Genomic DNA, 227,293 nt, shown 5'->3' on the forward strand with positions numbered 1-227,293 from the left:
AACGAGGACGCCTGATGCCGTCGCCGACCTCCGCCCTCACCTTCGCCGTGAAACCGCCGCCGACGGCGGCAGGCAGCAACGCCACCGCGAGCGAGGAACCCGCGAAGAAGACCGCATTCGACGACCTGGTGCGCCGCCCCGCCCGGCGCGACGACGCGCCGCGCACGACGAACCCGCGCAACGGCGAAACGAAGGAACCCGTGCGGCAGCGGCCCGACAGGGCCGTCGCCGGCAAACAGGACGAGTCTCGTACCGAGGATGACAAGTCCGAGGACGCCATCGCCACCTCCGCCGTGCCGCCCATCCTGATGGAATTGCCCCCGATCGCGTCCGCCCTGCCTGCGGATGCGGCGGCCGCGGCGCTGACCGATCCCTTCGGCAATCCCCTGCTCGGTGGCGCCCAGCCCGCGCCCAACACGCCCCTCGCCTCCGATGCCCTGCTGGCCGGCGGCCGTGCGGCGGTGCCGGCTGTGGTGATCGACACGACTGGCGACGGCGCGCAGGCCGCCTCGACCGACACGGCGACGACGCCGGCGCCGAACGCGAGCGAGGCCAAAGCGCCGCTGCAGAACCTGCTGTCGTTCGCCACCCACCTGGCGACCGGCCAGGTGGCGGCGGCGGTGCCGGACGCGATCAACCTGGGCCGCGACCTCGTCGATGCCTTCCGCAGCGAGGACGGCGACGCGCCCGCACCGACCGGCAACCTGCTGGCCGGCGTGGGCGCCTCGAACCAAGCGCTGGGCCTGTCGCGCACCGAGACCGTCAACGCGATGGAAGCGCCGAGCGCCGACCTGCAGGGCGGCCACTTCGACGAGGACATCGGCGATGCCGTGCGCTGGATGGCCGACCAGAAGATCGGCCACGCCCACATCAAGGTCACCCCGAACGACCTGGGCACGGTGGAGATCCGCCTGCGCCTGGAAGGCGACCGCATCCACGCCGACTTCGCCAGCGCCCAGGCCGACGTCCGGCAGGCGCTGGAAAGCAGCCTGCCCCGTCTGCGCGACATGCTGGGCCAGCACGGCTTCCAGCTGGCCCATGCCGACGTCGGCCAGCAGCACGCCCCGCCGTCGCAGGGGGGCGGTTCGTCCACCGGTGATGGCAGCGGTGACGCCAGCGAGCCGGTCTCTGAAGCGCCGCGCAGCGTCCGCATGACGGCGCGCGGGCTGGTGGACGCGTACGCGTGATGGTTCCTGACGGCAGGTGTGGGAGCGACGTAAGTCGCGATGGTGTGACCGATAGCCTGGGTCCCGGTGGGGCCGGAACGTTCGCAGTTGGCATTCGCGACTTACGTCGCTCCCACACCGGACATCGTGCCGGCTGAAGCGCCGTCAAAACTCCGTCGGGCCCTTCCTCCCGGCGCGGCACACCGCTTGCATCACCTGGGCTGACCCCTCAGGAGATCCACCGCCGTGGCAGCCGCCGACAAGACCGCAAGCAAATCCAAGGCCGACAAGGGCGACAAGCCCAAGGGCGGCAAGTCGCTGCTGACCATCGGCCTGGTGGCTGTCATCGCGGCCGGTGCCGCCGGCGGCGGCGCGTGGTACTTCGCCAACCATGGCACGAAGGAAGCAAACGCCGACGCACCCGAGGCCAAGAAGCCCGGCCAGGTGCCCGCGCCCGCCCAGTACTTCGCGCTGGAGCCGCCCTTCGTCGTCAACCTCGTCGGTGAAGCCGGCGGCGCACGCTATCTGCAGGTGGAAGTGCAGCTGATGACGCGCGATCCCGAGGCGCTGACCGCCATCCAGTTGCATGCGCCGGCCATCCGCGCCCGCCTGCTGATGCTGTTCGCCCAGCAGGACGCCACCAGCCTGATGTCGCGCGAGGGCAAGGAGCGTCTGCAGAACGCCGCGCTCGGCGAAGTGAAGGCGCTGCTCGTCGCCGAGACCGGCAAGCCCGCTGCCGAGTCGCTCCTGTTCACCAGCTTCGTGATGCAGTGACGGAACCCCGCCGCCATGATGACCAGTGACCTGCTGTCGCAAGACGAGATCGACGCCCTGCTCAACGGCGTCGACACCGGTGCGATCGAGACCGAAGAGCCGCCGCACGATCCTACCGTGGCGCGGACCTACGATTTCGCCAGCCAGGACCGCATCGTGCGCGGCCGGCTGCCGACGCTGGAGATGATCAACGAGCGCTTCGTGCGCACGTGGCGCATCGGCCTGTTCAACCTGCTGCGCCGCTCGGCGGAACTGTCGGTGCGCGGCATCGAGACCGTCAAGTTCAGCGACTATCTGCATTCGCTGTACGTGCCCACCAACCTCAACCTGGTCAAGTTCAAGCCGCTGCGCGGCGTGGGCCTGATCGTGTTCGAACCGAAGCTGGTGTTCACCATGGTGGACAATTTCTTCGGCGGCGATGGCCGCTACCCGGCCAAGATCGAAGGCCGCGAGTTCACCGCCACCGAGATGCGGGTGATCCAGCTGCTGCTGAAGCAGACCTTCGCCGACCTGATCGACGCGTGGGCACCGGTCATGCCGGTGGACTTCGAGTACATCACCAGCGAGGTCAACCCGCACTTCGCCAATATCGTCAGCCCGCGCGAGTACGTCGTGGTCAGCCGCTTCCACGTGGAGCTGGACGGCGGCGGCGGCGACCTGCACGTCACCCTGCCCTATTCGATGCTGGAGCCGATCCGCGAACTGCTCGACGCCGGCATCCAGTCCGACCGCGTGCACGACGACGACAGCTTCCGCCTGACGATGCACGAACAGCTGCGCACCGCCGAAGTCACCGTCTCCAGCGTGCTGGCCGAGAAGCGCATCAACCTGCGCGAACTGACCCGCCTGAAAGTCGGCGACATCCTGCCCATCGACGTGCCCAAGGCCGTGCCGGTGTGCGTCGAGCAGGTGCCCGTCTTCACCGGCGAGTTCGGCATTTCCAACGGGCAGAACGCCGTGAAGATCATCGCCCACCATCCGCCCGGCGGCCGCCACCAGCAGACCGCGAACGCCCGCCCCACCCTTGCACCCGTCGCCTTCCAGGACGCCACGCCATGATTCCCGAGAACGAAGAAGCCCTCGCCACCGCCTTCGGCGACACCGAGCTTGCCGGCAACGGCGCCCACGTCGGCAACGACATGGACATGAGCCTGGACGTCATCCTCGACGTGCCGGTGACGCTGTCGCTGGAAGTCGGCCGCACGCGCATGCCCATCCGCAACCTGCTGCAGCTCAACCAGGGCTCGGTGGTGGAACTGGAGCGTGGCGCCGGCGAACCGCTGGACGTGTTCGTCAACGGCACGCTGATCGCCCACGGCGAAGTCGTGGTGGTCAACGACCGTTTCGGCGTGCGCCTGACCGACGTGGTCAGCCCCAGCGAACGCATCCGCCGCCTGCGCTGAGCCGATCGCCATGCACGCCTTCGCCCTGCTCGCCACCGCCGCGGCCCCGGCCCAGAAGATCGGCCAGCACGCACCGTCCACGCCCGGTATCGGTGGCGCGCTGGTCGGCCTGATCCTGGTGCTGGGCCTGATCCTTGGCCTGGCCTGGCTGCTGAAGCGCCTGCCCGGTGGCGGCCTCGGCATCCGTCCCAGCGAACAGCTGCGCGTGGTGTCGATGCTGTCGGTCGGCGCCAAGGAGCGCGTGATGGTGATCGAGGTCGGCAAGGAGCAGTTGCTGATCGGCGTGACCGCCGGTGGCATCACCGCCCTGCACACCCTGCCCGAACCCCTGGTCGTCGCGCCCGCGCCGACGATGCCCAACTTCGCCGAACTGCTGGCCAAGCGCCTGCGCAAAGAGTCCTGAGATGCGTCGCTTCATTCTCTCCCTGATCTGCCTGCTGTGGCTGGCCGCGCCGACCCTCGCCTTTGCGCAGGCCGCGACCGCGCCGGCAGCCGCGCCCGCCGCTGCAGCGCCCGCGGCGCCGACCGCACCGACGTTGCCGACCATGCCGAAGGTCAACGTGGGCCAGGTCGGCGACAACACCGTCAGCCTGCCGCTGCAGACGCTGCTGCTGATGACGGCGATCACGCTGATCCCGTCCGCGCTGCTGGCGATGACCGCGTTCACCCGCATCATCATCGTGCTCGGCCTGCTGCGGCAGGCGCTCGGCACCGGCCAGACGCCGTCCAACCAGGTGCTGGTGGGCCTGGCGCTGTTCCTCACCATGCTGGTGATGATGCCCGTCGGTGAAAAGGCGTGGGCCGAAGGCATGGCGCCCTATCTCAACGGCCAGATCGATTTCTCCACCGCGTGGACGCTGACCACCGGCCCGCTGCGCGACTTCATGCTGGCGCAGGTCCGCGAGACCGACCTGATGACGTTCGCCGGCCTGGCCGGACACGGCAGCTACACCGGCCCGGATGCCGTGCCGTTCCCGATCGTCGTCGCGTCCTTCATCACCAGCGAACTGAAGACCGCGTTCGAGATCGGCTTCCTGATCTTCATCCCGTTCGTGATCATCGATCTGGTCGTGGCCAGCGTGCTGATGTCGATGGGCATGATGATGCTGTCGCCGATGCTGGTGTCCGCGCCGTTCAAGATCCTGCTGTTCGTGCTGGTGGATGGCTGGGTGCTGATCGTCGGTTCGCTGGCCGCCAGCTTCAACGGCGTCTGAGGAGCACGCGATGAGTCCCGAAACCGCCCTCACCGAACTGCGTGGTGGCCTGGAGATTGCGCTCTGGGTCGGGGGTCCGCTGCTGCTGGTCGTGCTGGTCGTCGGTGTGGTCATCGGCGTGATCCAGGCCGCCACGCAACTCAACGAACCCACCATCGCGTTCGTCGCCAAGGCCATCGCGCTGACGGCCGCGCTGTTCGCCACCGGCAGCTACCTGCTCGGCGTGCTCGTGGAGTACACCACCACGCTGTTCCAGCGCCTGCCGCATCTGATCGGCTGACGCGGCGGATACGACGCGATGGACGCCGCCACCCAGATGGTGATCGATGGCCAGCAGGCCTTCGGCATGATCAACGCCATCCTGTGGACGATGCTGCGTACCGGCGCGCTGCTGATGGCGGCCCCGCTGATCGGCACGCGCGCAGTCTCGGTGCGCGTGCGCGTCATCATCGCCGGTGCGCTCGCGATGGCGCTGGCACCGCTGCTGCCGGGTACGCCCGATCGCATCGCCTTCGACGCCAGCACCGTGCTCAACGTGGCGCGCGAGCTCGCCGTCGGCGCCTGCATGGGGTTCATGCTGCGGCTCGCCTTCGAAGCCGGCGCGATGGCGGGCGAACTGATCTCGCAGGGCACCGGCCTGGCGTTCGCGCAGATGTCCGATCCGTTGCGCGGCGTGAATTCGGGCGTCGTCGGCCAGTGGTTCTACCTCGCCTTCGGCCTGCTGTTCTTCACCGTCAACGGTCATCTGGCGCTGGTGTCGCTGCTGGTGGACAGCTACCGCTCGTTGCCGATCGGCACGGCGCTGCCCGACGTGCAGCAGGTGCTGGAGGTCGCGCCGATGCTGTTCACCCACATTTTGCGTGCCGCGGTGGGGCTGGCCCTGCCGGTGATGGTGGCGATGCTGGCGGTGAACCTCGCTTTCGGCGTGCTGGGCCGCGCCGCCCCTGCGCTCAATCCGATCCAGCTCGGCCTGCCCACTGCCCTGCTGCTTGGCCTGTTCCTGCTGGCGCTGCTGGCCGGCGAACTGGGACCACCGGTGCAGCGCATCTTCGACCTTTCGTTTGACGCGGCGCGGCAAATCACTGCCTGACGAAACGCGCGTTACTTATGTGAAAAGGTGTCGGAACGCACGTTTGGCGGATGCTGGCGCCTCGTTTCACATCGCGTTTGCGCGGGCTGTTCCACTAAATGCATGAATTTGTGCAGAATGGGGACGAGGGAGCTGCAACATACGCCTGCGAACGGACTGGAGACCCTCCGGCCCGACGCGGCAGCGCTCCCCCCGCGAAACGGAGATTGCCTGTGAGCCACAGCCCTACCCACAAGCGACGCACCAGCCAGGAAACGCGGGAGGCCGTGCTCGCCGCCGCACGCCGGCTCTTCTTCACCAAGGGATTCGACCAGACCACGCTGATGGACCTGGGCGAGGAAACCGGTCTCAGCGCGCGCGGCGTCATCCTGCACTTCGAGACCAAGGCCGACATCATCGCCACGCTGCTCATCCGTGACTACACCGGGCGCAAGGCGCCGATGGTGGAACGTCCGCAGGGATCGACGCACGCGCAGCGCATCCTCGACTTCTATTTCTGGATGGCCCGCGAAGACGCGGCCAACTTCATCGCCTTCCCCGCACTGTGGAGCGTGTCGGCCCGCTGGTCGCCCGCCGTGGAGGCCGAGATGAACGGCGCGCTGCGCCGGATGCGCGAACCGGTGCGTCTGGAATTGAGCCGTGGCATGGGCGCAGGCGAGTTCCGTGGCCTGGACATCCAGCATGCCGACGAGATGATCTGGCAGAGCTACCAGCATGGCCTGCGTGCCGTGTCCGTGAATGGCGGCACACCGGCGATGGCGGTACCGCAGGTGTTCAAGACGCTGGAAGCGTTGTCGGCCTGAAGCGTCCACGGACGTAAAGGCACTGCCCGAAAGCGAACGGCCTCCTTGTTGAGGCCGTTCGTGTTTTATGGGGACGGGAGATCGCTCAGTCGCGGCCGTTGCCCTTGCCGTTGTTGCCCTTCCCGTTTCCCTTGTTGCCGTTGCCTTTGCCCGGATGGCCTGCGTGGTCGGGCTTGCCGCGATGGCCCGCAGACGAAGACTTGCCGCGCCCCGGCCCATGCTCCGCCCAATCGACGCTGACGCGCTGGTCGACACGGATCGGATAACCCCAACGGTCGTAGGTACCGACCGCGCCGTTCTTCAACGCATGGAAGGCCTGCGAGCCCGGCTTGATGCCCATCTGCTTGGCCAGATTGCCCCACCCCTGGCCAGGATTCCGCTCATAGCGGTGCACGACATCCAGACAAGGAATACCCAACGCACGCGCGATCGCGCAGGCAAAGTAGACATCGGCTGGTGCCCAGCCCTTCCTGTCCAGAAGTTCCAGCACGAGCGAACGCGGCGCGCCGTAATAGCCCGTCATCTCGGACACGAAGGGATCGCGGTAGCGGCGTCCGTAGTCGTTGATCTCGCCCAATCGCGTATCGACCCATACGTCACCGGTACGGACGTTGTAACCCACGGTCTGCGCCTGCGCCGGCACGGCCGATGCGACCGCCCAGCCGAGCGACGCCGCGACAAACACCATCCTCACTACTCTCATGTCCCGCCTCCTCAATCCAAGGTGGGCGCGAGTCTTCCGGTCTCGCGGTGAATGATGGATGACGTGCGGCAGAACATGGATTACCGCGCCGTTCCGGCACTCGCCAAGCGTGATCTCCATCACTCCCGACTCCGCGCAAGGGCCTACACTGCGCGGGCCCTCGCGGCGCTGTTCCGTCCGCTTATCCGATTCCTTTGAGCACGCCACCTTCCGACCCCCAGCGTCCGCACCCGGCCCTCTCGATGAAGCCGACACGCCGCGACTTCCGCCTGGACATCATCGTCCTGCTGGGCTCCATCACGGCGGTGACGATCGCGTCGTTCGGTGGGTACCGTGCCTGGCAGGGACATTGGCCGCAGGCCGCTTTCGACCTGATCGTCGTGCTAGCTGTCTCGGCTCCCGTGCTTTACGCCTGGCGCAGCGGCGACAGCCTGCGCGCCGGCAATGTGCTGGCGGCGCTCAATTCCTGCGCGACGTTCGGTGCCTGCCTGATGCTGGGGCATACCGCGCTCACCTGGACCTACCTGGTGCTGCTGACCAACTTCTTCATCGGTCACCGTTGGCTGGCCGTAGGCTGCAACGTGGCGTTGATCGTGGGCATGCAGCTGATCCCCGGGTTCTTCCATGACGGCGTGCATGCGGTGTCGGTGTTCGTCAGTGCCGGGCTCATCACCGGGTTCTCGCTCATCTTCGCCTCGCGCACGCAGGACGACCGCGCACAACTCGAGCGGCTGGCGGCGATCGACGCACTGACCGGTGTGCCGAACCGGCGCAGCATGGAACGTGCGCTGGGCGATGCGGTCGATCGCTTCCAGCGTGGCGAGTGCTGCTTCGGCCTGGTCGTGCTGGACCTCGACCATTTCAAGGACGTCAACGACCAGTACGGCCATGCGGCCGGCGATGCCGCCATCGCCGACCTGGCCTCGATCCTGCGTTTCGAGATGCGCCGCAACGACCAGGTGTTCCGCTTCGGCGGTGAAGAGTTCGTGGCCCTGCTCGAGCTGGACAGCACGGAAGCCCTCGAAGCCACGACCGAACGGCTGCGCAAGGCAGTACGCGGCGCGCTGCGCGGACCGGGCGGCCGCATCACCATCTCGCTGGGCGCCGCCCTGCTGCGCGAACAGGAGAAGACCTGGCACGACTGGTTCTCGCGTGCCGATGCCGCGTTGTATCGCGCCAAGATGGCCGGCCGCGACAGCTACGTGATCGCGGACGACCTGTTCTAGGAGTCAACGAAGAGGAGTGGGGAGTGAGGGAAGCGCGCGCGCTCATCACTCACTCCCCGCCCCATCACCGCTTCTCGCGGCTACCCCACCACCACCGGTACAGCACCGGCAGCACCACCAGCGTCAGCAGCGTCGACGAGACGATGCCGCCGATCACCACGGTCGCCAGCGGGCGCTGCACTTCCGAGCCGGCACCGACGTTGAACGCCATCGGCAAGAAGCCGAGTGAGGCCACCAGCGCGGTCATCAGCACCGGGCGCAGGCGACCGAGCGCGCCATCGACGACCGCCTGATCCAGCGGCATGCCCTGCTCGCGCAGCTTGCGGATGAAGGTGATCATCACCAGTCCGTTGAGCACGGCGACGCCCGACAGCGCGATGAAGCCCACGCCAGCGGAAATGGACAACGGAATGCCGCGCAGCGCCAGCGCGACCACGCCACCGGTCAGCGCCAGCGGTACGCCGGTGAACACGATGGTCGCGTCCTTCGCCGAACCGAAGGCCCAGAACAGCAACGCGAAAATCACCACCAGCGTCGCCGGCACTACCACCGCGAGGCGCTGGCTGGCCGAGATCAGTTGCTCGAACGTGCCGCCGTAGTCGATCCAGTAGCCGGCTGGCAGCGTGACCTCGGCAGTGATGCGCTCGCGGAGGTCGTCGACGAAGCCGCCCAGGTCGCGGCCGCGCACGTTGGCCGTCACCACCACGCGACGCTTGCCGTTCTCGCGGTTGACCTGGTTGGGCCCGAGCGTGGTCTCGATCTTCGCCACCTCGCGCAGCGGCACCGTGCCGGGCGTTCCCGAACGCCAGCTCGCCCCGCGCATCGATTCGTCCTCGTTGCCGGCACCGCCCAGCGGAATGGGCAGGTCGTGCAGCGCCGCGGGATCCTGCCGCATCGCTTCCGGCAGGCGCACGACGATGTCGAAACGGCGGTCGCCCTCGAACAGCTGCCCCGCGACTTCACCGCCGACCGCGGTCGCCACCGTGTCCTGCACGTCGCCGGGATTCAGGCCGTAGCGGATCAGGGCCTGGCGGTCCGGCGTGATGGTGAGCAGCGGCAGGCCGGTCGCCTGTTCGATGCGCACGTCCGCCGCGCCGTCCACGGCCTTGGCGGCCGCTTCGATGCGTTCACCGACCTCCACCAGCGTGCCGAGATCGTCGCCGTAGAGCTTGATCGCGACGTCGGCACGCACGCCGGAGATCAGCTCGTTCATGCGCATCTGGATCGGCTGGGTGAACTCGTAGTTGTTGCCGGGGATCTCGGCGACCGCCTTCTCGATCTCGGCCACCAGCGTCGCCTTCGGCTTGCGCGGGTCCGGCCACTGGTTGCGCGGCTTCAACATGACGAAGGTATCCGCTACGGATGGCGGCATCGGATCGGTCGCCACTTCCGCCGTGCCCAGCTTGCCGAACACGCGGTGCACCTCGGGGAACTGCTTGATGCGCTCCTCCAGCGTGGACTGCATGCGAACCGCCTGGTCCAGGCTGGTGCCCGGGATACGCATCGCGTGCAGGGCGATGTCGCCTTCGTCCAGGCTGGGCACGAACTCGGTGCCCAGCCGCGTGGCCAGCAGACCGCACAGCACGACCAGCGCGAATGCTCCTCCTGCCACGACGAGGCGCGCACGCAATGCCCAGGCCAGCACGGGCGCGTAAGCGCGACGCGCCCAGCCCATCACCCGCGTTTCCTTCTCCTGCACGCGGCCGCGCAGGAACAGCGCGATCGCCGCCGGCACGAAGGTCAGCGACAGCAGCATCGCGCCGCTCAGCGCCAGCACCACGGTGATCGCCATCGGATGGAACATCTTTCCTTCCACGCCGGTGAGCGCGAAGATCGGCAGGTACACGGCGGTGATGATGCCGAGGCCGAACAGGCTGGGCCGGATGACCTCGGCCGTCGCCGACGCAGTGGCGTCCAGCCGCTCCTCGTCCGTCAACAGGCGTCCCAGCCTGTGCTGCAATTCGCCGAAGCGGCGCAGGCAGTTCTCGATGATGATGACGGCGCCATCGACGATCAGACCGAAGTCGAGCGCGCCCAGGCTCATCAGGTTGCCCGACACGCCCCCGCGCACCATGCCGGTCAGGGTGAACAGCATCGACAGCGGAATCACCGCCGCGGTGATCAGCGCGGCACGCCAGTTGCCCAGCAGCAGGAACAGCACCACGACGACCAGGATCGCGCCTTCGACCAGGTTCTTGGCGACCGTGCGGATGGTGCGATCGACCAGCGACGTGCGGTCGTACATCGGCTCTGCGCGCACGCCGGACGGCAGGCTGCGGTTCGCCTCTGCCAGACGCGCGGCCACCGCCTGCGAGACCTCGCGGCTGTTGGCGCCGATCAGCATGAACGTGGTGCCCAGTACGACCTCCTTGCCGTCCAGCGTCGCGGCACCGGTACGCAGCTCCGGCCCTTCGCCGACCTGTGCGACATCACGCACGCGGATCGGCACGCCGTCGCGGCGATCCAGCACGATGTCGCGGATGCCATCGAGGTCGGCGACCTGTCCGGGCGCGCGCACCAGGAACTGCTGGCCGTTGCGCTCGATGTAACCCGCGCCGACGTTCTGGTTGTTGCGCGCCACCGCCTGCACCACGTCGTGCAGGGTGAAGCCCAGCGCCACCAGCCGCGCCGGATCCGGGGTGATGTGGATCTGCCGTGCGAAGCCGCCGATGGTGTTGACCTCGGTGACGCCGGGCACGTTGCGCAGTTGCGGACGCACCACCCAGTCCTGCAGCGTGCGCAGGTCGGTGGCGGTGTACGGCGTGCCGTCGTCCTTGCGAGCCTTCGCGTCGGCTTCTACCGTGTACATGAAGATCTCGCCCATGCCGGTGGCGAGGGGGCCCATCTCCGGTTCCAGGCCGGCGGGCAGCTGCGACTTCACCTGCTGGAGGCGCTCGCCCACCTGCTGGCGGGCGAAGTAAACGTCGGTGCCGTCCTTGAACACCACGGTCACCTGCGACAGTCCGTAGCGCGAGATCGAGCGCGTGTAGTCCAGTCCCGGCAGGCCGGCCAGCGCCGTCTCCAGGGTGAAGGTCACGCGCTGCTCGGCCTCCAGCGGCGAGTAGCCGGGCGCTTCGGTGTTGACCTGCACCTGCACATTGGTGATGTCGGGGGTGACGTCGATCGGCAGCTTGCCGAAGCTCCACACGCCGACCGCAACCAGCGCCAGCGTCAACGCCAGCATCAACCAGCGGTGTGCGATGGCGAAGCGCAGGATGCGCTCCAGCATCCCGTTCGGCTCGGGAGTGCCTCGCTCAATGGTCATGCGAAGCCCCCGATTTCTCGATGTCGGCCTTCACCAGATAGCTCTGCTCGACGACCACCTGGTCGCCGGCCTTCAACCCCGACAGCACTTCGACCCGCTGCGCATCGCGTTTGCCCAGTTCGACCGGCCGGATCTCGTAGACGTCACCGACGCGCACGAACACCACGTCCCAGTCGCGGAAGGTCTGCAGCGCCGCAAGCGGCACCACCATCGCTGCCGGCTGTTGCTCCACGGTGATGCGCGCCTTCACCGCCGAACCGGGACGCCACAGGCCATCGCTGTTTTCCAGCGTCGCGCGCGCCACCGTGCTCTGGCTGGCCGTCGCTGTGCCGGGCAGTACCCTTTCGAGCGTGGTCTGCGCAGTCGCGCCATCGCTCAGTCGCGTTACGGTGACCGGTACGCCGGGCACGATGTGCTGCGCATCGGCGCCGAAGATGTGCAGGTCCACCCATAGTGTGGACAGATCGGCGACCTCGAACAGCGTCATGCCCTCGCCGGCCACGCTGCCGACGCTGGCGTTACGCGCCAGCACCACGCCGCCGATCGGCGAGGTGACCGAATACGTGGTCAGGCTCAGGTTGCTTTCCACCGTCGCCAGCGTCTGGCCTGCCCGCACGCGATCGCCGACGTTGACGGCAAGCCGGCGGATCGGACCGGGGAAACGCGCGGCGACATTGGCGACGCGGCCTTCGACCGGCGTCAGCAGACCCTGCACCTCGTGCTCGTCGGCGATCGTGCCGGCCTGCACCGCTGCGACACGGATGCCGGAATCCGCGGCGATCTTCGCTCCGATGGTCGTACGGCCTTCGTAGCTGTCGTAGGTCCAGCGCAGTGATTTGCCTTCGACCTTGGCCAGCACTTCGACGTCGAAGGAGTGCGGTTCGCCGACCACGCTCTTCGCCAGCAGGCTGCCATCCGCTTGCGGCTGCAGTACGTGGTTCTCGCGCACGTCGCCCAGGCGGACCAGGCGGACCTCCACGCTGCCCGCCGTCGCCGGCAGCGGTTTGCCGTCGCGATACAGCCAGGCTTGGTAGGTGGGCGGCGTACCGGACTCGGCAATCGCGAGTTCGACACGATAGCCGTCCTGTTCCAGCAGCCGGCCACCATGTTCGCCTCGCGCCGCTTCTTCTTCGCCGTGGCCGCCGGCTTCGTCGTGGCCATGGCCGGCCTCGCTGCCGTGGTCGTCGGCGTGATCGCCATTCCCACCGCCGCACGCGGCCAGCAGCAGGGACAGGGCAAGCGCGCTCATCAGGGGACGCAAGGTCATGGGGTCGTTCCTTCTTCTGGAGCGGCCGGCGCGGCGACGAACGCCTGCCCGGTGAGCCGTTGGATTTCGATCAGGGCCGCCTGCGCGTCGAGCGCGGCGTCCAGTTGCTGGCGACGCGTCGCCGTGGTTTCCGATTGCAGCTGTGCCCATTCCAGGTAGCTGATGGCACCGCCGCGGTAGGCACGCTCGGCGGCCTGTTCGGCACGCAGCAGGCGCGGCAGCACGTCGTCGCGCGTGCGCTGCACGTCGACCTGCGCCACGCGGTAGCGGCCGTGCGCGTCGGTCAGCGTGGAGTACAGCGCGATGTCGCGCGATTCGCGTTCGATCTCGAGTGCCGCCAGGTCCGCCTCGGCCGCGCGGATCTCCGGTGCGGCGCGGCGGGCGCTACCGAGCGACAGCGACACGCCACCGACCAGCGCGGTATCGCCGCTGTCCTGCATCCGACGCACGCCGACCTGCCAGTCGAGATCGGGCGTCGATGCCGTGCGCGCAAGACGCACCCGCGCTTCGCGGATCCGGCGCTCGTCGGCGAACTGGGCCAGCTCCGGCGTGCCGTCCAGCAGGGATGCCAGGACGTCGATGTCGTCGATCGCAGGCAGCGCCAGCGGATCACCGGCGACCACCTCGAAGCGCGGCGCGCGCTCACCCCACAGTGCAGCCAGATGCTGGCGTGCGGCGGCCTGCTGCTGGTCGGCACGCACCAGCGCCAGTTCGGCACGCGCCAGTGCCGCCTGTGCGGTCAATACGACCGATTCGGGCGAGGCGCCTGCCTGCAGCCGCTGACGGGCGCCGGCAACGGTACGTCGGCGTTGCGCGATGTCCTGCGCGGCGATGGCCCGTTGCGCCCGTGCGCCGGCAACCGCCAGGTAGCGGCGGGCGACATCGGCCAGCAGGTCCAGACGCTGCGTTTCGCGCTGCATCGCCAACGCGTCGATACGGGCCTGCGCCAGCGTGCGGCGCGCATCCAGCTTGCCGCCGCGCTCCAGCACGCCGGCCAGCGTCAGCGTGGCTTCCGCCTGTTGGACGCCGCTGGAGTCGCCCGTGCCGAGCACGTTCTCGAGGTCGAGCCCGGCCCGCAGCGCCGGCCGCAGCAGCGCGACCTCGCGTTCGGCCAGCAGGGTGTCGGTGCGGGCACCGAACAGGCGCAGGTCGGGATGGGCACGGGCGACGCGCGCCATGGCCTCGTCCAGCGTGAGTGTTTCAGGGGGAACAGCAGGCGATGGCGCCTGTGCGTGCACGCACGGCGCGATCGCGAAGGCGGCCAATGCCGCCAGTCGCAACCACATGGGAAGTCTCCGGAACGTCGGTGAGGGAACGCGGGCGACAGGACGTCAGCCCGGTACGGCCATCACGCGACGATCGGAGGACGCAGCAAGGATGCGGGACGCGCGGTCGGCAACGGGACCGCGTCGGCCGCCAGGGCCACGGACGGCAACAGCATGCCCTGCAGCAGCAGCGGCGAGGGGACGATGGCGGTCAGGTGGCCGCAGCAGTGACTGGCATGCATCAGCGCATGCAGCAGGTCGCCCTCGCCTGCGTCGCCATCGGCGTGCTCGTGACCGCTGCCGGTCGCGTCATGATCGCTGACCGCATGCAGGTGCTCGCTCCCACTGCCCAGCTCATGCAGGTCGCCGAGCGAGGCGAAGACCGGGTTCGCCAGCACCGCCAGCAGCAACACCGCCAGCGCCGGCAGGCGCAGCAGGAAGAAACGGCGGTGGCGCAGGAAACGGAGCATCGGAGCGACATGCTAGCCGCCCGGTCTCGCGTTAGACAATTCCACGCCGGGTTCCCGTCCCCGACTGGAACAGCTCTTGCACGACAGGCTCCCGACCCCGTCGGAAACACGCCATGTCTGAGCAGGACGAAAGCGGCGAACGCACTGAATTACCCACCGAGAAACGGCTTCGCGAAGCCCGTGAGCAGGGCAACATCCCGCGTTCGCGCGAGCTGGCGACGGCGGCGGTGTTCGGTGCGGGCGTGCTGGCGATCATCGCGATGGGCCCCGGACTGGCGCGCAACGCGCTGGGCTGGATGAAGATCGCCCTGACCCCCGACCCGATGCTGATGCGCCAGCCGGACCAGCTGTTCGGCTACGTCGGCCTGATGATGCTGAAGCTGCTGGTCGCGATCGCGCCGGTCGCGGCCATCTGCGTGCTGGCGGGCCTGGCCGCACCGGTGGCGATGAGCGGCCTGCGCTTTTCGCAGAAGTCGCTGATGCCCGACTTCAAGCGGCTCAACCCTGCCAGCGGCCTCAAGCGCCTGTATGGCGCGGAGAGCGTGGCCGAACTGCTGAAGTCCTTGCTCCGCGTGGCCCTGATCGGTGGTGCGGCGGCGATCTGCCTGAAGATGGGCCTGAACCCCCTGCGCGAACTGCTGACCATGCCGCTGGAGCAGGCGGTGCGCAGCGGCCTGAAGTTCACCAGCACGCTGCTGCTGGCCACCACCGGCGGGCTGATCCTGCTGGCCGCCATCGATGCCCCGTACCAGAAGTGGAACTGGCTGCGGAAGCTGAAGATGACCCGCGAAGAGCTGCGCAAGGAGATGAAGGAAAGCGAGGGCAGCCCGGAAGTAAAGGGCCGGATCCGCCAGATGCAGCACCAGATGTCGCAGCGCCGGATGATGGAAGACGTGCCCAAGGCCGACGTGATCGTGGTCAACCCGACCCACTATGCGGTGGCCCTGAAGTACCAGGCCGGCCAGATGGGCGCCCCCACGGTGGTCGCCAAGGGCGTGGACGAACTGGCCATGCGCATCCGCGAAGTCGCCGACGCCCACCGCATCGCCATCGTGTCGGCGCCGCCTTTGGCACGCGCCTTGTATCGCGAAGGTCAGCTTGGCCGGGAAATCCCCGTGAGAATGTACGCCGCCGTCGCCCAGATCCTCTCCTACGTCTATCAACTGCGCGCCTGGCGCGTGGGCGAAGCCGCGCTGCCCGACCTGCCCGCCGTCGACATCGACGAGCACGGAGGTAAGGCATGAGCGCGCAACCGGCCGGCGGCCTGCGCTGGATGGACATGCTGAAGAACGGCCTGGGCGCGCCGCTGGTCGTGCTGGCGCTGCTGGCCATGATCGTGGTGCCGCTGGCGCCGCCGGTGCTGGACGCGCTTTTCAGCTTCAACATTGCCATTTCGCTGGTGGTGCTGCTGGCGGTGATCTACGTGAAGCGGCCGCTGGACTTCACCATCTTCCCGATCATCCTGCTGATGACCACGATGCTGCGCCTGGCGCTGAACGTGGCCTCCACCCGCGTGATCCTGCTCAACGGCCAGAATGGCCATGACGCGGCCGGCAAGGTCATCGCGGCGTTCGGCGAGTTCGTGGTGGGCGGCAATTACGCCGTCGGCATCGTGGTGTTCGCCATCCTGACCATCATCAACTTCGTGGTCATCACCAAGGGCGCGGGCCGCATCGCCGAGGTGTCGGCCCGCTTCATCCTGGACGCGATGCCCGGCAAGCAGATGGCCATCGACGCCGACCTCAACGCCGGTGTGCTGACCCGCGAGGAAGCCAAGGCCCGCCGCGAGGAAGTCCGCGCGGAAGCCGACTTCTACGGCTCGATGGACGGCGCCAACAAGTTCATCCGCGGCGACGCCATCGCCGGCATCCTGATCCTGTTCATCAACCTCATCGGCGGTTTCGCCGTGGGCATGCTCCAGCACGGCATGCCGGCCGCCGAAGCGGCCTCGACCTACACCCTGTTGTCGATCGGCGACGGCCTGGTCGCCCAGCTGCCCGCCCTGCTGGTCTCGTCGGCGGTGGCCATGCTGGTCACCCGCGCCTCGCGCTCGGAAGACATGGGCAAGGCCGTGATGGGCCAGGCCTTCGGCCAGCACAAGGCGCTGGCAGTGGCCGCCGGCGTGCTGGGCCTGGTCGGGCTGGTCCCCGGCATGCCCAACGTCGCCTTTTTGACGCTGGCGGCCGGCATCGGCTACCTGGCATGGAAGATGTGGAAGCGGACCCAGGAAGGACCCGAGGCCGCGGCCGGCGACGTGCCCGCCCTGCCCGGCCCGGGTACGCCCGACCGCAATGCCGAACTGACCTGGGACGAGCTGCGCCCGGTCGATCCGCTCGGCCTGGAAGTGGGCTACCGGCTGATCCCGCTGGTCGACAAGAATCAGGGCGGCGAGCTGATGTCGCGCATCAAGGCCGTACGCCGCAAGCTGACCCAGGACCTCGGCTTCCTGGTGCCGCCGGTGCATATCCGCGACAACCTGGAACTGCCGTCCAACGGTTATCGCCTGCTGGTACATGGCGTGCCGGTGGCGTCGGCGGAGATCCATCCCGACCGCGAGCTGGCGCTCGACCCGGGCGGCGCGTTCGGTGCCATCGATGGTATTCCGGGCAAGGATCCGGCCTTCGGCCTGGATGCGGTGTGGATCCAGTCACACCAGAAGGCCACCGCCGAATCGCTGGGCTACACCGTGGTCGATCCGGCCACCGTCATGGCCACCCATCTTTCCCACCTGGTACGCGAACACGCGCCGGAACTGCTCGGCCACGAAGAAGTCCAGCAGCTGCTGGCGCAGTTGGGCCGCAGCGCGCCGAAGCTGGTCGAGGACCTCACCCCGAAGGCGCTGCCGCTGGCCACCGTGGTGCGCGTGCTGCAGAACCTGCTGATCGAGCGCGTGCCGATCCGCCAGCTGCGCCGCATCGCCGAGGCACTGGTCGAGTTCGCCCCGCAGAACACCGATCCGGCCGCGCTCACGGCCGCCGTACGTACCTCGCTGGGCCGTTTCATCGTGCAGGAGATCTCCGGGATGGCGCCGGAACTGCCCGTCTATACCTTGGCGCCGAATCTGGAACGCGTCTTGCAGGACAGTACCCAGGGAACCGGCGCGGCGCTGGAACCGGGACTGGCGGAACGCCTGCACCAGAGCCTCGCCGACGTGGTGACCAAGCAGGAAGCCCGCAGCGAGCCTGCGGTGGTGCTGGTACCGGGAACGGTCCGCGCCGCCCTCGCCCGCCTGGTCCGCCACAGCGTCCCCTCGCTGTCGGTGCTGGCCTACAGCGAGGTTCCCGAGGACAAGCGGTTGAAGCTGGTCGGCACGATCAGCTGATACCCGGAGCAGCAGAACCCGACGCGACCTGGAACCGGATAGCACGCCATGAAAATCAAACGCTTCGTCGCCCCCGACATGCGCACCGCCTTCGCGATGGTCCGGCAGGAACACGGCCCGGACGCGGTGATCCTGTCCAACCGGGTCACCGAGGATGGTGTCGAGATCGTCGCCGCCAGCAACTACGACGAAGCGCTGGTGCAGCGCACGCTGGACGCGATGCGCCCGGCCGCGCCCGCCGCGCCGCTGCATCCGCTGCTCGACCCGGCGCCGCAGGCACCGGCCGCCAACGCCCCGGCGCTGTCGCCGGCCGAAGCTGCGGCCAGCTACTTCGCCCGTCGCCAGCCGGCCGCTCCCGCCGCCCCGCGTGCCGAGGCCGCAAAGCCGGCGCCCGCCCCGATCGCACCTGCCGCGCCGATCGCACCTCCGCGCGCACCGGTGGTTGTCGCGCCCGCGCCGATCCACGACGAGATCCCGGCGCCGGTCATCCGCGACATCGCACCGCAACTGATCGAACCCGAATCCTTCGCGGCCAAGCTGGCCGCCTGCCTGCCGGCCGCGCCCGCCAACGAACCGGTCGCCAGGATCGAGCCGGCCGCGATCCCGCGCCGCCCGGCCTCGCACCGCGCCGAGATCGACGACACGCTCGATCTGGACGCCCTGCTGCCCTCGATCGCCCCGCCGCTGTCGCTGCCGGAACCCGAACCGGCACCGGTCGCCGCACTGCACGCCACCCGCGTGACCGCCGCCGCACCGGCCCCGATGCCGGCCGCCATCACCGTGCCGACGCTGACGGTCGTCACCGACAACGCCGCGGAAGCGCGGGAGAGCGACGAGCAGCTGGTGCAGATGCGCGGCGAACTGTCCGCCATGCGCGAGATGATCGAGCGCGAGATGCATCGCCTCACCGACGAACGCCTGCGCGGCTCGCCGGTGCGCATGCAGGCGATGGAGCTGATGGAAGACTACGGCTTCGACGCCGGCATCACCCGCGACATCGCCCTGCAGATTCCCGCCGACACCGAACTGCATCGCGGCCGCGGCCTGATGCTGGGCCTGCTGTCGAAGAAGCTGCCGGTGCTCGACACCGATCTGCTCGACACCGGCGGCGTCATCGCCCTGGTCGGCCCGACCGGCGCCGGCAAGACCACCACCATCGCCAAGCTGGCGGCCTGCTTCGCGCAGCGCCACAACGCCCGCGATGTCGCTCTGGTCACCACCGACACCGTCCGCGTCGGCGGCCGCGAGCAGCTGCACGGCTACGGCCGCCAGCTCGGCATCGCCGTGCACGAGGCCGACAGCGCGCAGACCCTGGCGCTGGTGCTGGAGCGTCTGCGCGACTACAAGCTGGTGCTGATCGACACCGCCGGCCTGGGCCAGCGCGACCGCAACCTGGTCGGCCAGCTCAACTGGCTGCGCGCCTCGGGCCAGGTGAAGACCCTGCTGTGCCTGCCGGCCAATTCGCACTTCTCCGACCTGGACGAAGTGGTCCGCCGCTTCAGCACCGTGCAGCCGCAAGGCGTGGTGCTGACCAAGCTGGACGAGACCGGACGCCTGGGCAGCGCGCTGAGCGTGGTGGTCGACCACCAGTTGCCGATGACCTGGGTGACCGACGGCCAGCGCGTCCCCGACGACCTCCACCGCGCCAACAGCGCCCACCTCGTGCTGCGGCTGGACCAGCTGCGCCGCGAAGCCGACGAACCCTGCTCGACCGAGGCCACCCATGTCGCCTGATCACCCGCTGCAGACCAATCCCCGCAGCACCCCGCCGTTGCCCGGCGCGTTCCATCCCGTGCGTGTCGTCGCCGTCACCGGCGGCAAGGGCGGCGTGGGCAAGACCAACGTGTCGGTCAACCTCGCCGTGTCGCTGGCCGAAATGGGCAAGCGCACGCTGCTGATGGACGCCGACCTGGGCCTGGCCAACGTCGACGTACTGCTCGGCCTGTCGCCGAAGTTCACCCTGGCCGACCTGATCGCCGGCCGCTGCGGACTCGAGGACGTGCTGCTGGAAGGCCCCGAGGGCGTGCTGGTGGTGCCGGCCTCGTCGGGTTTCCGCCACATGGCCGAACTGACGCCGGCCGAACATGTCGGCCTGGTCAACGTGTTCTCCGAACTGCAACGCGCGCTCGACTTCATGGTGGTGGACACCGCCGCCGGCATCAGCGACAGCGTGCTGACGTTCTGCCAGGCCGCCCAGGACACCGTGGTGGTGGTCTGCGACGAGCCGGCCTCGATCACCGACGCCTACGCCCTGATCAAGGTGCTGGCGCGCGAGCGCGGCCTGGACCGCGTGCACGTCATCGCCAACATGGTCCGCGACCCCAACGAAGGCAGGAAGCTGTACGAGAAGCTCGCCCGCGTCTGCGAACGCTTCCTCGGCGACGTCGCCCTGCACTACCTGGGCGCCGTGCCGCAGGACGACTGGCTGCGCCGCGCCGTGCAGCGCCAGCAGCCCGTCGTGAAGGCCTACCCGGGCAGCCCGTCCGCCCGCGCCATCACCGACATCGCGCGCACCACCGCCCGCTGGCAGCCGCCGGTCGGCGCACGCGGCAACGTCGAGTTCTTCGTCGAACGCCTGATCCAGCGGGGGGTGGCCGCATGAACACCGCCGCCGCCCAGTACCGCGCCGTGCAACGCAGCAGCGCGAACGACTTCGTCACCCAGCACGCCGACCTGGTGCGCCGCATCGCCCACCACCTGGCGGCGCGCCTGCCGGCCAGCGTGGAGATCGACGACCTGATCCAGGCCGGCATGATCGGCCTGCTGGAAGCCTCGCGCAGCTACGACGCCGAACAGGGCGCTTCGTTCGAAACCTACGCCTCCATCCGCATCCGCGGTTCGATGATCGACGAGATCCGTCGTGGCGACTGGGTGCCGCGCTCGGTGCACCGCCGCGCCCGCCAGGCCGCCGCCACCGTGCGGGAGATCGAGCAACGCACCGGCCGCGCCGCCATCGCCACCGAAGTGGCCAGTGCCATGGAGATGCCGCTGCCGGAATACCTGCGGCTGATGGAAGACGCCGCGCGCGGCCAGGTGCTGAGCCTGGAGTCGCATATCGACGACCACGGCGAACCGAACACCACGCGCACCGGCGGCCCGTCGCCGCAGCAGCACCTGGAGCGCAGCGAGTTCCGCCAGCAGTTGGTGAAGTGCATCGGTCAGTTGCCCGAACGCGAGCAGCTGGTGCTGTCGATGTACTACGAGCAGGAGCTCAACCTGAAGGAAATCGGCGCGGTGCTGGGCGTCAGCGAGTCCCGCGTCTGCCAGATCCACGGCCAGGCCATGGTGCGCCTGCGCGGTCGCCTGCAGGTGTTCGAGAAGGCCGATGCCGGCCTGGAAGACCAAGACTGAAGAATCCCCGCAGCCTGCCGATAAAGCCCCGGTAGGCCGCCGCGTGCAGCCCCTGCCTTGCCGTTGCCCCTCGCCGGGCACGCTTTACCGGAGTTCGATGTGACCGCCAACAAGAACATGCGCATCCTCATCGTGGACGACTTCTCCACCATGCGCCGCATCATCAAGAACCTGCTCAACGACCTCGGCTACACCAACACCGCCGAGGCCGACGATGGCACCACCGCGCTGACCGCGCTGGGCCAGGGCAGCTTCGATTTCGTGGTCACCGACTGGAACATGCCGGGCATGACCGGCATCGAGCTGCTGAAGGCCATCCGCGCCGACGACCGCTTCAAGACGCTGCCGGTGCTGATGGTGACCGCGGAAGCCAAGCGGGAACAGATCATCGAGGCCGCGCAGAACGGCGTGAACGGCTACATCATCAAGCCGTTCACCGCACAGACGCTGGAAGAGAAGCTGGGCAAGATCTTCGAACGCCTGGGAGCCGCCGCCTGATGAACGCCGTCGCCGATGCCACCGGTGCGCGCGCGGCGCTGGTGGAAAAACTGCAGCACGCGCTCGATGCGCTGGAACAGGGCGACGAAGCCGGTTGGCGCCGGGAACTGGATGCGATCGCCGCCTGGCGCACGCAGCCGATGATGCAAGGTCTCGGACGCCTGGCGCGCGAGCTCGCGCAGACGCTGGGCGAACTGCCCCCGACCGATGCCGGCGAACTCGACGACGCCTGCTCGCGCCTGGACCACGTGGTCGAAATGACCGAACAGGCCAGCCACAAGACCCTCGACCTGGCCGAGCAGTGCCGCGGCTACGCGACCGAACTGAAGGCCACCGCGCTGTCCGCCGAACAGGCGGCGCTGGTGGAGCGCATCGGCAAGGGCCTGTCCGAGATGGCGCTGGCGCAGAGCTACCAGGACCTCACCGGCCAGATCATCCGTCGCGTGGCCGGCATCGTGCGCCGCGTGCACGAGGGTTTCGGCGCGCTCGGCCTGCCTCCGCCTGAAAAAAAGCAGGAGAAGGGTTCAGAACTCGCCGGCCCGGCCGTTGCTGGTCTTGACCGCAACGCGTTTTCGCAGGACGACGCCGACGACCTGCTGTCCGGCCTGGGGTTGTAGCCCCGGGGGACGTGCGCTGCGGAACCGGAGACCTGCCATGCACGCTGCTTCCGCCCGCCGTTCCCGCCATCCCGTCGTCCTGCTGTTCGTGGGATTGCTGCTGGTGTGCGATGTCGTGGTCGGGCGCCTCCTGCGCCGCCGCCACGCCCACGCGATGCACCTGCCCGATCCCTTCCGCTGATCGCCTGCCACGGTACCCCGTCCTCCCATGTCTGCCGTCACCCCTGAAATCGCCGCCGACTTCCTGATCGAAGCACAGGAGATCCTCGACCGGCTGGGCGAACAGCTGGTGACGCTGGAGCACGACCCGTCCGACAGCGGCCAGCTCAATGCGGTGTTCCGCGGCTTCCACACGCTGAAGGGTGGCGCCGGCTTCCTCGGCATCCAGGCGATGGTCAATCTCTGCCACGCGGCCGAGGAGACGCTCGGACTGGTGCGCGCGGGCCAGGCGACACTGGAAGCACAACACTTCGACGCCGCCCAGCAATCGCTGGACTGGCTGCAACAGATGCTGGACGCCGTCGGCGCCGGCGAGGAACCGCCGCACGCGCCGCAGACGCTGATCGAGCAGTTCGACGTGCACGGCAGCGCACCCACGCCTGCACAGAAACCTGCCGCGGCAGTCGCACCGGCAGCGCAGGCCGGCGGCGACCTGATCGGCGACGACGAATTCGAGGCCCTGCTCGACCAGTTGCATGGCGGCGGCGCACCGACCAGCGTAGCGCCCCCCGCCCCCGTCGCGGCCGCCCCGACGCCGGCGAAACCCACGGCACCCAAGCCGGCCGCAAAGGCCGGCGGCGAGGCCGAACAGACCATCCGCGTGGATACCAAGCGGCTGGATGCCATCGTCAACCTGGTCGGCGAACTGGTGCTGTCGCGCAACCGCCTCAAGACGCTGCGTGCCCGCATCCGCGACGAGGAACTCGACCGCGCCGTCAGCAGCCTCGACATCGCCACCGCCCGCCTGCAGACCGCGGTCATGCGCACCCGCATGCAGCCGGTCGGCAAGGTGTTCTCGCGCTTTCCCAAGGTCGCGCGCGACGTCGCCCGCCAGTTGCAGAAGGAAGTCGACCTGGAACTGGTCGGCGCCGACACCGAGTTGGACCGCAACCTGGTGGAAGCCCTGGCCGATCCGCTGGTGCACCTGGTGCGCAACGCCATCGACCACGGCATCGAAGTGCCCTCGCTGCGCGAAGCCTGCAGCAAGCCGCGCGCCGGCCATGTGCGCCTGTCGGCGCAACAGGAAGGCGACTTCGTCACCATCGAGATCCGCGACGACGGCGCCGGCATCGATCCCGAGCGCCTGCGCGCGAAGGCGCTGGAGAAGGGGCTGATCGATCCGGAAGCGGCCGCCCGTCTGACACACGACGAGTGCCTGCAGCTGGTCTTCATGGCCGGCTTCTCCACCAAGGCCGTGGTCACCGACATCTCCGGCCGCGGCGTCGGCATGGACGTGGTGCAGTCGCGCATCCGCGAACTCAGTGGCCAGATCACCATCCATTCCGACGTGGGCCGCGGCAGCCGCTTCGTCATCCGCGTGCCGTTGACGCTGGCCATCCTGCCCACGCTGCTGGTGCAGGCCGGCGATCCGGTCTACGCACTGCCGCTGGCGCGCGTCATGGAAGTGCTGCATGCGCCGTCGGAAAGCCTGCGCTGGTTCGACGGCCAGGCCGTGCTGGACCGCCAGACCCACACCCTGCCCCTGGTCGACCTGCGGCAGTGGCTGCGCGTGGATCCGGTGATGGCGCCGCTGCTCACCATCGTGGTGCTGCAGATGGGCGAACAGCGCTTCGGCCTGATCGTCGACCAGGTGCGTGGCCGCGAGGAGGTCGTCATCAAACCCCTGCCGCGCGCCGTACGCGGCCTGCCCGGTTACGCCGGCGCCACCCTGATCGGTGACGGCCGCATGGCGCTGATCCTCGACGTCGACGGACTGCGCGCGACGGCGTGACGCGCTAACGATTTGAGGGACCGGTGCTGTTGTGGGAGCGACGTAAGTCGCGAGCTCTTTCCTTCAGACATCAACACCCTGCTCCACCCCGTCTCGCGGCCATCGCGACTTACGTCGCTCCCACACCGGATATCCGGATGTGATCAAGGTCGCGACTTACATCGCTCCTGCAGGACGCACGCCTCAAGTAGACCTGAACGGGGCCGATAGATCAGACCATGGACATCTTCAGCCTCATCGGACTTCTCCTGGCGCTGGTCGCCCTGGTGGGTGGCAGCATCCTCAAGGGCGCGGGCCTGTCATCGCTGTGGTCGTCGGCCGCGTTCGTCATCGTCATCCTCGGCACCATCGCCGCGATCCTGGTGCATACGCCGCCGCCGGTGTTCAAGCGCGCCCTGGCGATCGTGCGCTGGATCATCCGTCCGCCCGGCACCGAAGGCGACGCGCTGGTCGCGCAGATCGTCGAATGGAGCAACATCGCCCGCAAGCAGGGCCTGCTGGGACTCGAGCCGGTGGTGAACCAGCTCGACGATCCGTTCCTGAAGAAAGGCCTGCAGATGCTGGTCGACGGCGTGGAGCCGGAATCGATCCGCCACATGATGGAAATCGACCTCAACGGCCAGGAACACCAGGACCTGGCCGCCGCCAAGGTGTTCGAGGCGATGGGCGTCTACGCGCCCACGCTGGGCATCATCGGCGCCGTGTTCGGCCTGATCGCGGTGATGAAGAACCTGGCCGATCCCAGCAAGCTGGGCCACGGCATCGCTGCCGCGTTCACCGCGACCATCTACGGCATCGCCTCGGCCAACCTGTTCTTCCTGCCTATCGCCAGCAAGCTCAAGAGTGTGATCGGCGGCCGCAGCCGCGAGCAGGAAATGATCATCGAGGGCCTGATCGCCATCGCGCAGGGCGAGAACCCGCGCAACATCGAGGCCAAGCTGGCCGGCTTCCTGCACTGAGCCTGCGGGACGACGGCGATGGCACGCAGGAAGAAGCACGAAGAGCACGCCAACCACGAGGCCTGGGCGATTCCCTACGCCGACCTGATGACGCTGCTGCTCGCCTTCTTCGTGGTGATGTACGCCATCTCCACCGTCAACGAGGGCAAGTACCGGGTGGTGGCCGATTCCCTGACCGCCGCCTTCGGCGGTGCACCGCGCACGATCAATCCGGTGCAGGTGGGCAACCACCAGTTGCAGGGCGCGGACTACGATCGGCCGTCGCCGATCAAGTCCGGCGCCAAGAAAGGACCCTCCGCGCCCTCGCCGTCGCCCAACGTCACCCTGCTGGCGGCGATGGCGTCGCAGATGAACATGTCGCTCGACGCCAAGGGCCTGCAGGCCGCGCAGGGCGAACTCAAGCGCATCGCCGACGACCTGGAGCGCGCGCTCGCGCCACTGATCGACGAGAAGCTGGTCACCATCAAGCGCTCGGCACTGTGGCTGGAAGTGCAGATCAACAGCGACATCCTGTTCGCCACCGGCTCGGCGGCGCTGGACCCGCAGGCCCAGCAGACCGTGGGCAAGCTCGCCGCGGTGCTGGGCAACGTGCCCAATTCGGTGCGCGTGGAGGGCTATACCGACGACCGCCCCATCCGCACCTCGCAGTTCCCCTCGAACTGGGAGCTGTCGTCGGCGCGCGCCGCCAGCGTGGTCCACCTGTTCGTGCGCGACGGAATTCCGCCGGAGCGGCTGGCGATGATCGGCTACGGCGAGTTCCGCCCCATCGCCGACAACGCCACCCAGGAAGGCCGCAACGCCAACCGCCGTGTGCTGCTGATCATCCTGGCCAGCCCCACCGGTCCGGCACCGAACTTGCAGGCACAGGAACAGGCCCCGCCGCCGCCGTCAGTGATCTCGCTGCCGCCGCTGCCGGCCCACGCCGCGTCGCCCATGCCCGGAGCGCCGCCGGCGCCCCAGGTCCATGAAGGAGTCCAGTGATGCGCGTGTGGGCAATCGCCAACCAGAAAGGCGGCGTCGGCAAGACCACCACCACCCTCGCCCTCGGGCGCGGCCTGGCCATGCGCGGCCATCGCGTGCTGCTGATCGACCTGGATCCGCATGCATCGCTGACGCGCGCGTTCGGCCTGGCCACCGATCCGCAGCCGACCGGCGTGCTGGACCTGTTCGACGAACAGCCGCCGACGCTGGCCAGCGTGGCGCGCAGCACCGAAATCGAGAACCTCTCCTTCGTCGCCGCGCAGACGCCGCTGGCGACGCTGGAACGCCGCAGCGCCACCCAGCCGGGCCTCGGCCTGGCGCTGTCCAACGCGCTGGCGCGCGGCGGCCACGCCTACGACCACGTGCTGTTCGACTGCCCGCCCACGCTCGGCCTGCTGATGGTCAACGCGCTGGCCGCAGCCGACCACGTCATCATCCCGACGCAGACCGAACCGCTGGCACTGCATGGCCTGAAAGGCATGTGCCGCACGGCGGAGATGATCCAGCGCTCGCGCCACCGCGAACTGCCGGTGTCGATCCTGCCCACGCTGCACGACAAGCGCACGCGCACTGGCGCCGACACGCTGAAGGCGATGCAGGACGAGTACGGCGAGCGCGTCTGGAACGATGCCATTCCCAACGACACCCGCATCTGCAGCGTCGACGTACTGACGCGTTCCAGCCCGGCCACCGCCTATCCCGGCCGTGGACTGTCGGCCTACCGCCGCGCGCTGGACTGGCTGCTGCTGACCGAAGCCCGCGACACGGAGCAGGCCGCATGACCACCCCCGCCGTCCTCGACGACTACCTGCTCGACCTGCTCGGCGATGCCGCCGTGGCGCCCGTGCAGGCCGCCGAGCCGGCGGCGACCGCTCCTGTCGTCATCGATACCGCGCCGGCCGCCGAGCCGCCGCTGGCCATGGCGCCCGTGCGCGCCGGCAGCGAAGCCGATCTGATCACCGAAGACGAATTCGAGGCCCTGCTCGACACCCTGCATGGCGATGCCGCGCCGGCCGCCATCACGGCGGCGCCCGCGCCCGCAACGACGCCGCCGCCTGTCCTCGCGGTCGCGCCCGTGCGCGCCGGCAGCGAAGCCGACCTGATCGACGACGACGAGTTCGAAGCCCTGCTCGACCAGTTGCATGGCAACGGCGTGCCGACCGCCGTGGTGACCGCACCCGCCGACCCGGCACCGGTCGCACTGGCCGTGGCCCCTGTCCGCGCAGGCACCGAGGGCGATCTGATCGGCGACGACGAATTCGAAGCCCTGCTCGACACCCTGCACGGCGGGGCCGCGCCGACCTCGCGCGTCGCGCCTGCACCCGCCGCCGCGGCACCGGTGCCGGTGGCGCCGCCCCCGCGTGCGACGGCGCCGCTGCCGGCGAAACCCTATCTGCTGACGCCGACCGACACCGGCGAGCGTCGGCGCGCGACCGAGCGCAAGACCCGTTGGCTGCGCCTGCGCTGCGACCAGCAGCATTACGCGCTGGAACTGCTGAAGGTGCAGGAGGTCGTGCGTCCCGCGACCCTGCTGCCGCTGCGTGGCGCGGCCCCGCACATGCTGGGCGTGATGAACCTGCGCGGCCAGGTGGTGCCGGTGATCGACCTGGGCCTGTACCTGGGCCGGCGCGCGGTCGAGTCCGATGCCACCACCCGCATCGTGGTGCTGGAAGAACACGGCGAGACGCTGGGCCTGCGCGTGACCGCGGTCGAGGACGTCGCCAACCTGACCGACCAGCAGATCGAGTCGCCCGACAACGCACGGGTCGGCCGCATCGCCAACCCGCTGTTCCGCGGCGTGGCGCGCCTCAACGAGTGCGCGGTGATCCTGCTGGACGCCTCGCGGATCCTGCAGTGAGTCCGCCGCTGATCGAACGCCGCGATGTGACGGCAGTGCCGTTTTTGGTTCGCCCCCACTCAAGTGCGGCCTCCACGCGCCGATACCCGACTAGAGCCGCCTTTCCGGAGACACAATGAGCGCTGTGCCATTGGGTGACGACCTCGGTATCGAAGCCGCCACCGACCTCAAGCAGCACCTGGCCCCGCACGTCGCGCAGCCGGGACCGCTGGCGCTGGACGCCGGCACCGTGCAGCGCGTGCATACCGCCAGCCTGCAGGTGCTGTGCAGTTTCGTGCGCCAGCGCGAACAGGCCGGCCTGGCCACCGATTTCAGTGCGGTCAGCCAGAGCTTCCGCGACGCCGCGCGCCTGCTCGGCATCGCGCCGCAGCTGGGCCTGAACAACGACAACGAACACAACACGCAACAAGTGGAGAACGCCGCATGAGCGCACGCATTCTGGTAGTGGACGATTCGGCCTCGATGCGACAGATGGTCGCCTTCGCCCTGAGCTCGGCGGGTTTCTCGGTCGATGAAGCCGAAGACGGCCAGGTGGCGCTGGGGCGCGCGCAGGGACAGAAGTTCAATGCCGTCGTCACCGACGTCAACATGCCCAACATGGACGGCATCTCGCTGATCCGTGCACTGCGCGGCCTGCCGGACTACAAGTTCATCCCGATGCTGATGCTGACCACCGAGTCGGCCGCCGACAAGAAGGCCGAAGGCAAGGCCGCCGGCGCCACCGGCTGGCTGGTCAAGCCGTTCAACCCGGAACAGCTGGTCGCCACCGTCCAGAAAGTCCTGGGCTGATCCTTCCTTTCCCCGCTTCCCCTTCGACCGCACCAGGGCACCGTCGCAATGAACATGGACATGCAGCGCTTCCACGCCACGTTCTTCGAGGAAAGTCGCGAAGGACTGGAAGCCATGGAGGCCGGCCTGCTGTCGCTGGAACAGGGCAACCGTGACGGCGACCTGATCAACTCCATCTTCCGCGCTGCGCACTCGATCAAGGGCGGCTCGGCGACGTTCGGCTTCGACGCCATCGCCGGCATGACCCACGTGCTGGAAACGCTGCTGGACGAACTGCGCGCTGGCCAGCGTGCCGTCAGCCCGCCAGCGGTCGATGCGATGCTCGCCTCGGTCGACGTGCTGCGCGCCCTGCTGGCCGAAGCCGAACACGGCACGCCGGCCGATCCCGCCGCGGTGCAGGCCATGAAGGATCGCCTCAATGCGGTGCTGTCCGGACAGGACGCACCTGCCGCCGCCGCACCCGTGGCGGCGGTGGTCGCCGATGCCGAACCCGATGGCTGGAAGATCGGCTTCACCCCGGCGCCGTCGCTGTTCATGAGCGGCAATGATCCACTGCGCATCCTGCGCGAACTGGAACACCTCGGTCCGCTGGAAATCGCGTGCCGCATGGAACGCCTGCCCGGCTTCGAGCAGATCGATCCGCTGGAAGCCTACCTGGCGTGGGATCTCGGCCTGATCGGCAAGGTGCCGCGCAGTGCGGTGGACGACGTGTTCGCCTGGGTCGTCGACGACTGCGAGCTCGACATCCAGCCGATGCAGCGCAACGCAGTGCCGGTCGAGGCCGTCGCCGTCGCCGCGCAACCGGTGGCCGCAGTCGCCGCCGCCGGCGTGCAGGCGCCTGCCGCAGCCGCCGCACCGGCCGCCAACGATGCCGCCGAAACCTCCATCCGCGTCAGCGTCGACAAGATCGACGGGCTGATCAACCTGGTCGGCGAACTCGTCATCACCCAGGCCATGCTCAAGCAGGTCTCCGGCCTGCTCGACCAGGCCCAGTGCGAGCGCCTGTTCGCCGGCCTCGACCTGCTGGAGCGCAATACGCGCGACCTGCAGGAAGCCGTCATCGGCGTGCGCATGCTGCCGGTGGATGCCGTGTTCCGCCGCTTCCCGCGTCTGGTCCGCGACCTGTCCGCCCGCCTCGGCAAGCAGGTGCGCCTGCGCACCGTCGGCGAAGGCACCGAGCTGGACAAGGGCCTGATCGAACGCATCGCCGATCCACTGGTGCACCTGGTGCGGAACTCGATCGACCATGGCCTCGAGATGCCCGACGTGCGCGCCGAGGCAGGCAAGGACGAGACCGGCACCATCACGCTGGCGGCCTCGCACCAGGGCGGCCACATCGTCATCGAAGTCAGCGACGACGGCCGCGGCCTCAACCGCGACCGCATCCTCGCCAAGGCGGCCGAGCGCGGCCTGCCGCTGCCCGAGAATCCCACCGATGCGCAGGTGTGGGACCTCATCTTCCAGCCGGGCTTCTCCACCGCCGATGCCGTCACCGACCTGTCGGGACGCGGCGTGGGCATGGACGTGGTCCGTCGCAACATCCAGGCGCTGGGCGGTGAAGTGCAGCTGGAAAGCGCGGCCGGCCACGGTACCCGCGTGGTGATCCGCCTGCCGCTGACGCTCGCCATCCTCGATGGCATGGCCGTCTCGGTGGGTGACGAAACCCTGATCCTGCCGCTGACCTACGTGCTGGAAGCACTGCAGCCGCAAGGCGAAGACGTGCGCACGGTGGCCGGCGACGGACGCGTGCTTCGCGTGCGCGGCGAATACCTCCCGATCGTCGCGTTGAACGAGTACTACCGCTATGGCGACAACCGCAACGCCGAACAACTGGTGGTGGTGGTGGAAGCCGATGGCCAGAAGCTTGCGCTGGAAGTCGACGAACTGATCGGCCAGCAGCAGGTCGTGGTGAAGAACCTCGAGAACAACTACCGCCGCATCGACGGCATCTCCGGCGCCACCATCCTCGGCGACGGCCGCGTCGCCCTGATCGTCGACGTCGGCGGCCTGGTGCGCACGCGCCGGATGCAGCAGGCGGCCTGACGCCCCATTCCCTCGCGTTGCCTTCCCGCGCGTCGCCTCCCACAGGCGACGCGCGGTGACGCACGCGCCTACACTACCGGTATCCGCATGAAGTACGCCCTCTCCACCCTCGCCCTCGCCCTGCTGGCCGTGCACGCCGGCGCCCACGCCGACGACGGCAAGACCGCCGCCACCGCGTGGCCGCCGAAGATCACCTTCAGTGGCGGCACCGAACTCAGCCTGGGCGGCAACCTGCAGTACGACGTCAACGACTTTTCCGGCGACGGCTACAACGGCGCCGACCTGGAAGACGATGATGCCTGGCGCCGCCAGGAACTCGGCCTGACCCTGCGCAGGAAAGGCGTCTACGAACTGGGCGTCACCTACGACTTCCACGCCAAGAGCTGGAACGACGTGGCGCTGCGTGTCGAGACCAAGGCCCTGTTCGGCCGCGACCTCGGCAAGCTGCGCATCGGCCAGATGAAGGTGCCGCTCGGCTTCGAAGGCAACACCGCCACGCGCACGGTGAGCTTCCTCGAGAACGCCCTGCCCACGCAGGCGTTCTATGAAAACCGCCGCAGCGGCATCGACTGGGCGTTCGAACGCGATCGCTACATCGCCAACGCCGGCTACTTCTTCGAATCCGACCTGCTCGGCAACAACAAGGGCGACACGGCCGCGATACGCCTGGCGTGGACGCCGCGCAAGGCGGCCGGCGACGTGCTGCACCTGGGCGTGGCCGGCTCGCAGGAGCGTCCGGACAGCGACGTCAACGGCCTCGGCGTGACCGTGCATCCCAGCGTCCGCTGGCGCGCACGTCCCGAAGCTGCGCTTACCGACGTGCGCCTGGTCGACTCGGGCACGCTCACGCGCGTGGACCGCATCGACCGCACCGGCCTGGAAGCGCTGTGGATCCACGGCCCGTGGTCGCTGCAGGGCGAATACCTGCGGCAAAAGACCACGCGCGACCTGGGCCTGCCGTCGTATTCGGCCGATGGCGGCTACGTGTTCGCCAGCTGGCTGGCGACCGGCGAGTCGCGTGGCTACAGCGGCGGCAACGTCGCCAACCCCAAGCCCAAGGGCAAGTACGGCGCGCTGGAGCTGCTGGCCCGCTACAGCCGCATCGACCTGGACAGCGACGGCATCGCCGGTGGCCGCGAACACAACTGGACGCTGGGCGCCAACTGGTACCTGACGCCTTACTTCAAGTTCCAGGCCAACGTCGTGAAGACGGACGCCACGCGCGGCGCCTTCTCCGCCGATCCGACCGTGTTCCAACTGCGCGCGCAGATGCATTTCTGAGCGCGTCGCCGCCTCGCGCGCAGCCCGTCACGAATCCGGTGCGCGCGCGACAGCAGTTCGGTAAGCGCGCTTACCCATCCATCGGACGACGGTAAAGAAGCGGCCCTCAACGCCGCTACTCCAGAGCAGACATCGCAGCAAGGGATAGGGACCACCCTTGCTTCAGCCTGACGCACCGGCACCAACCGCTGAACTCAACCGAGACCACTTCATGTTCAAGCACCTCAAGATCGGCAAACGCCTGGCCATCGGCTTCGCCGTCCTCGTCCTGCTCATCGTCGTCACCGGCGCGTTCTCCGCGCAGCGCATGGGCGTCGCCCAGGGCGTGGTGGTCGAGATCACGAACAAGGAGGTCCCGGCCATCCGCGATCTGGGCCGTCTGGCGACCATGCTGGCCGAGTATCGCGTCAGCGAGCGCGGCCTGGTCGCCAACTACGAGGATCCGGACAAGGTCGCCGAATACACAGGCGAGATGGTCGCGGGCGACAAGGCGTTCGACGCGTTGTCGAAGGCGTACGGCGACAGCATCACCGACAAGCAGGAGCAGGAGCTGTACCAGCAGATGCTGGCCAAGTCCGCGCTGTACTTCGACAACAGCCGCCAGCTGATCGAATCGGTCAAGGTCGGCGACCTGACGCCCGCCAGTGGCGCCGGCGACCTGCGCCAGGCCGTGGCCGACGCCGTCGCGCGGATGCTCGACGACAAGATGAAGGGGTTGGACGAGGCGGTGGCTGCCCAGCAGGCGGGCTACAACAGCAACATCCGCGCCATCGGCCTGCTGGTCGTGGTGGCGATGCTGCTGGCGATCGCGGCGGCGGTCCTCATCACGCGCTCGATCGTGCGCCCGATCGGCGACGTCATGAGCGTCGCCGACGCCGTGGCGCGTGGCCAGCTCGATCGCCAGATCACGGTCGACGACCGCAGCGAGACCGGCGACCTGCTCAATGCCATGCAGCGCATGCAGACGCAGGTCCGGTCGGTCATCGCCGCGCAGAGCGAGATGGCCGCACGCCACGATGAAGGCCGGATCAGCTACCGGATGGATGACAGCGCGTTCCCGGGCGACTACGGCCGCATGGTCCGCGATACCAATGCACTGGTCGCGTCGCACATCGCAGTGAAGATGCGCCTGGCCGAGGTCATGCAGCGCTACTCCATCGGCGACCTGTCGGTGGACATGGACCGCCTGCCTGGCGAGAAGGCGGTGCTCACCGAGACGATGGACGCCACCAAGGCGAGCCTGTCGGCGATCAATGCCGAGATCAAGCGTCTGGCGCATGCCGCCTCCTCCGGCGACTTCACCCAGCGCGGCGACGTGGACAAGTACCAGTACGATTTCCGCGACATGGTGGCCGGCCTGAACCAGCTGATGGAAACCACCGACAGGAACCTGGCCGAAGTGTCCGAGTTGCTGAAGGCCATCGCCCGCGGCGACCTGACCGCGCGGATGGAAGGCGACTTCCATGGCGTGTTCGCCATCATGCGCGACGACGCCAACGCCACCGTCGGCCAGCTGACCGAGATCGTCGGCGGCATCCAGACCGCCGCACTGAGCATCAACACCGCCGCCGGCGAGATCGCCTCCGGCAACAACGACCTCTCGCGCCGTACCGAACAGCAGGCCGCCAACCTGGAAGAGACCGCCGCCTCGATGGAGGAACTGACCTCCACCGTGCGCCAGAACGCCGAATCGGCACGCCAGGCCAACCAGCTCGCCATAGGCGCCGCGTCGGTCGCCTCGCAGGGCGGCGATGTGGTCGGCAAGGTCGTCACGACCATGACCGACATCGAACAGTCGTCCAAGAAGATCGCCGAGATCATCTCGGTCATCGACGGCATCGCCTTCCAGACCAACATCCTGGCGCTCAACGCCGCGGTGGAAGCCGCCCGTGCCGGCGAACAGGGCCGAGGCTTCGCCGTGGTCGCCTCGGAAGTGCGCACCCTCGCCCAGCGCTCGGCCAATGCGGCCAAGGAGATCAAGGGCCTGATCGAGACGTCCGTGGACAAGGTCGCCGATGGTTCGGCACTGGTGAACCAGGCCGGCGCGACGATGGCCGAGATCGTGGCCAGCGTGCAGCGCGTGACCGACATCATGGCCGAGATTTCGGCGGCCTCGCAGGAGCAGTCGGCCGGCATCGAGCAGGTCAACCAGACCATCACCCAGATGGACGAAGCGACCCAGCAGAACGCTGCGCTGGTGGAAGAAGCCACCGCGGCTGCCCGTTCGATGGAAGAACAGGCGCAGTCGCTGACCGAATCGGTGGCGGTGTTCAAGCTGCACGCCACCACCAGCGCACCGGTGCGCAAGGCCGTCGCCGCGGCCCCGGTCGCCGCGCCCAAGCCGGTCAAGGCCGTGGCCCGCAAGCCGGCGGCACGCCTGCCCGAGCCGGCCCTGGCCGATGGCGACTGGCAGGAGTTCTGACGCACCGCCCGCACCTGTGTGACCGAACGACGGCCCGGACTTTCCGGGCCGTCTTCGTTTCGGAGGGCCGCGACCTGTCAGGGACCGCCCGACCGTTCGTCGGGAAAGTACGTTCATTTACTTAATGACGCGAGGGCGACGCCGATATCGCTGGGGCCACCACCACACTCCGCCCTGTCCCATGAATCGACTCGCGCGCCTGTCGCTCGGCAGCAAACTCTCGCTCCAGGTTACCGTCGCGGTGGCCATCGTCCTCACCCTCCTGGCGCTGGTGGTCCAACGGCAGTCGGGCCGTGCCATCGAAGCGCGCGCACTGGGCGACCTGGACGTCGCGGCGCAGGTCATGCAGGAATCCATCGCCCTCTACGACAGCACCCTGACGGACGCCACGCAGCGCATGGCCAGCAGTTTCCGCGCCGCCCTGCCCTCCGGCGACGTTTCGGTGGACGCGGACAACAGCACGCTGATCGGCGATGTCGACGTGCCGGCGCTGCGCTTCGGCGGGCAGGCGATCAACCTCGATTTCACCGCCGTCGACCGCTTCACCGAGGCGACGGGCGTGGTCGCCACGCTGTTCGTACGCCAGGGCGACGACTTCATCCGCGCCACCACCTCGTTGCGCAACACGCAGGACGAACGCGTCATCGGCACCGCGCTGGACCACAAGCATCCCGCCTACGCGCTGATCCTGGAGGACAAGCCGTACACCGGTCGCGCCCGCCTGTTCGGCCGCGACTACATGACCCATTACCAGCCCCTGCAGGATGCCGAAGGCAAGACCGTCGGCATCCTGTTCGTCGGCCAGAACTACGGCGACGGACTGGCGGCGCTGAAGGACAAGCTGCGCACGACGCAGCTGGGCGAAGCGGGTTACTTCTTCGTGGTCGATCTCGCCGAAGGCGACCATCAGGGCATGCTCGCGGCGCATCCCGCCAGCCAGGAATCCCCTTACACCGCCGTGGTCGATGCGGCCTCGGTGCCGGCGATGAAGGCATTGCTGGCGCAGGACAGCGGACATGCAGTGCTCGACATCGCCCCCAAGGTGGGCGACGACGCGGTGCCCGCGCTGGTCGCGGTAAAGCAGTTCGCGCCCTGGAAATGGGCGCTGGTGGCCGTCGAGCCACGTGACAACGTACTCGCCGCCAGCCATGCACTGATGATCGCGATCGTATCGCTGTCGCTGCTTGCGCTGCTCGTGATCGGCGTACTGACCGCGCTCGGCGTCCGCCGCGTGGTCTCGCGTCCGCTGCGCGCGGCCGTCGCCATCGCCGAAGACGTTGCGGCAGGCAGGCTGGACGGCAGGATCGATACGTCCCGCAGCGACGAAGTGGGCCAACTGCTGACCGCCATGCACCACGTGCAGACGCAGGTGGTGTCGGTGATCGCCGCGCAGACCGAGATGACGCGCCGCCACGACGAAGGCCAGATCAGCTTCCGCATCGACGACACCGGCTTCCCGGGCGACTATGGCCGCATGGTGCGCGACACCAACACGCTGGTCGCCGCCCATATCGCGGTGAAGATGCGCCTGATCGAGGTCATGCAGCGCTACTCCATCGGCGACCTGTCGATCGACATGGACCGTCTGCCCGGCGAGAAGGCGGTGCTGACCGAGACGATGGACGCCACCAAGGCCAGCCTGTCGGCCATCAACGCGGAGATCAAGCGTCTCGCACATGCCGCCTCCTCCGGCGACTTCACCCAACGTGGCGACGTCACCAAGTACCAGTTCGACTTCCTCGACATGGTGTCCGGCCTGAACCGGCTGATGGAGACCACGGACAACAACCTGGCCGAGGTCTCCGCCCTGCTGCAGGCCATCGCCCGCGGCGACCTGACCGCGCGCATGGAAGGCGACTTCCACGGCGTGTTCGCCACCATGCGCGACGACGCCAACGCCACCGTCGGCCAGCTGACCGACATCGTCGGCCGCATCCAGGATGCCTCCGCGTCCATCAATACCGCCGCCGGCGAGATCGCATCGGGCAACCTCGACCTGTCCCGCCGCACGGAACAGCAGGCGGCCAACCTGGAGGAAACCGCCGCGTCGATGGAGGAACTGACCTCCACCGTGCGCCAGAACGCCGAATCGGCCCGCCAGGCCAACCAGTTGTCGATCGGTGCCGCCGGCGTGGCGTCGCAGGGTGGCGACGTGGTCGGCAAGGTAGTGGCGACGATGACCGACATCGAACAGTCCTCGAAGCGGATCGGGGAGATCATTTCCGTCATCGACGGCATCGCCTTCCAGACCAACATCCTGGCCTTGAACGCCGCGGTGGAAGCCGCCCGTGCCGGCGAACAGGGCCGCGGCTTCGCCGTCGTCGCCAGCGAGGTGCGCACGCTCGCCCAGCGCTCGGCCAACGCCGCCAAGGAAATCAAGACGCTGATCGAAACCTCGGTGGACAAGGTCGCCGACGGTTCCAGGCTGGTGAACCAGGCTGGTACCACCATGGCCGAGATCGTGGCCTCGGTGCAGCGCGTGACCGACATCATGGCCGAGATCTCCGCCGCCTCGCAGGAACAGTCCTCGGGCATCGAGCAGGTCAACCAGACCATCGTGCAGATGGACGAGACCACGCAGCAGAATGCCGCGCTGGTGGAAGAGGCCTCCGCCGCCGCGCGTTCGATGGAAGAACAGGCGCATGCACTCGGCGAATCGGTCGCGGTGTTCAAGCTCCACGCCACGGTCCGCACGCCGGTGCGCAAGGCGCCTGCCGCCGCCCACGCAACGACGCCCAAGGCACCCGCGAAGGCAGTCGCCCGCAAACCGGCCGCGTCCCTGCAGGAACCCGCGCTGGCGGACGGCGACTGGCAGGAGTTCTGATCCGCCATTGCGCCTGCCTGCCCGCTTCGACCACACGGCCCGCACCTCGCGGGCCGTGTGCGTTACGGGGGCACGGCTACCTGCGCAACGCGGTCACCGTTCCGCATGCCGGCAAGAGGCCGCCACCTGCACCCACCGCGTCACACGCGCTGGAGGCATCCGCTCGGATCAGGGCCCCGAGGCCTCGAAAAGAAGGTCGTGATAGTCGTAGCTGAAATCCGCCAACGGAGACACCGCCTTCATCGTGATGCGCCGGGCGCGCCCATCGGCGTCGAGCGAAAACGTCATGTAGGCCGGCTCGACCGAGGCATCGTCCCAGTCCACGCGGAACGTGTCGTACTGCCAGTGGTAGCGACCGACCGTCGGGAATGCCTGCCACGAAGACGCGGTCGCACCAGAGCAGGCCGCCAGCCCCCCCCTATCGCTGCAGACCACTAGCCGGAACCTGAGGACGTTGCAGGCTCTTCATTGCCGAGGTCGCGGTCCAACAGGCAGTCGATGAAGGCGCGCAGCGCCGGCAGCATGTAGCGGCGACTCGAGTAGTAGAGGTAGAGGCCGGGCACGGTCGGTGACCAGTCGGCGAGGACGCGCCTCAGGCGTCCGTCACGCAGGGCCTCGGCGATGTCGTCGTCGTTGTATGCGTAGAGGATGCCGAGTCCCTGCAGCGCGGCGGGCACGATGATGTCCTGGTGGTTCGAGATCACCTTGCCCTCGCCGAAAACCTCGACCGTCTTGCCCTTCTTCGCGAACGGCCAGCCCGCGATCTTGCCGCTGCCAGGGAAGCGCCAGTTGATACAGGCGTGGCGGTCCAGATCCGCAGGCGTCTTCGGCTCGCCATGCCGCTCGAGATACCCGGGCGAGGCCACGGCCAGCAGTTCGATGTCCGGCGTCAGCCGCACCGCCACCATGTCCTTCTGCAGGCGACCGCCCACGCGGATGCCGGCATCGAAGCCTTCGCCGGCGATATCGCTCAGCGCATCGTCGATCACGATGTCGAGCACGACGTCAGGGTTCGCCTTCGCGAACCTTCCGAGTCGCGGTGCCAGCACGCGCCTGGCCGCCATGCTCAGCGTGTTGATGCGCAGCGTGCCGGCGGCGCGCGCGCTCGTACCCACCGCCTGCGCCACCGCCTCGTCCATGTCGCGCAGCATCGGCGTCAGGCGCTCGTGCAACCGGCGGCCCGGCTCGGTCGGCGACACGCTGCGTGTGGTCCGGTTCAACAGACGCACCCCCAGCCGCGATTCCAGTTGACGGATGGTCTGGCTGAGCGCGGACCGCGACAGCCCTAGGTGATCGGCGGCGCGGGCGAAGCTGGCCCGGTCGACGACGGCCACGAAGGCCTTCAGTTCCGCGAATTCGGCGCCGCGCATTGTGTACGGATTCCTGCATAGCCTGATCGGATCATAGGTGATTCTCTTACCCGGGTGGACGGATCAACCTAGCGCCGTACCCACACCGGAGCACCGCCATGAAAGACCTGAACCTGCCCGAGCCCATCGCGGCCTACTTCGACGCCGACCGTCAGGATGGCCAGGCCGTCGCCCGCTGTTTCACCAGGGATGGCCTGGTCCTGGACGAAGGCCACACCCATGCCGGCCTCGCCGCCATCGAGGCCTGGAAGACCGCCTCGTCCGCCCAGTACACCTACACCGCCACGCCCCACACGCTGGAGACGCAGGGCCGCAGCTACACCGTGACCAGCCGCGTGTCCGGCGACTTCCCGGGCAGTCCGCTGGACCTGCGTTACCGCTTCACCCTGGAGCGCGGCAAGATCGCCACGCTGGAGATCGCGCCATGAGCTTCGATCTCTCGCTGGCGGGCAAGCGCGTGCTGGTTACCGGCGGCACGCGCGGCGTCGGCGCCGCCGTCGTCGAACGGCTCGCCTCGCTGCAGGCACGCGTCGTGGCGACGGCGCTGTCGGCGCCGAAGCAGCCCACCGAAGGCGTGCACTACGTCGCCGCCGATCTCGCCACCGCCGAGGGTGTTCGCATGGCGACCGACGCAGCCCAGCGCCACCTCAGCACCGTCGACATCCTCATCAACGTGGTGGGCGGCTCGTCGGCGCCCGCGGGCGGCTTCGCCAGGCTGGACGACGGCGAGTGGGCGAAGGCGCTGAACCTCAATCTGATGTCCGCCGTGCGGATGGACCGTGCCCTGCTGCCGGCGATGCTCGCGCAGCGCTCCGGCGTGATCCTGCACGTGACCTCGATCCAGCGCCTGCTGCCGCTGCACGATTCCACCATCGCCTATGCCGCCGCGAAGGCCGCGCTGTCGACCTACAGCAAGGCACTGTCTAAGGAAGTCACGCCGCAGGGCGTGCGGGTGGTCCGCGTGTCGCCGGGCTGGATCGAGACCGAAGCCTCGATCGATTTCCTCGGCGGCATCGCGGCCAACGCCGGCACCGACTACGAAGGCGCCAAACAGATGGTCATGGACGCGCTGGGCGGCATTCCGGTGGGGCGCCCGGCCCAGCCGTCCGAGGTAGCCGACCTCATCGCGTTCCTGGTCTCGCCTCGCGCCGCGTCCATCTCGGGATCGGAACACACGATCGACGGCGGCACTGTGCCGACAGCGTAAGCCCCCGATGACCTCCCCGCCCGCCGGCGACCCGGCGGGCGGGCCGGGAGGCGTTCGCGGCAGATCCGTACGAAGGATCAAGTTATCAGTACGTTTCGTGACCGATGGTTCCTGACGGGCCTGCACAGTACCCCTGCCGGCCAACGCCGCACTCCGAACGCTACCCACCACTGCCCCGAGGACACGACCATGTTCAAGCTCATCCCCGCCCTGCTCGCCGCCGCCCTGGCCGCCAGCCTGTCCCCCACCGCCCATGCCGCCGAGACCACCCGCGATGGCGGCCAGGTGAAGAACGTCGTGCTGGTGCACGGCGCCTTCGCCGACGGCGCCGGCTGGCGCCCGGTGTACGACGACCTGACCGCACGCGGCTACCGCGTGTCCATCGTGCAGAACCCGCTGACGTCGCTCGCCGACGATGTGGCCGCGACCACGCGCGTGCTCGATCGCCAGGACGGTCCTGCCATCCTGGTCGGGCACTCCTGGGGCGGAACGGTGATCACCGAAGCCGGTATCCACGACAAGGTGGCCGGCCTGGTCTACGTGTCGGCGCTGGCCCCCGACGCAGGCGAAACCACGGCGCAGCAGTACGAAGGTTTCGCAGCCACGCCCGAGTTCGTGATCGAGACCGGCCGCGATGGCTACGGCTTCATCAACCCGGCCAAGTTCAAGGCGGGCTTCGCCGGTGACACCACGGACGCCGACGCGGCATTCCTGCGCGATTCGCAGGTGCCGATCAACATGTCGGTGTTCGGCACCACGCTGACGAACGCGGCGTGGCGCACGAAGCCCAGCTGGGCCGTCATCGCCACCGAAGACAAGGCCTTCGACCAGGCCATGCTCATCCACATGGCCGAACGCATCAATGCGCGCATCACCAAGGTCTCCGCCAGCCACGCGGTCTTCATGACCCAGCCCAAAGTGGTGGCCGATACGATCGATCGCGCGGCGAAGGACGCCGCCGGACAGGCCAGGTAAGCGCCTCCGGAGGCGACGACGGCGCGTGTCGCCGTCGCCTCCAACGTGCTCCTCCGGCGCGTCTTCGCAGGGTGTACCGCCCAGGGGGCGCCGGATGCACGGGCATCGCCACTAAAGATGCTGTGACGTACGCCGATACAGCCTGTGACGCCCTCCCTGCCCCGACGTTCCCGCCCGCAATGACCGAGACCAGCGACTCCCCACTGGCCGATCCCGTCAGGTACGACGATGAAGACAAGTACCTGGTGCATGGCGAGTACGCGATCCGCCAGATCCTGCAGTCGCTGATCGACAAGCGGGCGCTGGTCAGCGGCTGCGCGATGCCGCGCAACCACACCTTCCCCACGTCCGTGGTCGAAGTGATGGAGGACGAAGACGGCGTCCTGATCGACGGCAGCGCCTCGGAGGCGATCAACCGCAGCATCGAGGAAGCCACCCACGTCACCTGCGTGTCCCGGCTCGAGCGGATCCACGTGCAGTTCAAGCTGTACGACCTGCAGCGCGTCCAGAAGGACGGGCAGGTCGCGTTCCGCGCATCGCTGCCGGAAAGCGTCCTGCGCCTGCAGCGCCGCGAGTTCTACCGGCTGCAGGTGCCGGTGACGCAGCCGATGGAGTGCGCCGTCCCGACCCGCCACCCCGATGGCGAGACGACCTACCGCAACTACCGCGTGCTGGATATCAGCGGCGGCGGCATCGCGCTGGCCGTGCAGGCGGAAGAGCCGACGCTGCAGCCGTACAAGGAGTTCCCCGGCAGCCTGCTGCACCTGCCCGAGAGCGGGCCGCTGTGCGTGCGCCTGATGGTCAAGAGCCTGCATCGCCAGCTCAACCAGAACGGCAGCGAGAGCTGGCGTGCCGGCTGCCAGTTCACCGAGATGCCGCGCGGTGGCGACGCCCTGATCCAGCGCTACATCTTCCGCCTGGAACGCCAGCGCAGCGCCCGCGAGCGCGGCGCGGCGTGACCGGCGTCGACGTTTCGAACGCCTTCCGTCGGTTCTGAGCGTCTTGCGCTCAATCCCGCCGCACGCCCGCCGATACCCGTGTAACGCTCCTGACACACAGGTGTGGCCCACAGGCGGCCGCTCCGTGCACCGGGACAGCCGTACCGCCCCATCCGCACGAGGCCGCCATGTCATCCGCTTCCGCCCGCTTCTCTTCCCGCAGCATCGCCACGCGCGTGATGTACGGCACCGCCGTCGTCGCCCTGCTCGCCTTCGGCGTCGCCGCGGCGGCCAGCTACCTGCGCAGCAGCCAATCGCTGCTCGCCGGCGCCCGCACCACGATGGAAGGGCTGGCGAATCTGGAAGCGCAGCGCATCTCGGGCGAACTGACCGGCGCCTTCGACACCAATGCAGCCCTGGCGCATGCCCTGCTCGCCCAACGCAACGGCGACGGCGACGGCGACGGCATCAGCCGCTCCGCGGCCAGCGCCATTTTCAAGCGCCAGTTGGAAGCCCATCCGGAATGGATCGGCGTGGGCACGCTATGGGAGCCCGATGCGTTCGACGGCAAGGATGCGGACTACGTGTCCGCGGCCGGCCACGACGACACCGGCCGCTTCATGAGCTACTGGGCATGGAGCGACGGCGTACCGCTGGAAGAGGCGCTGCGCGACTACGAAGTCCCCGGTGCCGGTGACTGGTACCTGCGTCCGCGCGAACTCAAGCGCCAGGTGGTCGCCGAGCCCTACGTGTACAAGATCGCGGGCAAGGACGTGCTGATGACGACCCTGTCCACCCCGGTGCTGGAAGACGGCAAGTACGTCGGCGTCATGACCGTCGACTTCGCCCTGCAGTCGCTGCAGGAACGCATCGCCAAACTCACCCCGATGGACGCGGGCTTCGTGCGCCTGCTGACGCCGGCCGGTGTGGTCATCGCCGACCAGGATGCGGCTTCGGTCGGCAAGCCGTATGCGGGCGACCAGGCCGCCGACGTGATCAAGCGGATCGCCGCCGGCGAATCCGTGTTCCGCGAGGCCGCCAATGCCGCCGGCGACGCGGTGATGGAAGCCTACGTGCCGCTGCAGATCGGTGACGCGCAGGAGCGCTTCGCGCTCGGTGTGGTGGTCCCGCGCGCCGTCCTGATGAAGGAAGCCCGCGCCGTATTGTGGACGGTAGTGGCCGTCGGTTCGCTTGGCGCCGCCCTGCTCTGCGGTGCGGTGTTCTGGCTGCTGCGCCGCCAGGTCGCCAGGCCGCTGGCGGGTGCCGTGCGCGTCGCCGACGACATCGCCCGCGGCAAGCTGGACAGCGACATCGATGCCAGCGGCGACGACGAGATCGGCACGCTGATGAAGGCCATGCGCAGCATGCAGGGCCATCTGCGCGAACGCATCGAACGCGACGCCGTGGTGGCGAAGGAAAGCCTGCGCATCCGTACCGCGCTGGAAGACGTGACCACCAACGTCATGATCGCCGACGCCGACCGCACCATCGTCTACGCCAACCGTCCGCTGATGAAGATGCTGGCCGACGTGGAGCAGGACCTGCGCCGCGACCTGCCCGCCTTCGACGTGCGCACGGTGATCGGCAGCAGCATCGACATCTTCCACAAGAAGCCCAAACACCAGGCGCGCATGCTGGCGCAGCTGCAGGGCACGCACCGCGCACAGATCACCGTGGGCGGCCGCATCATGCAGTTGATCATCAACCCGGTGACCGACGGCGACGGCCAGCGCGTCGGCTACGTGGTCGAGTGGGCGGACCGTACCCATGAGGTCATGGTCGAGCAGGAAGTCACCCGCATCGTGCAGGCCGCCGCGCAGGGCGACCTGAGCGGACGCATCGCCGAGACCGGAAAGCAGGGCTTCCTGCTGATGCTGTCGCAGCAGGTCAACGGCCTGCTGACCGCGATCGCCGGCAGCGTCGAGGCCGTCTCCGGCGTGCTGCAGTCGCTGTCCAAGGGCGACCTGACCGCGCGCATGGACGGCGACTTCCACGGCGTGTTCGCTGCCATGCGCGACGACGCGAACGCCACCGTCGCCCAGCTGACCGACATCGTCGGCCGCATCCAGGACGCCTCCGGCTCCATCAATACCGCCGCCGGCGAGATCGCCTCCGGCAACAACGACCTCTCGCGCCGCACCGAACAGCAGGCCGCCAACCTGGAAGAAACGGCAGCCTCGATGGAGGAGCTCACGTCCACCGTGCGCCAGAACGCCGAATCGGCCCGTCAGGCCAACCAGCTCGCCATCGGTGCGGCCTCGGTCGCCTCGCAGGGCGGCGACGTGGTCGGCAAGGTCGTCACCACCATGACCGACATCGAACAGTCGTCCAAGAAGATCGCCGAGATCATCTCGGTCATCGACGGCATCGCGTTCCAGACCAACATCCTGGCGCTCAACGCCGCGGTGGAAGCCGCCCGTGCCGGCGAGCAGGGCCGCGGCTTCGCCGTGGTCGCCTCGGAAGTGCGCACCCTCGCCCAGCGCTCGGCCAATGCGGCCAAGGAGATCAAGGGCCTGATCGAGACGTCCGTGGACAAGGTCGCCGATGGTTCGGCACTGGTGAACCAGGCCGGCGCGACGATGGCCGAGATCGTGGCCAGCGTGCAGCGCGTGACCGACATCATGGCCGAGATCTCCGCCGCCTCGCAGGAACAGTCGGCCGGCATCGAGCAGGTCAACCAGACCATCACCCAGATGGACGAAGCGACCCAGCAGAACGCCGCGCTGGTGGAAGAAGCCTCGGCCGCCGCCCGTTCGATGGAAGAACAGGCGCAGGCGCTGAACGATGCCGTGTCCAGCTTCCGGCTGGACAGCCACGGCAGCGTGGCGCGCCTGGTGCAGGAACGCGTCACCCGCATCGCCGCCGGCGGCGCCCCGCGTCCGGTGTCCGCACCGCACGCCCACTGAGCCCGCTAAAGAAACCCCGCCCGGGGCCGATCTTGGCCTTGACCGGTTCCGCCCCGGGAACCCCGAACCCTTACCGGCTGCAACAGGAGCCCGACCCATGAGCGACAAGAAGACCCAGGCAGCAGCGAGCGCGGACGAGTTCCTCAGCTTCACCCTGGGAGACGAGCACTACGGCGTGGACATCCTGAAGGTCCAGGAAATCCGCGGCTACGACTCGGTGACCCGCCTGCCCGACGCGCCGGACTACATCAAGGGCGTGATCAACCTGCGCGGCACCATCGTGCCGGTGATCGACCTGCGCCTGAAGCTGCGTCTGAAGGAAGCGCGCTACGACGCCTTCACGGTGATGATCGTATTGAACGTGGAAGACCGCGTGGTCGGCATCGTCGTGGACAGCGTGTCGGACGTGCTGGCGCTGAACGCCGAGCAGATCCGTCCCACGCCCGAATTCGGCGCCAGCGTCGACACCCGCTTCATCTCGGGCATCGGCACGGTGGACGAGCGCATGCTGATCCTGCTCGACATCGAAACGCTGATCGACAGCGCCGACCTCGGCCAGCCGCTGCCGGAACAGGCCGCCGCCTGATCCGTTGCCGGACACCCGGCATGGCGTCGCCCTCCCAAGACCGCGGACCGCAAGGCCCGCGGTCTTCGCGTTTCCGCCCTGCCCCGGCATGCGCCATTCGTCGCAGGGCGCTTCACATGACTGAAAGTTCCGACGCCGCGGCCGATAACAACAGCGGGACCTCCTTGTTCCCGTCCTCCTCCCCGCACGCCACCCCCTGTCGTCCGAGATCGCCATGACGTTCACCGCCAAGATCGCCGCCACCCTCTCCTCGCTGCCGCTCAAGCGCCGGTTCCTGATCCAGACGGCCCTGGTCGCCCTGGGGGTCGTGTCGCTCGCCGTGATCGCGGCGCGCATGCAGTACCTGGATCTGAACGCGACGCGCCAGGCCGGATTGAAGGCGCAGACCGACATGGCGCTGGGCGTGATCGGCAGTTACGCCAAACAGGCCGACGCCGGCACGCTGGACGAAGCCGAAGCGAAGGCGCGCGCGCTCGCCGCCCTCGCCGCAATGCAGGCCAACGAAGGCGTGGACTACTTCTTCGTCACCGACGAAGCCCCGGTGATGCTGATGCATCCCACGCGGCCCGACCTGATCGGCAAGCCGTTGGGCGACGTCGAGAGCCCCGACGGCAAGCGGATCTTCCCGGAGTTCGTGCGCGCAGCGCGCGCCGGTGGCGGCCATGTCGACTACAGCTGGGCCAAGGCCGGCGAAGAAGATCCGGTACCGAAGACCTCCTACGCCGCGCTGTACCAGCCGTGGGGCTGGGTGGTCGGCACCGGTGTCTACATCGACGACACCCAGGCACAGGCGTTGCAGTTCACCTTCATCATGACCGCTGTCGGCGGCCTGCTGGTGCTGCTGAGCATGGCGATCAGCTGGGTCATCGGCCAGTCGGTGCTGGAACCGGTGGCGCGCGCCCTGTCCGCGATCAAGGGCGTCTCGCGCGGCGACCTGAGCGTGCGCACCGGCCACCATGGCCGCGACGAAGTCGGCCAGATGCTGAAGGCCACCGACGAGATGGTGCACATGCTGGAGCGCTTCTCGCACGAGACGCGCGACATGATCCGCCTGCATGCCGCCGAGGACATCAGCCACCGCATGCCGGAAGATTTCCCCGGCGTATACGGCGAACTGGCCGGCGGCATCAACACCATGATGTTCGAACACCTGGATGCCTTCCGCGATGCCATCGGCATCCTGGAGCGCTACGCCAGCGGCGACCTGAGCCAGGATGCGCGCCGCCTGCCCGGCACGCGCGCCTTCCTGCACGAGGCGATGGACGCCGCCAAGCAGAGCCTGCTGGCCATCAACGGTGAGATCAAACGCCTGGCGCAGGCCGCGGCGGCCGGCGACTTCACGGCGCGCGGCGACGAGGCCGGTTTCCGCCACGACTTCCTGCAGATGGTGCAGGGCCTGAACGCGATGATGGCCACCAGCGACCGCAACCTCGCGCAGTTGTCGGCCCTGCTGCGCGCGATCGCCGATGGCGACCTGACTGCCCGGATGGAAGGCGACTTCCATGGCGTGTTCGCCATCATGCGCGACGACGCCAACGCCACCGTCGGCCAGCTGACCGAGATCGTCGGCGGCATCCAGACCGCGGCACTGAGCATCAACACCGCCGCCGGCGAGATCGCCTCCGGCAACAACGACCTCTCGCGCCGTACCGAACAGCAGGCCGCCAACCTGGAAGAAACCGCCGCCTCGATGGAGGAACTGACCTCCACCGTGCGCCAGAACGCCGAGTCCGCCCGCCAGGCCAACCAGCTCGCCATCGGCGCCGCGTCGGTCGCCTCGCAGGGCGGCGATGTGGTCGGCAAGGTCGTCACCACCATGACCGACATCGAACAGTCGTCCAAGAAGATCGCCGAGATCATCTCGGTCATCGACGGCATCGCCTTCCAGACCAACATCCTGGCGCTCAACGCCGCGGTGGAAGCCGCCCGTGCCGGCGAACAGGGCCGAGGCTTCGCCGTGGTCGCCTCGGAAGTGCGTACCCTCGCCCAGCGTTCCGCAAATGCCGCGAAGGAGATCAAGGGTCTGATCGAGACGTCCGTGGACAAGGTCGCCGATGGTTCGGCGCTGGTGAACCAGGCCGGCGCGACGATGGCCGAGATCGTGGCCAGCGTGCAGCGCGTGACCGACATCATGGCCGAGATCTCCGCCGCCTCGCAGGAACAGTCGGCCGGCATCGAGCAGGTCAACCAGACCATCACCCAGATGGACGAAGCGACCCAGCAGAACGCTGCGCTGGTGGAGGAAGCCACCGCGGCCGCCCGTTCGATGGAAGAGCAGGCGCAGTCGCTGACCGAATCGGTGGCGGTGTTCAAGCTGAACGCCACCACGAGCGCGCCGGTGCGCAAGGCTGTCGCCGCGCCGAAGCCGGTCGCCAAGGCCGTGGCCCGCAAGCCGGCGGCACGCCTGCCCGAACCGGCCCTGGCCGATGGCGACTGGCAGGAGTTCTGACGCAACGCGTGCCGCATTCCACGCCTGCCCCGTGACCGCGTTCAAGTAACCCGGACCATGGCCGATATGTCACCAGAAGGCTTCCTTTCCCGGCTCCCGATGACCGTCGCAACCACCGCCAACGACGACGCCCGCCGCCCCCCGGTGCACGGCAAGGACTGCGCATGCTTCGCCGTACGCTGAACGCACTGACGCCGCTGCGCGACGCACAGGCGCCGGTCGAACCGGCGCAGGACAGCCTGTGGCATGTCCTGGAGCAATCCGTCGACGCCGCGTTCGTCATCGACAGCCGCCATCGCGTGGTGCTGTTCAATCCCGCCGCGGAGGCGCTGTGGCGCTGCCGCCGCGAGGACGTGCACGGCCTGCCGTTCACCCGTCTGCTCGGCGAGACACCGGCCGGCGGTACCGCCGAATCCACCCTGGCGTCCCTGCTGGGCAGCCATCGCGATGCGACGCTGCTGCGGCCCGACGGCAGCGAAGGCGCCTGTTCGGTCTCGATGTCGAAGGTCGTCATCGGCGACCACGTGTTCCATACCGCCTTTGTCCGCGACACGAGCGACCAGCAACGGCAACTGGCACGGCTGCGCCAGCTGTCCATCGTCGTGGACAGCAGCGACAACGCGATCTTCATCAGTTCGGCCGACCGCGAGGTCGTCTACGTCAACAGCGGCTTCACCCGCATGCTGGGCTACCGGCTGGAGGAGCTGCGCGGCATCAAGCCGGCGGAGCTGCTGTCCGGACCGCACACCGATGGCTCGCTGGACGAGCGCATCAGCCGGGCGATGGCTGCCGGCGAAGGCCTGCAGACCGAAGTGCTGCTCTACACCAAGGCCGGTCGTCCGCTGTGGCTGTCCACGGCGATCAATCCGGTGCACGACGAGGACGGCTCGCTGCTGGGCCTGGTCAGCGTGCTCAGCGACATCACCCAGACCAAGATGCACCAGGTGCTGCACAACAAGGTGCTGGATGCGCTGGTGCACGAGTGGAACGTCGCCGACGTGATGACGCTGATCTGCCGCGAGGTGGAGCACATCGCGCCGGAGCTGACGGTCTCCATCATCACCGTCGACAGCGAGGGACTGATGCATGCCCTCGCTTCGCCGAGCCTGCCCGAAGCCTGGGCGCGCAAGATCAACGGCCTGCCGATCGGCCCGCGCGCCGGCGTCAGCGGCGTGGCCGCCTGGCGCGGGCGCGCGGTGCTGGTCAAGGACATCGCCAGCGATCCGCTGTGCGCCAACACCCGCCACCTGACCACGCCGCTCGGCCTGCGCGCGTGCTGGACCCACCCGATCAAGTCGAGCAGCGGCCGCGTGCTCGGCACGCTGTCGTTCTACTACCGGGAAAACCGCGGTCCCGAGGAGCTGCACGAGCGCCTTGCCGACACCTGCCTGCACCTGTGCTCGCTGACGCTGGAACGCGAACAGACCAATGAGCGCGTGCACCAGCTCGCGTTCTACGACACGCTGACCGGCCTGCCCAACCGCATCATGTTCAGTGCCAAGGCCGAACAGGCGCTGGCGAACGTCGCGCAGGGCAACGGTACCGCTGCGGTGCTGTTCATCGACCTGGACCGTTTCAAGCGCGTCAACGACGCGCAGGGCCACGCGGCCGGCGACGGCCTGCTGCGCGACGTCGCCGCGCGCCTCAGCGAGGAACTCGGCGGCATCAACATCGTCGGCCGCCAGGCCGGCGACGAATTCGTCGCAGTGCTACCGATGTGCAGCGCCGAACAGGCCGGCAGCGTGGCCGAGCGCCTGCTGGGCGCGATCGCCGCGCCCACCGCCGCCGGCCTGATGACCCTGCATCCCAGCGCCAGCATCGGCGTGGCCATGTTCCCCGACGACGGCCGCGACATCGATCTGCTGGTGCGCCATGCCGATATGGCGATGTACCGCGCCAAGCGCGATGGCGGCAGCGGCTTCCGCTTCTTCAGCGTCGACATGAACCGCCTGGCGCAGGAGCGCGTCTCGCTGGAGACGGCGTTGCGCGACGCGCTGCGGCTGAACCAGCTGAACCTGCAGTACCAGCCGCAGGTCGGCGGCTGCGACGGACGCCAGCTGTACGGCGTCGAGGCGCTGCTCCGTTGGCACCATGCCGATCTGGGCGTCATCCCGCCGTCGCGCTTCGTGCCGGTGGCCGAGGAATGCGGCCTGATTGCCGATCTCAGCCTGTGGGTCCTGCGCCAGGCCTGCGCGCAGATGGCCGACTGGCGGCGGCGCGGCGTCGATATCCCGCGTGTCTCGGTGAATGTGTCCGCGATCAATTTCCGCGACCCGCAGCTGTCGCTGCAGATCTCCGACCTACTGGACGAACACGGCCTGGTCCCCGAGGACCTGACGCTGGAGATCACCGAAAGCGTCATGCTCGACCCGGATCCGGATGTGCTGGAGAACATCGAGGCGATCTACGTGCTCGGCGTGCGCCTGTCGCTGGACGATTTCGGCACCGGCTACTCCAGCCTCAGCCACCTGCATCGCCTGCCGATCAGCGAACTGAAGCTGGACCAGAGCTTCGTGCGCGACATCGACACCAGCGCCATCGCGCGCACGCTGACATCGTCCGTGTTGCGCATCGGCGAAAGCCTGGGCATGAAGGTGGTCGCAGAAGGCGTGGAAACCGAATCGCAGCACCGCTTCCTCACCGAGCAGCGCTTTCCCGTGCTGCAGGGATACCTGTTCTCGCCGCCCCTGCCGCCCGCGACGCTGGAAGACTGGCTCGGGACGCACGGCTATGCCTCGGCCGTGGAATCCACCGCGGACACTGCCTCCACGTCCTGACGCATCGCGCTGCCGGCGCGCGCAATGGCGTGCGACCGGCCGAAGTGTGATGCAGCTCCCAGTCACGCGCATCGGCGCCATTCCGGGGCGTCATCACCTCAAGTTCCACGTCACCGCGCCGATCTCAGGCGGAGAGTCCTTATCCCTTCTGACCATCCGGAGCTACTGGAATGAAAATCGCGTCCGTCCTGACCCTGTCCATCGCCGTCGCCGCCACCGCCCTGCTGATGCCCGCTGCGCCCGCCAACAGCCAGTCGCAGGTCGACAACGCGATCCCGGCCGACATGGCACCGCGCTTCGCCGGCAAGGCCGGTACGGTCTGCGGCAAGGTGGGCAAGGCCCGTTTCGCCGAGAACACCGAAGGCACGCCGACCTTCCTGTACATGGGCGGCAACTTCCCGCGCCACACCTTCACCGCGCGCATCCCGGGCGACGCCCGCGCCAAGTTCAAGCCGGCGCCGGAAGAACTGGAAGGCAAGGACGTCTGCGTGATCGGCACTATCGAGCGTGACCAGTCGCGCGCCGAGATCGTGGTGAACTCGCCGTCGAACCTGAAGCTGGCAACGATCCGCTGAGCCGTCCCACGGGCAGGGCACGACGCCCTGCCCTGTCTTGGTTGCCACTGAGAGCGGCGCGGCGCGCGCCCCGGTAAAGGAAAAAGAATCCCATGCAGCGGATCAAGAACCTCAAACTGACGACGAAGATGATGCTCGCCTTCGGCGTCGTACTGGCCCTGATGCTGGTCCAGGGCATTGCGGCCTTCGTGGGCCTGAACTCGTTGAACGGTGCCACCACCGAAGTCACCGGCCATGTCCTGCCGAGCGTCAAGGCCGCGGGCGACATGCAGAGCCTGCTCGGCGAGTACCGCACCAACTCCTATCGCCAGCACGTGCGCGCCAGCGACGCGGTGAAGGCGGAGGCCAGGAAGCTGGCCGCCGAGACCGAAAAGCGTATCGAAGACGCCAGGCAGGGGTACGTCAAGCTCATCACCAGCCCGGAAGAGAAGAAGGCCTACGACACCTTCTCCAAGGAATGGAAGGCGGCCCAGCAGTCCTACACGGAAGTGCAGGAAATGCTCGACCTCGGCCTGCCGGACGACGCCGTGGACACCTTCATCGGCGCCACGCGCGACCAGCACCGCAAGGCCACCGGGGCCCTGACCGCCCTGATCAACGTCGTCGACCAGCAGGCCAAGAGCGCCAGCGCCGACGCCGACAGCACCTACACCGCCTCCAGCACGCTGATGATCGTCATGCTGCTGGCAGGCATCGTCGGCGGCCTGGCCCTGGCCTGGTTCTTCGCCCGCGCCATCGCCAATGCGGTCGGCGAAGCCGTGCGCGTGGCCAACGACGTCTCCGCCGGCAAGCTGGACGGCAAGATCGACACCAGCCGCTCCGACGAAGTCGGCCAGCTGCTCACCGCCATGCAGCGCATGCAGACGCAGGTGCAGTCGGTCATCGCCGCACAGAGCGACATGGCCGCGCGCCACGACGAAGGCCAGATCAGCTACCGGATGGACGACAGCGCGTTCCCGGGCGAGTACGGCCGCATGGTGCGCGACACCAACGCCTTGGTCGCCTCGCACCTGCAGGCGATCGGCGATGCGCTGAAGATCATGCAGCGCTACTCGGTCGGCGACCTCAGCCAGGACATGCCCAAGCTGCCCGGCGAGAAGGCCAACCTGACCGAGACGATGGACGCCACCAAGGCCAACCTGTCGGCGATCAACGGCGAGATCAAGCGCCTGGCCATGGCCGCCTCGTCCGGCGACTTCACCCAGCGCGGCGACGTGGACAAGTACCAGTACGACTTCCGCGACATGATCGACGGCCTGAACCAGTTGATGGAGACGACCGACGAGAACCTGGCGGAAGTGTCCGAGCTGCTGCAGGCCATCGCCCGCGGCGACCTGACCGCACGGATGGAAGGGGACTTCCACGGCGTGTTCGCCACCATGCGCGACGACGCCAACGCCACCGTCACGCAGCTGACCGACATCGTCGGCCGCATCCAGGATGCCTCCACCAGCATCAACACCGCCGCCGGCGAGATCGCCTCCGGCAACTCCGACCTGTCGCGCCGTACCGAGCAGCAGGCCGCCAACCTGGAAGAAACCGCCGCCTCGATGGAGGAACTGACCTCCACCGTGCGCCAGAACGCCGAATCCGCGCGTCAGGCCAACCAGTTGTCGATCGGTGCCGCCGGCGTGGCGTCGCAGGGTGGCGACGTGGTCGGCAAGGTGGTGACGACCATGCGCGACATCGAGCAGTCGTCGAAGAAGATCGCCGACATCATCTCGGTCATCGACGGCATCGCCTTCCAGACCAACATCCTGGCGCTCAACGCCGCGGTGGAAGCCGCCCGTGCCGGCGAACAGGGCCGTGGCTTCGCCGTGGTCGCCTCGGAAGTGCGTACCCTCGCCCAGCGTTCCGCAAATGCCGCGAAGGAGATCAAGGGTCTGATCGAGACGTCCGTGGACAAGGTCGCCGATGGTTCGGCGCTGGTGAACCAGGCCGGCGCGACGATGGCCGAGATCGTGGCCAGCGTGCAGCGCGTGACCGACATCATGGCCGAGATCTCCGCCGCCTCGCAGGAACAGTCGGCCGGCATCGAGCAGGTCAACCAGACCATCACCCAGATGGACGAGACCACCCAGCAGAACGCCGCCCTGGTGGAAGAAGCCTCGGCCGCCGCCCGCTCGATGGAAGAACAGGCGCAGGCCCTGAGCGAGTCGGTGTCGGTGTTCAAGCTGCATGCCCACGCGGCGCCCGCCGCCAAGGCGGTCAAGGCGGCTCCCGCTGCCGCGCCGGCCAAGCAGGCCGTCCGCGCCGCCGCCAAGGCGGTGCTGGAACCGGCCCTGGCCGACGGCGACGACTGGCAGGAGTTCTGAGGCACGCGGTTTGCATCAGTCCAGCCGATGATCGATGCACCGTCCCCGTGACGGTGCATCGGTCGAGTACTCCCTCAGTACCCGCTCTCTCGAGACGCCCATGTCCGTCAGTACCCGCTCCATCGCCCCGGTGACCTCGACCCGACGGACTTCCCCGCTCCCCGCCGACGACGCACCTGCCAGCGGCACGCGTGACTTCGAGTTCGACGACCGCGACTTCCGCCGCGTCGCCGACCTGATCCGCCAGCGCGCCGGCATCGCCCTGGCCGACGGCAAGCGCGACATGGTCTATGGCCGGCTTTCGCGCCGCCTGCGCGCGCTCGGCCTGCGCAGCTTCAAGGACTACCTGGACCAGCTGGAACGCGACGGCGGCGACGAATGGCAGGCGTTCACCAACGCACTGACGACCAACCTCACCTCGTTCTTCCGCGAGCCGCACCACTTCGAACGTCTGCAGGAAGAACTGGCCAAGCGCCGCCACGACGGCCCGCTGAAGATCTGGTCCTGCGCCGCATCCACGGGCGAAGAGCCCTACTCGATCGCCATCTCCGCCTGCGAGGCCTACGGCACGCTGACGCCACCGGTGCGCATCCTGGCGACCGACGTGGACACGCAGGTGCTGGCGACCGGCGAACGCGGCGTCTATCCGGTCGAGCGGATCGCCGGCCTGAGCGACGCACTGAAACGACGCTATTTCCAGCGTGGCAGCGGCCCCAATGAAGGCAAGTGCCGCGTGCATCCCGCGCTGCAGCAGCTGATCGAGTTCCGCCCGCTGAACCTGCTGGCCCCCCGCTATGACGTGACCGGCCCGTTCGTGGCGATGTTCTGCCGCAACGTGATGATCTATTTCGACAAGCCGACCCAACGCGGCATCCTCACGCGCCTGGTCCCGCACCTGGCCGACGACGGCATGCTCTACACCGGCCATTCGGAAAACTACCTGCACGCGGCCGACATCATCCAACCGTGCGGCCGCACGCTGTACCGCCGTGCCAAGGGCGCCGCATGAGCGCCGCCGCGGCCGCCTTCGCCGATGGCAGCGTGCTGCGCTACCACGACATCCGCTTCAAGACCGAAGCCGCCAAGCTGCTGCCCACGCAGTACCTGGTGGTGGACGATCACACTGCGCTGGTCACCGTGCTGGGTTCGTGCGTGGCGGCCTGCATCCGCGACCCCTTGCTGAAGCTGGGCGGCATGAACCATTTCCTGCTGCCCGACGGCAACGTCGGCGACGGCGCGCCGGCGCGCTACGGCAGCTACGCGATGGAACTGCTGATCAACGACCTGCTAAAGCGCGGCGCCTCGCGCAGCCGGCTGCAGGCCAAGGTGTTCGGCGGCGCCAACGTGCTGAAGGGCTTCACCAGCAATCCGGTGGGCACGCGCAACGCCGAGTTCGTCCGCCGCTACCTGGAAGCCGAGCGCATTCCGGTGGTGGCCGAGGACCTGCGCGGCATCCATCCGCGCAAGGTGTGGTACTTCCCCGACACCGGCCGTGCGGTCGTGCAGCGCCTGCCGCATGCCCACGATGCCGAAGTGCTGGCCGCCGAGTCCGCGGCCCGCGCCCGCCTGTCCAAGGCTCCCGTCACCGGGGGCGTGGAGCTGTTCTGATGAGTACGTCCCCTTGCCGCGTGCTGATCGTCGACGACTCGGCGGTCGTGCGCCAGATCCTGACCGAAATCCTGTCCCGCGACCCCGGCATCGAGGTCGTCGGCTCCGCCGCCGATCCGTTGCTGGCGCGCGACAAGATCAAGCGCCTCAATCCGGACGTGATGACGCTGGACGTGGAAATGCCGCGCATGGACGGCCTGGCGTTCCTGGAGAACGTCATGCGGTTGCGGCCGATGCCGGTGGTGATGATTTCCTCCCTGACCGAGCGTGGCGCCGACACGACGCTGCAGGCGCTGGCGCTGGGCGCGGTGGATTTCGTCTCCAAGCCCAAGCTCGACGTCGCCAGCGGCCTGCAGGCGTATTCCGACGAGATCATCGCCAAGGTCAAGACCGCGGCGAAGGCGCGCGTGCGTCCGCTCGCGCGCACCGGTGCACCGCGCGTCGGCCTGGACACCGCGCTGCCCGCACCGCCCGCCCTGCGCTTCCGCACCACCGACCGCCTGATCGCCATCGGCGCGTCCGCCGGCGGTACCGAAGCGTTGCGCGTGGTGCTGGAGCAGATGCCGGCCGACGCGCCCGCCATCGTGCTGACCCAGCACATCCCGGCCGGCTTCAGCCGCGCCTTCGCCGAACGGCTGGACCGGCATTCGGCCATGGCCGTGCGCGAGGCCAGCGACGGTGAAGCCATCCTGCCGGGGCACGCGTACCTGCCGCCCGGCGGGCAGCACATGCGGATCATCCGCGACGGTGCGCGCTGGCGTGCCCGCATCGACGACGGTCCTGCGGTCAACCGCCACAAGCCGGCGGTCGACGTCCTGTTCCGCTCGGTCGCGCAGAGCGCCGGCGGCAATGCGGTGGGTGCGATCCTCACCGGCATGGGCGACGACGGCGCGCGCGGCCTGCTGGAAATGAGCCAGGCCGGCGCACCGACGCTGGTGCAGGACGAAGCCAGCAGCGTCGTATGGGGCATGCCGGGCGCCGCCATGCGCCTGGGCGCCGCCAAGGAAGCCTTGCCGCTGGAACGCATCGCCCAGCGCCTGCTCGACCTGGCGGCGGCGATCGCCTGAGCGTCCGTAATCTCTCCGGTGGAGCTGCGATTCTGTGGGAGCGACGTAAGTCGCGATGACGGGACACTGTTGCCTGAGCCAATAGCATCGCGACTTACGTCGCTCCCACACCAGCCAGTGCGGAAGCGGGAACGTGCATCACAGATCACCTGCAATACCAGAATAGGCGGATTTCCCGGCTAAAGAGCCGATCCGCACGGCCGATACTCATCAGTGAGCTTCAGCAGAGAGCACCCATGTATTCGCGCATCCTGGTTCGTTTGGCGGCACCCCTCATCCTCACCTTGCTGTTCCCGGTGTCGGTCGGCTTCGACTGGCCCAATGCCCTGCAATGGGCGCTGCTGACGTCGCTGACCCTGGCCTGGCTGATCTTCGCCTGGCTGACCGTGACGACCTCGCACCAGATCTCCCCCGAGCACGCCAGCGTCGTGCGCGAACAGGATGCCCTGCTGACCGAGCTGCGCCGCTTCGTCAACAACGAGATCGAGGGCTCGCGCAGCGAGATCGACCGTGCCCGCGAACTGATCCGCGAAGCCGTCGGCAACCTGGGCGGCAGCTTCGATGCGATGAACCGCAAGTCGCGCGAACAGAGTGCGGCGATCTCCCGCATCATCGACCGCAACGGCGAAGGCGACCGTGCCGGCGTGGACGTGGCGCGCTTCGCCCAGAACGCCAGCCAGCGCATGGAGCAACTGGTCGAGGCGCTGGAACAGGTGGCAGGCCAGAGCGGCACCACCGTGCACCACATCGACGACATGGCGCAGCACCTGGATGGCATCTTCTCGCTGCTGGAAGACGTCAAGTCGATCGCCGACCAGACCAACCTGCTGGCGCTGAACGCCGCCATCGAAGCGGCGCGTGCCGGCGAAGCGGGACGCGGCTTCGCGGTGGTCGCCGACGAGGTGCGCAATCTGTCCGAACGCTCCACCGCCTTCAACGAGCAGATCCGCAAGCTGGCGCACAGCTCGAAGGAATCCATCGCCAAGGTGCGCGACACCGTGTCGAACATGGCCTCGCGCGACCTGGACCGTTCACGCGAAGCCCGCAGCGAAGCCGCCGGCATGCTGAACCAGGTCGCCGCGATCAACGCCTCGCTGGGCGACGGCATGCGCGAGGTCTCGATGTGCGGCCACGCCATCGACGCCAGCGTCGCCGAAGCCGTCCGCTCGCTGCAGTTCGAAGACATCGCCACCCAGTCGCTGGGCAGCGCGACCACGCATCTGGACCGCCTGACCGCCATCAACAAGGAAGCGCTCGCCCTGCAGGAACTGCTGCACCGTTCGGGCGGCGCCACCGACAACGAACTGCTCAGCGCACTGCGCCTGATCGGCAACCGCCTGCGCGACCAGCGCACCGAGTGGGAGCGTCCGCCGCACAAGCCGGTCGCGCAGCAGAACATGGGCGCGGGTACGGTCGAACTGTTCTGATCGCGCATCCCGCTGGACACGATTGAAGCTGATGGGGCGGCCTTGGGCCGCCCCATCGCGTTTCGGGCCCTCGGGTGCACGACCCGGAAGCCGCGCTGGCATACTGCGGCCACGCCCGCAACGTGTGCCTCGATGCCGACTCCGCCGTCCTCCGCCCAACTGCTGCTGCAGCTGTTCCGCCTGCAGGAAGCCGACCGCCACCGCGTCGGGCGCGCCCTGCACAACCAGGTCGGACAGTCGCTGTCGGCGATCCGCATGGGCGCGCATCTGGTGCAGTCCGAGGATGATCCGGAGATCCGTCAGGAAGACCTGCAGGACATCATCCGCGCGAGCGACGAAGCGGTCGCCGTCGTGCGCGACCTGCACGCGACGCTGCATCCGCCGCAACTGGACTCGATCGGCCTGGATGCCGCCCTGCGTGCCGAACACGAGCGGCTGTTTCCCGGTGCAGCCATCGCACTGGCGGCCTTGCCGCATTCCCTCGCGGCGGACAGCGCACTGGTCGCGTTCCGCATCGCGCAGACCGTGATGCGCGTCGCCTCGGAGGCGGACAACCCGCTGATCCTGGTACTGACTGGCGATGAGGGCGCGTCGGGTTCGATCACTCTCGACATGCAGGCGGATGCCGGCATCGACCGCGCGAACCTGCCCTTGCTGCAGGCATTGGCGGCCATGGTGGATGGCAGGCTCAACGCCATGACGGGCACGCACTGGCGACTTCGCCTACCCTATGGACCCACGTCCACCGACCCCAGCGATTCCGCGTGAACTCCGAGCACGCCCACCTGCCCCGCCTGCCGCGCCTCGGCGCCGGCGAACCCGACCTGCAGCGAATGATCGATGCGGCGACGTCGGAGGGCACGCCGTTGATGCTGCTCTACATCGACATCGACCACTTCCGCTCGATCAACGAGAACATGGGCGTGGAAGTCGGCGACGAGGCGCTGGCGATCCTCAGCGACCGCCTGCAGCAGGCGCTGGGACCCGAAGCGCGCGCCTGGCGCCACGGCAGCGACGAGTTCATCGTAGCGGTGCCGCGCGTATCGGGCACATTGCCGCCGGAGCGCTTCGGCGACCTGCTGCGCGAGCAGATCGAACTGCCGATGACGGTGCTGCCGTACACGCTGTTCCTCACCGGCACGCTCGGCGTGGCGCTGTGTCCCGAACACGCGGACACCGCCTCGGGCCTGCTGCAATGCGCGGAAAGCGCCATGGAACAGGCCAAGCACGAAGGCATGAACCTGGTGCGCCTGTACCGGCGCGGCGCGGCGATCACCGCACGCAGCGACAGCATCATCGCGCGGCAGATCGTCAACGCCATCCACCACAACGAACTGCGCCTGTTCTACCAGCCCCAGATCAACGCGCATGACGGCCGGGTGGTCGGCATGGAGACGCTGCTGCGGTGGTACTCGCCTGCCCTGGGCCTGCTGGTGCCGGAGCGCTTCATGCACGTGGCCGAGAAGCTCGGCGTGATCGTGCAGATCGGCGACTGGGTGTTGCGCAACGCGTTCAAGCAGGCGCGCGTCTGGCGCGACTGGGGCTTCGACGACTTCGAGATCGCGGTCAACGTCTCCACCCTGCAGCTGCTGCGGCCCAGCTTCGTGTCCGAGGTGCTGGAGTCGATGCAGGAAGCCGGCATCCCGCCTCAGATGGTGGTGCTGGAAGTGCGCCAGAACGCGTTGGCCAAGGACATGAACCTGGTCCACCGCACGCTGGCGCAGCTGCACCGCGAGGGCGTGCGGCTGACGCTGGACGATTTCGGCATGGGCGACTCCAACCTGGATTCGCTGGTGCGCTTCTCGGTGGACAAGATCAAGATCGACCGCAATTTCGTGAAGGGCGTGCCGTCGGGCAACCGCGAGGTCGCCATCACCTGCGCCATCATCGCGATGGGACACCAGCTGGGCATGAAAGTCATCGCGCACGGCGTGGAAACCGACACGCAACTCGGTTTCCTGCGCCGCAACCAGTGCGACATGTTCCAGGGCCACTTGTTCGGTGAACCGATGTCGGCCGAGGACGCCGGCGCCGTGCTGCGCCGCCGCTACCTGCGCGCGGACGCGTTCGCCGCCACCAAGCCCGACCGCACGCTGCTGCTGCTGGACGACGAGGAGAACATCCTGCGCTCGCTGGTGCGCCTGTTCCGCCGCGACGGCTACCGCATCCTCGCCGCCAGCAACGTCACCGATGCGTTCGAGCTGCTGGCGACCAACGACGTGCAGGTCATCCTGTCCGACCAGCGCATGTCGGACATGAGCGGCACCGAGTTCCTCGGCCGCGTGCGCCTGCTCTACCCCGACACCGTGCGCCTGGTGCTGTCCGGCTACACCGACCTGGCGACAGTGACCGAGGCGATCAACCGCGGCGAGATCTACCGCTTCCTGACCAAACCGTGGAACGACGACGACCTGCGCGAACACATCCGCCAGGCCTTCACCACCTACGAGAACCAGCCGCACCACCGCGCGCATGCCTGACAGCGGCACGACGACGCCGGACGGCTGGTGCCTGTACCTGCTGGAATGCCGCAACGGCGCCTTCTACGCCGGCATCACCAATCGCCTGGACGCGCGCTACGCCGCGCATGTCGCCGGCACCGGCGCGAAGTACACGCGCGCGAATCCGCCGGTGCGCGTGCTGGCGAGCCGCGCGTATCCGGACCGTAGCGCGGCGTCGCGTGCGGAAGCGCAGCTGAAGCGGTTGCCCAGGGCGAAGAAGCTCGCCTTTTTCGAATCGCGCTGACGTGGATGCAAATGCAGATGTGGGAGCGACGTAAGTCGCGAACGCGAGAACCGAACTATTGTGATGGCGTCGAACGCACCTCAGGCCCGTCGCACGGATCACGTTTCATGACGACCGGGTTTCATGATCGCGACTTACGTCGCTCCCACCCCCACAAGCATCGGATCGCTTAAGCCGCGTCGGCGGCCGGCTGGCGGATCGGCAGCGTGATGCGGAAGCAGGCGCCGGCACCGGGCACGTTGCGCGCCTCGATGCGGCCGTTGTGCTTCTTGACGATGCCGTAGGAGATCGACAGGCCCAGGCCGGTGCCGCTGCCGACCGGCTTGGTGGTGAAGAACGGATCGAAGATGCGCTGCAGGATCTCGTCGGGAATGCCGTGGCCGCTGTCCTGGACATCGATCCAGACCTCGTCGCCCTCCACGCCCGTGCTCACGGTGATCGTGCCGCGCTCGTCGATGGCATGACTGGCGTTGAGCAGGATGTTCATGAACACCTGGTTCAACTCGGACGGCCGGCACTGCACCAGCGGCAGCTTGCCGTAATGCTTCTCCAGCGTGACCTTGTACTTCAGCTCGTTCCAGATGATGTTGATGGTGGAGTCGAGTCCGGCGTGCAGGTCGGCGGATTTCCAGCTGTCGTCGCGGCCGGAATAGGAGAAGTCCTTCAGGTTGCGCACGATCGCGGTAACGCGCTCGATGCCCTCGCGCGACTCGGACATCAGCTGCGGCAGGTCGCCGGTGATGAAGTCGATGTCCGCGCGCGCCCGCAGGTCCTCGATCTCGGACAGCATCGCCTTGGGATCGGGCAGGCGGAGCGCCCGTTCGTAGAGCTCGATCAGCGAGAACAGGCTGTGCAGGTACTCCTGCAGCGAGCCGAGGTTGGAATGCACGTAGCCGATGGGGTTGTTGATCTCGTGCGCCACGCCGGCCGCCAGTTGGCCGATCGACGCCATCTTCTCCGATTGCACCAGCTGTTCCTGCGCACCGGCCAGTCGCACCAGCGTCTGGCGCAGCTGCGCGTGGCGGCGCTGCAGTTCCTGCTGCCGCGCATGCGCTTCGCTGACGTCGTGGAACACCACCATGCAGTGGCCACCGCCGGGATTGTCATGGAAATACGCGCGCACCTGCAGCACCAAGCCATCGGCCAGCGTCAGGTCGCCGTTCCAGCGCCCGGATTCGCGGGCGGTGCGGATCGCGTCCGCAGGTAGCAGGCGGGACAACGCATCGAGTGCGTCGGCTTCATCGCCCACGAGCGCGCAGGCCGCGGCGTTGGCGTGCAGGGGTCGTGCATCGCCACGGCACAGCAGGTAGCCATCGTCCATCAGTTCGGCCAGCGCCTTCAGATCGGCGAAGCTGGGGATATCGTCCGCGGTACAGGTGGCGGAGGGGGGATTCGGGGCTGGGGGTGTGGCCACGGATGCATCGGGTGGCGGCGACGGGGCGCCAGTATCCGGCGCGGCCGCAGGGGCGGCAAGGTGCGGTGTCGCAGTTTGCGGATCGGCCACCGGGCTCAGGCGACGGCGATCGGGCGCGGCGCGGTGGTCGTCGAGGTCTGGCCCTGCGCGTCGTAGGCGCCGTGGCTTTCGGTGCGACCGAGGTGGCGCAGCGCCCAGTTCACTTCGCGACGGCGACGCGCGAGCAGGATGCCGTTCGCATGGTTCTTCTCGGCCAGGTCGGCCAGGCTTTCGCGCAGGTCGTCGGGGAAGCCGAAGCCGGCGGCCGCGGTCTCCAGCGCGCGCAGCGCGTCCAGCTTGTCCTGGGTACAGCGCACGAGCGCTTCCACGTCGTGCTCGACGATGGCGCGACGCTCCTCTTCCAAGGCCGTGGACAGTCGCTGGAGGGACGCGTGGTTCATCGTGCTCAGCCGCCCAGCTGGTCTTCCAGGCCCAGCATGCCGTCGGCGATCGCCTCGGCGTTGATCTTGTACGTGCCGGACTGCAGCGCTTCGCGCACGGCCGCCACGCGGGCTTCGTTGATCGCGGGCGCCGTGGCCAGTTCGCGCTGCATCGCCTGCAGGCTGGTGGCTTCACCGGTCAGACGCAGGCTGTCGCCCGCCGCACTGGCTTCCACGGGGCTGGAACGATCGGCGCCGGCGGATGCGACACGGCCACTTACAGGGCCCGTGGTGCGGATGGCGGCAGGGGGAGTGCCTTCGATTTTCTGGTTCATGTCAGTCACCTGTAACAGGGTTCATAGGAGTTATCGGCCGCCACCCGGTGGACTTTAGTGACGGATCGCACAATTCCGAGGGGACACCGGATTCTGCCCGATGTCCTTCCGCCCAGCGTCGGTATCCGCCCCCTCCAGGACATCTTGAGGGCGAATGTGGATTTTTTTCATCGACTCACCCAGACGTCGCCGCCCGCCCCCACGATGCCCTGCACCACGCGGCGCGAAGACAGGTTCTCGACGGTCACCCGCTCGTTCTCGCCGGCATCGGCCAGCGCCTTGCCGGCCACGCGGACTTCCACGCCACCCCGGCGGGATACCAGCGCCACGTTGTCGCCGCGACGTATGAGGCGCTGCGCGACTAGGTCCGTCGACGCCAGCACCGCGCCGGCCGGCAGCATGCGCCGGGCGACGCGGCCCACGGCCTGCGCCGGATCGGCGACGGCGGCACCGACGATGCGCGAGGCGTCGCGGCGCTCGGCGACGAAGGCGTCGGCGGTGATCGTTTCGCCGGGCGCGATTCCCCGCGCCAGCACCAGAACGGTCTGGCTGCGGCGCACACGCACCGGCACGAACAGGCGCCAGCCGGCATCCTGCGGGCAACTGACCTCCACGCTGTTGCTCCCCTGCACGCGCGCGACCAGCGCGGCGCCGCAGCGTGGCAGGCGCAGGGCCGGATCGAGCGTGGCATCGGCCTCGCTGCCGGCAGGCAAGGCGCCGATGGCAGCAGCCTTGATGCTGTCGACCGGCTGGAAATCCGCGGCCAGCACCGCGCACGCGGTCAGTCCGCCGATCAGGGCGGTGGTCAGGCGCAGCAGCATGGGTGGGCTCCGTCGGTTCATCGGCGGGGAAGGTGCAAGCGGTGTGCCAGAAGCCCGCTGACATTCCCTTCTCCCCGCGTGCGGGGAGAAGGTGCCCGGAGGGCGGATGAGGGGCCGCTGTTTGCGCAGGCCTGTCCGGACGGGGGCGCGCAATCTACGGGTCGAATGTTGACCGCCGCCGCGAGCCGCTGGCGCGCTGCCTCCGTTCGCCCCTCACCCGCCTTCGGCACCCTCTCCCCGCACGCGGGGAGAGGGGAAATCATCCTCTGCTCAAGCGCAGATCGCCGGTGCCGATATGCTGTGCATGACCCAGGACCTGCTCAACCGCATCGACCAGCGCACCCGCCTGGCCGGCCACAACCGCCTCGCCCTGCTGCTGTTCCGCCTGGGCGGGCGTCAGCTTTTTGGCGTCAACGTCTTCAAGGTGCAGGAAGTGCTGCGCCGCCCGGGCCTGTTCCAGCTGCCCGGCCTGCCCTCCGAATTCGTCGGCGTGGCGGACGTGCGCGGGCGGTCCGTGCCGGTGCTCGATCTGGGCCTGAGCATCCGCCACCCCGAGCGCGACCCGAATCCCGAGAATGCCCCCAACTACCTGGTGGTCACCGAGTTCAACCGCTCGGTGCAGGGCTTCCTGGTCAGCGGCGTGGAGCGCATCGTCAACATCGCGGTGGAGGACATCCATCCGCCGCCGGAGCTGGGCGCGGAAAACAGCTTCCTGACCGCAGTGACGCGGTTCCAGGGCGAATTGATCCAGGTGATCGACGTGGAAAGCGTGCTGGCCGACATCTGCCAGTCGCGCATGGACGCCACGCTCGCGCCGGAAATGGCCCTGCCCGCCGACGCCCCGCCGATGCAGGTGCTGGTGGTCGACGATTCCCGCGTGGCGCGCTCGCAGATCCGCAGCGTGCTGGAGCAACTGGGCGTCACCGCCACCCTGCTCTCCGATGGCCGCCAGGCGCTGGACCATCTCTTGCAGGTGCACGCCGCCGGCGAGAACCCGGCCGATCGCTACGCCATGGTCATCTCCGACATCGAGATGCCGGCCATGGACGGCTACACGCTGACGACGGAAATCCGGCGCCATCCCGGCCTGGCCGGCCTGTACGTGCTGCTGCACACGTCCCTGTCGGGCGTGTTCAACAACGCCATGGTCGAACGGGTGGGCGCCAATGCCTTCGTGGCCAAGTACAGCCCGCACGAGCTGGCAGAACACGTGCTGTTCCGCCTGAACCAGGTGGCGGCGGCGAGAATGGCCGCCTGACGGCGTAGAGCGGAGCTTGCTCCGCTGGCGGTCGGACCGGATCCCATGCCCGGCCGTAGAGCAGTCGAGCAGGCTCGACTCTACGGCTTCCTGTCCAGAAGCTCGCGCTGAGCGCGCGTTCTGGCACACGCCTTGCACCTGCCCCGGCAACGGTCTGCCGGAGCGGTGCCATGTCCAATCCCATCTCCAATTACCTGGGTGTCCACGCGGCGGCCCTGCCGTTGCGTGAGCAGCGGATGCAACTGATCGCCAGCAACCTGTCCAATGCGGACACGCCCAACTTCAAGGCCAAGGACCTGGACTTCCAGGCCGCGCTGGAACAGGCCGCTGCCAAGGCCGCCCCGTTGCGGAGCACCAGCGAGCAGCACATGACCCTGCTCAACGCCTCGCCGCGCATCTTCGAGCGCGACGGCGTGCAACCCAGCCTGGACGGCAACACCGTCGACGCCGATACCGAGCGCGCCGCCTACGGCCGCGCGGCGCTGGAGTACCGCGCCTCGCTGAGCTTCATCGAATCCAAGGTGCGCACCATGCTCACCGCGATCACCGGCCAGTAAGGAGGCATGCCATGAGCAACCTGCCCATCTTCGACGTCGCCGGGTCCGCGCTGCAGGCGCAGTCCGTGCGCCTGAACACCATCGCCAGCAATCTCTCCAACGCCGACTCCATCGCCTCCTCGCCGGACGCGGTCTACAAGCCGATCGAGCCAATCTTCCAGGCGCGCAAGCTCAATGCGGACGGCTCGCTGACCTCGGTGCAGGTGAGGGAGATCACGCAGAGCGAAGCACCGCCGATCAAACGCTACGAGCCGGGCCACCCGATGGCCGACGGCGATGGCTACGTCTATGCACCGGATGTCGATCCGGTCGCGCAGATGGTCAACCTGATCTCCGCCTCGCGCGGCTACCAGGCTGGCGTGGAAGTGTTGAACACCGCCAAGGAACTCGCCCTGGCCACCCTGACGATGGGCCGCTGATGCGTCCCTCCCCTGACCGAGCACGCGCATGACCACTGTCAACGGCGATCCGTTTGCCGCCCTCAATACCAGCGGCACCGGTGCGACCCCGAAAAAGAAGGCCGACACGCTGGGCCAGGCCGACTTCATGCGGCTGATGACCGAGCAGCTGAGCAACCAGGATCCGCTGAAGCCGCTGTCCAACAGCGAGTTCGTCGCCCAGCTGGCGCAGTTCTCCACCGTGCAGGGCATCAGCGACCTCAACAGCACCGTCAACGGCTTCACCGCCGCGCTGACCGGCGACCAGGTGCTGAAGGGCGCCGCGCTGGTCGGCCATTCGGTGGTGGTGCCGTCCGAATCCATCGCCCTGCCCGCCTCCGGCAACGCCACCGGGCTGGTGATGTCGCCCGGCGCCGGCAAGGTGACCTTCGAGATCAAGGATGCCAGCGGCGTGGTCGTGGACACCGTCGAGGTCGAAGCGACCGGCAAGGGCGAGACCGCGTTCTCCTGGGACGGCCTGAAGGCCAACGGCGAACGCGCCGAAGCCGGCAAGTACTCGATCAAGGCCACCCATACCGCGACCGACGGTACCGGCACCGCACTCAACACCTACGTCGACGCCACCGTGGAAAGCGTGACCATCGGCTCCGACGGCCTGTACCTCAACCTGCCCGGCCTGGGCACCGCCCCGCTCGACTACGTGCTGCGCATCGGCAAGTCGACGTCCTGACACCCACGCTCCCACCGCATTCCGCAAGGAGTCTTCCATGGCATTCCAAAGCTCGCTGTCCGGCATGAGGGCGGCCAACGCCGACCTCAACGTCACCTCGCACAACATCGCCAACGTCAACACCACCGGCTTCAAGGAGTCGCGCGCGGAGTTCGCCGAGGTGTTCTCCACCACGGGCTACGGCCTGACGCGCAACAACGTCGGTGCCGGCGTGCGCCTGACCAATGTCGCCCAGCAGTTCTCGCAGGGCGACATCAACCAGACCGGGCGCTACCTGGACCTTGCGATCGACAAGGAAGGTTTCTTCACCGTCAACAACAACGGCACCAACGTCTACACGCGTGCCGGCAACTTCCAGCGCGATCCGGCCGGCTACGTGACCACGCCGGAAGGCTATCGCCTGCAGGTGTTCCCGCCGCGCGCCGACGGCGTCGGCTTCGACACCGGCAACATGACCGACCTGCGCCTGCTGACCACCGACAGCCCGCCCTCGCCGACCACCAACGTGGAACTGGGCGTCACCCTGCCCGGCAACGCCGCGCAGCCGACGATCACGCCGTTCTCGCCGACCGACAGCGCCAGCTACAACGAAACCACCTCGGTCACCGTGTACGACTCGCTGGGCGTGGCCCATCAGCAGACCGTCTACTACGTGAAGACGCCGAATCCGAACGAGTGGCAGATGCACACCTACGTGGACGGCGCCTCGATGGGTGCGCCGACCACCGTGCAGTTCGACAACAACGGCACCCTGACCGCACCCGCCAACGGCCAGATCGCGTTGGCGCCGTTCACGCCCAGCACCGGCGCCGGCGTGCTGAACATGACGCTGGACATCAGCGGCACCACCCAGTACGGCGAGCAGTTCTCCAAGCGCATCCAGAACCAGGACGGCTACGCCACCGGCAAGCTCAACGAGTTCAGCGTGTCCGAAACCGGCGTGGTCTACGCGCGTTACTCCAACGGCGTCGATCGCCCGATCGGCCAGGTCGCGCTGGCGAACTTCAGCAACCCGCAAGGCCTGGTGTCGCAGGGCAACAACACCTGGACGCATAGCCATGCATCCGGCGAGCCACGCATCGGTGCCCCGGGTACGTCGGATTTCGGCCAGGTGGCTGCCGGCGCGCTGGAGGCCTCGACCGTCGACCTGACCGAGCAGCTGGTCAACATGATCGTGGCGCAACGCAACTTCCAGGCCAACTCGCAGGCCATTTCCACGCAGGACCAGATCACCCAGGCGGTGATCAACATCCGCTGATCCGGCTGACGCCGACGGAGACTGACGCATGGACAAGGCCCTTTACGTCGCGATGACCGGCGCCCGCGCTTCGCTGCAGGCGCAGGGCACCGTGTCGCACAACCTGGCCAACGTGGACACCAAGGGTTTCAAGGCCGCACTGGCCGGCACCGAGGCGTTCAAGATCCAGGGCCAGGGCTTTCCCTCGCGCGTGGACGCGGTGCTGATCGATCCCGGCTTCGACGGGCGCACCGGTTCGCAGATGGTCACCGGACGCTCGCTGGACATCTCGCTGCAACCGAACCGCTGGATGGCCGTGCAGGCCGCTGACGGTGGTACGGCGTACACGCGCAACGGCGAACTGAGCGTCACCCCGAACGGCCAGCTGGTCACCGCCGGTGGTCGCGCGGTGCTGGACGACAACGGCAACCCGATCGCGGTGCCGCCGGCGCAGTCGATCGACATTGGCGCCGACGGCACGGTGTCGATCATTCCGCAGGGCGAAGGCCCGCAGACGATGGCCATCGTCGGCCGCATGCGCATCGTGGAAGCGGCGCAGTCGCAGCTGGCCCGCGGTGGCGACGGGCTGATGCGTCCGAGGGATCCGCAGGCACCGGCGCTGCCGGTCGCCAATGGCAACAGCCTGACGATGGGTGTGCTGGAGGGCAGCAACGTGGATGCGGCCGGTGCGCTGGTGCAGATGATCCAGTTGCAGCGGCAGTTCGAGATGCAGGTGAAGGTGATCCGCAGCGGCGACGAGATGGCGCAGTCGTCGAACCAGTTGCTGCGCCTCGGCGGCTGACGATTCTGAGCCCCTCTCCCACCGGGAGAGGGGTTGGGATGAGGGGCAACGGAGTCCTTGCCTTTAGAGATCCGTGGCGTCGTCCACGTCCGCGATTGGCTTGGGTTGTACGGCCTTGCGGGATGGGTTTTCTTGCTTGGACACATGGTGCCGCTCGCCGCGGGGGCGTTCTTTCTTTGCTTGTGCAAAGAAAGAACCAAAGAAACACACCCCAGGCGGCACGCCCGGCGCTACGCGCCGGGTCCGCGAGCAGGCCGGGAATTTCCGTAAGGCACATCCATGTGCCATACGGAAACGCCGTCATCCATGACGGCGCCCTTCGGGTTTTACCCGGCCCACTCGCCATGCCTAGATGGGGGCCCGAAAGCGACGGCAACAGCAACAACAAGAGCGCGCGCCGATCCCTCAGATACAACCCTTGGGGCCCCTGAGGTCCGGCAGTCACAGCGGGTAAAACCCGCAGGGCGGCGCACAAGGATGTGCGCCGTTTTCGGCCGGGGCAGGATGCCCCGTCCGAAAATTCCCGCTGGGACTGCGAACCCGCCGCGCAGCGGCGGGCGGACCGCCGGGGTGTGCTTTCTTTGCTTACTTTCTTTGCACAAGCAAAGAAAGTAAGGCCCCCGCGGCGAGCGGCGCCATGCCAAGGCGCCAGCCAGCCTCCCGGACCCGCCGCCAGAAAAATGCCGCCCCCGACCCCGGGGCCATGACCTCCGTCCCAGATCGGCCCAGAACTCAGCGCCAGAACCACGACACCCGTTTCGGCACAGGACTTGCCTGAGAGGAGGCGAGGAACCGCACCACGCGATTCCACCCCTTCCAGCCGCGAGGAACCACGCCATGAACCAAGCCCTCTGGGTCGCCAAGACCGGACTGGACGCGCAGCAGACGCGCATGTCCGTGGTCTCCAACAACCTGGCCAACACCAACACCACCGGCTTCAAGCGCGACCGCGCCAGCTTCGAAGACCTGCTGTACCAGCAGGTCCGCCAGCCCGGCGGTTCCACCTCCTCGCAGACCCAGCTGCCGTCCGGCCTGCAGCTCGGCACCGGCGTGCGCGTCGTGTCGACCTCCAAGGATTTCCAGCAGGGCAACCCGCAGCAGACCGGCCGCGCGTTGGACGTCATGGTCAACGGCCGCGGCTTCTTCGAAGTGCTGCTGCCCGACGGCTCGCCGGCCTACACGCGCGACGGCTCGTTCCAGATCAACGCGCAGGGCGAGCTGGTCACCAACAGCGGCTATCCGGTGCAACCCGGCATCCAGGTCCCGGAAGGCGCGCAGTCGCTGACCATCGGCAACGACGGCACCGTCAGCGTGACGATGGCCGGCCAGGCGCAGGCGCTGGAGATCGGCTCGCTGACGCTGACCGACTTCGTCAATCCGTCCGGCCTGCAGGCCAAGGGCGAAAACCTCTACGTCGAAACCACCGCCTCCGGTCCCGCACAGAACGGCACGCCCGGTCTCAACGGCCTGGGCAGCGTGGTGCAGGGCTCGCTGGAAGGTTCCAACGTCAACGTGGTGGAAGAGCTGGTCAGCATGATCGAAACCCAGCGCGCCTACGAAATGAACGCCAAGGCCATCTCCACCACCGACTCGATGCTCGGTTACCTCAACAACAACGTCTGACGTCCCCTGACGTCACGCCACGAGACACGCCATGAAGCGCACCACGTCCGCCACCACCCTCGCCTGCGCACTGATGCTGCTGCCGGGCTGTGCGCGCTACTACGGCGACGTGCGCCCCTACGCGCCGATGCAGCCCATACAGCCGGTCGTCGCCGCATCGGCCCCCGCCACCGCCGGCTCCATCTACCGCGCCGGCCCCGGCCTGAACCTGTACGCCGACCGCCGCGCGCGCGACGTGGGCGATCTGCTGACGATCAATCTGGTGGAGAACACCACGGCGCAGACCTCGGCCACCACGTCGGTGGACAAGAAGAGCGAGATCAGCCTGGCCGCGCCGAATATCGCCGGTGCGCCGGTCACGGTGAACGGCCGCGACATCCTCAGCGCCACGGTCAACGGCGACCGCGGCTTCAACGGCACCGGCAACAGCGCGCAGAGCAACCGCCTGCAGGGCAGCGTGACGGTCACGGTGATCCAGCGCCTGCCCAACGGCAACCTGGTCGTGCAGGGCCAGAAGAACATGCGCCTGAACCAGGGCGACGAGCTGGTGCAGATCCAGGGCATCGTGCGTCCGGCCGACATCAACCCGGACAACACGATCTCCTCCGGCAAGGTGGCCGACGCGCGCATCGCCTACGGCGGCCGCGGCGCCATCGCGCAGTCCAACTCGATGGGCTGGCTGGGCCGCTTCTTCAACTCCCCGATCTTCCCGAACTGAGCCTCGCGTGATGGACACCAACGACACCGATCGCGTTGCGCCGCAGAACACGAAGAAGCCGCGCCGCATCGACACCTACACCCTGCTCGGCCTGCTGGCGTGGATCGGCCTGGTGCTGATCTGCCTGGCGCCCGCCGCCCGCGCCGAGCGCATCAAGGATCTGGCCCAGGTCGGTGGCGTGCGCAGCAACCCGCTGGTCGGCTACGGCCTGGTCGTGGGTCTGGATGGCAGCGGCGACCGCACCAGCCAGGCGCCCTTCACCGTGCAGAGCCTGAAGAACATGCTGGGCGAGCTGGGCGTCAACATCCCGGCCAACGTCAATCCGCAGCTGAAGAACGTGGCGGCCGTGGCGATCCACGCCGATCTGCCCGCTTTCGCCAAGCCCGGCCAGCCGATCGACATCACCGTGTCCTCGATCGGCAACGCCACCTCGTTGCGCGGCGGCAGCCTGCTGATGGCCCCGCTGCGCGGCGCCGACGGCGAGGTCTACGCGATCGCGCAGGGTAACCTGATCGTCGGCGGTTTCGGCGCGCAGGGCAAGGATGGTTCGCGCGTGTCGGTCAACGTGCCGAGCGTGGGCCGCATTCCCAACGGCGCCACCGTCGAACGCGCCATTCCCAATGCGCTGGACAGCGGCGCGGATACCGTCACCCTCAACCTGCATCGCGCCGACTTCACCACCGTCTCGCGCATGGTCGCCGCGCTGGACCAGAACTTCGGCAGCGGCAGCGCCTACGCCGTCGACGCGGTGACGGTCGCCGTGCGCGCGCCGGCCGACATCTCGCGCCGCGTCAACTTTCTCGCCCAGGTCGAGAACCTGGAACTGACGCCGGGCAGCGCGCCGGCCAAGGTCATCGTCAATGCGCGCACCGGCACCGTGGTGATCGGCGCACAGGTGCAGGTGATGCCGGCGGCGGTGACGCACGGTTCGCTGACGGTGACGATCACCGAATCGGCCAACGTCAGCCAGCCGAACGAATTCTCGCGCGGCGGGCAGACCGTGGTGACCCCGCAGTCCAGCGTGTCCGTCAGCCAGGAAGGCAGCCGCATGTTCAAGTTCGAGGGCGGCACCTCGCTGGACGAGATCGTCCGCGCCGTCAATGAAGTGGGCGCCGCGCCCGGCGACCTGATCGCGATCCTGGAAGCCCTGAAGCAGGCCGGCGCCTTGCGCGCGGAGCTTGAGGTGATCTGACATGGCCAGCATGCCCATCGGAACGCTGAATCCCTCGCTGTCGCTGGCCGATGCCGGCGGCAAGCCGGACAACGCACGCATCCACGATGTCGCGAAGAAGCTGGAAGGCCAGTTCGCGCAGATGATGATCAAGTGCATGCGCGAGGCGGGCTTCGGTGATTCGCTGTTCCCGGGCGAAAACCAGGTCTTCCGCGACATGTACGACCAGCAGCTCGCCACCGCCATGTCGCAAGGCCGCGGCCTGGGCCTGGCGCCGATGATCGCGCGCCAGTTGGGTGCCACCGATGCCGCCACGCCTGCCGTCCCCGCCAGCACCGCGCTGTCGGCGTACAAGCGCCTGCTGCCCGGCAGCGAAGCCGATTCCATGCTCGACGCCATCGCCGGCCGCGGCATCGGCAGCAGTGCGCGCGACACCAGCGCCCTGCCCGGCACCGTCACGCTGGAGACCATCACCGTGCGCCCGGATGCCGCGGCGTGCGACGAAGTGGAACAGGTCGCGTCTGCCGATCCGTCCAAGTACGCACGCAACACGCCGGAACGCTTCGTCGCCGAGATCTGGGACCACGCCAAGCAGGCGGCGAAGGAACTGGGCGTCGACCCGCGGGCGCTGGTCGCACAGGCCGCGCTGGAAACCGGTTGGGGCAAGCGCCAGATCAAGACCGGCGACGGCGACAGCGCGCACAACCTGTTCGGCATCAAGGCCACCGGCTGGAAGGGCGAGCGCGCCCGCACCGCCACGCATGAATACACCAACGGTGTGAAGCACACGGAGACCGCGGATTTCCGCGCGTATTCCTCGCCCGCCGAAAGTTTCGCCGACTACGTGCGGCTGCTGAAGAACAACCCGCGCTACCAGCAGGCGCTCGCAGCCGGCAAGGACATCGCCGGCTTCGCGCGCGGCCTGCAGCGCGCCGGCTACGCCACCGATCCCACCTACGCCAACAAGATCGCCTCGATCGCCAACGGCCCGACCCTCGGCAAGGTGCTGTCGGCGATCGGCGACACCGTCGGCGGCAAGGTCGGCAACGTCGTGGGCAACGCCATCGGCAACGCGCTGCGGCGCTGACCTGGGGATAACGCATGTCGAACCTACTCGCCACCGGCAGCAGCGCCCTGATCGCCTTCCAGCGCGCCCTGTCCACCGTCGGCCACAACGTCGCCAACATCAACACGCCGGGCTACTCGCGCCAGCGCGTGGAGTTCGAGGCGCGTGACGGTACCTACTTCGGCTACGGCTACCAGGGCAACGGCGTGCAGATCGTCGACGTGCGCCGGATGGCCGATTCGCTGGCCACCTCGCGCCTGCTCGACAGCGGCGGCGAACTCGCGCGCCTGCAGCAGCTGTCCACGCTGTCCACGCGCATGGACCAGCTGTTCTCCGAGAAGGCGACTGGCATCGGCGCGCCGTGGTCCAGCTTCTTCGATTCGGTCAACGCGCTGTCGTCGAATGCCGCCGGTTCGGCCGACCGTGAAAGCGTGCTGGCGCAGGCCAATGCGCTGGTCACCCGCTTCCGCCAGATGGACCAGCACCTCGATGGGCTCGACACCGAAGTCAACGCGGGCCTGACCGCCGCCACCGGTGAAGTGAACCGGCTGGCCAAGGAAATCGCCCAGCTCAATGGCCGCATCGGCGGCAGCAGCAGTCCGTCGGGCGACCTGCTGGACCGTCGCGACCAGTTGATCAGCGAACTGGTGGGCTACACCGGCGGCAACGCGGTCGTGCAGGACGGCGGCCTGGTCAACGTCTTCAGCGCCGGCGGCCAGCCGCTGGTGGTGGGCGCCACCGCCAGCACGCTGGTGACCGTGCCCGATCCGTACCGCCCCGAGCGCCTGCAGGTGGCGCTGGAAACCAATGGCCAGCGCACCACGCTGGACAAGCGTGCGCTCGGCGGCCAGATCGGCGGCCTGCTCGAATTCCGCACCACGGTGCTGGACCCGGCCGCGGCCGAGCTCGGCCGCGTCGCCACCTCGCTGGCGCAGACGTTCAACGCCGGCCACCGCGCCGGTATGGACCAGTACGGCCAGCTGGGCACCGATTTCTTCAACCTGCCGGCGCCGCGCATTTCATCGAATGCAGGCAATACCGGCAACGCGGCGCTGCAGACCTCCGTCGGCAGCACGGGCGCGCTCAGCGCGCAGAACGTGCTGCTGCGCTTCGACGGCGCCGCCTGGGTGGCGACGAATCCCGACACCGGCGCCAGCATTCCGATGACCGGCACCGGCACGGCCACCGATCCGCTGGTGGTCAACGGGATCGAGGTGCGGCTCGCGCCCGGCACCACACCGGGCACCAACGACCGCTTCCTGCTGCAGCCGACCGCGGGCGCGGCCGGCAACCTCAGCGTGGCCATCACCGATCCCGCGCGCATCGCCGCGGCGACGCCGGTCAAGGCCAACACCGACCTCGCCAATACCGGCAGCGGCAAGGTCAGCGGCCTGAAGGTCACCGACGCCGCCAACACCAACCTGCTGGCGCCGGTCGACATCGAGTTCATCGACGCCACCCAGTACACGATCAACGGCACCGGTCCGTTCCCCTACACGCCGGGCCAGACCGTGGCCTACAACGGCTGGAGCGTGGTGCTGGATGGCGCGCCCGCCGCGGGCGACAGCTTCCGCGTGGGCCCCACCGGCGCGAACTCCAGCGACAACGGCAACGCCAAGCTGCTGTCCAACCTGGACGATGCGCGCGTGCTCAACGGCGGCACGCTGACGCTCAACGGCGCCATCGGCGGACTGACCACGCAGGTCGGTTCGGCGGCACGCCAGGCGGACTATTCCGCGCAGGCACAGCAGGTCATCCACGACCAGGCGCAGGCCTCGCGCGATGCGATTTCCGGCGTGAACCTGGACGAGGAAGCCGCCGACCTGATGCGTCTGCAGCAGGCCTATCAGGCCGCGTCGCAGATCATCGCCACCGCCGACACGCTCTTCCAATCGCTCCTGGCTGCGACCCGCCGATGAACTACCGCATCTCGACCAACATGATGTACCAGCAGTCGATCTCGACGATGCTGGCCAAGCAGGCGAAGCTGGCGCACACACAGCAGCAGCTCGCCAGCGGACAGCGCCTGGTGACAGCGAAGGACGACCCGGTCGCCGCCGGTACCGCCGTGGGCCTGGACCGTGCGGTCGCCGAACTGGAACGCTTCGGCCTGAACGCCAACGCGGTGCAGAACCGCCTCGGCCTGCAGGAGAACGCGCTGACGCGCGTCGGCGAGGCGATGGCGCGCGTCAACGAACTCGTCATCCAGTCCAACAATGCCGCCATGGGCGACGACAGCCGCCAGGCGATCAGCACCGAACTGAAGGCGATCTACGCCGGCCTGCTGGACCTGGCCAACAGCACCGACGGCGCCGGCCGCTACCTGTTCGGCGGCACCAGCGACGGCAGCGCGCCGTTCGCCATCGCCGGCGGCAACGTGATCTACAGCGGCGACCAGACGCAGCGGCAGGTGGAAGTGGCGCCGGACATGTTCGTCTCCGATACCCTGCCCGGCAGCGACGTCTTCCTTCGCCTGCGGACCGGTGACGGCCGCATCGACGGCGCGGCCGCCAGCGGCAACACCGGCACCGGCCTGCTGATGGGCTTCAGCGTCACCGATTCCACCGTATGGGACGGCGGTACGTACACGCTGTCGTTCGGCGCCGGCAATACCTACCAGGTGGTGGATGCCGGCGGCAATCCGGTCACGTCGGGCACCTACGCCAAGGGCGAAAGCATCGCCTTCGCCGGCGTGCAGATGAAGATCGATGGCCAGCCCGCCAACGGCGACAGCTTCACGCTGGGTCCGTCCGGCAGCCGCGACATCTTCGCCACCGTGCAAGGACTGATCGACACGCTGGACACCAGTCCGACGACGGACGCACAGCGCGCCGCCATGCAGAACAGTCTGCAGGCCGCGATGCGCGATGTCGGCACCGCGCAGGGCAGGATGATCGATGCGCGGGCCAGTGGCGGCGCGCAGCTGTCGGCCATCGAGACCGCCGCCTCGCTGCGCGAAGCCAACAACATCACCCTGAAGGACACCCTGTCCGGACTGCGCGACCTGGACTGGGCCGAGGCCATCGGCCGCTACCAGATGGAAAACACCGCGCTCCAGGCCGCGCAGACGGTCTTCATGCAGATGCAGCAGCTGTCGCTGTTCAAACTGATGGGCTGACGACGGCCCCCTCTCTTTCAAGCAGTCCTTGCCCTCCCGCCGCGATGCCCTCGCGGCGCTTTTTTTGGAGGGAACCGGAAAACCGGTGGGGGAGCGACGCAAGTCGCGATGAAGCTTTACCGGCGGCCCATCGCGACTTGCGTCGCTCCCACACCTGTCATCCCACCTTGTCCCACAGATGACGGTGGCCTCACCCGGAACACCACACTGATCCGCGCCCCCTGCGCGCGCCGGGTCTTCGGGATGCCGTGCTCGTGCGTGCTCTGCGAGGCATGGCTCATCGACAGCACGCTGCCGGGCGCGAGGTCCACCGCGACCGTATCGCGTCCGCCTTCGCGGGCACGGATCAACATGCGCCGTGGCGCGCCGAGCGAGACCAGTGTGATCGGATGGCCGGTCGCCACGGTATGCAGCTTGTCGCCATGCATGGCGACGCTGTCGTGACCGTCCCGATAGAGGTTCATGCCGATACGCGAGTAAGGCGCCGGCGCCTTCGCCTGCACGCAGGCGAGCAGTGCGGCTAGCGGCAGGTCGTCCGGCAGTGCGTCCACGGCATAGTTCGCCAGCAGGCGCGGCACGTCGACGATGCGGTCGTACATCGGGCGCTGCAGATGCGTCCACGCCGCGCTTGCCCGCAGCCGATCGAACCATGCACGTGCCGTCAGCGGATCGATGACCTCCGGCCAGTAGCGGATCCCGCCTTCGGCATCGTCCACCAACTGCACCATCGCGGGTGCGAACAGGTCGTCGGTCAGGGGAGCGAGTGCGCGCATCATGGCCTCAGTGGAAGTCGCGGGAGCCAGGCTGGATCTCGCCCAGCAGATGACTGAAATCCTCCAGCCGGCGCGCGATCAGGTGCTCCACCCCATCCACCTGTTCCCAGCGCCCGCGCACGGCCATCAAACGAGAACCGAGCAGCGCCTTGCGGTCGCGCAGCGCCACGTGCGACCACACCACCACGTTGACCATGCCATGCTCGTCTTCCAGCGTGATGAAGATCGTGCCCTTCGCGGTCGCCGGTCGCTGTCGCTGGGTGACGATGCCGGCGGCGAACGCACCACGTCCGTGCGGCAATCCACGCAGCTGGCGCGAGTCGACCACGCGATGCCGGCGCAGACGTTCGCGCAGCAACGACAGCGGGTGTTCGCCAAGGGTCAGTCCGGTCATGCGGTAATCCGCAGTGACGTCCTCGCCCACCATCGGCGCCGGCAGGAGGATCGCATCCTCGTCGGGGCTACCGGGTAGCAGCGGACGTTGCCGTTCGATACCGGCGACCGCCCAGCGGGCCGCGTGGCGATGGCCGGCGAGCGACTGCAGCGCACCCGCTTCGGCCAGTGCGTTGCGCGCCTTTTCGTCGAGGCGAGCACGCAGGCACAGGTCGCGCACGTCGGTGAACATGCGTCGCGCCCGCGCTGCCATGATCGCCTTGCCGACCTCCTCCGACAGCCCGCCGACCTGGCGGAACCCAAGCCGCAAGGCCGCCTGCCCGCCGTCATCGACGCCGCGCCGCGCATGCCCGCCCTCCAGCGTATTGTCCCAGTCGCTGTGGAGTACATCGACCGGCAGGATGTCGATGCCCACGCGCCCGCCCTTACTGCGTCGTGCGTCCTGCACGATCTGGCCGGCGGAATAGAACCCCATCGGTTGCGCGTTGAGCAGCGCGCAGGCGAATGCCGCCGGCTCGTGGCGTTTCAGCCAGCAGCTGATGTAAACCAGCTTGGCGAACGAGGCGGCATGGCTTTGGGGGAAGCCGTAGGAACCGAAACCCTTGATCTGTTCGAAGATCTGGTCGATGAACTCCTGCGAATAGTTTTTTTTGGCCATGCGCTCGCGTACGCGGAGCCGGTGCGGCTCCATATCGCCACCACGCCCCCAGGCCGCCATTGACCGACGCAAGCCATCCGCTTCACTGTCCGTGTATTCAGCGGCTTTCATCAGGAGTTCCATCACCTGCTCCTGGAACAAAGGCACGCCCAGGGTGGGTTCCAGCACCGAGCGGATTTCCTCTGACGGATAGGTCACCTCTTCCTTGCCTTGCCGCCTGCGCAAGTAGGGATGGACCATGCCACCCTGGATCGGACCAGGACGCACGATCGCCACTTCAACTACCAGGTCGTAATACTTGTTCGGCTTCAATCGCGGCAGCATGCTCATCTGCGCCCGCGATTCGATCTGGAAGACGCCCACGGTGTCGGCCGCCTGGATCATTTCGTAGGTCTTCTCGTCGTCGTTCGGCAATCTGGCGAGATCCAGCTTGAAGCCTCTATGCCGCTCGACGAGATCCACGGCCTTGCGGATGCACGTCAGCATGCCCAGCGCCAGGCAGTCGACCTTGAGCAGCTTCATCGTCTCCAGATCATCCTTGTCCCACTGGATGATGGTGCGGTCGTCCATCGCGGCGTTTTCCACCGGCACCACCTCGGACAGCGGCCCGTCGTTGATGACGAAGCCGCCGACATGCTGCGACAGATGCCGGGGATGGCCGCGCAGCTGCGTAGTCACCGCCAGCACGCGCCGGATCAGCGGATTCTCCGGATCGAAGCCGGCCTCGCGCAGCCGCTGTTCCATCGGCGTCTCGCCGTTGCCCCAGCCGTAGCACTCGGCCAGCAGGCCGATCTGGTCCGGCGGCAGCCCGAAGGCCTTGGCCACGTCGCGCACCGCACTCTTGCCGCGGTAGCGGATGACGGTGGCGGCCAACGCCGCGCGACGGCGCCCGTACTTGTTGTAGACGTACTGCAGTACTTCCTCGCGACGCTCATGCTCGAAATCCACGTCGATGTCCGGCGGTTCACCCCGTTCCTCCGACAGGAAGCGCGCCATCAGCAACCGGCTCTCGGCTGGATTGACCACGGTGATGCCCAGTGCGAAGCAGACCGCGGAATTGGCCGAGGAGCCACGGCCTTGGCACAGGATGTCCTGCGACTTGGCGAAGCAGACGATGTCCTCGACGGTGAGGAAGAAGGCCTCGTACTTCAGCCGCGCGATGAGGGCAAGCTCCTCGTCGATCTGTGCGGCGATGGCGGGCGGCACACCGTCCTTCCAGCGTTCGCGCATCCCCCGCTCGGTCAGCTCGCGCAGCCAGCTGGTTGGCGTATGACCGTCCGGCACCAGCTCGGCGGGATAGTTGTACTTCACCTCTTCCATCGAGAACGCGCAGCGACGTGCCAGCGCGACCGCGTTCTCCAGCAATGTCCCCGGATAGATGTTGCCGAGCGCCCGCCGCGTACGCAGATGGTGCTCGCCATTGCGGAACAGATGTTCACCGCACTCGGACAGCGGCAGCGTGTGGCGGATCGCCGTCATCGTGTCCTGCAACGCCCGTTGGCGACGCACGTCCATGTGCACATCGCCGCTGGCGATGGCCGTCATCGACAGGCGCGACGACAGATCGAGCAACTGCCGCAGCCGTGCCGTGTCGTCCTGCTCGCGGTGCAGCTCCACCGCCAGGTGCGCACGTGCGCCGAAGACCTGCTGCAGCCAGCGCCCCTGCGTCTCGTCCGGCACGCGCGCCGGCAACCACAAGGCGAACAGGCCGCCGGCCTCGGGATCATCGGCCCCCAGCACCCGCTCCACATCCTGCCGGGTCAACCGGTACGTGCCCTTGGGGGCGGCACGGCGCGCGGTGGTGATCAGCTCGCACAGGCGTGTGTATCCGCGCAGGGTCTCCACCAACACTACGCACTTCAGCCCACACATGAGGGTGAATTCACTGCCGACGATCAGCTTCAGTTCCGTCGCACGCGAGGCTTCCAGCCCGCGCACGATGCCGGCCAGCGAGCACTCGTCGGTGATCGCCAGCGCTTCGTACCCGCATTGCAGGGCGCGGGCGAACAGGTCCTCCGCACCGGATGCGCCGCGCAGGAAGGAAAAATCCGACAGACAGTGCAGTTCGGCATACGCCGGCAGGCCGTCGTCGATCGCGGCATCGTCGTTGGCCGCGACCTGCAGGCGCAATCGCTGCGCGGTCTCCCAGGCACGCGGCACGTGCGCACCGGGATGATCGCCGCGTCCTTCTTCGCGGCTCACGCGAACCACCCATGCAGCATCCAGCCGCCCTGCTCGCCCGGCGGCGCGAATGCCCAGGCGCGCTGGCCCTGCGAGGTTTCCAGCACGTAGTAGTCGCGGCGCGCGTCCTCGCCATCCCACCAGCCGCTTTCCAGCCGCTCCGGGCCGGACACGATGCGCGGATGCGGATCGCGCAGCGGGATCGGCTGTGGCAGCAGCCAGGCGGGTCGTGGCGGCCGCGACGGCGCTTGCGTCATGCGCTCGCCATCGCCCTGCACGCGTCGCCACGCGCGCTCCGGACGCGGATCGCCGGCCGGTGCTACACGATGCACCGCGTCGTCGCCCAGGCGCGCGCGCAACCGTTCGCGCAGCTGCGGCCATGGCAGTTGCTGTTGCGGACGCGTATCGAACAGGTCGCGCGCGGCCGGCACGAACGGCGGCAGTTCGCGCGCCAGCAGGCGCACGCCGACGACCGGATGGTTGATCTGCACGCGTTCCAGCCGGTTGCGGGTCAGTTCGAACAGCATCGCCTGTTCGCGCTCGGCCGCGAGCAGGCCGACTTCGACATCGGTATGGCCTTCCTCGTGCTCCAGCCGCAGCACGAAGCGCTGTACGCCGCCGTCGCGGATCGACAGATAGGTGCACAGGTCGCCGATCAGGCGGCGCAGCGGGAACAGCAGCGCCATGTGGTTCTCGACTTCGTAGCCGAGCTCGATGCGCGCATCGAAGTGATCCGGCGGCGCGTAGTACGCCAGCGGATCATCGGCCTGCCCGTACAACCGATCCAGGTGTTCCAGCACCGGCAGTCCGAAACGGCGGCGCAGGCTGTCGCGCGGCAGCCCGCGCAACGTCCGCAGGTCGCGGATGCCCATGCGGTGCAGGCGCTCGCCATTGTCGTCCGGCAATCGTGCGCGTCGCACTGGCACGCGATCCAACAGGTCCGCCATCCCCTCGGCCTGCATCATCGCCAAGCCGTCGCGCAGGCCGGCGAACACGTGCGCCGCACGCGGCGTGGGCGCCAGGGCGATGCGGTGCTGGAAGCCGAGCGCGCCGAGTTCCTCGCGCAGCCGCGCCTCGATGCGCGGCCACGGTCCCAGCAGGCGGAAACTGGCGCGCACTTCCAGCACCAGGCAACCCGGCCACTGCGCACTGACCAGCGAGCTGTGCCGGTATGCCCATGACGCGAGGAAACGCTGCCAGCGCGCTTCCGCCGACGGATCGTGCTCGACCATCGCGAACTCCGGCAGCAGCGCGTGCGCGGCGGTCAGGCGCATGCCAGCACGAAGGCCCGACTGTGCGGCGGATGCATTCACCGCATGCAGGGTGCGCAATTGCAGGGGACCACCGACCAGCGCCAGCGGCGCGTCAGGATCGGGCAGACGCCGGAGGACGGCGTCCAGCGCCAGCTGCGGCAGCAGTACACAGGCCCAGAGCATGCGCCCGCCTCAATGCGCGACCAGCGCGAACGACTGCGCGGGCGCCGGCCCGCCGCGGCATTTGCGCACCTGCCAGGTACTGCCGCCATGCGCATCGCTGACGGCTTCCAGTCGTAACGCGGCGGCCGAGGGATTGGCGGCATGGCGACGGTCGCGCAGTGCGAAACCCAGGCATTCGCCGCTGTCGGCGGCCACCTGCAGGCGGCGCAGCGCAGGCCCGTCGGCATGCGCCGGCCACCCCAGCACAGCGGCGCAGGCGCCACTGCGCAGGCATTGCTCGAACGCCCACAACGCATCGCGTGGCGCGGCGTCGACGATTTCCAGCAGCGACAGGTCAACACCGGCGGCCTGCCATGCCGGCGCATACGGGACATACGGCGGTGCGATCACCGCCACCGTGCTGCCGGCCTGGGTCATCCGCGACAGCGTGGGCAGCAGCAGCGCCAATTCGCCCACACCGTCGGCGGGCAACAGCAGTTCGGTCAGGGAACGTCGTGGCCAGCCGCCCTGCGGCAGCAAGGCATCGAGCGCATCGTGTCCGGTGGGCTCACCGTCGGCGGCGATGGCCGCGCTGCGCCCGGCATGCCACAGCGTGCGCGCCGCCAGCAACGTGTCGAGGGCGACGACGGCGCCCATCTCAGCCGCGTCGCACCAGGCCGCAGTACACGCCTTCGATGGCGAAGTCCTGTCCGGGCTGCACGTCGATGGGCGCGTGCGTGGGATTGCGCGGCAGCAGGCGGATGCGGCGGCGTTCGCGCTGCAGGCGCTTGATGGTCAGTTCGCCGTCGATGCGCGCGACGACGGTCTGTCCGTCGCGCGCGTCCGGGGTGCGATGGACGCCGACCAGATCGCCATCGACGATGCCGTCGTCGATCATCGAATCGCCCTGCACCTTCAACAGGTAATCCGGCTGCGGCGAGAACAGCCGGCGGTCCAGCCACAGCTGCTCGTCCAGGCCGATGTCGGCGCCTATCGGCTGGCCGGCGGCGACGCGCCCCAGTACCGGCAACGGCAGCAGGTCCGCCATGCCACCGGGCAGGCGCAGGCCACGTTTCTGGCCGGGCGCCTGCTCCAGCAGGCCGTCGGCCACCAGCGCCTGCACATGCTTCTGCGCGGCGTTGCGGGAGGCGAAGCCGAACGCATCGGCGATGTCCGCCAGGCTGGGCGCGCGCCCGGCCGCCAGCTCCCGGCGCAGGAAGGCCAGCACGGCGGCACGTTGGGGAGGCAGGTCGACGGGGCTCATGGGTGTACATTTGTACACCCTTCCGTCGCTCAGGGCGAGACTGGCGGAGCCGCCGTGTATCGGCTAGCGGCGGCCCGCGGCTGAGGCCGTCAGGCGGCCTGTTCCTCGGCACGCTCGACCATGGTCTCGGCCATCTGCCGCCAGTTGGGCAGCTGGTCCAGCACGCCCAGCGACTTCAGGTAGCCCTCGTCCACCGGCTCGTTGCTGGCCAGCGCGCCCGCCACGTGCACGGCGCCCGGCACCCAGAAGCTGCGCAGGCTGGAACGCTGCGGCTGGCGGTGGAACGCCACCGCCTCGACGATCGGCATCGGCAGGCCCCACAGGCCCAGCAGGTAGGCGCCCGCCTCGGTGTGGCCGGGACGGTCGTCGTCCTCGGCGGCCGGCGTGTCGCGCTCGTCGCGCACGCCGGGCAGCAGCAGGCCGATGTCGGCCAGCAGCGCGGCGGTGGCGCCGAGTTCGGAGCTGGTGCGCGGCAGGATCTTCGCCGCCAGGCGCGAGGCCAGCAGCGCGCGGTGCTGCAAGGCGGCACGGTCGACGCCGGAGGTGGTCTTCATCGAGAACACCTCGCTGGCCAGCACCAGGTCGCGCAGCGTCCCCAGGCCCAGCCGCGTCACCGCGGCCCGCAGGTCGGTGACCGAACGGCCATTGGAGAAGTAGGCCGAGTTGCACAGCTGCAGCACCTTGGCGGCGATGGCCGGATCGCCGGAGACCAGCTTGGCGATATCGTTGGCCGTGCCCTCGTCCTCTTCCAGCGCACGCGTCAGCGCGAAGTAGAGGTGCGGCGGCGACGGCAGGTGCTCGACGCGGCCGATCGCACGGCGCAGGCGCGGGCTGTCCAGCAGGTCGCGCAGTTCTTCCAGACTGTGGATCGACTCCAGCACCGTCTCCGACGTCAGCGGCAACGGCAGGAATCGGTGCGCCACGCCGATCAGCTTGATCGGGGCGGCCAGGCTGTCGGCGCTGCCTTCCAGCAGCGCGATGCGGATGGTTTCCGGACGCAGCGTACGGATCTGTCCCAGCAGCGTGGCCGGCGGCAGGTCGGACAGCGCCGGCCCCACCATCACCACGTCGACCGGGCCGTTGGAGACCGCGAACATGGCCGACTTGCCATCGGCCACCGACTCGACGGTCCACTCGTCGCCCATGTCGCCGATGTAGTCGGCCAGATCGTCAGGCAGGCAGGCGGTGTCGCCAACGTACAGAATGCGCAAGGCACGTCCCCTTTGTTTTTCTTGCAAGTTCAATGCATGCCCTCCGCTGGGGGAGGCACGGACCAATGGAATCTAGCAAGGGTGTCGGCAGCACCGGGGCATTCTTGAGACGCGATGCGGGGAATGCGCAGCGCTTCACACTCCACTGTCGGTGGAACCCCGACATATGGGGTTTCAGAAGCGCAACAACGCCAGCAGCTGCGGTCCGCGGTTGTTGAGGTTCAGGTTCCCGTCGAAGCGGGTGCGTTCGAAATCCAGGTCGACATCGTTGTAGTTGTAGCGCAGCGAGAACCCGACGTGCTGCCACGGGAAGTACTCCAGCCGCACCTGGACGTCGCGCGCATCGCCGGTGACGTTGCCACCGGTCTTCTTCGTGTAGGCCAGCGAAGCGCCCCAACGCCAGTGGGCCGACAGCGCATGCGCATACTCGGCGCGCAGCATCGGTGCCCACTCGTCCTCGGACAGCGTGTTGGCGTAGGCGACCGGTGCGCCCGCCACCACCGCCGTCGCATCGAGATCGATGTCGACGTCGTAGCGCATCGCGCCCAGGCCCATGCCGAACGCACGTTGGCCATCGTGGTGGAAGAACCAGGTGTAGGACACGCCCGTGATCTTCAGGTCCAGGGTGCCGGCCAGGTCCGCATCCACCGGATAGGCGTTGTCGCCGATCTGCAGCGTGCGGTCCAGCAGGCGCGTCGTGTCATCGTCGTAGTCGTAGCCGAAGGCATCGACCTTGTGCCGCCGCTCCTCGCCCAGACTGCCGCCGATGTTCCAGACCAGGGCGTCCTGACGGTCGACGAAGCCGAGGTCGCGCTGGAAATTGACGTGCGTGCCCATCGCGCCATCGCTGGCATCCCAGCGCGTGTCGAGATCATGGTCGGCCCAGTAGCGCCCTGCCCCGACGTAGAAGCGGTCGACGGGTGGCAACGTGTCCTGCGCGACAGCAGTAAACGACGTGGCTGCGAGCAGCAGGCAGAGGACGACGGGACGAGGCATGGGACGGCTCCTGTGGCAGGGCGGACAGGCAGTGCGTCTTGGTGGGGTTCCGACACGGCCAGCATCCGCCCGCCGCCCGCACGAGGTCAAGGCGGGGCGCAGGTAAACACGCTTCCATCCGGTCGCGCCTCGTCCGGCGCGGACAGATGCAGCAGCAGGTGCGCCAGCGTCACCACGTCCTGGAAGTTGTGCTGCAGCACGCGCCGCAGCAGGCCCGCATCGCCGCCGCGCAGGTACTGCAACCACGCACCGGGCGCTTCCGACCCCGGCAGGTCGTCCTCGCGCACGATGCCGAGCGCGCGGCGTTCGATGGTCGCCAGCCGGCAGTTCTCCCACACGCCGCGGTAGCGCCGGCGCGTCGGGAACAACAGATCGAGGTGCTCGATGCCGGCCAACGGCGTGCCCTGCCGCGCCAACCGGTAGCGCGCGGCCAGCAGCGGCGCGTCGTAGCAGCGGCCGTTGTAGCTGACCAGCCGCGTGTCCTCCGCCAGCCAACGCGAGAATTCGCGCAGCATCGCCGGCTCGGCCGACAGGTGCGTGATCAGCAACTGGCGCACGCGCAATCCATCGGGCACGAAGTCCGACGCGCCTACCATGAAGGCGCGCGTGCCGGTGCCGCCGGACAGGCCGGTGGTCTCGGTATCGAAGAACAGCATGTTCCCCGTCGGCAAATCACCCGTCCGCGCGAACGTGCCGTCGACCTGCGATGACACCGCGTCAAACGGCAACACCTGTTCCAGCGACAGCAGACCGGGCGCGATCTCGTCGCCCGGCAATGCGCGATCGCACGGACGCGCGACGACCGGCGCGCGCGCGCGCTCGCGGATACCGAGCATGCGGCGCAGCGCGGGCAACGGATCGTGCGCCACGGGCAGCGCGGCCGATGGCGACGCCGGCACGGCATGGCCCGCCTGCTTCCGCAGCCGCTGCAGTTTCTCCAGGCTGACGCTCATGCCGCGTCCAGCAGGTGCAGCACACGTGCGGCCAGCGCGCGCGGCGTGGTCTCGGCGTCCTCGTCGTTCGCCAGCACCGGACCCACGCAGGCAGGACAGCCGCCCCGGCAGTCGCACGATGACACCAGCTGCACCGCCCGTTGCACCAGTTCGCGCTGGCGCCCCCACAACGGTTCGCTCAGGCCGATGCCACCTGGGTAGTTGTCGTACAGATAGGCCGTCGGGATGAAGCGCTCGCCCGACACCGGCGACAGCACCTGGCTCTCCGTGCCGCGCAACTGGCCCCGCCCCTGCGTGTCCGGCAGCGCGAACCACGCACCATCACCATCGCCGACGGCCTTCTGCAGGTCGCGGCCCTCGGCCATCACCGCGACGGTAGCCGCGACATGCAGCGCGTACGCGGCGCCCAGGAAACCGTCCAGGGCCTCCTGCCGCGATTCGAACGCGGATTCCAGCAGCGTGGGCGGCAGCTGCCACCACAGGCTGGTGGTGTGCATCTCCTGGTCGGGCAGGTTCACCGGGCCGTAGCCGATGTTCTCGTGCGTGTAGTAGCGGATCTTCTTGTAGCCGGCCACGCGCCGCACCACATGCACTTCGCCATGGTGGCAGGTGCCCTGCCCGGCGATGCAGCCATCGAAGCGCTCCAGCACCTTCAGCTTGGTGTAGTCGATCGCGTCGGTGTAGTAATCCACGTGCGTGCGGGTGACGTAGGCCTTGCGGCCCTCCCAGTCCAGCCGCTCCACCTGGTACGGCGTGGACTGGATCATGTGGATCGCGCCTTCGTACAGCGTCAGCGGTGCGGCGCTGAAATCGACCTCCGCGATGATCGCCTGGCGTCCGTCGGTGCGATCCACGACGACGAAGTTGCCGTCGGCCACCGAGCGCAGGCTGACCGCATTGGCCGGATAGCTGTCGGCGATCCACTCGTAGCGGTCGCCTTCGCGATGGACCACGCTGTCCTCGTCGAGCAGCTGCAGGAACGGCGACGGATCGATCGGCCCGAACGGCTCGCCGGCCAGGAACGGCAGCTCGAAGGCGGCGCAGCGCACGTGGTCGAGCAGGATCATCGGCTGGTCGGGCGCAATGCGCGCATGTTCCGGCGGGCTGTCGGCGAAAAACTCCGGATGCCGCACCACGTACTGGTCCAGCGGCTGCGAACTCGCCACCAGGATGCCCAGCGAGGCCTGCTGGCGTCGCCCTGCCCGGCCGAAGCGCTGCCATGTCGCCGCGATGGAGCCCGGGTAGCCATTCAGCACCACCGCATCCAGGCTGCCGATGTCCACGCCCAGCTCCAGCGCCGACGTGGAGATAATTCCGTCCACACGGCCGTCGCGCATCGCACGCTCCGCTTCGCGGCGTTCGGTCGGCAGATAGCCGCCCCGGTACGCGCGGATGCGCGCCGGCAACCGCGGATCGCTGTCGAACACGTCCTTCAGGTACTTGGTCAGCACCTCGACCATCGTGCGCGACTGCGCGAACACCAGCGTCTTCAATCCCGCCTTGATCGCCAGCCGCGCGATGCGGTTGCTCTGCGAGCGCGCCGACGCGCGCAGGCCCAGGTCGGGATTGACCACCGGGGGATTCCATAGCAGCACGTGCTTTTCGCCGCTGGGCGCACCGGACTCGGTGATCGCATGCACCGGCAGTTCCAGCAGCGCTTCCGCATGCGCCTGCGGATTGCCGATGGTCGCCGAGCAGACGATGAACTGCGGCGTGGCGCCGTAGAACGCGCACACGCGCCGCAGCCGGCGCAGCACATTCGCCACGTGGCTGCCGAACACGCCCCGGTACGTATGCACTTCGTCGATCACCACGTAGCGCAGGTTCTCGAAGAACTGCGCCCACTTGGTGTGGTGCGGCAGGATGGCCTGGTGCAGCATGTCCGGATTGCTGACCACGATGTCGCCATGCAGGCGGATCGCCTGGCGCGCGTCGCCCGGCGTGTCGCCGTCGAAGGTGAAGGCCTTCAGGCCCAGGTCGCCGGCCTTGCTCAGGTCGAGCAGTTCCGCCACCTGGTCCTGCGCCAGCGCCTTGGTCGGGAACAGGTAGAGCGCCTTGCCGCGCTTGGACAGTGCCGACGCGACCACCGGCAGCGTGTAGCACAGCGACTTGCCCGAGGCGGTCGGGGTGACGACGGCGAGATGATCGCCGGCCTGCGCCTGCCGCCACGCCTCGGCCTGGTGCGAATACAGGCGTTCGATGCCGCGCTGGCGCAACGCAGCCGCCAATGCGAGCGGCAGGTCGTCGGGCAGCATCTCGTAGCGTCCTTCGCGTGCGGGAATGACGAATTGCCCGGTCACCCGATCGTGGTACTTGCCGGCAAGGCGCTCGGCCAGCGCACTGCCATCGGCCGTGGTCGCGGGCAGCAGGGAGGCCTCGTCGGCATGGCGACGGATCAGGGCGGTCTGGGCGGGCATGGCGGTCCTCGGAAGCAGGCCGCCATCTGACGCGCGGTGCGTCTCAGTGGCTGAGACTGACTGCCCGCTGATCGCCCGCCCGCGACCTCAGCTTTGTGACAGGACAGCAAAGGGATTTCTCACCTGTCGATAACGTCCCGCGCGATACCACGGCATTACCCCCACGGAGGCCCCATGGACCGACAGCTCTATCGCGACCAGCTCGACACGCTCCGGCAGATGCCGCCCCGCGCACCGGCCGTGACCCAGGATGCCTTCGCTGCCTTCACGGTGCACGACTACGGACGCCGGCGTCGCCTGCATCCGGACGTCGCCTGGGAGGACGCCTGCCGCGCGTATGCATTCGCGGCCGCATCGCATGCCGACCACGCCGGGGACCTGGATCTCGGTACGGAACTCGAACTGGAAGACCACTGGGAGCGTCTGCGTGGCGATGCGGGTCCCGAATGGCCGGTGGCCCGCACCCTGCTGCGCGAGACCTGGCGCTGGCTCGACGAGCACGGCGCGGTACAACCCCGCATGCATTGAAGGTCATCGCTCGCGAACGACGAACGGCTGGCCGCTCGCATCGTGCCCCTGCGTGTCCATGAAGGCAGGGGCAACGATAACGACAAGCGCCGGCAAGGCGGGAACCTCGCGCCTTCTTCGGGAGGCGTGGCACGTCACCACAGGCATCGCGGCCCGACGACGGCCGCCGCCCGCAGGCACATGCGCGTCGTGTGCCCGCTGATGGTGGTCCCTCCGCAGGTTTCCCTCTCCGCCAGGCGCTGTGCCATGGAGGGGAATCCATGTCCCGTCAGCCCGATCCGTCCGCCCATGCCTGGAACGACGTGGCGATGCCCTGCGCAGTCGTCGACATCCAGACCGAACTGCATTTCTGGGAAAAGACCTATGCACGCCAGGCCTTCCATCGCCCTGGTCTGGCGTTCCGCCATTACGTGCCCACGCTGAAGTTCGCCTACGACATCTACCTGCTCTCCCGCCGCCGTCCGTTGCAGGAACTACTGCCCGCCCTGCCCACGCGCTATGAAGCCGCGTTGTCGCGCGGCACGCGCCTGGACTGGTCACTGGCATCGATGGTGATCGCACGCGTGTGGGAGCGGCTCAACGCACCGCTGGAGCAGGACCCTCCGCTGTTCGCCCCTCTGGTCGCCACGGGGATGGACGAACGCACCGTGATCGCCGAGGCGATGCAACGCCGCGCAGGCAATGGCTTCACGCGCTGAAGGCAAAGGTGAACAAAAAGGCCGGCGCACGGTTAAATGCAGGTTAAAACGCCCTTTATTTCACTTAAGCATCACCGCGCCGATCAAAAACTCACCCCGTCACCACACACCGACACGGGGGAGTCACCATGGGCAGTCTGCACAACCGCAACGCGCACGCCACCGCGCAGATCGTCGATATCGATGCCGAACTGGCGTACTGGAAAACCCGCCTCAACGAGGACACGTTCCAGGTCGTCGGCGCCACGGTGGGCGACCTGGAGCAATGCCTGAAGATCGGCTACGACGCCTACCTGCTGCACCACCGGCAGGAGTTCGACGAGATCGCCCCCTCGCTGCGCGACCGCTTGCAGCGCCACTGCCCGGACACGCCGATCGGCTGGTACCGCGCGCAGCCGATCATGCGTGCCGTGTGGCAGCGGCTGAAGCCGCAGCCCGTGATGGGCCGCGCCTGAGGCGGCATCCAGCGACGCCTGATACCCGCGTTCGGGGTCAGGCGCGCAATCCGAGCGCGTGCTCGATCGCACCGAACAGCGACGTCACCTGCACCGGCTTGACCACGGTCGCCGCGCTGTCATGGCGGTCGGCTGGCGTGCCCGGCTCGCGCAGACGGATCACCGGCCCGTCGAATCCCGCCTCCTGCAACACCGCCAGCACGTCCGCCGCCGACAGCATCAGGATGTCGTCGTCGATGATCGCCAGCGCCGGCAGGCCGTTGCGGGCGATCTGCTGCAGCGCGATCGCACCGTCAGGCGCCATCACCGGATCGTAGCCCTGCGCGGCCAGTGCGTTGCCGAGCAGCGACAGGCGCGTCGCATCGCCATCGACCAGCAGGATCTTGCGGCCTTCGCCATCCAGATACGACGCGTCCTCCGCGCCCGCCCACTCGTCGGTACGCGGCGCCGGCAGGTGCAGTTCGAAGGTGGTGCCCTGCCCCGCGACGCTGCGCACCTCGATGCGTCCCTGCACCGAATCGATGATGCGCTTGCACGACATCAGGCCCAGTCCGGTACCGCTGGCCTTGGTGGTGAAGAACGGGGTGAACAGCTGCTGCCGCGTCGCCTCGTCCATGCCGCTGCCCTCGTCGGTGACGCGCAGCACGACGAACTCCTTGCCGTCCGGTGTGACGGTCGGTGCGGCCGACAGCGTCAGCTGGCCACCGCGCTCGGCCATCGCCTGGATGCCGTTGAGGCAGAGGTTGATCAGGCACTGCTGGAACTCGGTGTAATTGCCCTCGATCAACAGGTCTTCCGGCGGCTGCTCCACCGTCAGTCGGACCTGACGGGACAGGCTGCCCTGCAGCAGCAGCTGCACCGCGCTGAAGAGCGCCGCCACGCTGATCGTCTCGCTGGCCTTGCGCGAACCGCGCACGAACGAGAGCATCGAGTCGGCCATCTCGTGGCCGCGCTTGCCGCTCTCCGAGATCACCGCGCCCAGGCGCAGGATCTTCGGGTCCTCGCTGTAGGTCGACAGCAGGTCGGGCACGATCAGCAACGGCTGCAGGATGTTGCGCAGGTCGTGGCTCAGGCCCGCCGCCAGCATCGCCAGGCAGTCCAGCCGCTGCGAGCGCATCAGTTCACGCTCGGCGTGTTCGCGCTCGCGCTCGGTACGCGCTTCGCGGATCGCCCGCGCCACCGCCGACGGAAGCCGCGCGGGCGAGTGCTTCAGCACGTAGTCGCTGGCGCCTTCCTGCAAGGCCTTCACCGCGGTTTCCTCGCCGATGGTGCCGGAGAAGAATACGAACGGCAGGCGCGCATCATGCCCCCGCAGGATCTCGAGCGCCTGGTAGCCGGAGAACCCCGGCAGGTCCATGTCCGACAACACCAGATCGAATGTCTCGCCCGCCAGCGCCGCCCGCATGTCGTCCGCGCCGTCCACGCGCACGAACTCGGCGTCGAGCCCGGCCTCCAGCAGTTGCTCGATCAACAGTTCGGCGTCGAGCTCGGAATCCTCGACGAGCAGGATGTGGACGCGGCCCAGCGGGGTACCGGAATGTGGCACGGATCAGCCCTTGGCCGGGGTTTCGTTGATCACGGCCCAGAACGTGCCCAGCGTCTTCACCGCCTGGAAGAACTGGTCGATGTCGACGGGCTTGACCACGTAGGCGTTCACGCCCAGGTCCCAGCTGCGCGCCAGGTCGCTTTCCTCGCGCGAGGACGACAGGATCACCACCGGCAGATGGCGGAGCTTGTCGTCGCCGCGGATGTGCTTCAGCACTTCCAGGCCGTCCATGCGCGGCATCTTGATGTCCAGCAGCAGCACCGACGGCATGCCTTCGGGGCGATCGGCGTGCGCGCCGCGGCGGAACAGGTAATCCAGTGCTTCGACGCCATCCTCGACATGCACGATGGGGTTGGCCAGGTTGGCCTCGCGCAGCGCGTCGATCGCCATTTCGGCGTCGGCCAGGCTGTCCTCGGCCAGCAGGATGGTGCGGATGTCGCTCATGCGTCTCTCTCTCGGGAAAGCGGAGCATCGAGCGCCGCGGGAAGGGTGAAGAAGAAGGTCGCGCCCTGGTCGGGCACCGCCTCGGCCCAGATGCGGCCGCCATGGCGACCCAGCACGCGGCGCACGCTCGCCAGGCCGATGCCGGTGCCGGCGAACTCGCTGGCCTTGTGCAGGCGCTGGAAGACGCCGAACAGCTTACCCGCATACGCCATGTCGAAGCCGGCACCGTTGTCGCGCACGCTGAACAGATGACTGCCGTCGGCCTGCAACCGGTGCTCGACCTCGATGACCGAGCGCTCGCGCTGGCTGCTGTACTTCAGCGCATTACCCAACAGGTTGCTCCACACCTGCCGCATCATATTCTCGTCGGCCAGCACGATGGGCATCGGCGAGACGCGCCACTCGACGCGGTCGGCGCGACCGTCGTTGGCCTCGTTGGCGTCCAGCATCGCGCGGGCCTCGGCCACCAGCGACTGCATGTCCACCGCCTGCAGGCGCAGCGCGCTGCGGCCCAGGCGCGAGTAGACCAGTAGATCGTCGATCAGCTGCGACATGCGGCGCGCGGAGTCGCCGATCACGCCGATGTAATGGCGGCTCTTGTCGTCCATGCCCTCGCCCAGGTGGCGGCCGAGCTTGTCCGAGAAACCGGCCACGTGCCGCAGCGGCGCACGCAGGTCGTGCGAGACCGAATAGCTGAAGGCTTCCAGTTCGCGGTTCACTTCCGAGACCTGCTCCACCTTGCCCTCCAACTGGCGGTTCAGCGCGGCGATCTCCTGCTGCGCGGTCTTCTGCAGCGAGATGTCGCTGACCGTCACCAGCACGGCGTGGTCGTCGTTGTCGGGAAGCGGCATGCGGCGCGCATTGAGCAGCACCGTGCGGCGCAGGCCGTCGGCGGTCTCCTGCTGCAGTTCGTAGTCCCACAGTTCGCGACCGCGCGCCAGCACGTCATCCAGCCGCTGGCGCATCACCTTGTCCTGCCACGCCTCGCCCAACTCGTCGAGGCTGACGGCCGTCTTGCCCTTCTCGACGCCATACAGCTCGCCGAAGGCGGCGTTGTGCATCTGGATGTGCTGTTCGCCATCTAGCAGCACGATGGGCTCGCGCACCGTGTCCAGCACCACCAGTGCGCGCTGGCTCGCCCGTAGCGTGCCTTTCTCCGCTGTAAGCCGGCGCGCCACCTGGCGACCCAACGACATCAGCACCAGAGACAGCAGCAGCAACTGCGCGCCCAGCGCGATCATCCGGATCCATTCCATGCGCTGCCGTTGCTCGGTGGCATCGCCACTGCGTTCGGCCAGCAGGGCCTGCTCGTCGACCAGGATGTCGTTCAGCAGGCCGCGGATGGGGAACCGCGTAGCCAGCGGCGAGACCACACTGCCCCGATACGCTTCGGGCGCCTCGATCAATTGATCGACCACGTCGATGCGGGCATCGACGAGTTCGCGCAGCCTGCCGACGCGCACCAGCTGCTCGGGATTGTCCGCGGTCAACCGGGCCAGCGTGTCGAACCGCTCCGGCAACGCGCGGCGCCCGTTCACCAGGCGATCGCGCGCCAGCGGATGGTCCGCGCCCAGTGCGATCAACATGGCCGAACTTTCGATCTCGCGGACATCCAGCGCCAGCGCCAGGACGGCGGCTTCCACCTGGTGCGTGTGCACGACGACGTCGATGGCTTCCTGGCTGGAGCGCGACAGGCGCTGGAGCAGAATCACCGGGCCGACCACGATCAGCAGGACCACCAGCCCCAGCAGGGGCAGTCGCCATCGTCCCCAGGTCTGCCGGGTGCTGTCGTCGTTCATGATCCCCTGGTATTCACTGCGTCGCAGGGGTGCCCTGCCGACATCGCAAGGATGCTAGCGCAGGGTTGTCACATTTGGAATCACATCTGGGTCGTTCAGGAAACGTCCGCAACATGAACGCGGTCGCGCCCTTCGCGCTTGGCGTCGTACAGCGCCACATCGGCACGCCGCATCTGGTCACCCAGCGACTCGCCCGGTCGATGGTGGGCAACGCCGGCAGAGAGCGTCGTCGCCACCTCGCCCTGCGCCTTGCCGAATTCACGGCGCAGACGTTCGGCGAACGCCTCTGCCTCCAGCGCGTCGTTCCCTTCCAGCAGCACGGCGAACTCCTCACCACCGATACGCGCCGCGCAACCGGTCGCACCGACGCGGGCACGCATGATGCCGCCCAGTCGCTGCAGCACTGCGTCGCCGCCATCGTGGCCGTGGTCGTCGTTGATGCGCTTGAAGAAATCGATGTCCAGCACCACCACCGCCACCGGATTGCCGGCGGCAACGGCCCGCGCATGCGCGGCGACCGCATGGTCGCCCCAGCCATTACGGTTCAGCAGTCCGGTCAGTTCATCCGTGTGCGCCTGCCGCACCAGCCGGCGGCGCATCTGCCACGCGGATACCGCGAAGTCCGTGCGATACCCCGCCAGCACCAGGCCGAAGCCGATCGTCGTCAGGGTGTACAGCCAGTACAGCGCAGTGCCCGTGCCCGGCGCGCCGTACAGCGCGATGCGCAGCTGTGCCATCACCACGATCAGCAATGCCAGCGCCAACAGCGACACTGGACGCACCATCAGCGCCATCAACGCCAGCGGCAGCAACTGGAACAGGCCGGTGCGCAGCGCCAGTTGGCCGGTGGCTCCCGGTAGCGGCATGCTCATGAAGATGCCGGCCAGCAGCGTGCCCGCCAGCACCAGCATCAGCCGGTGCTGCCACTGCACCAGCCGCGCAACGCCTGCGGCGCAGCCCGCGACACCGACCGACGCCAGCAACTGCACCCACACCGGATAGCCGATCGACGGCGTCACTTCCGCCAGTTCGAAGAGCGCGATGATGGCCAGCAGCACCGCGCCGCACAGCAGCACGCCGCTGACGATCGGGCGTGTCGCGCGCAGCTGCGCGACCGCAAGGTCTTCGCGTTCGGCGGCATCCAGCGCCCGGGTCGACCGGCGCGACAACAGCGTTCGCAGGCTATGGCGCAAGCCGGGGGCGACGATCGGTGCGTGGACGGTCTGGGCGCGCATGCGCGATTCCTGGACGGGACCTTTCCCGCGATGCAACCTGCGTGCCACGCCACCGTCCGTGGCGCCGTCCCGTATGCGGCGGGCGCGCCTCAGGCGCCCCCCCTGCCACCCGCATGCCCGCCTCCGTAAGCCGCTGACGCGCTGCGTCGCTGTTGGACAGGACGGACGCGCGGGCGGCCGGTGTCATCCGCCGAACGCGGCCCGCATGCGTGCTTCGTCCGGCTGCTCGATCACACCCTTCTCAGTGACGATGGCGTCGATGAGCGAGGCCGGGGTGACGTCGAACACCGGGTTCCAGGCCGCCACGCCGTCGGCGACGATCCGCGTGCCGCCGATGCCGAGCAGTTCCGCCGGGTCGCGCTCCTCGATGTGGATGGCCTCGCCGTTCGGCGTGGCCATGTCCACCGTCGACGACGGCGCCACCACCATGAACTTCGCACCGTGGTGGCGCGCAGCGATGGCCAGCTGGTAGGTGCCGATCTTGTTGGCGGTATCGCCGTTGGCGCAGATGCGGTCTGCACCCACGACCACCCACTGCACGGCCCCGGTCTTCATCAGGTGCGAGGCGGCGGAGTCGGCGATCAGCGTGGCGGGAATGCCGTCCTGCTGCAGTTCCCACGCGGTCAGCCGCGCGCCCTGCTGCCACGGTCGCGTCTCGCCGGCGTACACCTTGCCGATGCGCCCCTGCGCCACGCCGGCGCGGATCACGCCCAGCGCGGTGCCGAAGCCGGCGGTCGCCAGCGAACCCGTATTGCAGTGGGTCAGCACACCGCTGCCCTCGCCGATCAGCGCCGCGCCGAGCTCGCCCATGTGGCGGTTCGCCGCCAGGTCTTCCTCGGCGATCGCCAGCGCTTCCAGTTCCAGCACGCCGCGCCAGTCGCTGCCGGCGGTGCGCAGCGCGGCCCGCATGCGCGCCAGCGCCCAGGCCAGGTTGACCGCCGTGGGGCGTGCGTCATTGAGGCGCTGCAAGGCCGGTTCGAGCTTTTCGAGCGCCTCGGTCGGCGTCGCCGCCAGCACCTCGCGCGAAGCCAGCACCACGCCCCAGGCGGCAGCGATGCCGATGGCAGGCGCGCCGCGCACGGCCAGGTCGCGGATGGCCGTCGCGACCTCGTCGCTGGTCGTGCAGGCCAGGTACTCCACGACGAACGGGAGCTTGCGCTGATCCAGCAGTTCCAGGGCGGTGCCGGTCCAGCGGATCGGACGGATGCGGTCGTAACGGGCGTAGTCGATGGCGTCGTTCATGCCCGCATTGTAACGGCCCGCCGTGGGCGGGCCGTTCCCCTCGTGGAACTCACCAGCTGCGGAACTCGGCCCGGCATCCCGACGTCACCCACACGCCCCGGTTGTCGCGCCCCCAGGTGCGGCCCTCGATGCAGGCGCTGCTCGACAGCTGGCGGACCAGCTCCACCCGGCGCCCGTCGACGCCGCAGGTGCGCGTGCGGCCGTTGTCGGACTCGCAGCGGAAGGTGCGTCCGTAATTGCCGCCATTGTTGCCCCAGTTGCCGCCGTTGCCACGTCCGTACACCTCGAACTCGGCACGGCAGCCCTGCGTCACCCACAAGCCGTTGCGGTCCTGGCCCCAGGTCTGGCCCTCGACGCAGCGCGAGCTCGACAGCTGGCGCACCAGCCTGACGTCGGCGCGCGACGGGATCGCGCAGGTCCGCGTACGGCCATTGTCCGATTCGCAGCGGATGCGCTGGCCATTGCCCGACCAGCCACCGCCATTGCCCCAACCGCCGCCGCGACGGCTGGTGAACTCGGCGCGGCAACCGCGATCGACCCACACCCCGTTGCGACCCTGCCCCCAGTTGCGACCTTCCTCGCAGCGCGTGCTCGACAGCTGGCGCGTCAGCTGCACGCCGCCGCGGGTATCCATCGGGCATTCGCGGTAACGATTGCTCGGTGACTCGCAGCGGACCGTCTGCCCGTTGCCGCCGTAGCGATCGTCGTACTGCGGCGCGGCCTTGGCCGCAGCGGTGCCGAGCAGTGCGGCGGTTCCCAGCATCAGCGAAGCGATCAGGTGGCGTTCCATGGCAGCGTCCTCGTCGGTGTTGATTCGCAATCTACGCAGCGAAAATGAACGCGGCCTCACGAAACCGTTTGCAGTCCGCTCGACCCGCACGCAATGTTTGGCTGGCTTTCAGCCGCGCGCGAAGTCGAACGCCACTACATCGGCGATGCGCGGCGTATCCAGCATCGCCATCAGCAGCCGGTCCACGCCCAGCGCCACGCCGGCGCAGGCCGGCATGCCGTTCGCCAGTGCGTCCAGCAAGGCGGCATCGATCGGCGGTGCGATGTCGCCACGCGCCTGCCGCATCGCGACATCGCGCTCGAACCGCGCCCGCTGCTCTACCGCATCGGTCAGCTCGTGATAGCCGTTGGCCAGTTCCAGCGCGCCCAGGTAAAGCTCGAAGCGCTCCGCGACCGGCATGCCATCGCGCTCCACCACGCGCGCCAGCGCCGACTGCGTGGCCGGATAGTCGTGGACCACGAAGATCTCGTCGCGCCCGAACGTGGGCTGCAGCGCATGCGTCATCAACAGGTCCAGCCAGTCGTCGCGCGTCAGGCCCTCGCCGTCGATGGCGATGCCGGCCGCGGCGTTGCGCACCACGTCCAGGTCGGCCGTCATCGGATCGAAGCCGAGGCGCTGCCGATAGAGCTCGCGGAAGCTGATCCGCGACACCGTGGCCTCCCGCCCGATCATCGAGAGCGCCGCCTGCACCAGCGCCACCGTCTCCTCGATCAGCGGCTCCAGCGTCCAGCCGACCCGGTACCACTCGAGCATCGTGAACTCCGGGTTGTGCCGCCCCCCCGCCTCGCCATCGCGGAATACCCGGCCCAGTTCGAAGCAATCGCCCACGCCCGCTGCGAGCAGGCGCTTCAGCGGAAACTCCGGCGAGGTGCGCAGCCAGCGTGTACGCGGCGCGCCATCAGTGCGACCCGAGAAGTCGAGCGAGAACGAGGCGATGTTCGGATCGGTATTGCCCGCCCGCGACATGATCGGCGTCTCGACCTCCAACACGTCCCGCGCGAAGAAGAACTCGCGTACCAGACGGTTCACCCAGGCACGAAGGCGCAGCGCATCACGCGAACCGGAGGGTGCCCAGGCGAGACCGGCGACACCGTCCGTCCATGTCGGTCCCGGTCGCCAGCGACTCACGCGCCACTCCCATGCTTCGCCAGAAACGCGAGCAATTGCGCTTCATCCCAGATCTCGATGCCCAGTTCCTGCGCCTTGGCGAGCTTGGAGCCGGCGGCTTCACCGGCGACCACGATGTGCGTCTTCTTCGACACGCTGCCGGACACCTTGGCGCCGAGAGCTTCGAGCTTTTCGCCGGCTTCATCGCGACTCATCGCGGCCAGGCCGCCGGTGAGCACGACGGTCTTGCCGTCGAGCGGGCCGGCGGCGACGGCGACGTCTTCCGGCGTGATGGCCAGCAGTTCATCCAGCGCCGCACCGCTGCGCGACAGCAACTTGGCGTTGGTTTCATCCTCCAGCCACGCGGCGAACGCATTCGCCGATTCGCTCGGCAGGCCGGCGGTGACGAAGTTGTGCGCAGGGGCGTCCAGCAGCGCGTCGACCGACGGGAACGCCGATGCGAGTTGCTCCGCGCGGATGCGGGTGACCTTGGGAATCTCCAGGTCGACCAGCACCGTCGCGAGATCCAGCTCCGCGCGCAGCTTGCCGGAAGGCGGATGCGTATCGCCGATCACCACGCCGCGCGCCAGCAGGTCGTCGATGGCCTGCTGGTTGCCGGGCTGGTCGAAGAAATGGCCGAGCGAGCGCGCGACTTCGCCGCCGATGTCGGGTACGCGCTTGAACAGCGGCCACGGCAAGTGACGGATGCGCTGCAGGTCGCCGTACCACAGTGCCAGCGCCTTGGCCGTGCTCTCGCCGACGTGCTGGATGCCGAGCGCGAACAGGAAGCGCTCGAGCGTGGTAGCGCGGCTGCGGTCGATGGCCTCGATCAGGTTGTCCGCCCACTTGGTCGCGACCTTGCCGGCCTTCACCGTTTCGGGCGTGGTGCCGTCGCGCTCGTCCACGCGACGCTTCATCTCCAGCAGGTCGTCCAGCGTCAGCTTGTAGAGATCGGCGATGGACGTCAGGTAACCCAGATCGGACAGGTCCTCGATATAGCGGTCGCCCAGGCCTTCGATGTCCATCGCACGGCGCGAGGCGAAGTGCCGCAGCGATTCCTTGCGCTGCGCCGGGCAGCTCAGTTCGCCCGAGCAGCGCCACACCGCCTCGCCTTCCTCGCGCACGATCTCGGCGCCGCACACCGGGCAGTGCGTCGGCATCTGCCACGGCACGGTGCCGTCGGGGCGACGTTCGAGGATCACGCCCGCCACTTCCGGGATGACGTCGCCGGCGCGGCGCACGATCACGCTGTCGCCGACGCGCACGTCGAGCCGTGCGATCTGGTCGGCGTTGTGCAGGGTGGCGTTGGTGACGATGACGCCGGCCACATGCACCGGCGTCAGCCGCGCGACCGGGGTGGCGGCACCGGTGCGGCCGATCTGGATCTCGATGGCCTCGACGGTGGTCGCCTGCTCCTGCGCCGGGAACTTGTGTGCGATCGCCCAGCGCGGCGCACGCGAGACGAAGCCCATCTCGCGCTGCCCTTCGCCGTCGTCCAGCTTGTAGACCACGCCGTCGATGTCGAACGGCAGCCCGTCGCGGGCTTCGCCGATGCGGTGGTAATACGCCAGCAACCCGTCGGCGCCTTCCACCACGTCGCTGAGGCTGCTGACCGGGAAACCCCACGCACGCAGCTGCGCCAGCGTGGCCGAGTGCGAATCCGGCAGTTCGCCGCCTTCCACCAGGCCGGTGCCGTAGGCGAAGAACGCCAGCGGCCGCTGCGCGGTGATGCGCGGGTCGAGCTGGCGCAGCGAACCGGCGGCGCCGTTGCGCGGGTTGGCCAGCACCTTGCCGCCATGCAGGCGGGCCTGTTCGTTGTACTTCTCGAAATCCGCGCGCGGCATGTAGACCTCGCCGCGCACTTCCAGCACCGCCGGCCAGTCCTTGCCACGCAGCTTCAGCGGGATGGCTTTGACGGTCCTGAGGTTGAGGGTGACGTCCTCGCCGGTGGCGCCGTCGCCACGGGTGGCGCCCTGCACGAAAGCACCGTCCTCGTAGCGCAGGCTGATCGCAAGGCCGTCGAGCTTGGGCTCGGCGGAGAAGCGGAGCGCGGGCCGCTTAAGTTTGTCGGCGATACGGCGGACGAAGTCGTGCACCTCCTCGTCGCTGAAGGCATTGCCCAGCGACAGCATCGGGATGGCGTGGCGGACCTCGGCGAACTTGCCGGCCGGCGCGCTGCCCACGCGCTGGGTGGGCGAATCGGCGGTGACCAGCTCGGGATGCGCGGCTTCCAGTTCATCCAGCGCGCGCAGCAGGCGGTCGTACTCGGCGTCCGGAATGCTGGGTTCGTCCAGCACGTGGTAGCGGTAGTTGGCGTCCTCCAACTGGCGGCGGAGGTCGGCGATGCGGGCGGCGGGCGTGGGTGTCATGGGGGAATTCTAAGGCCGACGACTGTGACAGGGCGTGCAACACCGGGGCATCGAGGGCCGGCCCTGCCCGCGGTCCGAGGGCAGATGGAGCCCGGAATGCCAACGATCGGGTCCGGAGTGTGATGTCCCGGGCTCGGAAAGCCATCGATGGGTCTCTGAGAGCCATCGATGGCTTTCCGGGAGCGATGGCATGGCATTCCGAGAGCCATCGATGGCTCTCGGAAAGCGATCGATGGCATCTGGAATCCCATCGATGGGTTTCGGAAAGCGATCGATGGGTCTTAGAAAGCCATCGATGGCTTCCGGAGACCCATCGATGGCACTCCCGTGCTCCATCGTTGGGAATCCGAGCCTCGCGGATGGGGCTCGGAGGGCCATCGATGGGGCTCCGAGAGCCATCTCCTGCTGGGAATGTGAGAAGTGCGGTGCGTGGAACGCCTGATGCGGGCCTGGTCAGGCGTGGAACAGGTACAGCACGTCCTGTTCCATACCGTGCAGCAGCGCGGCGCGATCTTCCGAACGACCTACTCTGCGGCGCTGTCGGATCGTCACCTCTTCGTCCTCAGGCCCGCCGCCATAGAAGTGCAGCAGCAGGCCAAGTTCTCGGACGTGACCGGGCGTCAGGACGGCATCCACGAAGGCGAGCCAGCGGGTCAGCTCATCGTCTGCGCGTCTCCGCCGCACGCCGTCCGCGGCCTCCGCCTGCTCGCGCTTCTGCGCGATGGCGCGGGCGATCTTGCCTTCTCCCCAGCCCTTGCGTGCCAGCTTGTGGGCCATCTCTTCCCAATCGCCCTCCTGCGTACGGCGCGCACCCAGCGGCTCATCACAATCGCAATGACCCAGCGTCGTCAGGAACCAGGCTTCGTCTGGTGCGAGCTGCCGCATCACCGAGGGATTCGACAGTCTGAGGAATCGGCGACCGTAGGCCCGCGCCAACACGTCCAGCGCTTCATGCGGCGCGTTGGCGGGAAGGACGGCGGTGACGAAGCGGCACATGGCCGGAGTCTATCCGGTCGCGATCACGGCATGCCCGCCCCGACCGTCATCCGCACCGGGATGCCGGCGGGATCGAAGCCGTCGAGGCAGTAGACGTTGATGCCGTAGTAGTCCGGGGTGACGCGCTTGCGGTGGAACGGATAGATGCCGCAGACCTTGCAGAAGTGGTGGTGCGCGGTGTGGGTGTGGAACTGGTACTCGGCCAGCGCGTCGGCGCCGGCCAGCAGGCGGAAGGCGCTTTCGTGCACCTTCACCATCAACGCGTTCTTCTTGCGGCAGATCGAGCAGTCGCACTGCGTCAACTCGGGGAAGTCGGTGTCGATCTCGAAGCGGATGGCGCCGCAGTGGCAGCTGCCGGTGTAGGTCTGCAGGGGGCGTGACGACATGGGCTGCACAGTCCTGGCGGGGCGCTCAGCCTAAACGAACAAGACGCCACGGTGATCAATGCGGCGCGGACGCCTTCGGGATCACCAGCGGCTTGAGGGATGCCGCCAACAGATGCCATGCGCGACCGCCCCTGTCGTCGTAGGTCCCCACCCCGCGAAGGTTGTCCCTGCTGATGCGCAGGTAATGGGTATCGCCAGGGACGAAAGCCTTCAGGTCCCCCATGCCCTCCCACTGGGTCATCGGTCCCTCGATGCAACCCACGATTACCTCTAGAGGCTCGCCCTGCAAACCATCCGGCCCTTCCTGGACCATGTAGAGCGCACGGGAGCCCGTAAACTGGAAGCCGCAGCTCCCGTTCGGCTCGACCAGGACCAGACGCGCGCGCACGTAGGCCTCCCTGTCGACCGACGCGGTGGTCTGCTGTCCCACCGCGATGCCCGACCATGCCAACAGCGCTATGCCGAGTGCGAATGCGTAGCGGCTCATCGTCATTCCCTCCATTCCGCGAGATGCAGCAGCACGCCCGCCGGATCCCACACATAAGTCACCAGCGCGCCGTAGTCCTCCTGCTTCGGCGGCGCGACGCGGGCGTCAGCGTAGGCACCGCTCGCCAGCACGGCGGCGATCTTCGCGTGGCAGGCGGTAGCATCGGCGACGGTCAGGTGCAGCATCGTGTTCTCCAGCCAGTCCTTCTGGTAGTAGCGCTGCAGGTAGAAGCGGTGATCGCCGTTGGCCATCAGCGCCAGTTGGTCGTCGAGATACTCGGTCGTCCAGCCGAGGGCTTCGTAGAACGCCTTGGAGACGTCGAAGTCCTTGCTGCCGATGAAGGGGCGGACGTCGGCGAGGTTCAGGTCGATCATGGTGTGGCTCCCGTAAAGACGCGACGTCGGCGCGTTCGGCACGCGCCTGCGTCGCGGGCAGGCCCATCGACGCATCGGCGATGCCGACGAGGTGCGCAGCCAATCCCTCCGCATCGGCGCCACGCCACAACAGCGCGCAGACATCTCCCACGTAGCCGTCGTACTCGTCGCGCGCCCCGGGCACGCCGGCGACGCCGATCGGGTCCCACACGTAATGAAGCACTTCGCTGACAGCGCGTTCGAGGGCTTCGGCTTCCGGGCCGGATGTCGGGGTCATGGCGGTGTCCGTTGCAGAGAGCGAGGATGATCTCAGGCGGTGGGCAGGAAGCGTGTGACCTTCTGCTTCAGCAGACGGACCAGATCCGGGTCCATGTATTCGTATTCGTCCGGGATATCCAGGCAGATCACCCGTGCGCCCTTGAGATGGCTGCCGAACTTCGCCGACAGGCGATTGCGATGCGCCTTTTCCATCACGAAGACGATATCCGCCCACGCCAGCAGTTCGGGCGACACGGGGACTTCGGCGTCGTTGCCCAACCCTGCGGATGCCGTCTCGATGCCCGGCCAGTCGGCAAACACCTGCTCCGCCGTTGGGCTGCGCAGGCGGTTCTGGGTGCAGATGAAGAGGACGTTGCGTGGCATGCGGCCTACTCGCGGACGATGTCGAAGATCTCTGCCTCACGCGCGAGGCGGCGCAGGCAGGCCTTGTCGACGTCCGTGGTGGCGGTGGTCATTCTGGCGGCGATGGCGGCGCGGCCCGCTTCGTGCCACAGCTTCCTGGATACGTCGGCACGATGGGCCTGATGCCAGAACCATACCGATCCGATGGCGGCATCGGGACCGTTGAGGACCCGGCAATCGCCGATGGCCTCATCCACCAGTTCCGGTTCGCTGCGCGTATCGAGGACCAGCGCATCGCTGCGTTCGATCGTAACGTCGAGCGGCACGCGGACCGTGGTCGCGGCGTCCGACCGCCGGAGTGCAGGCGCCTCGCGGTAGGGGCGCCCTGCGTCCGACTTCACCAGGCGCGTCCTCGGGACGTCGTACCGCACGGACTGGCCGGCGCGCGACGCGCCGGTCAGCAGGCCGCCCTCCGCGTCGCAGTCGTCCCGCGGGTCCTGGCCCTCCTCCACCGTGTCCAGCGCCGGCTCCGATTCGAGGTAGTAGGCAACGCCATCCGGGGCCACGACCCACGCGGCAGCGACGGGGGGAACCCGCTTCCGGCAGGGCGAGCCTATCCAGGCCGCCAATCGGGTGAGTTGGGGCGCCGGAACGCCTTCCGGAAACAGCAATGCCACCTGCCCGTCGGGCTGCGGGTGGAGTTCGATCCTGAAGGTGTCGGGGCGACTTCCAGCCGGCCAGCGCGCGAGATAGGCCGCGATGTCGGCCTGCACCGTCTCGACCGTCTCCTTCACCAGTATCCAGTCGTGGGCCGGCACGAACGAGGGATCGCGGTCCTGGGCATCGGCCTCGGACACCAGCCCTGCACATGCAAGAAGGATCATCAGAAGACAACGTCGCATGCTCCACCTCCGTTGGGGCAACTGGTTATTGCGGGCACCATCCGTGTCGCGGCATCAGCGCAGGATCTTCTCCATCGCCTTCCCCTTCGCCAGCTCGTCGACCAGCTTGTCGAGGTAGCGGATCTTCTGCATCAGCGGGTCGTCGACGTCTTCGACACGCACGCCGCAGACCACACCCTTGATCAACGCAGCATTGGGATTCATTGCCGGCGCCTGGGCGAAGAACGTATCGAAATCGACCTTGTCGCGGATTTGCCGCTCGAGCCCGGCCGCGTCGTAACCGGTCAGCCAGAGGATGATCTGGTCGACTTCAGCCTGCGTACGCCCCTTGCGCTCGGCCTTCTGCACGTACAGCGGGTACACGCTGGCGAAGGAGGTGGTGAAGATGCGGTGGGCGGACATCGTCATTCCTCAAGGGGCACGCGATGAAGCAATGAAACGTCATCGTAGGATGGGTGGAGCCGAAGGCGATACCCATCGTGAGCCATCCTTACCGGCGGCGATGGACATCGCCTTCTGCTCCACCTATCCGCACTAATCTGCTGCTTCCATGGAGTGGACACAGATCGCGCCGGGCCACTGGCCGAGATGACCACCGATGGGCCATCTATGCCGGCCATCGTTCTGCCCCGGATCGTACACGCCACGCACCGTCACGCGTCGACCAATCAGGTCATCGCCGCTCCGGCCCAGCAGCCAGAGGCCACGCTTGAAGTCCATCACGGCCGATGGCGCCGGGTAGATCGCGGAGTTCTCGAAGGACACGTGGTAGAAGCCGGACACTTTGATGGGTTTCGCGTGGAACCTGGCGGGGTCGGCAATCACCTGTTCGATCGTGGCCGATTCATAGGTTCCGTGAGCATCCGGACAGCCGAACAGAGCCAACACCTCCTGCTGCTCGTCGCTGACGGTGACGCGCTCGGGATTACAGCCCACGAGTAGCACAGCCAACGCGGCGATACACACACATCGCACCATGAAACTCTCTCCGTGTTTCTCAACCGCGGAAGCGATGGGTATCGCCTTCGGCTCCACCCATCCTACTTGTCGACGACGAAACCGAGGTTGCCGAACTTCGTGTTGGTATCGAGCGTCACTTCCATCCTGACGGGATCAGGCACGAGGTCGATGTGTGGTTCCACCTGATACGGAACACGCTGCGCGATCTCCGACGCTGCGCCCTCCGGGATCCTGACCCGAATCGAGACGCCCTCGGAGGAGGCGCCCAGCATCGTATCGCCCCACGCGTTCTCGACTTCCGGCATGAGGCTGTACTTGATCCCGCTCGTGGGCAACACGATCCATCCGTTCGCACCGTAGGCATCGATCTCCTCAGGCGGTGTGTCCAGCCATCCCGTCATGTTGACGAGATCGTAAGCAGGAAACCCATCAGGCAGCAACACAGCAGTCCGACCATCGGGCTGCGGGTGCAGCTCTATCCGGAAGGTGCCGGGGTGTATCTCGCGCGCTATCTCGTCGTACTCGGCGATTGCCTTCTGCACTTCGGCCGGCGAGCCATGGTGTACCAGGATCCATCCCTGCGAAGGCGTGAAAGCGGGATCCGCCGACGTTGCCGGCTGCGGAAGGGTCACTGCCAGTCCAAGGAAGATGGCGGCCATCGAACTGCATGAGTACATGCGTCACCCCATCGACTTGTCAGCGGAGTTTCAGCGTCACAGGTAAAGTGGCGCGCGGCAATCCACCCATGCTTCCCGCCTCTACGGCGCCCACATCCTCACCACCGCGGCGCCTTCGTCAGCGGCGGCGCCTCATGCTGGCGGTCGTACGCGCGCAGCTCCTCGCGGATGTGCTGGATGCGCTGGCGACCGAGGGTGTTGCGGCTGTCGTCGAGGACCACGCCGCCCAGCAGTTCGGCCATGCGCTCGACGTTGGGGACCAGCTTCTCCCACGCCTCGAGCGCCGTCATCGGCGCCGGCAGCGTGAGGAAGAACGCGATGGCCGGGGTTTCCAGCGTGCGGATGTTGGCCATGTCGAAACTGCCCGGCTGCATGATGTTGGCCATGCTGAAGACCGGGCCGCGTTCCGGATGCCCTTCCACCAGCCGGTGGAAGACATTCATGTGGCCGAAGGTCAGGCCGGTCTTCTCGGCCGCCACCACGATGTCCTCGCCACGCAGCACCTGCCCGGCCTTGGCCGCGACGTACAGCGAGACGATCTTGTCGAAGTCCTGGTTGGGCCGCTTGCCCAGGTCGCTTTCCACGCCCGCGACGGGCGTGCCGCCGGGCAGGCCGAGTTCGGGCTGGCTGACGCGCTCGCCGCTGTAGTCCTGCACCTGCTCACTGGTGTCGTCGCCCGACAGGCTGGGTTCCACGCGCGCGGTGTCGCGCTCGGTGGTCTCGATGCGGCGGCCCTGGCTGGGCTTCTTGGGACGGCCGAACAGGAAGATCGCCGCCAGCAGCAGGACGCCGGCGACGAGGATTCCGATGCGAAGGATGGCCATGTCGGACACAGGGGTTTCTCCGGCAAGGTGGAATGTGGGTGGGCGTCAGGCGGCACCGGCGAGGCGGGCGGCCTCTTCCAGGTCGACCGACACCAGCCGGCTGACACCGGGTTCCCGCATGGTAACGCCACTGAGCTGATGTGCGGCTTCCATCGTGGCCTTGTTGTGCGACACGAACAGGAACTGCACCTTCTCGCTCATCTCCTTCACCATGTTGGTGAAGCGGCCGACGTTGGCCTCGTCGAGCGGCGCATCGACTTCGTCCAGCAGGCAGAACGGCGCCGGATTGAGCTGGAAGATGGCGAACACCAGCGCGACCGCGGTCATCGCCTTCTCGCCGCCGGACAGCAGCGAGATGTTGGACACACGCTTGCCCGGCGGGCGCGCCATGATGGCCACGCCGGTGTCGAGCAGGTCTTCGCCGGTCAGTTCCAGATAGGCATGGCCGCCGCCGAACAGGCGCGGATACAGCTGCTGCACGCCGGCGTTGACGCGGTCGAAGGTGTCCTTGAAGCGGCCGCGGGTCTCGCGGTCGATCTTGCGGATGGCTTCTTCCAGCGTTTCCAGCGCGGTGGTCAGGTCGACGTTCTGCGCGTCCAGGTACTCCGAGCGCTGGCTGGCTTCGCCGTACTCGTGGATGGCGGCCAGGTTGACCGGCTCCAGCCGGCGCATGCGGCCATCGATCTGGGTGACCGCCTGTTCCCACTCGCGGACGTCGGCCACCTCGGGCAGCGTGTTGATGACGTCTTCCAGTACGAAACCGCCGGCAACCACGCCTTCGGACAACTGCCCGGCCTTCAGCGCGAGCGCCTGCTGGTCGAGCTTGCGCTGCGAGATGCGCTCGCGCTGCGCCACAGCCTGTTCGTCGCGCTGCTGGCGGGTCTGTTCGTACTTGCGCAACTCGTTGTCGATGCCTTCCAGCAGCGAACGCGCCTCCGAGAGTTGCCGGTCGGCGGTGACGCGATGTTCCAGCGCGGCCTGGCGCTGGGCTTCCAGTTCCTGCACGGGCGAATCGCCTTCGCTGAGCTGGAACGTCAGTTCTTCGAGGCGTGAATCCAGCTGCCCGCGCTGGCCACCCATGCGCTCAAGCGCCTGGCTCAGCGAGACGATCTGGGCGCGCTGCGATTCCAGCGTCAGCGCCAGTGCGTGCGCGGTATCGCGTGAGGTGCGCGCGGCTTCGCGGGCCTGGTCGCGGGCCTCGACGAGCTGGCGGCGCTCGCCCTCCAGTGCCTGCCGGTTCGATTCCAGGTCGCCCATGCGGGTGACCGCGTCTTCGAGTTTCGCCCGCGCTTCGCGGGCCTGCTCGCGGCTGGCGTCCAGCGTCTCGACCAGTTGCGCGAGTTCGCCGTCGATGCGCTCCAGGCGCGTGCGGGTGGCGTCGACCTTGCCCTGCTGGCTCTGCAGCTGGCCGGCCAGTTCGGAGACGCCCCGGTGCGCCATGTACAGCGTGCGCTGAGCGTCTTCGCGTTGCTGTTCGGCAGCGAGCAACTGGTCGCGCAGGCTGGCCAGGCGTTCTTCCAGCTCCGCCTCGCGCGCCTGCAGCGTTTCGATCTCGCCGCGCAGCGACTGGATCTCGCGCTCGCGCAGCAGCGCGCCCTGCTTGGCCGCGCCGGAGCGCAGCACGCGCACCCAGCCCGCGCCGAGGCGCTCGCCATTGCGGGTGATGACGGAATCGCCATCGCCCAGCGTGGCCTGCAGGCGACGCGCGTCCGTCAGGTCCTCGGCCACGTGCAGGCGCGCGAGCAGGCGACGGATCGCCGCCGGGCCCTGCACCTTGGCGGCGAGCGAGGTCGGCGCGAACGCGACCTCGCTGCGGTCGTCGGAGACCAGCGCGATACGGCCGTCGCCGAGTTCGCCCAGCGCATCGACCAAGGCCTCCGGTGCATCGACCAGCACGCCTTCGATCAGCTGGCCGAGCGCGCCTTCGACGGCGTTTTCCCAGCCCGCCTCGACGGTCAGCTTCTCGCCGACGCGCGAGGCGTTGTCCAGGCCGCGCGCCTTCAGCCAGCTCATGGCCGCGCCCTGCTCCTGGCCGAGCGCGGCGTGCTGCAGCGTTTCCAGCGACGACAGGCGGCCGCGCGCTTCCTGTGCGCGCTTGCGTACGTCGGACAGCTCGGTCTGGGTGGCGCGCTGCTGTTCCTGCACGTCGGCGGCGCCCTGCTTGCGTGCCTCGACCTGCTCGGTCAGGGTCTCCAGCGATTCCTTCTGGGTGTCGTGCTGCAGCTGCAATTGCTCGAAGGCCGTCGCCAGTGCGTCCAGGTCCAGCCCGGTGCGCTCGTTGGCCAACACCTCGCGGCGGCGGTCGGCTTCCAGCGATTGCCGGTCGAGGTAATCGACACGGGTGCGCTCGACATCGCCGGCGCGCGAGGCTTCGGCGGAATCGCGGCTGTGGGTTTCCCAGCGCTGCTGCCAGTCGGACAGCACGGTCTCGGCTTCGCGCAGCGCGTCCTGGCGGAACACGTCCTCCTCGCGCAGCTGTTCGAGCTGCGGTTCGGCATCGGCGACGGATTCGCGCAGCACGGTGAGGCGGGTCTCGTCGCCGCTGATGTGCTGACCGAGTTCCTGCAGCGCGTTGTGCGCTTCGTCGCGGGCCTTCTTCAGGCGGTCGCCGAGTTCGCGCTGATGCTGGATCTGCTGTTCGATGCGGGCCAGCGTGCTGCCGACCTGGTAGACCTCACCCTGCGCCTTGTTCAAGCCGTCGGCGGCTTCCTCGCGGCGGACGCGGTCGGTTTCCAGCAGGCGCTCGGCTTCGCGCTGTTCGGCGATCAGCTGCTGCAGCTTCGTCTCTTCCTGCGACAGCGCCTCGCGCAGGCCCTGCAACTTGCCGTCCAGGCCGCGGTATTCCAGCGCCTTCCACTCGGCATCCTTGACCCGGCGCTCTTCCTGCAGCGCCTTGTACTGCTCGGCCTGCTTGGCCTGGCGCTTGAGGTGCTCGAGCTGTTTGCCGATCTCCTCGCGCAGGTCGTTGAGGCGGTCCAGGTTCTCGCGGGTGTGGCGGATGCGGGTCTCGGTTTCCTTGCGGCGCTCCTTGTACTTGGAGATGCCGGCGGCTTCTTCCAGGTACACGCGCAGGTCTTCCGGGCGCGCCTCGATGATCTGGCTGATCATGCCCTGCTCGATGATCGAGTAGCTGCGCGGGCCCAGGCCGGTGCCGAGGAACAGGTCGGTGATGTCGCGGCGGCGGCACTTGGTGCCGTTGAGGTAGTAGTTGCTCTGGCCGTCGCGGCTGACCAGGCGCCGGACCGAGATTTCGTTGAAGGCGGCGAACTCGCCGCTGATGGTGTGATCGCTGTTGTCGAAGATCAGTTCGACCGAGGCCTGCGACACCGGCTTGCGCGCGGCCGAGCCGGAGAAGATCACGTCGGTCAGCGAATCGCCGCGCAGGCGGCTGGCCGAACTTTCGCCCATCACCCAGCGCACGGCGTCGATGATGTTCGACTTGCCGCAACCGTTCGGCCCGACCACGCCGGTCATGTTGGTCGGCAGGTGGAGCACGGTGGGATCGACGAACGACTTGAAACCGGACAGCTTGATGGTGGAAAGGCGCATGCGGCGGTGTCTTCCGGGCACCGCGACCGGACCGGTCCGACGCGCTGCCGCAAGTGTGAAGTGGGATCAGCTTCGACTGCCAAGTCATTGATTCCGTGGCAATCAGGCCTGCCGTCAGGCACGCCAACGGATGAGTATAGCCGCCCGTGACACGCCATGCCCGGGCCTTGCAGGCGCCGTACGCCGATGGGCCGGGGGCGTACGGAGACGGCCCGCGCCTGTTAGCATCGCGGGCGGCTTCACCCCCCTCCCTCTCACATCAACGGTCCCCACTCCGTGTCTCTTTTTGCATCCGTCGAACTGGTGCCCGGCGACCCCATCCTGGGGCTGACCGAGGCTTACAACGCCGATCCCCGTACCCAGAAGGTCAACCTGGGCGTCGGCATCTACTACGACGAGCAGGGCCGCATTCCCCTGCTCGACTGCGTCCGCCAGGTGGAACAGGCGCTGGCCGCCGAAGGCAAACCGCGCGGCTACCTGCCGATCGACGGCCTGGCCGCCTATGACGCCGCCACCCGCGAACTGGTGTTCGGCAAGGACTCGGAACTGGTCGCCGCCGGTCGCGTGGCCACCACCCAGACCGTCGGCGGCAGCGGTGCGCTGCGCGTCGGCGCGGACCTGCTGAAGAAGCTGCTGCCGCACGCCACCATCGCGATCAGCAACCCGAGCTGGGAAAACCACCGCGCCGTGTTCGGCGCCGCCGGTTTCGACATCGTCGACTACACCTACTTCGACGCCGCCACGCATGGCCTGGATTTCGCCGGCATGCTCGCCGACCTGGGCAAGCTGAAGCCCGGTACCGTCGTGCTGCTGCACGCCTGCTGCCACAACCCCACCGGCGCCGACCTGACCGTCGACCAGTGGAAGCAGGTCGCGGCACTGCTGAAGGAGCGCGGCCTGTTCCCCTTCATCGACATGGCCTACCAGGGCTTCGACAAGGGCATCGCCGAAGACGGCGCCGCGGTCCGCATCGTCGCCGAGGCCGGGATCGACAGCTTCATCGTCGCCAACTCGTACTCCAAGTCGTTCTCGCTGTACGGCGAGCGTGTCGGCGCGCTGTCGGTGGTCGGCCCGAATGCCGCGGACACCAAGGCGGTCCAGTCGCAGGTCAAGCGCATCATCCGCACCATCTACTCCAGTCCGTCGACGCACGGCGCCGCACTGGTCGCCGGCGTGCTGGCCAGCAGCGAGCTGCGCACGCTGTGGGAGAGCGAGCTGGGCGGCATGCGCGAGCGCATTCATGCCCTGCGTGCCGGCCTGGTCGACAAGCTGGCGGCCCTCGGCGCGCCGGAGTTCGCCTTCATCCAGCGGCAGGCCGGCATGTTCTCGTACTCCGGCCTGAGCAAGGCGCAGGTGGACCGGCTGCGCGACGAGTTCGGCATCTATGCCGTCGGCACCGGCCGCATCTGCGTGGCCGCGCTGAACCAGCAGAACCTGGCCTATGTGGCGGACGCGGTGCGCACCGTCAGCCGCGGCTGATCTGCGGCGTCGTCAGGAAGGAAAAAAGGGAGGCTTCGGCCTCCCTTTTTCTTTCTGCGACACCGCGAACCTCAGCCCAGACGCAGGCCGCTGTCAGGATCGAAGACATGCAGCGCGGCCCCTTCGACCGTGATGCGCAACGGCTGGCCGGGCTCGGGCAGCCGCTGGGGCGGCATGCGCGCGACCAGGGCGTGACCCGCGTAGGTCAGGTTGACGAAGACCTCGTTGCCCACCGGTTCGATCAACTCCACCTGCGCCTCGAAGGCCGGCTTGCCGATGCCGGCCGGCAGCAGATGCTCCGGGCGCAGGCCCAGTGCCACGCGCTTGCCGAGCCACGCGTCCGGAACCTGCGCGTGACCCAGCGGCAGCAGCGCGCCGTCATCGAGCACCAGCTGCAGGCCATCGGCATCGCTCAGCGTGCCGTGCAACACGTTCATCGCGGGGCTGCCGAGGAAGCCGGCGACGAACAGGTTGGCCGGCTTCTCGTACAGCGCCATCGGCGTGTCGATCTGTTGGATCTCGCCGTCCTTAAGCACCACGATGCGCTGGCCCAGCGTCATCGCTTCGACCTGATCGTGGGTCACGTAGATCATGGTGGCGCCGAGCTGGCGATGCAGGCGGCCGATCTCGGTCCGCACGGAATGGCGCAGCTTGGCGTCGAGGTTGGACAGCGGCTCGTCGAGCAGGAACACCGACGGCTCGCGCACCAGTGCGCGGCCCAGCGCGACGCGCTGGCGTTGTCCACCGGACATCTCGCGCGGCAGCTTGCCCAGCATGTGGGTCATGCCCAGCGTCTCGGCGGCGGCGTTGACGCGCCGGTCGATCTCCGCGCGCGCCACGCCGCGCAGCTTCAGGCCGAAGGCGAGGTTCTCGGCGACCGTCATGTGCGGGTACAGCGCGTAGCTCTGGAACACCATCGCGATGTCGCGGTCCTTCGGCGCAACGTCATTGACGCGGCGGTCACCGATCAGCAGGTTGCCGTCGGAAATCTCCTCCAGTCCCGCGATCATCCGCAGCAGCGTGGACTTGCCGCAGCCGGAGGGACCGACCAGCACCATGAGTTCGCCGTCGGCGATCTCGAAACTGGCCCCGTGCACGGCCACCTGGCCGTTGTCGTACACCTTGCGCACGCGGTCGAGTTTGACGCTGGCCATCATTGCTCCGGTCGGGCGAGGCCCGTGTGTGTTCGCTGCGGCCCGGCCCTCCCGGGTGCAGGCATGCCCGTACGGACGAGCATGCAGCTTCCCGTTCCTTGGTCCGGGCGGCTGCGCTATTCTGCCATGTAACCGTTTTCACAACGCAAGCGGACCGTGTGCCCACGCAACGCGGAGCGCCCGCACCCGCCACGCCATCCATGCCCTGCCCGACGACCATCCACCCGGCTTCCCTCGCAGCCACCTATTCCGGAATGACGCATACGTATACGGATGGCGCATGCGCGTGCGGGCTTGCACGCCGTCGGCGCAGGTGCGCGCTATCATGCGCCGCCCACGCGACGTGGCCCCCTCACGGCAGCACAGGATCGACCAGGCGAATGCAGCGGACCCGTATTGGAAGTCACCCCGCATCGAACAGGATGTTTGCCGCATGAGCAGCGCCGATCGCGTCCTCCTCGCCGACATCGGCGGCACCAATGCGCGCTTCGCGCTGGCCGATACGTCCGCCTCCGTGCCGCTGCTGGACGACAGCGTGCGCGAGTTCGTGGTCGCCGATTTCCCGTCGCTCGCGGACGCCGCGCAGCACTACCTGGATGAAACGGGCGCGACCGCGCAGAACGGTGTATTCGCCGTCGCCGGCCGTGTCGATGGCGATGAGGCCCGTATCACCAACCACCCGTGGGTGATTTCGGTGAACCGCACGCGGCAGGCACTCGGTTTTCAGGGCCTGAAACTGGTCAACGACTTCGCTGCGCAGGCGATGGCGGTGTCGCTGCTGACGCCGAAAGACGTCGTGGCGATCGGCGGTGCGCAATGGCGCCCTGCTCCGCTCAGTGAATCGCGCACCTACGCCGTCATCGGCCCGGGCACGGGCCTGGGCGTGGCGGCGCTGATCATCCGCGACGGCCGCGCGTATCCGCTGGAAACCGAAGGCGGCCACGTGAGCTTTCCGCCCGGTACGCCGGAAGAAATCCGCATCCTCGAGATCCTGTCCGCGCAGTTCGGCCGCGTGTCGAACGAACGCCTGATCTGCGGTCCCGGCCTGGTGAATCTGTATCGCGCGCTCAGCGAGATCGCGGGCGAAGATCCGGGCGGTCCGCTGGAACCGAAGGACGTCACCGCGCGCGCGGCGGCAGGCGATCCACGCTGCGTGCGCACGCTGGACGTGTTCTGCGCGGTGTTCGGCGCCATCGCCGGCGACCTCGTGCTCACCACCGGCGCGTGGGACGGCGTATTCCTCACCGGCGGACTGGTGCCGAAACTGCTGACCTCGCTGCAGCACTCGGGCTTTCGCCAGCGCTTCGAACACAAGGGCCGCTTCTCGCCCGCGATGGGCCGCGTGCCGACGCTCGCCAACGTGCATCCACGTCCGGGCCTGCTCGGTGCCGCCGCGTATGCGGTCGAACTGTTCGGACCGAAAAGCCCCGCGCACGCCTGAGGTTTTGCGCAGATGCGCGCTGCAACGCAACACACGCAGCGCCGCCGCACCCCGACTGGTCTGACTTTGGTCGCTTTCGCGCGTGCCGCAAAGGCGGTAGAAAGCATCATGCCGTCGCCGTCGTTCACCGCCCTTCCCCTCCACGCGCTGGAGTCGCAGGAAGGTTGCGCATCACGGCCCTCCATCGCCACGCCATGCAGAATGACCGCGTCTGCAGCCTAGCCCTACGCCCATGAGCCTGCACCCCCGCATCCAGGAAGTCACCGAACGCATCCGCCAGCGCAGCGCACCCTTGCGTCGCGCCTATCTCGACGGCATCGATGCAGCCCATCGCGATGGCCCGCAACGCGCGCGCCTGAGCTGCGGCAACCTCGCCCATGCGTTCGCCGCGTGCGGTCCGACCGACAAGGGCCGGCTGCGCGCGGACGTGACGCCGAACCTCGGCATCATCAACGCGTACAACGACATGCTGTCGGCGCACCAGCCGTTCGAGCATTACCCGGAGATCATCCGCCAGGTCGCGCGCGATCTCGGCGCCACCGCGCAGGTCGCCGGTGGCGTGCCGGCGATGTGCGACGGCGTGACGCAAGGCCGCCCGGGCATGGAACTGTCGCTGTTCTCGCGCGACGTGATCGCGCAGGCGACGGCCATCTCGCTGAGCCACGACATGTTCGACGCCGCGCTGTACCTGGGCGTGTGCGACAAGATCGTGCCGGGCCTGCTGATGGGCGCGCTGGCCTTCGGCCACCTGCCGGCGGTGTTCGTGCCGGCCGGGCCGATGTCGCCCGGCATTCCGAACAAGGAAAAGGCCGCGGTGCGCGAACGCTACGCCGCCGGCGAAGCCACGCGCGAGGAACTGCTGGAAGCCGAGGCCGCGAGTTATCACGCCGCCGGCACCTGCACGTTCTACGGCACCGCCAACTCCAACCAGGTGCTGCTGGAAGCGATGGGCCTGCAGCTGCCGGGCACCTCGTTCGTCAATCCCGACCAGCCGCTGCGCGATGTGCTGACGCGCGCCGCGGCAGAGCGTGCGCTGGCGATCACCGCGCTGGGCGACGACTACCGTCCGATCGGACGCCTGATCGACGAGCGTGCCATCGTCAATGCGATGGCGGCGCTGATGGCGACCGGCGGTTCGACCAACCACACCATCCACTGGATCGCGGTGGCGCGTTCGGCCGGCATCGTGCTGACCTGGGACGACATGGACCTGCTGTCGCAGACCGTGCCGTTGCTGGCGCGCGTGTATCCGAACGGCGAAGCCGACGTGAACCGCTTCGCGGCAGCCGGTGGCACGCAGTTCGTGTTCCGCGAACTGCTCGACGCTGGCCTGATGCACGACATCACCACCATCGTGCCCGGCGGCCTGCGCGCGTTCTGCGACGAGCCGCGCCTGCACGACGGCAAGCTCGCCTATGCGCCCGGCATCGCCGAGAGCGCGGACGAAGACGTCGCGCGTCCGGTGTCGCGCGCGTTCGAGGCCCAGGGCGGTCTTCGCCTGCTGCGCGGCAATCTCGGCCGCTCGCTGATCAAGACCTCGGCCGTCAAACAGGAATACCGCTACATCGAAGCGCCCGCTGTCGTCGTCGACGATCCGCGCGCGCTCAACAAGCTGCATGCGGCCGGTGCGCTACCGCAGGACTTCGTGGCCGTGGTGCGCTACCAGGGTCCCCGTTCCAACGGCATGCCGGAACTGCACTCGCTCGCCCCGCTGCTCGGCCTGCTGCAGAACCAGGGCCGCCGCGTGGCGCTGGTGACCGACGGCCGCCTGTCCGGTGCGTCCGGCAAGATTCCCGCCGCCATCCATCTGACGCCGGAAGCCGCGCGTGGTGGTCCGCTGGCGAAGCTGCGCGAGGGCGACATCATCCGTCTCGACGCCGAAGCCGGCACGCTGGAAGCGCTGGTCGATGCGCAGGAATGGGCTTCGCGCGAGATCGCCCCGAACACCTCGGCCGCCGCGCTCGACCTGGGTCGCAACCTGTTCGCGGTGAGCCGCGATGTGGTCACGCCGGCCGACCGCGGCGCGATGTCGATTTCCTGCGGCCTGCCGTACCACGACGGCACGTGGGAGTACGATGCCGAGTACGAACTGGGCGACGCGGCGCATGCCGCCGAAGCGCCGCATGAAGCCAAGGATGCCTGAGCTTTTCCCTTCTCACTTCGGGAGAAGGTGCCCGAAGGGCGGATGAGGGGCGAGCGTCAGGGTGAGGGTGAACTATCCTGACCTTCGTCGCCCCTCTCCCCAACCCCTCTCCCGATGGGAGAGGGGCTCACTCCAACCGACCGATACACCATGACCATCGAAGCCCGCCAGCAGAAAGCCGAATCCCTCCTCCGCGCCGCCGGCATCCTGCCGGTCGTCACCGTCCACACGCTGGACGAGGCGCGCAAGGTGTCCGAAGCGCTGCTGAAGGGCGGGCTGCCCGCGATCGAGCTGACGCTGCGCACGCCGGTGGCGATGGAAGCGCTGGCGATGCTGAAGAAGGAGCTGCCCGACATCGTGATTGGCGCCGGCACGGTGCTGACGACCGAGCAGATGAAGCAGTCCATCGATGCGGGCGCCGACTTCCTGGTCACGCCGGGCACGCCGCCGGCGCTGGCCGATGCGCTGGCCGCCGCCGATATCCCGGTGGTGCCAGGCGCCGCTACGCCGACCGAACTGCTGTCGCTGATGGCGCGCGGCTTCCGCGTCTGCAAGCTGTTCCCCGCCACCGCCGTCGGCGGCCTGGCGATGCTCAAGGGCCTGGCCGGCCCCATGTCGGAACTGAAGATCTGCCCGACCGGCGGCATCATCGAAGACACCGCGGCCGACTACCTGTCCCAGCCGAATGTGGTCTGCATCGGTGGCTCGTGGATGGTGCCTAAGAACTGGCTGGAAAACGGCGAGTGGGACAAGGTCACCGAGAGCTCGGCCAAGGCAGCGGGCATCGTGCAGCGCGTTCGCGGCTGACGCAGATTCTTCAGCCGTGAAGTTTCTTGCGTCGGCAGCAACGCTGATGTTGCTGGCAGGCTGCGCACATTGGTTCGGCCCCGCACACGGCACCTTCAGCGTGCTGGGCTTCACGCCGGAGAGCAGCGCTTGCGTGCTATCTGTCGGCGGTACCGATTCCAGCAGCGCTCCAAGGACGTGGACTGTGTCAGGCAACTTCGAACAGCGCGTTCTGATCAACCCGTCGCGCAAAGGACATCGCGTCACGCTCACCTGTAGTGGAGCCCTGGTCGCGGAGCGCACGTTCGAATACGGACGCGATGTGGCTCCCGGCGGAAACCTCTCGCTATAAGGAAGTACTGCCTGACGGCTCATTCCCGCCGAACAACCGGAGGTCAGGCATCCGTCTGCAGCGCGATCGCAACATGCCGTCGTCGCCACCCTGACGCCAACACGGCGTACCAGCCGACCATCAGCAGGCCCAGCCACCATTCGAAGACGTTCTCCCAACGGTCCTTCGCTGACGGCTCGTCGACGACCAGCCCGACCACGACGTTCGCCACGCCCAGGCCCAGCATCGCGATCGAAATCCACGACATCGACGCGACGACGCCCGCGGCCAGCGCCTTCGTCAACGACGCGCGCCGCATCAGCGCCAGCTGCGCCAGGTAGCCGAACCCGAAGTACACCACCACGCCGTAGCGCCGCAGGAAGCGATACGCCTCGCCCTCAATGCCCAGGAACGTCGCGTACACCGCCAGCGCGATCGCCGACAGTACGCCCAGCACCAGCATCGCGCGACCGCCGCGCAGCCAACGCATCGCCAGCCACCACACCAGCGCATGCAGCACCGCGCACGGAATGACCAGCAGCTGGAACAGGTGATTGCCCCACCCGTACCGCACGGCACGGCTGATCGACACGCAGCCGTCGAGATAGGGAATGCAGGCAGGCACGTGGCCGCCGTGGATAGACAGCAGGTAGGCCGCATGCGCGGCGACCACGAACAGCAGCGTGATCAGCAAAGGCAGCGGCCACAGCGGGTGGCGCGGGGCGTCGTGGGCGGACATGGCGTCGAACGTGGCGGAAGCCGGTCCTAGGGTAGCGCGCACCCGCCCCTCCCCGGCGCCGACTGTCTTCAGCGCACGTGCGGCGGTTCGCCGGCGAGACCAGTCCCCGGGACTGGCGCGCCAGTCCTGGAGACTCACGCATGAATCTTTGTGTGAGTAGAGCCCGTCTCGGAGACCCGTGGGCGCGTCCTGTCCACCGACGCGCGTGGGCCATGCGGGAACCGTCCGCGTGCGCCTGACGGAGCACGGCTGTCGACGGCTCCGTGAAGCGTGGCGCGTATCAGCGCGTCCGGATGCTGGCCTTCGCCGGCAGCGTCGTGATGCGCAGCTCGCCGTCCCTCCACTGCGCGGGCTTACCGTTGATGCGCGTCTCGCCGGGTGCATCCTTGTAAGGCCACGGCAGCACCAGGCCGCCGGCCGGCAGTTTCAATCCGGCCTTCGCCTCCAGCACCACCTCGTCGCCCTGCTTGCGCAGCGTATAGCCGAGCACGCCATTGGGTGTGCGCAGGCCGTCGATAGCGATCCCCTGCCCATCCAGCCAACTCGCCGGCACACCGGCCGCCAGCACCAGACTGTCGTCGACTTCGCGCGTGTAGGCGAACATGTCCAGCGCCGAGCGGACGAAGTCCGAGGCCACCCACGCATGCGGCAGGTCGCCGACGAAGAACGGCTTGCGCGGCGTGCGCGACACCACTTCCGCCCACTGGTTCCAGGCCTGCGGCGCGCGATCCTTGAAGAAAAAGTCCAGCACGTCCCAGGCACGCTCGCGCCACCCCAGCCGCACGAACGCGGCCACGTTGCGCCACTCGTAGGGCGTGTAGTCCTTCCACTCGCGCTGGCCGTCGCGGCGTTGCACGAACTCGGTCCAGTAGCGCTCGAACGTGCCGTTCAACAGGTCCGCCGGCAGCTTGCCCTGCTCACCGCCCGGTGCCAGCGCGATGGTCGTCGAGGTCGGATCGAAATCGCCGATCTCCGCCGCGCCCGGCAGGTAGGTAATGTTGTGCAACCTGGTCGCCGCGTCGAGCGAGGCGTACAGATCATCGCGGAACTGGTCGCGCGAGGCGGCCATGCGCTTCGACGCAGCGGTTTCGCCCAGCGCATCGGCGACCTCCACCGCATCCTTGTAGCCGCGCAGCGCCCAGAAGTTGTCCCAGTACGAATGCATCGGCTTGGCCGAATAGCCTTCGTGGCTGATCGACGCCGGCATCATGCCGTAGAACGCCGCGTTGACCGCGCGGTTGGCCTCGGTGCGTTCGCTCAGGCGCAGCTCTTCCATGTAGGCGAACGCACCCTGCACGTGCGGCCACATCCTGCGCAGGAACGCCTTGTCGCCGGTGTAGCGGTAGTACTCGGCCACGTTGAAGATCAGCTCGCCGTGGCTGTCGTTCTCCGGCACCGGGTCGCTGCCGCGGTCGTCGACGCAGCACGGTACCTTGCCGTTCTTGAACTGGTACGGCGCGTACCACTCGACGTATTCCTTCACCACTTCCGGGCGACCCAGCCGCAGCAGGCCTTCGGAAATCATCGCGCCGTCGCGGATCCAGCTGCGCGAGTACGAGCGCGTGCCCGGCTGCAGGCGCGGGCCGATGCGCGAGATCAGCATGTGCGCCAGCGCGGTGCGCAGCGTATCGGCCACGGGCTGGCCTTCGGCAGGCACCTGCAGCTTCATTTCGCCGAGCTTGCTGCGCCAGAGAGCCGCAGTCGCGTCCTGGTCGCGTGCCGCGTCGATGCGTGCCGGCAGCGCGCCTTCGAGCGGCGCGACCCAGTCGATGTCGCGGCTTTCGCCGGCGGCCAGCGTGATCCGGTACAGCACGGCCCCGGAGGCGAGCCCGCCCGCTTCACCGGCCACCTGCGCATCGGTGCTACCCGACACCGCGTCGATCGACGCCAGTCGTTCGCGCACCAGTCCTTCATCGAAGCGTGATGCCAGTGCCGCGTCGGGCCTGGCGAAGCGCAGGCTGGCGCGTCCGTTCACGCTGACCACGCCATCGCGCACGGCGAGATCGGTGATCGGGCTGAAGCCACCGGTGGTGTTCAGGAACTGGCTGGGCGGATTGACCTGCCACGGCTGCACGGCCAGTGCCAGCACGTACTCGCGCGATGTCTTGCCGGTGTTGGTCAGGCGATGACGCGCGACCACGCGCGAATCGCCAGGCTTGCCCGCGGCGAACGCGGTCGTGGCCAGCGCGAAATCCGCATGCGTCCACGCAACGGTCGGGATGGGCAGGTAACCGTCCTGCAGCGACTGCGTCGCCTGTACGTCCGACCAGCCGATCCAGCGCCCGTCGACCTGCACGAAGGGCTCGACGCTGACGCCGCCCTTGGCGATCTCGATGGCGCCGTCTTCGCCGATCAGGCCCTGCTCGCGGCCACCGTCGAGGCCGACGATGGTCCAGTACGGCTGCTCATCGCTGAAGCCGCGCGGGAACCAGCCCTTCGGCGATTCCGCCGCCATCGCCTTGATCAGATCGTTGGGATGCGCGGCGAACGCGAGCGGCTTCACTTCGAGTTCTGACAGTGCGAACGAACGCCCCGGTCCGTCGCCGACGGTCAGCCGCACGTAGCGCGCTTCCGACTCCGGCAGCGCGAGGTAATCGTTGCCGCCATTGCCATCGACCACCGTGCGCGCATCGCGCCAGCGTACGCCGTCGTCGGAGAACTGCACCAGATAGTCCGATGCATGCTGGTCCGGCTTCCAGCGCAGCACCAGCCCGCCGAACTCGCGCACCTTGCCCAGATCCAGGTTCAGCTGCGGATCCTTGTCGTCGTGCAGGTCGGCCGACCAGGCCGTGTCCGGCTTGCCGTCCACCGCCAGCGCCGCGGCGCCGGCCGGGAACGCGACCGAGGCACTGGCCTTGCCGGTCAGCGGCGCGCCGTCATCGACCGGCAGCGGCTGGAACGTCAGCTGGTCGAAGCAGACCGAGCCCTTGCCGCCGACGTTGTTGTAGACGGTGAATTCGAGCTTGACGCTCTTGCGCAGCACGCGGTCCGGATCGGGGCCCCAGGCCTTGTCGATGTGGCGCTGCTTGTAGCGCACCGGCGTCCACGCGGCCGGGTACTCGTACTTCGGCCGGTTGACCCACCATACGTTGTCGCCGCTGGCATCAATGACCTTGAACTGCAGGTCGTTGCGCGGCGAATCGCCACGCAGCTGGAAGCCGAACTGGTAGTTCTGCGGATAGTCGATCGCCAGGTCGCGCTGGATGCCGGCATGGCCGGACACGCCGTTGAAATCGTAGTCCAGGCACATCGCCTTGCCGTCCACGCCATCGACCTGGCGCAGCGCACCGCTGACCTGGTTGGAGGTCACCACGCGCCAGGTGGAGGCGTCGTCGAACGCGTCCAGCACGCGCACCGGTTCGGCGGCGGCGACATGCAGGGCCGCGCCTGGCAGCAGCATCAGCCCGAGCGCGATGCGGGGGAAAGGCAACCTCATGTTTTCGTCTCCGGCTAAGGGCCGCAGCGTGAAGGCGTCAGCCCTTCACGCTACCCAGCAACAGGCCCTGGATGTAGTAGCGCTGCAAGACCAGGAACAGCAGCAGCACCGGCAGGATGGTGACGACCGAGCCGGCCATCATCAGTTCGTAGTCCATCACGTGCTCGCGCGACAGGCCCGCCAGCGCGACCGGCAGGGTTTGCAGCGAATCGTCGCTCAACACGATCAGCGGCCACATGAAGTCGTTCCATGCGCCGAGGAAGCTGAAGATCGCCAGCGTCACCAGGATGGGCTTCAACCCCGGCAGCACGATCTGGAAGAAGATGCGCGCCTCGCTGGCGCCGTCGATGCGCGCGGCTTCCAGCAGTTCGTCCGGGATCGAACGCGCGTACTGGCGCACCAGGAAGATGCCGAAGATCGCCGCCATGCCGGGCACGATGGCGCCAGCGTAGGTGTTCACCAGACCCATCTGCTTCAGCAGCAGGAACAGCGGCATCATCGCCACCTGTGCGGGGATGACCAGCGCCGCCAGCAACGCGCGGAACGTGCCGTCGCGGCCCTTGAAGCGCAGCTTGGCGAACGCGTAGCCCGCCATCGTGTTGAACAGCAGCGACAGCAGCATGACGCTGGTCGAGACGATGAAGCTGTTCAGCAGGTAGCGGCCCATGCCCGCGCGCACGAACAGCTCGCGGTAGTTGTCCAGCGTCGGCGCGGACGGCAGCAGTGGCGGCGGGAAGTGCCCTGCCTCGCCGGTCTGCATGAAGGACACCGACAGCATCCACAGCAACGGACCGATGCTGACGACCGCCAGCGCGACCAGCAGCGCGTTGACGATGATGGCGGCGAAACGCTGGTTCATTCCACACCCCGCTTGCGCGCGAACCACAGCAAGCCACTGGTTACCGCCGTCATCAGCAGGAACAGCAGGAACGCCACCGCGGACGCGTTGCCGAGGTTCCACCATTTGAAGCCTTCTTCGTACATCAGGTACAGCACGCTCTTGGTGCTCTCCAGCGGGCCGCCCTGCGTCATCACGTAAGGTTCGGCAAACAGCTGGAAATAGCCGGCCATGGTCAGGATGCCGACCAGCAGCAGCACCGGGCCGAGCTGTGGCAGGGTGACGTGGCGGAACTGCGCCCAACGCGAGGCGCCGTCGATGCGCGCGGCTTCGTACAGGTCTTCCGGAATGCTCTGCAGGCCGGCCAGGAAGATGATCATGTTGTAGCCGAAGTTCTTCCACACGGCGAACAGGATGATCGTCGGCATCGCCCAGGTGGGATCGCCCAGCCAGTCGATCGGATCGATGCCGACCCACGACAGTCCCCAGTTCACCAGGCCGTACTTGGTGTGGAACAGGTAGCGCCAGATCACCGCGACCGCGACGACGGTGGTCACCACCGGCGCGAAGAACGCGGTACGGAAGAAGCCCTTGAAGCGGCCGAGCTTGGAATGCAGCAGCAAAGCTGCGCCCAGCGACAGCGCCACCGACAGCGGCACGCCGACCACGACGAAGTAGACGGTGTTGCCCAGCGACTTCCAGAACATCGGGTTCTGCAGCAGGCCGATGTAGTTGTCGACGCCGACGAAGCGCAGGTTGCCGATGTCGGCCAACGCGTAGATGTCGAAGTCGGTCAGGCTGAGCGCCAGCGCGGCCAGCACTGGCAGGCCGAAGAACACCACGATGACGGTCAGCGCGGGCGCGGCGAACAGCCAGCCGGCGAGCGTATGTGTCGACTTCATGGCGCGGCCCCGGGCTTGGCGGGGTGATCCAGCATCCAGCGACGTTTCTCCAGGATGCGGTCGGCGCGGCGGTCGAGTTCTTCGGCCGCCTGGTCGACACTCAACCGGCCGTTGGCGACCTGCTCGCCGACCAGCCGCATCTCGGTCGCGATGCGCTCCCACTCCGGTACCTTCGGCGTGGACACCGCGCGTTCCAGTTGCTCGCGGAACGCCTTGGCGTACGGATCATCCGCCAGCGCCGGTGTCAGCCACGGCGAGCGGCGCGGTGGCAGGTCGCCGGTCAGCGCATGGAACTCGGCCTGCACCGCAGGCGACGACAGCCACGCGATCAGCTGCCAGGCGGCGTCCTTGTTGGGCGAATCCTTGAACACCACGAAGCTGGTGCCGTTGGCCAGCGACGCACCGGGGCCGTTCGGACCCGGTAGCGGCATCGTCATCCAGTCCTTCTGCTGCGCGGCCGGCAAGCGCTCCTTGAACTTGGCGATGTTCCAGGGGCCGGAGATGTAGAACGAATAGAAGCCCTTGCCGAACTCATCCCAGACATTGGAGATCTGGTTGTTGGTGACGACCGGCGCCCACTGCTGGTCGAACATCTCCTTGTAGAACCCGAGCGACTGTCTGAAGCCCGCACTGCGGAAGTTGCCGTAGCGGCCGTCGTCGCGCAGCAGCGGCTCCGGCTGCTGGATGGCGAGGCTCAGCAGCGGCTCGAACTCGTTGAGCGGCAGCAGGATCGAATAGTTGCCCTGCCCTGCGACCTGCTTCACCTCGCGCATCGCGACGCGCCACTCGTCCCAGCTCGCCGGCAGCGCCTTCACGCCCGCCTTGGCGAGCATGTCGCGCCGGTAGAACGGCAGGCGCGTCTCGACATACCACGGCACCGCATACGCACGGCCATCGATCACGCCTGTATCCCAGACACCGGGAAAGAAATCCGGCTGGTCGAAATCCGGTGTCGCCGCAATCTCGTCGTCCAGCGGCTCGAGCGCGCCGAGTGCCGCGAATTCAGGAATCCAGGTGTTGCCGATCGGACTGACGTCCGGCAGCGATTCGCCGGCGAACGCGGTCAGCAGTTTCTCGTGGGCGGACAGCCACGGCACGATCTGCAGATCGACGTGGATCCCGGGGTGCTGGCGTTCGAATTCGGGCAACAGCTTGGCGACGATCTCGCCTTCATAACCCATCACCCAGAAACGCACGGTGGTGCGGTCATCCTGCGTACGCGCGCAACCGGCGATCACCAGCGCGAGCGACACCAGAAGCGCAAGAGAACAGCAGCGCATCAGGGCCCTCCTTCCACCGGAGAAGACCCTGATGCGTGCCGGAGAGACCCTTGCTGGCGCACGCCGTTCCATGCGGACAGCTTACTCGGGCTGCTGCGGTCGCGCCGCCTCGGGCTGTGACGCCTGGTTGGCGCGCGATTCCGCAGTGCCCAGCGCGCGCGCGGCGGCCGCATCCAGGTCCGGCGGCGCGATCGGCGCCGTGGCGCCACCCGCCGTCGCCTGCTGATCGGGCTTCGCGTCCAGCCAACCGCCCTGGAAGCCCGCCTTCTTTAGGCCATCGCGGATGTACGGATTCTTCTTCATCACGCTCCAGACGAAGTCGCTCCGGTAGTTCGCGATCATCGCCAGGATCGGGCCCTGGTCGATGCCGATGTAGTCGCTGGCCACCCAGCCCTTGCCGGGGACGATGCGTCCGGTCTTCAGCGGGATGTCGTAGTCGAAGCTGGGGTTGAACGAATCGAGGAAGCCGTAGCTCGAGTACAGGTAGTCGCCGTAGCGACGATGCATCTCCTCCGTCGCCGGGATGACGATCTCCGGCGCGAACGGCAGCGACGCGATGGCGGCGGTCGGTGCGATGGTGCCGTCGTCGAAATTCTCGCGGAAGCCGGCGCCGCGTGCGGAGTAGTGGCGGAACGGCCGCTGCTCACCGCGGTATTCCTGCAAGGTCTGCTGCGGACCGTCGGAAGCGGTCAGGCCCCAGACGTTCTCGCCGTAATCCTTCCACTTCATCGGATTCTCGGTCGCGTAGGCGCGCTGCGCATACGTGGCACGACGGCTGTTCTCGAAGTAGTCCATGCCGCGTTCGCGCATGTACGCATCCTGGATGCCACGGAAGTCGATCCAGACGTGGCTGTACTGGTGGCCGAAATGCGGCGCGAACGTCAGGTATTCCTGGCCCTGGAACACGCCCCACAATTCGCTGTAGCTGCGCGTCCAGACTTCCCACGCGTCCTGGCCCACCGGGTGCGTCGGCGAGGCCATCGCCAGGATGTACACCATCATGGCTTCGTTGTAGCCCTTCCAGTCGTGCGGGATGGTGCCGCTCTCCGGGAACCAGCCCATCGAGATCAACGGCTTGTTCTGCTGCAGGAAGGTCCAGTCCACGCGCTTGTAGATGGTGTCGGCGATCCAGCGGATCTCCCTTTCGCGCGGGTCGTCGCGGTCGTAGTAGGACTGCGCGAACAGCACGCCCATCAGCAGCAGCGAGGTGTCGACGCTGGACAGTTCCACCCAGGAATTGAAGCGCTGCCCGGTGTTCATGTCCAGAAAGTGGTAGTAGAAGCCCTTGTGGCCGCCCTTGCCATCCTTCTGCGGGCCCTGCGGCACGTCGCGCAGGAACTTCAGCGTCGTCAGCGTGCGGTCGACCGCCTGCGTACGGCTGACCCAACCGTTCTCGATGCCGATGGGATACGCGGTCAGCGCATAACCGATGGATGCGATGCTGGCGAACGGACGCGACGGATAGCGATCCGGCGTCATGCCGTTCACTTCATTGGTGGTGTCCCAGAAGAACTGGAACGTGCGGCGTTCGATGTCGCGGAACAGCGGCGGCAATTCCGGCTTCGCCGGTGGCTCCGGTTTGGCGGCGACGGCGGGCGTCGCGGGCTTGGCGGCAACAGGTGCCGCTTTCTCTTCCGGCGCCTTCTGGCAACCGGCGATCAACAGAGTCAGCGCAACGCCGATGAACCAGGACGCGCGCGGGGCTGGGGTGATCTTGTTCAAAACGTTTTTCCCGTTGTAACCGATTACAGAGGGGCTTCAAATAAATCCGCTACTAGAGCGGAGATAGAAGTGCCCGGCCATCAGTACGATGGCCGGGCGATTCGTTGGGACTTACCAGCTCAGACCAAACGACAGCTTGAAGGTACGTGTCGGGAGGAACTGACTATTGGGCGTACCGAAGTTCGCGTTGGGGCTACCCGGACCACCGAACCAATCGTCGTAGCCGGCGTAGTTCACCCAGTTGAACACGTTCAAGACGTCTGCACGGACCCGCAGCTTGATGTCGGAACCCGTGTCCCACTCCTTGCTCGCCGCCAGGTCGAACTGTTTGAAGCCCAGCGTTCCATCCGGCTCGTACTGATCGAAGAAGCAGTTGTTGAAGTCCGGCGCATCCAGGCAGTTGGTCGCATAGCGAGGGGCCTGGCTTGCCAAGATCAGCTTGCCGCTGAGCGTGATGCCCCACGGTGCGTCGTAGATGCCCGACGCCACCAAGCGATGGTCGGCGACACCGCCGGCCTTCTTCCACCCATAGTCGGCGATGGTGGGTTTATCGAGCGAGAACACCTCGCCTGACTGCCGGTTCTCCTCCGCATCGGTATACGTATAAGCGAAGGTCACCCCCCAGCCGGAGGACGCGGTGTAGGGCTTCTCGACTTTCAGCAACAGCGAGTTGGCACGCGTTTCAATTCCGTTGGTACCAAGGATCAGATTGCCGAAGCCCGGGAAACCCTGACCCCAGGGCTTCGGATCCCACGTGCTTCCCGGCGGGAAGAAGCTTCCGTCCGGGCGGCGATTGCCGAGCAGGAAGGCAAAACCATCCTTGCTGACGACGCGCGACAGCGTCACGTCGGTATGCCAGCTGCCGAGCGCATTTCGCATGCCGATGCTGAACTGGTCGGAGTAAGGCGTCCGGACTTCGTCGTTCAGCATGAACACCTCACGACCCGTGCCCGAGGTCGATGCCAGCGTCGCCAGCACTGCAGGATCGAAGTAGGCAGGGTTCCAGGCGAGGCAGTTGCCTACGCCCGGCGTCGTGCACGAGGGAGCGAACGCAAAGTCGACGGTCGTGTAGCTGGCCTTGGTGACTTCAAGCTGCAGCCAGTCGAAAAGGTTCCGGTCGTAGGAGCGGCCGGCACCACCGTAGATCACGTGGCGCTGGTCGGCGTTCAAGTCGTAGGAGAAGCCCAGACGGGGCGCCCAGTTGTTCTTGTCTGCCTTCCGGTCGCTGCCGTTGCTGATGTACTCCTCGACATTCACACCGGAGTTCGGATTGTTGATCGCGGTGGACGAACGCAGCGACGCGGCGACATCCGCAGGGGTGACATAGTCGAGATAGGTCGGGCTCTCTTCGTAGTCCCAACGAACGCCGAAGTTGAGGATCAGCTTGTCGTTGACTTCCCAGTCGTCCTGCAGATAGATGCCGAACTGGTTGTTGCGGGACTTCGCGCTACCATCGCCGACACCGGCCACCGGGCTGCCGAAGACCACATGGATCGGCTGAGTCAGGCTGCCATTGATGTCGTAGTAGAACGCCGGGTTGTAGGGTGACTGTTCCTGGGCGCTCACCTCCACGCGCTTGTACTTCACACCCATCTTCAGCGTGTGGCCCGTCCAACCGGTGAAGGTCAGGTCATTCTGGAAGCCGTAACCTTCCTGGCCCTTGTTCTGGTAGTCGGGACCGGCTCCCGTGCGGATGATCGAGTCGCGCCAGTTCACGCCGTCCGACGGATCCGTATCGGTAATGTCGCTCAGGATGTAACCCAGTCCGGACGTGCGCGGACGCGGACCCCAACTAGTGTCCTCGTATGTCAGATGCGCATCGTTGAGCCAGTTTCCCGAAGTGAGCTGGTACCTCAGGTCCACGCGAGTTTCGTCGTTTACCTTGTCGGTCGCATAGCTCGGGAGGTTCTGATCGCCCAAACTGGTGACTTCGGCCTCTTCGCGGTACTTCGCGGTCAGTTCGAAATAGTGGTTCTCACCAAACAGCCAATCGATCTTGCCGAAGTACAGATCCTCCTTGAACGGCGCGCTGAACAGGCCCGAACCGATCTGCTCCTGGATTGCCGCTGGCAACTCGTCGTACGTGTAGCCACGGCCGGGGATGATCGTCCTTGGCGAGGAAATTTCCTTGGCTTCGTACGCGACGAAGAAGTGCGCCGTGTCGCGGATGATGGGGCCGCCGAACGAGACACCGTACTGTTCGTCCTTGGATTCAGCCTTGCTACCAGAGCGCTCTTCGAACTCTGTCGCCTTGCGCCAGTCGGTCGATGTGCGGTCCCAGAAGAAGTTGCCTTCAAACTCATTGGTGCCGGAACGCGTCGTCGCCACGATGGCCGCGCTGCTGACCTGATCGAATTCGGCCTTGTAGTTCTGGGTAATGACTTTGTATTCGCCGATAGCCGACTGCGGGAACGGATTGCCGCGAGTCGAATCCTGGCCACTGACGCCACCCTGCAGCACGTAGTTCTTCTGACCGACGCCATCGATGTAGACATTGATGCCGTTCGCGCTTTGCGCGCCGGCCCTCAGCTTCGTAGAACCATCGGTACCCGTCTGGAACTGCACACCAGGCGCGAGCTCGGCGAATGCCAGGAAATTGCGATTGCCTTGGGGCAACGCATCGATCTGCTTTTGCGTGACATAGGTGGCGAGTTCGGACGTCTTGGTCTCGACAAGCAACGGTGCGGTCACGCGCACAGTGTCGAGCGTGGTCGCATCGCCGGTGGGCGCGGACACGGGCGGCGCATCCTGCAGGTTGAGCGTGGCCGTCTGACCCACCGCCAGCGTCACCGCACGGCTGCTGGTCTGTCCGCCGGAATTCACTTCGATCCGGTACGTACCCGGCGGCAGACCACCGATGTTGTAGTTGCCGTTCGCTGCCTTGGTGGTGCGGGTCAGGCCGGTGTCCACGTTGGTGACGGTCACGGTGGAATCCGCCGTCACCACGCCTCGCAGCGTGGCGGACGTCGACTGCGCCATCACGTGCGGCGCGGCCATGGCCAGGCAACTGGCCAGAGCGCATGACAGTAATTTGCGATTGGGGCGGAACATGGTGCGGTTGCGCTGTTTCATTGGCTCTCCCTCCAAAGATAGAAATACTGCTTGTCGGCTTGGTGCCGCTTGTAATCGATTACATCTCCGCCCAAAAAAAAGCGGTCACGCCTTTGCCTGTTTTTCGGTGTGGCGACCCTCTCCCACACTTGAAGCCCTGACGATCAATTCGGGAACCAGCATCGCCGACGGCGCCACGCGCGCTCCATCGGAGTCGATCGCGTCCAGCAGCCGGCCCATCGCCTGCCCACCGAGCTCGGCAATACTGACCCGCATCGTGGTCAAGGTCGGGTGAACGAAGCGCGCGAGCGGGATGTCATCGAAGCCGGCCAGCGCGACGTCCTGCGGAACGCGCACACCGGCTTCGTTGAAGGCGTAGAGGCAGCCCAATGCCGTCATGTCATTGGCGGCAAAGACGGCCTGCGGCTTGTCCGACGACTGCGCGATGCGCTTGCCTGCCTCGTAACCGGAGGATTCGCTGAAGTCGCCGGCAAACTCCTGCGGCGGCGTGCCTGGCACCAGGCGCGCCATCGCATCGCGGTAACCGCGCAGGCGCTCGCGTGCATCGAAGTTGCCCTCGGGTCCGCCAATGAAGGCGATGCGGCGATGCCCTGCCTGGACGAGGTGCTCGACCATCGCCACGGCCGCGCCGTAGTTATCGATGGTCAATGCCGGGTAAGACGCATCCTGCACATCGGTATTGATCAAGACGACCGGTAGCGACGACGGCAGGTTGTCGACGAGGAAGCCGGGGCGATCGGTATACGGCGACAGCACCAGCAGGCCATCGACGCGGCCGCGCATCGCGCGCAGGGCTTCGCCCTGTTCTTCCGGATGGCCGTGGTAGCTGGACACCAGCAGGTGCTGGCGCCGTGCACGCGCGATCTGGTCGATGCCGCGGATCAGTTCGGAGAAGAACTCACCGTACAGGTCGGGCAGCACCACGCCGATGGTCTGGGTGCGCCGGCTGCTCAGGCTGCGCGCGGCGGCGTGCGGCTGGTAGCGGAGGCGATCCGCCGTGGCCAGGACCTGCTGACGGACGGATTCGGCGACGTTCTCGTGACCGTTCAAGGCACGCGACACGGTGGCGACGGAAACCCGTGCCTCACGTGCGACATCCTTGATGGTGACCGAGGTTCGCGCCATTCCCCGCCCCTCCGCGGTGATGACTGCCTTAAGTGGCGCGGACTGTAACCGTTTTCACGGAAACGTGTAAAGCCCGCGTTATTCCACTCCGAAAACACCTGAAAATCATGCACTTGCACAGATCGCGAGTATCTGCGGATATTTTGCATCGCAGCATATTCACACCTACTGCAACGCCGCACATTTACTTGGCCACGACCTCGAAGGCGACGTCGCGGGTCCGGTCGGAGCTGCCACCCGTGAACACCGTGAATGTGCCCGGCTCCACCACCTGCTGCATACGGTCGTTGTACATGGCCAGATCCTCGAAGCCGAGATCGAACGTCACCACCCGCGATTCGCCCGGCTTCAATGCCACGCGCTGGAAGCCGCGCAGTTGTTTCACCGGGCGGGTGATGCTGGCGACGTCGTCGCGGACATACAGCTGCACCACCTCGACGCCCTCCCGCTTGCCGGTGTTGGTGACACGCACGCTGACCCGCTGCTGCAACGCCCCGAGTGCCAGCGTCGGCGATGCGATGGTCGGCGCGTCGTAGCGGAACGTCGTGTAGCTGAGTCCATGGCCGAACGCGTACAGCGGCGTCCACGGCGCATCGAGGTACTTGCTGGTGTACTTCTCTTCCACGCTCGGCGGACGGCCGGTGTTCTTGTGCGCGTAGTAGATCGGCACCTGGCCGACGTTGTGCGGGAACGTCACCGGCAGCTTGGCCGAGGGATTCACCTCGCCGAACAGGACGTCGGTGATCGCATGACCGCCCTCGACGCCCGGGAACCAGGCTTCGAGGATCGCCGGCACCTTGCCCTTCAAGCCGCCGATCGACAGCGGGCGTCCGTTCAACAGCACGGCCACGACCGGCTTGCCGGTGGCCGCCACCGCCAGCGCGAGTTGCTCCTGCACGCCCGGCAGGTCGAGCGAGGTGCGGTTGTTCGCTTCCGCACTCATGTCCGGGTGTTCGCCGAGGAACATCACCACCGCATCGGCCTGCTTCGCCGCCGCGACGGCCTGGGCGAAGCCGGACGTGTCCTGGCTGTCGATGTCGGCGCCCTTGGCCACCACCAGCCGGGTGCGCTCGCCCAGCGCGGCTTTCAGTCCCTGGATCGGCGTGACCGCATCCTCTTCGCGACCGGCCACCGCCCAGTTGCCCAACATCGCGCGACGATGGTCGGCCAGTGGGCCGATGACGGCCAGCGTGCGGACCGACTTCGACAGCGGCAGTACGTCGTTGTCGTTCTCCAGCAGCACCAGCGACTTCTGCGCCATCCGGCGCGCGTCGGCACGATGCTCCGGCGTCAGCGTCATCGCACGCTCGTGGGCACCGTCGTCGGTGCAGGAGCGATAGGGATTTTCGAACAGGCCCAGCCGGTACTTCGCGTTGAGCACACGGCGCACAGACGCATCCACCTGCGCCATCGGCACCCGGCCCGCCTTCACTTCGGCCGGCAGGTCCTTCACGTAGATCTGGCTGACCATGTCGACGTCGACGCCCGCACGAAGACCGAGCGCCCCCGCCTGCTTGCGGTCGGCGGCAACGCCGTGCGGCATCAGTTCCATCACGCCGGTGTAATCGCTGACCAGCAGGCCGTCCCAGCCCCACTCCTTGCGAAGCAGGTCCTCGATCAGCGGCCGGTGCGCATGCATCGGGACGCCGCCCACCTCGTTGAAGGCCGCCATGATCGACTGCGCACCGGCGTCCACCGCAGCCTTGAACGGCGGCAGATAGACCTCGTGCAGGGTGCGTTCGGAGATGTCGGCCACGTCGTAGTCGCGGCCTCCTTCGGCCGCCCCGTACGCCACGAAATGCTTGGCCGTGGCCAGCACCGCATCCGGCTTGCGCAGGTCGTCGCCCTGGAAGCCGCGCACGCGCGCCGCCGCCAGTACCGACCCCAGATACGGATCCTCACCCGCGCCTTCCACCACGCGACCCCAGCGCGGGTCGCGTGCGATGTCGACCATCGGTGCGTAGGTCCAATGGATACCGTGCGCCGAGGCCTCGATCGCCGCGACACGGGCGGCATGCTGCACTTCGACCGGATCGAAGCTGGCCGACTCGCCCAGCGGCACCGGGAACACCGTGCGGTGACCGTGGATCACGTCGTAGCCGAACATCAGTGGGATGCCCAGCCGGGACTGCTCCACCGCGATCCGCTGCAGGCGGCAGGTCAGCACCGCCCCCTGGGTGCCCAGATAGGTACCGATCTCGCCCCTGCGGATCTGGTCCTCGTTGCCGGTCATGGCCGCCGGGCCGGTGTTGTTGCCCACGCCGGCCGGCTGGTTCAGCTGGCCCAGCTTCTCCTCCACCGTCATCTTCGCCATCAGGGCGTCGACGAAGGCCTTCTCGGCCGGGGTCGCGTAGACCGGCGGCTTGGCGGCGGCTGGCGCCGCCAGCAGGACAGCGATCATGCCGACCAGCAGTGGCCGCGACGAAAAAGTGGGGACTTCCCGGTTCATGTCGCCCTCCCGGCGTAACGAAAGGGGGCGAATGTAAACGTTTTCATCTGGCGCTGCATGCCGCAGCGCCAGATCGGACGTCTCCGGTCAGCCGGCCTCGTCGGGCGTACGCGCCTCGATGGCCAGGGCGTGGATGTCGGTCTGCATCATCTCGCCCAGGGCGGCGTAGACCGCACGGTGGCGGGCCAGCGGCGCCTTGCCCGCGAACGCCGCGCTGGTGATCCGGACGGTGAAATGGCCCCGCCCATCGCGGGCGCCTTCATGCCCGGCATGCTTGTGGCTGTCGTCCAGCACATCCAGGGACAGCGGCTGCAGGGCGGATTCCAGCGCCGCTCGGATCCGCTCCGCCCGGCTCACGGCAGGACCTTGCGGAACGGACGGACGTCGACGCGGACGTAAACGCCAGCCGCCACGTACGGGTCGGCGTCGGCCCAGGCGCGCGCGTCCTCCAGGGAGTCGAATTCGGCGATCACGATGCTGCCGCTGAAGCCGGCCGGACCCGGGTCCTCGGCGTCGATCGCCGGACATGGCCCGGCCAACAGCAGCCGGCCGTCGTCGCGGAGGGCAATCAACCGGGCCAGATGTTCGGGGCGCGCGGCCAGTCGCTGGGCCAGGACGTCGGGGCCATCATGGCCTTCAATGGCATACCACATGGTGTTCACTCCGCAGGCGAAGTCTGAATTGTACTGGCGGTCCCGCCACCCGGCGCTGGACACCGTATGGGACAGGGCTTACCCTGTCCTCCATTGCACGGCCGGAAGCAGCGGCCCGTCCAGGGGAAGACCCGGCCACGCCGACCTCCCTGCCCCATCGAGGGATCACCGGGACGTTCGATTCGCTGCCCCCACCCGCCCGCGCCCGACGACCTCTCGCTGTCCGCCACCGCATCCCTGCGGTGAGCTTTGCTGGTTGCTGTAAGGGAAGCGTTCGCCCTGCGACGCATGATGATCTTGGTTGGTGCAATGCCGGTGCCGCGCCGTCCCTGCCGCGCGCAGGCCCGCATGATGATCCGCACGATGGCTGTTTCTTGATGAGCCCAGAACTCGCGTCCGACGCGAACCCACAAACCCCGACCACCCACCCACAGCAGCAGGAAATGCCGCTGGCGGTGGTGCATGGCCAGCCGGTGCTGCAGATCCCGCAGGACCTGTACATCCCGCCGGACGCGCTGGAGGTCATCCTCGACGCGTTCGAAGGTCCGCTGGACCTGCTGCTGTACCTGATCCGCCGGCAGAACCTGGACATCCTGGACATCCCCGTCGCCGAGATCACCCGGCAGTACGTGGACTACATCAACGTGATGCAGGAGCTGCGGTTCGAACTGGCCGCCGAGTACCTGCTGATGGCCGCCATCCTGGCCGAGATCAAGTCACGCATGCTGCTGCCGCGGCCGGTCAGCGAGGACGGCGAGGAAGGCGATCCGCGCGCCGAGCTGGTGCGCCGCCTGCAGGAGTACGAACGCTTCAAGCAGGCGGCCGAGGACCTGGACGCCCTGCCCCGCCAGGACCGCGATACCACGCCGGTGAGCGCAGACGTACCCGACCGGGCCGCGGTCAAGCTGCCGCCGCCGGTCGAGTTGAAGGAGATGCTGCTGGCGCTGCACGACGTGCTCAAGCGCGCCGAGCTGTTCACCGGCCACGCGATCAAGCGCGAGGCGCTCAGCGTGCGCCAGCGTATGGGCGACGTGCTGACGCGGCTGGAGGACGGCAGGTTCCACCGTTTCGAAAGCATGTTCACGCCCGAGGAAGGCAAGCTCGGCGTGCTGGTGACCTTCCTGGCCATGCTGGAACTGGCCAAGGAACAGTTGCTCGACATCGTGCAGGAAGCCCCGCTCGCCCCGATCTACATCAAGTCGCTGGCGCTGAACAACACCAACGAGCCGCTGCAGTTCTCCAGCGAGTTCGACGACAGCGACGCCGCCAACGACAGCCCGTGACGCGGCCGGGCCACACGCCCGCCGCCTTTCCGAACGACAGGACCGCATGGATCAATCGCTCATCAACCGCATCGTGGAGGCCGCCCTCATGGCCGCCACCCAGCCACTGACGCTGGCGCAGCTGCATGGCCTGTTCCCGGAGGAGGAACCGGCACCGGAAGGCAGCGTCGAGGCCGCCGTGCAGCAGCTGACGGACGCCTGTACCGACCGTGGCGTGGAGCTGGTCGAAGTGGCCTCCGGCTACCGCTACCAGGTCAAGGCCGACGTGCATGCCTGGGTCGCGCGCCTGTGGACGGAGCGCAAGACCAAGTACACCCGCGCCACGCTGGAAACGCTGGCCCTGATCGCGTACCGCCAGCCGATCACCCGCGGCGAGATCGAACAGGTCCGCGGCGTGGCGGTCAGCAGCAACATCATCCAGGCCCTGGAAGAACGCGAATGGATCCGCGTGGTCGGCCACCGCGACGTGCCGGGCAAGCCCGCGCTGTTCGGTACCACCAAGGGCTTCCTCGACTACTTCGGCCTGAAGCGCCTGGACGAACTGCCGCCGCTGTCCGAGCTGAAGGACATCGGCGAACTGGAACCGCAGCTGCCGCTGGATGGCGCGCCACTGCCGGTCAGCATCGCCAGCGGCGATGCCGTCGACGGCGCCCAGGACGAAAGCACGCCGGACGAAAGCACGGACGCCGCAGATGACGGCAACGACACGGACGACGGACAACAGAGCACCCCGGCATCGGGCGATGCCGACGAAGACACCGCATCTGATGACGCCGGCGGCGACGCCGACGATCACGATGAACCTCAACCCGAAGATGACGACGCCGCTGCTTCCGACCAGGAAGACCGGGCACCGTCGGAGCAGAAACAATGAGCAACACCCCCACCAAGAAAACCACCCTGGGCAAGCTGTCGCTGAAGCGCGGCGAAGGCGCCGAGACGCCGGACACCACCCGCCTGGAAGAGCGCCTGCACAAGGTGCTGGCGCAGGCCGGCCTGGGCTCGCGCCGCGCGCTGGAACAGCGCATCGCCGACGGCCTGGTCAAGGTCAACGGTGAAACCGCGCAGACCGGCATGTCGGTCAAGGGCGGCGACCGCGTCGAGCTGGACGGCAAGACCTTCGTCGCCAGCGCACTGACCGAGCCCTCGCGCGTACTGATCTACAACAAGCCGGAAGGCGAAGTCACCACCCGCGAAGACCCCGAAGGCCGCCCGACGATCTTCGAAGCGCTGCCGGCTCTCAAGGGCGCGCGCTGGATCGCGATCGGCCGCCTGGACATCAACACCACCGGCCTGCTGGTGCTGACCACCGACGGCGAACTCGCCAACGCGATGATGCACCCGTCGTACGAAGTCGAGCGCGAGTACGTCGTGCGCGTACGTGCGCCGGAAGGCCAGGAAAGCGTGCCGGACAACATCGTCGACCGCCTGCGCCGCGGCGTGGCACTGGACGACGGCCCGGCCAAGTTCGACGAGATCGAACGCATCGGCGGCACCGATTCGCACGACTGGTTCCGCGTGGTGGTCAAGGAAGGCCGCAACCGCGAGGTCCGTCGTCTGTGGGAATCGCAGGGCTGCCAGGTCAGCCGCCTGAAGCGCGTGCGCTACGGCAAGGTCAGCCTGCCGCAGCCGCTGCTCCGCGGCCAGACGCAGGAACTGCCGGACGCGCAGGTCGAAGCGCTGCGCAAGGACCTGGGCCTCGAAGTCGGCACACCCGCCGCGCTGACGCTGCAGCCGGTGATCGGCCAGCGCAAGGCCGCCAAGTCCACTGTGCACGTCGGTGGCGGCCGCAGCGGCAGTGCCTACGTCAACGGCCACAACAGCGCCGACGAAGGCCGCGAACTGCGCCGCTTCGACCACGTGCGCGAAGACCGCGGCCGCGGCCGCGGCAAGAAGCCGCACGGCGGCCTGACCGTCAGCGGCGAACAGGCGGCCAAGCAGTCGCAGCGCCCGTTCAAGCAGCGCACGCCGAAGGGTCCGAAGCCGTTGCCGGATGGCAACCCGGCCGCATTCCGCAGCTGGTACGTGCCGGACGGTGTCGATACCGGCCCGGCCGGCCACCGCAACGCCGGCCCCGGCGGCCCGAAGAAGCCTTATGGCGGCAAGCCGGGCGGTCGTCCTGGTGCCGGTGGCAAGCCGGGCGGTGGCGGCGCGGGCAAGCGCGGTCCGGGCGGCGGCCAGGGCGGCTTTGGCGGCGACCGCTTCGGCAATGATCGCGGTGCCGGTGCCGGCTTCGGTGCCGAGCGTGGTCCGCGTGGTGGCCAGGGTGCCGGCAAGCCGCAGCGTGCGGCGCGTCCGTACGGTCATCCCGCCAGTGCACCGAGTTTCCCCTCCGACCACGCCAACCCCGGCTTCAACCCGTACGGCCAGCAGCCGCGCGGCCCGCGTCCGCAGGGACGTCCCGGTGGCGGCGGCAATCGTCCGCAGCATGCAGGTCCGCGTCCCGGTCCCGGCGGCCGTCCTGCCGGTGGACGGGGTCCCGGCGGTCGTCCGGGCGGCGGTGGCCGGCCCGGTGGCGGCGGACAACGCGGCCCACGCGGTGGCGGCCACGGCTGAGCAACACGGAAGGCGCCCATGGGCGCCTTCTTTCTTTATGGATACGGATCGCCGCTGACTTCATGGCGACTTCATCGCGACTCCCCGCATCGCCGGCACGCTGCCCACCATTCCCTGATGGAGCGCATGCCCGAAGATGCAGGACAACCGCTATGACGTGATCGTGGTCGGCGCCGGATTCGCCGGTCTCGCCTGCGCGTACGAACTCGCCACCCAAGGTCTTCGTGTCTGCGTCATCGACCGCAAGCAGGACCTCGGTGAACGCATGCACACCACCGGCATCCTGGTACAAGAAGCCTGCGATGCACCGCTGCTTGCAGGGCTGCCGCCCTCCTTGCTGCGCGCCGTTCCGCATGTCCGCCTGTACGCCCCGAACCTGCGCAGCGTCCGACTGGGCGCCGAAGGCTACCGCTTCTACACCACCGACACGCCCGCACTGATGCGCTGGCTGGGTGAGCGCGTGGAAGCGTGCGGCGTCGAGCTGCGGCGCGGACAGGCGTTCCGCAACGCGGTACGCACGCAGACAGGCTGGGCGGCGGATGGTGTGGGCCACACACGGATCCTCGTCGGTGCGGACGGCGCGCGATCGCGGGTCGCACAACGGCTCGGCCTGGGCCAGGTGACGCAGTTCCTCTACGGCGTGGAGTACGAATTCGACGGCATGGCGTTGCGCGAACCCGATGCCCTGCACTGCTTCATCAGCAAGCGCTTCGCCCCCGGCTATCTGGGCTGGGTGGCGCAGACGCCGACCGGCGTGCAAGCGGGGCTCGCGCGTCGGCACCGCCCGGGCAAGGCTATCGCCCCCGACATGGCCGGCTTCCTGCACCACGTCGCCTCGATGACCGGGCTGCCGACCGCCCGCGCGCCGGACAGCATCCGCGCCGGCCTGATCCCCTGCGGCGGTCCGGTACGACCGGCGCAGCGCGACGACGTGGTGCTGACCGGCGATGCAGCGGGCATGGTGTCGCCGCTGACGGCGGGCGGCATCCATGCCGGCCTGCGCCACGGTGCCGGCGTGGGTCGGATGCTCGCGCGCCGGCTGCTGCACGACGCGACGCCGGCACCGGCATGGCCGTCGGCGGTACCCGGCTTCGGCTTCAAGCGCCTGCTGCGCTGGGCGTTCGATCATGGCCAGTTCGACCTGCCCGTGGATCTGCTGCTGACGGCGCGTCCCGTGCGTCGCGCAGTCGAACAACTGTGCTTCCACCAGCGCGGCGACACGGCGCCCGATGCGGCAGACAGGCATTGAGCACGATCAAGGGCCGGCCGGTGCCGGTCGGCTACAATGGCGCGTCGCTTCAATCGCCCACATCCCCCATGTCCTCTGCGTTCGGCACCGAGACGGTGCTCGACGTCCGTCACTGGACGGACGCCTACTTCAGCTTCACCACCACCCGCGACGACGGTTTCCGCTTCGAGAACGGCCAGTTCGTGATGATCGGACTGGAGGTCAATGGCAAGCCGCTGCTGCGCGCCTACTCGATCGCCAGCGCCAACTGGGAAGAGCAGCTCGAGTTCTTCAGCATCAAGGTGCAGAACGGCCCGCTGACCTCCCGCCTGCAGCACATCAAACCCGGCGACAGCGTACTGATCGGGCGCAAGCCCACCGGCACGCTGCTGATCAGCGACCTGCACCCCGGCCGCAACCTGTACCTGCTGGGCACCGGCACCGGCCTGGCGCCGTGGCTGTCGGTGATCAAGGACCCGGAAACCTACGAGCGCTTCGACAAGGTCATCCTGACCCACGGCGTGCGCCATGCCGACGACCTGGCCTACCGCGACTACTTCGAGAAGGAACTGCCGCAGCACGAGTTCCTCGGCGAGACCATCCGGGAGAAGCTGCTGTACTACCCGGCCGTGACCCGCGAGGACTTCGTCCACCAGGGTCGCCTGACCGACCTGATGGCCAGCGGCGCGATGATGGACAGCCTCGGCATCGACGCCCTGGATCCGGAACACGACCGCGCGATGATCTGCGGCAGCCCGCAGATGCTGGCCGATTTCCGCGAACTGCTGGACGGCCGCGGCTTCACCGCCGCACCGCGCATCGGCACGGCTGGCCAGTACGTGTTCGAACGGGCATTCGTCGAGAAGTAGTTGCCGCTCGCCCCATGGATGCGGCGGGTGCTACGCTGCGCCCACGACGTCCTGGGGAGGACACACCGTGATCCGGAATCTGCTGCTGGCCGCACTGCTGGCCCTGGCGCCCTGCGCGTATGCGGGCGATGCCGTCAAACAACCCGGCATCGGCGACGTGCCTCCGCCCATCGCCATGAAGGATCGCAAGGGCAACGCCGTCGACCTCGATGCGCTCAAAGGCAAGGTCGTCGTCGTGACGTTCTGGGCATCGTGGTGCGGACCGTGCCGGCGCGAACTGCCGATGCTCGGACACGTACAGAAGCTGGTCGGCCGCGAGCACCTGGAAGTCATCGCGATCAACATGAAGGAGTCGCGCGAAGACTATACGAGCGTGCTGCGCGCCAACAAGGACCTCGACCTCACCTTCGTCCACGACGTCCGCGGCATCGTCACCGACCGCTACGGCGTCACCGCCCTGCCCAACATGTTCATCATCGGACAGGACGGCCTGATCGTCCGCACCCACCGGGGCTATTCCGAAGCGGTGCTGGAGTCTTTCGCCAAGGAACTGCTCGCCCTGTTGCCCGAAGAGGCGTTGCAGGGCCGCGCGCCGCCGCGCAGCCCATAGCCTGGCCAACGCGCGCGTACACGCGCCCCTCGCACGGTCGCGGGTAGTCTCGGCGCATCAGCAAGGGGAAATGACGATGGCGGTGCGCAGATGGGCCATGGCGTTACTGGTTGCGGTCGCGCTCGCCGGCTGCCTGGCCGCGGTCAATCCGCAGGCGCCGGTGCCGCAAGCGCTGCTCCCGGCGGATGAAACACCCTCGCGCCTGGTCGTGGTGCTGCCGGGGCGCGGCGACGACATCCAGGCATTGCGCGAGAGCGGCATCGCCGACGCCATCCAGTCGGCCTGGCCCGATGCCGATGTCGTCCTCACCGGGCTTGGCTTCGGCTACTACATGCAGGGACGCGCGCCGCAGCGGCTTCACGATGAAGTGATCGTGCCGGCACGTGCGCGCGGCTATCGCGAGATCTGGCTGACGGGTGCCTCCATGGGTGGCATGGGCGCGCTGATGTACGACCGCGCCTATCCCGGCGATGCCGACGGCCTCGTGCTGCTTGCCCCCTACCTGGGCGATCGCACGCTGGTGGAAGAAATCAGCGCGCGCGGGCTGGCACAGTGGGATGCGGGCCCGGTGCCCGCCGAGGTGGATGCCGGCAACTACCAGCGCGAACTGTGGCGCCACCTGCAAGGCTGGCGCCACGATCCGGCGCGCACCCGCTCGGTCTGGCTGGGCTACGGTGCAGGAGATCGGCTGGCGAAGGCGATGCCGCCGCTGGCCGGGCTGCTGCCGGAAGACCATGTGGTCGTGGCGGAAGGCGGACACGCATGGACGGTGTGGTCACCGTTGACCCAGCGCATGCTCACGACGGCGGGCCCGATGCGCCTGGACGCTCAACGCTCGCCGTAGCGCAGCCAGCGGACGGCAGCGTCTTCATCTGGGAACACGCGGGCATCGAATCCGTTCTCGTTGGCCAGCAGACCCGCGAACTCCACTTCGGGTAGCTGCTCGGCGTGCTTCTCGACATACGCGATGCGCACCGCTTCCATGCCCTGACCCCGCATGGCCTGCACGAACTGCAGCAACTGCTCGGGGGGCGGCGGCAAGCCATCCATGTCGTCGACCACCAGCAGGCCGGATGGCGACAGCCTGCGAACCTCTTCGGCAATGGTCCGCCAGTACGCCAGGGTGGTCTCCAACGTGCCGTTGGTACCGGTCACCCAGGCGCGCAGGCCGTAGTCGGTCGTGCCGAACTCGATATGGAACAACCGCGCCTCCGCACCGCCCATGCCGTCGCGCTCAGCCCAGTGCGGACCGGATATCCCCGGCAAGCGATTCCGGCGTGTCCGTGGGTGCATAGCGCTTGATCACCTTGCCGTCGCGGCCGACGAGGAACTTGCTGAAGTTCCACTTGATCGCGCTGATGCCCAGCAGCCCGCTCTTCTCCTGCTTCAGCCACTTCCACAGCGGATGCGCGTCGTTGCCGTTGACGTCGATCTTGGCGAACATCGGGAACGTCACGTCGTAGTTCAGCGAGCAGAAGCTGCGGATCTCGGCCTCGTCGCCCGGCTCCTGGTGCCCGAACTGGTCGCAGGGGAAGCCCAGCACGACCAGGCCCTGCGGGCCGAACTCGCGCCACAACGCCTCCAGTCCGGTGTACTGCGGCGTGAAGCCGCACTTGGACGCCACGTTGACGATCAACAGGGCCTTGCCCTGGTACTCGGACAGCGAACGCTCGCGACCATCGAGGTCCTGGGCGGAGAAATCGTAGGCGGTGGTCATCAGGCTCTCCCGGAAAGGCGCTATCAGACACCCACGGCGCCGACAGGGCAAGGTTCCTCCGACGGGATGGGCAGGCGGCTGACGATCGGCTAACGTGGCGCCCGTACCGGTCCATGGACGCCTCCATGCAAGCCGCCGATCCCGCCAGCCACGCCAACCTCTACATCCACGTCCGCATCCTGCTGGGGATGGTCGTGGGCCTCGGCCTGACCCACCTGCTGCGCCATGCGGCGCGCATCATCGAGCGTCCGCGCGCGCATGCGGTGTACGCAGTGCACCTGCTCTGGGCCGGCTTCATGTTCGTCTACCTGCTGCACTTCTGGTGGTGGCAGTTCAGCCTGTCGCACCAGGCGCACTGGAATTTCAATCTGTACCTGTACGTCACCCTCTACGCCTTGCTGCTGTACCTGCTGTGCGCACTGGTGTTCCCCGAATCGCTGACCGACGGCGTCGGCTACCGGGATTACTACTACGGACGGCGGCGCTGGTTCTTCGGCCTGCTGGCGATGATGTTCGTGGTCGACGTCGGCGACACGTTGATCAAGGGCACGGCCTACCTGCAGCAGCTCGGGCCGGAGTACTGGGTCCGCAACACGGTGTTCGTACTCGCGAGTCTGGTTGCCGCCGCCACGCGCAACCCGCGCTTCCACGGCGTGTTCGCCGTGACGGCGCTGCTGTACGAACTGTCGTGGATCTGGCGACGCTACGAGATCCTGGTCTAGTTGTTCCCGCCGTTGTGGGAGCGACGTCAGTCGCGAACCCGCCGCAGTGGATACCCGATCGCGACTGACGTCGCTCCCACAACATCATTCACTCACCGCGCCGGCTGCACCTTGATGGCCGGCGCGAACGGCGCGATCCCCAGCGCGTCGTGGATCTCGGCCGGGTAGTAGGCGCGACCGTCCTTGATGACCAGCGCCAGTTTGCGGATGTCGGCGATGTCCTTGGTCGGATCGCCGTCGACCAGCACCAGGTCCGCGCGCTTGCCGGCCACGATGGAACCGGCGTCGTCCAGCGTGCGGCTGTACTTCGCGCCATTCCAGGTCGCCACCTGCAGCGCCTGCGCCGGGGTCAGTCCCGCCTGCACGTACAGTTCGAGCTCGCGCTGCAGGGTGAAGCCGGGCAGTTCGTCGGTGCCCGCCACCAGCGGCACGCCGGCGCGGTACATGCGACCGGTGAACTCGACCAGCTTGTCGAAGCTGCGCTTGTAGCGCGCCCCGGTGGCATCGTCGGGGATGTCCATCTCCGCTGCGCGGCGACCACGCTGCACGTCCGGCGGCAGATGGTCGGCGACATCGGCGACGATCGGCGACAACTGGCCTTCGCGCTGGTGGATGAACTCGAAGGTTGCCAGTGTGGGGTCGATGACGATCTGCTTCTGCGCCAGCAGTGCGATGAAGTCCTGCACCGGCTTGCTGTCGAAATCCAGCGCGTCGGTCCTGTCCGCCACCAGGTAGAAGCGCGCGAGCGTGCGCGTATCGGTCTCCGGGGTGACGAAGAAGTTCAGCATCACCTGGTTGATGTGCTGGATCTCGTCGTAGCCCTGCTCCACCACGTCCTGCGCGCGCAGGAACGCCGGCACATGGCCGCTGACGCGGATGCCGCGCTGGTGCGCGTAGGCGGTGGTGTCGCGCAGGATCTCCTTGGGGAAGGAGTTGTAGATCTTGATCTGCGGATAGCCGTGCTCGGCGTACCAGTCGATCGCCTGCTTCGCGCCGGCCAGGTCCTTCACAACGAACCCGCCCTGCGAGGAATGCGGGCTCTGGCCTTCGATGTAGCCGGCGGGGATCACCCGCGGATGCATCAACGTACCGTCCTTCTCTTCCGCCATCAGCTGCTGCAGCGTAGCGTTGTCATTGCCCATGTCGCGCGCGCTGGTCACGCCTGCGGCCAGGTGCAGCCCGCCTTCCCAGGCGCCGGCGTGCACGTGCATGTCGTACAGCCCCGGCAGCAGTACACGATTGCCCGCATCGACCACGTTGTCGGCAGCAACCCTCGACTGGCCGACCGGCGAGACAGACAGGATCCTGCCGTCTCGCACGACGACATCCGAGGCCGCGCCCAGCACGGCCTTCTCGCTGTCGAACACGCGGGCATTGCGGATCAGCGTCGTACCCGGCAACGGATGCGCCAGGCGCTGCTGCAGCGCCACCAGCGCTTCGCGCTCGGCGGTCTTCTGGCGCGCTTCGAGCGCATTGGCGCTGCCCTGCCAGCCATCCTCGATCAGCTGCAGGAACCCGGGATAGATGTAGGCGAACAGGCGCGGTTCGGCGCCACGCGTGACCCAGACGAAGCTGGGCGTGAAGCCGATGCCCGTGAGCGCCAGCAGGTCGACCGTCTGCATCTTCTTGCCGCTGGTGATGTCCATCGACGCGACGATGCGCTGCGTCAGCGTGCCGCTCGGCACCAGCGGCAGCTTCCCGTCGGGCCGCTTGGCCAGCGCTGCCAGCGCCACCGACATCGACGCCGGCGTGCCGCCCAGCGGCGTGTAGAGCGCGGTGCCGGTGAAGGCATGCTTGCCGCTGTCGGAGGTGCTCTTCCACGTGCCGGTGTCGCCGTCGCGCGTGAACGTCTCATCCACCGGCGCACCGAACGTCGAGGCGCCCTTGACCTGATAACGATCATAGGTGCCATCCGCCCGCAGCCGGAATTCCTCCTTCAATTCCGGCCCGCGTCCGTTGTCCTTGAAGATGAAGTCCACGCGGGTGGTGCCGTCGTCGCCTACGCTGACGGTCTGCTCACCGGCCTGCTTGCCGCCGTCGACCAGCGCGACGTACTTCAGGGTCTCGGCGGCCAGCGCCGACGGGGCCAGCAACAACGCGCAACAGAAGGCAAGGACAGGCTTCACAGGACTCTCCGGCAGGGGCGAAAGCGCCATTCTGCCGCAGCTTGGGGGCGCCTCCCGGCCGCTCGCCCATGCCTTTCGTCATGGGTCCCCGCTTTCCCCCCTGGGTTACCCTTGGGAATCCACCTTTGTAAGGACGTAGCGCTCCATGACCACCCGCCTCGCCATCGCGCTTGCCGCGACCCTCGGACTCGCCATGCCCGCCTACAGCCAGGCCGCCACGCCGGCCACCCAGACCGCCCAGGCGGCCAATCCCTTCTTCGCCGAAAGCCCGCTGCCGCTGCACTACCCGCAGTTCGACAAGATCAAGGACAGCGATTTCGCCCCCGCCTTCGACGCCGGCATGACCGAGCAGTTGAAGGAGATCGACGCGATCGCCAACAACACCGCGGCGCCGACGTTCGACAACACCATCATCGCGCTGGAGAAGTCCGGTCAGGTGCTGGACCGCGCCACCACGGTGTTCTTCAACCTGGTCGGCACCGACACCAACGACGCCCGCAACAAGCTGCGCGCCGACTACTCCGCCAAGTTCGCCGCGCACGGCGACGCCATCAGCCTCAATCCCAAGCTGTTCGCCCGCATCAAGGCGCTGTTCGACAAGCGCACCACGCTGGGCCTGGACGCGCAGGGCGTGCGCCTGATCGAGCGTTACCACACCAGCTTCGTGCGCTCCGGCGCCAACCTCAACGATGCCGACAAGGCGACGTTGAAGACGATGAACGCCGAACTCGCCTCGCTGGGCACGCAGTTCAGCGACTTCGTGCTGAAGGAAGTCAATGCCTCGGCCATCGTGGTCGATGACGTGAAGCAGCTCGACGGCTTCACCCCCGGCCAGATCGCCACCGCGGCCGAAGCCGCCAAGAAGCGCGGCCATGAAGGCAAGTACGTGCTGACCCTGCTCAACACCACCGGTCAGCCGCCGGAGTCGCAGCTGACCAACCGTGCGCTGCGCCAGCGCCTGCACGAGGCCTCGGTCGCACGCGGCAGCCGCGGCGGCGAGTTCGATACCACCGCGCTGGTCTCGCGCATCATGAAGCTGCGCGCCGACCGCGCGAAGCTGTTGGGCTACCCCAACCATGCCGCCTACGGCCTGGAAGACCAGACCGCGCGCACGCCGGAAGCCGTCAACGCGATGCTGGGCAAGCTGGCCCCGGCCGCCGTGGCCAACGCCAAGCGCGAGGCCGCCGACCTGCAGGCGATGATCGACCAGGAACAGAAGGCCAAGGGTCAGCCGACGTTCCAGCTGGAACCGTGGGACTGGGCGTTCTACAGCGAGAAGGTGCGCGCGGCGAAGTACAACTTCGACGAATCGCAGCTCAAGCCCTACTTCGAGATGAAGAACGTGCTGGAGAACGGCGTGTTCTTCGCCGCCACCCAGCTCTATGGCCTGACCTTCAAGGAGCGCACCGACCTGCCGAAGTACCACGCCGACACCTGGACCTACGACGTGTTCAACGCCGACGGGTCGCAGCTGGCGATCTTCATCTTCGATCCGTACGCGCGCGACTCCAAGCGCGGCGGCGCGTGGATGAACTCGTATGTCTCGCAGTCGGGCCTGAGCGGCGACAAGCCGGTGGTGGCCAACCACCTGAACGTGCCGAAGCCGCCGGCCGGCGAGCCGACGCTGATGACGTGGGATGAAGTGACCACCACGTTCCACGAGTTCGGCCACGCGCTGCACGGCATGTTCTCCGACGTGAAGTACCCCTACTTCAGTGGCACCAGCGTGCCGCGCGACTTCGTCGAGTACCCGTCGCAGGTCAACGAGATGTGGGCCGACTGGCCGTCGATCCTGGCCAACTACGCCAAGCACTACCAGACCGGCGCGCCGCTGCCGCAGGCGCTGCTGGACAAGGTGATCGCCGCCTCCAAGTTCAACGAAGGCTTCAAGACCACCGAGTACCTGGGTGCCGCCATGCTGGACCAGCGCTGGCACCAGATCACCGCCGACCAGGTGCCCGCCGCCGACGGCGTGATGAAGTTCGAGGCCGCCGCGCTGGCCGCCGACGGCATCAACTACGCGCCGGTGCCGCCGCGCTACAAGACGCCCTACTTCAGCCACATCATGGGCGGCTATTCGGCGGGCTACTACGCCTACATCTGGTCGGAAGTGCTGGACGCCAACAGCGTGGAATGGTTCAAGAACAACGGCGGCCTGAAGCGCGAGAACGGCGACCACTTCCGCAAGACGCTGCTGTCGCAGGGCGGCAGCCAGGATGCGATGAAGCTGTTCCGCGACTTCGCCGGCCACGACCCGAAGATCGAGCCGCTGCTGGAGAAGCGTGGCCTGACCGCACCGGCCAGCGCCGCACCGGCAACCGCGCCGAAGACGACCCGCTGATCGTCACCGCGACACCTCGTTGATCGTCCGCCACGCCACCTTCGGGTGGCGTGGCTGTTTCAGGAGGTCGCAGACGTGCGCAGGACGTCGCGGGTTTTCCACAGGGCATGTGGATGGACGCTGCACGAACCTGTGGATAACCGCCGCGCGGCCTTGTGCCGCGGGCCTGTCAAGAAGGGTGGCGGATTTTTCGCCACCGCTGCACGGCATCGGGTCCGGCTTGGCGGACCCTGCGATCAGGCATCGAAGGCCTTGCCCAGCGCCGCATAGGCCTCGCGCTGCGCGTCGGTTTCCGCACGTGGCGCCGTGACTTCGAGTTCGACGATCTGGTCGCCCGCCGGCGTGCCCGGCAAGCCGCGTCCCCGCAACCTCAGCTTGCGGCCGGTATCCGAATCGGCCGGGATCTTCAGTTCCACCGCGCCGCCCAGCGTGGGCACGCTCAGCGTCGCGCCGAGCGCGGCCTGCCAGGGCGCCAGCGCCAGCACGTGGATGATGTTGCGGCCGTCCACCTCGAACTGCGGATGCGGCGCGTACTCCACTTCCAGCAGCAGGTTGCCCCCTTGCGTGCCCTGCCCGGCCAGGCGGATCACCTGTCCGGGCCTGACGCCCTTCGGTACCTTCACGTCGAGCTGCTTGCCGTTGACGTTGACGCGCACGCTGCCGCCGTCATGCACCGCCTGCAGCGGCACGGCGAGCTTGGCGCGCGAGTCACGCGAAGGCTGCGGACCGCGCGGCGCGGCCTGTTCCGCCCGCGCACGACGGCCGAACAGGCCCTCGAAGAAGTCGCTGAAGCCGCCACTGCCGCCACCGGCGCCCCCGAAGATCTCTTCGTAGTCGAAATCCTGCCCGCCCGGCCCGCCGCGCCCGAAATCCGGCGGTGGGCGGAACTCCTCGCCCGGCCGATAGCCGCGCGCGCGCAACTGGTCGTAGGCCGCGCGCTTCTGCGGATCGCGCAACGCCTCGTAGGCCTCGTTGACGGCCTTGAACTGGTCCTCGGCGCCCGGCTCCTTGCTGACGTCCGGGTGGTACTTGCGGGCCAGCCGCCGGTACGCGGTCTTGATCTCCGCATCGCCGGCAGAGGGCTCGACGCCCAGCACCGCGTAGTAATCCTTGAACTGCATGCGCTCTCCGCGATCATCGGGGGCGCCCCGTGCCGGCGCGCGCCATGCGGCCATTCTAATCGCCGCCCGTGCGGGCGGCGTCGATACGGACGGTCAGCGGCACGCGCTAAACTGCCCGCCTACCCCACACAAGGCGGTCCCATGAGCATCCAGGTCGGCGAGCGCATCCCCGAAGTCACCCTCAAGCGCATCCGCGAAGGCGTCGAGACGGTCGACACCGCCGCCCTGTTCGATGGCCGCAAGGCCGTGCTGTTCGCGGTCCCCGGCGCGTTCACGCCGACCTGCTCGGAAAAGCACCTGCCCAGCTACGTGCAGCACTTCGAGGATTTCCGCAGCCGCGGCATCGAGGTCTTCTGCGTGTCGGTCAACGATCCTTTCGTCATGCAGGCCTGGGGCAAGACCCAGCACGTGCCGGACGGCCTGCAGATGCTGGCCGACGGCAATGCCGACCTGGCCGAGGCGCTGGGCCTGGAGATGGACGCCAGCGCCTACGGCATGGGCATCCGCGCCAAGCGCTTCTCGCTGTATGCGGAAGACGGCGTGGTGAAGCACGTGTTCGTGGAAGCCCCGGGCGAGTACAAGGTGTCCGGCGCGGAGCACATGCTGGAACAGCTGGGCTGACGCGGCTTTCCTGCAGACGGGGCTTCAGCCCCGACATCGCGGCCGCCGATCTGTGCATCCCCGAGGTGCCAGGCGCGCGACAACCGACCCATGGAACGAGTCAGAAATGGAGCCGCGACCATGTCCATCGAGCAAGATGCGGTCATCGCGATCAAAGCGTTCGTATCCGGCGAGACGCCGGCATCCGAGTTCGAGAAGGCGCTCTATCGCAATCCAGCGATAGAGACGCTTCTTGCGCAGGAGAAAGCGCCGCGATACAGCCACACCGGTCACACGCTTTTCCACTACCTGATCGCTCTCCACTATGACGATCCGGGCGATATCCTCACAGCCCACGGCGCACTGCGGGATTTCCTGAAGAACGCAGGCGTGACTGTCGTTCCATCGAAGGACCCCAGCAGGCTCCATCGGTTGCTACTGTCGGCGCAGCCAAAATGGCTGGATGCGGACATGACGTATCTCTCGTCCCTCCTTGCCACCGCCCCCGAGCTTCCCGAGCCGGCGCTCAAGAAATGGTTGCGAACCCGTATCTTGGAACGGTTCCGGTACGCAAGCCGACCGCCTCGCTGGATTCAGGCACCCAATTGGCCGATGGGGAAAGAGGGTCCGATGATCTTTCTTGGCCAGTTGGCCGTCGACGACTATTTCCACGACACTGCAGCGGTCTACGTCTTCCACGACGCGACGACGGGAGAGTGCACGTCTATTGTCCAGATGGCCTGAATCCACCCCCGGACGCAATCTTCAACCCGATGGAGCCTGACGTCCGGGCCGGTGCAACCCGACGGCGCCATTCGATACCGCGACGCCCGATGCGCCACTGTCCAGTGCGGACATCCTTCGAGACGACGCCCCTCAGGCAGAGCGTCAACGCAGCACGTTGAACCGAACCCTCGCCCATGCGCCGCTGTCGGCGAGTGCAGTGAGCTGGTGCTCGCCCGCTTCGGCGAACTCCTGCTGGAACGCCTGCGCCCCCTGCGTCTCCGCGATCCAGCGGCCGTCCAGCAGCCACTGCACGCGCGTCTCGGTTCCGAGCGCGCGCAATTGCAGCCGCACCCCGTGCTCGCTTCCGGGCACGCGGGCCAACGTGGCGAGGTCGTTGAGGCCTTCGATGCGGAGTTCCTCGGTCGCATCGCGACCGTCGGGCTGGCAGTCCGGCGACAGCGTGGGCAGTCGCGACGCGATGCGTTCGCGCTGCGGCAACCAGGGCGACGCCAGCGCGGGCCAGCGGGCGATCTCGGTACTGCGTGCCTCGTGCGTGCGTGCGCACTCGCCCGACAGGCGCAGCCCGGTGCGGGCATCCACCTCGAAACGCTCGCGGCCCGCGCTCCACAGGCGCGCATCGCGCTCGGCGAAGGTCGGCGGTACATTGCCGCCCAGCGTCCACGCCTCCCGCTTGCGCTGGCACAACGCGGGCGCCTCTGCTTCGGCCAGCGTTCCGAGCGGCCAGCAGATCGCGTGCGCGGCCACGTCGGCTGGCGGCGATAGCGGGCCGGCATCGCCCTGCGCGCGCGGCAGACTGTCGATCACTTCGAACATCAATGGCAGCGCGGTCACCGCACCATACTGGCCCGGCAGTGGCGTGCCATCGGGCCGGCCCACCCATACACCGACCGTGTAGCGTCGCGTGCTGCCGAGCGCCCACGCATCGCGGAAGCCGTAGCTGGTACCGGTCTTCCACGCCACGCGCGGACGGTTGCCGGTGTCGAGCACGCCGCTGCCGTAGCCCGGTCGCGGATGCGCCTCCAGCACCTCGCGGATGATCCACGCCGCCCCCGGCGACAGCAGGCGACGGTCGGATGCCGGATCCTGTGCGGTGTAGCGCACGCGGCCGGACAGTCCGCCGCGGTTCAAGCCTGCGTACCCACCCACCAGGTCCTCCAGCCGTGCGCCGGTCCCGCCAAGGATCAGCGACAGGTTGGGTTGTGCGCCGCGTGGATAGCGCAACACCAGACCATTGTTCGCCAGCCGTGCGGAGAACCGCGCCGGTCCTACGCGATCCAGCAGGTCCACCGCCGGCACGTTGAGCGACAGCCGCAGCGCATCGGACGCACTGACCGGACCGTTGAACGCGGCATCGAAATTGCCCGGCCGGTAGCCGCCGAACGACTGCGGCGCATCGATCAGCAGGCTTTCGGAGTGGATCAGGCCATCGTCCAGCGCCAACCCGTACAGGAAGGGCTTGAGCGTCGATCCCGGCGAGCGCCACGCCTGCACCATGTCGACGTGCCCCAACCGTTCGCGGTCACCGAATGCGACCGAACCGACGTAGGCACGCGCCTCCATGGTGGCGTTGTCGACCACCAGCAACGCGGCGGAGGTGCGGGCCGGCAACGTCGAGAAATAGCTCTGCACGCGCTCCTCCAGCGTGCGCTGCAGGCCGGCGTCGATCGTGGAGGCGATCCGCGAAGCGCGCGGCTGTTGCCGGCGCAGCCGTTCGGCCAGCAGCGCCGCGCTCAACGGCGCCTGCAGGCTGCGTGCGACCACGGGCTCGATGCGCGCATCGTCGACCTCGGCCATCGACCAGACACCCAGATCCGCCATCCGCTGCAGCACCTTGTCGCGTGCGACGCGGGCCGCGTCGGGGTGACGATCCGGGCGCAATCGGCTCGGCGATTGAGGAAGCACCGCCAGCAGCGCGGCTTCGGCGTGCGACAGACGCGACGCCGGCTTGCCGAGGTAGGCCCAGCTCGCCGCGTCCACGCCTTCGATCGTGCCACCGAACGGCGCACGCTCCAGGTAGAGCGTCAGGATCTCGCGCTTGGACAGATGCGCTTCCAGTTGCACCGCGCGCAGCATCTGCTTGGCCTTGCCCCACGGCGTGCGCGAGTGACGGTCCAGCATGCGGGCGACCTGCATGGTCAGCGTGGACCCGCCGGATACCACGCGCCCATGGCGGACGAACTGCCCGGCCGCGCGCACCAGCGCCCACGGATTGACGCCGGGATGCTTCCAGAACCAGCGGTCCTCGTAGTTCAGCAGCGCCTGCAGGTAAAGCGGCGATACCGTCTCGGGCGACGCGGGGTAACGCCACACGCCGTCGCGATCGGCGAACGCGCGCAGTGGCGACCCGTCGCGTGCCACGACCAGCGTGCTGGTGTCGCGCGTCTTCGGCAGCGGTGGCGGGAAGGCGAGGTCCGCCACCAACAGTGCGACGAGCAGGCCCGCCGTGGACCATCTCAGCCAGGACAGCCAGCGACCCCGTCGATGGCCGTCATTCCGGCGTCCGCTGGCATCCACCTTGCTCCTGCCCCACAGCTTCACGACCGGGGACTCCCAGGATCAAGATGGACCCCGGCGCAGGCCCGGATGACGGCATGGGTCCTGCGCGTTATGGCTGCACCACCGTGATCGTCGCCGGCGCGGCCTTGCCGACACCGCGGATGTCCGGACGGTACATGTCCTCCACCAGCGACGGTGGCACCGTGTACGTGCCCGGCGTCACCGCCCGCACCAGGTAGAACAGCTTGGCGGTATCACGACGCTCCAGCTTCAGCGCGGCCACGTAGCGGTCGTCGCGGAACTCCTCGTGCTTGACGTCCGCCGCGCTGCCGCGGTCGCTGATCGAGATGCCATCGACCACGACCTCGGCCCACTGCTTGGCATCGCCCAGGTTGAAGTTCTCGATCTCCAGGCCCGCGGGCAGCAGGTCGGTGAACAGGGCATCCGGGATCGCCACGTTGGCGGTGATACCGACGCGCACGATCAGCGCCTCGCCTTCCTTCAGCGTGCCGCCCTTCCACTCCTGGCCGTCGGTCGTGTAGTAACGGCGCTCGATGCCGATCTGGCGGTCGTCCGGTGCCGGTGCGCTGCGCGGGATGCCGGCCACGTCCAGCGATGCGTACAGCGGCGGCGAGCCTTCCGGGGTGAAGCGCAGGCCGCGCGCGAGCGCCGCGTGGTCGACACTGCGGCCGAACAGCCGCACCGGCGCGATCGCTTCGGCATCGCCGCCGACGCTCCACTGGCCGGAGACCAGCTTCTTCTGGTCGACCATCAGCGCCTTGCCCAAGCGCGCCAGCGCCACCTGCTCCTGCGTGCTCAGCCACATCCAGCCGCTGCTGCGGCGGGCATCCAGTTCGCGGCCCAGCGAGATCGCGCGGCGGTCGTAATCGGGCTTGGCCAGCTTGCGCTCATGCACCAGCGCGATCATCAGCGCATCGTCGCGCAGCCGGGTGCCGTAGTCGCCCAGGTATTCCGGACGGTCGCCGGTCCTGGCGAAGCCCTCGGCGATCGCCTTCGCGCCGCGTGTCTTGTCGCCCTGCAGCGACAGCGCGATGCCCAGGTGCACCAGCGGCAGGCCGGTCAGCGTCTTGCCGCGCTCGTTGTCGTACAGCGCGCGCAGCGTACCCAGCGGCGCACGGTTGACGCGCGCGAGCACGTAGCCGGCGTAGGCCTGGTTGGCGAACTTGAGATGGTCGCGCCGGTCGTAGCCGTAGAACTGCGCGCCACCGGCCAGCAGGTCCTCGCTGAGGCGGGTCAGCGCCTTCTGCAGCACCGTGTCCGGCACGGCGAAGCCGCCTTCGCGCGCGTCCAGCAGGAACTCGGCGATGTAGGGCGTCAGGCCAGGATTGACGTAGTCGTCGTCGCCCCACATCGAGAAGTGGCCGTTCGCGACCTGCATCGATGCCAAGCGTCCGAAGGCGCCTTCCATGCGCTCGCGACGCTTCTTGACCTCCAGGCCGTCGATGCCGAGCAGCTTGGCCGTGCCCTCGTCCAGTTCCAGCGCGGCGTAGCCCTTGCTGGTGGTCTGCTCGGCGCAACCGTACGGATACTCCAGCGCGCCTTTCAACGCACTGGCGAACGGAATCGGCGGCAGCGCGCTGACCGTCATGCGCGCGGTCACCGAACCCGGCATCAGCCCGTCGGCGAAGCCCGCGCCCATCTCGACCGGCACCAGGCTGTCCAGCACCTGCGTGCGCGAGCGCAGCACCGCCGGCCAGCCCGCACGGACCGGCACGTCGTAGCGGCGGTCGACCTTGAAGCCGTTGCCTTCCACGCGCACGCGCACCTGCGCGGTGGTATAGCCCTCGCCCGCGGTGATCGGGAACGTCAGCGTCCGCTTGGCCTCGACCGACAGATCGGCGGTCCTGCTTCCTTCACCGATGTTGAGCGGCCCTTCGCCGTTCACCAGCACCTTGAACGCGCCGGCCTTGCCGGTGAAGTTCTGCACATCCAGCGTCACCGTGCTCCTGTCGCCCGGTGCCAGCACGCGCGGCAGGCTGGCTTCGGCGACGATCGGCGCGCGCACCACGGTCTCGCGGTCGCGGTTGCCATAGCGCGTATCCGAATACACCAGCGCCGACACGCGCAGCGTGCCGTTGAAATCCGGCACCTTCAACGCGACGCGTGCATTGCCCTTGCCGTCCAGTTTCACCGGGCCGGAGAACAGGTCGACGGTCTGCACGCGCGAGGTCGGCCGCTTCGCCTGCGGCAGGGCCGACAACGCCATGTCGCCGCCGAAGCGCATCTTCGCGCTGCCGCCCTCGAAGCTCTCGATCACGCGGCCGTAGATGTCGTAGGCGTCCACGCCCAGCCGGCGCTGGGCGAAGAACTGCGCATTGGCATCCGGCACCGGGAAGCGGGTGATGTTGAGGATGCCCACATCCACCGCGGACACAGTGACATGCGCCGTCTGGCCCGCGAGCTCGGGCACGCTGACGGTGACCGGCAGGTTCTGCTCGGGACGCATCTGCTTGGGCACCGACAGGCCGACGGCGACGCGACGGTCGCGACGGTCCATCGGCACGTGCGCCACGCCGACAGCGCGCGCCGGCGTGATCTTGCTCGGTGCCGAGCCACCACGGAACACCAGCGCGGTGACGTAGACGTCGTGTCGCTCCCAGTCCTTGGTGACAGGAATCGAGAACGTGCTGCCGGGCTTGGCGTCGATCGCCTGCACGTACAGCATGCGGTCGCTCTCGACCATCAGCAGGCCCTTGCCGGCATGCGGCGGGGTGACGGTGACCTTCAGCGTGTCGCCCGCTTTGTAGCCAGTCCTGTCGAGCGACAGCTTGACCTTGTCGGGGCGCGCATCCAGCCCGCGATTCTGGTCATCCCAGCTCCAGCCCGCACGGAACGGGTAGCGCGTGGTCAGGCCGGTGGCCGGATCGAACACATCCAGCCGGTACTCGCCCCATTCCACCGGGAAATCGATCTTCGACGCGCCGGTCCCCACATCGATCGTGCGCGTGTCCTTGTTCTCGAAGCGGCGGGTGAAGTCGTAGTCCCAGCCGCCATCGTCCGAATGGTTCCAGTGGTAATCGCGAAGCTCGCGCACCAGCGTGGCCTTCAGCCCCTTGCCGGGCTGCGGCTTGCCGGCGGCGTCCATGCGCACCACCTCGAAGCCGGCGTTGGCGTTGGCGTCGGCACCGTCCTTGTCGTCGAACAGCGGACGGATGCCGACCAGCGCCTCGGCCGGCCACAGCACGCGCTTCAGCGTGCGGTTGACCGTGCGTCCGCCGGTCTCGTAGACGCTGCCGGAGACGATCGCGGCGATCGGGCTGCGCGGTTTGGCTTCCGCCGGCAGCGCGATCTCTTCTTCCAGCACGCCGCTGTCGGCGAGCGTGGTGTCGATGACGTCCTTGGCTTCCTTCGGCAACTCCATCGTCGGGTCGCCGAAGAAGTAGCCCGGCAACTTCTCCAGCGGATGCTGTTCCACCGCCACCGCCAGCTTGGCGGTGAAGCGGTTGCCGCTGGCCGGTGCGCCATACAGGTAGGCGGCCGTCGCCTTGAGCTTCAGCGGCTGTCCCGGCTTCAGTACCGGCGACGCGTCCAGGTCCAGCTTCATGCGCTCGGGCAGGAACTCCTCGATGCGCAGCGTCATGCCCTGTACCGCTTCCTTGCTCGCCGGATCGGTGCGGAACTCGACCTGCCAGCGGCCCGTGGGGGCCTCCACCGGGATCGCCTGTTCGAAACTGAAATAACCCTGCGCACCCGGCTGCAGGCGCGTTTCGCGGAAGACCTTGCCGTCCGGCTGCTTCAGGCGCAGGAACACCGGCTGGCCACCGCCCTGCTTCGGCGCCGGGACCGGCTTGCCGTCGTTGTCGCGCAGCAGCGCGGAGATGCGCACCGTCTCGCCGGGGCGGTACAGGTCGCGGCCCGACCAGGCGAACACGTCGAACCACGCCTGCTCACGGCCGGCGACGGCGAACTCGGACAGGTCCAGCGCCGGCTGGTTGAACGGCAGCATCGACACGTCCTTGCCGCGCGTAGCGACCAGCACGTGGCCGGCGTCCAGCGTGTAGTTCAGCAGCGCATTGCCGTTGCCGTCCGTCTTGCCGCTCAGGATGGCTTCGCCGCGTGCGTCGAGCACCTTCAGTTCGACGCTGCCGGTGGCGGATCCATCCTGCAGCGACGCGGTATGGACGAACAGCTTGTCCTTGTACGCGCGCGTGTGCAGACCGATGTCGCTGACAGTGAAGAAGGCGGTCTCGAACTCGCCGGCGAACTTGCCGGTGCGCTTCATCACCGCGAAGTACAGACCCGGGTCCTGCAGTTCGCGGATGTCCTGGATCGGCAGGTAGGTCAGCATGCGCTCGTTGGGCTTGCCGCCCAGCACGAAGCGGTTGAGGTAGACCGGTTCGGCCAGCTTGCCCAGCGGCGTGCTGTCGCCGTACTCGCTGTCGAGATCCCAGCTGCCGCGGCGGCCGCCGCGCTGGTACTCGGCGAAGAACTTCGGCAACTGCTTCTGGGTGACGCGCAGGAACTCCACGTCCACTTCCGGCACATTGATCGACACCACCGGCAAGCCCCGACTCTCGCGCGCCGGCAGTACGCTGCCCTGCGAGGCGAAGCCGACCGCCGGGTCGAGTTCGCCGGTATGCACCTTGCGGGTCTCGTCCTTGCCCAGGCGCGTGCCGTCGGCGGCGGACAGGCCGGCCTTCAGCGTGACCTCGTAATCCTTGGCGGCCTCCACCGACGGGAAGCGCAGCACCAGGCCCTTGTCGTCCAGCACCCAGCTGCCCTTTACGGCGGCGCCGTTGGCGTCCTTCACCACCAGCAGCGTGTCGAAGTCCTGCGAACTCACCAGCGGCCGGCTGAATTCCAGCGCGATGGCGAGGTCGCCGTCATGCTGGTCGGGAAAGGCGCCGACCAGGGCGAAGCCTTCCACCTTGGCGGCCTGCGCCTTGATGGGATCGCCGCTCGCTTCAGGCAGCTGCCCGGACTCGTTGCGCTTGCAGCCGGCCAGCGCCGCCGCCGCGATCAGGCCAATAAAAAACGCGCGCATCCAGTGGCTGCGCGCGCTCTTCGAATTCCGACGTACCGATCCCATGTGCCGTTCCCTGCCGTGGTCGTATCGGCAGTATAGAACGCAGGGATGAAAGCGGCGGGGTCACACCCCGCACGCTTTCATGCGAGTCGACCGTCAGGCCTCCGGCGGCGTGTCGGTGGCCTCCGCCGTGGTAGCCGCGCTACCGGCGACGCCGTCGATCACCTCGTCCTCGTCCAGCGACGCATCCAGGCGTTCCACCGCCTGCAGCGCTTCGCCGTCGGACAGGCGCATGAGGGTGACACCCTGGGTATTGCGGCCGACCTGCGAAATTTCCGCCGCACGCGTACGCACCAGCGTACCGCCGTCGGAGATCAGCAGGACCTCGTGATGGTCGGACAACTGGATGGCCCCGACCAGGCGACCGTTGCGCTCGGTGGTCTTCAGCGCGATCACGCCACGGGTGCCGCGCCCCTTGCGCGGGTAGTCGGCCACGGGGGTGCGCTTGCCGTAGCCGCGCTCGCTGGCGGTCAGGATGTCGCCATCGCCGTCGACCACGACCAGGCTGACCACCTCGGAGCCGGTGTCGGCGATCGCCGCCGTCCCCTCGCCGTCGGCCGTCTCGCCTTCGTCCTGCTCACCTTCGGCTTCCGCATCCGCGCCCTCGGCCAGACGCATGCCGCGCACGCCGGTGGCGGTACGGCCCATGGCGCGCACCAGCCCCTCGGAGAAGCGCACGGCGCGGCCGTTGGACGCGAACAGCATGACGTCGCGCTCGCCATCGGTCAGGGCCACGCCGACCAGGGCGTCGCCTTCGTCAAGGTTGATCGCGATCTTGCCGCGCGCCAGCTTGAACGCGAATTCGGTGAGCGGGGTCTTCTTGACCGTGCCGTTCCTGGTCGCGAAGAAGACGAACTTGCCGTCCTCGTAGTCGCGCACCGGCACCACGGCCTGGACCTTCTCGCCGGCTTCCAGCGGGATCCAGTTGATGATCGGACGACCGCGCGCATTGGAACCGGCCTCCGGCAACTGGTACACCGGCAGCCAGAACACCTTGCCGCTGCTGGTGAAGGTGAGCAGCGTGTCGTGCGTGTTGACCAGCCACAGCTGGTCGATGAAATCCTCTTCCTTGGTCGCCGCTGCGCTGCGGCCGCGGCCGCCGCGCTTCTGGGCGCGATAGGCGCTGGCCGGCTGGCGCTTGGCGTAACCCGCGTGCGACAGCGTGACCACCATGTCTTCCGGCGCGATCAGGTCGAGGATGTCGAGATCTTCCTCGCTGTGGCGGATTTCGCTGCGGCGCTCGTCGCCGAACTCGGCCTTGACGTTCAGCAGCTCGTCGCGGATCACCTGCAGCAGCACATCCGGGTTCTCGAGGATGCGGATCAGGCCGGCGATGGTTTCCAGCAGCTGGCGGTACTCCTCGGTCAGCTTTTCCTGCTCCAGGCCGGTCAGGCGGTGCAGGCGCATTTCCAGGATCTGCGTGGCCTGCGCTTCGCTGAGCTGGTAGCGGCCGTCAACGAAACCGATCGCGGCAGGCAGGTCTTCCGGACGCGACGCCTCGGCGCCGGCGGCGGCGAGCAGCGAACCGACCAGGCCCGGCTCCCACGTCTTGGCCAGCATGCGCTCGCGCGCTTCCTGCGGATTGGCCGACGTCTTGATCAGCTCGATCATCTCGTCGATGTTGGCGAGCGCGACCGTCAGGCCTTCCAGGATGTGGGCGCGGTTGCGCGCCTTGCGCAGTTCGAAGATGGTCCGGCGAGTCACCACTTCGCGGCGGTGGCGGACGAAGGCTTCCAGCATCTGCTTCAGGTTGAGCAGCTGCGGACGGCCGTCGACCAGCGCGACCATGTTGATACCGAACACCGATTCCATCGGCGTCTGCAGGTACAGGTTGTTGAGGACCACCTCGGCGGATTCGCCGCGCTTGACCTCGATGTAGATGCGCATGCCGTCCTTGTCGGACTCGTCGCGCAGCTCGCTGATGCCTTCGAGCTTCTTGTCCTTCACCAGCTCGGCGATCTTCTCGATCAGCCGTGCCTTGTTCACCTGGTACGGGATCTCGGTGACGATGATCGACTCACGGCCGTTGTCGTCGTTGACCTCGATGTCGGCCTTGGCGCGCATGCGCACGCGGCCGCGGCCGGTGCGGTAGCCGGCAACGATGCCGGCGGTGCCGTTGATGATGCCGCCGGTGGGGAAATCCGGGCCGGGGATGTACTGCATCAACCCGTCGACATCGAGTTCGGGATTGTCGATGAGCGCGATCAGGCCGTTGACCACTTCCGACAGGTTGTGCGGCGGGATGTTGGTGGCCATGCCCACCGCGATGCCGGCCGAACCGTTGACCAGCAGGTTCGGGAAACGCGTCGGCAGGACCGTCGGCTCCTGTTCCTTCTCGTCGTAGTTGGGCTGGAAATCGACGGTTTCCTTGTCGATGTCCGCCAACAGCTCATGGGTGAGCTTGGCCATGCGCGCTTCGGTGTAACGCATGGCAGCGGCGGAGTCGCCGTCGACCGAACCGAAGTTGCCCTGGCCGTCGACCAGCATGTAGCGCAGCGAGAACGGCTGCGCCATGCGCACCAGCGTGTCGTAGACGGACTGGTCGCCGTGCGGGTGGTACTTACCGATCACGTCACCGACGATACGGGCTGACTTCACGTGCGGCTTGTTGGCGTGGTTGCCCAGTTCGTTCATCGCGAACAGGACGCGCCGGTGAACAGGCTTGAGACCGTCGCGGACATCCGGAAGCGCGCGCCCCACGATCACGCTCATCGCGTAATCCAGGTAGCTGCGTCGCATCTCGTCTTCGAGGTTGACGGGGATGATTTCCTTGGCGGTATCGGCCATTCGGGTTCCGTGTTTCTCAGGTTGTCTCGGGCCGGAATCGCGGCCAAAACGGGCCTAGCCGGCGGGGGCCGGCGAGGCAGCGACAGGCGGGGATTCCGGCGGGTTCTGCAGCCTGCCGAGTGTATCACAGCGGCCACGCTGGCCGGGCCGTTTCGGCCCGAGAAACAAGCACTTAAGCCCCTGATCTGAACCCGCGGCGGATGACCGCAGGCATCGCCCCCGACCGGTCTCCGGCCACCCGGGCTCCAGACGCGAAAAAGCCCGGCCAAGGCCGGGCTTCTCGCTGGAACTGGTGGGCGGTACAAGTTTCGAACTTGTGACCCCTGCCGTGTGAAAGCAGTGCTCTACCGCTGAGCTAACCGCCCGAAATCATCGGGGCGCGAATGATAGCCGTGGACCGGGGGGCGGGTCAACGCATCACCGGTCAGCGGTCCTTGGTGTCGCACAGGGCGCTGACCCGCCGTGGCGGCGCGAATGCGTCGCTGCGCGCCTCCGGCCAGAAGTCGCGGAACACCGCGTGCGACGGCACACGGTCCAGCAGTTCGCCAGGCTCCAGGAACTTGTACAGCGCGGACAGCGAACGCACCTCGATCGGCGACACCCGCCGCAGGATGTGTTCAGGGCCCACCTGCTGCGGATGCTCCAGCCCTGCCGCGCACAGCATGTCGCGCAGCGCCTTGAGCGTGTTGTCGTGGAACTGCTGCACGCGCACGGACTTGTCGGGCACGTCCAGGTGATTCCAGCGCTTGGGATCCTGGGTGGCGACGCCGGTCGGGCAGCGGTCGTTGTGGCAGCTTTGCGCCTGGATACATCCCAGCGCGAACATGAAGCCGCGGGCGGCGTTGCACCAGTCGGCCCCCATCGCCATCGTGCGGGCGATGTCGAAGGCGCTGATGATCCTGCCGGCCGCACCGATCCGGATACGGTCACGCAGGCCCAGGCCCACCAGCGTGTTGTGAACCAGCAACAACGCCTCGTGCATCGGCACGCCTACGTGATCGATGAACTCGGCCGGCGCGGCACCCGTGCCACCTTCCGCGCCATCCACCACGATGAAGTCCGGCAGCAGCCCGGTCTCGTGCATGGCCTTGGCGATGCCGAACCATTCCCACGGGTGCCCGATCGCCAGCTTGAAGCCGGTCGGCTTGCCGCCCGACAGCTCGCGCAATCTGGCGACGAACTTCAGCAGTTCGACCGGCGTGGAGAACGCCGAATGCTTCGCCGGCGACACGCAGTCGTGCCCCATCGGCACGCCGCGGGTCACCGCGATTTCCGCGCTGACCTTGGCGGCCGGCAGCACGCCGCCGTGGCCGGGCTTGGCGCCCTGAGACAGCTTCAGTTCGATCATCTTCACCTGCGGAGAGTGCGCGTTCTCGATGAAGCGTTCCTCGCTGAAACGCCCCTGGTCGTCACGGCACCCGAAGTAGCCGGAGCCGATTTCCCACACCAGGTCACCGCCCTTCTCGCGGTGGTACGACGAAATCGAGCCCTCGCCCGTGTCGTGGTAGAAGTTGCCGCGCCGCGCCCCTTCGTTCAATGCACGCACCGCGTTGGCCGACAGCGAACCGAAACTCATCGCCGAGATGTTGAACACGCTCGCCGAGTACGGCTGCGCCGTGCCCGAACCGATCACCACGCGGAAGTCATGCGAATCCACGCTGGCGGGCGCCATCGAATGGTTGATCCATTCGTAGTCCACGCCATAGACGTCCTGCTGGCTGCCGAACGGCACCACGTCGCTGACGCCCTTCGCACGCTGGTACACCAGCGCCCGCTGCTGTCGCGAGAACGGCACTTCCGCCGTATCGCCTTCGATGAAGTACTGACGGATCTCGGGACCGACCGACTCCAGTCCATAACGGAAATGCGCCAGCACCGGATAGTTGCGGCGCAGCGTGCTGCGCGTCTGCAGTACGTCCCAGGTCCCGAGCAGCGCCAGCGCACCGAAAGCGACGACCCCCCACCACGCGGCAGGCCACGCCGGGGCCAGCAGCAATGAAGCGAAAGCCAACATGATGCTGGCGGCGTAGGCGAGGTAACGCTGCATCGGCAGTCTCCCGTGGGCCAGCGTGGATTCTAAGCCATGCCCTGCGACCGCACGCCGCAGCGCCTTCGGGTCGCCATTGCACGGTTGATCCGGATCAATGCCGCTCGATGCACACGATGCGAGTTTGGCGCCACCACAAACGGGGAGAACACGACATGCATCCGATCCTGCGCGAGATCCTGATGGAGCCGGTGGGCTGGCTGGCCATCGGGGGCAGCATCGTCATGGTGGGGATCAGCGTCTTCGTTGCGCTGTTCGTACGCCGCAAAGTGCGCGAGGAAGAGAAGAAGCAGCGCCGCTGAGGCGACAGCGACGCGGTGGTGCCCGGAGCCGGAATCGAACCGGCATGGCCTCGCGGCCGGCGGATTTTAAGTCCGATGCGTCTACCAGTTTCGCCATCCGGGCCCGGCGATAGCCTGCCTCAGTCCCGCCGCCTTGGAAAGCGGCGGCACATCGCACCCTCAGGAACGACGAAGCCCCGCAAGCGGGGCTTCGTGCGTGCTCGACGAGGAGCATGTATGGAGCGGGAAAAGGGACTCGAACCCTCGACCCCGACCTTGGCAAGGTCGTGCTCTACCAACTGAGCTATTCCCGCGTGGAAGGACATGGTGGTCCTTCTGGTTTGGAGGCCTGGGTCGGAATTGAACCGGCGTACGCGGATTTGCAGTCCGCTGCATAACCACTCTGCCACCAGGCCGATGGCGACCGCGCCAGACTGGCGCAATCAGGACGCGTTTTCAAGGCGCCCTACAACACAAAACCCCGCGAACGGGGTTTGGTGGACCGTCCCTCTCAGGACGAAAAACTGGAGCGGGAAAAGGGACTCGAACCCTCGACCCCGACCTTGGCAAGGTCGTGCTCTACCAACTGAGCTATTCCCGCGTCGAGAGAGACGAAATTGTAGCGTCTTGTTTGGGCATGTCAACACTCTTCTTCTCGCCCTCGCGCAGGATCGGCCACGCCGCGAGCAGATACTGGATGCCGGACCACAGCGTCAGCAACGCCGCGATGGCCAGCAGCCAGTCGCCCAGCAGGAACACCCAGCGCCCCATCCAGATATCGCCCAGCGCCTGGTCGCCCGGTGTTGAGGCGTACAGCAGGCAGGACAGCGCCACCATCTGCACGATGGTCTTGATCTTGCCCAACGCGGCGACTTTCACCGTCGCGCGCTGGCCCAGTTCCGCCATCCATTCGCGCAATGCGGAGACCGCGATCTCGCGACCGACGATGACCGCCGCCCAAATGGCCATCCACATGGTCGGGTTGTCCTGCACGATCAGGAACAGCGACACCGCCACCATCAGCTTGTCGGCCACCGGATCGAGAAAGGCGCCGAATGCGGAATACAGGTGGTAACGGCGCGCGATCCAGCCATCCAGCCAGTCGGTGACCGCTGCCAGCACGAAGATGAAGGCGGCGGCGAAGTTGGTCCACGAGTACGGCAGGTAGAACACCAGCACGAGCACCGGGATCAGCACGATCCGCAGCAGCGTGAGCCAGGTCGGGACGGTCAACTTCATCGCAGGCTTACTCTTTTCCTGCCTCGGGGGACGGCAGCCCGTGCAGGTTAGCGTAGATTCGCTCGGCCAGTGCGGCGTTCACCCCGTCGACGCGGGCGATCTCGTCGGCACCCGCCGCCTTCAGGCCCGCCAGTCCGCCGAAATGCTTGAGCAGGCTTGCGCGCCGGCGCGGCCCGATGCCGGGGATATCCTCTAGCTTGCTGGTCATGCGCGCCTTCTGCCGCTTGCCGCGATGGCCGGTGATGGCGAACCGGTGCGCTTCGTCGCGCACCTGCTGGATCAACTGCAGTGCCGGCGAAGCGGCGCCTGGTCGCAATTCGCGGCCGTCGGGCAACACCAGCGTCTCGTGTCCGGCCCGGCGCTCCACACCCTTGGCCACGCCCACCAGGGTCACGCCATCCACGCCCAGGTCCGCCAGCGCCGCCTGTGCCTGCACCAATTGCCCCGCACCACCATCGATCAGCAGCACGTCGGGCAGCACGCCGCCCTCCTCCACCGCGCGCCGGAAACGCCGCTCGATGGCCTGGTGCATGGCGGCGAAATCGTCGCCCGGGGTGATCCCGGTAATGTTGTAGCGACGGTACTGCGAGCGCACCGCACCGTTGGCATCGAACACGACGCAGGACGCGACGGTCGCCTCGCCCATCGTATGGCTGATGTCGAAGCACTCGATGCGCTTGGCCACCTCGGGCAGGCCCAGCAGTTCCTTCAGCGCTTCGCTGCGCGCGGTCTGAGCGTTGCGGCTGCCGAGCTCGGTGACCAGCGCGATCTCGGCGTTGCGACGGGCCAGGCCAAGGTAACCCGCACGCTCGCTGCGGACGTTCCATTTGAGCTGCACCTTGCGTCCCGCAGCAGTGGCCAACGCGTGCTCGATAAGCTCCGCGTCGGGAATCTCGCGATCGAGGACGATTTCCTGCGGCGCCGGCTGCTCGGCGTAGTACTGCGACACGAAGGCGCCGAGGACTTCCTCGGCCGAATCCTCGCCATTGGTCTTCGGGAAGAACGTGCGCGTCCCCAGGTTGCGGCCGTCGCGGAAGGCGAGCAGCAGCACGCAGGCCTGGCTGCCCTGCATGGCGCAGGCCAGCACGTCGAGGTCGGCCGCGTGGCCGTCCACGTACTGCCGCGCCTGCAGCGTGCGGATCGAGGCAACCAGGTCGCGCAGCCGGGCGGCCTGTTCGAACTCGAGGTTCGCGCTGGCCCGCTCCATCGCGCTGCCGAGCTCGCGCGTCAGTTCGTCGCTGCGCCCGTCCAGGAACAGCGTGGCCTGGCGCACGGATTCGGCGTAGTCCGTCTCCTGCACCAGACCGACGCACGGTCCGCTGCAGCGACCGATCTGGTACTGCAGGCAGGGCCGCGACCGGTTGCGGAACACGCTGTCCTCGCAATTGCGGATGCGGAACAGCTTCTGCATCAGGTTCAGCGTTTCGCGCACCGCGATGACGCTTGGATACGGGCCGAAGTAACGGCCCGGCATCGCGCGCGCACCGCGATGGAAGGCGATGCGCGGCCATTCCTCACGCGTGAGCAGGACGTAGGGATAGCTCTTGTCATCGCGCAGCAGCACGTTGTAGCGCGGCGTCAGCGACTTGATCAGCTGGTTTTCCAGCAGCAGCGCCTCGGCTTCGGTGCGGGTGACGGTGACGTCCATCCGCACGACCTGCGACAGCATCGAGAGAATGCGCGGCGACTTGGGCGAACTGTTGAAGTAACTGGCCACGCGCTTGCGCAGCGCACCGGCCTTGCCGACATAAAGCAGTGCGTCGCCGGCCGCATACATGCGGTACACGCCTGGCGCGGTGCTCAGGCCGGCCGCGAAGACCTTGCCGTCGAATTCCGCCTGGGGACTGCCGCTCATTCGTCGATCGGAACGTGGCTCAGCTCGCCGGTGGCGATATCGTAGCGCAGCACGGCATGCGCATCGGTCTCGGCGATCCACACCGCGCCCGCCGCCACGGACAGGCCGGCCGGACCCTGCAGGCGCCGCGGCAACGTGATGGTGGTCAGTTCACCGCCACCCAGCCGCAGCGTGCGCAGCGTGCCGTTGCCACTGTCGGCGATCCACATGACCGGCGAATCCGGGCTCAAGGCCAGCGCCTGCGGGTGCTGCAGCTGCGCACGGTCGCGTGGGCCGTCCTCGTCGCCGAAGCTCCACGCTCCCTGCCCGATCAGCGTCTGCACCGTGTCGCCGCGCAACTGCAGCGACCGCACGGCCGAACCCACGGCATCGCACACGTACAGGGTCTGCAGCGCGGCCGTGAGACCGGCCGGTTGCGCGAATGCCGCCATCGGACCGCTGCCGTCGCGGACGTCGAGTTGCCCCGAACCTGCGCGTGCGCGGATCTCGCGGGTCCCCAGGTCGTAGCTCCATACCCGGTTGTCGCCTGCCATCGCCAGGAAAATCTGGTTGTTGTTCACCACGATCGCCTGGGGCTGGTGGAGCGCCACATCGCGCGGCGACGTGACCACGCCCTCCGTCGGCTCGCCCGCGCGACCGTTGCCGCACAGGGTGTCGACCGTGCTGGTCGGCAGATTGATGCGCCGCAGGGCATGGTTGCCGGTATCGGCCACATAGAGCGATTCGCGCACCAGTGCCAGACCCTGCGGGCGGCGGAAGGCGGCATGGTTCAACTCGCCATCGGCGAAGTCCGGTGTGCCCATGCCGAACTGCCGGATCACCCGGCCGTGGTGGTTGCATTCGAGCACGCGGTGATGGCCGCTGTCGGCCACGAACAGGCGGTCGGGCGTGGCGACCAGTCCGGTCGGGAAGCACAGCGGCATGCGCGGCTCCGGGTGAGCCTCGCGGAAGGTGCGGAAGTCATCGTCCGGCGGCGCATGCAGGCCATCGCACAGGCGGGCCACCTGGCGCTCCAGGTCCGCCAGTCCTTCGGCCCCCACGGCGCGGTGCCGCACGTGGCCCTCGCCGTCGATCAGCAGGACGGTCGGCCAGGCCTCCACACCGAACCGCTGCCAGGCGACCCAATCGCCGTCATGTGCGAGCGGCAGTGACAGCCCATGGCGGCGCAGACGCTTGAGGGCGGCCTGTGGATCGCGCTCACTGTCGAAGCGCGGCACATGGACGGCCAGCGCCTGCAGGCGGCCCAGATAGCGGGCCTGCAGCACGGCCAGGTCGTTCAGCCGCTGCGCGCACCAGGCCGATGCGCTGTTGACGAAGGCCAGCGCGACGATGCGTCCGCGCTGCTCGTGAAGCGAGGTCGACGGCGCATTCAGCCACTGCAGGCCACGCGGCAGTTCGGGAGCCATGGTCATGTCGGTCATCGTCCCTGATTATGCCGCAGTCTCAGTTCACGGCGAGTCTGGCCACGACCGCCTGTGCCGCGGAATCGACCAGTCGCCACACCCTCTCGAAGTCCTCCGGCCCGCCCGTGTAGGGGTCCGGCACCTCACCGGCCGCCTCAACCCCGGCCCACTCCAGCAGCAGGCCGACGCTCCCGCGCGGCGGCACCGGCGCCACGCGCAGGACGTCACGGACGTTGGCATGGTCGGCGCACAGGATCCAGTCGAACGTTTCGAAATCGCGCACGGACAGCTGGCGCGCGCGCTGTCCGCTGATATCCACGCCATGGCGGCGGGCACAGGCGATGGCGCGCGGATCCGGCGGCTCGCCCGCATGCCAACCGCCGGTTCCCGCGGAGTCGATCCGCACCTGGCGGGCAAACGGCGAGGCCGCCAGTCGTGCGCGCAGCGCGCCTTCCGCCATCGGCGAACGGCAGATGTTGCCGAGGCAGACGACCAGCAGGTTCACGCCTGCGCCTGCAGGATCGCCTCGGCGCGCGCGAGGTCTTCCGGCGTATCGACGCCAGGGGGGAACGGTTCCGGCGTCAGCGCCACCGCGATGCGATGCCCTGCTTCCAGTACCCGCAACTGTTCCAGTGATTCGATCTGCTCCAGCCGGCCCGGTGGCATCGCCGAGAAGCGACGCAGGAACCCGGCGCGGTAGGCGTAGATGCCGATATGCCGCAACCATTGCCCGGGTGGCAGCGCGTCGCGCGACTGCGCGAACGCATCGCGGTGCCAGGGAATGGGCGCACGACTGAAGTACAGCGCATCGCCATTGGCCGCGCGCACCAGCTTGACCGCATTGGGATCGAACAGCGTGGCCGCGTCATCCACCGGCACCGCCAGCGTCGCCATCTCCGCGCCGCTGGCGGCCAGCGTGTCGGCGACGGTGCGGATACCGGCCGGGGGCGCGAACGGTTCATCGCCCTGCAGGTTCACCACCAGCGCATCGTCGGCCCAACCCGCGATGTCGGCACACTCGGCGAGGCGGTCGCTGCCGGAGGCGTGCCGCTCGGAGGTCATCGCCACCCGTACCTCGGTGCCCTGCAAGGCGTCGAGGATGCGCGTGTCGTCGGTGGCCACCCAGACCTCGCGGGCGCCGGCGGCCAGCGCGCGCCGGGCGACATGCACGACCAGTGGCGTGCCGCCGAGCAGCCGCAACGGCTTGCCGGGCAGACGGGACGCCGCATAGCGGGCGGGAATGGCGACGATGAAATCGGTCATCGGAATCCGTATCCGGGTCGGAGAGTGGGTGCTACTTCGCAACGACGTTCGCGGACGACCCAAGCTTCTCCAGCAGGGAGATCCAGAACGCTTCGGGTAGTTTTGCGGTGACCGGCACGCTGTAGAACCACGCATTGGCGAACGCGGCGCACTTCACCGCGTCCTTCTCGGTCATCAGCACGGGTAACTCGCTGCCGAATGCGAAATCCTCCGCGCGGTAATCGTGGTGGTCGGCGAAGGCATGCGGCACCACCCCGAGCCCCCCGTTGCGCAGCATGGTGAAGAAGCGGCCGGGATTGCCGATGCCGGCCACCGCGTGCACGCGCTGACCCGCGAACGCCGACAAGGGCTTCGGCCGCCCCCCACGCAGGGGCAACGCATCGTCGGCCTGCAGGCGCATCGGCCATTCGCCGAATTCCGCGGCGCTGTCGGGTTCCGGCAGGTTGACCACGCGGAAGTCGCAGGCCGCCGCCCGCGCGACGGGTTCGCGCAATGGACCGGCCGGCATCATGCGCTCGTTGCCGTAACGGCGCGCGCCGTCGATCACTTCGATCTCCACATCGCGCTGCAGCCGGTAGTGCTGCAGGCCGTCGTCGCAGATCACGACGTCGCATCCGGCCGCGACCAGCGCCTTCGCCGCCGCGACGCGGTCGCGATCCACGCGTACGCGGGTGCCGGTGTGGCGTGCAATCAGGACGGGCTCGTCACCGCCGTCGGCAGGCGGCGTCGCCGCATCCACCCAGCGCGCCTGACTGTCATCGTCGCGACCGTAGCCACGACTGGCTACGCCAGGCTTGAAACCGGCGGCACGCAGTCGTTCGACCAGGGCGATCGTCAGCGGCGTCTTGCCGGTGCCGCCGGCCGTGATGTTGCCGACCACGACGACCGGCACGCCGACACGGTGCCGACGCAGCACGCCGATGCGGTACAGACGGCTCCGCAATGCGACCAGAGCACCGTACAGGCCCGCCAGCGCACGCGCCCACGCCGGCACCGGGCCATCGCCGAACCAGTAGGCCGGGGGCTGGGGCATCATGCGGCGACTCACCCCGCCTCGCCCTCGCGGAACTGCATCTGGTACAGGTGGGCGTACAGCCCTCCACGCGCCAGCAGTTCCGCATGCGTACCCTGCTCGACCAGGTGTCCCTGGTCCAGCACCAGCACCTGGTCGGCGTGCTCGATGGTCGACAGGCGGTGCGCGATGACCAGCGTGGTGCGGTCGGGCATCAGCTTCTGCAGCGCGTTCTGCACCAGGCGTTCGGATTCGTTGTCGAGCGCGGCGGTGGCTTCATCGAGGATCAGGATCGGCGCGTCCTTCAGCATGGCACGTGCGATCGCCAGACGCTGGCGCTGGCCGCCCGAGAGCCGCCCGCCCTTGTTGCCGATCGGCGCCTGCATGCCCTCGGGCAGTTCGCTGACGAACTCCATCGCGTTGGCGCTGCGCACCGCGTCCTCCATGGCGGCCGCCGCCGCATCCTGCAGTTCGCCGTAGGCGACATTGGCCGCGACGGTGCCGTCGAACAGCATGACCTGCTGCCCCACGAGGGCGATCTGCCGGCGCAGGTCGGCCAGCCGATAGTCCTGTAGTGGATGGCCGTCCAGCAGGATCTGGCCGGATTCGGCCTCGTAGAACCGCGGGATCAGCTTGATCAGCGTCGACTTGCCGCTGCCGGAGCGGCCGACGATGGCGGTGACCGTGCCGGGCCGCGCAATGAAGCTGATGCCTTCCAGCGCGGGCCGGCTCTGGCCGGGATAGCGGGTGGTGATGTCGCGGAATTCCAGCAGACCCTGCGCGCGATCCAGCGGACGCGTGCCCGCATCGTTCTCGTCATCGGCATCGAGCACGGAGAACAGCCGCTGCGCCGAGGCCACGCCCCGCTGCAACATGTTCTGCACGTTGGTCAGCTGCTTGAGCGCGGGGATGATCGCCATCATCGAGGTCATCAGCGAGACGAAATCGCCGGCGGTCAGTCGGCCCGCCATCGCCTCCCGCCCGGCGATGAACAACAGCGCCGCCAGTCCCGTCGCGCCCATCAGCTGCACCGTCGCCGACGAAATGGCGCGGGTGGATTCCACTTTCATCGACAGGCTGAGGTTGGTGTTGGCCAACGAGGAGTAGCGCGCCATCTCGACGGACTGGGCCCCGTAGACTTTCACTTCCTGCTGGTTGGACAGCGTCTGGTCGGCCGCCTGCAACATGTGCCCCGCGCTCTCCTGGATGCGGTGGCTGATGCGACGGTAGCGCTTGGCCACCTTGTCCATGACCCACGCCAGCGGCGGTGCCAGCACCAGAATGGTCAGCGTCACCTGCCAGCTGTACCAGAGCATCACGCCCAGGGCGCCGATCACCTGCAGCGATTGCTGGACCATCACCTTCATGGCGTCGATCGCGGCCTGCGATACCTGGTCGCTGTCGGAGCCCAGGCGCACCAGCATCGACGGCACCGGTTCGCTGTCGAAACGCTGGCCTGGCAGGCGCAGGTACTTCGCCAGCACTTTCACGCGCAGGTCCCGCGAGATGCTGCGGGCCGCCTTGCCCATGCTCATGTCGGTGATGTAACCCGCGATGCCGCGGACGACAAACAACCCGATGATGGCCAGCGGCATCCACTGGTTGATGTCCTGCGGCGTCACCAGATTGTTGGTGATGGGGCTCATCAGCACCAGGAAGCCGCTGCCCGCGGCCGCCTCCAGCAGGGCGCCCAGCGCCGCCAGCGCCAGCAGCCCGCGATACGCCTTGGCGAAGCCGAGCAGTCGCTTGTAGACCTGCCAGGGCGAATCCGTCGCGGTCACTTCTGCGCCTCCGGCGCGGTGGCGATGTTGATCTTGCGGAAGCCCAGCTGGCCCAGCGCATCCAGCGCGGTCACCACCGCCTGATGCGGCGTGCGGGCATCGGCGCGCAACAGTACCGGCCGGCTGCGGTCGCTGCCGGCGACCTGCTGCACGGTCTGCTTCAGCGCATCGATGTCGGGGCGGAGCACTTCATGCTCGTCGACGAAGTAGCGGCCATCGGCATTGACCAGCACGCTGAGCGCTTTCACCTGCGCGGCCACCGGTTCGCCGGTCGCGCTCGGCAACTGCAGCTGCAGCATCGAGCGCGCATCGAAGGTGGTGGTGATGACGAAGAAGATGATCAGCACCAGGATCACGTCGATCAACGGCACCAGGTTGATCTCGGGTTCTTCCTGCGAACGGTCGTCGCGGATGCGCATGCGCCGGCCTCAGGCGTTGGTCGGCGCCGCTGCCGGCGCGACTGCGCCGGACGGACGGGCGGCGGGACGCGGATGGCGGGCTTCCAGCGCATCGACCAGCGCGGTGGCTTCCTTCTCCATCTCCATCACATAGCCGGTGACCTTGCCGCGGAAGTAGCGATGGAACAGCAGAGCCGGGATGGCGACGATCATGCCGGCCGCCGCGCACACCAGCGCCTTGCCGATGCCGCCGGCCAGCGCATTGACGTCACCCACACCACTGTCCTGGATACCCAGGAACATCTGGATCATGCCGACCACGGTGCCCAGCAGGCCCAGCAGCGGTCCGGCCGAGGCGATGCTGCCCAGCGCATTGAGGAACTTCTCCATGCGGTGGACCACGTGGCGTCCGGTGTCCTCGATGCGCTCGCGGATCTGGTCGCGCGGCTTGTTGCGGACGTCCAGCGCCGCGGCCAGCAGTTCACCCAGTGGGGAATTGCGGCGCAGGGACTCGATGTGAGCGGGTTCGAGCTGGCCACGGCCGGCCCAGGCGCGGACTTCCTCGCCCAGCCCGGGCGGCAGGATCTCCTTGCGGCGCAGCGACCAGAAACGTTCCACCACGATGGCCAGGGCCAGCACGCCGAGCAGCAGCAGCGGGATCATCGGCCAACCGCCGGCCTTCACCAGTTCCAGCACGTTCAGTCCTCCGGCGCATCGGGCCGTCCTTCTTCCAGCCGATAGGATAGCCCACCGGCCTGCCGGCGCCGCACGGCGTCCCACCAGCGCGCCCGGTCGTGACGCCGTTCACGCACCTGCAGCCCGCCCTCGCCCAGCCACACGCGCAGCGCGCCACCGGACTGGGTATCCAGCACCTCGGCCCCCTGCCTGCGCCAGCGCACCACCACGTCGGCCCGTGGGTGACCGAAGCGATTGCCTGCGCCACTGGCATTCAGTACCAACCGGGGCGAGGTGGCGGCAATGAAGGCCGGATCGGAGGACCCGGCGCTGCCGTGGTGCGGCAGCACGACCACCTGGGAGCGCAGCGCGTCCGCATCACGATGGACCAGCCCGCGCTCGACGATGGCGCCAATGTCCCCCGGCAGCAGCAGGCCGCCTTGCGGTGTCTCTACTTTCAGCACGCAGCTCGCTTCGTTGCCCAGATAGGGGAAATGCAGGCCCGGATGCAGGAAACGGAAGCGCACGCCATCCCACGTCCACGATGCGCCGGCGACGCAGGCCGCCCGCGCATCCACCGGGCTACCCGGTGGGGCCAGCACCGTGCGCACCGGCAAGCTGTCGCGCACGGCGTCGACGCCGCCGGCGTGGTCGTTGTCGCCATGACTGACCACCAGCGCGTGCAACCGGGATACACCGAGCGCGCGCAGGGCTGGCACGACGGCGCGCTCGCCAGCATCGAATCCCTCTTCCACCGCGGGCCCTGCATCGAACAGCAGGGCATGGTTGGCCGTGCGCACCAGCGCGGACAAGCCCTGTCCCACGTCGATCACCACCAGTTCCACCTCGCCCTCACGCGGCCGCTCGCGGTCGGGCCACAGCAGCGGCAACCACAAAAGCAGCGCAAGCGCCTTGCCTGGCACACCGCGCGGCAACAGCAGCCAGAAGCCGCCTGCCAGCGCCAGCCACAGGGCCCACGACGGACTCTCGGGGAGCCACCACAAGGCGTAGCGATGCTGCGCCACCTGTTCGAACACCTGCCAGCTCGGCGCGAAGCAGGCCGCCGCCGCACGCCATGCCCAGATGCCCGCACCGGGATGCACGGCTTCCAGACCGGAGCCCACCAGCGACAGCGGCACGACCACCAGGCTCCACCACGGAATCGCCACCAGGTTCGCCAGCGGTCCGGCCAGCGATGCCTGTCCGAACAGCACCGCGGTGAATGGCAGCAGCCCCACGGTAGCGACGCCCTGCGCAGGCAGGAACGCCTTCGCCCAGTGCAGCGACGACGGCAGGCACCACGCCAGCCACGCCACGCCGCCGAAGCTCAACCAGAAGCCGGCCGCCAGCAACGACAGGGGATCGAAGAGCAGAACCACCAGCATGGCGAGCGCGAGGACATCCACGATGCGGACATGGCGGCGGGCCAAGCGTGCGAGTACCACCACCGCGATCATCAGTACCGTCCGCACCGTCGGCAACGCGAACCCCGCCACCGCCGCGTAGGCCAATGCACCGATCAGGGCGGCGGCACCCGCCGCCTGCGGGCGCGGCACACGACGGGCCAACGCCGGAACAAGCCACCACAGCCCGGCCGCTGCCAACGCACACGCGCCGGCCACCATGCCGACATGGAAGCCGGAGATCGCGACCAGATGGGTCAGCCCGGTGGCACGAAGCACCTGCCAGTCCCGATCGTCGAGTCCTCGCGTATCGCCAAGCGCCAATGCCCGCACGAAGCGTGCCGGGCCATCCGGAACGCCCGCGACGATGCGGTCCGACATGCCGCTGCGCCAGGCATCGATGCCCCGGCCTGCCGACAGCCTGTTTACTTCGCCTCCGTCACGCACATAACCCGTGGCACTGATGCGCTGCGCTGCCGCGTAGCGTTCGGCGTCCACGCCCCCCGGATTCGCCAACCCGCGCGGCGCCCGCACACGGATGCGGAACCGCCAACGTTCACCGGCTTGCAGCTGCATTCTTGGTCCTGGCTCGATCGCACCGAAATCGTCGTACCAGGCGAGCCGCAGCAGCCGCCCCCGCAGCGGCGCCGGCTGACCGGACTCGTCATCGACATGCAGAAGGAAACGCGTGCGTCGCGCCTGCGGTTCCGGCAGTCCGACCACCTGTCCGACCACGATCACCTCGCGCCCTTCCCACGCTGTCGGTAGTTGGACGCCCAGGCTCCACGTCGCGTGCAGGCCAGCCCATGCCAGCCCCGTAAGCCATGCGCCGACCCAGCGCCCGCGAGAGGGCCACCACCACGCGGACAGGCCCATCACCAGCAGCAGCCAGAGCACCCAGGACGCAGGCAATCGTGGTTGCCACAGCATGCCGACCATGCCGAGCAGCAGCGCCGCCACGCATGCCAGGCCCGCGGGCGGCGGAGACGCCTGCCAACGTGCCCGCATGTCAGCGGTCCAACGGGCTGAGCACGGCACCTGCGCCGCGGTTGAGGACGTGCGTGTAGATCTGCGTGGTGGCCACGTCCTTGTGGCCAAGGAGTTCCTGCACCGTGCGAATGTCGTAGCCGCTTTCGATCAGGTGGGTGGCGAAGGAATGGCGCAGCACATGCGCCGTCACCGGCTTTGCGATGCTTGCCAAGTGCTGCGCGCGCTTGAGCGAGCGTGAGAGCATTGCCTCATCCAGGTGATGGCGTCGCCAACAGCCCTCGCGTGGGTCGTGGCTGAGGCGCTGCGCGGGAAACACGTACTGCCATCCCGGTTCACGCGCCGCATTCGGATACTTGCGGGACATGGCATGCGGCAGCCACACCTCACCCGCGCCCAGTGCGAGATCCTGCCGGTGCAGGTCATGGACCCGCTGCACCTCCGCCTGCAGGCCGGCCACCAGCGATGCGGGCAACACCGTCCGCCGGTCCTTGCCACCTTTTCCCTCGCGCACGGTGATCTCGTTGCGGGCGAAGTCCAGATCCTTCACGCGCAGCCGCACGCCCTCCATCAAGCGCATGCCGGTGCCGTACAGCAATTTCGCCAGCAAGGCCATGCGGCCATCCATCTGCGTGAGCAACGCCCGCACTTCCGTCTGCGACAGCACCGTCGGCACCCGTTGCGGTCGCTTGGCGCGGACCACCTCGTCCATCCACGCGAGCTTCAGGCCCAGCACCTCGCGGTACAGGAACAGCAACGCCGACAAGGCCTGGTTCTGCGTGCTGGCGGCGACGTTTCCCTCGACCGCCAAGCCGGTCAGGAACACCTCGACCTCTCCCGCCCCGAGTTCGCGCGGATGACGCCTGCCATTGGCCACGACGAACCGTCTTATCCAGCCCAGGTAGGCCCGCTCGGTCCGAAGGCTGTAATGCCCTGCCCGCAACCTGCGGGCCACTTCCTCCAGCAAGCCCGGACGCCGCACCACCGCAGCGGCTTCCGATACCACCCCATCCCTGCCCTGATAATCCATGACCACCGCATTCCATGCGAATAACGCAGCCAAACTCGCATGGACCATCGCGCCCCACCATCGGACAAGTCACTGAAACCACATGGGAAAATCCCGATTGACGCGCCCGCACGCAATCTGAATACTCGGCGCTATCACCCCGAAATGGGGTCTATTAGGCGTTAGGGGGCTTGGAGAGTGTCATCGTCGCTGAAGCCACTGAAATCAGTGGCGCACAACGTCTGCCATCAGTTCGCCAGCACGCTCAATTACTGGGCCGGCGATTACGGCATTAATCACTTCGCGCGATCGGTCGTTGCTGCCGGCGGCTCCGTCGCCGTGGATCTCCTTGCTGGCACGTCGCGGCCGCCCTTAGCCGGAGAAGGCGCCTTGGGTGTGCAGCAGCTGGCTTCTGCTCTTCCGGCCCTGCTGGTCAAGGAAGGCTTCGAGACTAACCTGCTGTCCTCCGCCGTCGCCCACTACCGGGTTCACGGCCCCTTGCCTGAGCCCGGCGGCAACGTAGCGTACGATTGCCGCGTAGAGTTCATTACGTCCGGGGGACGCTCGTACATGGTTGAGCTTTCCGAGCTCAACGCGCCGTAGCAGCCCCCTAACAATTCATTCAAGCCGAACCCGCTTCGCGGGTCGGCTTAACTCAGGCGTTAGGCGCCTTAGCAGGTGAATCGCATGCCAAGTCCAAAGTACTTGATTGCCCACGCCTGCTTTGAGTGCCGCAAGAGCTTCAAGGTTGCGCCCCGCCAAGACCTGTCGGCTGTCTGCCCCAGTTGCGGCGGGACAATCCACGAGATGGGCCGTTCGTTCAAAGCGCCTCCCGCTAAAGACTTGGCGCAATGGACAAAGGTGCAAGCCTTGTTCGCGGCGGGCTTCCGCTTCTTCAGCTATCGCAGCACTTCCGGACCACCGCTTCCGGACAAGTTGGCTGACGTCGAGGCTTTCATCCGTGACAATCCAGCGCATCCACTCCGGGTGGCGGCGCCTAACAATTCATTCAAGCCGACGCCGCTTCGCGGCACGGCTTTATCCAGGCATTAGGCATCTGTGACAGATAGTCGCGTCCACATAGCTGTTCCGGAGCCGCACTACACGCTCTTCAACAGCACTCGCAATGACCTGCCAGAGGTCATTGTGGTCAATGACGCATTGCTAGCCTTCCAGCACCATGAGATCTTTCCTTGGCACCTTGAGGTGAGTATCCAAGCCGAGGATTTGGCTGACAAGGGCATGCCAACCCCGGAGGAAAGTCAGCTTCTGTTTGAGATCGGCGACAAGATTGAATCCGCCGTTGAAGGCAGGAACTCCCTGTTCCTCGCGCGCAGCACTTGGGATGGCCTTCGGCAGCTATCCTTTCGCGTACATGATCCTGAGCTGGCCAATGACACTTTGCAGTCACTATTAGCAGACAAGCCACATACTCGGTTCTGGGAGTACCGCATGCATCATGATCCGGAGTGGCAAGAGGCAGGCTATATCTTCAGGCTCTTCCCTTTAGCAAACGGGCCAGATGCCTAACAATTCATTCAAGCCGAACTTGTCCGCTGCGCGGCCATGTCGGCTTAATTCAGGCCTTGGAGCACATGAAAGAGATCTTCTGTCCGGCGTGCCAGAAGCAGACTCCGACAAGGCCGTGGGACTTCGCACCGGGACTCAAACTAGCGCGCGACCTCTACTGGTGCCGTACCTGTCATGAGTGGTTTGCTTTCTCGGACAGATCCAGAAGGATCGCCTTGGGTGCCACTGTGGCTTCCATCTTTCTAGGGGTGTTCGCGCTGCGCATCTCTCTCGACTTCTCTGACGATCAACGCATGACCGGATGGCCCGCTTTCGCATGCCTCATGCTGATTCTCGTGTTTGCCAATGTGGCCTCGGCTGTTGCACTCAGATCCACAGCCGAACTAGTTGGGCCGATCGACCATGCGCCCTAACAATCCATTCAAGCCGACGCCGCTTCGCGGCACGAATTGACTCAGGCGCCAGACCTCATGAAGCCATCCTCCTACCAGCACAACGAGTTCTTCGCGCACCGTCCACTGTCTGGCGTGACCTTCAAGCACAACGATGCCGTTGATATCGTTGGTGGAGACTATGCCGGCAACTCCGGATCTATCGTCGGTTTGGATGAGTTGGGTGAGGATCCGTGTCACCTCGTCGAGCTTGGCTCAGGCCAAGACGTGTTCATCAGCCAATCGTGCCTTTGCTTGGCCGAGGCCTAACAATTCATTCAAACCGATACCGCATCGCGGGCGGACTTCATCCAGGCATCAGATCAATGCGAACTATTCTTGGCATCTTCGTCATCTCTGCAAGCACCGCCGCGCTCGCATCAGGATCGCTTGTTCCCACAAGCGACCCTGGAAGCGATTGCGTCGCAGCCGCCATTTATGCGGACTGGACCATGGGCAACCGCAAGTACGATGAGATCCATTGCTCCGTGAACGAGGATCCCGCCGCCTACGTTCGCTGCCTGTCGAACGCATCAGCGGACAAGGACAAATCCATCCCGTTCTTCACCGACAGGTGCAATGCCGAGGACGAGGGCGCCTATATCAGTTTCAATGGCCAAACACACCATGTCCGGCGGGAAGCCCAACAACCTCATCGCTACGTCAGGTACGCAGGAACCTATGAAGGCAACGGCGTGGTCGTCCGCATCCTGCCGACACGACTCATCAAGCGATACGTCGACGAGTCAGACCCTCATGACGTGAGGGTCAGATATGCCGTTGATGTATTCATTCAGTACGGCAACGAAACCGCCAGGATCGCCGCCATCTACGACGATCAACGCTGATGGCAGGTCGTGGCCCGACCTGCCATTCAAACCGGGTCTGCCCACCGGCCCGGCCCAGGCGCCACGCTTCTCCAGACGATTGGGCCAGCAGAGCAGGACTGCGGCGACCAGCATCGAGGGACTGCGACACGCCTGCCTTCAGGCGCCAGCTTGCGGACGCGCCGGCCTGGGGTGAGATCGTGTCGCCGTGACTCAGACGGCGTCGTGCGCCAGTTCGCGCAGCTTGCCTTCGTGCAGTTCCAACACGCGATCCAGCCGGCGCGCCAGACGGCGATCGTGCGTCACCATCACCAGACTGGTCTTCTGTGCACGGTTGAGTTCGAGCATCAGGTCGAACACGGTCGCCGCGGTCTTCTCGTCCAGATTGCCGGTGGGCTCGTCGCCCAGTACGCAGGCCGGCTGGGTGACCAGGGCACGCGCCACTGCCGCCCGCTGGCGTTCACCGCCGGACAGTTCACCCGGCTTGTGCGCCAGGCGATGGCCGAGGCCCACCGATTCCAGCAACGCCTTCGCCTTGCCGGACGCGGACTCCGCACCCGCACCACCCAGCATCACCGGCATCATGACGTTCTCGAGCGCGGTGAATTCCGGCAGCAGGTGGTGGAACTGGTAGACGAAGCCGAGCGAGCGGTTGCGCAGCTGACCGCGCGCGGCATCGGACAGCGACGACATCTTCTGCCCGGCGACATAGACCTCGCCCGAGGTCGGCGTATCGAGCCCGCCCAGCAGGTGCAGCAGCGTGCTCTTGCCGGCACCGGACGCACCGACGATGGCGACGGTCTCGCCGGGCTGCACGTTGAGCTCCAGCCCGTCGAACACCGGCGTGCGCAGCTTGCCTTCGGCGTAGGTCTTGCCCAGCGCCTCGGCGTGGACGACAGCAGAACGGATAGCGTCATTCATAGCGCAGCGCCTCCGCGGGCTGGGTGCGGGCAGCGCGCCACGCGGGATACAGGGTGGCCAGGAAACTCATCGTCAAGGCGACGGCCGCAATCACCACGACTTCGCTGCCGCTCAATTCGTAAGGCAAGCCGGTGATGTAGTACACGTCCGGCGGCAGCAGCGTCACCTTGAACACGGACTCGATGGCCGCGAGGATGTACTGCAGGTTGATGGTCAGCAGGATGCCGCCGATCACGCCCATCACCGTACCCATCACGCCGATCAGCACGCCCTGCACCATGAACACCTGCATCACCCCGCGCGGCGTCAGGCCCAGCGTGCGCAGGATGGCGATGTCGGCCTGCTTGTCGGTCACCAGCATCACCTGCGAGTTCACCAGCGAGAACGCGCCCATCAGGATGATGAACGACAGCAGGATGCCCATCACCGTCTTCTCCATCTTCAGCGAGTGGTAGAGGTTGGCGTTCTCGCTGGTCCAGTCGCTGATGCGGTACGGTCCCTGCAGTCGCAGCGCCAGATCGCGCGCGACGTCCCAGGACTGGTACATGTCGTGCAGTTTCAGCCGCACGCCGGTCACGCCCTCGCCCATCCGCAGCACGCGCTGCAGGTCGCCCATGTGGACCAGTGCCAGATTGCGGTCGACGTCGTTGTGGCCGACCGAGAAGATGCCGCTGACGGTGAAGCGCTTGATCTTCGGCATCGCGCCCATCGGCGTGCCCTGGAAATCGCCGGCGGTAACCACGACGCTGTCGCCAACACCGACGCGCAGCCACGCGGCCAGTTCCTGACCGAGCAGGATGTGGAACTCGCCCGGCTGCAGCGAATCCAGCTTGCCCTGCTTCATCTTGTCGCCGATCACCGAGACCTTTGGTTCTTCGCCCGGCAGGATGCCGGTCACCAGTGCACCCTGCGGATCGGCGTTGCCGGTCAGCATGGCCTGTACGTTGATGAAAGGCGCTGCGCCGGAGACGCGCGGATCGTCCATGGCGATCCTGGTCGCATGCGGCCAGTCGTGCATCGCCTCGCCCGCCCCCATCACGGTGGCGTGCGCGGTGGCCTGCAGCAGGCGGTCGCGGATCTCGCGCTGGAAGCCGCTCATCACCGACAGCGTGGTGATCAGGATCATCACGCCCAACGCGATGCCGACCACCGACGCCAGCGAGATGAAAGAGATGAAACCGTTGCGGCGCTTGGCGCGGAGATAGCGCAGGCCGATGGCGACAGGGATGGGTTTGAACATGGGCCTATGGTGCCCGATCCCTCCGATGCCGCCCAGCGTCCCCGTCGCCCGCAGCAAGCCGGAGTTCACGCCGCTGCCGGGCCGGCAGCGTGTCCGGCCACCACGCGGCGTGCTGCCAGCGCCCGCCAGGACGCGCCCGCCAGCGCAGGAAGGCCAGCGGGCCACGCCAGTGCAGGCGCGCCTCGAACATCGGTTCGCCGTCCACGTTCGACGTGCGGTCGTTGCCGGGGAACCAGAACGCGCGGCGCGCCTTCCGCCCTTCCCTGCGCGCCCGCCACGCGCCGTACGCGAGCGCGCCGAGGGCGACGACCCACGCGAGAGGACGCGGCATCTCGCTGGCCAGCACGGAGACCGCGCCCAGTACACCCAACAGCATCAGCAGCGCCTGCAGCAGGCGCGAGGGCCGCCACTCAAGCCGGCAGTTGACGGATCCGTTCGACCAGCGCGGCGAGTTCCGCATCGGGACACTGCTCGTAGCCCATGAACCAGCGCCAGAGCTTATCGTCCTCGCAATCCAGCAGGCGTAGGAAAACCACGCGCTGCGGTTCGGATTCGGTCGCCCAGCAGCGGTCGAGATAACGGCCAAACAGCTGGTCCAGTTCGCGCATGCCGCGGCGGCAGCGCCAGCGGATGCGCTTGAGTTCGGGATCGTCGGTCATGCGGCCGCCAGGGCCAGCGCCAGCCGCACCCAGAAAGCGATCAACACCAGCGTCGCCAGCGCATAGGCCACGAAGCGCGTCATGACGTGGTTGTAGCTGCAGTGGACCCCGCTGTGCACCGCGCGCAGGCCGACGAAGGCCCAAGCCAGTGCGAGCGAGACGGCATCGGCCACCCCGATCTGCGCGGCCAGCAGCACGCCGACATAGAACAGCACCGGCAGTTCGAACAGGTTGCGGAAGTTGTCCGACGCACGCGTGTCGACCAGCAGGCGGACCGAATCGGCCGCGTTGGCCAGGTCCTGGGCATCGATGCGCTTGCGCGCCATTTCGCCCAGCCGCAGGTGGTACAGCCTGACCCACACGAGGAAGGTCAGGCCGGCCATCGCCACGGCTGGCCAGAGGATCGCGGTGGCGGATGCGTCGGTCATGCGGTCAGGCGCGTCGCGCCATCATCAGCTTCTTGATCTCTGCGATCGCCAGCGCCGGGTTCAGGCCCTTCGGGCAGGTGCGCGCGCAGTTCATGATGGTGTGGCAGCGGTACAGCTTGAACGGATCTTCCAGATCGTCCAGGCGGGCACCGGTGTCCTCGTCGCGCGAGTCGATGATCCAGCGGTAGGCCTGCAGCAGGATCGCCGGGCCCAGGTAGCGCTCGCCGTTCCACCAGTAGCTGGGGCAGCTGGTCGAGCAGCAGGCGCACAGGATGCACTCGTACAGGCCGTCCAGCTTCTTGCGGTCTTCCGGCGACTGCAGGCGCTCGCGGTCCGGCGGTGCCGGGGTCTGCGTGCGGATCCACGGCTTGATCGACGCGTACTGCGCGTAGAAGTGGGTCAGGTCCGGTACCAGGTCCTTCACCACCTCCATGTGCGGCAGCGGATAGATCGGCACTTCGGCCTTGGTGCAGTCGCCGATGGCCTTGGTGCAGGCCAGCGTGTTGGTGCCGTCGATGTTCATCGCGCACGAACCGCAGATGCCCTCGCGGCACGAGCGACGGAACGTCAGCGTGGGATCGATCTCGTTCTTGATCTTGATCAGCGCGTCCAGAACCATCGGACCGCACTTCTCGAGATCGATCTCGTAGGTGTCGGTGCGCGGATTGGCGCCGTCGTCCGGGTTCCAGCGATACACCTTGAAGGTGCGCACGTTCTTGGCGCCCTTCGCGGGAAAGTGCTTGCCCTTGGTGACGCGCGAGTTCTTCGGGAGTGAAAATTCGGCCATGTGTCAGGTCTCCCGGCTCAGTAAACGCGTGGCTTGGGCGGCACCACATCCACGTCCTTGCTGAGCGTGTACATGTGCACAGGGCGGAAATCGAAGCTGCACTTGCCGTCTTCGGCGACGTTGACCAGCGTGTGCTTCTGCCAGTTGACGTCGTCGCGCTCGGGGAAGTCCTCGTGCGCGTGCGCGCCGCGGCTCTCGTGGCGCTGCTCGGCCGAGTTGATCGTGGCGACCGCGCTCAGCAGCAGGTTGTGCAGCTCGTAGGTTTCGATCAGGTCCGAGTTCCAGATCAGCGAACGGTCGCTGACCTTGACGTCCTGGAAGCTGGAGAAGATGTCGGCCATCTTGTCACAGCCTTCCTTCAGCGTCTTGCTGGTGCGGAAGACGGCGGCGTCGGCCTGCATGGTGCGCTGCATGTTGTCGCGGATCACCGAGGTCGGCGTGTCGCCGTTGGCGTTGCGCAGCTTGTCCAGGTGCGACAGCGCCTTCTCGCAGGCATCGCCGGCCAGCGGCTTGTGCGATGCACCGCTCTTGATGGTCTCGGCGCAACGGTTGGCGACCGCACGGCCGAACACCACCAGGTCGAGCAGCGAGTTGGAGCCCAGGCGGTTGGCGCCGTGCACCGACACGCAGGCCGCTTCGCCTATCGCGTACAGGCCCGGCACCACGGCGTCAGGGTTGTCGCCGACCTTGCGCACGACTTCGCCGTGGTAGTTGGTCGGGATGCCGCCCATGTTGTAGTGCACGGTCGGGATGACCGGGATCGGCTGCTTGGCCACGTCCACGCCGGCGAAGATGTGGGCGCTCTCGGCGATGCCGGGCAGCTTCTCGTTGATGACTTCCGGGCCCAGGTGGGTCAGGTCGAGCAGGATGTGGTCCTTGTGCTCGCCGACGCCGCGGCCTTCGCGGATCTCGATGGTCATCGAACGGCTGACCACGTCGCGCGAGGCCAGGTCCTTGTAGTGCGGCGCGTAGCGCTCCATGAAGCGCTCGCCGTTGCTGTTGCGCAGGATGCCGCCTTCGCCGCGGACACCTTCGGTGATCAGGCAGCCCGCGCCGTAGATGCCGGTCGGGTGGAACTGCACGAACTCCATGTCCTGCATCGGCAGGCCGGCGCGCATCACCATGCCGCCACCGTCGCCGGTGCAGGTGTGGGCGGACGTCGCCGAGAAGTACGCGCGGCCGTAACCGCCGGTGGCCAGCACCACGCCATGGGCGCGGAACAGGTGCAACGTGCCCGTGGCCATGTCCAGCGCCAGCACGCCGCGACAGGCACCCTCTTCGTCGAAGATCAGGTCCAACGCGAAATACTCGACCATGAAGCGCGCATCGTGCGCCAGCGACTGCTGGTACAGCGTGTGCAGCATGGCGTGGCCGGTGCGGTCGGCGGCCGCGCAGGTGCGCTGCGCCGGCGGACCTTCGCCGTACTTGGTGGTCATGCCGCCGAACGGACGCTGGTAGATCTTGCCTTCCTCGGTGCGGGAGAACGGCACGCCGTAGTGCTCCAGCTCGATGATCGCCGGGATCGCCTCGCGGCACATGTACTCGATGGCGTCCTGGTCGCCCAGCCAGTCCGAGCCCTTGATGGTGTCGTAGAAGTGGTAGCGCCAGTCGTCCTCGCCCATGTTGCCCAGCGCGGCGGAGATGCCGCCCTGCGCCGCCACGGTATGCGAGCGGGTCGGGAAGACCTTGGTCAGGCAGACGGTCTGCAGGCCCTTGGCGGCCAGGCCGAAGGTCGCGCGCAGGCCGGCGCCGCCGGCGCCCACCACGACCATGTCGTACTTGTGTTCGGTGATCTTGTAAGCGGACATGTGGCTCAATTCCCCAGCGCGATGCGGGCCACGGCGAAGACGCTCACGATGGCGCCCAGCACGGCGATGAACTTGACGGTGGTCTGCACCGCGAGGGCGAGCAGCGAGTTGTGTACGTAGTCTTCCAGCACGACCTGCAGGCCGAGTTGGGCGTGCCAGAACATGGCGACCAGAAAGCCGACCAGCAGCATGGCGTTCCACGGCCTGGCGATGGCGGCGGTGGCGGTGACGTAGTCGGCACCCATCAGGCTAAGCACGAACACGAGGAACCAGATGGTCAGCGCGACCAGCGCGGTGGCGGTCAGGCGCTGATGCACGAAGTGCTCGGTGCCGGTCTTGGCCGAGCCGAGTCCACGTGCGTTCTTGATGGGGGTACGGAAGTTGCTCATGCGCCACCTCCCAACAGTACGTAGCCCCAGATCAGGGCGGTGATGACCAGGCTGCCGATCACCGACATCCAGCTGGTGCGCACGAACGTGGCGATGCGGTAGCCGATGGCGAAGTCCTGCACGATGTGGCGGAGGCCGTTGCACAGGTGGTAGGCGAAGGCCCACGTCCAGCCGAACAGGAACAGCTGGCCGTACCAGGCGCCGGCGAGGCCGGTGACGCAGTTCCAGGCATCGGGACCGATCATCAGCGCCACCAGGCCCGCGGTGATCACCAGGGCGCCGCCGGCGAGGATGATGCCCGTGGCGCGGTGCAGGATGGACGTCGCCATCTGGATCTGCCACCGGTAGACCTGGAGATGGGGGGAAAGCGGACGTTGTGGAGTCGCCATTCGTTGCGCTCGTTGTCTCGGCTGGGCGGTCGGACCGCGTTGGCTTTTGGGTGTACTGCTCAGAAATCGATGCAGCGCCCGTTCTTTTCCCAATCCCCGTAACGCGTGGGCTCGGGCCCGTCGCGGCCTCCGATCTCCTTCTGCACGGCCGCGGCTCCGGCACCTTCGCCCGCGGTCGGCGGCGTGGTTTCGGACGGCTGTGTTCCGGGATCGGGGTCGGGAATCGGGGGAGTTTGACCTATCATGTCGGTCTCGCAACGCACAAAATTTTAATCCCCGCCCCCTTGGCTGACAACCTTTCCCGTACCAGTCCACCGGTTTTCGCCCTGCCCGACCACGCCCTGGTGGTGCTGGAAGGCCCGGATGCCGTGGCGTTCGCCCAGGCGCAATTTGCCAACGATGTCGTTTCGCTCGCGCCCGGTCATTGGCAGTGGAATGCGTGGCTGACGCCCAAAGGACGTGTGATTGCGGTGTTTGCGCTCGCCAGGCGGACCGACGACAGCCTGTGGCTGGTGTTGCCCGACCACCCCGCGGGCGATTTCGCGGAAGCACTGCGCCGGTTCGTATTTAGACGAAAGTTGAAGATCGTCGTCCCGACCAACATCGCCGTCAGCGCGACGTTCGCCGAATCCGCACGCGCGCAGGGCGCCGTGCTGGGCGAGACGGGAGACGCCATGGAACTCGACGTCGGCGGCGAAGGTGGCCCGCGCACCTGGCGCATCGGTCCCGCCACAGCAGAAGATGCGACCTCGCAGGCCGCCTGGCAGGTCGCCGACCTGCGCCATGGCCTACCCCGCCTGCCCGCCTCGCAGCGCGAACAGTGGACACCGCAACAGCTCGCGTTGGACCGGTTGGCCGCCTACAGCGTCAAGAAGGGCTGTTATCCGGGTCAGGAAATCGTGGCCCGTACGCACTTCCTCGGCAAGGCGAAGCGTTCGCTGCAGTGTTTCGTCTCCGATAACCCGGTTGCCGACGGCGTGGCGGTGCGCGAGAACGATCGCGACGTGGGCGAAGTCGTCTGCGCCACGTCCCATGGCACGGGGAGCGTGATGCTGGCCGTGATGCCGCTGGAACATGCGGGTCACGATGTGGTTGCTGATGGCCACCTGCTGACACGGCAGCCCTTGCTGGACGGCCTGCGCCGCTGAGCCTTTCCGCGCGTCGATTGATCCACGTCAATGACGCACGCGCGCGCAGACCTAGACTGCCCCGATACCCGAGCAGGAGGCATGCGCATGCACCATGACGTCATCATCATCGGCGCCGGACCGGCCGGTCTTTGCCTGGCCAAGGCCCTGTGCGACCTCGAACTGAAGGTCGCCGTGGTGGAGCGCCAACCGCGCGCCGCGATCGCCGAGCCCGCTTTCGACGGCCGTGAGATCGCGCTGACCCATGCCTCGATGCGCTTGCTGCGCGACCTCGGCATCTGGCAGCACCTGCCGGACGATGCCTGCTCACCGTTGCGCGCGGCACGCGTGATGGAAGGCGACTGCCTGCACGACATGCGCATCGATGCCGGCCTCGCCGGCACGCCGGAGCTGGGCATGCTGGTGCCCAACCACCGCATCCGCGAAGCCGCATGGAACGCCGTGTGCGACCTGCCCGGCCTGGACCTGTTCGACAGCGCGCGCATCCACGCGGTCCGCACCACCGACGACCATGCCTGCGTGACGCTGGGCGATGGCCTGCGGCTGGAGGCGCCGCTGCTGGTCGCGGCCGACAGCCGCTTCTCCGAGACGCGTCGCGCGATGGGCATCGGCGCCGACCAGTACGATTTCGGCAAGAGCATGCTGGTCTGCCGCATGCATCACGAACAACCGCACCAGGGCGTGGCATGGGAATGGTTCGGCCACGGCCAGACGCTCGCGCTGCTGCCGCTGCAGGAGCACCAGGCCTCCGTGGTGGTCACCCTTCCCGACAGCGCCGCCAAGCGACTCGCCGCACTCGACGTGGATACCTTCGCACGCGAGATGGAACAGCGCTACGGGCATCGTCTCGGCCATATGCGGCTGGAGAGCAGCCGGCACGTATATCCACTGGTCGGCGTATACGCACGCCGCTTCGTCGGCCGCCGCTTCGCCCTGGCGGGCGATGCGGCGGTGGGCATGCACCCGGTGACGGCGCATGGCTTCAACCTGGGGCTCGGCAGCGTGGAGCGGCTGGTCGACATGGCACGCGAAGCACTGCGCTGTGGTGGTGACCTGGGAGGCGTGGAAGGGCTGGCCCGCTACGAGCGCCGTCACCGCCGCGGGTCGCGCCCGCTCTACCTGGCGACCCGCGCGATCGTCGAGCTCTACACGAACGACCGCGCGCCCGCGCGCATCGTGCGCGAAACCGTCCTGCGGGCCGGCCGGCGACTCACGCCGTTCCGGCGCATGCTGGCGCGTACGCTGGCCGATGAGCGCCCACTGGATCGGCATCCGCTGCAGCGCCTGCGCGATGGCCTGGCGCTGCTCCGACCGTAGCGCGCGCCGCGCGCGAATCCGGACCCTACGCGCTGCCCTGAGGTCGCGCGCGTGGCGCAGGCTACGCGCCGAGCCAGGCGTCGAAACGATCGAGGAACGACTGCAGGCGCCTGCGCAGCCGCTCGTCGGCGATGACGCCATCGGCGTCGATCTGGCCTTCGCGGTACTGGATGGCGATCTCCGGCTGCGGCAGCACAGCGACATCCACCGCCGCCAGCACGTTGCGCAGGTGCTGCTGCGCCGACACCGTGCCGTGCGCGCCCGGCGATGTGCCGATCACGCCCGCGCGCTTGCCGGCGAAGGAATTGCTTCCGCCCGGTCGCGAACCGATGTCGATCGCGTTCTTCAGCACGCCTGGAATCGACCGGTTGTACTCCGGGGTGACGAACAGCAACGCGTCGCAGGCTTCCACCTGCTGCTTGAAGCGCAGGCCCGCCGCAGGAAAATCCGCGTCGTCATCCTGGTCGTACAGCGGCAGGTCTGCGATGCCGATCTCGTCGAATACGAAGCGATCACCCGCCAACGCCTGCACGGCACCGGCCAGCTGGCGGTTGAACGAGCCGGCGCGCAGGCTGCCGACGATGAGGCCGATGCGGGGCGTGGACATGTCCGTTCCTCAGCGGGTGGGGGCGGTCATCATGCCAGTCGGTCGGCCGCTGCGACGATATCCTCATCCCCCGGCAGCACCAGGAAGGCCGCGCCGGCCAGCGGCGTGTACGTATCCGCACCCACCACGCGCTGGAACGGACGCGCCCGGTAGCCCGCCTCCGCGATCGCTGTGATGACGCCCTCGCCTACGCCGGCCGCGTGCCGGCCCTCGTCGACCACCAGGATGCGCTTCGCCGTTTTCGCCTGTTCGGCGATGAAGGCGGCGTTGAGCGGCACCAGCCAGCGCAGATCGACCACGCGCACCTTCCAGCCGTGCTTCTTACCGATACTGCGCGCGGCGCGCAGGCTCATCGGCACGCCGTTGCCGTAGGTGAAGATGACCAGATCGTCCGCCTCCGCGTCGTAGACGCGCCCTTCGCCCAGCGGCATCGCCTCGTCCTGCGCGGGATACGGGAACAGCCACTGGCCATCGCCGGCCTCGTGCAGATCCTTGGTCATGTACAGCGCGATCGGCTCCAGGAACACGCTGACACGCCCATCGACCTTCGCCAGTGCCGCGAGCGTGCGCAGCATCGCGGCGGCATCGTCGCCGCGCGAGGGGCAACCGACCACCAGCCCAGGGATGTCGCGCAGCGCCGTGATCGAGTTGTCGTTGTGGAAGTGGCCACCGAATCCGCGCTGGTAGCCCAGTCCGGCCATCCGCACCACCATTGGATTGCGGTACTGGTTGTTGCTGAAGAACTGCAGGCTGGCAGCCTCGCCACGGATCTGGTCGCAGGCGTTGTGGAAGTAGGCCAGGTACTGGATCTCCGGGATCGGCAACATGCCCAGGTTCGCGTAACCCTGCGCCAGGCCCAGGATCATGGTCTCGTCGAGCAGCGTGTTGAATACACGGGTGCCCTTGAACGCCTTCTGCAGGCCCTTGGTCACCGTGTAGACACCGCCCTTCTGCGCCACGTCCTCACCGAAAAGCAGGGTCTCCGGGTACTTGCAGAACAGGTCGTGCAGCGCATTGTTGATCTGGATGGCCAGGTGGCGCGGCGGCAGCTTCTCCGGCAGCTTGTCCTCGCTACCGAAGGCGGCTACCCGCTTCTCGTGAGGCGCGACACGCGCCGCCTCTGCTGCCACCGCATCGGGCGTGTAAGGAGCCAGCGGTGCCATCACGTGCTCGAGCGTGCCGATGCGCGGACGACTGTCGGCATCCTCGGCGGCGGCGAAGCAGCGCTTGCGCGTGGCTTCGTACAGTGCCAGCAGCGCATCCTTCGACAGCAGGCCGGATTCCAGCGCGATCGCCGCCGAACGCAGCAACGGGTCGGTCGCCTCCACCGCGCACAGCTCCTCCAGCGGACGCCATTCGATCTCGAAGTCGGTACCGGCGTGCCCCATGATCCGCGTGGTGCGCAGGTGCAGGAAGGTGGGGCGGCGCGTGCGGCGGCAATGCTCGACCGCCGCCTGCACCTGGCCGTAGCCGGTGGCCAAGTCCAGGCCATCGGCGTGGAAGTAGTCGAGATCCTTGCGGTCGCGGAAGTTGCGGCCGATCCAGCCTTCCGGCGTCTTCACCGAAATACCGATGCCGTTGTCCTCGCAGACGAACAGCACCGGTGCCGGCAGCTTCTGGTAGGCGGTCCACGCCGCCGCATTGAATGCGGTCTGCGCAGTGGCGTGATTGCTCGAGGCGTCGCCGAACGAGCAGATCGTGATGCTGTCCTCGGGAATCGGCGATGCATGGCCGATGCGGCGCGCCTGCTCGATGGCCACCGCCGTGCCCAGCGCCTTCGGCAGGTGCGATGCGATGGTGGACGTCTGCGGCAGCACCCACAACGGCTTGCTGCCCCAGACCTTGTGGCGGCCGCCCGACGCGGGATCCTCGGCGCTCGCCGCGAAGCTCAGCGCCGAATCCATCACCGGATCCATGCCCGGCAACTTGCGGAAGCGCTCGGCCATGAAGCCGCCGCTGCGGTAGTGCAGGAAGGCGGGGTCGGTATGCCGGGTCAGCCGCGCCACCATCGCATTGCCTTCGTGACCGGAACTGCCGATGGTGTAGAAGACCTTGTTCTGCACGCGCAGCACGCGTGCCATCAGGTCCAGGTGGCGCGAGATCAACTGGGATTCCAGCAGTTCGATGAAGCCGCCCGCATCCAGCGCGCTGCCGGGCAGGATGGCGTCGCCGGTCGCCGGCGTCGCGCCGACCCGTCCGTTCCACTCCTTCACGAACTCGATGAAGTTCTGGTCGCAGATCTCGGCACGGTTGAGGCCCTTCATGCGGGCCGGAATCGGGTTGGCGGTCATGTGTTTGCTCAGGCTTGGGAAAACGCCAGACGTGCTGCGACGTCGTCGCTCACACCCGGCATGGGAACGAAACCCGGCGTGGCGCGCACGCGCGCCAGCCAGTCGGTGATGCGGGGATAGACGGACAGGTCGAAGCCGCCGTCGTCCGCACAGTGCGTGTAGGCGAACAGCGCGATGTCGGCCACGCCGTACGCAGCGCCGGTGAACCACGCCTCGTGCTGCAGGTGGTTCTCCATCACTGCGAGCGCCTGTCCTCCGCGCTCGATCAGGCGCGGCAGGTCGGCTCTGCGTGGGGAATCGACAGGCGTCCAGCCGCGGATGAAGCGTGCTACCGCGATGTAGGGCTCGTGGCTGTACTGCTCGAAGAACAGCCAGCTCAACGCCTGCGCCCGCTGCCAGGCATCGACGGGCAGCATCGGCGTCCCTTCTGCCAGCCAGTACAGGATCGCGTCGGACTCGACGAGGACGCTGCCATCGGCGCGTTCCAGCATCGGCACCTTGCCGTTGGGGTTCTTCGCCAGGTACGCCGGCGTGCGCGTTGCACCCTGTGCGCTGTCGACCTCGACCCATGCGTAGGGACGACCCAACTGTTCCAGCAGCAGGCGTACCTTGTGGCAGTTGCCGGATGTGGACATCCCATGGACGGTGACGGGCTCAGGCGACATGGCGATCCTCCAGGAAGGCGGCGATCCGGGCGGCCTTGGCCCGGTCCTTGGCGCGACCGAAGAGCAGGAAGATGCGGTGCTGTTCGGTCAAGGTCGGCACGCGAACGGCATGCCCCCCGGCATCGAGGACGGCATCATCCAGCACACGGAGGGCCTGCCAGTGCGCAGCCGCCTTCACCTCCAGACCGCCCATCACTTCGAGCGGCATCGGCAGGTGCGTGAAGCGTGCGAACGTCGACCGGAAAAGAGTCTCGTCCTGCGGTTGGTACGACGCATCCACGTGCGACGACCAGATGCCCTGCAGCCGCAGTGCATCCTCCCGGCTGCACAGCACGTCGATGTCCTGCGGCGCGGTGTCCGGTACGCCAGCGAGCCCCATCGCGGCGCTGCCGATGATCCACCAAGGATCGCAGAAGGTCCGCGCCAGTTCAGGCAAGGCCTGTTGCAGGCCTGCATGCAGCGCGGAGGTCGCGTTCACGGATGCACGGCCCTGCGTGCCTGCCAGGCCGCACGCGTCTGCCCCCAGACCTCGACCGGCTTCTCATGATGAGGCTCAGGCAAGCGGTCCATCCGCAGATACGTCGAGCCGAGTTTGGCGGCGACCGCTTTCGACTTGGCGTTCTCCGGATCGATGGTGTGGATCACCTCATCCCAGCCCAGGTGATCGAAGACCCAATCGATGCAAACCGCGGCGGCTTCCGGCGCGTAGCCCCGCCCCCACGCCTCGCGGGCGATGCTCCAGCCCACCTCCGTGCCCGGCCAGCCCTCCGGCTGCCATGGCCCTACGCGACCGACCCAGCGTCCGCTCACTTTCTCGATCACCGAGAACATCGCGAAACCCTGGAGATGCCAACTGCCCAGCGTCGCCGCCAGGCTGCGCCAGGCGGGTGAGCGCGCCAGGACACCGCCGATGTAGCGCGTCGCCTCTTCGTCGGCGCCGAACGCTGCCCAGGCCTCGTAATCTTCACGCCGCGGCAGGCGCAGCAGCAGGCGCGGGGTTTCAAGCTGGAGATTGGACAGGTCCATCAGTACCGCACCATCCCACCAGAAAAACCGGACATAGCGAGGGGCGATGCTCGACCTCCCCTGCACCCGTACTCCCGCGCCGGGAGTGACCGACTCAGAACGCGTTGATACCGGTCAGCTCGCGGCCGATCACCAGTTGGTGCACGGTCTCCGTGCCTTCGTAGGTGATCACCGATTCCAGGTTCAACGCGTGGCGGATGGCCGCGTGCTCCGTGGTGATGCCCGCGCCGCCAAGCAGGTCGCGGCATTCGCGCGCGATGTCGATCGCCATGCGGCAATTGTTCCACTTCGCCAGCGACACCTGCGACGGCGCCATGGTTCCCGCATCCTTCAGGCGACCCAGCTGCAGCGACAGCAGCTGCGCCAGGGTAATGCGGCGGGCCATCTCGGCCATCTTGATCTGCGCGCTCTGCGTGGCGGCGACCGGGCGATCGAACAGGATGCGTTCCTTCGTGTAGGCCAGCACTTCATCCAGGCAGGCGATCGCGGCGCCGATCGGACCCCAGGTGATGCCGTAGCGGGCCTGCGTCAGGCAGCCCAGCGGCCCCTTCAGACCCTTGACGTTCGGCAGGCGACTGCTGTCGGGCAGGCGTACGTTGTCGAAGAACAACGCGCTGGTGACCGAGGCGCGCAGGCTCATCTTGTGCTTGATTTCCTGGGCGGTGAAACCCGGCGTGCCCTTCTCGATCAGGAAGCCCTGGATACCGTCATCCGTCTGCGCCCAGACGATGGCGATGTCGGCAAGGTTGCCGTTGGTGATCCACATCTTCGACCCGTTGATGACCCAATCATCACCATCACGGCGCGCATGCGTCTTCATGTTGGCCGGGTCGGAGCCACCATGCGGCTCGGTCAGTCCGAAGCAGCCGATGACCTTGCCGGCGGCCATGTCGGGCAGCCAGCGCTGCCGCTGCTCTTCGCTGCCGTAGGCGTAAATGGGGTACATGCACAACGAAGACTGCACGCTGACGAAGCTGCGGATGCCGCTGTCGCCGCGCTCCAGTTCCTGGCAGATCAGACCGTAGCTGACCGCGTTGAGGCCTGCACAACCGTACTTCTCGGGCAGCGAGGAGCCGAGCAGGCCCAGTTCCGCGATCTCGGGCACCAGTTCCTTCGGGAAGCGGCCCTGGTCGAAGGCGTCGCCGATGATCGGGCGCACGCGTTCGTCGGTGAAGCGCGCCACCGCATCCTGCACGGCACGCTCCTCTTCGCTCAGGAGGGATCGGACATCGAACAGGTCATACGGGTTCAGGGCCATTGCGCTTCAACCGGCGGGAGTCATTGTTCCGCATTGTATGCGGTGGCCCTCGGAGCCGGTAAGCGCCACTCCGCAAAGCAAAGGCCGGCGAAACGCCGGCCTTTGGGGGGTGCCACGTTGAAACGCAGGCCCACGCGGGGCCGGTGCCTCAGCCCTTGCCGGGCGCGTCGACGCTGGCGGTCTGCGTCACCACCTGCCCATCGATCACCGGCAGGCGATCACCCGGCTTCTGGTCCAGGCGAATGGTCTTGTCCTGGCCATCGAAACGGTAGGTCACGTCGTAACCGATCACCTTGTCCGTCGTGCCCATCGCAATGCGGCTACCCGGCTTGCTGTCCATCCGCATGGTGCCGGTGGTGCCATCCGGATTGCGGTAGGTCACGTTGTAACCCGTGACCCGGGAGGACTCCGACGTGGCGTTCTCGGTGTGGCACTGACGCTCCGTGCGGTTGACCACCCGGCCACCCACGTGGCGCTTGTCCACCTGGTTGCCGATGGCGCCACCGGCCACCGCACCGGCGACGGTCGCGGCTTTCTTGCCGTTGCCGCCGCCCACCTGGTTGCCCAGCAGGCCGCCGATCACGGCACCCGCCACGGTGCCGCCCACGTTGCCATCGCGCTCGGGCAGTCGCTCCTGCACGACCACGTCCTGGCAGACCTCACGGGGGGTGCTGGTGCTCGTCGTCTCGCGCACAGCCTCGGTGCCGATGACCGTTGCGTAGAGCTTCTCGGAGCTGGTGATCGGATCAGCCTTCACGACCGTGGCGTACTGCAGCGTACCCGTCGGGATCTCGTTGCCGGTGGCCGCCACGTCGTCCGCAACCAGCGTGCCATCGGTCGCCGTGACCAACCCGCCCTGCTCCACAGGGCCCTTGTCGCCCCCCTTGAGGAATGCGGCGGTGGCTACGCCACCCACCAGCAGCGCGCCTACGGCGACCAGAATCGTAGTGGTATTGCTCTTCATCGCTGCCTCCAAGTCGGGCGGTCCCCGATTCATCTTGGTCATCATTGCACCATTGCCAACCTGAACAAAGCACCTGCGAAGGCCCACGAAAACGAACAAAAAATGAACGCTTCAATGACGCGCCGATCATGCTAGCGTGGCGCGCGTTCCACCTCCAATGACAGAGATCCCGCCATGCCCAACCCACTGCTGCTGCCATTGCTTGAGTGGGCACGAAAGCTGCGCTACCCGACCTTGTTCAAGATCACGGCGGCGCTGTTCCTGGTCACCCTGTTCGTGCCCGATCCGTTCCCGCTCGTGGACGAGATCCTGTTCGGCCTCGGTACGCTGCTGCTGGCCAACTGGAAACGGCGCAAGGAACCGCCGTCGGCGATCGAACCCTCCAAGCACTGACGCATGCTGATCGATAGCCACAGCCATTTCGACGCACCGGAGTTCGACGCAGACCGTCATGAGGCGTTGGCGCGGGCGCGTGCGGCCGGGGTGACCCGGCAGGTGGTGCCCGCCGTCACGGCGTCTTCCTGGTCGAAGCTGCGCGAGGTGTGCACGAGCGATACGGGATTGTTCCCGGCCTACGGGTTGCATCCGATGTATCTCGCCGAACACCGTCCCGCGCATCTCGATGATCTGCGCATCTGGATCGAGCGCGAGCGACCGGTGGCCATCGGCGAGTGCGGGCTGGACTTTTTCGTCGACGGTCTGGATGCCGACGAACAGCAGCGCTATTTCGACGGTCAACTGCAGTTGGCGAGAGAGTTCGACCTGCCGCTGATCGTGCATGCGCGGCGCGCGGTGGATGCGGTGATCGCATCGGTCAAGCGTACCGGCCGCCTGCGAGGCGTGGTGCACAGTTTCTCCGGCAGCCCGGAGCAGGCGCGTCAGCTGTGGCAAGCCGGCTTCATGATCGGCCTGGGCGGACCGGTGACCTATGAGCGCGCGAATCGACTGCGCACGCTCGCCCGCACGATGCCACTCGAATTCCTGTTGCTGGAAACCGACGCGCCCGACCAGCCCGACGCGGGCATCCGCGGGCAGCGCAACGAGCCAGCACGGCTAACCGCGGTCCGTGACATGATCGCGGAACTTCGCGCCCAGTCGCCTGACGAGATCGCCGCGGCGACGACGCGCAACGCCGAGCGTCTCTTCAGCCTGCCGTCGGACTGACGGCCGGTTTCGACGGCTTGGCCAGCAATTCCAGCGCCTTGCTCACCATCACGAATGCGAACGCGCCGGTGATGTGGGTGGCCGCACCGAGGCCGACGTCGCAATCCAGTTTCAGCGCAGCGTCCGCGCCCAGTTGCGGGCGCAGGCCACAGACGCTGCCATCGGCCTGCGGATACTTGACGTTCTCCAGCGAGTACACGGCTTGTACGCCGAAGTAGCGATCCTTGTTCTTCGGGAAGTTGAAGTCCGAGCGCAGCTTCTTGCGCACCAGTGCGAGCAGCGCGTCGTGCTCGGTGCGCGAAAGATCCCGCAGGCGGATCTGGGTAGGGTCGGTGCGGCCGCCAGCCGAGCCGGATACGACGATCGGCAGCTTGCGCCGGCGACACCAGGCGATCATCTCCACCTTGACCCTGAAACTGTCGCAGGCGTCGAGTACCAGGTCGAATCCGCGATCAAGCAGTTCGACCATGTTGCTCGAGGTGAGGAACTGCGGCACGACCTCGACCTCGATCAGCGGATTGATCGCGCGGCAACGCGCGGCCATCGCCTCGGCCTTGTTCTGCCCGTAGTGACCCTCCAGCGCGGGCAACTGGCGATTGGTGTTGGACACGCAGATGTCATCGGCATCGATCAGCGTCAGATGGCCGATGCCGGAGCGTGCCAGCGCCTCTACGACCCACGAGCCCACGCCGCCCATGCCCACCACCGCTACACGTGCGGCCGCATGCCGCTCCACCGAGCCCACGCCGTACAGACGATCGATACCGGCGAACCGGTCTCTCAGTTCTTTCTTCATGTCACTAGTGTAAGCCGTGGCGCGAACCGTGACGGGCGTCGTACCATCGCGGCGTCACTCACAAGGAGCCCGCCGCATGGCCAGCCAACCCGAGACCAAGAAACCCTCCGCCGCCTCGCGTTACCTGTTCCTGTTTCTCATCGGCCTGGTGGTGGGCGCCATCTGCACGGTCATGGCGCTACGCGCCATCCAGGCACGCCAGGATCCATTCCCGGACAGCGTGATGAACGTGATGGCAAAGCACTCCGGTCAGTTGGCCGACAAGGTCAAGCAGAACCGCTGCGCCGCCACCGACACCATCCCCCACGTTCGTACGCTGCGGGCGATGGCGAACGATCTTGAGATGGCCTTCCCCGGCATCGCCGACGACCAGCGCTTCAAGACCCACACCAGCCAGTTCCGGGCCGACCTCGACGCCGCCCTGAGCGCGCCGCCGACCGATTGCGCCGCCGCCGCAGCGCTGGCCGAAAAGCTGGGCGGAAGCTGCAAAGCCTGTCATCAGGATTTCCGTGGGTGACGCGCGTTGCGCGACTGAATCGCTGCTGACAATCGGGCCGCGCAAGCGGCCCGATTGTCGTCATGTTCACGCGTCGATGTAGAGCATGCGCCTCCAAGGGACCGCACGGCACGACGGTCCCATACACCCACAGGAGGCACCCATGAACATGCGTCTGCTCGCCATCGGCCTGACCGCCACCGTCGCTCTCGCGGGTTGCGCCAGCACGTCTCCCGGCTATAGCAGCGGTGGCTACAACGGTGGCGGCTACAACAGCGCCCCGGCCAACCGTTACTGCGGCGACTGCGGCATCGTCGAGCGGATCGACGTGGTGCCATCCGGCCGCAGCGCACCGTCGGCTACCGGTGCGGTACTGGGCGGCATCGTCGGCGCCGTCGCAGGCCGCCAGATCTCCGACCGTACCGGCGGCAGTGAGGGCAACAAGAACGTTTCCACCGTGGCCGGTGCAGTGGCGGGCGCAGCGGCCGGCAACGCGATCCAGAACCGCACGACCGGCGACACCTACAACGTCACCGTTCGCATGGACGACGGTCGCCGGGTGACGATCAACCAGCACGACCTGGCGGGCGTACGGGAGAACACTTATGTCCGCATCCAGAATGGACGCGTAGTGATCCGCTGATCCTTGCCTGTTCCGCATCAAAGAAAAAGCCCGGCGTGAGCCGGGCTTTTTTTGCGGAGCACGCGCCGTAGCGCGGTTCGGCGATTTCCGGGATCAGACCGGCTGCACGGCGTCGGCCTGCAGGCCCTTCTGGCCCTGGACGACGGTGAAGCTGACCTTCTGGCCTTCCTTCAGGCTCTTGAAGCCCTGGGTCTGGATGGCGCGGAAATGCACGAACACGTCTTCACCATTCTCGCGGCTGATGAAGCCGAAGCCCTTGGCATCGTTGAACCATTTGACGGTTCCGGTTTCACGATCAGACATCTACTTGCTCCTTGAAACGGGTGGTGGTTACGCCTGCTGGGCGGCTGGTTGCAAGGAGGAAGCGAGGTACAACGATGCAGCGGATCATGGATCTACCCCATCAGGCCACGATTCACGGTGACCTTGGCAACGGCAGCGGCCGCACAGTAACCCGGCATTTGGCAAAATGCAAACGCTTGAACGGAAAAGTCAAGCCCCCGGCAACCCTTTGATTCCCTAGGAGATTTGATTGGACATCCAGATGCTCTACTACGCCCTGGCCGTGCTGCTGATCCTGGTGGGCGTCGCAGGCGTGATCCTGCCTGCCCTGCCCGGCCTGCCGCTGGTCTTCGCCGGCATGCTGCTGGCGGCATGGGCCGGGGATTTCCAGCAGATCGGCTGGATCACGCTGGTGATACTGGGTCTGCTGACGGTGCTCTCTTTCGCCGCGGACTTCTTTTCTACCGCGGTCGGGGCGCAGCGCGTGGGGGCCAGCCGCAAGGCATTGTGGGGCACGGTGATCGGGACGTTCGCAGGCTTGTTCTTCATGCCCATCGGACTGCTGGCCGGCCCCTTCGTCGGTGCACTGGTGGGAGAACTTTGGCACGGCCGCGAACTGGGCCAGGCGGCCAAGGTCGGCCTCGGCACCTGGCTCGGCATCGTGCTGGGCATCGTGCTGAAGCTGGGCCTGACATTCGCGATGCTGGGCCTGTTCGTGTTCGCCTGGATCTTCTGAAAGGCAGCCGGCACGCTGCGCCCCTCTCGACTGGCAGAATGTCGCCTCCCCCTGACCGAGCCCCTGCATGACGCACCGCACCCGACTGCTGCCGCTGGCCATCGGCCTCTGCCTGTCGTTCTCCGGCCAGGCGCAAGAGAACCCGCCGGCCACGACGCCCGCCGAAGCCTGCTTCCTGCTGGAGAACGATGCCGCCCGCCTGGCCTGCTACGACGACGCCCTCGGTCGTACCGCCGCCGACACCCGTCGTGCCGACGAGGATGCGATGGCAGCGAAGGAGGCCGAGGCTCAGGCCCGCGCCAAGGCACGGGCGGAGGCCCGCGCCGCCGCCGAGGCAGCCAAGGCGGCCGACCTGCCCTTGAGCGAACGCACCCGCCGCCGCATGGGCGCCTGGTTCCGCGTCGACGAAGCGGCCGAAGCCGACCTGATCGCCAATGCCGGCCGCGGCTCGCTGCTCGACAGCCGCTGGGAGCTGGCCAAGGACTCGAAACTGGGCGTGTTCCAGCTGCGTGCCTACAAACCGATGTACCTGCTGCCGGCGTTCTGGACCAGTCAGGTCAATGAAACGCCGTCGTCCCCCAACCCGGACAACACCGTCACCGAGCCTCAGGAGCTGCAGGACATCGAGGCAAAGTTCCAGCTCAGCTTCAAGACCAAGTTCGCCGAGAACGTGTTCGGCGACAACGGCGATATCTGGGGCGCCTACACCCAGAGCTCGCGCTGGCAGGTCTACAACGGCGAGGAATCGCGGCCGTTCCGCGAGACCAACTACGAGCCGGAAGTGATGCTGGTGTTCCGCAACAACTACAGCCTCGCCGGCTGGAAGGGACGCATGGCCGGTATCGGCATCAACCACCAGTCCAACGGCCGCAGCGATCCGCTGTCGCGCAGCTGGAACCGCGTCATCGCCACCATCGGCCTCGACCGCGAGAACTGGGCCTTCGTGGTGCGACCCTGGTATCGCGTGCCGGACGGCAACGACGATGACAATCCCGACATCGAGAACTACATCGGCCGCGGCGACGCGATGCTGACCTATGCGCGCAACGGCCATGTCTTTACCGTGCTCGGCCGGCACTCGCTGCGCGGTGGCGACGAATCGCACGGCGCGCTGCAGGTGGACTACGGGTTCCCGATCAACCGCGCGTTCCGCGGCCATGTGCAGGTCTTCCATGGCTACGGCGAAAGCCTGATCGATTACAACCACAAGGCCACTTATATCGGCCTCGGCATTTCCCTGCTGGACTGGTACTGATGGACGATGTGACGATCTACCACAACCCCGCCTGCGGCACCTCGCGCAACACGCTGGGACTGATCCGCAATGCCGGCATAGAGCCGAACATCATCGAGTACCTCAAGACGCCACCGGACCGTACCACCCTGGTGTCGTTGGTCGAAGCGATGGCGGTCCCCGTGCGGGATGTCGTCCGCACCAAGGAAGCCCTCTACGGCGAACTCGGCCTCGCCGATGCCGATGACGAGGCCTTGATCGCTGCGATGCTGATGCATCCGGTGCTGATCAACCGGCCGATCGTGGTCACGGCACGGGGCACGAAACTGTGCCGCCCCTCGGAACAGGTGCTGGACATCCTGCCGCAGCCGCAGCGCGGCGCCTTCAGCAAGGAAGACGGCGAGCCGGTCGTCGACGCGGCCGGAAACCGCATCGGCTGACGTAAGATCGGGCGCAGGAACCCGTATCGCCTGCCAGGGAAAGCGTCATGTCACGTCCGCGCCGTTCGTTCTTCGCCTATTCCTCCGCGCTGCTCGGGTTGCTCAGCCTGATGGCCGTGGCCTGCTTCCATTTCCCGGAACTGCTGACGAGCAAGGAGTTCCGCGCGGCCTACAACGAACAGTTCGCCCGCCACCTGCTGCTCGTTGGCCTGGCCGCAGCCTTCGTGATGGGTACGTGGGCGATCCTGCGCGACCGCAACAAGCGCATCGCGATGATCGGCGTGGGCAGCGCCACGTTTGCCGTGCTGCTGGGCGGCACCAACGTGCAGTTCGATGAGATCGGCAAGACCCCGTACTCGCTGGGACTGGACTGGTTCGTCATTTCGCTGTTCTTCTCGGCGCTGGTGTTCGTGCCGATGGAGCACTACCTGGGCAAGCGCCGGATTTCGCCGCTGCGCCCTGGTTGGCGTACCGACGTCACCTACTTTTTCATGAGCCATATGCTGGTGCAGTTCATCCTGATCCTGGTGACTGCATCCACTTCGACGATCGCCGGACTGGCCGCGTTCCCGGCATTGAAGAATGCGATCCAGTCGCTGCCGGTGTGGGCACAGTTCCTGATCGCGGTCTTCGTGGCTGACCTGGCGCAGGCGCTGCTGCACCGCGCGTACCACAACATCCCATGGCTCTGGCGCTTCCACGCCGTGCACCACTCCAGCCGCGAGATGGACTGGCTGGCCGGGTCGCGCATCCATATCGTCGAGATCGTGCTCACGCGCAGCGCCGTGCTGCTGCCGCTGCTGGTGCTGGGTTTCTCTACACCGGCGGTGAATGCGTACGTGATCCTGGTCGGCCTGCAGGCCGTACTGGCGCACGCCAACCTCGGCATCCGCTTCGGCTGGCTGGAGTACCTGCTGGTGCTGCCGCGCTACCACCACTGGCATCACGCACGGCACAAGGACTACCTGGACGTGAATTACGCCATCCATCTGCCTTTGGTGGACATGCTGATGGGTACGTTCAAGCTGCCACCCAAACAGGAAGAATGGCCGGAGGAGTATGGCGTGATGAAGCTGGAGACGGTGCCGCGCGGCATCCTGCGCCAGCACCTGATGCCGTTCCAGGGCGGGAAGAAGTTCGACGAGTACGTGGAATGAGCGAGGGCGCTGTGGCCCGTTGTAGGAGCGACGTGAGTCGCGACCGCACGCCATAGCAACTGGCAGCGCCATCTCGTGCGCTGCCTGCCTGTCACTGCCCATTCGCGAACGCGGGCCGATGCCCGCTCAGCGTCCGCGGTCGCGACTCACGTCGCTCCTACGGAAAGCAGCGTCCGATCACGTCCAGTCGGTCAGCCCTTCCCGGGCATAGACTTCCTTGAAGCTCGGTAGCGACTTCATGCGCTGCGCGTAGGTCTGCAGCACCGGCCAGGTGTCGGTCGGTTTTGGCATGTTGCGCGACCAGCGCATCAACATGGTCAGCAGGAAATCGGCGGCACTGCGCTGCGTACCCAGCAGGTACGGACCGTGCCCGTCCAGGTGGTCCGCGACCTGTCCCCAGGCCTTTTCCAGCTTCGCCCGCGCATGGTCCTGCGTCGCCTGGATGTTCGCCTCGCCGGCAATCTCGTCCGAGTAGAACCATGCACGGTAGGCGGGCATCAGCGTGTTGGCGCAGAACAGCATCCAGCGGTAGTACTGCGCCCGTTGCGTGCTGGCCACCGCCGGCGCCAGTTCGGCGCGCGGATGCGTGTCGGCCAGGTGCATCAGGATGGCCGCAGTCTCGGTAATCACCTGTCCGTCCATCACCAGCGTGGGTACCACGCCGGCGGGGTTGAGCTTCAAGTAGTCGTCCGACTTCTGGTCGCACTTGTCGAAGTCCAGCTCGTGCAGTTCGTGCGGAATGCCGAGTTCGATCAGCAGCCAGTGCACGACCAGGCTGGCGGTGCTGCGGGAGTAGTAGAGCGTGGTGTTCGGCATGGCGGACTCCGGAACGATCACAGATGAGGAGCAGGACGACGTTCGTGCAGGTGCAGCAGCGGGAAAGGGTTTCCACTGGCGTCCATGGGTGAGCGTCCGCCCACCTCGAAACCATTGGCCTGGTAGAACGCCAGTGCGGAGGGATTCTGCTCGTTGACGTCCACCGTCAACGCCCCCTTGCGGTGGCGCGCATGCGCCAGCAGGGCCTGGCCGCAGCCGCGCCGGAAGAACGCCGGATCGACGAACAGCGCCTCGACGTGTGCATCGGTCAGCGCGACGAACGCGGCGATGTCCTCCGGCAATTCCGCGAGCCACACCTCCAGTTGAGGCAACGCCACATCGCGCACGACCGGCAACAACGACTGGATGTCCGCTTCGGTCAGGAAGCTGTGCGTCGCGCGTACGGACGCCAGCCAGACCGCCAACAGACGTGGATGGTCGAAGGCGGTGGCGGGCCTGATCGTGATCACGGCGCCGTGTCGACGTTGCGGATCAGGCGACCACCACCGGAATCTTCCCGATCCGCGCCTGCCATTCCTTCGGTCCGGTCTGGTGCACCGACGTGCCCTGCGAATCGACGGCGACGGTCACCGGCATGTCCTGCACGGTGAACTCGTAGATCGCCTCCATGCCCAGGTCGGCGAAACCGACGACCTTCGCCGCCTTGATCGCCTTGGACACCAGGTAGGCTGCGCCGCCGACCGCCATCAGGTAGGCCGACTGGTGCTTGCGGATCGCGTCGATGGCGGCAGGACCACGCTCGGCCTTGCCGACCATGCCCAGCAGGCCGGTCTGCGCCAGCACCTGCTCGGTGAACTTGTCCATGCGGGTGGCGGTAGTCGGACCCGCCGGGCCAACGACCTCATCGCGCACCGGATCGACCGGACCGACGTAGTAGATGAAGCGGCCCTTCAGGTCGACCGGCAGCGGCTCGCCCTTGTTGAGCATGTCGACCATGCGCTTGTGCGCGGCGTCGCGGCCGGTCAGCAGCTTGCCGTTGAGCAGCAGCACCTCGCCTGGCTTCCAACTGGCGACGTCTGCCTGGGTCAGCGTATCGAGATCGACACGGCGGCCCTTCGAGGCGTCGTAGGTCAGTTCCGGCCAGTCTTCCAGCGACGGCGGATCCAGCATCACCGGGCCGCTGCCGTCGAGGGTGAAGTGCGCGTGGCGGGTGGCGGCGCAGTTCGGGATCATCGCCACCGGCAGGTTGGCGGCATGGGTCGGGTAGTCCTTGACCTTGATGTCGAGCACCGTGGTCAGGCCACCCAGGCCCTGCGCGCCGATGCCGAGCGCGTTGACCTTCTCGTACAGCTCCAGCCGCAGTTCCTCGGCACGATTGGAGGCACCGCGCGCCTGCAGGTCAGTGATGTCGATCGGCTCCATCAGCGATTCCTTTGCCAGCAGCATCGCCTTCTCGGCGGTGCCGCCGATGCCGATGCCGAGCATGCCCGGCGGGCACCAGCCGGCGCCCATCGTCGGCACCGTCTTCAGCACCCAGTCGACGATCGAATCGGACGGGTTGAGCATCGCGAACTTCGACTTCGCCTCCGAACCGCCGCCCTTGGCGGCGACGATCACGTCGACGGTGTTGCCCGGGACGACCTTGACGTTGACCACGCCCGGCGTGTTGTCCTTCGTATTGGTGCGCTTGCCGGCCGGGTCGGCCAGCACGCTGGCGCGCAGCTTGTTGTCCGGATGGTTGTAGGCGCGGCGCACGCCTTCGTGGACCATGTCTTCGACACCCATCGTGGCGTCGTCCCAGCGCACGTCCATGCCGATCTCGAGGAAGACGGTGACGATGCCGGTGTCCTGGCAGATCGGGCGGTGGCCTTCGGCGCACATGCGCGAATTGATCAGGATCTGGGCGATGGCGTCCTTCGCCGCCGGCGATTCCTCACGCTCGTACGCGGAGGCGAGGCTCTTGATGTAGTCGACCGGGTGATAGTAGCTGATGTACTGCAGGCCGTCGGCGATGGACTGGATGAGGTCTTCTTGCTTGATCGAGGTCATGGGACGTAAAGCCGGGGGCTGCCGGTGGGGTAGCGGGCGGAAGCCCCCATTTTAGGCCAAAGTGACTCCCCGCCCGGCTGTCACGCCACGCCGCCCAGCCCCGTCTTTGGTCGCATGAACGCCGAAACCACCTTCGAAACCCACCGTGCCCGCCTGTTCGGGCTCTCCTACCGCCTGCTCGGCAGCCGTAGCGATGCCGAGGACGTGGTCCAGGACACCTGGCTGCGCTGGCAGCAGACCGATCGCAGCGGCATCCGCGACGCGGAAGCCTGGCTGGTCACCGCCGCCACCCGCGTGGGCATCGACCGTCTTCGCGCCGCACGTCTCCAGCGCGAGCGCTATACCGGCCCGTGGCTGCCGGAACCGGCCGAAATAGACGAATCTCCATCACCGGAACACACGGCCGAGGTGGCCGAACAGGTCTCGCTGGCCTTTCTGGCGCTGCTGGAGCGGCTGGGGCCGGAAGAGCGTGCCGCGTTCCTGCTGAAGGAAGCCTTCGACTACGACTACGCGCAGATCGCGCCCCTGCTGGGCCAGAGCGAGGCGAACTGCCGGCAGATGGTCCATCGCGCCCGCGAGCGTGTGCAGGCGGGACGCCCCCGCTTCGACGTGCCGCCGGAGAACCATCGCCGCCTGCTGGAGCGTTTCATGCAGGCGGCGCGGCGCGGCGACCAGCCCGCGATCGCCGCCCTGCTGCGCGAAGACGCGCAACTCGTCTCCGACGGCGGTGGCAAGGGGCAGGCCGTCATCCGCCCGTTGTTGGGCGCGGTGCGCATCGCGCGGCTGTTCTGGGCCGCCTATCGCCGGCAGGACCCGGCCATCGCCTGGCGCATGGGCACGGTCAACGGCGAGCCCGCGATCCTGCGCTACCGCGACGGCGCACTGGTCGCGGTGATGGTCGCGGTGAGCGATGGCGACCGCATCAGCGAGCTCTATACGGTGGCGAATCCGGACAAACTGGGCGCCAGTGTCACGGCCGGCAGCGGTGGTGCGTCCTGGTAGTGAAGGTGGCCAGCGTGGCCGCCATTTAGGCACTGCCATGAGCATGAAGTTCCATCGCGTCGATTATCCCAAGCACGTCCCCGAGGCCTTCCGCAGCCTGTACGCCCTCAGCACCGCGCTCCACAACGGGGCACTGGGCAAGGAGTTCCTCGAACTGGTCTTCCTGCGCGTGTCGCAGATCAACGGCTGTGCCTACTGCGTGGACATGCACAGCAGTGCCCTGGTCAAAGCCGGAGTGGAGTCACGCAAGCTGCACACGCTGGCCGGCTGGCGCGACAGCCGTTTCTTCGACGCCCGCGAGGGCGCCGCACTGGCGTGGGCGGAGCAGTTGACCACCCTGCCGTCGGGCGCGCCCACCGACGCCGCCTACGAGGCACTGAAGGAACACTTCGACGAACACGGCATCGCCGAACTGACCATGGCCGTGGCGACGATCAACGCCTGGAACCGCTTGGGCGTGGGCATGCAGCCGATCCTGCCCTGACCGCCCAACGCTCGCGGGCCCGCCATGCCGGCGGCACAATGCCGGCATGGATACCCTCGTCCTCATCCTCGACCTGGTCGGTACGTTCGTCTTCGCCCTCAGCGGCGCCACACTGGGCGTGCGTCGCCGCCTCGACATCTTCGGCGTGCTGGTGCTGTCGTTCATCGCGGCCACCGCCGGCGGCATCACCCGCGACCTGCTGATCGGCGCCACGCCGCCGGCGGCGCTCAGCGACTGGCGCTACCCGGTGACCTCGCTGGCGGCCGGCATCGTGACGTTCTTCTGGGCGCCGCTGATCGAGAAGCTCCACCACCCCGTGCGCCTGTTCGATGCGATGGGCTTGGCGCTGTTCGCCGTCGCGGGCACGCAGAAAGCGCTGGAGTACGGCATCTCGCCACCGATGGCTGCCGCCATGGGCATGCTGACCGGCATCGGGGGCGGCATCGCCCGTGACGTCCTGCTGGCGCAGGTGCCGCTGGTGCTGCGTGCCGAGCTTTACGCGGTGGCTGCACTGGCGGGCGCGCTGGTCGTCGCCGCGGGTCAATGGTTGGCCCTGCCCGCCCTGCCCTGCGCCCTGGTCGGCGCCGGCCTCTGCTTCGGGCTGCGCATGATGGCCGTGACCTATGGCTGGCATCTGCCGATCGCCCTGCAGTCCGGCGGCGACGGCGAACCGCCCGGGCCGCTCAAGTGACCCGCCGATGCGCCCAAGCGTGCCGGGCCGCCGACGAGTCGTGAGGGCACCCGGCGACGGGGGCGGTAGCATGGCGCTACCTGCGTTCTGATCGACACCATGGCCATCGCCACCTCCCATCCGCTGGCTCTGCCGCGCCAGCACGTCTTCTGGCTGTTGCACCTGACCGGCTGGGGCGCCTACGTCGCCCAGGGCTGCCTGTATGCGGTCGCCCACGGCAAGCCGTCCGGCTACTGGGTGGTGCCGGCCACCGCCGCGACCATGGGCGCACTGGTTACGCTGGGCCTGCGCTACGTGCTGAAAAGCTGCTGGAGCCTGCCGCCGCGCCGGTTGCTGGCGCTGATGGTCCCGCTGATCCTGGCCAGTTCGGCCGTCATCGATTTCGTCACCCGAGAAGTGCTGGTCGACTTCTGCGAGACCTGCAAGCCGACCACGCAGCTCGAATTCATCGCCTACTCGCTGGGCTACATCTACGTGCTGCTGGCCTGGGTGGGCGCCTACATGGGCATCAAGTACTACCAGCAGCTACAGGACGAAACCGCGCGCGCGCTCGCCGCCCGCAGCATGGCGCACCAGGCGCAGCTGAAGATGCTGCGCTACCAGTTGAACCCGCACTTCCTGTTCAACACGCTCAACGCGATCTCCACGCTGATCCTGGACCGCGACAACGCCACCGCCAACCGCATGGTGCAGGGCCTGTCGTCGTTCCTGCGCCACTCGCTGGACAACGATCCGATGCAGCGCGTGACGCTGCGGCAAGAACTGGACGCGCTGACGCTGTACCTGGACATAGAGAAGATCCGCTTCGCCGAACGCCTGCGCATCGAGACCGCCATCGACGAGGACTGCTGGCGCGCGTTGCTGCCCAGCCTGCTACTGCAGCCGCTGGTGGAGAACGCCATCAAGTACGCGGTCGCCAAGCAGGTCGCCGGCGGCCTGCTGCGGATCGAGGCGGAGCGCGATAGCGACCAGCTGGTGCTGCGCGTGATCGACGATGGCCCGGGCTGCAGTGCCCTGGCCGGCGACCAGCTGCCGCCCGGCAAGGGCGTGGGCCTGCGCAATACGCGCGAACGGCTGCATGTGCTGTACGGCGAGGCCAGCGGCTTCTTCGTGCGCAATCTCGAACGCGGCATCGAGGTGACGCTGCGCCTGCCGTTCGAAACCTCGCAGACGCTGGGAGACTGACGCATGGAGGCCAGTGCCCACGCACCGCTGCGCGCCATCATTGTCGACGATGAACCGCTGGCCCGTCGCGGCCTGGAGATCCGCCTGGCCGCCCATCCGGACGTGGAGATCGTCGGCTACTACGGCGACGGCGCCTCGGCCATCGACGGGCTGCGCGAGCACCGGCCGGACCTGATGTTCCTCGACGTGCAGATGCCGGGCATGGACGGCTTCCAAACCCTGCGCACGATCCCCGCCAGCGAGATGCCGCTGGTCGTCTTCGTGACCGCCTACGATCACTACGCCATTCGCGCCTTCGAGGCTTCCGCAACCGACTATCTGTTGAAGCCGGTGGAAGAGTCGCGGCTGGCGCAAGCCCTGGTGCGGGTCCGCCAGGCGCGCGCGCAGCGCGAGGCCAGTGGCCACTGCGCCCACCTGCTCGGCCTGCTGGGCGAGCTCAGCGGCCGGCCGCCGCTGGACCTGGACGAGGCGCTCAAGCCCGACGCCCTGGACCTGTTGCGACGCGAGGAAAAGCTGGCCGTGCGCGACGGCGGCCGCACCGTGCGCGTGGACCTGCACAGCATCCGCTGGATCGACGCGGCCGGCGACTACATGTGCATCCACACCGATGGTGACGCGCCCAACGGCAACACCCTGATCCTGCGCGCGACCATGCGTGAGCTGGAAAAGCAGCTCGACCCGCAACGTTTTCCGCGCATCCATCGCTCCACCATCGTCAATGCGCGCCGCGTCGTCGAGATGCGGCCGCACACCAACGGCGAAAGTTTCCTGCTGCTCGACTGTGGCCAGGAACTGAAGCTGTCGCGCAGCCATCGCGACAAGCTGGCGATGCTGCTGTAGCGGTATCCGGTTCCTGTAGGAGCGACGTCAGTCGCGACCGCACGCCCGGATGTTCTTCGAACGATGCTCCCGTGCGAATCGCCAGCGACAAGCGCACTTCACCATCGATGCGACATCGAGCCTCATGCATATTCAGCGCGTGCGGTCGCGACTGACGTCGCTCCTACAACAACGGACCCTGCCTGCGTAACCCGGATTCTCGATCCTCGGTTCGTCGTACCGCTTTCTCCGCTCGCCGCAATCCGCGGCAGCGCATGACTTCCGGGCCATAACCGCACAAGAAGACGCGCGCATCGTGCGCACCGCCGACCACCACGCGGACCCGCACGATGAAACTCACCGACGCTTCCCTGCGCAATCCGGCCGCCGTCGCGGTCGTCGTGGCGATGGTCTGCGCATTCGGCCTGATGAGCCTGGGCAAGCTGCCGCTGCAGCTCTTTCCCGACATCGAACGTCCGCAGATGTCCATCCAGACGTCCTGGCGCGCCGCCTCGCCGCAGGAAATGGAGTCGGAGATCGTCGAACCCATCGAAGCCGTGATGCAGGGGTTGCCGGGGCTGGAAGAGATCGCTTCCAACGTCAACGCCGGCAACAGCTTCATCAACCTGACCTTCGCGGTCGGCAGCGACATGGACGCGATGCTGGTGGAAGTGCTGTCGCGGATGAACCGCCTGCAGCCGCTGCCGCGCGATGCGACCCCACCCGTCGTGCAGGCCGGCGCCGACAACGCCAACAACTCGTTGACGTTCTTCTTCATCCAGAAACTGCCGGGCACGAGCGGCGACATCCTCGACTACCGGCAGCTGATCGAGGACCGCATCGTGCCGCGCCTGACCTCCGTCGACGGCGTGGCCGGCGTCGAGATCAACGGCGGCGCCGAGGACGAGCTGACCATCACCCTCGACCTGGAGCGTGCCGCCGCGCTCGGCATCCAGGTCCCGGATGTCGCCGCCGTCGCCGCGCGCGCCACCGACGTCTCCGGCGGCGTGGTGGAGGCTGGCCGCCGCGAGTACGTGCTGCGTTTCGCGGGCCGCTATTCGCCGGACGCCATGGGCGACCTGATCCTGGCCTGGCGCGACGGACGTCCGGTGCGGCTGGGCGACGTGGCCGCGGTCGAGGTGAAGCGTCCGGAGCAACGCTTCTTCGCCTACCAGAACGGCAACCCGGCGATCGGCCTGCGCATCCTGCGCGAGAGCGGCGCCAACGTGCTGGATACGCTGGACGAAGTGAAGCGCGTGGTTGCCGACGTGCGCGAGGAGGAATTGAAGCCGCTCGGTCTCGACATCGCGCAAAGCTTCGATGCTTCCGTGTTCATCAACCGCGCGCTCGGACTGCTGTCGGGCAGCCTGACCGCCGGCGTACTGCTCGCCATCGGCTGCCTGTGGTGGTTCCTGCGCGATGTTCGGGCCACCGCGCTGATCGCCTGCGCGATTCCCATCTCGCTGCTCGCCACCTTCATCGTGCTGCAGCTGACCGGCCGCAGCCTCAATGTCATCTCGCTGGCCGGCCTGGCATTCGCCGTGGGCATGGTGATGGACGCGGCTGTCGTGGTGGCCGAGAACATCGTCCGCCTGCGCGAGGAAGGGATGCCAGCGACACGGGCGGCGCTGGAAGGCACCCGGCAGGTTGGCGGCGCGCTGGTGGCATCCACGCTGACCACCGTGGCGGTGTTCCTGCCGGTGATCTTCATGGACGATGTGGAAGGCCAGCTGTTCGCCGACCTCGCGCTGACGATTTCCATCGCCGTGGGCATTTCGTTGCTGGTCGCGGTCACCGTACTGCCGGCGGCCGCCGGCAGCTGGCTGCGCACGCGCCCGGGCGACGTCGCCCAGCATCGCGCCTGGTCGCGCATCAGCGACTGGGCGCTGCGCGTGACCGAAGGCCGCAAGCGCCAGTGGGCGTGGGTGGGCGGCCTGGTGCTGGCGCCGGCGCTGCTTGCCGCCCTGCTGATGCCGCAGATCGACTACCTGCCGCCAGTGAAGCGTGCCGCGGTCGATGCGTTCTTCAACTTCCCGCCCGGCATGAGCCCGGAACGCGTCAACCGCGAGATCGCGCCGGTCATCCTGGAACGCATGCGCCCCTACATGGACGGCGAGAAGGGCCCGCAGCTCAGCAACTGGTACCTCAACGTGTGGCCGGGCGGCGGCTCGCTGGGCGCGCGCGTGGTGGACCCGGACGACATCGGCGAACTGGAACGCATCGTCCGCGACGAGATCGTCGTCGGCTTCCCGGACACGCGCGCGTTCGCCAGCGAAGGCGAACTGTTCGGCAGCTTCGGGGGTTCGGCCCGCGCCATCGCCATCCACCTGCAGCACGGCGACGGCGACGCACTGACGCGTGCGGCAGAAGCCGGACGCAAGCTGCTGTCCGAGCGGTTCGCCGGCGCCAACGTGCAGGCATGGCCGAATGCGGACGCGGGCACGCCCGAACTGCGCATCCGGCCCGACGACCGCCGGCTGGCCGAAGTCGGCTGGCGTCGTCCGGAACTCGGGACCGTGGTGCGCGTGCTCGGCGATGGCCAATGGCTGGGCGAGTACTTCGACGGCGACCGCCGCCTGGCCATCATCCTGCGCAGCAACCGCGGCGATGACGTCGAACGCCTCGGCGCCGCGCCGCTGGCGACGCCTCAGGGCGGCGTGCTGGGCCTGGCCTCGCTCGCACAGGTGGACACCGTGCTGGCACCGAACCAGCTGCGCCGCATCGACCGCCGCCGCACGGTGACGCTGACGGTCGACCCGCCCGCGGCGATGTCGCTGGAGGAGGCGCTGGACATCGTCAACGACGAAATCGTGCCGTCGCTGCGCGACGCACTGCCACCCGACGCCGCCATCCGCATCTCCGGCAGCGCGGACCGGCTGGGCGAAGTGGTGCGCAGCATGGGCATGAACTTCGTGCTGGCACTGGTCGTGCTGTTCATGCTGATGGCGGCGATGTTCAAGTCGCTGCGCGACAGCGCGTTCGTCATGGCCACACTGCCGATGGCGGTGCTGGGCGGCGTCGCGGGCCTGCGCGTGCTCGACCTGGCCGCCGGGCAGACGCTGGACCTGCTGTCGATGATCGGTTTCATCATGCTGCTGGGCATGGTGATCAACAACGCCATCCTGCTGGTTGCGCAGGCCCGCGAAGCGCAGGCCGCCGGCGCTTCGCTGGACGACGCGCTGAAGCAGGCGCTGGACCAGCGCCTGCGGCCGATCCTGATCGCCGCTCTCACTGGTGTCCTCGGCGCGCTGCCGATGGCGATCAACCCTGGCCCGGGCGCGGTGATCTACCGCGGGCTGGCCGCGGTGTCCGTCGGCGGCGTGGCGCTGAGCCTGCTGTTCACCGTCGTCCTGGTGCCCGCGCTGCTCCGGTTGGCCGGCGAGCGCACGCCACGTCCGGCACGCGATGCCGACGCCGCCCTTTCCCCTGCTGTTTCCTGACCCCTCCTCCGGAGAATCCCATGCGTCCCCTGCCCAAACTGCTGATCGCCTCTGCGCTGGCCGGCGTCCTCGCCCTCCCCCTGGTGAAACTGGACGCCGATGCCAGCGCGCCTGCCGACAAGGCCGACGCGCCGCCTGCCATCGTCAGCGTCGCACCCGCCGTCAGTACCGCGTTCGCGCCGCGGCACTGGTCGCCGGGCAGTATCGTCAGCCGCCGCGATGCCCGCGTGGCCAGCGAACAGGACGGTCGCGTCGTCGAGGTGGCCGAGGTCGGCCAGCGGGTGCGCAAGGGACAGGCACTGGCCGTGCTGGACGATACCGCCCTGCGGCTTCGCGAACAGGAAGGCCAGGCAGACCTCGCCCGCATCCAGGCGCAGCTGGCGCTGGCAAACCGGCAGGAGCAGCGCTACGCGCAACTCGCCGCGCAGCAGAACATCGCCCGCGCGCAGTACGAACAGTTGCGCGCCGACCGCGATGTGCTGGCGCAGGAGCGCGCGCGCGTGCTGGCGCAACTCGCGCAGACGCGCCACCAGCGCACGCAGATGGTCGTGCGCGCGCCCTTCGACGGCATCGTCGCCGAGCGCCACACGCAACTGGGCGAGTACCTGATCACCGGCGGCTCGGTGGCGCGGCTGGTGGACACCGGCGCACAGGAAGTGCGTGTGCGCGCACCGGTCGACCTCGCCCGCCATCTCGGCACCGGCACCGAAGTGCGCGTACGCAGCGCGGGCGGAGAAGGCACCTATCCCGTCAGCGCGCTGGTCCCCGTGGGCGACGAAGCCTCGCGCCAGCTGGAACTGCGGATCGCCGTGCAGGGCCTGGACATCCCGGTCGGCACCGCCGTGGACGTGGGCCTGCCCAGCGCGGAAACGCGCATGGTGGTCGCGGTGCCGCGCGATGCGGTGGTCCTGCGCCGCGAGGGCGACTTCGTCATGCGCGTGGACACGGCCGGCAAGGCCGAGCGCGTGCCGGTGAAGACCGGTGCCGAACTGGATGGACTGGTCGAAGTCAGCGGCGAAGTCGCCGCAGGCGACCGCCTGATTGTGCGCGGTGGCGAACGCATCGAGCCCGGACAATCGCTCGACATCCAGCCGCTCGGCCCGACGGTGGCGATGCGCTGACGCGGGCCCCGTGCCTTCACTGACGGCGACGCCGCAAACGGGCACAATCCGGGCATGCCGTCGCCCTCCCCGCACGCCGCGCCCGCACGCAATCCCACGCCCAACCTGCGCGAGCGCTTCGATGCGATGCGCAACCTCGGCCCGTTCCTGCGCCAGATCTGGCAGACCAGCCGCCCGCTGACGCTGGCCAGTCTCGGCCTGCGCCTGCTGCGGGCGTTCATGCCGGTGGTCACGCTGTACATCGCGAAGCTGATCATCGACGAGGCCATCCGCCTGGTCGGACTGGGCCTGGATTTCGGCTCGCTGGGCGATGCCTGGCGCAGCGGACAGCTCGACACGCTGGCGACCCTGCTGGCGCTGGAGTTCGCACTGGCCATCGGCTCCGACCTGCTCGGCCGGCTGGTGAGCTACGCCGACGCGCTGCTGTCGGAACTGTTCACCAACGCGACCAGCGTACGGCTGATGGAGCACGCGGCCACGCTCGACCTGGAGGATTTCGAAGACCCCGACCTGCAGGACAAGCTGGACCGCGCCCGCCGCCAGACGATGGGGCGGATGAACCTGATGAGCCAGCTGTTCGGCCAGGTACAGGACGCGATCACCGTGGTCGCCTTCGCTGCCGGCCTGCTGGTCTATGCCCCGTGGCTGATCGCGCTGCTGGCACTGGCGCTGATCCCGGCCTTCGTCGGCGAGGCGCATTTCAACGCGCTGGGCTATTCGCTCAATTTCCAGTGGACGCCCGAGCGTCGCCAACTGGAGTACCTGCGCCAGATGGGCGCCAGCGTGGAAACAGCGAAAGAGGTGAAGATCTTCAACCTCCACCGCTTCCTGATCGAGCGCTATCGCACGCTGGCGGACAAGTTCTTCCTCGCCAACCGGGCACTCGCGCGCCGGCGTGCGCTGTGGGGCACGGTGCTCGCCGCGCTGGGCACGCTGGGCTACTACGTCGCCTACGGCTACATCGCATGGCGCACGGTGCGCGGCGACTTCAGCATCGGCGACCTGACCTTCCTGGCCGGCAGCTTCCTGCGCCTGCGCCAGCTGCTGGAAGGCCTGCTGATCGGCTTCTCGCAGGTCGCCGGCCAGGCACTGTACCTGGACGACCTGTTCTCGTTCTTCGAAATCGAGCCGGAGATCGCTTCGCCCGCCAACGCCGCGCCGATCCCGCGCCCGATCACGCACGGCTTCGTGTTCGAGAACGTCGGCTTCCGCTATCCCGATGCCGAGCGCTGGGCGGTGCGCCACCTCGACTTCCAGTTGCAGGCCGGCGAAGTGCTGGCGCTGGTGGGCGAGAACGGCGCCGGCAAGACCACGCTGGTGAAGCTGCTCGCGCGCCTGTACGACCCGGACGAAGGCCGCATCCTGCTGGACGGGCGCGACCTGCGCGAATACGACATCGACGACCTGCGCGCCAACATCGGCGTGATCTTCCAGGACTTCGTGCGCTACCACCTCACCGCCGGCGAGAACATCGGCGTGGGCCGCATCGAGGCGATGCAGGACCAGGCGCGCATCCGCGCCGCCGCCGCGCGCGCGATGGCCGACAAGGTGATCGACGGCCTGCCGCGCGGTTACGACCAGATGGTGGGCCGCCGTTTCAAGAACAGCGTGGATCTGTCCGGCGGTCAATGGCAGAAGATCGCCATCGCGCGCGCCTACATGCGCGATGCGCAGGTGATGATCCTGGATGAACCGACGGCCGCCCTCGACGCGCGTTCGGAGTTCGAGGTCTTCCAACGCTTCAAGGAATTGTCGGACAATCGGACCGCGGTGCTCATTTCGCACCGCTTCTCCAGCGTCCGCATGGCCGACCGCATCCTGGTCCTCGACCAGGGCCGCCTGGAAGCCAGCGGCACCCACGAACAACTCATGGCCGCCGGCGGCCGTTACGCCGAACTGTTCGAACTGCAGGCCGCGGGTTACCGCTGATTTTTCCCCCACAGGAGACACGACGTTGCGCAACGCCCACCATCGACTCGCCACCGCCCTCCTCCTCGCGCTGCCGTTGGCCGCCTGCGATTCCTCCGCCAGCGGCGACACCGCCAAGGGCGCCACACCCGCCGCCGCACAGGCCGCCCCGGCCAGCCAGCCGTCGCAGATGCTGGCCAGCGCCAAGGGCCAGATCCGCGTGACCCGCGTGGCGAGCGGCCTCGACTATCCGTGGAGCCTGGCGTTCCTGCCCGATGGCGCGCTGCTGGTCACCGAGCGCAGCGGCCAGTTGCGCCGCGTCGGTGCCGATGGCGCGGTGTCCGCTCCGATCAAAGGCGTGCCCGCGGTATACGCCACCGGCCAGGGCGGACTGCTCGATGTCGTGCTCGCACCCGACTTCGCCAGCAGCCAGCGCATCTACCTGAGTTACGCGGAGGCGGGCAGCGGCGGCACGGCGGGCACCGCCGTCGCTTACGGCACGCTGTCGGGCGACACGCTGGCGGACGTCAAGGTCATCTACCGCCAGGAACCCAAGCTCGAAGGCCCCAACCATTTCGGTTCGCGCCTCGTGTTCGACGACGCGGGTCATCTCTTCATCAGCCAGGGCGAGCGCAATCACCGTCCGACCGCACAGGAACTGGACAAGCTGCAGGGCAAGCTGGTGCGCCTGAACCTGGACGGCAGCGTGCCGCAGGACAATCCCTTCGTCGGTCGCAAGGGCGTGCGCCCCGAGATCTACAGTTACGGCCACCGCAACATGCAGGGCATGGCGCGCGACCCCCGTACCGGCAAGCTGTGGCAGAACGAGCACGGCCCGCGCGGCGGCGACGAGATCAACCTGCCCGAAGCCGGCAAGAACTACGGCTGGCCCACCATCACCTACGGCATCAACTACTCGGGCCAGCCGATTCCCGAAGCCGAAGGCAAGGTGAAGGCGGGTATGGAACAGCCCTATCACCTGTGGGAGAAATCGCCGGGTGTTTCCGGCATGGCGTTCCTCGTCGGCAAGCCCGACAGTCCGTGGAACGACAGCCTGTTCGTCGGCGCACTGGCCGAACGCAACCTGATCCGGCTGACCCTGGACGGCGACAAGATCCTGGGCGAAGAACGCCTGCTCAACGAGATCGGCGAACGCGTGCGCGATGTGCGCGTGGCCGCCGACGGCAGCGTCTATGTCGTCACCGACGAGGACGACGGCAAGGTCTGGCGCATCGAACCGCCGCAGGCGCCGTGAGTACGGCGATGCGACGCCTCCTGTTCGCCAGCGCCCTGTGCTGCGCATCGCTGGCGCATGCGCAATCGCCCATCGACTACGCGGAAGCCAAGGCCCGGGCAGACGCGGACGAGGCCTCGCTGCCCGCCGCTGCCGCCAGCGCCATGCGCGACGCACAGGGCGCTGCGCTGGACGCCGCCATCGCCGGCTGCGCTACGCCCACGGCGGATACGTCGCCGTTCGTGGTGGTGGCGGAACTCGATGCCACCGGCAAGGTGGTGCGCACCTGGCGCGAAGGCAGCACGCCGCTGGCGATCTGCGTGCAGAAGCAGATCGCCGGCAGCGCGCTGTCGGCGCCGCCGCGCGCACCGTTCTTCACTTCGTTCGAGCTGAGTTTTACCCGATGAGCGACACGACCGCCGACATCAATGCGCTCCTGCGCGCCCGGCTGCCCGCCGGCGCACCGCTGCAGATCCCGCCGCCCTGCCTGCTCGACATGCAGGGCGAACCGGTCGAGTACGTGGAAGGCCAGTCGCTGGCGATGCGGTTCCCGGTACTGCCGCGTTACCAGAATCCGATCGGGCACATGCAAGGCGGCTTCATCGTGGCCGCGCTGGACAACACGCTGGGCCCGTTCTCGTACCTGATCGCGCCGCCGAGCGTGACGACGTCGCTCAACACGCAGTACCTGCGGCCGGTCACGCCGGAAATGCCGCACATCATCTGCCATGCAAAGTTGGTGGAGCGCACGCGCAACCAGTTGTTCCTCGCCGGCGAAGTGCGCGATGACGCGGGACGCGTGCTGGTGATGTGCCAGGCGGTATGCCAGATCCTGCCGCAGAAAGGCGACTGATCCGTTTGAGCCCTCTCCCACCGGGGGAGGGGTTGGGGTGAGGGGCAACGAAGTCCCTTCCCTCTCCGATTCCTGGCATCGACCACACCCGCGATTGGCTTGGGTTTCACGGCCTTGTGGGATGGACTTTCTCTCTGGATGCATGGTGCCGCTCGCCGCGGGGGCCCTACTTTCTTTGCTTGTGCAAAGAAAGTAGGCAAAGAAAGCACACCCCGGCGGTCCGCCCGCCGCCATGCGGCGGGTGCGCAGTCCCGTCGCGAATTTTCGTGCAGGGCATCCTGCCCTGTACGAAAACGGCGCACATCCTTGTGCGCCGCCCTTCGGGTTTTACGCACCGTGACTGCCGGACCTCAGGGCCCCCGAAAGCAGACACGGACAGATCCTGGGTGCACGCCTTTGATCTGGCTTTTCAGGTTCCCCATGAGGCACGGTGAGTGGGGCGGGTAAAACCCGAAGGGCGCCGTCATGGATGACGGCGTTTCCGTATGGCACATGGATGTGCCTTACGGAAATTCCCGACCCGCTCGCGGACCCGAAGCGAAGCGCAGGGCGTGCCGCCTGGGGCGTGTTTCTTTGGTTCCTTTCTTTGCAAGAGCAAAGAAAGGGACGCCCCCGCGGCGAGCGGCGCCATGCCTGAAAAAGAAGACCCATCCCGCAAGGCCGTCAAACCAACGACATCGTGGATGTTGTGCCAGGCGGAGCAACCTGAAGAAACGGGCTTCGTCGCCCCTCACCCCAACCCCTCTCCCGCAGGGAGAGGGGCTCAACAGCTCAACGCCACTCGAACCGGTCCCCATCCAGCATCGCGGGGAACCGTTCCCGGTGCGCCGCCAGCGCCTCGGCCGAGATCGTCGTCGTCGTCACGCCCTCGCCCGCCGGCAACTCCACCACCGGCTGTCCGAGCATGTCGATCACCGCGCTGTCGCCGCTGTACTCATGCCCGTTGCCATCCGTGCCCGCACGATTGACCGCCGCCACGTAGCACAGATTCTCGATCGCGCGTGCGCGCAGAAGCGTCTTCCACGGGTACGCGCGCGGCGCTGGCCAGTTGGCGACGAAGAGTTGCAGATCGAAGTCGAGTTGCCCGGGGCGCTCGACGTCGTAGCGGTTGCGCGCGAATACCGGGAAGCGCAGGTCGTAGCAGACCAGCGGATTGATCCGCCAACCTTTCCATTCCACCGTCAGCCGATCACGACCGGCGGCATAGCGCTTGTGCTCATTGGCGTAACGGAACAGATGGCGCTTGTCGTAATACTGCAACCCACCATCCGGCGTCGCGAACAGCAGGCGGTTGAACACGCCCTCCGCCGTGCGCAGTTGCACGCTGCCGGTGACTGCCGCATCGAGCTTCGCCGCCTGTTCGCGGATCCACGTGATCGTCGGGCCGTCCATGCCTTCGGCCTGGTCGATGGCCTCGTTGCTGAAGCCGCTGGTGAACGTCTCCGGCAGGATCACCAGATCGGTCTGCCCGGCCAGCGGCGCGATCAGGCCGCCGTAGTAATCGCGGTTGCCCGCCGGATCGTGCCAGCGGGTTTCTCCCTGGACGAGGGAAATGCGGAGATCCTTCGCCGGACCGGACTCGCTCATCACAGCGTCTTCAAGCGTTCGATAGCCGCATCCAGCGTCGCGTCGTTCTTGGCGAAGCACAGGCGCGCCAGGCGCTGGCCGGCCGGCGGAGTCTCGTAGAACGGCGACAGCGGAATGGCAGTGACGCCATGCTCGATGGTCAGCCACTTCACGAACTCGGCATCCGGCAGGTCGCTGACCGCCGAATAGTCGACCAGCTGGAAGTAACCGCCCGGCACCGGCAGCGGTTTGAACTTCGTGCCCAGCAACTGCTCGCGGAAACGGTCGCGCTTTTCCTGGTAGAACGCACCCAGCTGCTCGTAGTGCTCGGGTTCGTCGCGGATCATCGCGGCGAACGCGTGCTGCGCCGGCGCGAACGTGCAGAACACGTTGTACTGGTGCACCTTGCGGAATTCCGCGCTCAGCGCCGGTGGCGCAATCGCATAGCCGATCTTCCAGCCGGTGCAGTGGTAGGTCTTGCCGAAGCTGGACACCACGAAGGCGCGCGCGGCCAGTTCGGGGTAGCGCAGGATGGATTCGTGGCGGCGGCCGTCGAAGACGATGTGTTCGTACACCTCGTCCGAGATCAGGTAGATGCCGGTGCCTTCCAGCAGCGCGGACAGCGCGCGGATGTCGGACGCGTCGAACATCGCGCCGGACGGGTTGTGCGGGCTGTTGACGATCAGCAGGCGCGTTTTCGGCGTGATCGCCGCACGCACGCGGTCCCAGTCCACCGCGAACGTCTGCGGGTCCAGCGGCACGTGCACGGCACGCGCGCCGGCCAGGTCGATGGCGGGCTCGTAGCTGTCGTAGGCCGGGTCCAGCACGATGACCTCTTCGCCCGGACGTACGACCGCATGGATCGCGTTGAACAGCGCCTCGGTGGCACCGCTGGTCACGGTGATCTCGGTGTCCGGGTTCACCTCGCGGCCGTAGCAGCGCAGCACCTTCTCGGCAATGGCCTGGCGCAGCGGCGCCACGCCCGTCATCGGCGCGTACTGGTTGTGCCCGGCGCGCATGGCCGCGTCCAGTTCGTCCACCAACCGCGGCGGCACCGCGAAATCGGGGAAACCCTGCCCCAGGTTGACCGCGCCGTGCTCGGCGGCCAGCTGCGACATCACGGTGAAGATGGTCGTGCCCACCTTGGGCAGCTTGGTCTGGGGCTGGAACATCCCGGGTCAGGCACTCGATGAGGGGGGAGGTGGAGTGTACGCGCTCGGCATTACGCGCGATGATGCGGCCATGGCCGAACACAGCGTTCCCGCCGATGGCACCGGAACCGGGGATGTCCCCGACGCGGAACGCGCGCGGCTGGCCACCGCCTGGGCCGCCGCGCACTACTTCGTCAGCGTCGGTCGCCAGGAGTGGCTGTTCCGCACCGGCACGACCGCCGAGGACGTCGAGCGGCAGGTCATGGCCAGCCGCTATCTGTTCATCACCGCATGGAATCCCCCGCCCGGCGACACGCCGCGGCATCTCAACGACGATGCGCAGGAGCGCCTGCATGCCCGCCTGCACACGCTGGGGCTGGCGTTCCACCCCGCGCTGGGCTGCAACAACCAGGGCGGCATGGTCGAACACGGCTGCCTGGTACTAGACGCCACGCTGGAGCAGGCCGACAGCCTGGCGCGCGAATTCGGCCAGGGCGGCACCCTGTTCTGGCACGCCGATGCACCCGTGCGCCTGCGGATGATGTGGCCGCGGCCGCCGCAGGCCGATGGCGATCCGCATACCGACTGGGTGGGCTGAGCCGCCGCGACCGTATGTCGCAGGCAGCCGGACCGGCGCCTCCGTTTAGAATGGGCGGCTGAGCCTCCAGGACACCCCAGCCTCCCTCGCGGGAACGCCCGATCCGATGACCGACGCCGCTCCCCGCCACCCGCCGTTGCTGGCCGCCCGCGCCCTGGCGTTCTCGCGCAATGACGAGCCGGTGTTCGGACCGCTGGATTTCGCCGTGGACGCCGGTGAGGCGCTGCTGGTGCAGGGCGGCAACGGGGTCGGCAAGACCACCCTGCTGCGGGTGCTGGCCGGCCTGCTTCGGGCCGATGCCGGCCAGATCGACATCGATGGCCAGCCCGCCGGCCCTTCGCGCCGCGCGCACGCGATGGCCTACCTGGGCCACCTGCCGGCGCTGAAGGCGGACCTGAACACGCTGGAGAACCTCAACTTCCTCTGCGGCCTGCATGGCCGTCGCGCGCGCCAGATGCCGGGCAACGCGCTGGCGATGGTCGGCCTGGCCGGCTACGAGGACGCCCTCGCCCGCCAGCTCTCCGCCGGCCAGAAGAAACGCCTGTCGCTGGCACGCCTGTGGCTCTCGCCCTCGCCGTTGTGGCTGCTGGACGAGCCCTACGCCAACCTTGATCTGGACGGCATCACCCTGGTGAACCGGATGATCTCCGCGCACCTGCGCGAAGGCGGCGCCGCGCTGGTCACGACGCACGGCGCCTATGCCGCGCCGCCGGTGCAGACGCGCATGCTGGTGATGGAGCGCCCCGCATGAACACCGCGCCATCCCTCTTCCAGACCGCCCGCGCCTTGGTAGCGCGCGACGTGCAGCTGCTGTGGCGTCGCCGTGGCGATGCGCTGCAACCGGCACTGTTCGCGCTGCTGGTGGTCGTGCTGTTCGCGCTCGGCCTGGGCACCGCGCCGCTGGTGCTGTCGAAGGTGGCGCCGGCCGTGGTGTGGGTGGCGGTGCTGCTGGCCGGCCTGCTGTCGCTGGACACGCTGTTCCGTGGCGATGCCGAGGACGGTTCGCTCGAACAGTGGATCCTCGCGCCAGTGCCGCTGGCCTGGCTGGTGCTGGTGCGCGTGCTGACGCACTGGGCCACCACCGCACTGCCGCTGGTGCTCGCCGCACCGCTGCTCGGCGAGATGCTGCACCTGCCGCGCAGCGAACTGCCGATGCTGCTGGCCACGCTCGCACTGGGCACGCCGCTGTTGAGCCTGCTGGGTGCGGTGGTCGCGGCGCTGACGGTCGGCATGAGGCGCTCTGGTATCCTTGTGGCCCTGCTGGCGCTGCCGCTCTACGTGCCCGTGCTGGTGTTCGGCGCGGGTGCCGTCGCCGCCAGCGCACAAGGGCTGGATGCCTCCGGCGCCCTCCTCTGGCTGGCCGCCGGCCTGTTGCTCTCGCTGCTGCTGGCGCCGCTGGCCGCCGCGGCGGCGATCCGCATCGCCCTGACCTGAAGACCGCCGCCGCATGAATCCTCTCGTCCGCTGGTTCCACCAACTTGGTTCACCGCCCTACTTCGACCGCTTCGCGGCGCGCTGGACGCCGTGGTGCTACCTGGCGGCGGTGGTACTGCTCGGGCTGGGCCTGTGGCAGGCGCTGTTCGTGGTGCCGGCCGACTACCAGCAGGGCGACAGCTTCCGCATCCTCTACATCCACGTGCCCAGCGCATGGATGAGCATGTTCGTGTTCGGCCTGATGGCGTTCTACGCGGCCATCGCGCTGGTCTGGCGCATCAAGCTCTGCGAGATCCTGGCGATGGCGTGCGCGCCCACCGGCGCTGCGTTCACCGTCATCACCCTCGCCACCGGCAGCATCTGGGGCAAGCCGATGTGGGGGACCTGGTGGGACTGGGATCCGCGCCTGACCACCGAACTGATCCTGCTGTTCCTCTACCTGGGCGTGATGGGCCTGTACGGCGCCATCGACGACCGCCGCAACGCCGCGCGCGCGGCCGGGCTGCTTGCCATCGTCGGCGTGGCGATCCTGCCGGTGATCCGTTACTCGGTGGTGTGGTGGAACTCGCTGCACCAGGGCCAGACGATCCGCGTGTTCGGCGAGTCCAGCATGGACGACAGCATGATCCTGCCGCTGGTGCTGATGGTGGTCGCCACCAAGTTCTGGTTCGCCGGTTCGCTGCTGGCACGCGCGCGCGCCGACAACCTGCGCCGTGAATCCGGCAAGGACTGGGTGGCGAAGCTCGCCGCCGCGAAGGAGGCCACACCGTGAGCTACCTCGAATACGTCATCGGCGCCTACGCCGTGTTCGCCGTCGTGCTGGGCTGGGACTTCCTGGCCCCGCGCCTGCAGGTGCGCCGCGAACTGCGCGCCGTCCGCCAGCGCGTGGCGCGCGATGCGCGCCGCAGCGCCGCCCCCGTCGACCTGGAACGCTGACCGATGAATCCCGTGCGCCGCCGCCGCCTGCTGTTCGTGCTGCTCGCCGTCGTGGTGGCCGGCATCGCCACCACGCTGATCGCGATGGCGCTGCAACGCAACGTGGCCTACCTGTACACCCCGGCCGAAGTGCTGCGTGGCGAAGCCGGCGAATCCCGTTTCCGCCTCGGCGGCATGGTGGAAAAAGGCTCGTTCAAGCGCGAACCCGGTTCCCTGACCTCGCAGTTCGGCGTCACCGACGGCGATGCGCAGCTGACCGTGCGCTACGACAAGATCCTGCCCGACCTGTTCCGCGAGGGGCAGGCCGTGGTCGCCACCGGCTCGATGCAGGACGGCGTGTTCGTCGCCACCGACGTGCTGGCCAAGCACGACGAGGCCTACATGCCGAAGGAAGTCGCCGACAAGATGGGCAAGGCGCACCAGAAGCACGACGTGCCGGCCGCGCCTGCGGAGTCGGCGTATTGATCGTCGCGCCTGTCCCGCGCCTGCGCCTGGGCATCGGCCACGCTGCTCGCCCGATCTGCGTTTTCACCCACTCCCGCTCCGGGACGAGGCAATGGACTTCTGATGCTCCCTGAAATCGGACAAATCGCGCTGATCCTGGCGCTGCTCGTCGCCATCCTGCAGTCGGTGTTGCCGCTGGCCGGCGCACACCGCAACAAGGCCGCCTGGATGGAGGTGGCGCGCCCCGCCGCCTACGCGCAGGTGTGGCTGTTGACGTTGGCCTTCATCGCGCTGACCGCGGCCTTCGTGCAGCAGGACTTCTCGGTCAAGTACGTAGCCGGCAACTCCAATTCCCTGCTGCCCATGGTCTACCGCTACACCGCGGTGTGGGGGTCGCACGAAGGCTCGCTGCTGCTGTGGGCGCTGGTGCTGGCGCTGTGGACCGGCGCGGTGGCGCTGTTCTCGCGCAGCCTGCCCGAGGTGGTGATGGCGCGCGTGCTGGGCGTGATGGGCGTGGTCACGGTCGGCTTCCTCGCCTTCCTGATCTTCACCTCCAACCCGTTCGTCCGCCTGCTGCCCTCGCCCGGCGAAGGCCGCGACCTCAATCCGCTGCTGCAGGACCCGGGGATGATCATCCATCCGCCGCTGCTGTACGTGGGCTACGTGGGCTTCGTGGTGCCGTTCGCCTTCGCCATCGCCGCGCTGCTGGATGGCCATGTGGATGCGCGCTGGCTGCGCTGGACGCGGCCGTGGACGAACGTCGCCTGGGGCTTCCTGACCCTGGGCATCGCGCTGGGCAGCTGGTGGGCGTACTACGAACTGGGCTGGGGCGGCTGGTGGTTCTGGGATCCGGTCGAGAACGCCAGCTTCATGCCATGGCTGGTCGGTGCCGCGCTGATCCATTCGCAGGCGGTCACCGAGAAGCGCGGCGTGTTCCGCGGCTGGACCCTGCTGCTGGCCATCGCCGCGTTCTCGCTGTCGCTGCTCGGCACGTTCCTGGTGCGCTCGGGCGTGATCACCAGCGTGCACGCCTTTGCTGCCGATCCCACCCGCGGTGTGTTCATCCTGATCTTCCTCGGCATCGTCATCGGCAGCTCGCTCCTGCTGTACGCGCTGCGCGCACCGCAACTGGCCGATGCCGACGGCGAGAAGCGCTACTTCTCCGCCAGCTCGCGCGAGACGCTGCTGCTGGCCAACAACCTGCTGCTGACCGCGGCCTGCGCGATGGTGCTGCTGGGCACGCTGTACCCGCTGATCGCCGATGCATTGGACCTGGGCAAGATCTCGGTCGGCCCGCCGTACTTCAGCCTGCTCTTCATCGTGCTGATGGCGCCGCTGGTGGCGCTGGTGCCGTTCGGGCCCCTCACCAAATGGCAGCGCGACACGCCCGGCAAGCTGATGGCAATGCTGCTGCCATGGGCCGGCCTGGCGCTCGTGCTCGCCGCCATCGCGTACTTCATGGCGCCGCAGGGCAAGCTGAAGGCCGCCGCCGGCATCCTGGGCGCGGCCTGGGTCGGGCTGGGCACGCTGCGCTTCATCTGGCAGCGCCTGCGCGCCAACGGCCGCTTCACCCCGGAAATGCTCGGCATGACGCTGGCGCATACCGGCATCGCGGTGTTCCTGGTCGGTGCGCTGCTGGTGGAAGCGCTGAACGTGCAGCGCGAACTGGCGGTGAAGCCCGGCCAGACCGTCGAGGTCGGCCGCTGGGGCTTCCACTTCCAGGGCGTCGATGAAACCCAGGGCCCCAACTACCTGTCCGACCGCGGCCACGTGCAGGTGCTGCGCGATGGCAAGCCGGTGGTTCTGCTGCACCCGGAGAAGCGTGCCTACGCCAGCGGCGGCCAGGTGATGACCGAGGCCGGCATCAAACCGGGGTTTCTGGGCGATGTGTTCGTCGCCATCGGCGAGCCGCTCGGCAACGGGGCGTGGGCGCTGCGCGTGCACATCAAACCCTTCATCCGCTGGATCTGGCTCGGCGCCGCGCTGATGGCGCTGGGCGGCTTCGTCACCGCCGCCGACCGCCGGTTCCGGAACCACAAGAAAGCCGAGGCGCGTCCCGCATGAACAACGCTTCCGAACTCCCACCCTCGCCGCCGCGCTCGCGTGGCGCACTGACGTTCGCGCTGGTCATCATCGGCCTGTTCTTCGTCGGCCTGATGGGCCTGCTGTACTACGGCGTGTCGCAGTCCGACCGCGCCGGTCGCGATGCGCTGCCGTCGCCGCTGATCGGCAAGCCCGCACCCGCGTTCGACCTGCCGCTGCTGCACGACCCCGCCAAACGCGTCACCAACGCCGACCTCGCCGGCCAGCCCTACGTGATGAACGTGTGGGGCAGCTGGTGCCCGGAGTGCCGCGTCGAGCACCCCATCCTCACCCAGTTCGCGCTGACCAAGCGCGTGCGCTTCATCGGCTACAACCTCAAGGACGAACGCGAGGACGCGCTGCGCTGGCTGGACCAGTTCGGCAATCCCTACATGATGGTGGTTGCCGACCTTGAGGGCCGCACCGCGATCGACTGGGGCATCTACGGTGCGCCGGAAACCTTCCTCGTCGACGGCAACGGCGTAATCCGCTGGAAGCACGTCGGCGCGATCGACCAGGCCATCATCGACCACCAGCTGATCCCGGCGCTGGACAAGATCGAAGCCGACCAATGAGCGCATTCCCGACATCAGTGCTCCACCGTAGAGCCGCCGAGCTTGCTCGGCTACGCGATGCCGGAACGAAGAACAGCCGAGCAAGCTCGGCTCTACGGTGGTTGCTCGCGTTATGCTTGGCTGCCTGTAGCTTCGCTGCGTTCGCGCAGGCCAGCGACCCCACCCCGCTGCAGTTCACCGACGCGGCGGAGGAAGCACGCTTCCACACGCTCACCGCGGAACTGCGCTGCGTGATGTGCCAGAACCAGTCGCTGGCCGACTCCAACGCGCAGATCGCGCACGACCTGCGCCGCGAAGTGCTGGACCTGATGCGCCAGGGCAAGAACGACGCGCAGGTGAAGCAGTTCCTGGTCGACCGCTACGGCGAATTCGTGCTGTACAAGCCCGACGTCGCACCCGGCACCTACATCCTCTGGTTCGGCCCGCTGTTCCTGCTGCTGGCAGGCGGCGTGTGGGTCGGCCGCATCGTGGCCAAGCGCGCGCGACAGCCCGCACCCGCCACCGACGACACCGACCAGGAGTGGTGATGACCCCCTTCGTGATCCTCGCCATCGTGCTGTCCCTGGCCGTGCTGCTGGCCGTGCTGTGGCCGTTGTGGCGCGAGGCGCGTGGCCTGGTGATCGCCGGCGTGGCGACGCTCGGCATCGCCACGTTCGCGCTGTACCGCGTGGTCGGCACGCCCGCCGCGCTGGAGCCGCAAGCCACGACCGCCGGCATGCCCGCCACGCTGGACGAAGCCGTCGCGCAGCTGGAAGCCGAACTCAAGAAACAGCCGAACGAACCCGAAGGCTGGCGCCTGCTCGGCAAGTCGTACGCCGCGCTGCAGCGCTACGGCGATGCGCAGAAGGCGTTCGAACGCGCGGTACAGCTGCTGCCCACCGATGCCGACCTGCTGGTCGAAGCCGCACAGGCCCGGCTGTTCGCCAATCCCGAGCGCAAGCTCGATGCCGAGGCGATCGACCTGCTGGACAAGGCCATCGCCATCAATCCCGACCACCAGCGCGCGCTGTGGTTCGTCGGCCTGGCGCAACGTCAGGAAGGCAAGCACGCCGACGCCGCGAAGACCTGGGAGCCGCTGCTGGCCAAGGTCGATCCCAACACCGCCGCGACCCTGCGCACGCAGATCAACGAAGCCCGCGCCGAGGCGGGCCTGCCGCCGCTGGCGGAGACGGCACCCGCACCCGCCGCGGATGCCGCGCCTGCGCTGCTTACGGTGACCGTGGACCTGGCGCCCGCGCTGAAGAGCAAGTTGGCGCCCGACGACACGCTGTTCGTGTTCGCCCGCCAGATGGGCGGCCCGCCGATGCCGGTCGCCGCCAAGCGCCTGCCGGTGTCCGCCTTCCCCGTGACCGTGCCGCTCAGCGATGGCGACAGCCCGATGCCGACGCTGAAGCTGTCTCAGCTGCCGCAGGTGCAGCTGGTCGCCCGCGTCGCCAAGGGCAGCGGTCCGGCCGCGCAGTCCGGCGACCTGGAAGCCGACGCCGTCACCGCCGACGTCAACGCCGGCAAGACTTACACGCTGACGATCGATCGCGTGGTGCCGTAAGGCGCGTCATCGCCTGCTTGGTCTAGCTCCTTCTCCCTGCGGAGCGGGGAGAAGGTGCCCGGAGGGCGGATGAGGGACCGTGCGCGGTGCCGATACATCCGCCGATCCCTCCCGTCTCCGTTCGCCCCTCACCCGCCTTCGGCACCCTCTCCCCGCTGCGCAGGGCGAGGGGTGTCGACCCGACATCGCGCGCGGGTCGTCGTGCGCG

Annotated in this window: 209 protein-coding genes, 5 tRNA genes and 1 pseudogene (1 of these 215 cut by a window edge); 116 read left to right on the forward strand and 99 right to left on the reverse strand. The window is 67.7% G+C overall.

Features of this window, described 5'->3' with window-relative positions; all coding sequences use genetic code 11:
• From fliJ to ACSQ1W_RS09660, 10 genes are all read left to right on the forward strand, one after another.
• On the forward strand, nt 1-15 hold the 3' portion of the coding sequence (fliJ, locus tag ACSQ1W_RS09615; protein WP_192267817.1) for a flagellar export protein FliJ. 438 nt of this gene lie to the left of the window's left edge; 15 of the gene's 453 nt are visible here — the last part of the coding sequence; its start codon lies off the left edge, out of view; it ends in the stop codon at nt 13-15.
• Nucleotides 15-1,187, forward strand: coding sequence for a flagellar hook-length control protein FliK (locus tag ACSQ1W_RS09620; RefSeq protein WP_436043120.1), 1,173 nt, complete (start codon nt 15-17; stop codon nt 1,185-1,187). The genes fliJ and ACSQ1W_RS09620 overlap by 1 nt, the downstream gene beginning before the upstream one ends.
• 225 nt (nt 1,188-1,412) lie before the next feature.
• Entirely contained in the window at nt 1,413-1,940 is a 528-nt protein-coding gene (locus ACSQ1W_RS09625; protein WP_436043122.1) for a flagellar basal body-associated FliL family protein, read from the forward strand.
• A gap of 15 nt (nt 1,941-1,955) precedes the next feature.
• The gene (gene fliM, locus ACSQ1W_RS09630; RefSeq protein WP_192267814.1) at nt 1,956-2,999 is read left to right on the forward strand and encodes a flagellar motor switch protein FliM; all 1,044 of its coding nucleotides are present in this window, start codon (nt 1,956-1,958) and stop codon (nt 2,997-2,999) included.
• On the forward strand, nt 2,996-3,343 hold the full coding sequence (gene fliN, locus ACSQ1W_RS09635; protein WP_192267812.1) for a flagellar motor switch protein FliN: 348 nt from the start codon (nt 2,996-2,998) through the stop codon (nt 3,341-3,343). The genes fliM and fliN overlap by 4 nt, the downstream gene beginning before the upstream one ends.
• Nucleotides 3,344-3,353: 10 nt before the next feature.
• Complete coding sequence (fliO, locus tag ACSQ1W_RS09640; protein ID WP_192267809.1) at nt 3,354-3,746, forward strand: flagellar biosynthetic protein FliO; 393 nt, start codon at nt 3,354-3,356, stop codon at nt 3,744-3,746.
• A 1-nt stretch (nt 3,747) separates the two neighbouring features.
• Nucleotides 3,748-4,557: a flagellar type III secretion system pore protein FliP gene (gene fliP, locus ACSQ1W_RS09645; protein ID WP_436043125.1), complete on the forward strand. Its 810-nt coding sequence runs from the start codon at nt 3,748-3,750 to the stop codon at nt 4,555-4,557.
• Between the two features lie 10 nt (nt 4,558-4,567).
• On the forward strand, nt 4,568-4,837 hold the full coding sequence (locus ACSQ1W_RS09650; RefSeq protein ID WP_162338471.1) for a flagellar biosynthetic protein FliQ: 270 nt from the start codon (nt 4,568-4,570) through the stop codon (nt 4,835-4,837).
• 18 nt (nt 4,838-4,855) lie between these two features.
• A complete protein-coding gene (gene fliR / locus ACSQ1W_RS09655; RefSeq protein WP_436043128.1) occupies nt 4,856-5,647 on the forward strand; it encodes a flagellar biosynthetic protein FliR in 792 nt (263 codons plus the stop codon).
• Between the two features lie 212 nt (nt 5,648-5,859).
• A complete protein-coding gene (locus tag ACSQ1W_RS09660) occupies nt 5,860-6,450 on the forward strand; it encodes a TetR family transcriptional regulator (RefSeq protein ID WP_192267803.1) in 591 nt (196 codons plus the stop codon).
• A gap of 85 nt (nt 6,451-6,535) precedes the next feature.
• On the opposite strand, the gene ACSQ1W_RS09665 is transcribed toward ACSQ1W_RS09660, so the two are convergent.
• Nucleotides 6,536-7,153: a hypothetical protein gene (locus tag ACSQ1W_RS09665; protein ID WP_436043130.1), complete on the reverse strand. Its 618-nt coding sequence runs from the start codon at nt 7,151-7,153 to the stop codon at nt 6,536-6,538.
• A 242-nt stretch (nt 7,154-7,395) separates the two neighbouring features.
• Here ACSQ1W_RS09665 and ACSQ1W_RS09670 point away from each other — a divergent pair, with 242 nt between their 5' ends.
• Nucleotides 7,396-8,379 carry a diguanylate cyclase gene (locus ACSQ1W_RS09670; RefSeq protein WP_436043132.1) on the forward strand — a complete coding sequence of 328 codons (984 nt, stop codon included), beginning with the start codon at nt 7,396-7,398 and terminating at the stop codon, nt 8,377-8,379.
• Nucleotides 8,380-8,443: 64 nt separating this feature from the next.
• Here ACSQ1W_RS09670 and ACSQ1W_RS09675 read toward each other — a convergent pair whose 3' ends face one another.
• From ACSQ1W_RS09675 to ACSQ1W_RS09690, 4 genes are all read right to left on the reverse strand, one after another.
• Complete coding sequence (locus ACSQ1W_RS09675) at nt 8,444-11,608, reverse strand: efflux RND transporter permease subunit (RefSeq protein ID WP_436046157.1); 3,165 nt, start codon at nt 11,606-11,608, stop codon at nt 8,444-8,446.
• 25 nt (nt 11,609-11,633) lie between these two features.
• The gene (locus ACSQ1W_RS09680) at nt 11,634-12,911 is read right to left on the reverse strand and encodes an efflux RND transporter periplasmic adaptor subunit (RefSeq protein WP_436043134.1); all 1,278 of its coding nucleotides are present in this window, start codon (nt 12,909-12,911) and stop codon (nt 11,634-11,636) included.
• Nucleotides 12,908-14,197 carry a TolC family protein gene (locus ACSQ1W_RS09685; RefSeq protein WP_436043136.1) on the reverse strand — a complete coding sequence of 430 codons (1,290 nt, stop codon included), beginning with the start codon at nt 14,195-14,197 and terminating at the stop codon, nt 12,908-12,910. Before ACSQ1W_RS09685 ends, ACSQ1W_RS09680 begins: the two co-directional genes overlap by 4 nt.
• A 62-nt stretch (nt 14,198-14,259) precedes the next feature.
• A complete protein-coding gene (locus ACSQ1W_RS09690; RefSeq protein WP_436043138.1) occupies nt 14,260-14,646 on the reverse strand; it encodes a hypothetical protein in 387 nt (128 codons plus the stop codon).
• 113 nt (nt 14,647-14,759) lie between these two features.
• Between ACSQ1W_RS09690 and flhB the strand changes: the two genes are divergently transcribed.
• The 19 genes from flhB (at nt 14,760) to ACSQ1W_RS09785 (ending at nt 37,542) form a co-directional block, all read left to right on the forward strand.
• Complete coding sequence (gene flhB, locus ACSQ1W_RS09695; protein WP_192267792.1) at nt 14,760-15,890, forward strand: flagellar biosynthesis protein FlhB; 1,131 nt, start codon at nt 14,760-14,762, stop codon at nt 15,888-15,890.
• Complete coding sequence (gene flhA, locus ACSQ1W_RS09700; RefSeq protein WP_436043140.1) at nt 15,887-17,968, forward strand: flagellar biosynthesis protein FlhA; 2,082 nt, start codon at nt 15,887-15,889, stop codon at nt 17,966-17,968. The genes flhB and flhA overlap by 4 nt, the downstream gene beginning before the upstream one ends.
• A gap of 48 nt (nt 17,969-18,016) precedes the next feature.
• The gene (gene flhF / locus ACSQ1W_RS09705) at nt 18,017-19,702 is read left to right on the forward strand and encodes a flagellar biosynthesis protein FlhF (protein WP_436043142.1); all 1,686 of its coding nucleotides are present in this window, start codon (nt 18,017-18,019) and stop codon (nt 19,700-19,702) included.
• Entirely contained in the window at nt 19,692-20,570 is an 879-nt protein-coding gene (locus ACSQ1W_RS09710; RefSeq protein ID WP_162338461.1) for a MinD/ParA family protein, read from the forward strand. Before flhF ends, ACSQ1W_RS09710 begins: the two co-directional genes overlap by 11 nt.
• Entirely contained in the window at nt 20,567-21,319 is a 753-nt protein-coding gene (locus ACSQ1W_RS09715) for an RNA polymerase sigma factor FliA (protein ID WP_436043143.1), read from the forward strand. Before ACSQ1W_RS09710 ends, ACSQ1W_RS09715 begins: the two co-directional genes overlap by 4 nt.
• A gap of 117 nt (nt 21,320-21,436) precedes the next feature.
• The gene (locus tag ACSQ1W_RS09720) at nt 21,437-21,817 is read left to right on the forward strand and encodes a chemotaxis response regulator CheY (RefSeq protein WP_162338496.1); all 381 of its coding nucleotides are present in this window, start codon (nt 21,437-21,439) and stop codon (nt 21,815-21,817) included.
• Complete coding sequence (locus ACSQ1W_RS09725; protein WP_192267784.1) at nt 21,817-22,434, forward strand: protein phosphatase CheZ; 618 nt, start codon at nt 21,817-21,819, stop codon at nt 22,432-22,434. The genes ACSQ1W_RS09720 and ACSQ1W_RS09725 overlap by 1 nt, the downstream gene beginning before the upstream one ends.
• Before the next feature lie 37 nt (nt 22,435-22,471).
• Nucleotides 22,472-22,615 (forward strand): hypothetical protein, encoded by a 144-nt coding sequence (locus ACSQ1W_RS09730; RefSeq protein ID WP_436043144.1) that lies wholly within the window; start codon nt 22,472-22,474, stop codon nt 22,613-22,615.
• 27 nt (nt 22,616-22,642) lie between these two features.
• Nucleotides 22,643-24,385 (forward strand): chemotaxis protein CheA, encoded by a 1,743-nt coding sequence (locus ACSQ1W_RS09735; protein ID WP_436043145.1) that lies wholly within the window; start codon nt 22,643-22,645, stop codon nt 24,383-24,385.
• Nucleotides 24,386-24,603: 218 nt separating this feature from the next.
• On the forward strand, nt 24,604-25,344 hold the full coding sequence (locus ACSQ1W_RS09740; RefSeq protein ID WP_192267778.1) for a flagellar motor protein: 741 nt from the start codon (nt 24,604-24,606) through the stop codon (nt 25,342-25,344).
• A gap of 18 nt (nt 25,345-25,362) precedes the next feature.
• Nucleotides 25,363-26,325, forward strand: a complete 963-nt coding sequence (motD, locus tag ACSQ1W_RS09745) for a flagellar motor protein MotD (RefSeq protein WP_192267776.1) — start codon at nt 25,363-25,365, stop codon at nt 26,323-26,325.
• Nucleotides 26,325-27,107 carry a ParA family protein gene (locus ACSQ1W_RS09750; RefSeq protein ID WP_436043147.1) on the forward strand — a complete coding sequence of 261 codons (783 nt, stop codon included), beginning with the start codon at nt 26,325-26,327 and terminating at the stop codon, nt 27,105-27,107. Before motD ends, ACSQ1W_RS09750 begins: the two co-directional genes overlap by 1 nt.
• Nucleotides 27,104-28,183, forward strand: a complete 1,080-nt coding sequence (locus ACSQ1W_RS09755; RefSeq protein WP_436043148.1) for a chemotaxis protein CheW — start codon at nt 27,104-27,106, stop codon at nt 28,181-28,183. Before ACSQ1W_RS09750 ends, ACSQ1W_RS09755 begins: the two co-directional genes overlap by 4 nt.
• A gap of 115 nt (nt 28,184-28,298) precedes the next feature.
• Nucleotides 28,299-28,610, forward strand: coding sequence for an STAS domain-containing protein (locus ACSQ1W_RS09760; protein WP_192267771.1), 312 nt, complete (start codon nt 28,299-28,301; stop codon nt 28,608-28,610).
• Entirely contained in the window at nt 28,607-28,972 is a 366-nt protein-coding gene (locus ACSQ1W_RS09765; RefSeq protein WP_436043149.1) for a response regulator, read from the forward strand. The genes ACSQ1W_RS09760 and ACSQ1W_RS09765 overlap by 4 nt, the downstream gene beginning before the upstream one ends.
• A 48-nt stretch (nt 28,973-29,020) precedes the next feature.
• Nucleotides 29,021-31,015 (forward strand): chemotaxis protein CheA, encoded by a 1,995-nt coding sequence (locus ACSQ1W_RS09770; protein WP_436043150.1) that lies wholly within the window; start codon nt 29,021-29,023, stop codon nt 31,013-31,015.
• An 87-nt stretch (nt 31,016-31,102) separates the two neighbouring features.
• Complete coding sequence (locus ACSQ1W_RS09775; protein WP_436043151.1) at nt 31,103-32,296, forward strand: OprO/OprP family phosphate-selective porin; 1,194 nt, start codon at nt 31,103-31,105, stop codon at nt 32,294-32,296.
• Nucleotides 32,297-32,507: 211 nt separating this feature from the next.
• A complete protein-coding gene (locus ACSQ1W_RS09780) occupies nt 32,508-34,718 on the forward strand; it encodes a methyl-accepting chemotaxis protein (RefSeq protein ID WP_436043152.1) in 2,211 nt (736 codons plus the stop codon).
• A gap of 181 nt (nt 34,719-34,899) precedes the next feature.
• Nucleotides 34,900-37,542, forward strand: coding sequence for a Cache 3/Cache 2 fusion domain-containing protein (locus tag ACSQ1W_RS09785; RefSeq protein WP_436043153.1), 2,643 nt, complete (start codon nt 34,900-34,902; stop codon nt 37,540-37,542).
• A 168-nt stretch (nt 37,543-37,710) separates the two neighbouring features.
• On the opposite strand, the gene ACSQ1W_RS09790 is transcribed toward ACSQ1W_RS09785, so the two are convergent.
• A complete protein-coding gene (locus ACSQ1W_RS09790; protein ID WP_436043154.1) occupies nt 37,711-37,977 on the reverse strand; it encodes a DUF3471 domain-containing protein in 267 nt (88 codons plus the stop codon).
• The gene (locus ACSQ1W_RS09795; RefSeq protein WP_436043155.1) at nt 37,977-38,912 is read right to left on the reverse strand and encodes a LysR family transcriptional regulator; all 936 of its coding nucleotides are present in this window, start codon (nt 38,910-38,912) and stop codon (nt 37,977-37,979) included. The genes ACSQ1W_RS09790 and ACSQ1W_RS09795 overlap by 1 nt, the downstream gene beginning before the upstream one ends.
• Nucleotides 38,913-39,010: 98 nt before the next feature.
• Between ACSQ1W_RS09795 and ACSQ1W_RS09800 the strand changes: the two genes are divergently transcribed.
• From ACSQ1W_RS09800 to ACSQ1W_RS09880, 17 genes are all read left to right on the forward strand, one after another.
• A complete protein-coding gene (locus ACSQ1W_RS09800; RefSeq protein ID WP_192267752.1) occupies nt 39,011-39,340 on the forward strand; it encodes a nuclear transport factor 2 family protein in 330 nt (109 codons plus the stop codon).
• A complete protein-coding gene (locus ACSQ1W_RS09805) occupies nt 39,337-40,119 on the forward strand; it encodes an SDR family oxidoreductase (protein ID WP_436043156.1) in 783 nt (260 codons plus the stop codon). Before ACSQ1W_RS09800 ends, ACSQ1W_RS09805 begins: the two co-directional genes overlap by 4 nt.
• 189 nt (nt 40,120-40,308) lie before the next feature.
• Nucleotides 40,309-41,094 carry an alpha/beta fold hydrolase gene (locus ACSQ1W_RS09810; protein WP_436043158.1) on the forward strand — a complete coding sequence of 262 codons (786 nt, stop codon included), beginning with the start codon at nt 40,309-40,311 and terminating at the stop codon, nt 41,092-41,094.
• A gap of 179 nt (nt 41,095-41,273) precedes the next feature.
• Nucleotides 41,274-42,053 (forward strand): flagellar brake protein, encoded by a 780-nt coding sequence (locus ACSQ1W_RS09815; RefSeq protein WP_436043160.1) that lies wholly within the window; start codon nt 41,274-41,276, stop codon nt 42,051-42,053.
• A gap of 167 nt (nt 42,054-42,220) precedes the next feature.
• Nucleotides 42,221-44,938, forward strand: a complete 2,718-nt coding sequence (locus tag ACSQ1W_RS09820) for a methyl-accepting chemotaxis protein (RefSeq protein ID WP_436043162.1) — start codon at nt 42,221-42,223, stop codon at nt 44,936-44,938.
• A 97-nt stretch (nt 44,939-45,035) separates the two neighbouring features.
• Complete coding sequence (locus ACSQ1W_RS09825) at nt 45,036-45,524, forward strand: chemotaxis protein CheW (protein WP_192267748.1); 489 nt, start codon at nt 45,036-45,038, stop codon at nt 45,522-45,524.
• 214 nt (nt 45,525-45,738) lie between these two features.
• Complete coding sequence (locus tag ACSQ1W_RS09830) at nt 45,739-47,973, forward strand: methyl-accepting chemotaxis protein (protein WP_436043163.1); 2,235 nt, start codon at nt 45,739-45,741, stop codon at nt 47,971-47,973.
• Nucleotides 47,974-48,137: 164 nt separating this feature from the next.
• Nucleotides 48,138-50,750 (forward strand): EAL domain-containing protein, encoded by a 2,613-nt coding sequence (locus ACSQ1W_RS09835; RefSeq protein ID WP_436043165.1) that lies wholly within the window; start codon nt 48,138-48,140, stop codon nt 50,748-50,750.
• A gap of 170 nt (nt 50,751-50,920) precedes the next feature.
• Nucleotides 50,921-51,325: a hypothetical protein gene (locus ACSQ1W_RS09840; RefSeq protein WP_436043167.1), complete on the forward strand. Its 405-nt coding sequence runs from the start codon at nt 50,921-50,923 to the stop codon at nt 51,323-51,325.
• A gap of 92 nt (nt 51,326-51,417) precedes the next feature.
• Nucleotides 51,418-53,640 (forward strand): methyl-accepting chemotaxis protein, encoded by a 2,223-nt coding sequence (locus ACSQ1W_RS09845; RefSeq protein ID WP_436043169.1) that lies wholly within the window; start codon nt 51,418-51,420, stop codon nt 53,638-53,640.
• Between the two features lie 100 nt (nt 53,641-53,740).
• Nucleotides 53,741-54,649, forward strand: a complete 909-nt coding sequence (locus ACSQ1W_RS09850; RefSeq protein ID WP_192267742.1) for a CheR family methyltransferase — start codon at nt 53,741-53,743, stop codon at nt 54,647-54,649.
• A complete protein-coding gene (gene cheD / locus ACSQ1W_RS09855; protein WP_192267740.1) occupies nt 54,646-55,248 on the forward strand; it encodes a chemoreceptor glutamine deamidase CheD in 603 nt (200 codons plus the stop codon). Before ACSQ1W_RS09850 ends, cheD begins: the two co-directional genes overlap by 4 nt.
• Nucleotides 55,248-56,315: a protein-glutamate methylesterase/protein-glutamine glutaminase gene (locus ACSQ1W_RS09860; protein ID WP_436043171.1), complete on the forward strand. Its 1,068-nt coding sequence runs from the start codon at nt 55,248-55,250 to the stop codon at nt 56,313-56,315. The genes cheD and ACSQ1W_RS09860 overlap by 1 nt, the downstream gene beginning before the upstream one ends.
• 236 nt (nt 56,316-56,551) lie before the next feature.
• Nucleotides 56,552-57,742, forward strand: a complete 1,191-nt coding sequence (locus ACSQ1W_RS09865) for a methyl-accepting chemotaxis protein (protein ID WP_192267738.1) — start codon at nt 56,552-56,554, stop codon at nt 57,740-57,742.
• Between the two features lie 132 nt (nt 57,743-57,874).
• On the forward strand, nt 57,875-58,510 hold the full coding sequence (locus ACSQ1W_RS09870) for a histidine kinase (RefSeq protein ID WP_436043173.1): 636 nt from the start codon (nt 57,875-57,877) through the stop codon (nt 58,508-58,510).
• Nucleotides 58,507-60,222 (forward strand): EAL domain-containing protein, encoded by a 1,716-nt coding sequence (locus ACSQ1W_RS09875; RefSeq protein ID WP_436043175.1) that lies wholly within the window; start codon nt 58,507-58,509, stop codon nt 60,220-60,222. The genes ACSQ1W_RS09870 and ACSQ1W_RS09875 overlap by 4 nt, the downstream gene beginning before the upstream one ends.
• On the forward strand, nt 60,215-60,487 hold the full coding sequence (locus tag ACSQ1W_RS09880) for a GIY-YIG nuclease family protein (protein WP_436043177.1): 273 nt from the start codon (nt 60,215-60,217) through the stop codon (nt 60,485-60,487). Before ACSQ1W_RS09875 ends, ACSQ1W_RS09880 begins: the two co-directional genes overlap by 8 nt.
• Nucleotides 60,488-60,656: 169 nt before the next feature.
• On the opposite strand, the gene ACSQ1W_RS09885 is transcribed toward ACSQ1W_RS09880, so the two are convergent.
• From ACSQ1W_RS09885 to flgA, 4 genes are all read right to left on the reverse strand, one after another.
• Nucleotides 60,657-61,808, reverse strand: a complete 1,152-nt coding sequence (locus ACSQ1W_RS09885; protein WP_192271173.1) for an ATP-binding protein — start codon at nt 61,806-61,808, stop codon at nt 60,657-60,659.
• Nucleotides 61,809-61,996: 188 nt separating this feature from the next.
• Nucleotides 61,997-62,341, reverse strand: coding sequence for a flagellar protein FlgN (locus tag ACSQ1W_RS09890; RefSeq protein ID WP_192267732.1), 345 nt, complete (start codon nt 62,339-62,341; stop codon nt 61,997-61,999).
• Nucleotides 62,342-62,346: 5 nt separating this feature from the next.
• Nucleotides 62,347-62,655 carry a flagellar biosynthesis anti-sigma factor FlgM gene (gene flgM, locus ACSQ1W_RS09895; protein ID WP_192267730.1) on the reverse strand — a complete coding sequence of 103 codons (309 nt, stop codon included), beginning with the start codon at nt 62,653-62,655 and terminating at the stop codon, nt 62,347-62,349.
• 167 nt (nt 62,656-62,822) lie between these two features.
• Nucleotides 62,823-63,470, reverse strand: a complete 648-nt coding sequence (gene flgA, locus ACSQ1W_RS09900; protein ID WP_436046158.1) for a flagellar basal body P-ring formation chaperone FlgA — start codon at nt 63,468-63,470, stop codon at nt 62,823-62,825.
• Nucleotides 63,471-63,780: 310 nt separating this feature from the next.
• On the opposite strand from flgA, the gene ACSQ1W_RS09905 reads away from it, so the two are divergent.
• The 12 genes from ACSQ1W_RS09905 to flgL all read left to right on the forward strand — a co-directional run bounded on the left by ACSQ1W_RS09905 (nt 63,781) and on the right by flgL (nt 76,154).
• A complete protein-coding gene (locus ACSQ1W_RS09905) occupies nt 63,781-64,734 on the forward strand; it encodes a chemotaxis protein (protein ID WP_192267726.1) in 954 nt (317 codons plus the stop codon).
• A gap of 170 nt (nt 64,735-64,904) precedes the next feature.
• A complete protein-coding gene (gene flgB, locus ACSQ1W_RS09910) occupies nt 64,905-65,291 on the forward strand; it encodes a flagellar basal body rod protein FlgB (RefSeq protein WP_192267724.1) in 387 nt (128 codons plus the stop codon).
• 11 nt (nt 65,292-65,302) lie between these two features.
• Nucleotides 65,303-65,710 (forward strand): flagellar basal body rod protein FlgC, encoded by a 408-nt coding sequence (gene flgC / locus ACSQ1W_RS09915; RefSeq protein ID WP_436043181.1) that lies wholly within the window; start codon nt 65,303-65,305, stop codon nt 65,708-65,710.
• Nucleotides 65,711-65,738: 28 nt separating this feature from the next.
• Nucleotides 65,739-66,419 carry a flagellar hook capping FlgD N-terminal domain-containing protein gene (locus ACSQ1W_RS09920; RefSeq protein ID WP_192267720.1) on the forward strand — a complete coding sequence of 227 codons (681 nt, stop codon included), beginning with the start codon at nt 65,739-65,741 and terminating at the stop codon, nt 66,417-66,419.
• 37 nt (nt 66,420-66,456) lie between these two features.
• The gene (gene flgE / locus ACSQ1W_RS09925) at nt 66,457-67,677 is read left to right on the forward strand and encodes a flagellar hook protein FlgE (protein WP_192267718.1); all 1,221 of its coding nucleotides are present in this window, start codon (nt 66,457-66,459) and stop codon (nt 67,675-67,677) included.
• A gap of 28 nt (nt 67,678-67,705) precedes the next feature.
• Nucleotides 67,706-68,458 (forward strand): flagellar basal body rod protein FlgF, encoded by a 753-nt coding sequence (locus ACSQ1W_RS09930; RefSeq protein WP_436043184.1) that lies wholly within the window; start codon nt 67,706-67,708, stop codon nt 68,456-68,458.
• An 837-nt stretch (nt 68,459-69,295) separates the two neighbouring features.
• A complete protein-coding gene (flgG, locus tag ACSQ1W_RS09935) occupies nt 69,296-70,081 on the forward strand; it encodes a flagellar basal-body rod protein FlgG (RefSeq protein ID WP_192267714.1) in 786 nt (261 codons plus the stop codon).
• 31 nt (nt 70,082-70,112) lie between these two features.
• On the forward strand, nt 70,113-70,799 hold the full coding sequence (flgH, locus tag ACSQ1W_RS09940) for a flagellar basal body L-ring protein FlgH (RefSeq protein WP_436043186.1): 687 nt from the start codon (nt 70,113-70,115) through the stop codon (nt 70,797-70,799).
• A gap of 10 nt (nt 70,800-70,809) precedes the next feature.
• The gene (locus ACSQ1W_RS09945; protein WP_436043188.1) at nt 70,810-71,991 is read left to right on the forward strand and encodes a flagellar basal body P-ring protein FlgI; all 1,182 of its coding nucleotides are present in this window, start codon (nt 70,810-70,812) and stop codon (nt 71,989-71,991) included.
• Nucleotides 71,992-72,001: 10 nt separating this feature from the next.
• On the forward strand, nt 72,002-73,057 hold the full coding sequence (gene flgJ, locus ACSQ1W_RS09950; protein ID WP_436046159.1) for a flagellar assembly peptidoglycan hydrolase FlgJ: 1,056 nt from the start codon (nt 72,002-72,004) through the stop codon (nt 73,055-73,057).
• A 14-nt stretch (nt 73,058-73,071) separates the two neighbouring features.
• Entirely contained in the window at nt 73,072-74,955 is a 1,884-nt protein-coding gene (gene flgK, locus ACSQ1W_RS09955; RefSeq protein WP_436043189.1) for a flagellar hook-associated protein FlgK, read from the forward strand.
• On the forward strand, nt 74,952-76,154 hold the full coding sequence (flgL, locus tag ACSQ1W_RS09960) for a flagellar hook-associated protein FlgL (protein ID WP_192267708.1): 1,203 nt from the start codon (nt 74,952-74,954) through the stop codon (nt 76,152-76,154). The genes flgK and flgL overlap by 4 nt, the downstream gene beginning before the upstream one ends.
• A gap of 116 nt (nt 76,155-76,270) precedes the next feature.
• On the opposite strand, the gene ACSQ1W_RS09965 is transcribed toward flgL, so the two are convergent.
• From ACSQ1W_RS09965 to ACSQ1W_RS10005, 9 genes are all read right to left on the reverse strand, one after another.
• Nucleotides 76,271-76,927 (reverse strand): alpha-ketoglutarate-dependent dioxygenase AlkB, encoded by a 657-nt coding sequence (locus ACSQ1W_RS09965; RefSeq protein WP_436046160.1) that lies wholly within the window; start codon nt 76,925-76,927, stop codon nt 76,271-76,273.
• Between the two features lie 7 nt (nt 76,928-76,934).
• Nucleotides 76,935-80,180, reverse strand: coding sequence for an error-prone DNA polymerase (locus ACSQ1W_RS09970; protein WP_436043191.1), 3,246 nt, complete (start codon nt 80,178-80,180; stop codon nt 76,935-76,937).
• Nucleotides 80,177-81,595, reverse strand: coding sequence for a Y-family DNA polymerase (locus ACSQ1W_RS09975; RefSeq protein ID WP_436043193.1), 1,419 nt, complete (start codon nt 81,593-81,595; stop codon nt 80,177-80,179). The genes ACSQ1W_RS09970 and ACSQ1W_RS09975 overlap by 4 nt, the downstream gene beginning before the upstream one ends.
• A 9-nt stretch (nt 81,596-81,604) precedes the next feature.
• Nucleotides 81,605-82,231, reverse strand: coding sequence for a translesion DNA synthesis-associated protein ImuA (imuA, locus tag ACSQ1W_RS09980; RefSeq protein WP_192267702.1), 627 nt, complete (start codon nt 82,229-82,231; stop codon nt 81,605-81,607).
• Nucleotide 82,232: 1 nt separating this feature from the next.
• Nucleotides 82,233-82,838, reverse strand: coding sequence for a transcriptional repressor LexA (gene lexA, locus ACSQ1W_RS09985; protein ID WP_192267700.1), 606 nt, complete (start codon nt 82,836-82,838; stop codon nt 82,233-82,235).
• Between the two features lie 89 nt (nt 82,839-82,927).
• A complete protein-coding gene (locus tag ACSQ1W_RS09990) occupies nt 82,928-84,049 on the reverse strand; it encodes an HDOD domain-containing protein (RefSeq protein WP_436043196.1) in 1,122 nt (373 codons plus the stop codon).
• A 174-nt stretch (nt 84,050-84,223) separates the two neighbouring features.
• Nucleotides 84,224-85,045 carry a hypothetical protein gene (locus ACSQ1W_RS09995; protein WP_436043198.1) on the reverse strand — a complete coding sequence of 274 codons (822 nt, stop codon included), beginning with the start codon at nt 85,043-85,045 and terminating at the stop codon, nt 84,224-84,226.
• Nucleotides 85,046-85,131: 86 nt separating this feature from the next.
• On the reverse strand, nt 85,132-85,998 hold the full coding sequence (locus tag ACSQ1W_RS10000; RefSeq protein ID WP_436043200.1) for a ribonuclease H-like domain-containing protein: 867 nt from the start codon (nt 85,996-85,998) through the stop codon (nt 85,132-85,134).
• Nucleotides 85,995-88,415 (reverse strand): DEAD/DEAH box helicase, encoded by a 2,421-nt coding sequence (locus tag ACSQ1W_RS10005; RefSeq protein ID WP_436043202.1) that lies wholly within the window; start codon nt 88,413-88,415, stop codon nt 85,995-85,997. Before ACSQ1W_RS10005 ends, ACSQ1W_RS10000 begins: the two co-directional genes overlap by 4 nt.
• Nucleotides 88,416-88,589: 174 nt before the next feature.
• Here ACSQ1W_RS10005 and ACSQ1W_RS10010 point away from each other — a divergent pair, with 174 nt between their 5' ends.
• From ACSQ1W_RS10010 to ACSQ1W_RS10020, 3 genes are all read left to right on the forward strand, one after another.
• Nucleotides 88,590-88,943, forward strand: a complete 354-nt coding sequence (locus ACSQ1W_RS10010) for a hypothetical protein (protein WP_436043204.1) — start codon at nt 88,590-88,592, stop codon at nt 88,941-88,943.
• 260 nt (nt 88,944-89,203) lie between these two features.
• Nucleotides 89,204-89,641 (forward strand): hypothetical protein, encoded by a 438-nt coding sequence (locus tag ACSQ1W_RS10015; protein WP_436043206.1) that lies wholly within the window; start codon nt 89,204-89,206, stop codon nt 89,639-89,641.
• A gap of 128 nt (nt 89,642-89,769) precedes the next feature.
• On the forward strand, nt 89,770-90,096 hold the full coding sequence (locus ACSQ1W_RS10020; protein ID WP_192267688.1) for a hypothetical protein: 327 nt from the start codon (nt 89,770-89,772) through the stop codon (nt 90,094-90,096).
• A gap of 37 nt (nt 90,097-90,133) precedes the next feature.
• Here the strand turns inward: ACSQ1W_RS10020 and ACSQ1W_RS10025 are convergent, their stop codons facing one another.
• The 19 genes from ACSQ1W_RS10025 to smc all read right to left on the reverse strand — a co-directional run bounded on the left by ACSQ1W_RS10025 (nt 90,134) and on the right by smc (nt 110,404).
• Complete coding sequence (locus tag ACSQ1W_RS10025) at nt 90,134-91,642, reverse strand: ATP-binding protein (RefSeq protein WP_436043208.1); 1,509 nt, start codon at nt 91,640-91,642, stop codon at nt 90,134-90,136.
• 3 nt (nt 91,643-91,645) lie between these two features.
• The gene (locus tag ACSQ1W_RS10030; RefSeq protein ID WP_436043210.1) at nt 91,646-92,086 is read right to left on the reverse strand and encodes a response regulator; all 441 of its coding nucleotides are present in this window, start codon (nt 92,084-92,086) and stop codon (nt 91,646-91,648) included.
• Entirely contained in the window at nt 92,083-93,885 is a 1,803-nt protein-coding gene (locus ACSQ1W_RS10035; RefSeq protein ID WP_192267683.1) for a sensor histidine kinase, read from the reverse strand. Before ACSQ1W_RS10035 ends, ACSQ1W_RS10030 begins: the two co-directional genes overlap by 4 nt.
• 95 nt (nt 93,886-93,980) lie before the next feature.
• Nucleotides 93,981-95,120 (reverse strand): diguanylate cyclase, encoded by a 1,140-nt coding sequence (locus ACSQ1W_RS10040; RefSeq protein WP_436043213.1) that lies wholly within the window; start codon nt 95,118-95,120, stop codon nt 93,981-93,983.
• Between the two features lie 183 nt (nt 95,121-95,303).
• The gene (mtnA, locus tag ACSQ1W_RS10045; RefSeq protein WP_436043214.1) at nt 95,304-96,362 is read right to left on the reverse strand and encodes an S-methyl-5-thioribose-1-phosphate isomerase; all 1,059 of its coding nucleotides are present in this window, start codon (nt 96,360-96,362) and stop codon (nt 95,304-95,306) included.
• Between the two features lie 49 nt (nt 96,363-96,411).
• Complete coding sequence (locus ACSQ1W_RS10050; protein ID WP_192267677.1) at nt 96,412-97,152, reverse strand: DUF3011 domain-containing protein; 741 nt, start codon at nt 97,150-97,152, stop codon at nt 96,412-96,414.
• 108 nt (nt 97,153-97,260) lie between these two features.
• Complete coding sequence (gene epmA, locus ACSQ1W_RS10055; RefSeq protein WP_436043216.1) at nt 97,261-98,280, reverse strand: EF-P lysine aminoacylase EpmA; 1,020 nt, start codon at nt 98,278-98,280, stop codon at nt 97,261-97,263.
• Complete coding sequence (gene ligA, locus ACSQ1W_RS10060; RefSeq protein ID WP_436043218.1) at nt 98,277-100,628, reverse strand: NAD-dependent DNA ligase LigA; 2,352 nt, start codon at nt 100,626-100,628, stop codon at nt 98,277-98,279. The genes epmA and ligA overlap by 4 nt, the downstream gene beginning before the upstream one ends.
• Nucleotides 100,629-101,081: 453 nt before the next feature.
• Nucleotides 101,082-101,624, reverse strand: coding sequence for a hypothetical protein (locus tag ACSQ1W_RS10065; RefSeq protein WP_436043220.1), 543 nt, complete (start codon nt 101,622-101,624; stop codon nt 101,082-101,084).
• A gap of 23 nt (nt 101,625-101,647) precedes the next feature.
• On the reverse strand, nt 101,648-102,010 hold the full coding sequence (locus tag ACSQ1W_RS10070; RefSeq protein WP_436043221.1) for a GFA family protein: 363 nt from the start codon (nt 102,008-102,010) through the stop codon (nt 101,648-101,650).
• Between the two features lie 55 nt (nt 102,011-102,065).
• Entirely contained in the window at nt 102,066-102,497 is a 432-nt protein-coding gene (locus tag ACSQ1W_RS10075) for a hypothetical protein (RefSeq protein WP_436043222.1), read from the reverse strand.
• 2 nt (nt 102,498-102,499) lie between these two features.
• Complete coding sequence (locus tag ACSQ1W_RS10080) at nt 102,500-102,871, reverse strand: hypothetical protein (RefSeq protein ID WP_436043223.1); 372 nt, start codon at nt 102,869-102,871, stop codon at nt 102,500-102,502.
• A 309-nt stretch (nt 102,872-103,180) separates the two neighbouring features.
• A complete protein-coding gene (locus ACSQ1W_RS10085; protein WP_436043225.1) occupies nt 103,181-103,513 on the reverse strand; it encodes a low molecular weight protein tyrosine phosphatase family protein in 333 nt (110 codons plus the stop codon).
• A 5-nt stretch (nt 103,514-103,518) separates the two neighbouring features.
• Nucleotides 103,519-104,394: a hypothetical protein gene (locus ACSQ1W_RS10090; RefSeq protein WP_436043227.1), complete on the reverse strand. Its 876-nt coding sequence runs from the start codon at nt 104,392-104,394 to the stop codon at nt 103,519-103,521.
• A 54-nt stretch (nt 104,395-104,448) separates the two neighbouring features.
• Nucleotides 104,449-104,796, reverse strand: a complete 348-nt coding sequence (locus ACSQ1W_RS10095; protein WP_436043229.1) for a DUF2200 domain-containing protein — start codon at nt 104,794-104,796, stop codon at nt 104,449-104,451.
• A gap of 132 nt (nt 104,797-104,928) precedes the next feature.
• Nucleotides 104,929-105,372 carry a hypothetical protein gene (locus tag ACSQ1W_RS10100; protein WP_436043230.1) on the reverse strand — a complete coding sequence of 148 codons (444 nt, stop codon included), beginning with the start codon at nt 105,370-105,372 and terminating at the stop codon, nt 104,929-104,931.
• Nucleotides 105,373-105,434: 62 nt separating this feature from the next.
• A complete protein-coding gene (locus tag ACSQ1W_RS10105) occupies nt 105,435-106,013 on the reverse strand; it encodes a hypothetical protein (RefSeq protein WP_436043232.1) in 579 nt (192 codons plus the stop codon).
• Between the two features lie 116 nt (nt 106,014-106,129).
• The gene (gene zipA, locus ACSQ1W_RS10110) at nt 106,130-106,864 is read right to left on the reverse strand and encodes a cell division protein ZipA (RefSeq protein WP_192267656.1); all 735 of its coding nucleotides are present in this window, start codon (nt 106,862-106,864) and stop codon (nt 106,130-106,132) included.
• 36 nt (nt 106,865-106,900) lie between these two features.
• Complete coding sequence (gene smc, locus ACSQ1W_RS10115; RefSeq protein WP_436043234.1) at nt 106,901-110,404, reverse strand: chromosome segregation protein SMC; 3,504 nt, start codon at nt 110,402-110,404, stop codon at nt 106,901-106,903.
• Between the two features lie 276 nt (nt 110,405-110,680).
• On the opposite strand from smc, the gene ACSQ1W_RS10120 reads away from it, so the two are divergent.
• Nucleotides 110,681-111,883 (forward strand): aromatic amino acid transaminase, encoded by a 1,203-nt coding sequence (locus ACSQ1W_RS10120; RefSeq protein ID WP_436043236.1) that lies wholly within the window; start codon nt 110,681-110,683, stop codon nt 111,881-111,883.
• 71 nt (nt 111,884-111,954) lie between these two features.
• On the opposite strand, the gene ACSQ1W_RS10125 is transcribed toward ACSQ1W_RS10120, so the two are convergent.
• On the reverse strand, nt 111,955-113,037 hold the full coding sequence (locus ACSQ1W_RS10125) for an ABC transporter ATP-binding protein (RefSeq protein WP_192267649.1): 1,083 nt from the start codon (nt 113,035-113,037) through the stop codon (nt 111,955-111,957).
• A gap of 433 nt (nt 113,038-113,470) precedes the next feature.
• Between ACSQ1W_RS10125 and glk the strand changes: the two genes are divergently transcribed.
• The 4 genes from glk to ACSQ1W_RS10145 all read left to right on the forward strand — a co-directional run bounded on the left by glk (nt 113,471) and on the right by ACSQ1W_RS10145 (nt 117,759).
• On the forward strand, nt 113,471-114,478 hold the full coding sequence (glk, locus tag ACSQ1W_RS10130; RefSeq protein ID WP_192267647.1) for a glucokinase: 1,008 nt from the start codon (nt 113,471-113,473) through the stop codon (nt 114,476-114,478).
• Nucleotides 114,479-114,710: 232 nt separating this feature from the next.
• Nucleotides 114,711-116,621 carry a phosphogluconate dehydratase gene (gene edd, locus ACSQ1W_RS10135; protein WP_436043238.1) on the forward strand — a complete coding sequence of 637 codons (1,911 nt, stop codon included), beginning with the start codon at nt 114,711-114,713 and terminating at the stop codon, nt 116,619-116,621.
• A gap of 150 nt (nt 116,622-116,771) precedes the next feature.
• On the forward strand, nt 116,772-117,428 hold the full coding sequence (locus ACSQ1W_RS10140; RefSeq protein ID WP_436043240.1) for a bifunctional 4-hydroxy-2-oxoglutarate aldolase/2-dehydro-3-deoxy-phosphogluconate aldolase: 657 nt from the start codon (nt 116,772-116,774) through the stop codon (nt 117,426-117,428).
• A gap of 16 nt (nt 117,429-117,444) precedes the next feature.
• Complete coding sequence (locus ACSQ1W_RS10145; RefSeq protein ID WP_436043242.1) at nt 117,445-117,759, forward strand: hypothetical protein; 315 nt, start codon at nt 117,445-117,447, stop codon at nt 117,757-117,759.
• 43 nt (nt 117,760-117,802) lie between these two features.
• Here the strand turns inward: ACSQ1W_RS10145 and ACSQ1W_RS10150 are convergent, their stop codons facing one another.
• From ACSQ1W_RS10150 to ACSQ1W_RS10200, 11 genes are all read right to left on the reverse strand, one after another.
• Complete coding sequence (locus tag ACSQ1W_RS10150; RefSeq protein WP_436043244.1) at nt 117,803-118,477, reverse strand: hypothetical protein; 675 nt, start codon at nt 118,475-118,477, stop codon at nt 117,803-117,805.
• Nucleotides 118,478-118,757: 280 nt separating this feature from the next.
• A complete protein-coding gene (locus ACSQ1W_RS10155; RefSeq protein ID WP_436043246.1) occupies nt 118,758-121,913 on the reverse strand; it encodes a discoidin domain-containing protein in 3,156 nt (1,051 codons plus the stop codon).
• 37 nt (nt 121,914-121,950) lie between these two features.
• A complete protein-coding gene (locus ACSQ1W_RS10160) occupies nt 121,951-122,772 on the reverse strand; it encodes a carbohydrate ABC transporter permease (protein ID WP_436043247.1) in 822 nt (273 codons plus the stop codon).
• Entirely contained in the window at nt 122,769-123,653 is an 885-nt protein-coding gene (locus tag ACSQ1W_RS10165) for a carbohydrate ABC transporter permease (protein WP_436043249.1), read from the reverse strand. The genes ACSQ1W_RS10160 and ACSQ1W_RS10165 overlap by 4 nt, the downstream gene beginning before the upstream one ends.
• Nucleotides 123,650-124,933, reverse strand: coding sequence for a sugar ABC transporter substrate-binding protein (locus ACSQ1W_RS10170; RefSeq protein WP_436043251.1), 1,284 nt, complete (start codon nt 124,931-124,933; stop codon nt 123,650-123,652). The genes ACSQ1W_RS10165 and ACSQ1W_RS10170 overlap by 4 nt, the downstream gene beginning before the upstream one ends.
• Before the next feature lie 81 nt (nt 124,934-125,014).
• Complete coding sequence (locus tag ACSQ1W_RS10175; RefSeq protein WP_436043252.1) at nt 125,015-126,655, reverse strand: glucoamylase family protein; 1,641 nt, start codon at nt 126,653-126,655, stop codon at nt 125,015-125,017.
• A 111-nt stretch (nt 126,656-126,766) separates the two neighbouring features.
• Entirely contained in the window at nt 126,767-129,727 is a 2,961-nt protein-coding gene (locus ACSQ1W_RS10180) for a TonB-dependent receptor domain-containing protein (protein WP_436043254.1), read from the reverse strand.
• 84 nt (nt 129,728-129,811) lie between these two features.
• The gene (locus ACSQ1W_RS10185) at nt 129,812-130,852 is read right to left on the reverse strand and encodes a LacI family DNA-binding transcriptional regulator (protein ID WP_436043256.1); all 1,041 of its coding nucleotides are present in this window, start codon (nt 130,850-130,852) and stop codon (nt 129,812-129,814) included.
• A 184-nt stretch (nt 130,853-131,036) separates the two neighbouring features.
• On the reverse strand, nt 131,037-133,301 hold the full coding sequence (gene bglX, locus ACSQ1W_RS10190) for a beta-glucosidase BglX (RefSeq protein ID WP_436043258.1): 2,265 nt from the start codon (nt 133,299-133,301) through the stop codon (nt 131,037-131,039).
• 87 nt (nt 133,302-133,388) lie between these two features.
• Nucleotides 133,389-133,658 (reverse strand): BolA family protein, encoded by a 270-nt coding sequence (locus tag ACSQ1W_RS10195; RefSeq protein ID WP_436043260.1) that lies wholly within the window; start codon nt 133,656-133,658, stop codon nt 133,389-133,391.
• Nucleotides 133,655-133,954, reverse strand: coding sequence for a YciI family protein (locus ACSQ1W_RS10200; RefSeq protein WP_192267626.1), 300 nt, complete (start codon nt 133,952-133,954; stop codon nt 133,655-133,657). The genes ACSQ1W_RS10195 and ACSQ1W_RS10200 overlap by 4 nt, the downstream gene beginning before the upstream one ends.
• Nucleotides 133,955-134,331: 377 nt before the next feature.
• Here ACSQ1W_RS10200 and ACSQ1W_RS10205 point away from each other — a divergent pair, with 377 nt between their 5' ends.
• The 7 genes and pseudogenes from ACSQ1W_RS10205 (at nt 134,332) to ACSQ1W_RS10235 (ending at nt 141,344) form a co-directional block, all read left to right on the forward strand.
• Nucleotides 134,332-135,237 carry a segregation and condensation protein A gene (locus ACSQ1W_RS10205; protein WP_192267624.1) on the forward strand — a complete coding sequence of 302 codons (906 nt, stop codon included), beginning with the start codon at nt 134,332-134,334 and terminating at the stop codon, nt 135,235-135,237.
• 46 nt (nt 135,238-135,283) lie between these two features.
• Nucleotides 135,284-136,102 (forward strand): annotated as a pseudogene (scpB, locus tag ACSQ1W_RS10210) (SMC-Scp complex subunit ScpB); the annotation flags it as partial.
• A 5-nt stretch (nt 136,103-136,107) separates the two neighbouring features.
• Nucleotides 136,108-137,793 carry a pseudouridine synthase gene (locus tag ACSQ1W_RS10215; protein ID WP_436043263.1) on the forward strand — a complete coding sequence of 562 codons (1,686 nt, stop codon included), beginning with the start codon at nt 136,108-136,110 and terminating at the stop codon, nt 137,791-137,793.
• Between the two features lie 136 nt (nt 137,794-137,929).
• The gene (locus ACSQ1W_RS10220) at nt 137,930-139,042 is read left to right on the forward strand and encodes an NAD(P)/FAD-dependent oxidoreductase (RefSeq protein ID WP_436043265.1); all 1,113 of its coding nucleotides are present in this window, start codon (nt 137,930-137,932) and stop codon (nt 139,040-139,042) included.
• 68 nt (nt 139,043-139,110) lie between these two features.
• Nucleotides 139,111-139,890, forward strand: a complete 780-nt coding sequence (locus ACSQ1W_RS10225) for a ferredoxin--NADP reductase (protein ID WP_192267618.1) — start codon at nt 139,111-139,113, stop codon at nt 139,888-139,890.
• A gap of 67 nt (nt 139,891-139,957) precedes the next feature.
• Entirely contained in the window at nt 139,958-140,500 is a 543-nt protein-coding gene (locus tag ACSQ1W_RS10230; protein ID WP_192267616.1) for a redoxin family protein, read from the forward strand.
• 97 nt (nt 140,501-140,597) lie between these two features.
• On the forward strand, nt 140,598-141,344 hold the full coding sequence (locus ACSQ1W_RS10235) for an alpha/beta hydrolase (protein WP_436043267.1): 747 nt from the start codon (nt 140,598-140,600) through the stop codon (nt 141,342-141,344).
• Here ACSQ1W_RS10235 and ACSQ1W_RS10240 read toward each other — a convergent pair.
• Nucleotides 141,329-141,766, reverse strand: coding sequence for a hypothetical protein (locus ACSQ1W_RS10240; protein WP_436043269.1), 438 nt, complete (start codon nt 141,764-141,766; stop codon nt 141,329-141,331). The two genes, ACSQ1W_RS10235 and ACSQ1W_RS10240, sit on opposite strands and share 16 nt — an antisense overlap.
• A complete protein-coding gene (locus tag ACSQ1W_RS10245; RefSeq protein ID WP_192267610.1) occupies nt 141,735-142,217 on the reverse strand; it encodes a glutathione peroxidase in 483 nt (160 codons plus the stop codon). The genes ACSQ1W_RS10240 and ACSQ1W_RS10245 overlap by 32 nt, the downstream gene beginning before the upstream one ends.
• Before the next feature lie 125 nt (nt 142,218-142,342).
• On the opposite strand from ACSQ1W_RS10245, the gene ACSQ1W_RS10250 reads away from it, so the two are divergent.
• A complete protein-coding gene (locus ACSQ1W_RS10250) occupies nt 142,343-142,939 on the forward strand; it encodes a hypothetical protein (RefSeq protein WP_436043271.1) in 597 nt (198 codons plus the stop codon).
• Nucleotides 142,940-143,031: 92 nt separating this feature from the next.
• Here ACSQ1W_RS10250 and ACSQ1W_RS10255 read toward each other — a convergent pair whose 3' ends face one another.
• Nucleotides 143,032-145,065: an amidohydrolase family protein gene (locus ACSQ1W_RS10255; protein ID WP_436043273.1), complete on the reverse strand. Its 2,034-nt coding sequence runs from the start codon at nt 145,063-145,065 to the stop codon at nt 143,032-143,034.
• A 145-nt stretch (nt 145,066-145,210) separates the two neighbouring features.
• Here ACSQ1W_RS10255 and ACSQ1W_RS10260 point away from each other — a divergent pair, with 145 nt between their 5' ends.
• The gene (locus tag ACSQ1W_RS10260; protein WP_436043274.1) at nt 145,211-147,406 is read left to right on the forward strand and encodes a M3 family metallopeptidase; all 2,196 of its coding nucleotides are present in this window, start codon (nt 145,211-145,213) and stop codon (nt 147,404-147,406) included.
• Between the two features lie 236 nt (nt 147,407-147,642).
• Here the strand turns inward: ACSQ1W_RS10260 and ACSQ1W_RS10265 are convergent, their stop codons facing one another.
• Nucleotides 147,643-148,527 (reverse strand): DnaJ C-terminal domain-containing protein, encoded by an 885-nt coding sequence (locus ACSQ1W_RS10265; protein ID WP_436043276.1) that lies wholly within the window; start codon nt 148,525-148,527, stop codon nt 147,643-147,645.
• Nucleotides 148,528-148,668: 141 nt separating this feature from the next.
• Here ACSQ1W_RS10265 and ACSQ1W_RS10270 point away from each other — a divergent pair, with 141 nt between their 5' ends.
• Both ACSQ1W_RS10270 and ACSQ1W_RS10275 read left to right on the forward strand, forming a co-directional pair.
• Nucleotides 148,669-149,148 (forward strand): peroxiredoxin, encoded by a 480-nt coding sequence (locus tag ACSQ1W_RS10270; RefSeq protein WP_436043278.1) that lies wholly within the window; start codon nt 148,669-148,671, stop codon nt 149,146-149,148.
• Nucleotides 149,149-149,268: 120 nt separating this feature from the next.
• A complete protein-coding gene (locus ACSQ1W_RS10275) occupies nt 149,269-149,871 on the forward strand; it encodes a hypothetical protein (RefSeq protein ID WP_436043280.1) in 603 nt (200 codons plus the stop codon).
• Between the two features lie 144 nt (nt 149,872-150,015).
• Here ACSQ1W_RS10275 and pbpC read toward each other — a convergent pair whose 3' ends face one another.
• The 5 genes from pbpC to ACSQ1W_RS10300 all read right to left on the reverse strand — a co-directional run bounded on the left by pbpC (nt 150,016) and on the right by ACSQ1W_RS10300 (nt 162,251).
• Complete coding sequence (gene pbpC, locus ACSQ1W_RS10280; protein WP_436046162.1) at nt 150,016-152,388, reverse strand: penicillin-binding protein 1C; 2,373 nt, start codon at nt 152,386-152,388, stop codon at nt 150,016-150,018.
• A gap of 91 nt (nt 152,389-152,479) precedes the next feature.
• Nucleotides 152,480-157,375 (reverse strand): alpha-2-macroglobulin family protein, encoded by a 4,896-nt coding sequence (locus ACSQ1W_RS10285; protein ID WP_436046163.1) that lies wholly within the window; start codon nt 157,373-157,375, stop codon nt 152,480-152,482.
• 138 nt (nt 157,376-157,513) lie between these two features.
• Nucleotides 157,514-160,204: a DNA gyrase subunit A gene (gene gyrA, locus ACSQ1W_RS10290; protein ID WP_436043282.1), complete on the reverse strand. Its 2,691-nt coding sequence runs from the start codon at nt 160,202-160,204 to the stop codon at nt 157,514-157,516.
• A 290-nt stretch (nt 160,205-160,494) separates the two neighbouring features.
• Nucleotides 160,495-160,569 (reverse strand) — tRNA-Val (locus ACSQ1W_RS10295).
• A 59-nt stretch (nt 160,570-160,628) separates the two neighbouring features.
• Nucleotides 160,629-162,251: an FMN-binding glutamate synthase family protein gene (locus ACSQ1W_RS10300; protein ID WP_436043284.1), complete on the reverse strand. Its 1,623-nt coding sequence runs from the start codon at nt 162,249-162,251 to the stop codon at nt 160,629-160,631.
• A 155-nt stretch (nt 162,252-162,406) separates the two neighbouring features.
• Between ACSQ1W_RS10300 and ACSQ1W_RS10305 the strand changes: the two genes are divergently transcribed.
• Complete coding sequence (locus tag ACSQ1W_RS10305) at nt 162,407-162,553, forward strand: hypothetical protein (RefSeq protein ID WP_192267594.1); 147 nt, start codon at nt 162,407-162,409, stop codon at nt 162,551-162,553.
• 16 nt (nt 162,554-162,569) lie between these two features.
• Here the strand turns inward: ACSQ1W_RS10305 and ACSQ1W_RS10310 are convergent.
• From ACSQ1W_RS10310 to ACSQ1W_RS10380, 15 genes are all read right to left on the reverse strand, one after another.
• Nucleotides 162,570-162,656: transfer RNA gene (locus ACSQ1W_RS10310), tRNA-Leu, on the reverse strand.
• A gap of 114 nt (nt 162,657-162,770) precedes the next feature.
• Nucleotides 162,771-162,846 (reverse strand) — tRNA-Gly (locus ACSQ1W_RS10315).
• A 28-nt stretch (nt 162,847-162,874) separates the two neighbouring features.
• A tRNA-Cys gene (locus ACSQ1W_RS10320) sits at nt 162,875-162,948 on the reverse strand.
• A gap of 109 nt (nt 162,949-163,057) precedes the next feature.
• Nucleotides 163,058-163,133: transfer RNA gene (locus tag ACSQ1W_RS10325), tRNA-Gly, on the reverse strand.
• Complete coding sequence (gene pgsA / locus ACSQ1W_RS10330) at nt 163,124-163,771, reverse strand: CDP-diacylglycerol--glycerol-3-phosphate 3-phosphatidyltransferase (RefSeq protein WP_192267592.1); 648 nt, start codon at nt 163,769-163,771, stop codon at nt 163,124-163,126. Before pgsA ends, ACSQ1W_RS10325 begins: the two co-directional genes overlap by 10 nt.
• A 7-nt stretch (nt 163,772-163,778) precedes the next feature.
• Nucleotides 163,779-165,626 carry an excinuclease ABC subunit UvrC gene (uvrC, locus tag ACSQ1W_RS10335; RefSeq protein WP_436043285.1) on the reverse strand — a complete coding sequence of 616 codons (1,848 nt, stop codon included), beginning with the start codon at nt 165,624-165,626 and terminating at the stop codon, nt 163,779-163,781.
• On the reverse strand, nt 165,623-167,038 hold the full coding sequence (locus ACSQ1W_RS10340) for a redoxin domain-containing protein (RefSeq protein WP_192267588.1): 1,416 nt from the start codon (nt 167,036-167,038) through the stop codon (nt 165,623-165,625). The genes uvrC and ACSQ1W_RS10340 overlap by 4 nt, the downstream gene beginning before the upstream one ends.
• Before the next feature lie 31 nt (nt 167,039-167,069).
• A complete protein-coding gene (locus ACSQ1W_RS10345) occupies nt 167,070-167,534 on the reverse strand; it encodes a low molecular weight protein-tyrosine-phosphatase (protein WP_436043287.1) in 465 nt (154 codons plus the stop codon).
• Nucleotides 167,531-168,292 (reverse strand): 3-deoxy-manno-octulosonate cytidylyltransferase, encoded by a 762-nt coding sequence (kdsB, locus tag ACSQ1W_RS10350; protein WP_192267584.1) that lies wholly within the window; start codon nt 168,290-168,292, stop codon nt 167,531-167,533. The genes ACSQ1W_RS10345 and kdsB overlap by 4 nt, the downstream gene beginning before the upstream one ends.
• Before the next feature lie 31 nt (nt 168,293-168,323).
• Nucleotides 168,324-169,328 (reverse strand): tetraacyldisaccharide 4'-kinase, encoded by a 1,005-nt coding sequence (gene lpxK / locus ACSQ1W_RS10355; protein WP_436043289.1) that lies wholly within the window; start codon nt 169,326-169,328, stop codon nt 168,324-168,326.
• An 8-nt stretch (nt 169,329-169,336) separates the two neighbouring features.
• Nucleotides 169,337-171,085 (reverse strand): lipid A export permease/ATP-binding protein MsbA, encoded by a 1,749-nt coding sequence (msbA, locus tag ACSQ1W_RS10360; protein WP_436043291.1) that lies wholly within the window; start codon nt 171,083-171,085, stop codon nt 169,337-169,339.
• Complete coding sequence (locus ACSQ1W_RS10365; protein WP_436043293.1) at nt 171,082-171,504, reverse strand: ExbD/TolR family protein; 423 nt, start codon at nt 171,502-171,504, stop codon at nt 171,082-171,084. Before ACSQ1W_RS10365 ends, msbA begins: the two co-directional genes overlap by 4 nt.
• A gap of 9 nt (nt 171,505-171,513) precedes the next feature.
• On the reverse strand, nt 171,514-172,179 hold the full coding sequence (locus tag ACSQ1W_RS10370) for a MotA/TolQ/ExbB proton channel family protein (protein WP_192267576.1): 666 nt from the start codon (nt 172,177-172,179) through the stop codon (nt 171,514-171,516).
• A gap of 2 nt (nt 172,180-172,181) precedes the next feature.
• Nucleotides 172,182-174,569, reverse strand: coding sequence for a DNA internalization-related competence protein ComEC/Rec2 (locus ACSQ1W_RS10375; RefSeq protein WP_436043294.1), 2,388 nt, complete (start codon nt 174,567-174,569; stop codon nt 172,182-172,184).
• Nucleotide 174,570: 1 nt separating this feature from the next.
• A complete protein-coding gene (locus ACSQ1W_RS10380; protein WP_192267575.1) occupies nt 174,571-175,578 on the reverse strand; it encodes an integron integrase in 1,008 nt (335 codons plus the stop codon).
• A gap of 177 nt (nt 175,579-175,755) precedes the next feature.
• Here ACSQ1W_RS10380 and ACSQ1W_RS10385 point away from each other — a divergent pair, with 177 nt between their 5' ends.
• The 6 genes from ACSQ1W_RS10385 (at nt 175,756) to ACSQ1W_RS10410 (ending at nt 178,366) form a co-directional block, all read left to right on the forward strand.
• Nucleotides 175,756-176,160: a hypothetical protein gene (locus tag ACSQ1W_RS10385; RefSeq protein ID WP_436043296.1), complete on the forward strand. Its 405-nt coding sequence runs from the start codon at nt 175,756-175,758 to the stop codon at nt 176,158-176,160.
• Nucleotides 176,161-176,364: 204 nt separating this feature from the next.
• A complete protein-coding gene (locus ACSQ1W_RS10390) occupies nt 176,365-176,610 on the forward strand; it encodes a hypothetical protein (protein ID WP_436043298.1) in 246 nt (81 codons plus the stop codon).
• A 6-nt stretch (nt 176,611-176,616) separates the two neighbouring features.
• Entirely contained in the window at nt 176,617-177,087 is a 471-nt protein-coding gene (locus tag ACSQ1W_RS10395; RefSeq protein WP_436043300.1) for a DUF695 domain-containing protein, read from the forward strand.
• Nucleotides 177,088-177,152: 65 nt separating this feature from the next.
• Nucleotides 177,153-177,500 (forward strand): hypothetical protein, encoded by a 348-nt coding sequence (locus tag ACSQ1W_RS10400; protein ID WP_436043302.1) that lies wholly within the window; start codon nt 177,153-177,155, stop codon nt 177,498-177,500.
• Between the two features lie 57 nt (nt 177,501-177,557).
• Nucleotides 177,558-177,788 carry a hypothetical protein gene (locus tag ACSQ1W_RS10405; RefSeq protein ID WP_436043304.1) on the forward strand — a complete coding sequence of 77 codons (231 nt, stop codon included), beginning with the start codon at nt 177,558-177,560 and terminating at the stop codon, nt 177,786-177,788.
• Nucleotides 177,789-177,970: 182 nt separating this feature from the next.
• Complete coding sequence (locus tag ACSQ1W_RS10410) at nt 177,971-178,366, forward strand: hypothetical protein (protein WP_436043306.1); 396 nt, start codon at nt 177,971-177,973, stop codon at nt 178,364-178,366.
• 192 nt (nt 178,367-178,558) lie between these two features.
• Here ACSQ1W_RS10410 and lolD read toward each other — a convergent pair whose 3' ends face one another.
• From lolD to ACSQ1W_RS10460, 10 genes are read right to left on the reverse strand one after another with little or no spacing between them, the layout of a single operon-like run.
• Nucleotides 178,559-179,266, reverse strand: coding sequence for a lipoprotein-releasing ABC transporter ATP-binding protein LolD (lolD, locus tag ACSQ1W_RS10415; protein ID WP_192271460.1), 708 nt, complete (start codon nt 179,264-179,266; stop codon nt 178,559-178,561).
• Nucleotides 179,259-180,506 (reverse strand): lipoprotein-releasing ABC transporter permease subunit, encoded by a 1,248-nt coding sequence (locus tag ACSQ1W_RS10420; RefSeq protein ID WP_436043308.1) that lies wholly within the window; start codon nt 180,504-180,506, stop codon nt 179,259-179,261. The genes lolD and ACSQ1W_RS10420 overlap by 8 nt, the downstream gene beginning before the upstream one ends.
• Before the next feature lie 4 nt (nt 180,507-180,510).
• Nucleotides 180,511-180,966 (reverse strand): hypothetical protein, encoded by a 456-nt coding sequence (locus ACSQ1W_RS10425; RefSeq protein WP_436043310.1) that lies wholly within the window; start codon nt 180,964-180,966, stop codon nt 180,511-180,513.
• Entirely contained in the window at nt 180,917-181,165 is a 249-nt protein-coding gene (locus ACSQ1W_RS10430) for a succinate dehydrogenase assembly factor 2 (RefSeq protein WP_192271466.1), read from the reverse strand. The genes ACSQ1W_RS10425 and ACSQ1W_RS10430 overlap by 50 nt, the downstream gene beginning before the upstream one ends.
• Nucleotides 181,162-181,593 (reverse strand): MAPEG family protein, encoded by a 432-nt coding sequence (locus ACSQ1W_RS10435; RefSeq protein ID WP_436043312.1) that lies wholly within the window; start codon nt 181,591-181,593, stop codon nt 181,162-181,164. Before ACSQ1W_RS10435 ends, ACSQ1W_RS10430 begins: the two co-directional genes overlap by 4 nt.
• A 4-nt stretch (nt 181,594-181,597) precedes the next feature.
• Nucleotides 181,598-182,380 carry a succinate dehydrogenase iron-sulfur subunit gene (locus ACSQ1W_RS10440; RefSeq protein WP_436043314.1) on the reverse strand — a complete coding sequence of 261 codons (783 nt, stop codon included), beginning with the start codon at nt 182,378-182,380 and terminating at the stop codon, nt 181,598-181,600.
• A gap of 17 nt (nt 182,381-182,397) precedes the next feature.
• A complete protein-coding gene (gene sdhA, locus ACSQ1W_RS10445) occupies nt 182,398-184,188 on the reverse strand; it encodes a succinate dehydrogenase flavoprotein subunit (RefSeq protein WP_436043316.1) in 1,791 nt (596 codons plus the stop codon).
• A gap of 5 nt (nt 184,189-184,193) precedes the next feature.
• Nucleotides 184,194-184,577 carry a succinate dehydrogenase, hydrophobic membrane anchor protein gene (gene sdhD, locus ACSQ1W_RS10450; protein WP_436043317.1) on the reverse strand — a complete coding sequence of 128 codons (384 nt, stop codon included), beginning with the start codon at nt 184,575-184,577 and terminating at the stop codon, nt 184,194-184,196.
• Nucleotides 184,574-184,966: a succinate dehydrogenase, cytochrome b556 subunit gene (gene sdhC / locus ACSQ1W_RS10455; RefSeq protein WP_192271473.1), complete on the reverse strand. Its 393-nt coding sequence runs from the start codon at nt 184,964-184,966 to the stop codon at nt 184,574-184,576. Before sdhC ends, sdhD begins: the two co-directional genes overlap by 4 nt.
• Before the next feature lie 59 nt (nt 184,967-185,025).
• Entirely contained in the window at nt 185,026-185,211 is a 186-nt protein-coding gene (locus tag ACSQ1W_RS10460; protein ID WP_436046165.1) for a DUF1674 domain-containing protein, read from the reverse strand.
• A 39-nt stretch (nt 185,212-185,250) separates the two neighbouring features.
• Between ACSQ1W_RS10460 and ygfZ the strand changes: the two genes are divergently transcribed.
• Both ygfZ and ubiM read left to right on the forward strand, forming a co-directional pair.
• Nucleotides 185,251-186,114 carry a CAF17-like 4Fe-4S cluster assembly/insertion protein YgfZ gene (gene ygfZ / locus ACSQ1W_RS10465; protein WP_436043318.1) on the forward strand — a complete coding sequence of 288 codons (864 nt, stop codon included), beginning with the start codon at nt 185,251-185,253 and terminating at the stop codon, nt 186,112-186,114.
• 87 nt (nt 186,115-186,201) lie between these two features.
• On the forward strand, nt 186,202-187,431 hold the full coding sequence (gene ubiM, locus ACSQ1W_RS10470; protein WP_436043320.1) for a 5-demethoxyubiquinol-8 5-hydroxylase UbiM: 1,230 nt from the start codon (nt 186,202-186,204) through the stop codon (nt 187,429-187,431).
• Nucleotides 187,432-187,492: 61 nt separating this feature from the next.
• Here the strand turns inward: ubiM and ACSQ1W_RS10475 are convergent, their stop codons facing one another.
• The 7 genes from ACSQ1W_RS10475 to ACSQ1W_RS10505 all read right to left on the reverse strand — a co-directional run bounded on the left by ACSQ1W_RS10475 (nt 187,493) and on the right by ACSQ1W_RS10505 (nt 194,242).
• Nucleotides 187,493-188,038 carry an NADPH-dependent FMN reductase gene (locus ACSQ1W_RS10475; protein ID WP_436043322.1) on the reverse strand — a complete coding sequence of 182 codons (546 nt, stop codon included), beginning with the start codon at nt 188,036-188,038 and terminating at the stop codon, nt 187,493-187,495.
• A 29-nt stretch (nt 188,039-188,067) separates the two neighbouring features.
• A complete protein-coding gene (locus ACSQ1W_RS10480; RefSeq protein WP_436043324.1) occupies nt 188,068-190,329 on the reverse strand; it encodes a thiamine pyrophosphate-dependent enzyme in 2,262 nt (753 codons plus the stop codon).
• Nucleotides 190,330-190,337: 8 nt separating this feature from the next.
• Nucleotides 190,338-190,994: a glutathione S-transferase family protein gene (locus ACSQ1W_RS10485; protein ID WP_436043326.1), complete on the reverse strand. Its 657-nt coding sequence runs from the start codon at nt 190,992-190,994 to the stop codon at nt 190,338-190,340.
• Nucleotides 190,984-191,472 carry a hypothetical protein gene (locus ACSQ1W_RS10490; protein ID WP_436043328.1) on the reverse strand — a complete coding sequence of 163 codons (489 nt, stop codon included), beginning with the start codon at nt 191,470-191,472 and terminating at the stop codon, nt 190,984-190,986. The genes ACSQ1W_RS10485 and ACSQ1W_RS10490 overlap by 11 nt, the downstream gene beginning before the upstream one ends.
• Nucleotides 191,469-192,020: a GNAT family N-acetyltransferase gene (locus ACSQ1W_RS10495; protein ID WP_436043330.1), complete on the reverse strand. Its 552-nt coding sequence runs from the start codon at nt 192,018-192,020 to the stop codon at nt 191,469-191,471. The genes ACSQ1W_RS10490 and ACSQ1W_RS10495 overlap by 4 nt, the downstream gene beginning before the upstream one ends.
• 94 nt (nt 192,021-192,114) lie before the next feature.
• On the reverse strand, nt 192,115-193,278 hold the full coding sequence (locus ACSQ1W_RS10500; protein ID WP_436043332.1) for an acyl-CoA dehydrogenase family protein: 1,164 nt from the start codon (nt 193,276-193,278) through the stop codon (nt 192,115-192,117).
• Between the two features lie 148 nt (nt 193,279-193,426).
• Nucleotides 193,427-194,242, reverse strand: coding sequence for a glycine zipper 2TM domain-containing protein (locus ACSQ1W_RS10505; protein ID WP_436043334.1), 816 nt, complete (start codon nt 194,240-194,242; stop codon nt 193,427-193,429).
• A gap of 174 nt (nt 194,243-194,416) precedes the next feature.
• On the opposite strand from ACSQ1W_RS10505, the gene ACSQ1W_RS10510 reads away from it, so the two are divergent.
• Nucleotides 194,417-194,635 carry a DUF6116 family protein gene (locus tag ACSQ1W_RS10510; protein ID WP_436043336.1) on the forward strand — a complete coding sequence of 73 codons (219 nt, stop codon included), beginning with the start codon at nt 194,417-194,419 and terminating at the stop codon, nt 194,633-194,635.
• A gap of 3 nt (nt 194,636-194,638) precedes the next feature.
• Nucleotides 194,639-195,406, forward strand: coding sequence for a TatD family hydrolase (locus ACSQ1W_RS10515; protein ID WP_436043338.1), 768 nt, complete (start codon nt 194,639-194,641; stop codon nt 195,404-195,406).
• Here ACSQ1W_RS10515 and ACSQ1W_RS10520 read toward each other — a convergent pair.
• Nucleotides 195,387-196,202: a tRNA threonylcarbamoyladenosine dehydratase gene (locus ACSQ1W_RS10520; RefSeq protein ID WP_436043340.1), complete on the reverse strand. Its 816-nt coding sequence runs from the start codon at nt 196,200-196,202 to the stop codon at nt 195,387-195,389. The genes ACSQ1W_RS10515 and ACSQ1W_RS10520 overlap by 20 nt on opposite strands.
• 76 nt (nt 196,203-196,278) lie before the next feature.
• On the opposite strand from ACSQ1W_RS10520, the gene ACSQ1W_RS10525 reads away from it, so the two are divergent.
• Nucleotides 196,279-196,719 (forward strand): hypothetical protein, encoded by a 441-nt coding sequence (locus ACSQ1W_RS10525; protein ID WP_436043342.1) that lies wholly within the window; start codon nt 196,279-196,281, stop codon nt 196,717-196,719.
• 142 nt (nt 196,720-196,861) lie between these two features.
• A complete protein-coding gene (locus tag ACSQ1W_RS10530; RefSeq protein ID WP_436043344.1) occupies nt 196,862-197,341 on the forward strand; it encodes a glycine zipper 2TM domain-containing protein in 480 nt (159 codons plus the stop codon).
• A 93-nt stretch (nt 197,342-197,434) separates the two neighbouring features.
• Here ACSQ1W_RS10530 and ACSQ1W_RS10535 read toward each other — a convergent pair whose 3' ends face one another.
• Complete coding sequence (locus ACSQ1W_RS10535) at nt 197,435-197,644, reverse strand: cold-shock protein (RefSeq protein WP_055944114.1); 210 nt, start codon at nt 197,642-197,644, stop codon at nt 197,435-197,437.
• 229 nt (nt 197,645-197,873) lie between these two features.
• On the opposite strand from ACSQ1W_RS10535, the gene ACSQ1W_RS10540 reads away from it, so the two are divergent.
• From ACSQ1W_RS10540 to ACSQ1W_RS10555, 4 genes are all read left to right on the forward strand, one after another.
• Nucleotides 197,874-198,359 (forward strand): DUF456 domain-containing protein, encoded by a 486-nt coding sequence (locus ACSQ1W_RS10540; RefSeq protein ID WP_436043346.1) that lies wholly within the window; start codon nt 197,874-197,876, stop codon nt 198,357-198,359.
• 67 nt (nt 198,360-198,426) lie between these two features.
• Nucleotides 198,427-199,614 carry a phospholipase A gene (locus ACSQ1W_RS10545; protein ID WP_436043348.1) on the forward strand — a complete coding sequence of 396 codons (1,188 nt, stop codon included), beginning with the start codon at nt 198,427-198,429 and terminating at the stop codon, nt 199,612-199,614.
• On the forward strand, nt 199,614-200,033 hold the full coding sequence (arsC, locus tag ACSQ1W_RS10550) for an arsenate reductase (glutaredoxin) (RefSeq protein WP_436043350.1): 420 nt from the start codon (nt 199,614-199,616) through the stop codon (nt 200,031-200,033). The genes ACSQ1W_RS10545 and arsC overlap by 1 nt, the downstream gene beginning before the upstream one ends.
• 47 nt (nt 200,034-200,080) lie before the next feature.
• Nucleotides 200,081-201,190 carry a sterol desaturase family protein gene (locus ACSQ1W_RS10555; RefSeq protein WP_436043352.1) on the forward strand — a complete coding sequence of 370 codons (1,110 nt, stop codon included), beginning with the start codon at nt 200,081-200,083 and terminating at the stop codon, nt 201,188-201,190.
• Nucleotides 201,191-201,367: 177 nt separating this feature from the next.
• Here ACSQ1W_RS10555 and ACSQ1W_RS10560 read toward each other — a convergent pair whose 3' ends face one another.
• Genes ACSQ1W_RS10560 through ACSQ1W_RS10570 form a run of 3 tightly spaced genes read right to left on the reverse strand, consistent with a single transcriptional unit; the run spans nt 201,368 to nt 204,016 of the window.
• Nucleotides 201,368-202,006 carry a glutathione S-transferase family protein gene (locus ACSQ1W_RS10560; RefSeq protein WP_436043354.1) on the reverse strand — a complete coding sequence of 213 codons (639 nt, stop codon included), beginning with the start codon at nt 202,004-202,006 and terminating at the stop codon, nt 201,368-201,370.
• Between the two features lie 17 nt (nt 202,007-202,023).
• Nucleotides 202,024-202,476: a GNAT family N-acetyltransferase gene (locus ACSQ1W_RS10565; RefSeq protein WP_436043356.1), complete on the reverse strand. Its 453-nt coding sequence runs from the start codon at nt 202,474-202,476 to the stop codon at nt 202,024-202,026.
• A gap of 22 nt (nt 202,477-202,498) precedes the next feature.
• Nucleotides 202,499-204,016, reverse strand: a complete 1,518-nt coding sequence (locus ACSQ1W_RS10570; protein WP_436043358.1) for a fumarate hydratase — start codon at nt 204,014-204,016, stop codon at nt 202,499-202,501.
• A gap of 114 nt (nt 204,017-204,130) precedes the next feature.
• On the opposite strand from ACSQ1W_RS10570, the gene ACSQ1W_RS10575 reads away from it, so the two are divergent.
• From ACSQ1W_RS10575 to ACSQ1W_RS10625, 11 genes are all read left to right on the forward strand, one after another.
• On the forward strand, nt 204,131-205,018 hold the full coding sequence (locus ACSQ1W_RS10575) for an RNA polymerase sigma-70 factor (RefSeq protein ID WP_436043360.1): 888 nt from the start codon (nt 204,131-204,133) through the stop codon (nt 205,016-205,018).
• A 43-nt stretch (nt 205,019-205,061) separates the two neighbouring features.
• Nucleotides 205,062-205,502: a carboxymuconolactone decarboxylase family protein gene (locus ACSQ1W_RS10580; protein WP_436046167.1), complete on the forward strand. Its 441-nt coding sequence runs from the start codon at nt 205,062-205,064 to the stop codon at nt 205,500-205,502.
• A gap of 46 nt (nt 205,503-205,548) precedes the next feature.
• Nucleotides 205,549-206,193, forward strand: a complete 645-nt coding sequence (locus ACSQ1W_RS10585) for a trimeric intracellular cation channel family protein (protein ID WP_436043362.1) — start codon at nt 205,549-205,551, stop codon at nt 206,191-206,193.
• Between the two features lie 99 nt (nt 206,194-206,292).
• Nucleotides 206,293-207,378, forward strand: a complete 1,086-nt coding sequence (locus ACSQ1W_RS10590; protein WP_436043363.1) for a sensor histidine kinase — start codon at nt 206,293-206,295, stop codon at nt 207,376-207,378.
• Nucleotides 207,379-207,381: 3 nt separating this feature from the next.
• Entirely contained in the window at nt 207,382-208,218 is an 837-nt protein-coding gene (locus tag ACSQ1W_RS10595; RefSeq protein WP_436043365.1) for a LytR/AlgR family response regulator transcription factor, read from the forward strand.
• A 329-nt stretch (nt 208,219-208,547) separates the two neighbouring features.
• The gene (locus ACSQ1W_RS10600) at nt 208,548-211,637 is read left to right on the forward strand and encodes an efflux RND transporter permease subunit (protein WP_436043367.1); all 3,090 of its coding nucleotides are present in this window, start codon (nt 208,548-208,550) and stop codon (nt 211,635-211,637) included.
• 20 nt (nt 211,638-211,657) lie between these two features.
• On the forward strand, nt 211,658-212,758 hold the full coding sequence (locus tag ACSQ1W_RS10605; RefSeq protein ID WP_436043369.1) for an efflux RND transporter periplasmic adaptor subunit: 1,101 nt from the start codon (nt 211,658-211,660) through the stop codon (nt 212,756-212,758).
• A gap of 54 nt (nt 212,759-212,812) precedes the next feature.
• Nucleotides 212,813-214,687 (forward strand): ABC transporter ATP-binding protein, encoded by a 1,875-nt coding sequence (locus ACSQ1W_RS10610; protein WP_436043370.1) that lies wholly within the window; start codon nt 212,813-212,815, stop codon nt 214,685-214,687.
• 25 nt (nt 214,688-214,712) lie between these two features.
• Entirely contained in the window at nt 214,713-215,921 is a 1,209-nt protein-coding gene (locus tag ACSQ1W_RS10615) for a PQQ-dependent sugar dehydrogenase (protein ID WP_436043372.1), read from the forward strand.
• Between the two features lie 8 nt (nt 215,922-215,929).
• The gene (locus ACSQ1W_RS10620; RefSeq protein WP_436043374.1) at nt 215,930-216,307 is read left to right on the forward strand and encodes a hypothetical protein; all 378 of its coding nucleotides are present in this window, start codon (nt 215,930-215,932) and stop codon (nt 216,305-216,307) included.
• Nucleotides 216,304-216,753 carry a PaaI family thioesterase gene (locus tag ACSQ1W_RS10625; protein WP_436043375.1) on the forward strand — a complete coding sequence of 150 codons (450 nt, stop codon included), beginning with the start codon at nt 216,304-216,306 and terminating at the stop codon, nt 216,751-216,753. Before ACSQ1W_RS10620 ends, ACSQ1W_RS10625 begins: the two co-directional genes overlap by 4 nt.
• A 771-nt stretch (nt 216,754-217,524) precedes the next feature.
• On the opposite strand, the gene ACSQ1W_RS10630 is transcribed toward ACSQ1W_RS10625, so the two are convergent.
• Both ACSQ1W_RS10630 and ACSQ1W_RS10635 read right to left on the reverse strand, forming a co-directional pair.
• A complete protein-coding gene (locus tag ACSQ1W_RS10630) occupies nt 217,525-218,340 on the reverse strand; it encodes an amidohydrolase (protein WP_436043377.1) in 816 nt (271 codons plus the stop codon).
• Nucleotides 218,340-219,491, reverse strand: a complete 1,152-nt coding sequence (locus tag ACSQ1W_RS10635; protein WP_436043379.1) for a pyridoxal phosphate-dependent aminotransferase — start codon at nt 219,489-219,491, stop codon at nt 218,340-218,342. Before ACSQ1W_RS10635 ends, ACSQ1W_RS10630 begins: the two co-directional genes overlap by 1 nt.
• A 70-nt stretch (nt 219,492-219,561) precedes the next feature.
• Here ACSQ1W_RS10635 and ACSQ1W_RS10640 point away from each other — a divergent pair, with 70 nt between their 5' ends.
• The 10 genes from ACSQ1W_RS10640 (at nt 219,562) to ACSQ1W_RS10685 (ending at nt 227,085) form a co-directional block, all read left to right on the forward strand.
• Nucleotides 219,562-220,068, forward strand: coding sequence for a DUF3293 domain-containing protein (locus tag ACSQ1W_RS10640; RefSeq protein WP_436043381.1), 507 nt, complete (start codon nt 219,562-219,564; stop codon nt 220,066-220,068).
• A 106-nt stretch (nt 220,069-220,174) separates the two neighbouring features.
• Entirely contained in the window at nt 220,175-220,819 is a 645-nt protein-coding gene (ccmA, locus tag ACSQ1W_RS10645) for a heme ABC exporter ATP-binding protein CcmA (RefSeq protein ID WP_192271536.1), read from the forward strand.
• Nucleotides 220,816-221,502, forward strand: a complete 687-nt coding sequence (gene ccmB / locus ACSQ1W_RS10650) for a heme exporter protein CcmB (RefSeq protein WP_192271537.1) — start codon at nt 220,816-220,818, stop codon at nt 221,500-221,502. The genes ccmA and ccmB overlap by 4 nt, the downstream gene beginning before the upstream one ends.
• A gap of 13 nt (nt 221,503-221,515) precedes the next feature.
• Nucleotides 221,516-222,274, forward strand: a complete 759-nt coding sequence (locus ACSQ1W_RS10655; protein WP_192271539.1) for a heme ABC transporter permease — start codon at nt 221,516-221,518, stop codon at nt 222,272-222,274.
• Entirely contained in the window at nt 222,271-222,438 is a 168-nt protein-coding gene (gene ccmD, locus ACSQ1W_RS10660; protein ID WP_436043383.1) for a heme exporter protein CcmD, read from the forward strand. The genes ACSQ1W_RS10655 and ccmD overlap by 4 nt, the downstream gene beginning before the upstream one ends.
• Before the next feature lie 3 nt (nt 222,439-222,441).
• Nucleotides 222,442-222,903: a cytochrome c maturation protein CcmE gene (gene ccmE, locus ACSQ1W_RS10665; protein ID WP_436043384.1), complete on the forward strand. Its 462-nt coding sequence runs from the start codon at nt 222,442-222,444 to the stop codon at nt 222,901-222,903.
• A 102-nt stretch (nt 222,904-223,005) separates the two neighbouring features.
• The gene (locus tag ACSQ1W_RS10670) at nt 223,006-224,946 is read left to right on the forward strand and encodes a heme lyase CcmF/NrfE family subunit (RefSeq protein WP_436043386.1); all 1,941 of its coding nucleotides are present in this window, start codon (nt 223,006-223,008) and stop codon (nt 224,944-224,946) included.
• A complete protein-coding gene (locus tag ACSQ1W_RS10675) occupies nt 224,943-225,539 on the forward strand; it encodes a DsbE family thiol:disulfide interchange protein (RefSeq protein WP_436043388.1) in 597 nt (198 codons plus the stop codon). The genes ACSQ1W_RS10670 and ACSQ1W_RS10675 overlap by 4 nt, the downstream gene beginning before the upstream one ends.
• A 116-nt stretch (nt 225,540-225,655) precedes the next feature.
• Nucleotides 225,656-226,066 (forward strand): cytochrome c-type biogenesis protein, encoded by a 411-nt coding sequence (locus tag ACSQ1W_RS10680; RefSeq protein ID WP_436043390.1) that lies wholly within the window; start codon nt 225,656-225,658, stop codon nt 226,064-226,066.
• The gene (locus tag ACSQ1W_RS10685; protein WP_436043391.1) at nt 226,066-227,085 is read left to right on the forward strand and encodes a tetratricopeptide repeat protein; all 1,020 of its coding nucleotides are present in this window, start codon (nt 226,066-226,068) and stop codon (nt 227,083-227,085) included. Before ACSQ1W_RS10680 ends, ACSQ1W_RS10685 begins: the two co-directional genes overlap by 1 nt.
• Nucleotides 227,086-227,293 lie beyond the last annotated feature (208 nt).

Source organism: Pseudoxanthomonas sp. LjRoot143, from assembly GCF_964252945.1.
Taxonomy (GTDB): Bacteria; Pseudomonadota; Gammaproteobacteria; order Xanthomonadales; family Xanthomonadaceae; genus Pseudoxanthomonas_A.

Excerpts from the sequence above, each read along its gene's own strand:
- ACSQ1W_RS09835 (WP_436043165.1), top strand. The coding sequence starts at position 48,138 with ATGCTTCGCCGTACGCTGAACGCACTGACGCCGCTGCGCGACGCACAG.
- ACSQ1W_RS09760 (WP_192267771.1), top strand. The coding sequence starts at position 28,299 with ATGAGCGCTGTGCCATTGGGTGACGACCTCGGTATCGAAGCCGCCACC.
- ACSQ1W_RS10340 (WP_192267588.1), bottom strand. The coding sequence starts at position 167,038 with ATGACCATGGCTCCCGAACTGCCGCGTGGCCTGCAGTGGCTGAATGCG.
- ACSQ1W_RS10085 (WP_436043225.1), bottom strand. The coding sequence starts at position 103,513 with ATGCCACGCAACGTCCTCTTCATCTGCACCCAGAACCGCCTGCGCAGC.
- motD (WP_192267776.1), top strand. The coding sequence starts at position 25,363 with ATGGCACGCAGGAAGAAGCACGAAGAGCACGCCAACCACGAGGCCTGG.
- ACSQ1W_RS09715 (WP_436043143.1), top strand. The coding sequence starts at position 20,567 with ATGAACACCGCCGCCGCCCAGTACCGCGCCGTGCAACGCAGCAGCGCG.
- ACSQ1W_RS10220 (WP_436043265.1), top strand. The coding sequence starts at position 137,930 with ATGCAGGACAACCGCTATGACGTGATCGTGGTCGGCGCCGGATTCGCC.
- ACSQ1W_RS10275 (WP_436043280.1), top strand. The coding sequence starts at position 149,269 with ATGTCCATCGAGCAAGATGCGGTCATCGCGATCAAAGCGTTCGTATCC.
- ACSQ1W_RS10560 (WP_436043354.1), bottom strand. The coding sequence starts at position 202,006 with ATGCCGAACACCACGCTCTACTACTCCCGCAGCACCGCCAGCCTGGTC.
- ACSQ1W_RS10005 (WP_436043202.1), bottom strand. The coding sequence starts at position 88,415 with ATGCCCGCCCAGACCGCCCTGATCCGTCGCCATGCCGACGAGGCCTCC.
- ACSQ1W_RS09995 (WP_436043198.1), bottom strand. The coding sequence starts at position 85,045 with ATGCCTCGTCCCGTCGTCCTCTGCCTGCTGCTCGCAGCCACGTCGTTT.
- ACSQ1W_RS09710 (WP_162338461.1), top strand. The coding sequence starts at position 19,692 with ATGTCGCCTGATCACCCGCTGCAGACCAATCCCCGCAGCACCCCGCCG.
- ACSQ1W_RS10400 (WP_436043302.1), top strand. The coding sequence starts at position 177,153 with ATGAAAGAGATCTTCTGTCCGGCGTGCCAGAAGCAGACTCCGACAAGG.
- ACSQ1W_RS10625 (WP_436043375.1), top strand. The coding sequence starts at position 216,304 with ATGAGCGACACGACCGCCGACATCAATGCGCTCCTGCGCGCCCGGCTG.
- flhF (WP_436043142.1), top strand. The coding sequence starts at position 18,017 with ATGAAAATCAAACGCTTCGTCGCCCCCGACATGCGCACCGCCTTCGCG.
- ACSQ1W_RS10065 (WP_436043220.1), bottom strand. The coding sequence starts at position 101,624 with ATGTGCCGCTTCGTCACCGCCGTCCTTCCCGCCAACGCGCCGCATGAA.
- kdsB (WP_192267584.1), bottom strand. The coding sequence starts at position 168,292 with ATGACCGATTTCATCGTCGCCATTCCCGCCCGCTATGCGGCGTCCCGT.
- ACSQ1W_RS10675 (WP_436043388.1), top strand. The coding sequence starts at position 224,943 with ATGAACAACGCTTCCGAACTCCCACCCTCGCCGCCGCGCTCGCGTGGC.
- ligA (WP_436043218.1), bottom strand. The coding sequence starts at position 100,628 with ATGACACCCACGCCCGCCGCCCGCATCGCCGACCTCCGCCGCCAGTTG.
- ACSQ1W_RS10630 (WP_436043377.1), bottom strand. The coding sequence starts at position 218,340 with ATGAGCGAGTCCGGTCCGGCGAAGGATCTCCGCATTTCCCTCGTCCAG.
- flhB (WP_192267792.1), top strand. The coding sequence starts at position 14,760 with ATGTCTGAGCAGGACGAAAGCGGCGAACGCACTGAATTACCCACCGAG.
- ACSQ1W_RS10140 (WP_436043240.1), top strand. The coding sequence starts at position 116,772 with ATGACCATCGAAGCCCGCCAGCAGAAAGCCGAATCCCTCCTCCGCGCC.
- ACSQ1W_RS09775 (WP_436043151.1), top strand. The coding sequence starts at position 31,103 with ATGAAGTACGCCCTCTCCACCCTCGCCCTCGCCCTGCTGGCCGTGCAC.
- ACSQ1W_RS09805 (WP_436043156.1), top strand. The coding sequence starts at position 39,337 with ATGAGCTTCGATCTCTCGCTGGCGGGCAAGCGCGTGCTGGTTACCGGC.
- ACSQ1W_RS10575 (WP_436043360.1), top strand. The coding sequence starts at position 204,131 with ATGAACGCCGAAACCACCTTCGAAACCCACCGTGCCCGCCTGTTCGGG.
- ACSQ1W_RS10585 (WP_436043362.1), top strand. The coding sequence starts at position 205,549 with ATGGATACCCTCGTCCTCATCCTCGACCTGGTCGGTACGTTCGTCTTC.
- ACSQ1W_RS09845 (WP_436043169.1), top strand. The coding sequence starts at position 51,418 with ATGCAGCGGATCAAGAACCTCAAACTGACGACGAAGATGATGCTCGCC.
- ACSQ1W_RS10040 (WP_436043213.1), bottom strand. The coding sequence starts at position 95,120 with ATGCGCGCCCAGACCGTCCACGCACCGATCGTCGCCCCCGGCTTGCGC.
- ACSQ1W_RS10010 (WP_436043204.1), top strand. The coding sequence starts at position 88,590 with ATGGACCGACAGCTCTATCGCGACCAGCTCGACACGCTCCGGCAGATG.
- flgJ (WP_436046159.1), top strand. The coding sequence starts at position 72,002 with ATGCCCATCGGAACGCTGAATCCCTCGCTGTCGCTGGCCGATGCCGGC.
- ACSQ1W_RS10520 (WP_436043340.1), bottom strand. The coding sequence starts at position 196,202 with ATGAAGAAAGAACTGAGAGACCGGTTCGCCGGTATCGATCGTCTGTAC.
- flgC (WP_436043181.1), top strand. The coding sequence starts at position 65,303 with ATGAGCAACCTGCCCATCTTCGACGTCGCCGGGTCCGCGCTGCAGGCG.
- ACSQ1W_RS10475 (WP_436043322.1), bottom strand. The coding sequence starts at position 188,038 with ATGTCCACGCCCCGCATCGGCCTCATCGTCGGCAGCCTGCGCGCCGGC.
- ACSQ1W_RS10500 (WP_436043332.1), bottom strand. The coding sequence starts at position 193,278 with ATGGCCCTGAACCCGTATGACCTGTTCGATGTCCGATCCCTCCTGAGC.
- ACSQ1W_RS10545 (WP_436043348.1), top strand. The coding sequence starts at position 198,427 with ATGACGCACCGCACCCGACTGCTGCCGCTGGCCATCGGCCTCTGCCTG.
- lolD (WP_192271460.1), bottom strand. The coding sequence starts at position 179,266 with ATGAATGACGCTATCCGTTCTGCTGTCGTCCACGCCGAGGCGCTGGGC.
- ACSQ1W_RS10635 (WP_436043379.1), bottom strand. The coding sequence starts at position 219,491 with ATGTTCCAGCCCCAGACCAAGCTGCCCAAGGTGGGCACGACCATCTTC.
- ACSQ1W_RS10425 (WP_436043310.1), bottom strand. The coding sequence starts at position 180,966 with ATGCGGAACTCGCCGCGCTGGTCGAACGGATCCGTCAACTGCCGGCTT.
- flhA (WP_436043140.1), top strand. The coding sequence starts at position 15,887 with ATGAGCGCGCAACCGGCCGGCGGCCTGCGCTGGATGGACATGCTGAAG.
- ACSQ1W_RS09750 (WP_436043147.1), top strand. The coding sequence starts at position 26,325 with ATGCGCGTGTGGGCAATCGCCAACCAGAAAGGCGGCGTCGGCAAGACC.
- ACSQ1W_RS10390 (WP_436043298.1), top strand. The coding sequence starts at position 176,365 with ATGGGCCGTTCGTTCAAAGCGCCTCCCGCTAAAGACTTGGCGCAATGG.
- ACSQ1W_RS10590 (WP_436043363.1), top strand. The coding sequence starts at position 206,293 with ATGGCCATCGCCACCTCCCATCCGCTGGCTCTGCCGCGCCAGCACGTC.
- ACSQ1W_RS09890 (WP_192267732.1), bottom strand. The coding sequence starts at position 62,341 with ATGAACCACGCGTCCCTCCAGCGACTGTCCACGGCCTTGGAAGAGGAG.
- ACSQ1W_RS09680 (WP_436043134.1), bottom strand. The coding sequence starts at position 12,911 with ATGACCTTGCGTCCCCTGATGAGCGCGCTTGCCCTGTCCCTGCTGCTG.
- sdhC (WP_192271473.1), bottom strand. The coding sequence starts at position 184,966 with ATGGCGACTCCACAACGTCCGCTTTCCCCCCATCTCCAGGTCTACCGG.
- ACSQ1W_RS09880 (WP_436043177.1), top strand. The coding sequence starts at position 60,215 with ATGCCTGACAGCGGCACGACGACGCCGGACGGCTGGTGCCTGTACCTG.
- ACSQ1W_RS09690 (WP_436043138.1), bottom strand. The coding sequence starts at position 14,646 with ATGCTCCGTTTCCTGCGCCACCGCCGTTTCTTCCTGCTGCGCCTGCCG.
- ACSQ1W_RS09850 (WP_192267742.1), top strand. The coding sequence starts at position 53,741 with ATGTCCGTCAGTACCCGCTCCATCGCCCCGGTGACCTCGACCCGACGG.
- ACSQ1W_RS10270 (WP_436043278.1), top strand. The coding sequence starts at position 148,669 with ATGAGCATCCAGGTCGGCGAGCGCATCCCCGAAGTCACCCTCAAGCGC.
- ACSQ1W_RS10075 (WP_436043222.1), bottom strand. The coding sequence starts at position 102,497 with ATGAGCCGCTACGCATTCGCACTCGGCATAGCGCTGTTGGCATGGTCG.
- gyrA (WP_436043282.1), bottom strand. The coding sequence starts at position 160,204 with ATGGCCGATACCGCCAAGGAAATCATCCCCGTCAACCTCGAAGACGAG.
- ACSQ1W_RS09665 (WP_436043130.1), bottom strand. The coding sequence starts at position 7,153 with ATGAGAGTAGTGAGGATGGTGTTTGTCGCGGCGTCGCTCGGCTGGGCG.
- ACSQ1W_RS10030 (WP_436043210.1), bottom strand. The coding sequence starts at position 92,086 with ATGAGCGACATCCGCACCATCCTGCTGGCCGAGGACAGCCTGGCCGAC.
- flgG (WP_192267714.1), top strand. The coding sequence starts at position 69,296 with ATGAACCAAGCCCTCTGGGTCGCCAAGACCGGACTGGACGCGCAGCAG.
- ubiM (WP_436043320.1), top strand. The coding sequence starts at position 186,202 with ATGCACCATGACGTCATCATCATCGGCGCCGGACCGGCCGGTCTTTGC.
- sdhD (WP_436043317.1), bottom strand. The coding sequence starts at position 184,577 with ATGAGCAACTTCCGTACCCCCATCAAGAACGCACGTGGACTCGGCTCG.
- fliP (WP_436043125.1), top strand. The coding sequence starts at position 3,748 with ATGCGTCGCTTCATTCTCTCCCTGATCTGCCTGCTGTGGCTGGCCGCG.
- ACSQ1W_RS10380 (WP_192267575.1), bottom strand. The coding sequence starts at position 175,578 with ATGGATTATCAGGGCAGGGATGGGGTGGTATCGGAAGCCGCTGCGGTG.
- ACSQ1W_RS09825 (WP_192267748.1), top strand. The coding sequence starts at position 45,036 with ATGAGCGACAAGAAGACCCAGGCAGCAGCGAGCGCGGACGAGTTCCTC.
- ACSQ1W_RS10125 (WP_192267649.1), bottom strand. The coding sequence starts at position 113,037 with ATGGCCAGCGTCAAACTCGACCGCGTGCGCAAGGTGTACGACAACGGC.
- ACSQ1W_RS10245 (WP_192267610.1), bottom strand. The coding sequence starts at position 142,217 with ATGACCACCGCCTACGATTTCTCCGCCCAGGACCTCGATGGTCGCGAG.
- ACSQ1W_RS10505 (WP_436043334.1), bottom strand. The coding sequence starts at position 194,242 with ATGAAGAGCAATACCACTACGATTCTGGTCGCCGTAGGCGCGCTGCTG.
- ACSQ1W_RS10105 (WP_436043232.1), bottom strand. The coding sequence starts at position 106,013 with ATGGCCGCCATCTTCCTTGGACTGGCAGTGACCCTTCCGCAGCCGGCA.
- ACSQ1W_RS10205 (WP_192267624.1), top strand. The coding sequence starts at position 134,332 with ATGAGCCCAGAACTCGCGTCCGACGCGAACCCACAAACCCCGACCACC.
- ACSQ1W_RS09755 (WP_436043148.1), top strand. The coding sequence starts at position 27,104 with ATGACCACCCCCGCCGTCCTCGACGACTACCTGCTCGACCTGCTCGGC.
- ACSQ1W_RS10225 (WP_192267618.1), top strand. The coding sequence starts at position 139,111 with ATGTCCTCTGCGTTCGGCACCGAGACGGTGCTCGACGTCCGTCACTGG.
- pgsA (WP_192267592.1), bottom strand. The coding sequence starts at position 163,771 with ATGAAGTTGACCGTCCCGACCTGGCTCACGCTGCTGCGGATCGTGCTG.
- ACSQ1W_RS10620 (WP_436043374.1), top strand. The coding sequence starts at position 215,930 with ATGCGACGCCTCCTGTTCGCCAGCGCCCTGTGCTGCGCATCGCTGGCG.
- ACSQ1W_RS09865 (WP_192267738.1), top strand. The coding sequence starts at position 56,552 with ATGTATTCGCGCATCCTGGTTCGTTTGGCGGCACCCCTCATCCTCACC.
- ACSQ1W_RS09725 (WP_192267784.1), top strand. The coding sequence starts at position 21,817 with ATGAACGCCGTCGCCGATGCCACCGGTGCGCGCGCGGCGCTGGTGGAA.
- ACSQ1W_RS10530 (WP_436043344.1), top strand. The coding sequence starts at position 196,862 with ATGAACATGCGTCTGCTCGCCATCGGCCTGACCGCCACCGTCGCTCTC.
- ACSQ1W_RS10070 (WP_436043221.1), bottom strand. The coding sequence starts at position 102,010 with ATGTCGTCACGCCCCCTGCAGACCTACACCGGCAGCTGCCACTGCGGC.
- mtnA (WP_436043214.1), bottom strand. The coding sequence starts at position 96,362 with ATGAACGACGCCATCGACTACGCCCGTTACGACCGCATCCGTCCGATC.
- ACSQ1W_RS10655 (WP_192271539.1), top strand. The coding sequence starts at position 221,516 with ATGAATCCTCTCGTCCGCTGGTTCCACCAACTTGGTTCACCGCCCTAC.
- ccmE (WP_436043384.1), top strand. The coding sequence starts at position 222,442 with ATGAATCCCGTGCGCCGCCGCCGCCTGCTGTTCGTGCTGCTCGCCGTC.
- flgE (WP_192267718.1), top strand. The coding sequence starts at position 66,457 with ATGGCATTCCAAAGCTCGCTGTCCGGCATGAGGGCGGCCAACGCCGAC.
- ACSQ1W_RS09930 (WP_436043184.1), top strand. The coding sequence starts at position 67,706 with ATGGACAAGGCCCTTTACGTCGCGATGACCGGCGCCCGCGCTTCGCTG.
- ACSQ1W_RS10215 (WP_436043263.1), top strand. The coding sequence starts at position 136,108 with ATGAGCAACACCCCCACCAAGAAAACCACCCTGGGCAAGCTGTCGCTG.
- flgB (WP_192267724.1), top strand. The coding sequence starts at position 64,905 with ATGTCCAATCCCATCTCCAATTACCTGGGTGTCCACGCGGCGGCCCTG.
- ACSQ1W_RS10685 (WP_436043391.1), top strand. The coding sequence starts at position 226,066 with ATGACCCCCTTCGTGATCCTCGCCATCGTGCTGTCCCTGGCCGTGCTG.
- smc (WP_436043234.1), bottom strand. The coding sequence starts at position 110,404 with ATGCGCCTTTCCACCATCAAGCTGTCCGGTTTCAAGTCGTTCGTCGAT.
- ACSQ1W_RS10375 (WP_436043294.1), bottom strand. The coding sequence starts at position 174,569 with ATGCGGGCACGTTGGCAGGCGTCTCCGCCGCCCGCGGGCCTGGCATGC.
- ccmA (WP_192271536.1), top strand. The coding sequence starts at position 220,175 with ATGACCGACGCCGCTCCCCGCCACCCGCCGTTGCTGGCCGCCCGCGCC.
- ACSQ1W_RS09870 (WP_436043173.1), top strand. The coding sequence starts at position 57,875 with ATGCCGACTCCGCCGTCCTCCGCCCAACTGCTGCTGCAGCTGTTCCGC.
- ACSQ1W_RS10570 (WP_436043358.1), bottom strand. The coding sequence starts at position 204,016 with ATGACCTCGATCAAGCAAGAAGACCTCATCCAGTCCATCGCCGACGGC.
- ACSQ1W_RS10000 (WP_436043200.1), bottom strand. The coding sequence starts at position 85,998 with ATGAGCGTCAGCCTGGAGAAACTGCAGCGGCTGCGGAAGCAGGCGGGC.
- ACSQ1W_RS10095 (WP_436043229.1), bottom strand. The coding sequence starts at position 104,796 with ATGTCCGCCCACCGCATCTTCACCACCTCCTTCGCCAGCGTGTACCCG.
- ACSQ1W_RS10580 (WP_436046167.1), top strand. The coding sequence starts at position 205,062 with ATGAAGTTCCATCGCGTCGATTATCCCAAGCACGTCCCCGAGGCCTTC.
- ACSQ1W_RS10515 (WP_436043338.1), top strand. The coding sequence starts at position 194,639 with ATGCTGATCGATAGCCACAGCCATTTCGACGCACCGGAGTTCGACGCA.
- ACSQ1W_RS09905 (WP_192267726.1), top strand. The coding sequence starts at position 63,781 with ATGACCCAGGACCTGCTCAACCGCATCGACCAGCGCACCCGCCTGGCC.
- ACSQ1W_RS09770 (WP_436043150.1), top strand. The coding sequence starts at position 29,021 with ATGAACATGGACATGCAGCGCTTCCACGCCACGTTCTTCGAGGAAAGT.
- ACSQ1W_RS10430 (WP_192271466.1), bottom strand. The coding sequence starts at position 181,165 with ATGACCGACGATCCCGAACTCAAGCGCATCCGCTGGCGCTGCCGCCGC.
- glk (WP_192267647.1), top strand. The coding sequence starts at position 113,471 with ATGAGCAGCGCCGATCGCGTCCTCCTCGCCGACATCGGCGGCACCAAT.
- flgK (WP_436043189.1), top strand. The coding sequence starts at position 73,072 with ATGTCGAACCTACTCGCCACCGGCAGCAGCGCCCTGATCGCCTTCCAG.
- ACSQ1W_RS10535 (WP_055944114.1), bottom strand. The coding sequence starts at position 197,644 with ATGTCTGATCGTGAAACCGGAACCGTCAAATGGTTCAACGATGCCAAG.
- ACSQ1W_RS09810 (WP_436043158.1), top strand. The coding sequence starts at position 40,309 with ATGTTCAAGCTCATCCCCGCCCTGCTCGCCGCCGCCCTGGCCGCCAGC.
- ACSQ1W_RS10090 (WP_436043227.1), bottom strand. The coding sequence starts at position 104,394 with ATGCGACGTTGTCTTCTGATGATCCTTCTTGCATGTGCAGGGCTGGTG.
- ACSQ1W_RS10155 (WP_436043246.1), bottom strand. The coding sequence starts at position 121,913 with ATGAGGTTGCCTTTCCCCCGCATCGCGCTCGGGCTGATGCTGCTGCCA.
- ACSQ1W_RS10265 (WP_436043276.1), bottom strand. The coding sequence starts at position 148,527 with ATGCAGTTCAAGGATTACTACGCGGTGCTGGGCGTCGAGCCCTCTGCC.
- ACSQ1W_RS09800 (WP_192267752.1), top strand. The coding sequence starts at position 39,011 with ATGAAAGACCTGAACCTGCCCGAGCCCATCGCGGCCTACTTCGACGCC.
- ACSQ1W_RS09785 (WP_436043153.1), top strand. The coding sequence starts at position 34,900 with ATGAATCGACTCGCGCGCCTGTCGCTCGGCAGCAAACTCTCGCTCCAG.
- fliM (WP_192267814.1), top strand. The coding sequence starts at position 1,956 with ATGATGACCAGTGACCTGCTGTCGCAAGACGAGATCGACGCCCTGCTC.
- ACSQ1W_RS10235 (WP_436043267.1), top strand. The coding sequence starts at position 140,598 with ATGGCGTTACTGGTTGCGGTCGCGCTCGCCGGCTGCCTGGCCGCGGTC.
- ACSQ1W_RS10050 (WP_192267677.1), bottom strand. The coding sequence starts at position 97,152 with ATGGAACGCCACCTGATCGCTTCGCTGATGCTGGGAACCGCCGCACTG.
- ACSQ1W_RS10015 (WP_436043206.1), top strand. The coding sequence starts at position 89,204 with ATGTCCCGTCAGCCCGATCCGTCCGCCCATGCCTGGAACGACGTGGCG.
- imuA (WP_192267702.1), bottom strand. The coding sequence starts at position 82,231 with ATGGGCGCCGTCGTCGCCCTCGACACGTTGCTGGCGGCGCGCACGCTG.
- ACSQ1W_RS10640 (WP_436043381.1), top strand. The coding sequence starts at position 219,562 with ATGGCCGAACACAGCGTTCCCGCCGATGGCACCGGAACCGGGGATGTC.
- ACSQ1W_RS10555 (WP_436043352.1), top strand. The coding sequence starts at position 200,081 with ATGTCACGTCCGCGCCGTTCGTTCTTCGCCTATTCCTCCGCGCTGCTC.
- ACSQ1W_RS10165 (WP_436043249.1), bottom strand. The coding sequence starts at position 123,653 with ATGAAGTCGACACATACGCTCGCCGGCTGGCTGTTCGCCGCGCCCGCG.
- flgM (WP_192267730.1), bottom strand. The coding sequence starts at position 62,655 with ATGAACCAGAAAATCGAAGGCACTCCCCCTGCCGCCATCCGCACCACG.
- ACSQ1W_RS10080 (WP_436043223.1), bottom strand. The coding sequence starts at position 102,871 with ATGATCGACCTGAACCTCGCCGACGTCCGCCCCTTCATCGGCAGCAAG.
- fliR (WP_436043128.1), top strand. The coding sequence starts at position 4,856 with ATGGACGCCGCCACCCAGATGGTGATCGATGGCCAGCAGGCCTTCGGC.
- ACSQ1W_RS10525 (WP_436043342.1), top strand. The coding sequence starts at position 196,279 with ATGGCCAGCCAACCCGAGACCAAGAAACCCTCCGCCGCCTCGCGTTAC.
- ACSQ1W_RS10300 (WP_436043284.1), bottom strand. The coding sequence starts at position 162,251 with ATGCAGCGTTACCTCGCCTACGCCGCCAGCATCATGTTGGCTTTCGCT.
- bglX (WP_436043258.1), bottom strand. The coding sequence starts at position 133,301 with ATGAACCGGGAAGTCCCCACTTTTTCGTCGCGGCCACTGCTGGTCGGC.
- ACSQ1W_RS09840 (WP_436043167.1), top strand. The coding sequence starts at position 50,921 with ATGAAAATCGCGTCCGTCCTGACCCTGTCCATCGCCGTCGCCGCCACC.
- ACSQ1W_RS10150 (WP_436043244.1), bottom strand. The coding sequence starts at position 118,477 with ATGTCCGCCCACGACGCCCCGCGCCACCCGCTGTGGCCGCTGCCTTTG.
- ACSQ1W_RS09945 (WP_436043188.1), top strand. The coding sequence starts at position 70,810 with ATGGACACCAACGACACCGATCGCGTTGCGCCGCAGAACACGAAGAAG.
- ACSQ1W_RS10160 (WP_436043247.1), bottom strand. The coding sequence starts at position 122,772 with ATGAACCAGCGTTTCGCCGCCATCATCGTCAACGCGCTGCTGGTCGCG.
- ACSQ1W_RS09620 (WP_436043120.1), top strand. The coding sequence starts at position 15 with ATGCCGTCGCCGACCTCCGCCCTCACCTTCGCCGTGAAACCGCCGCCG.
- ACSQ1W_RS10185 (WP_436043256.1), bottom strand. The coding sequence starts at position 130,852 with ATGGCGCGAACCTCGGTCACCATCAAGGATGTCGCACGTGAGGCACGG.
- flgL (WP_192267708.1), top strand. The coding sequence starts at position 74,952 with ATGAACTACCGCATCTCGACCAACATGATGTACCAGCAGTCGATCTCG.
- ACSQ1W_RS10020 (WP_192267688.1), top strand. The coding sequence starts at position 89,770 with ATGGGCAGTCTGCACAACCGCAACGCGCACGCCACCGCGCAGATCGTC.
- ACSQ1W_RS09965 (WP_436046160.1), bottom strand. The coding sequence starts at position 76,927 with ATGCGCGCACTCGCTCCCCTGACCGACGACCTGTTCGCACCCGCGATG.
- ACSQ1W_RS10200 (WP_192267626.1), bottom strand. The coding sequence starts at position 133,954 with ATGTGGTATGCCATTGAAGGCCATGATGGCCCCGACGTCCTGGCCCAG.
- lpxK (WP_436043289.1), bottom strand. The coding sequence starts at position 169,328 with ATGATGCCCCAGCCCCCGGCCTACTGGTTCGGCGATGGCCCGGTGCCG.
- ACSQ1W_RS10250 (WP_436043271.1), top strand. The coding sequence starts at position 142,343 with ATGCAAGCCGCCGATCCCGCCAGCCACGCCAACCTCTACATCCACGTC.
- ACSQ1W_RS09670 (WP_436043132.1), top strand. The coding sequence starts at position 7,396 with ATGAAGCCGACACGCCGCGACTTCCGCCTGGACATCATCGTCCTGCTG.
- ACSQ1W_RS10410 (WP_436043306.1), top strand. The coding sequence starts at position 177,971 with ATGGGCAACCGCAAGTACGATGAGATCCATTGCTCCGTGAACGAGGAT.
- ACSQ1W_RS10495 (WP_436043330.1), bottom strand. The coding sequence starts at position 192,020 with ATGGACCTGTCCAATCTCCAGCTTGAAACCCCGCGCCTGCTGCTGCGC.
- ACSQ1W_RS10460 (WP_436046165.1), bottom strand. The coding sequence starts at position 185,211 with ATGATAGGTCAAACTCCCCCGATTCCCGACCCCGATCCCGGAACACAG.
- ACSQ1W_RS09765 (WP_436043149.1), top strand. The coding sequence starts at position 28,607 with ATGAGCGCACGCATTCTGGTAGTGGACGATTCGGCCTCGATGCGACAG.
- ACSQ1W_RS09830 (WP_436043163.1), top strand. The coding sequence starts at position 45,739 with ATGACGTTCACCGCCAAGATCGCCGCCACCCTCTCCTCGCTGCCGCTC.
- ACSQ1W_RS09730 (WP_436043144.1), top strand. The coding sequence starts at position 22,472 with ATGCACGCTGCTTCCGCCCGCCGTTCCCGCCATCCCGTCGTCCTGCTG.
- ACSQ1W_RS10035 (WP_192267683.1), bottom strand. The coding sequence starts at position 93,885 with ATGAACGACGACAGCACCCGGCAGACCTGGGGACGATGGCGACTGCCC.
- uvrC (WP_436043285.1), bottom strand. The coding sequence starts at position 165,626 with ATGAGCGGCAGTCCCCAGGCGGAATTCGACGGCAAGGTCTTCGCGGCC.
- ACSQ1W_RS10610 (WP_436043370.1), top strand. The coding sequence starts at position 212,813 with ATGCCGTCGCCCTCCCCGCACGCCGCGCCCGCACGCAATCCCACGCCC.
- ACSQ1W_RS09650 (WP_162338471.1), top strand. The coding sequence starts at position 4,568 with ATGAGTCCCGAAACCGCCCTCACCGAACTGCGTGGTGGCCTGGAGATT.
- ACSQ1W_RS09795 (WP_436043155.1), bottom strand. The coding sequence starts at position 38,912 with ATGCGCGGCGCCGAATTCGCGGAACTGAAGGCCTTCGTGGCCGTCGTC.
- ACSQ1W_RS10180 (WP_436043254.1), bottom strand. The coding sequence starts at position 129,727 with ATGAAACAGCGCAACCGCACCATGTTCCGCCCCAATCGCAAATTACTG.
- ACSQ1W_RS09720 (WP_162338496.1), top strand. The coding sequence starts at position 21,437 with ATGCGCATCCTCATCGTGGACGACTTCTCCACCATGCGCCGCATCATC.
- sdhA (WP_436043316.1), bottom strand. The coding sequence starts at position 184,188 with ATGTCCGCTTACAAGATCACCGAACACAAGTACGACATGGTCGTGGTG.
- ACSQ1W_RS09860 (WP_436043171.1), top strand. The coding sequence starts at position 55,248 with ATGAGTACGTCCCCTTGCCGCGTGCTGATCGTCGACGACTCGGCGGTC.
- ACSQ1W_RS10170 (WP_436043251.1), bottom strand. The coding sequence starts at position 124,933 with ATGCGCTGCTGTTCTCTTGCGCTTCTGGTGTCGCTCGCGCTGGTGATC.
- ccmB (WP_192271537.1), top strand. The coding sequence starts at position 220,816 with ATGAACACCGCGCCATCCCTCTTCCAGACCGCCCGCGCCTTGGTAGCG.
- ACSQ1W_RS10365 (WP_436043293.1), bottom strand. The coding sequence starts at position 171,504 with ATGCGCATCCGCGACGACCGTTCGCAGGAAGAACCCGAGATCAACCTG.
- ACSQ1W_RS10420 (WP_436043308.1), bottom strand. The coding sequence starts at position 180,506 with ATGTTCAAACCCATCCCTGTCGCCATCGGCCTGCGCTATCTCCGCGCC.
- ACSQ1W_RS09975 (WP_436043193.1), bottom strand. The coding sequence starts at position 81,595 with ATGCTCTGGGCCTGTGTACTGCTGCCGCAGCTGGCGCTGGACGCCGTC.
- ACSQ1W_RS10285 (WP_436046163.1), bottom strand. The coding sequence starts at position 157,375 with ATGCGCGCGTTTTTTATTGGCCTGATCGCGGCGGCGGCGCTGGCCGGC.
- ACSQ1W_RS09815 (WP_436043160.1), top strand. The coding sequence starts at position 41,274 with ATGACCGAGACCAGCGACTCCCCACTGGCCGATCCCGTCAGGTACGAC.
- ACSQ1W_RS10305 (WP_192267594.1), top strand. The coding sequence starts at position 162,407 with ATGCATCCGATCCTGCGCGAGATCCTGATGGAGCCGGTGGGCTGGCTG.
- ACSQ1W_RS09735 (WP_436043145.1), top strand. The coding sequence starts at position 22,643 with ATGTCTGCCGTCACCCCTGAAATCGCCGCCGACTTCCTGATCGAAGCA.
- ACSQ1W_RS09685 (WP_436043136.1), bottom strand. The coding sequence starts at position 14,197 with ATGTGGTTGCGACTGGCGGCATTGGCCGCCTTCGCGATCGCGCCGTGC.
- ACSQ1W_RS09920 (WP_192267720.1), top strand. The coding sequence starts at position 65,739 with ATGACCACTGTCAACGGCGATCCGTTTGCCGCCCTCAATACCAGCGGC.
- ACSQ1W_RS09675 (WP_436046157.1), bottom strand. The coding sequence starts at position 11,608 with ATGCTGGAGCGCATCCTGCGCTTCGCCATCGCACACCGCTGGTTGATG.
- ACSQ1W_RS10405 (WP_436043304.1), top strand. The coding sequence starts at position 177,558 with ATGAAGCCATCCTCCTACCAGCACAACGAGTTCTTCGCGCACCGTCCA.
- ACSQ1W_RS10595 (WP_436043365.1), top strand. The coding sequence starts at position 207,382 with ATGGAGGCCAGTGCCCACGCACCGCTGCGCGCCATCATTGTCGACGAT.
- ACSQ1W_RS10600 (WP_436043367.1), top strand. The coding sequence starts at position 208,548 with ATGAAACTCACCGACGCTTCCCTGCGCAATCCGGCCGCCGTCGCGGTC.
- ACSQ1W_RS10510 (WP_436043336.1), top strand. The coding sequence starts at position 194,417 with ATGCCCAACCCACTGCTGCTGCCATTGCTTGAGTGGGCACGAAAGCTG.
- ACSQ1W_RS10480 (WP_436043324.1), bottom strand. The coding sequence starts at position 190,329 with ATGACCGCCAACCCGATTCCGGCCCGCATGAAGGGCCTCAACCGTGCC.
- ACSQ1W_RS10440 (WP_436043314.1), bottom strand. The coding sequence starts at position 182,380 with ATGGCCGAATTTTCACTCCCGAAGAACTCGCGCGTCACCAAGGGCAAG.
- ACSQ1W_RS10100 (WP_436043230.1), bottom strand. The coding sequence starts at position 105,372 with ATGGTGCGATGTGTGTGTATCGCCGCGTTGGCTGTGCTACTCGTGGGC.
- ACSQ1W_RS09820 (WP_436043162.1), top strand. The coding sequence starts at position 42,221 with ATGTCATCCGCTTCCGCCCGCTTCTCTTCCCGCAGCATCGCCACGCGC.
- ACSQ1W_RS10260 (WP_436043274.1), top strand. The coding sequence starts at position 145,211 with ATGACCACCCGCCTCGCCATCGCGCTTGCCGCGACCCTCGGACTCGCC.
- ACSQ1W_RS10605 (WP_436043369.1), top strand. The coding sequence starts at position 211,658 with ATGCGTCCCCTGCCCAAACTGCTGATCGCCTCTGCGCTGGCCGGCGTC.
- fliO (WP_192267809.1), top strand. The coding sequence starts at position 3,354 with ATGCACGCCTTCGCCCTGCTCGCCACCGCCGCGGCCCCGGCCCAGAAG.
- ACSQ1W_RS09885 (WP_192271173.1), bottom strand. The coding sequence starts at position 61,808 with ATGGACGATGGCTACCTGCTGTGCCGTGGCGATGCACGACCCCTGCAC.
- ACSQ1W_RS09740 (WP_192267778.1), top strand. The coding sequence starts at position 24,604 with ATGGACATCTTCAGCCTCATCGGACTTCTCCTGGCGCTGGTCGCCCTG.
- ACSQ1W_RS09780 (WP_436043152.1), top strand. The coding sequence starts at position 32,508 with ATGTTCAAGCACCTCAAGATCGGCAAACGCCTGGCCATCGGCTTCGCC.
- ACSQ1W_RS10670 (WP_436043386.1), top strand. The coding sequence starts at position 223,006 with ATGCTCCCTGAAATCGGACAAATCGCGCTGATCCTGGCGCTGCTCGTC.
- arsC (WP_436043350.1), top strand. The coding sequence starts at position 199,614 with ATGGACGATGTGACGATCTACCACAACCCCGCCTGCGGCACCTCGCGC.
- fliN (WP_192267812.1), top strand. The coding sequence starts at position 2,996 with ATGATTCCCGAGAACGAAGAAGCCCTCGCCACCGCCTTCGGCGACACC.
- flgH (WP_436043186.1), top strand. The coding sequence starts at position 70,113 with ATGAAGCGCACCACGTCCGCCACCACCCTCGCCTGCGCACTGATGCTG.
- edd (WP_436043238.1), top strand. The coding sequence starts at position 114,711 with ATGAGCCTGCACCCCCGCATCCAGGAAGTCACCGAACGCATCCGCCAG.
- lexA (WP_192267700.1), bottom strand. The coding sequence starts at position 82,838 with ATGAGCCCCGTCGACCTGCCTCCCCAACGTGCCGCCGTGCTGGCCTTC.
- ACSQ1W_RS10485 (WP_436043326.1), bottom strand. The coding sequence starts at position 190,994 with ATGTCGCCTGAGCCCGTCACCGTCCATGGGATGTCCACATCCGGCAAC.
- cheD (WP_192267740.1), top strand. The coding sequence starts at position 54,646 with ATGAGCGCCGCCGCGGCCGCCTTCGCCGATGGCAGCGTGCTGCGCTAC.
- ACSQ1W_RS10435 (WP_436043312.1), bottom strand. The coding sequence starts at position 181,593 with ATGACCGACGCATCCGCCACCGCGATCCTCTGGCCAGCCGTGGCGATG.